This is a genomic window from Nonomuraea sp. H19, from assembly GCF_052068215.1.
Lineage (GTDB): Bacteria > Actinomycetota > Actinomycetes > Streptosporangiales > Streptosporangiaceae > Nonomuraea.
On sequence record NZ_JBQHCV010000023.1, the window covers coordinates 1 to 210,783 of the forward strand.

Here is a 210,783-nt window from a genome sequence, read left to right on the forward strand (position 1 = left end):
ACCAGCAAAGATCGAGTAGCCTGACACTGGCCGCATGACACACCCCACCGCGTGTCCACTTCCGTGGGGGAAGGCCCATCCTGCGGCAGAGCCTGCTCACCTTTCGCCAGGTGCTGCGAGACGAGACGTTCGGTGAGCTGTACGTCGGCGGCTCCCGCCCTGAGCAATGGCGGCACGTATTTGCGTCGATCCAGTCGCTGCACGCCAACCCACTGCCAGAGCCTGACGCCTTCGACATGGTGATCGTGGATGAGTTCCACCACGCCGAAGCCTTGACCTACCATCGCTTGCTATCCACGGTACGGCCGAAGGTGCTGCTGGGGCTCACGGCCACCCCAGAACGCACTGATGGTCGCGACATCAAGCACTGGTTCGGCGGCCGGATCGCCGCCGAACTGCGGCTGTGGGAGGCGTTGGAGCGGGGCCTGCTCGCTCCGTTCCAGTACTTCGGCGTCCATGACGGCACCGATCTTCGGGGCGTTGGCTGGCGCCGGGGCCAGGGGTATGACATAGGCCAGCTCTCCAACGTCTACACAGGCAACGATCGCCGTGTCGCCGTCGTGCTGGAGACGCTGCGCCGCAAGGTCGGCAACGTTGGACAGATGCGAGCTATCGGCTTCTGCGTGAGCATCGACCATGCCCGCTTCATGGCCGATCGCTTCACCCAAGCGGGGATTCCTTCGGTCGCCGTCACCGCGCACAGCTCGTCAGATGAACGATCTCAAGCTCTGCGTGACCTGAGGGAACGACAAGTCAAAGCGGTATTCACCGTGGACCTCTTCAACGAAGGTGTGGACATTCCCGAGATTGACACCGTGATCTTTCTGCGCCCCACCGACAGCGCCACCGTCTTCTTGCAACAGCTAGGTCGCGGTCTGCGACTGTCCGACGACAAGCCGTGCTTGACTGTGCTCGACTTCGTCGGCCACCAACACAAGCAGTTCCGCTTCGACAGACGCTACCGAGCGCTCACTGGTGCCAGCCGTACTGGAATCGCTCGCGAGATCGAGCAGGGTTTTCCTACCCTCCCTGCCGGCTGCGTTATCGATCTGGACCGTGACGTACGCCATCTCGTCCTTGAGAACGTGCGGCAAGCACTCAACCTGAACTGGAAGGAGCTGGGACACGAACTTCGCCAGCTCGGCGATGTGACACTGACCCAGTTCTTGGAGGAGACCGGACTAGATGTGGAAGACCTCTACCGGCGGCGGCAGGGATGGGCACATCTGCGACACACTGCTGGTTTCGAGCTAGATGCTCCTGATCAGCAGCTCGGCCGTGCTTTCGGTCGGATGCTTCACATCGACGATGTTGAGCGCCTCGCCTTCCTCACCGAAGTGCTGAACGGCCGAACGCTGCAGTCACCTCGTGAAATGCGTCTGCTCGCCATGCTCGACGCAATGTTGTGGGGTGGTACTGAGCCGGTCTCCGGCATGGAAGCCAGGTTCGCACAGCTTACTGGTGCTCGTGTTGCGGAGCTTCGCGAACTGGCGGCTGTTCTGCGTTCAGGGATTCGTCATGTTGCCCCGCCGCTGGATGCCGTTGTGCCGCTGCACATCCACGCCCGATACAGCAAGAATGAGGTCCTGGCGGCCTTCGGTATCGATCGGCCCGCGCACATGCGTGAAGGTGTCAAATACGTCGAGGAGCACCGGGCGGATCTGTTCTTCGTCACTATAGACAAATCCGAAGACAAGTATTCCCCCACCACGCTTTACCATGACCGGGCGATTAGCGAAGAGCTTTTCCAATGGGAATCGCAGAGTACCCTGCGTACTTCCACTGCGACTGCTCGTCGCTATCTGACTGGTGAATCTACCGTTCACCTGCTCATCCGCCAGTCCAAGCGGGACGAAGGGCTAGGCGCTCCACCGTACACGTATGCTGGTCCTATGCATTACGTCAGCCATGAGGGAGAGCGGCCGATTCGCTTCGTCTGGCGCCTGGACCATCCACTCCCACCCGATGTATTCCATTACGCCAAAGCGACCGCAGGATAGGAAAACCGCTGAGATTTGGCTCGATGGACTATGGGGGTCATGTGACCCTCTAAATCAGAGGTGTTTTCCCTGCTCGTGCAAACGGCGATGGTATCGCACATATTGCAGACCGATTCGATGGCGGGAATGAATATTAAGATCGGCGATGGGCTCTCCTGTTATTCTATCTATAACTCGGAGTCCATCGTCGACTATTATCGCGCCCAGTTCAAAGAGGAGATGGTGGTTTGGGCAAAGGCAGACCATGTTTTCCGCGATGTCTGGTCCTTTGTGAGGAAGGCTGAGACTCCGAAAATGAAAAGTTTCGGAGTACCTCATGCCGCCGATGGTCTCAATGGCAAGCCCGCAGACCTGACATTCGTTATTGTAGAGTTTCTTGATACGCTCGCTAAGTCGACGGTCCTGGAACACCCCGCGCGATACTTGGCTCCAGCGGTTAGGAGCGATGAGCGGCTCGTTCGTAGTGCTATCTGGTCGCTCAATCGACTCAAGCCGGAATCGTAGAACTTTAAATCCGTCTTCACCGGACTCGGACCAGTAATCGGCTACCCGGAAAAGGCCGTCATAGCTGTAGCCTTCTGGCGGAGAAAAGGGGGTCTTGGCCTCGGCGCCACGGATTACTCGTACAGGCAATTGAGTGAGTAGACTGGTAATTAGGGCGGCATTCCCTGAATCATTCGGATCCTGATCCTTGATATGAACACGCTTGGAATCCTGCCCTCCGTGGCCGGTATAAATGATGACGTCCCCGTAATCCACGTCATCCTTGTAGCCACCGGACAAGACAATCGACTCTGCGCCGCCCTTAGATCGCCTTCCGCAAATACCGGCCTCAAACGGTCGGTGCACTTTGGCGCGGCTCAACGCACGTCGATCAGTAAATAGAGTTCCCGGCTCGACACCTGCTATTGCGCCGTAGCCTTCGAGTGAAGGTCTTGAAGGCTTTATAGCGCGATTCTTTACGAGGGCGAGATCTTCCGCGGTATTGCTATTGAGTATCTGAGGAAGAGGGCGTGCTTTGGCTCGCAACGTACTATGGATTTGCGAAAATATAGTCTTTATGCTTAGCAGCTTGGGCTGATCAGGTAGTCCTTCACGAAAGACGGTCAGTAATTCGGCCGTGAATGCGGTGTAGGGTTCGCCCGGGTAAGCAAGAGCGGTCTGCGTTTTGGAGGATGCGGTAAGGACAACCGTTCCTTCTATATTGATAGTGCTATAAATAGCATCTTGTGCTCCACTCATTCCGCCAAGCGCGCGTCCGCTATAGCAACAGTCTAGTATTACGATTCGCCTTAGAGCTGAGCTAGTGATGACCGCGCGACGGATCTGATTATAGGCCACAGCTGTGACTGGAAGATGCCTTGGATCGCTGTTCGTTCCGACCAGCGCTAGTTGTAGTTCACCATCTTGGTCAACTTGACCATGCCCTGCGTAATACACGAGCAAAGTATCTTTGGCCTCGCTCGCCGCCTCTAGCAAAGGCGTAAAAATGTGTGCCCGTGCTGTTGGATCATTGATGACTTTGCAATGCTGAGGCGACAGGCCCAGAATATCATGGTCGCAAAGCGCCTCTTTCAAGCCGACGAGATTGTTTGCCACAGCGGGCAACGAGGGCATGGCCTCATATTGATACTCGCTAGTGCCGATAAGAACAGCTCGCGAGAGGCGCGTATCGGGAAGGCTCATTCGCCACCTGAATCAAGTGCGTCAAAAACCTTCCTTATGGTCTCCGGGTCGCTTTCGCTGAGAGTTACTTCTATATCTCCGCGTCTGATAGTGACCGGTGGTCTTTCAATACGCGAAGCACGCCATGAAAGATACGCCAAGGCAAGGTTTGCCAGCTCGAATCCGCTACTTACCAGTAGTTCGATAGTCTCGAAGTCTGGGCCCATTGAGCCTTGGCTGGGCGGACTTGCTTGAAAAGTGACCTGTGCATTGCGCCGTATATAGTCGTCCTCTTGCAGCCAAGTGCAAAGAGAACGAACCTCCTGCTCCGCCTCGTTACCGTTCATGGCTATGTAGATTGCTCCGGCAGTCACACGTGATCCTTTCCTTGCCCTTGGGATTTAAGGGTACTGCAAAGCCGGCCATAGTGGGAGTTATTGGCTTACGTGGAAATTGGGTATATATGTACTGGGATGCCCACTTTGACCGATGGATGCCCCGTGGCGCCAAAAGGATGGGTTCACGCTTTGTCTGCGCCTTTAATCGTTGTGTGATCGACCCCGTGGTCGTACGGCAGCCGCCATTCATTAGCTGAGCTGGGCGTATGTGGTGGCCAGGCGAGGCGGTGTTCGTGTGTATCCAGTCTTCGACCTCGGCATGGTCGCAGTACAGGCACTGCCTTCTTGCGGCTCAACTCACGCGACGGTTGGCTCGATCAGCTCGATCTCGATGGCCAGCACGCCGAGCGCCTCTTTCTCAGGGCCGTAGATGCGGCGGGTGTTGGCCAGTTGCTGCTCACGCGGGCTGTCGGGGGTTTACGTTGGTGGCGCCCTCGGCATCCGGGTGAACCGTGGCCACGGGTCATGCCCTTCTCGGTCAGACTGTGTCGGCGCACATCCAACCCTGCACGTGGTGTCCGCCTCGAATCCGCGGTTGAGCTGCTGCGGGCACCCCGCCGACGAAGTCCTGGGCGACCATGGTGAAACCCTGCGGGAAGTCGGCATACACGCGAAGGAGAACGTACGCGCGTTCGGGGCACTGCGCTCGACGCCGACGCCCTGAAATGGGTGTGGGCAGAGGAGGTCTGCGGTCGTACGGGATCCTGTCGCGCTAGGCCGTGCTTCGTAGATCTTGGTGGGTCTGTCGGCGGCCGTGGTTAGCATGAGGTCCCGTTTGGCGGTCGGTTGGTCTATCGAGGGGTAGCGATGCTACGTGCTGTGTTCGTCCGAACATTGAAGGCGGGCGTGACGTATGAGCAGTTCAAGGACGCTTGGGTACCAGAGGATATGGACGGCTACCCCGCGAAGGTCAGCGTCTCACGCGATGTCGCCGACGACCGCCAGGTGATCACGGTCCTTGAGCTGGACATGTCCCCGGCCGAGTTCGAGGACAAGCAGGCGGCGCTGACCCGCTCGGACGCGCTGGAGCGGCTCGCTGAGATCGTGCACACCACCGAACTGGTAGGCCTCTATGAGGAGGTGTTCGATGACAGCGCTCTATGCGGTTCGGGGTGAGTGATGTCGTTCAAAGCCGAGCAGATCGAGAGACTGGCCGAGTCCGGATGGGCCCGCTGCGCATCGGTCGCCGAAGCGGTGGCGCAGGCGCGGCTCCCGGCAGTGACGCCCGCCTATTTGGCGACCGCCTTCTCCGACGACCTGTGGGACGCCGCCGAGCGCACGGTGCTCGTCCTCCGGGACCACTTCGCCTCGGCTCGCTTCGCGGACGAGACAACGTACGGGATCTTGCTGGTGCCCGACCCCGGCAAGCTGGACACCCGACGCCCGATGGCGCCAGCCGTGCGAGTAGACCAGCTCGGCGCACCCGTCGAGGACGTGTTCGACGCGCGGCTCCCCGCGGGAGTCCTTGGCATCCGGCCCGGCACGCCGTGGACGATGGTCGCCACGGTCACCGGAGCTTATGGGCCGTCTCTGGGCAGCCACCACCAGATCGTGGCCGGGCCAGGAGAGGCATTCACGGTAGCCGGCACGGACACCAGGACGCTGATGATCCGCCAGCTCTGGGGGGCACGTGTCTTGCAAGGCGGCCGTCACCTGCCTGACTGCGAGTCAAACCAGAGATGGACATTCACGCTGTTCCCCGGCGAAGGCCTCACCGGTGGCCATGCCGAGTCCGGCACCGTACTCAAGGGCAAGGCGCGGTTCCGTCTCGGCAAACCCGATCGCGGCATCGGATCCGCGCGCGTGGCTCCCGCCATCGCCGTTACCTAGAGCATGCCGCGTCGAGGAGGCGGCGCAGGTGCATTGTGTCCGTGGCCAGGGCCGTCTAGGTGGCCGGCGCCTCATGGCCGCATTCGGGCTTGGTCCTCCAGCATGGCGGCGAAGCCGTCGAGATGGCGGGCAAGACTGTACTCGAACAGTCCGTCCAGGTCCGACACCGTTTCCTCGGGGACCGTGGCCAGCAGAGGGAATCGTCCGCTGTTGAGGAGTTCGTCGGCCCGTTTCCGCTGGGCGAGCCACCATCCGGTGAGCGTCACGCCGGTCTCCTGCTCGGCTTCGACTTCGTCGGCCATGGACAGGGCAACGGTGACGACCAGGGTGTGCAGCGTGAGTGCCTCTCGAATTCGTGTCGTCATGGGCAGCCCGAGCCCGTCGAGTGCACGCAGGGTCCACTCGGTGTGGGCCATCATGTTGGGCACGAGGAAAGGGCGCGTGAACGAGACGGCCCTGGGCAGCCAGAGGTGTCGCCGGCACAGTTCCCATTGCCGTCGGGAGATCAGTTCGAGCTTGGCTCGCCACCCTTCCGGCCCGGGGATGGGGAGCTCTGGTTCGCCGAAGGCTTCGTCGACCATCTGCGTCACCAGTTCGTCCTTATTGGCCACGTGCCGGTACAGCGACATCGGACCGACATCGAGCTCGGCCGCTAGTCGCCGCATGGACACGGCAACGAGTCCCTCGATGTCGGCGATGGCGATGGCGGCGTGGAGAACTTGCTTGCGGTTCAGTGCCTGCTTGGCGACGCCGGCCTGCCGCGGTCTTGGTGACGCGGCCGGGCCGGTCGGCTGTTTGTGGCCCGCGCGGGGGCTGACCACCGTGCCGGAACCGACCTTCGCCTCGACCAGCCCCTCGTCGCGCAGAGCCGCCATCACTTTGGTCGCGGTCGCGACCGCGACGCCCCGTCGCTGGGCGATCTGCCGGATGGAGGGCATGCGATCGCCCGGCCGCAGCTCACCGGTCAGGATCCGGGCGCGGAACTCCGCGACGATCCGCCGGTATGGCGGCTCCGGTCGCCGCGTTGACGACACCATGAGGGCCCTCGATTCATCGGTGAGGTTATTGCCAGCAGAGAGTGTACTAGTTCAATCTGTCCAGTACTAGTTCACTTCATCATCCGAAGATACCCAAGCTACTCAGGAGGAACAGAGATCTAGATACCATGTGCGCATGACATTTGATACGCCGTACGCATACGTGTGGCAGACAGACGGCGCAGACCAGCAGGCGGTGATGGACTACCGCCTGCTGCTCGCCCATCTCGCCGCCGAGACCTACCTGGCCGGCCGTCGCGAGGGCGCCTCGGCATGGCAGACGTTGGCCGCCGGCCAGGCGCCCCATGAGCAGCATCCGGACGCGTCCGACGCGGACCCGAACGTGCTGGCACCTGGGCTCCTCCCCGGCGCCGCGGCAGGCGCCGCCGAGTTGGCGTTCCGCCCGCTCGTGCAGAGGTTCTTTCCACCGGCTCGAGGCTGGTTCGCTCCCATGAGGCTCAGCACGGCTTCCACCAGCATGGACGGCGCAGGATCGGAGGCCGCATGAACCAGATGGGGGACCAGTTGTCCATCTCGTATGCCGAAGTACGGTCGTGGCATCGACCGCTCATGATCATGGTGGCGGCGATGTCCGCGCTCCTCATCGTCGCGAGCGTCGGTTTTCTCGCCGACGGTCGCGAGCTCTTGCAGCAGTCGGTCTGGGCCAAGCCGTTGAAGTTCGCGGTGTCGTTCGTCATGTACGGCGCAACGCTCGCCTGGCTGATACCGAAACTGCGCCGGGCACGGCGCACGATGTGGACCATCGGAACGGTCTTCGCCATCGCCGGACTGGTCGACGTCGGCTTCATCGCGGTGCAGGCCGCCCGCGGCACCTACAGCCACTTCAACGCCAGCACCGAACCGTTCAGCCAGATCGGGCAGCAGATCTTCTCCACCGGCGTGTTCGGGCTGTTCGGGGCGAGCCTGATCATCGCCATCATGCTGCTGTTCCAGCGCGTCGGTGACACGGCACTCACCTGGGCCCTGCGCGCCGGGCTCGGGCTGGCCGTCCTCGGCATGGCGCTGGCGTCCTTCATCACCGGGTGGACCTCGTCGGCCGGACCCCGCACCGTCGAGGACGCCTACGGCAATCCGGTCCCGCTGGTGGGCGGACACGGAGTCGGAGTACCGGACGGCGGTGGCATGCCGATCACGAACTGGAGCACCACAGGCGGCGACCTGCGCGTCCCGCACTTCATCGGCCTGCACTCCATCCAGGTTTTCGTGCTCGCGGTGCTGGTTCTCGCCGCCCTCGCGGCCCGAATCGGCTGGCTGTGCGGCGAACGTGTGCGCGCCCAGCTGATCGGGGTCGTCATCCTGGGGTACACCGCGCTGTTCGCCATCACGGCATGGCAGGCGCTGCGCGGTCAGTCGCTGCTCCACCCCGACGCAGCCACGTGGACCGCGCTCGCGATGGCGGTTGTCGTGACCGCGCTGCTGGCGGCCCTGGCCATCTCGGCGGCCCGCCGCAGCGAGGTGGCACCCGCCGGCGACGGGCACTCGCCCAGCGCGCTGCCGACTCGGGGGTGAGCACAGGAGCAGCCGTTGGCACTGAGATTGGGGTCGCGAACCCGCCGGTAGCCGCTGGGCGTCCGTGAAACCGCCGACGAACAGAGGAGTGAGCCGCCTGCAGATGCCGTACACCCAGCGGGACACGTGGATGACCTCCCAGCACGCTCTGGGCGTACCGCAGCGAGAAGAACCTCGTCCGCTGCTAAGTGCGGGCTCGCCGGCACTGAGGCCGATGACGAGTTTGTGGGCGTGGCGGCCTCCGGCGCGGCGGGCGAGCGGCACGTACGTCATGCCGCCGCGGGTGACGAGGCATAGGCGCACGCGGGATCGCAGGTCCACGACGTCTTCTTCCCCTTGCGTGCACGCCGAGACGCTGTTTCTGACCGGCAGCGCCGCGGCGTTTCGGCAGCCTGCCCGCCACTTCTTCGCCGTGGCGAAGGAAGGGCCGCCCGCTGCCGCGACCTCGCTGTACATCTCGGGCGCCTGCAACTATCACGTCTGCCGGCTGTTCTACTGGCCCAACCTGGACCCGGGCCGCGGGCAGGACATCCACGTGGAGTACTCCCCGCGATGGACGGCTTGACAAGCTCTGCCGCGGAATCATGCGAGATCCTGCGTAACTGGAAGCGCCAACACCGGTCGGTGCTCACGGACGCCGGACGCGTTTACGCAATGGGATAAGCCGCGTCGAGGAGGCGGCGCAGGTGCATTGTGTCCGTGGCCAGGGCGGTGACCAGAATGGCGGGACCGGCGAGCGGGGTCAGCACGGCCTGCCCGTGGGCGGGGTCGTCGCCGATCAGCCGGACGTCGGGCGGGTCTTTCTCGTAGGCGGGGTCGACGATGAGGATCTGGCCGATGGCGCGGTGGCCGGCGAGGATGGCGGGGCCGTCCCAGCCGGGTGCGTCGGGACCGTAGCTGGTCTGCTGGTCCAGGAGAGGGTGTCCGTCGTGCCGGACGGTGAGGCGGGTGGTCAGCCGGCCCGGTGGTTCGTTGGCGCGGCCGAGGACCTGTTCCTCGCGCAGGACGAGTCGCGCGCCGGCGGCGAGGTCGATGGTGCAGGTCTGGCGGAGGTTGCTGCGTGCGGCGGAGATCAGTGGCTGGGGCAGCCAGTGCAGGCTGGCCTGGTCTGCCACGGTCAGGTGAACGTCGTAGGTGGCGTGCTCGGGGGTGGGGCCGCGCAGGGCGATGGTGGCGGCGACTGTGGTGATGTGCAGGTGGGCGTCTTGTTCGGCGGTGGCTTCGATGCGGAGTCGGTCGCCGCCGAGGGGGGCGCTCATGGCGCCGAGGATGCACACCCGTGCCTGGTTTCCGTGCGGGCGGTTGCGGCGCAGGTCGAAAGGACCGTCGCCGGCCAGAACGGGCAGGGCGGTGGCGTTTCCCGCGCTGGTCGCCCTGATGCGGGCGGTGGCGTGCACGCCCGGGGCGGTGCGCCTGGCCGGGGTGGTCTGGGGTGAGGTGAGGGTCATGCGGGGCTCGCGGTCCAGTCGGCGAGGCGCTCGCGGACCCAGTCCGACACGGGTGTGATGCCGCCTTCGGTCTTCAGGGCGGTGAAGGCGACGGGCAGGTCGCCGCGCTGGGCTTTGGCGTCGCGGGCCATGCCTTCCAGGTCGACGCCGACGTGGGGGGCGAGGTCGGTCTTGTTGATGACGAGGAGGTCGGCGGTGGTGATGCCGGGGCCGCCCTTGCGGGGGATGTCGTCGCCGCCCGCGACGTCGATGACGAAGATCTGGGCGTCGACGAGGCCCTTGGAGAAGGTCGCGGTGAGGTTGTCGCCGCCTGACTCGATGAGGATCAGGTCGAGCGGGCCGAGCTGATCCTCCAGATCCTCGACGGCTTCGAGGTTGGCGGAGATGTCGTCGCGGATGGCGGTGTGCGGGCAAGCCCCGGTCTCGACCGCCGCGATGCGCTCGGCGGGAAGGACGGCCTCCCGGAGCAGAAATTCGGCGTCCTCACGGGTGTAGATGTCGTTGGTGACGACGGCGATGGACACCTCGTCGCGCAACGCACGGCACAGGGCGGCGACGGTGGCGGTCTTGCCGGTGCCGACCGGCCCGCCCAGGCCGATGCGCAGGGCGCGGCGGCGGCCGTCGGGGCGCTCGGGGGAGGAGCCGCCGGGGCCGTGGGTGTGGCCCTCGGGAAAGGCGTCGCTGTGGTGGAGGTGCATGGCTGCTCCGGGTTGTCGAACGAGTGGTGCGGTGGTCAGAAGGCGGCGTTCGGGTTACAGGCGAGGTCGGGGTCAGGAGGCGAACAGGCGTGCCGGGCGGGCGGCGTGCTGTTCGGCGGTGATGTCGAGCAGCGGCGCCGAGACGGCGGGCAGCGCGCCGAGGCCGTCAGCGTGGACGCGCTGCGCGGCTCCGGCTGCCTGCGCGGCGACGTGATCGATGTCGGCGGCGAGGCGGGCGAGGATGGCGATGGCGTCGAAGGGGTCCAGCCTGAGCAGGCGGACGGTCGCGGTAGCCGGGCCGCTGACGCTCTCGTACGCCGCCGCGTACGCGGCGTCCAGCGGGGTCAGGCCTGCGGAGCGGGCGGTGAGGCCGAGGACGACGGGCTGGTGAGCGCCCCGCGGCCGGGCCGCGGCCAGGGCGTCGAGCTCGGCCGAGGGCCAGGCGGCTCGGGCGGCCCGCAGCATTTGCCGTCCGAGCCTGCGCGCGCTCTGGCGCAGGGCGGGGGCGGGAGTGCGGGCGTCGGCGGCCTCGTCCAGCAGGAGCGGGTCGTATCCAGCGGCGGCCGCGGCGGCGAGACCCGCCGCGACCAGCCCGCTGGTGTGCAGCCGGCCGCGGCAGAACTCCTCCAGGCTCGTGACGTCGCGGACGCGTCCCGCGGTGACAGCGGGTTCGGCCCCGCCGGAGTGGGCGTGCCCTCCGGCGGGGAAACGGCCGTCGGCCAGGACGAGCAGTGCGGCACGGTGCATCGTGCGTGGCTCACCTTTCGTTCACGGTGCGGTCGTTCACGGTGCGGCGGTCAGAAGAGGAAGTAGCGCTGAGCCATGGGCAGTTCGGTGGCGTAGTCCCGCTCGACGAGTTGGTCGTCGATCTCCGTCTTCACGTCCTTGGCCTCTGCTCCGCCGATCTCCACCTCGAACGTGTCGGGATCGACGCGGATGTCGGGGCGGGCGTTGTTCTCCCGCATGTTCTCTTTGAAGACCTTGCGGGTGTTGCGGATGGGCCTGAACTCCTTGCTCACCTTGAGCTCGTCGAGCAGGCCGGCCTTGATGGCGTCCGCGGTGACGAAGTTGACCGAGTTGGCGGCAGGTGCCTTGCCGGTCGCGCCGAACACGGCGCGGGGCAGGACCGGCTGCGGGGTGGTGATGGAGGCGTTGGCGTCGCCCACCTGCGCGTAGGCGATCTGGCCGCCCTTGATGACCCGATGCGTCTTGACGCCGAAGAACTTCGGCTCCCACAGCACCAGGTCGGCGAGCTTGCCCACCTCGACCGAGCCGACCTCGTGGTCGATGCCGTGTGCGATCGCCGGGTTGATGGTGTATTTGGCGACGTAGCGGCGGGCACGATGATTGTCGGCCCCGTCGTCGCCGTCCAGAGGGCCGCGCCGGGCCTTCATCACGTGCGCGGTCTGCCACGTCCGCATGATCATCTCGCCGATGCGGCCCATGGCCTGGGCGTCCGACGACATGATCGAGATGGCGCCGAGGTCGTGCAGGATGTCCTCGGCGGCCATCGTGGAAGGCCGGATCCGCGACTCGGCGAAGGCCTTGTCCTCCGGCAGCTCCGGGTTCAGGTGATGGCAGACCATCACCATGTCGATGTGCTCCTTGACCGTGTTGACGGTGAAGGGCCGGGTGGGGTTGGTGGAGGCGGGCAGCACGTTCCGCAGGCTCACCATAGTGATCATGTCCGGGGCGTGGCCGCCGCCGGCGCCCTCGACGTGGAAGACGTGGATCGGGTGGTCGCCGATGGCCTCGATGGTGTCGGCGACCGCGCCGGCCTCGTTCAGCGAGTCGGCGTGCAGGGCGAGTTGGGCACCGGTCTCCTTGCACACCTCCAGGCACTTGCGCAGCACGGCGGGAGTGGCCCCCCAGTCCTCGTGAATCTTGAAGCCGAGGACGCCCGCCTTCACCTGGTTGCGGAGGGATTCTGTGGACATGGTGCTGCCCTTGCCGAGCAGCCCGACGTTGACCGGGAAAGCGTCCAGCGCCTCGAACGCCCTCGCGATGTGCCAGGAACCGGGCGTGACGGTGGTGGCGGTGCTGCCCTCCGCGGGGCCCGTACCGCCACCGATCAGGGTGGTGACGCCGGCGGCGAGCGCCTCGTGGATCTGCTCGGGGCAGATGAAGTGGACGTGGGTGTCGACTCCGCCCGCAGTGAGAATCTTGCCGTTGCCCGCGATGACCTCGGTCTCAGGACCGATGAGGAAGTCCGTGGCCCTCCCGTGGCCGTCGTGGAGCGGGTCCATGGTCTCGTCGTTGTAGGCCTTGCCGAGCGCGATGATCCGGCCGTCGCGGATGGCGACGTCGGCTTTGACGACACCCCAGTGGTCCAGGATGACGGCGCCGGTGATGACGGTGTCGGGGGGCTGCGGGGCGCCGGGCTCCGCGGAGTCGCGCGGCGCGCAGGACTGGCCCATCGATTCGCGGATCACCTTGCCGCCGCCGAAGACGACCTCGTTGCCGCTGCGTCCAGGACCGCCGGACCAGTCCTCGGTGACCTCGATCCGCAGGTTGGTGTCCGCCAGGCGGATGCGGTCACCAGTCGTGGGGCCGAACCTGTCGGCGTATTCGACGCGGGTCAGGGGCTTAGGCATCGAGGGGACCTCCGACCTCGCCGCGCAGGCCCGCGACGATGCGCTTGCCCTCAATGGGCACGAGCTCCACTTCCCGCGGGCACCGGGGTTCGAACCGGATGGAGCTGCCGGCGGCGATGTTCAGCCGCTTGCCGTAGGCGTCGGCGCGGGGCTCGAATTCGAGACGCGGGTTGGCCTCGTAGAAGTGGTAGTGGGAGCCGACCTGGATGGGACGGTCGTCAGTGTTGGTGACGATCAGAGTCGTGACGTCACGGCCGACGTTGAAGGCCACGGGCTCGGTGTCCTCGGGATGGTCGATCTTCCCGGGATGAACCAGCGCATCCCTGCCCGCCTCCGGGAAGGGGTCGCGGATGGTGACCAGCTTGGTGCCATCGGGGAAGGTGGCTTCGATCTGGATGTCGGAGATCATCTCCGGGACGCCCTCCATGACGTCATTGCGGTTGAGCACCTTCGGGTCCGGGGGGCGCATGAGCTCGTCGACGGATTTGCCGTCCCTGGCTCCTTCGAGAACGTGCGCGGTCAGCAGCGCGACCGCCTCCGGGTAGTTGAGCAGAACCCCTCGCTGTTTACGCTTCCAGGCCACGTCCGCAGCCACATGAATCATGAGACGTTCCTGCTCATGCGGAGTCAGATGCATCCCCGCCCCCTCGCCTTCGCTCTGCCCCGGGCTCCGTCCCGGGGGCCACCGATGGTGCGGACACCGACACGACCGGCCTTCAGCCATGCGGAGGCCGTCCGCTCACTCCAGGCGGGAGCCGACGCCCTCACCCTTTGCGCCTACAGGAGCGCCAGTTCAGCCTGGTGACCTGCAAGGCGGCCCAGAGCCCTGGCAGATCAGCACCCCGTGTCACATCTAGTAATGCAATGACTGCTTACTGTGACACGGCGTGATGGCGAGCGTCCATTACCCGGGACACAGAGTTGCAATGATCTGTCACTCTGGGAGGTGATCGATGGTGGCCGGCAAGGCAGGCGAGGCCTTGAGGCGGCGCTGGCCGACGGGTCGTAGCGGCTCCACTCCCGGCCACCGCGTATGGGTCAGGTCGGCGCGCCCCGTCACCGGCATGATGGCCCCGGAGGTCCGCTACGTCGGCCACTCGGACCTGACCGAGGTGCTCAAGAAGTACTGACTTTCGGCAAGGGTGCCGGTTGACGATCGGCGGATGACCCACCCGGTTCGCCCTTGACAGGCTCGCCGCCATGAACACGTACTTTCCCGGACGGTGGATCGGCGGCGCGACGCTCATCCTGGGCCCGGTCGTCATGTGCGCCGGATACCTGCTGCGCTACCTGAGCACGATCACCGCCCTCACCCCACAGCAGCAGGCGTGGGCCGAGGCGCAGCCGTTCGCCGCCTACGGCCAGCTCCTCGCCTACGCCTCGGAACCCGCCCTGCTCACCCTCTCCTACGCGGTCTTCGCACTGGGGGCGGTGCTGCTCTTCCCCGCTTTCGTCGCTCTGGCCCAGCGGGTCGGTGGCGGCCTCGCCTTCTGGGGCGCCACCCTGCTGGTCGCCGGGCTTTTCTCCCGCCTGTACTTCGCCGGCGCCGACCAGACCGCCTTCCAGCTCACCGAGGTCATCGGGCTGGACCAGGCGACGGATGCGATCATGAAGGAGTACGTGGACATTTCCTACGGCCCGTGGCGGGTAGCGGTCTGGGCCTCGGTCGGCCAGTACGCGGGCTCGCTCCTGCTGGCCGTCGCCGCCTGGCGTACGGGCGTCTTCGGCACTGCCCGGGCCTCGATGCTGCTGCTGGCGGGAGGGACGTGGATGGGCGTGCTCAAGGCCGCCTCGATCCCCGATGCGCTGGTCACCGCCCTGTTCTGCGTGGCCCTGGTCCCGCTGGGCGTGCGGATGCTGCGGGACCGGCTGCCGGTTCCCGCTGGGCGTCCGAAGGTGCTGAGCTGGTGAGCTTCATGGGAGCGCGGACTGGGTCACGCAGCCGATGGTGAACTCGGTTGCCCACCGGTTGTTGTCGGGGTGGAGGTCAGCGGGCGGACAGGAGGCAGGACTTAGACCGGCACCCAACCGATTGGTGAGTCACGTCTGAGGCGGGCAGCGGCGACTAGCTTCGGAACGTGCGAACCGTCGCTTGAGACCACCTTCGCAGGTCCGCTGCCCCTTGCGGCGGAGGCCACTACCAAGGCATCTACCACGCACTCGTGCCCGTCCAAGCCGGCGTCATCCAGCAACAGGCCGGCCAGGTCCGCGACTCCTTCCGTCACGGGCAGCACGGTCAGGTGTGCGCGCTGCCAGATGAGACGTTTTCCGATCGCTCCGGTACGACGTACCTCAGACAGCGTCACGGCACTGATCGCTGGGATGAAACCTTCATCCCTTGCAATGGCTATCCGGGCAACGATTCGGGGATCGTCCTCACCGAGCAGGGAGAACGGCTGGGCGTCGAGCACGAGCATGGGCGTGGGGAACGGAACGTCCGCGCGCCTTACTCTGCGGACCACGCCCGCCTGGCTTCCTTCATGGCCTCGTCGGACAGCGGGCCGACCCTCCGTTCGTGGTCGGCCACGATCTCCTCGGCCTTCAACAACGCCAAACCGTACTCGGCGGCCTGATCAACGAAACGCGAGAAACCCCGGGGACCGGTCCGGCTCTCGATCTCCTCGGCGAGCGAGCGGCGAAGGGTCACCGATTTCTTGATCGTCGGATCTGTGGGCTGCGGCAAGGCCATGGCCTCATTATGCCACTTGAAGTCGCATTGCACGGCTACACCGCTCACCCGTCACGGCAGCCCCCCTCTGTCCCGCTGACTCACGCCCTCGCCTCACCAGACGCGGTTCTCGTCGGGTAGCTCGGCTGTCGCGACACGCGGATCGACGCCGGGGATTCTCGGTCGCGGTGCTGCTGCTGTCTATGGATGGCGGCCTGCTGGTGGTGCGCCGTGGGATCGAGCCGCACCGGGGCGAGCTTGCCTTGCCCGGCTGCCTCTCAGCACTGGCACCGGTCGCCGGGCGTTCGCCCAAATGGACCAGCGCCGGCGGCGCTACGCTGCTGTGTCATGCACGAGACGCGCCTCGACACTGCTCGGATCCGGGCGGCTCGCCGGGTGATCGATCCGATTTTTCTCGACACTCCGCTGTACCGCTGCGAGGCGCTGGAGCCCGACCTCGGGTGCACGGTGAGCATCAAGCTCGAAACGGCGAACCCGGTCCGCAGCTTCAAGGCCCGCGGCACCGAGGTGGTCGCGAGCCGGCTCGCCGACAATGGCTCGCGAGCCGTGGTGTGCGCCAGCGCGGGCAACCTTGGCCAAGCCCTCGCTTTGTCCGGTCGCGGCCGGGGGCTCGACGTCACCGTCGTGGCATCCCGCTTTGCGCCTGCGGCAAAGCTTGATCGCATCCGCGCATTGGGCGCCAGGTTGGAGTTAGTGGACGGCGACTTCGACATGGCTCGCGAGCGGGCGGCGGCCATCGCGCGGTACGACGGCATCCGGCTGGTCGAAGACAGCCTGGACATCGAGACCTGCGAGGGTGCGGCGACCATCGGCCTGGAACTGGTGGACACCGTGCCGTCGTTCGACGCCGTCCTGATTGCTCTCGGCGGCGGGGCGCTGGCCACCGGTGTGGGTCATGTGGTGAAGGCCTTGGCGCCCGACGTCGAGGTGATCTGCGTCCAGCCGCTGGGCGCACCGGCGATGACGCTGTCCTGGCGCGAACGGCGCGTCGTCACCACCGACTCGACCAACACCATCGCTGACGGCGTCGCCGGCCGGCGTCCCATCCCGGCCGTCCTGGACGACCTCCTCCTGGTCGCTGACGACGCCGTCCTGGTCCAGGAGGCGTCGATCATCGCCGGTATGCGGATGCTCCTCGAGCACGCCGGCCTCGTCGTCGAACCGTCGGCCGCGCTCGGCATCGCGGCGATCCTCGAAGACCGTGACCGCTTCGCCGGCCGACACGTAGTCACCATCGTGTGCGGCAGCAACGTCGACGTAGACGCCTATCACCGCTGGGTCGGGGCGGCTCCCATCCACAGGTCTTGACAATTGCTCGGTGGCCTTTGCAAGTGGTGATCGCCATCGTGTCGTGGCGCAGTTTGGGGATGTCGTGGAGCGCGCGGGGGGTTCCTCACGCTGATTGCCGGCGCGGTGGCTGGCGCTGTGCTCATGGCCGTGCTCCCATCCACCGACGATACGGAGCCGGAGATTCGTGGCGTGTGGTCGCCCGTGAGCACCTCGGGATCGATTATCGCGACTTCGACGCCTCACCCGGCAGTTCGTACGGCTCACCGCAGAAGTAGCGGTTGAATGCGTCAACGGCGGCCAGCAGCATGTGCGCGACCGCCCGGTCGTTGCGCTGCACGTTGACCGACAGCGTCATCCGGCGTTTGCCCGTGGCGTCGGCGAAACTGAAGGTCTGGTAGCCGGGGATCGAGCCGGTCGCGCCCCACATCTCGCCACAGGTGAGTCCTACCGACTCCAGCCCGAGCCCGTACCGAGGGAAAACCGGGGCCTGGGGCGTGGTGACGCCGGTGCGCATCTGCGTCAGCAGTTTCTGGCTGACGAGCCGGCCGCCGAAGAGTGCCTGGTAGAAGCGGTTCAGGTCGCGGGCGTCGGACACCACTCCGTATGCTGCCCAGGCGAAGGACGGGTTCAGCCGGGTGATGGGCCGCAGCGAACCGGGCTGGCTGGGATCGGCGCCCGTGGGCAGGTGGTAGCCGGTGGCGTGTGGGCCGCGGATGCCGTCCCAGGTCTCAGGCAGGTAGGAGCGCGTCATCCCGGCCGGACGGAAGATCCGCCGGTCGAGCTCGGCGCCCAGCTCACGGCCCGTCACCTTCTCCACGAGCAGCCCGAGCAGGATGTAGCCGGTGTTGGAGTAGGCGAAGCGGCCCCGCTCGGGCGAAGGCAGCCGCTCGGCCTCGTCGATGAGCTGCTGCGGGGTATAGGTCCGCTTGCCGTACTGCTCGGGATCGGCGAACTCGGCGGCGGCGTTGTAAGTAGCCAGGCCGCCGGTGTGGTTCAGCAGCTCCCGCACGGTGATCTGGTCGCCGCCGTCGATCTGGCCGGGTAGCCGCTTGCCGATCGGCTCGTCCAGACTCAGCCTGCCCTCCTGGACCAACTGCAAGACGATTGCGGCGACCATGCTCTTGGTCACGCTGGCGACGCGGAACCGGGCCTCGCGCGGCACTGGCTTTCGGGTGTCCAGGTCTGCGGTCCCGCTGCTGCCGATCCAGGTCCCACGGTCGTCATCGATCCGGACCAGGACGCCTGGGGCGCCGGCGGCTACGGTGGCCTCGAGCGCCTCCCGTATTCCGCCGGGTTCTTCGTACTGCGCCTGCGCGCTGACCGGGGCAGGCGACAACAGGGCGGCGGCGACGAGCACGGCGACCGCCACGCGTTTACCGCTGGTTGGGAACATACGTCTTTCCTTTGGTGGAGGTCGTGGAAACGATCTCCATCCTGGCGGCACCGGCAGCCGTCCTCGTCCACACTCGTGACGATCTCTGCCTGCGACCGCAGTCGCACCCCGGTACTACTCCAGACTGACCACATCGGTGTACCGTTCGACAGCCACGGCGTCGGCCATCGGACATGTAACGGGACGGCGGTCTCGATCTCGATGGCCGGCACGCCGAGCGCCTCTTTCCCGGGGCCGTAGATGCGGCGGATGTTGGCCAGCTGCTGCTCACGGGCGCGGTGCGAGCTGCCCGGCCACACGACGCTGGACGAGCTGACCGAGACGTCCGGACCCAGGTGAACCGCGAGTTCTTTGCCCTCGTGGCGGGCAGGGTCGACGTGAGCGCCCAGGCGAGGTCGGCCAAGTTGCTGGTGGTCGATCCGGTCACGCGGCGCAGTGAGTACGACGGGTTGAAGGATGTGGCACAGCCGCGTCGCTGGGCGAGTTCAAGGGACGTCTGGCGTTCTTACAGGACCTGGACGCGCTAGGCCCGACCGAGGCCTGGCTGGAGGGCGTCCCGACGGGGAAGGTTGCGCACTTCGCGGGTGAGGCGCGGGCAGCTCATCCGTACTCGTGGGCGCCCACCTCCAGCTCAGGCCCACTCGAGAACAGCCCTTGGAGCGGGGTTCGTGGTGCAGTCGGCTGTTGCGGCTATTCCGTGGGTCGGCGTGCCTGTCTTACTTCGCGGTCGATTGCCCAGGCGTCTGCCACTGGGCCCACGTGCCCGAGCTTGTCGGGGTTGATCACCGCGCGGATCGTCTGGATCTGCCCGTCGAGTACATCGAGCGCCAGGGTGTGGAGCACCTTGCCGTCCCGGTCGCGGAAGATCGCGCCGGGCTGGCCGTTGACCTCGTGCGGCTCGCTCGTCACCCCGATCAGGGCCATCTGGGGGAAGACAGAGGCGAGCAGCCGGGCCACGTTCCGGGCGCCGATGACGGCCTTGGCCAGCTGCGGGGCCTTGCCGCCGCCGTCGCCGACCATCGATACGTCGGCAGCCAGCAGGTTCTGCAGGCCGGCGACGTCGCCTTCGCGGAGTGCGTCGAAGAACCGTGACGCCAGTTCTTCTCGCTCTTTGCGGTCCGCTTCGAAGCGGGGCCTGCCTGCGGCCATATGGCGTCGCGCCCGCACCGCCAGCTGTCGGCATGCCGCCTCCGAGCGCTCCACAGCCGAGGCGACCTCGGGAAAGCCGAAGTCGAACACCTCCCGCAGCACGAAGACCGCCCGCTCGAGCGGGGACAGCCGCTCCAGCAGCACCAAGGCCGCCATCGACAACGAGTCGGCCAGCTCGGCCGAGCGCTCCGGGTCCTGGTAAGGGTCGGCGAGTAGCGGCTCGGGGAGCCACGGCCCAACGTACTCCTCCCGCCGGACGCGGGCCGAGCGCAGCACGTCGATCGAGATCCGGGTCACCGCCGCCGACAGGAACGCCTTGGCCGACCTGAGCTCGGTCGGGGCGGCCTCGAAGCGCAGCCAGGTCTCCTGGACCGCGTCCTCGGCCTCGCTCACGCTGCCCAGAATCCGGTAGGCGATCGAGAACAACAGCGGCCGCAGCTCCTGAAACTCCTCGGCCCTCATGCCAGCTCCTCCTTGAAACCCTGCCGCCACGAGGGGTAGCGCAGCTGCCAGCCGAGCTCCCGCTTGGCCTTGGCGTTGGAGAAGCCGCGCCCCTCGGTCATCATCGTCACCGCCACCTGTCCGGCCAGCAGCCGGGCCAGCCAAGTGGGCACCCGCTTCGGCCGCTTCGCTCCCGCGCACTCCGCCAGATACGGCAGCCATTCGCCGGCCGGGGCCGGTTCGTCGTCCACGATGTTGAACACCCCTTTGGCCTTCTGCTCCACCGTCAGGACCGTGGCACTCGCCGCATCGTCCAGATGCACCCAGGAAGAGTAGCCGGTACCGCCCCCCACCAGCGGGTACTGCTGGCTGCGGATGAACTCCACCTGGTCGTCGGTGGCCCCAGGCCCGTACAGCCCGCCATAGCGTAGGGCCGCACCGCCGGCCTTGACGACCACCTCCTCGACATGGCGGATCGCCGCAGCCCCGGCGTGAGCCACCGTACCCTCCTCCAGGTCCAGCGGGTCCTCCTCGGTCTTCACCCATCCGCCCTGCCGGATGCCGTTCCATGAGGCGTTGCTCTGCGCGACGAGGTGGGAGACCCCGGTGGCCTCGGCGGCGGCCAGCAGGTGGTCCGTCCCCTCCGTGCGCAGCCGGTTGGTCTGGGTGAACCACCGGTCGAGGTGCTTCATGTCGGGCTTGCCCGCGTGCGCCATCGACATCGCGGTCATCTGATGCACGATCGCGTCTGGCCGAGCCGTGGCCACCACCTCACCGACCGACATCGCATCCAGGCCGTCCATCACCACCCCCTCTGCGCCCAACTCCGCCAGCAGCCCCAACTTGGCCTCACTCGTCGTCGTGGCCGTCACCTGGTGACCTCGCGCCACGAGCTGCGACACCAGCCGCTGCCCCAGAACCCCGCTCCCACCTGCAACGAACACCCGCATGATCATCACTCTCCGTGATCGACCACCGCCCCTCCGCAGGACGGGCCAGATGATCGGGAACTGTGTGTCGCCGCCCGTCAGCCGGTGAAGGGCTCAAGGACGAAGCGGCCCCACGCGATGAACGCCGCAACCGCGAGATAGCTCAGGTTCAGCACCACGAACACGGATTCGCCACGTCGACCGTGGGTGATCATCGCGCCGGCCATCAGCAGGATCCAGCAGACCGCGGTAACCGGCACCAGAACCGGCGCGATGCCGAGCGCGGCAGGCAGGACCAGGCCCGCCGCGGCCAGGAACTCCAGGACACCGAGGGTCTTGACGAAGCCCACGCCGACGTTTCCGGTCCACCCACCACCAGGAGCCACAGCCAGTTTCTCTGTGGGTACGAACATCTTGGTGACGCCGCCGCTCAAGGCCACCACGGCCAGCAGTCCGGCAGCGATCCACAGCGCGAGGTTCATCGTCCACTCCTTGATCGAGGATTGCCCGCACCCCCTAGACGAGACAGCAACCCCGCCAGTGACATCTCCGAACCTTCGCGTGCGTACTGTCTTCGTCGGGGATCCCCGGCAGAGCGCATGTCGTGTCCACCGCAGCGATTCCTGATCTGGTAGCTGGGCTGACCGATGGACACAACCCCGCCGGTACCAGTCACAAGCTCTCGGCCGTGAGGCCGCTCACACCGTGTCACAGCCGATCGGGGCATCTCGTCTTAGAGGGCATGACGAACTCGGAACAGACCTCGGTGCTGATCACTGGAGGCAACAAAGGACTCGGTTTCGAAGCGGCCCGGAGGCTCGGGGAACTCGGATGGAAGATCTTTCTCGGCTCGCGCGACGAAGGGCGAGGACGGGCGGCTGCCGACAAGCTGACCGACGGCGGCGCGAACGTGGTCATGGTTCCGCTGGACGTGACCTCGGACGAGTCGGTGACAGACGCGGTACGGCTCGTCCGCAAGCACACCGACCGGCTGGATGTGTTGATCAACAACGCCGGCGCGTCAGGGCGGGCCGTTGCGCCCGCGGACGCGACGGCTGAGGAGATTCATTCCGTCTACGACACCAACGTGTACGGACCGGTCAGGGTCACGCACGCGTTCCTTCCCCTGCTGCAGGCGGCGGACAATCCGCGGGTGGTGATGGTGTCCAGCGCCGTCGGTACCTTCGCGGTCGTGACCGATCCGGACCAGCCCGCCTCGAAAATGCACGAGCTCGCCTACAGCTCGTCGAAAACGGCGCTGAACATGATCACAGTCCGGTACGCCCAGGCACTCCCGGAGATCAAATTCAACATGATCACTCCCGGAGAAGTCGCCAACCGGAAATTCGCCGCCACCGACATGAACCATCACACCGGCCAGCTGACCGTCACCGAGGGCACCGACCCGATCGTCAAACTCGCGACGATCGACGCCGACGGACCGACCGGGATCTTCATCGATCGCCTTGGCCCCGTCGCCTGGTGACCGACGTGCAACCAACCCTCGGGCCTTTGCCGGCTACCCCGCAAAGGCCCGGGGCGACACCTCTCGCAGCCATCTTCGTCCCCCACGAAGGCGGCGGTCGGCGCGGCGCGCGTATCAACGCCGACCTTGAACGACCGGGACCACTCAGCCAGATCTATTACTGGAGGTCATTCATGACGAAGAGCGTTGACGGCCAACTCGCCAGCCTGGAGCTGCCGGTCGAGCGTGGCTGCCCTTTCAGCCCGCCCGCCGAGTACGAGCGACTGCGCGAGCAGGCGCCGATCAGCAAGGTCCGCCTGGTCAGCGGCGGCGAGGCGTGGTGGGTGTCCGGGCATGAGGAAGGCCGTGCCGTCCTCGCCGACGGCCGCTTCTCCTCCGACCGGCGCAAGGACGGCTTCCCGCTCTTCAACGTCGATGCCGCCACCCTACGGCAGCTGCGCAGCCAGCCGCCGTTGATGCTCGGCATGGACGGCGCGGAACACGCCGCTGCCCGGCGTCCGGTGATCGGCGAGTTCACCGTGAAGCGGCTCGCCGCGCTGCGCCCACGGATCCAGGACATCGTCGACCACTTCATCGATGACATGCTCGCCACCGACCAGCGCCCGGTCGACCTGGTGCAGGCGCTGTCCCTGCCGGTGCCGTCCCTGGTGATCTGCGAACTGCTCGGCGCGCCCTACACCGACCACGACTTCTTCCAAGGCCGCACCGCCGTGGCGGTGCGCCGGACCTCCTCGTCACAGGACCGCCAGCGGGCCTTCGCCGAACTGCGCGCCTACCTCGACGAGCTGATCACCCGCAAGGAGTCCGAACCCGGCGACGACCTGTTCGGCCGGCAGATCGCCCGGCAACGCCAGGAGGGCACCCTCGATCACGCGGGCCTGGTGAGCCTGGCCTTCCTGCTGCTGACCGCCGGGCACGAGACCACGGCGAACATGATCTCGCTCGGCGTGGTCGGGCTGCTCTCCCATCCGGAGCAACTGGCCCTGATCAAGGCCGACCCGGGCAAGACGCCCATGGCCGTGGAGGAACTGCTGCGCTACTTCGCCATCACCGACACGGTCGTCTCCCGGGTGGCCACCGAGGACGCGCGGATCGGCGGGGCGAACATCAAGGCCGGCGAGGGCGTCATCGTCTCGGGCCTGTCGGCCAACTGGGACCCGGCGGTGTTCAAGAATCCGGCCGAACTGGATGTCGAGCGCGGGGCTCGCCACCACCTCGCCTTCGGCTTCGGCCCGCACCAGTGCCTGGGCCAGAACCTGGCCCGGATGGAGCTGCAGATCGTCTTCGACACGCTGTTCCGCCGCATCCCCACCCTGCGGCTCGCCGCACCGGTCGAAGACCTGCCGTTCAAAACGGACGCCATCATCTACGGCGTCGACGAACTCCCCGTCACCTGGTGAGGAAACCTGATGCGGATCAAAGCCGACACCGGGTCTGCCTCGGCTCCGCCCAGGTGGATGGCCGCGATTCGACGGTTCCCGTCTTCCCAACAACGCCGCACGTGCCACCGAGAGCTGGGCCGAGACGACCTCGCCGAGGAGGCCCTCAACCTCGCGTTGAACGGCACTACATCGCTACGGCGACCATCTTGGGGAGAGGTGGGCGAGACGGCGCAATGACCAGCGAGAACCGCTCGTCCGTACCGCCGGACTGCTGCTCGGCGCGGGACGTTTGAGACATGAGCCCACCATGGCGAGGCCGACCGGATCACACGCACCGCCGGCCAGGGCGGTGTCACGGTGGCGGGCCCGGGTACCGGCAACGGGTAGGCGGTTGCCGACGAGCACCGTACGCCTAACACCGCGCTCGGCGCTCACAGGGCCGTCAGAGCGGACAGCTCATGCCACTCGGCAAGCGGGATCTCATCGGGACGCGCGGTCAGCGCCTGCAGGCACGCGTGGTCCGCACCCGCATCGAAGCAATGTCTTCGGCTTCGCCGTCTACGAGGACGATGGTGCTCCCGCTGCGCACCAGCCACTCGCGCCGGAGAGCAACTGGCCCGAGCCAAGGTGAGCGGCCGTGCCGTCGATGACGTGCTGGCCGAGGTCAGTAAGCGAGGTTTGACCGCAGAGTTCAGCCTGGTCTCCGTCCATGATGGCGGGTACGAGATCAAGCCGCTGGTGGCGGATCAGGTCGGCGCCGACTGGATCGTCTACAAAGTCACATCGGTGCGCGCCAAGGCGTGGTCCGTTTGGAGGTGACCGCCGAGCGCGATCCCGCCCTCGAATACGTGTGGGACTGAGCAGGATTGGGCAGCCCGCCGACAGGGGGTTGCCCTCTCGGCAACGGGGAAGCCGCTCGCGCGGTTGAAGACCTGGCGCGTTCTCCGCGAGCTCCGCTGCTGCCCTCTTCTGACAGGTCAACTCAGCAAAGTGAGCCTCGTCCTTCACCTCCGCGAAGCGGGATGAAACAGTTGATGGTCGCTGCTGGCGCCGGCAACACGAGGTCGGGTTGGATAGTGATCGTGCACGTGAAGATCATCATCCAGCGAGTGCGGTTGGGAGCCGCGGAATTCCGGGTGATCCGCCCCGTCAAACCCCTGGCCAATGGGGCACTCTACGACACCGGCAGTCAGTACGACATGTATGTGGATCGGATGGACGGCCGACGGATCGGCGCGCTGTGGCTACTTGCGGCACGATCTCCACGATCTTTGGTTTACCTGCCGATGCGCGCCACACCGCCCGCCCCAGGGATCAACCCCAACTGGGACAAGGAGGAGAGGTGCCCGGACCGGCCGCTTGATCTCGTGCTGGTCCACCACTCGTTGCAGTTCCCGCCATCACGCTGGAAGCAGGTGCGAAAGCGGATCAGTGCTGGAAGCTCTCCCCGTGAGGTACGGACAGCAGGGGTGCCGGACACCGACCTGCCCGCCGACGAAGAGATCGACTACCGGGCCCTGAACTACCGGGAGAACAAGGACGCTCTCCACCAGCACGTGCACGCCGAGACGCTGTTTCTGACGGGCAGCGCCGCGGCGTTTCGGCAGCCTGCCCGCCACTTTTTCGCGGTGGCGAAGGAGGGGCCGCCCGCTGCCGCGACCTCGCTGTACATCTCGGGCGCCTGCAACTATCACGTCTGCCGGCTGTTCTACTGGCCCGACCTGGATCCGGGCCGCGGGCAGGACATCCACGTGGAGTACTCCCCGCGATGGACGGCTTGACAAGGTCTGTCGCGGAATCGTGCGAGATTCTGCGTAAGTGGAAGCGCCAACACTGGTCCGTGCTCAAGGTCGGACCGCTGGCCATGGGGGCCGCCGGGGGAGTGACGGTGCAGGCGGCCAGTGTGGTCGCGAGCAGGAGGGTGAGGGGAGTTCGTGTCACAGCTACTTGAGGCCGGAGACGAAGGTCTTGGCCAACCGTACGACGGCTGACTGCGCGACGACGGGATCGAAGGCTGGGGCCTGGTAGCCGGGGCTACCGATGATGCCGCCGCCGGTTGTCGTACCTCGGTAGGTGAATTCGACGGTGCGGTCGCCGAGGAGGACCTCGACCAGGACCTCGTGGGTGGTGCCTTCCTCGGGGCGCTTCGGCCGGTACGTGGAGGACACCACGGCGAACGCCTTCTCACCGAGGCCGGAGATGTTCTGGCGGGCCTTGTAGTCGGTGTGGATGTTGGCGTCGCCGATACCGCCCTTGGCGTTGTAGCGGTCGAACTTCTTGGCGGCCCGGTCGAACTGGAACTTCGAGCCGAAGCCGTCCTTGCCCCAGTCGGTCAGGTGGATGCGCAGCGTGCCGCCACGGGCGGTGAACCCCTGGCCGGGGTCGTGCTTGACGGCCTCGCTGATCTTCCAGGTGCAACTGGTCTGCTGGATCCTGCCGGAGTTGCCGGCGACGGAGGGGCCCTCGACGGTGGGGAAGAAGGCCGACTTGATGGTGGAGGTGGTGAGGATCGCGCAGGGGCCGGAGAGCTTCACGGCGGCGGCGTCCTTGGCCATCTCGGCGGTGATGAGCTCGGCGACCTTGCCCGTGGCCTCGCGGACCGAGTCGCCGGTGGGGTATTTGTCGCCGGTCCGGTTGTCGCCGCCGTACGAGATCTCGATCAGCCAGGGGCCCTGCCGCACGTACACGGTGGCGAAGAGGCCGCTGAGGCCGATCGAGCTCTGGCTGTATGACGCGTCACCGAGGGTGAGTTCCTTGAGCGGGCCGAACGCGGAGCCGGTGGTTCTGCCGTCGATCCGTTTGCCGTCGCGGACGTTGACGCGGCGCTCATGCGATTTCTTGTCGCGGTCGAACTGGTCCTTGGCGTAGTCGAGCGCGTTCTGGGATTTGCTGCTGCGGGCCTTCACGGAGATCTTCAACGAGCGGTGGCCGAGGACGCCGGAGCCCACGTCCATCTTGTTGTTGTTCCACGAGCAGGCGGCCTGCTTCTCGGTCTCGGTGGCCACGCTGGTGGACGCGTCGTTCCCGCCGTACTTGCCGTCGGTGACCAGAGTTTTGCGGTACGCGTCGGGGATGGCGGCGCAGAGCTGGTTGCCGGTGAGCGCCCGCAGTTTCACCGCCGCGACCGTCGGTGTCGCGGACGCGACGGCCTTCCGCCGGGTGGCGGAGGTGGTCGCGTCCGAGTGAGGTTCGTCGCTGAACGCGCGCAGGAGCAACCAGCCGCCGGTCGCCAGCCCGCCGACCATGAGGACGCCGAGCACGATGACCAGCCCGATCAGCAGCCCCTTCCCGCCGCCGCGGCGAGGCGGCTGAGGTGGCGGTGGCCCGTACCCACCGGCCTGCCGGCCCTGCGCTCCGGGTCCTTGAGGCTGCCCAAGCGGCTGGCCCTGCGGCCACTGCGGATGAACGGGCCCGTTGGACGGCGGGTACGGCGTGGGCATCGCGACCTTTCAACCGGCAGATGGCTGGTCGCGACTCTACGGAGAGCCGAATGCCCAGTCTGTCAGGTGAACACCCGACAGGATGATCACGTTTTGGCGACTCCCCGTCCGGTGTCCGCGATGCGTCAGGCGTGCGCTGGTGGCCGTACATCCTGATCATCGCGACGGGCACGCGTACGCCGTGGGCCGGCTGACCGCGCCGTATCGGCAGGCTTGTCCCGGGTGCTCCCGCGTCGCCGCTTGTTGGCCTCTTGCTGTGGTTTTCCGCAGGAGGAATAGGCGGCGCACCCCATTCTGCCGTGGGTCGGCCTTCCATAGCGTTGAGCCCATGATGCAGACGATGATGAACGTGCTGGTAGCGGTAACTGTTGCGACAGGTGGCCAGGGCGCCGGGGTACGCCCCGAGTTGGAGAAGATCGTGGCGGGCAACGGGGCGACAGCCGCTCTGGCACGGGTCTCCGACGACAGCCGGAGCTGGTCCGGCGCCGTGGGAGTGCGCGACATCAATCGCGGCGGGCGGCCATCGCCCAGCGGGTACTTCCGTATCGGCAGCGTCACCAAGACGTTCGTCGCGACCGTGGTGCTCCAGCTCGTGGACGAGGGCAAGCTGCGGCTCGACGATCCCATCGATCAGTACTTGCCGGGCCTGGTACCGGGCGGGGAACGCATAACGGTCCGTCAGTTCCTCAACCACACCAGCCATCTGTACGACTACATGAGTGAGCCGGGATACTCGACCAACCGGTGGCGTGGCGAGGCGCGGTTCCGCTCCTACCAGCCGCGTGAGCTGCTGAAGGTGGCCTTCGCCAAGAAGCTGCCCGATGACGGCAAGTGGCACTACTCCAACACCAACTACGTGGTGCTCGGGCTGCTAGTGGAGAAGCTGACGGGCCGGCCCTACGGTGAGGAGGTCGCGCGCCGCATCCTGCGCCCGCTGAACCTGCGCCACACGCTCGTACCGGGCGACCGGGCGGGGGTGCCGTCGCCGCACGCCAAGGGGTACGAGCCGATGCCCGATCTCGTGGACGCCACGCGGATGAACCCCTCGCTCGACTGGGCGGCGGGCGAGATGATCTCGACCACGGCGGACCTGGAGCGGTTCATGTCCGCCCTGCTGAGCGGCAAGCTGACCAGCACCGAGTCGCTGCAGGCCATGCGCACGACCGTCGACACCAAGGTCGGATTCGGCTATGGGCTCGGCCTGCAGTCGTACACGCTGCCGTGCGGCACGGTGTGGGGTCACAGCGGCGAGCTGATCGGATACCAGACGTTCGCCTTCCGCTCGGACTCGGGCAAGTCGCTGACCATGTCGATCAACCCGTCCACCCGCAACCCGTCCACGCAAGAGGTCATGGGCATCGCCATCAAGGTGTTCTGCGGGACCGCAGGCTGAGGACCCACACGGCTCCAGGGAAGATCCGCTCCTCCACCCCCCGGCGTAGGAGTTGGGTCAGCCGAGAGATCATTACCATCGCCCGGCGCTCCGGGCGGCCACGCTCTGCCGCCACTGCTCCATGACCTGCCGGAAGGCCTCGCTCACGAGGAGAAGAAGTTCGGCGGAGGACTCGAAGCGGACACCCGCCGGGGTTGTGGCCCCGAGAATCTCGGCTCCGCGCTGCGATGCGGCCGCCAGGGCTTCGTTCATCTGCAGAGCTGCAAGCATGGACCGGAGCCAGATCTCATCGTCGATGACATAGCGCTCGCGCCGCGCGCCGGGAACCCGTTCCCGCCTGAGCATTCCCTGCTGTTCGAGGAAGGCGACGGCGTGCGAGACCGACGCCGGGCTGACGCGAAGCCGCTGGACCAGGTCGGCGGCGGTGAGGGTGCCGGAGTCGGTGATGTACAGGCAGGCCAGCACCCTGGCCTCCATCCGGGGCAGCCCCTGCTGAACGAGGAGAGCGGTGAAGGACTCCGTGAAGTCCTGCACCGCTTGGGGGTCCCGCCCATGGCCGGTGTCGGGGATCGGTGGCGCGGGAGGCTGAGTCTGCTTGCGTCGGCGCGCACGATGCCGTGTGGCCTCTTGCGCTCGGTCCGCCCCGTAGTCGTCGGGTCCGCCATTGCGGGTGACCTCCCGCATGATGGTCGAGGCGGGCCGCCCCAGGCGCCGGCCGATCTCTGCGTATCCGAGCCCCTCGGCCAGCCACGCGGCGATGTGCTGGCGGTCCTCATTGGTGAGTCTGCCTCCGGGCATCGGTGCTCGTCTCCTATCTGTCGACATGCGCGAAGCTCGGCGCCCCGGCACACTCCGCTGCACAGTATGCATTTACCCGCAGCCCATTGCAATACAAATCATGATCACCCATTGCGTTCAGCGTCAGACTCATTGCAATGTTGGCTCGATGAGCTGAGGGTAACAGGCTAGATGCACCATCTTTGTCTGTTGACCGATTTCTGAATGCAATGTACTGTCGCAGACGTTCAGAGATTCCCGAACAGTTGTGGGTGCCGGTGGCGCCGCAGAGGGAGTCCTGTGATCGAGTTCCAATCGAACACTGTGCGCAAGGAGATTCATGATGGGACACAGCGGTAGCGGCTTCTCCAAGACGGGGCTGGACAGGTTGCGTGAGGTGCTGGCGCGGCATGTCGAGTCTGGGAGGATTCCCGGGCTTGTGGCTCTGGTCGGCCGGGGTGGTGAGACGCACGTCGAAGCGATCGGGACGATGCGTCATGACGGTGGCGCGCCGATGCGCCGGGACACGATCTTCCGGATGGCCTCGACGTCCAAGCCGGTGGCGATGGCGGCGGCGATGGTGTTGCTGGATGAGTGCCGGCTGCGGCTGGATGATCTGGTGGATCCGTGGCTGCCGGAGCTGGCTGACCGGCGGGTGCTGAAGCGGATCGATGGCCCGCTGGACGATACCGTGCCGGCGCGGCGGCCGATCACCGTGCGGGACCTGCTGACTTCCACGTTCGGGCTCGGTATGGATATGACGGCGCTGGGCACGCCGATCATGGGCGCGGTCTTCGAGCAGGGGCTCACTCCTGATCTGCCGGAGCCGATGCCCGGGCCGGATGAGTGGATGCGCCGCCTGGGCACGCTTCCGCTGATGTACCAGCCCGGCGAGCGCTGGCAGTACCAGATCAGCCATGATGTGCTCAGCGTGCTGGTGGCCAGGGTCACCGGCCAGTCGTTGGAGACGTTCCTGCGCGAGCGCATCTTCGATCCGCTGGGTATGAAGGACACCGCCTTTCACGTGCCCGCCGACAAGATCGACCGGCTGCCGGTCCTGTATGCCCCCGACCCGCAGAGCGGAGAGTTCCACGTGTGGGACGAGGCCGTGGGCGGACGCTGGAGCAGCCCTCCGGCGTTCCAGGGCAGCGGCGGCGGGCTGGTCTCCACCGCCGACGACTACCACGCCTACTTCCGGATGCTGCTGAATGGCGGGATGCACGGCAGCGAACGGATCTTGTCCCGGCCCGCTGTGGAGCTGATGACCACCAACCGCCTCACGCCCGAGCAGCAAGCCGCCCGGCACGCCATGGCCGTCAACAACGTCCATCTGTCCTTCGGCCAAGGCCAGCACGGTGGCTGGGGGATGGGGATGGCGGTGCGCACCTACCGCGGCGACTACGCGCCCATCGGCCAGTTCGGCTGGGACGGCGGAAGCGGCACCTCGACCTACGCCGACCCGGACAACCAGCTCACCGGAATCCTGCTCACCCAGGTCGGGATGTCCGTCCCGAATTCGGCGCTGCTCATCCACGACTTCTGGACCACGCTCTACCAGGCCATCGACGACTGACACCGAACCCGCGCCCGGTACCCCCGCCCTCAACCCACGACACCCGACGGCCAGCCCCCTGGCCGCCGAACCGGCGACATTTCCGCCGGAGTTGGGTCTTGACCCTGTCCGCCTAAGGCCGGGCCGCCCAAGGGTGAGACCCCCTCGGGCGACCCGACCTCAGCAATCCAGATACCGGGCACCAGTGGGGTCGCATTCCACCATCCGTCCGTTCCATCGCATTACGTAACAGCTTTGAAGGAGCACACCAGCATGTCCATCACCCTTACCGACCAGGACAAGGCCACCCTGCGCACCGCCGCGTACGGCGCCGTCTCACTGCTGGCCGCTGCCGGTGCCGCCGGCTCGCCCCACAAGATCGCGACCGAAGGCTCCATCGCCCTGGCTTCGGCGACCGGCCTGGTCGGGCACGTACTCGCCGCAAAGAGCAAGGACATCAACCTGTACGGCAAGTCGGTGGCCGAACTGGCCGACCACGTGCTGCCTGCCCTGACCGCAGCCATGAGCCTGCTCAAGCAGCAGGCTCCGGCAGAGGCCGACAACTTCCGCAACACCGTCATCGTCGCCATCGAAGCCGCCGCCCAGACCCAGAAGGGCGAGCCCAGCCCCACCATGACCGAGATGGCCCGCAAGATCACCGAAGCCCTCGACGCCGCTTGACGGCATGCCGACCCGCGCAGCCACAGCTTGCCACGGGGTTCTCTCCGGCCCCCGTGACACGGCGGCGTGCCGGGTCAGGCAGGGGTCGAGCCCCGTCAGGGCGGCCAAGCCGGCTCGTGACGATCTTTGCATGCGACCGCAGTCGAACCCCGGTACTCTCTCCAGGCTGACCAAGCCGGTGTACCGTTTGACCGCCACGGCCGTCGGCCATCGGGCACGTAACGGGCTGGCTCGTACGGGCTCCTGGCGCGCTAGAGAAGCCGCGCGATCGCGGTCGCGGCGCTGAGCACCACTGGGGCGATCGCGTTCTCGTCCCGCACGCCGATGGTGACCACGCCCACGCTGGCGTCGGCCGGGCGCCCTGGTGTGGTGATCGGGGCGGCGACACCCCACGCTCCGGGCTGCAGCTCGCCCGTGGTGACCGAGTAGCCGGTGATGCGGGCCTGCGCTATCTCTGGGCGCTCCCCCGGGCAGGGCGGGCGGCCGGCCAGGATGGCGATCCCCGAGGCGCCGCGGTTCGCGGGGTGCCGGGTGCCGGTGCGATAGCTGACGTGGAACTGCGAGACGCGTGGCTCGGCCACGGTGAGCACGACCGCCTGGCTCTCGTCGATGTCGAGCACGGTGATGAATGCGGTGGCGTTGCAGGTGTCGGCCAGCGCCTGGAGCGCGGAGGCGGCCGCGCTGCGGAGCCTGTGCTGCACGGCGGCGTTGAGCTCGACGATGCCGAGGCCGAGGGTGAAGCGGGTGCCGACCCGTGCGACCAGCCGATGGTTGCCGAGCGCGGCCAGATGGCGGGAGACGGCGTTGCGATGGATCCCGGCCAGCTGCGCGAGTTCGGTGATCGTCAACCCGTCCGGATGGTCCCTGAGGATCTCCAGGAGCCGCAGTCCGGTGTCGATCGTCTTCGAGCCCGCCATGGAGGCGGCCGTGCCGTGCTGCTCCGCGGTCATTCGATGCCTAGGCGAGGCGCGGGGGTGTAGCGCACGGGCAGGTGCTTGATGCCGCCGATGAAGTTCGACACCAGCCGGACAGGTGGTCCGGCGAGTTCGACGTCCGGCAGCCGCCAAAGCAGTTCGCGGTAGAACGTGCGGAGTTGCAGCCGGGCGAAACGGGAGCCGAGGCACACGTGCGGGCCATCCCCGAACGAGATGTGGTCATTGGGCCGGCGTGCGATGTCGAAACGCATCGGGTCAGGGAACTGCCGCTCGTCGAAGTTGGCGGAACCGTGAAAGACGACGACCTTGTCGCCCGCGGCGATGCGCCGCCCGGCCAGGACGGTGTCACGTACAGCGGTACGCCGGAAGCTGAGGACGGGGGGATGCCAGCGCAGCATCTCCTCGATGGCCGAGTCGAGGAGCTCAGGCTGATCGAGCAGCCGGCGATGCTGGCCGGGATGGTCGAACAAGGCGAGCATCCCGCCGGGCAGGGCCGAACGCACGGTGTCGTTGCCCGCGATGACCAGGAGAAAGAAGAACATCGACAGTTCGGGATCGGTGAGACGCTGCCCGTCCACCTCCGCCGTGGCGAGCGCGGTCATGACGTCGCCTGCCGGATTCCGGCGCTTGTAGGCGGCGAGGGAGTGAGCGTACTCGAACATGTCGCTGAGCATGGCCGGGGACCGCGGATTGGCCGGCTTGCCGTCCGGGCCGTGTACGACGGTCGCGTGGTCGGGATCCTGGTAGCCGATCACGCGGTTGGTCCACTCCAGGATCTGGCCGCGATCGGCGGAGGGGATGCCGAGGAGATCCGCGAGGTTGTGGATGGGGTAGTCGTCGGTCACGTGCACCGGCAGGTCGCACTCGCCTCGCTCGGCGATCTCGTCGACGAGCAGACGCGCCCGTGCCGCGATGCCGGTCGTGAAGCGTTCCATGCGCCTGGCGGTGAACGCGCCGGAGACGATCCGCCGGAGCCGGCCGTGGTCCGGCGGATCGAGGTTGAGCATCGTGCGCCGGATGAACGACAGGTCGGCGAGGTCCGGGTCACGGATCTGGGTGGCGCCGAGCCAGGAGCTGTACTCCGTCGGCGTGCGCAACACGCGTACGACGTCCGCGTGGCGAGTCACCGCCCAGAACCCGGGCCCCGCCGGCCAGTCACCGACTTTGTGCTCCTCCTGCCAGTGCACGGGGTCGTGGTCGCGCAGCCAGCGGTACGTTTCGTGCGGGATGCCCCGTGTGTAGATGCGCGGGTCGAACACGTTGACCGTCGCATTCGTGTCGATCATGGACATCCCCTCTGGAGATTGTCAGGCGGCCAGGAAACGTTCGATGGCGGACACCAGGGCCAGCGGTGTCTCATCCATCGCGTAGTGGCCGGCGTCTGCGAATGTCAGCAGCTCGGCGTTCGGGTACCACTGCAGCCACGTACCCCGCATGACGTCGGCGGAAAGCGCGGGGTCGTGCTCACCGGCGATGACGAGCACGGGCGTGGTGGCGCCGGCCACCTCGGTGTGGAAGTCGGTACGCGCCCAGGCATCCAGATAGGCCCGGTAGGCGACCACCGTGGAGTTACGCAGCGAGTTGTCCACCATCTCGTCGAGCCATGTGCCCGGAAGCCGGTTGCCGGTGGTGAGATCGATGATCGCACGACGGTTGGCGGGCTCCTCGGCGGAGCCGGAGAACAGCGCCCACCCGTCGTCGTCGAACGGCACGCCGGAGGCCGGCACCGGAGAGACGCCGACGAGCTTGCGGACCCGGCCGGGGGCGTCCAGCATCACCCGCTGCATCGCCGTGCCGCCCATCGAGTGTCCGACCAGGGAGAAGCTCTCCCAGCCCAGCTTGTCGGCGAGTGCTGTCACGTCGGCGGCGATCTCGGCGAGGGTGTACTCGCCGGTGAGGTCACGGGCCTCGCCGTACCCCCGGTAGTCGGGGAAGGCGTAGGTGAAGGCGTCGCCGTCCAGGTAGGGCTGGATCTTCCTGAAGGAGTCGCGGTCTCCGAACCAGCCGTGCAAGGCGATTACGCGGTGCGGCCCGGAGCCGCGGACGTCGTGGGGAAGGACGACGGGGGACATGGCGGAATCTCCTTCGTGTTCGTGGCGCCGGATAGGTAACGCTCAGCGAATGTCCTGGCAGGCGGCGCCTGGCCCGCCCCTCGGGCGCCGCCGAGGCACTCCAGGCTGAACCAGACGTACTTGCCGGCTTCGTGCTGGACGGCGCCCCACTGGTCGGCCTGCGCATCCACCAGGAACAGCCCACGCCCGCTTTCGGCGAGGAAGTCAGGGGCTCGCTGCGTGGGCAGGGTCGGATCGGGGTCGCAGACCGCCAGCCAGACCGTGGTGTCCCCCACCCGCACGTTGATCCTTATGTCGCAGGATCCGCGAGCGGGCAGGGCGGCGTGCTGGACCGCGTTCGTGACCAGCTCGCTGGTCAGCTCGGCGATCGTCGCCTCGTTGGCGGCGCAGAGAGGCAGATCCCAGGAGGCGAGCATCGCCGACACCCAGCGGCGGGCGATCGATGACGCGATCGGGGAGCAGGGCAGATCGCACCAGCCGGAAAGCAGCCTGCTCGTGAGGTCGGTGACGGCGGTCACCGCGCGCTCGCTCCGATTGGCGGCAAAGGGCAGGTCGGCGTGCCATTACGGCACCGCGCGACGCCCCTCTCCTTGATGGCTCCCGTGCCTGCACCGCCCTCCACAGGGCGCCTTGTTAAGGCGGCGGCAGGTCCGGCCTCGGGTTTCAGGCAATGCATCGCGAACACGGCGTGAGCTTCTCCCGGGATGCCCAAATAATGGGCACGATGGTCAAAAGATGGGCGCGCAGCGAAGAAAGCATCGATCGGAATAAGGCCGTTGTCAACGCGAATGGCACAAAATGTGGATCATTTGTGTCGAGGGCGATATGCCGGATCCCGCCTTGCCTCAAATCCGTCTGGCCGAGGACTGACACCTTCACGCCCGCAGAACGGTGACCTGCCGTCCCCTCGGGGTGCGGTCGTGATCGAACCGGACGCGCTCCTCCAGCGGCGACGCTTCAGGACGGCGATCGAAGACCACCAGGTAACCGGTGTCGAGATCAAGCCGGTCCAGATAGCGGTCGAGCTGTGCGAGCCCCTCGTCCACCGGATCCCGCTGACCGGGCCGCCACACCTTGAGCTCCATGGCCTCCCGCTGCACCTGCCGCTCGCCGTACGGCCAGCGCAGGTAGACATCCAGCCGCCCGGTGCCCGCCGCGTATTCCCTGTCGAGGAGGCCGCCACCATTGACGATTCGGTGCAGGTAGGCCATGAGGATGATCTGGCATGCGGCCTCGTGGTAGGTGGTGCCACGGACCAGCGTCTCGCCGTGCTGCTTCCAGAAGGCGGTGAACTCACGCAACAGCTTGAGCAGGTCCAGACGGCTGTCGGGGACGACGAAGGACCGCGAACGGTCCGGACGACGGCTTCCGCGCCGCTACCCAGCACGCTGCCCGCCAATTGCCCACCCTCGTGCGCGTCGTTTCCCGCATCTCGCGCGGCGGCAGGTCGTCGAGAATGGGCTGTCCCGGTTACTGCGTCGCCCGCCACTGGGTGTGGGTGTCGAAGACGGTCTCGAACCGCTGCGCCTTCCCATCCTGGAGGTGCCAGACATGGACGAACCTGAGGGCGGTCGCCTTCCCGCTCACCCGGTGCACGCCGCGGTACTCGCCCACGACGAACAGCTTGTCGCCCACCGGAGTGAGCTCGAAGGGGGTGAGCCCGAAGTCGGCCCAGTCCACGGCGATCGGCCCCATCGCCTTCTCGAGGACCTCGCCCGGGCCGTGGTAGGTGCCGCCGGTCGGGGCACCGGGGACCACCGTCCACGAGATGTCCGGCGCAAGGCGCTCGGCGAACGCCTGCAGGTCGCCCGCGTTCAGCGCCGAGTAGATTTCGGCGACGGTGCGGTGGTTGGCCCGCTCGGTCGGGGTGAGGGTCCTTGCGTCGGCTTCCATCACGTACAGCTCCTTGGTCGTCTGGCGTTCGTCCAGATGACACCGGAGGACTGCTCACTTCCCAGACCGCCCTGCCGCCGATTCCTGCCCATCCCCGGCCACCATGGCCGCAGTCCGCGGGTGCGGCAGGACCTGCGCCCTTATGGCGCCGTGAGTGGTTCGGCCTGGTAGGCCCGGTGCAGCACCTGCAGGAAAGACGGCGCTTCGGGCAAGGACACGGAGCCGATCCGATGTACGGCCACACCCGGCGTCCATGAGTTCATGACCACAGCCCCGGTCAGCGTCGGCAGGTCGGCGAGCGTGATCTCCTGGACGCGCTGGGGCACACCGAGGCGATCCAGTTGCCGGCGGACGATGGCCATCGTGGTGCCGCCCAGCATCTCGGCCTCGGGCCACACGACCGCAACACCGTCCCAGAAGGCCAGGTTCCAAATCGATCCCTCGCTGAGCCGGCCGTGGCGGTCGACGAAGGCGGCGTCATCGAAGCCTTGGCCGACGGCCTGATGGAGGAAGTACGTCTTGGCCACCTCTCCGACGTGCTTCACGGTGGGGAGGATCCGTTCGTACTCGATTGCCGCCAGCGCCAGCGGTCCTTGCGGGCCTGATGCGGCCGGTCCGGTGCGTACCAGCAGTTCGGGCTCCGCGTCGGCTCCTGCCACGGTGAATTCGCCCGCCGGGGAGTACACGGTGGCCGTCAGCGAGAGGTCGGCCGGGCCGGCCTGGAGTGCCGCCCGCAGCCGGGTCCGCACTCGATCGCCGGGCAATGCCTGACCGAACAACTCCATGGAGGCGGACCGCAACCGCTCCAGGTGCAGGTCGAGACCCCGTACCCGGCCTCCACGTACCTGCATGGCGGTGAAGTGGGCGTAGCCCGCGAAGGCGAGTGGCGCCAGCTCCTCGGCACTGGCCGCCTGGCCGTTACGGTGAACAACAAAAGTGGACATGCGTCACTCCTGGTAGAACGAAATCGAAGGGATCATTGATGATCGCGCGGACAATCTGCGCCGGAATGTCCGTTCATGAGACGACGTTAGGGGTTCACACCGATGGAAAGGTCAACCTGAGGTGGGGCGGATCACATGCTGATCGGGGAGTTGTCCCGGCGTACCGGGGTGAGCCCGAGGTTGCTGCGTTACTACGAGGCGCAGGGATTGCTCGACGTCGGACGTGGTACGAACGGCTACCGCTCCTACGGCGAAGATTCCGTGGTCACCGTGCGGCAGGTGCGTGCCTTGCTGAAGGCGGGGCTGTCCACCGAGGTGATCCGTTCCGTGCTGCCGTGTGCGCGGGGCGAGCGCCCGGAATTCGAGTGGTGCGCAGACCTGTGGGACATCATGAACGGCGAACTGGCGGCCATGGACGAGCGCATCGACGGCCTCCAACGTAACCGCAGCACTCTCGCCGGTTACCTGACAAAGCCCTGAGCCGCCACCAGCGGGCCCGGCACCAACCGACGTCCGTACCTACCCGGTGGACATACTCGGTGGCGCCGCCTTCGGAGACGACCCTGCGGCATTCAGAGGAGTACGGACATGCCCCACACGGTCTGCCGTAGACGCTTGGTGATCAGAGCGCCGGCGATGAAGTTGCCGCAGATGGGGCGCGGTGTCCGGTTCGAGATTTGACCTCAAGTTAAGTAGAGGTTGCAGAGTGGGTGTTCTTCAGCCGATTCACCGGAAGGAACGGTTATGCGCGCCGTCGTGCTGCACGTGTTCGGGCCCGCTGAGAACCTCCGCTATGAGACCGTGCCCGATCCCGTACCGGGGCCGGGCGAGGTCCGCGTCTCGGTGAGGGCCGCGGGAGTCCACCAGATCGAGACAGCGATGCGGGAAGGGCTGGCGATCGGTCCGCCGCTCCCCGAACTTCCGGCGATCTTCGGGGGAGAGGTGGCCGGCGTCGTCGAGTCGGTCGGGCCGGACGTGGATGAGGCGTGGATCGGCGCCGCGGTGGTGACCGCGCAGGGCAGGCCGGGGGGCTACGCCGAGCTCGCCGTCGCCGACGTCTCGTCCCTGCACCGGATTCCGGCCGGACTGGGGTACGAGGCCGCCGTCACCATGGTCGTCACCGGCACCACCACCGTCGGCCTGCTCGACATCGCCGATCTCACCTCCGACGACGTGGTCCTGATCACCTCCGCGGCCGGTGGCATCGGCCGTCTGGTCGTCCAGTTCGCCCGCCGCCTCGGCGCCACGGTCATCGGCGCGGCGGGTGGATCGGCGAAGACGGCGGCCGTACGAGAGCTCGGAGCCGACCTCGCTGTCGACTACAACCTGCCGGACTGGGCGGGCACCGTCCGCGACGCCTTGGGCGGGCGCGGCGTCACGGTCGTTCTGGACGGTGTCGAGGGCGACAAGGGGCGCGCCGCCTTCGGGCTGCTGGCCGAGGGAGGGCGCTACGTCACCATCGGAGCGGCCTCGCGGGAGGGGTTCCGCCCTGAGGAGACGGAGCTGAAGGAGCGCGGCGTGCGCTTCATCGACGCACTGGGGCTGCTGCTGGAGGGTCAGGACGCGGCCGCCGACGAGGCTCGCGCACTCGCAGCGGCCTCCGACGGGATTCTGGTGCCCGCCTTCCAGACCTTCCCTCTGTCGCAGGCCGCCGCGGCGCACGCCGCCCTGGAGTCGCGGGCGACGACAGGCAAGGTCGTCCTCGTCCCCGACGCCCACCGGTGAGGTACGGCCGGCGTAGTCCGGCCGAAGCAGTGGTCCCATGAAGGTGGTAAGCGGCATCACCAGGAGCGGACGTGCGGCTACTCGGTGCCGGGGGTCTTGCGCGTGGTCACGTTCATGCGGTTCCAGGTGTTGACCGTGAAGATCAGCGCGATGAGCTGGGCGACTTTTCCGCCTGGTTTGCGAAGTCGAGCACCCGGCGATGGAGGTGCCGTTTGAGGAGTGGTTCTCGGGCGGGCAGGAACACTCCGACTTCCGGTGTCATGAGTGACTCCTGGACCCGGCCGCCGCTGCGGCGGAGATCGCGCTCTGCGCCTGGGGGAGGTCAATGAAGGTGTCCTTGCGTTCGACCAGCCCGTTCTCGTCGAGCGTCACCACGTCGAGGCAGAGTGCCCTGACATTGGATGAGGGCGATGCGGTGGTGGGCATGGCGTGCCCTACCTCCTGTCGCTGGCCGGATTACTGGATGCTGTAGACGCGGTAGTTCACGTGGTTGAGGGACAGCTCGTTGACGGCGATGGCGACGGTGGAGTTCAGCCACGCGTAGCGGTCCGCGCCGGTCTCGAACAGCGGCGCGGACCGCGCGTGCATCTCGTCCCATCCGATGGTCTCGCCGGCCCACAGCCGGCCGATCGCCTCGTCCGGGAGCGAGGCGCGACCGGTGACGGTGACGAACACCAACTCGTCGTCATGGGTGCGAAGCGTCGCCCGGACGTCGAGGCGGGCGACGCGGTCGGAGCCGACCATGATCCAGTCGCCGCCGCCGGGTAAGAACTCGCCGCGCAGCCGCGGGCCCTCGACGGTCCCGCGGTCGATGACCGCGATCATGCGCGTGCCCAGTGGGGTGGCGAAGGTCTGCATGGTCTGGAACGTGATGGCGAAGTCGCACAGGTGCTCGACCGTGACCGCGGTGGTGGCTGGGTCGGTGTCGACGAGGGTCATGAGGCGTCCTCCGGGGCCGTTCGTGAGGGCGGCCCTTGTTGGGCGCCTGCCGCTGCACCACCTTCAGGCGATCACTTGGAAAAGTCAAGTTCTCGATCTGAATATCAGAGCGGACGCTTTGATTCTGAGAGACCTGCGGTAGGCTCTCGTCATGGCATCGCGGACCTACGGCCACTACTGCGCGGTGGCCAAGACACTCGACGTGGTCGGTGAGCGGTGGGCTCTGCTGGTCGTCCGGGAGCTGCTCGACGGGCCGAAACGCTACGTCGATCTGCTCGGCGGGCTCGCGGGCATCTCCACCGACATGCTCGCCACCCGCCTGAAGGCCCTGGAAGAAGCCGGGATCGTCAGTCGGCGCACGCTCCCCGCCCCTGCCGCGTCAAAGGTGTACGAGCTGACGCCGCTCGGCCGGAGTCTGCAACCGGCGGTGACCGAGCTGGCCCGGTTCGGCATGCGCCTGCTCGGGGAGCAGAGTGACGACGACGCCTTCCAGATCCACTGGATCACGCCGTCGCTGCGGGCGATGTTCCGGCCGGAGCGGGCCCAGGCCCTATCCCTCACCGTCGAGTTCAGAGTGGGCGCCGACGCCATGCACGCCCGCATCGCCGACGGCGCGCTGCACACCTGCCCCGGCCACGCCGACGCTCCCGACGCCGTCCTGACCTGCGCCGATGCCGCGACCCTCGCCGAGATCGGGCGTGATCCCGCCGCGTCACTCACCGCCGTCTCCACCGGCCGCCTCCACGTTCAAGGAAGCCCCGACGCCGTCCAAGCCACGAGAGAGCTCTTCGGGCTCGACCGCTAGGTCGGCGACCCATTCCAATCCCAACCTGAACGTCGCTCAGGTGATGGCCATGCCGCCGTCGACCACCATGTTCGCCCCGGCGATACAGCCGGCGGCCGGTGAGGCCAGGAAGGCGGCCAGGTGCCAGACCTCTTCGGCGAATACGCGGCCATGCCCTTCAACGGAGGCTCTCACCAACGACCTGTAGGTACGCTTCCGCCATGCAGATCATCGAAGGCGCGGGGGCGTGGACGCCGCTCGCCGCCGGAGCGGCCAACGACTGGGTGGAGCACCTGAGGGTGCCGGACCTGTCGGTGGGAACGTACTGCATCCCGGCCGGCGGGCGCGACGATCAGAGCCCGCACACCGAAGATGAGATCTACGTGGTCACTGCGGGGCGGGCCAAGATCGTGACGCCGGACGGTACGGCCGAGGTGGGCCCCGGTTCGGTCATCTTCGTGCCGGCGGGCGAGGAGCACCGGTTCGACGAGGTGACCGAGGACCTGGCACTGCTGGTGGTGTTCGGCCCGGCGTACGGCTCGCGCACGCCGGATCGGTGAGCCGCTCCTACGGCCCGGTCGGCTTCTGTCGCTCCTGCATCGGCTGACCTGTCTCGGGTGCTCTCATGTCGCCAGGTGCTCGCCGTGATCCGAGCTCTGCGTGAGGGGCGTAGGCGAGGTCGCCGCCGGCCTCACGTTTCGGTCATGGGAGCTGGGACATCTCCGCTCGCTAGTCGGCGACGGCTCGGTGGGCGACCACGTTGTCGATGTGCAGTCGTACGAGGCACTCTCCGGGGACGGCGTTGCGGGTGCCGAACTCCTGGGCGCGGTGGTCGCCCATGTATCGCCTGCCGATCTCGGTGGCCCACACCAGGAGTTCTTCCAGGTCGGGGGAGAGGGTGGCGCTGCCCTTGATGAGGACGTAGGAGTACGGCGGTTCCTGGTCGTCCACGCACAACGCGGCCCGGGGGTTATGGCTCAGGGCCTTGCCCTTGAGGCTGGTCGCCGAGGTGGTGAACACCACGTCGTCCCCGTCGAGCAGGAACCAGACCGGCGTGACGTGCGGCAGGCCGTTGGCCTGGGTCACTGCCAGTTTCCCGGTGCGTGTCCCCGTCATGACGAACTCACGCCATTCGGCGTCACTCATCCGATCCATGGAGCCACGCTACGCCATCTCGCGATCAACTCCAGTCGCGCCTACGCCGGTGAGGGTGAAGCTGCGCTCCGAAGGGCCCGCGCTGCCGTAGCGGCGAGGGCCCGGAGCCAGAGAAAGCTGATCGTCATGGACGACCGCACTTGTCGTCTCCTGCTGGGCGGGTAGCGCCTGCATCGTCCAGCCACATCGCCGCAGCTCACAAGCTGAGGTAAGCGAACTTGTTCCCGAAGGGAAGTGTGGGATTTTTGGCCGCGGGCGTTGGGGCGGTCGGGCGGAGGTCAGGCGCGCTTGGCCTTTCGCCAGGAGCGGTCGTAGAGGGTGGCGCTGTCGAGGGTCGAGGGGCCGCCTTCGTCGCCCAGCGTAGGGCCGTCGACCGATTTGCGGCTGGAGATGAACCGGTGTTTGCCGGTGGAGTCGATTCCCAGATAAATGCCGACGTGGTCGAGGGCTGTGCCGTCGTCCGTGCTGGCGTCCCAGAACAGCAGGTCGCCCGTCTGCAGGTCCGCGTAGGACGTGGGTTTGGCCGTACCGCCGTCGATCACGGTGATCCCCGGGGCGTTCTCGTCGGCCATTTGCACGGCTCGGCGGGGAAAGGCGGACTTGCTCAGTGTGTCACCGATGCCCAGGGGGTAGCCGGCGCGGTAGCCGAGGACCATTCTGACGAAACCGGAACAGTCCAGCGATTCCTTCTGGCGAGCTTCCGGGGGGTCGGTCTGGTCGTCGTAGGTCCATGCGAGGCCGAGGTAGTCGTTGAAGTCCGCGCCCTCTTCCCGGGTGCCGTCCGGGAGTAAGGGCCCGTAGTGGGCGTCGCCCGCGTAGAGCAGGCCATCGCGGACCTTGGCGGGGGCGCCCGCGAGGTACTGCGTGGCGATGTCCAGCAGGTCCTCGTCGGTCCTGGCGATGTTGGCCGCCGGCCATGAGGGCGCCCATGGCGCCGAGGGTGACCACGGCCCGGGTAGCACGCGGACCCAGGCCCGGGTCGAGACGGTCGCCTCGGTCGTCGTCTCGGCGAACTTGCGTAGCCGGCCGTAGGTGACGGCGGTTCGGGCGCCTTCCGTCAGGACAGCGCCGACCCGGCCCTGGCTGTAGTAGAGGCTCTGTCCGGATTTGCCGGGGGTGTAGCCGGTGAAGGACTGGTCCGGCGAGCAGGCGGTGGCGTCGGCGAACAGGGTGGTGAAGGAGGCGAATCCTGTTTTCAGCGGGCGGCGGTCCTGCCAGACGGGTGCCCCGGCCAGGGGATCGGCGTGGCGGTGCCACCACATCCGGCCGGCTGCGTCCAGCGCGAAGACGACACCCGCTCCGGCGCCGGACGGGCTGCGGTAGTCGTCCCAGCCTTCGCCGGTTACCAGCCCCGTGCCCGGACCGAAGGCGGTGCCGCCTGCGGCCGGGTCGGTGTGGTCGTACCAGCGGACGTGTCCCTTGGTGTTCACGCCGTACAGCGTGCCGTCGCGCCCGGTCATCAGCGTGGTGATCGCTGTCCAGCCCGAGCGGATGACCTTGCCGCTTCCCGGCGCCCACCGGGCCTCGCCGGTCGTCGGCGAAAGGTGGCGGTACCAGTGCAGGTCTCCGGCTTTGTCGAGGGCGTAGATGACCCCGGAGCCGGCCGACACGATGTCCACGAAGTCGCCCCAGCCGTGGCCGATGACCGTGCGCTCGCCGGGAGCCCAGCCGCGCTCGCCGGTCGCCGGGTCCAGGTGGCGGTACCACTTCAGGTTCCCGTCGGCGTCGACCGCGTAGATCACACCGTTGCCGCCGGAGAACACCTTGGCCAGCGTGTTCCAGCCGTAGCCGATCTCCTTGCCGCTGTCGGTGGCCCAGGAATCTGCGCCGGAGGCGCCGGCGCGGTGGCCGTACCAGCGCAGCTTGCCGTCCCCGTCGATGCCGTACACCGGCACGACCGCCGAGCAGCTCAGGGCGGAGGCGGCCACGGCCGGTCGTGGGGTGACCGCGGACAGCAGGGAAGCGCCGACGATTCCCGTGGCCAGGATGGCCAGGCGTGTACGGAGCATTTCCGCAACCTTCTTTCGATCTCATGCCGAGAGGGATTCCGCACGCGTCGATGCCGCCGGAATGATCGTAGGGGGAAATGATCTCGATGATGTCACTCCTCTCTTGGGCCAGGAGGAAGTCGCCGGCCTCACCGGTCGAGCGCATGGCGGGTGTTGAACGGGGTAATGGCAACCGCATGGCGTGCCGCATCAGTGAGTTGGTGATCGACTGCCGAGATCCCGAACGTCTTGCCGCGTTCTGGTGCGACGTGCTGGGCTACGTCGTTCTCGATCGGGTCGAGGGCAGCGTCGAGATCGGTCCTGAGGCCGAGGGCTTCGGCGGCCTCCAGCCGACGATCGTCTTAAGTCCGGCCGACCAGCCGAAGGCCGGCAAGCTGCCGCTGCATATCGACGTCAGTCCCACCGACCGCGACCAGGACGCCGAGTTGGAGCGCCTGCTGGCTGTCGGCGCCGTACCCGCCGACGTCGGTCAGACGGGCGAGGAATCCTGGCACGTACTGGCCGACCCGGAGGGCAACGAGTTCTGCCTGCTGCGTCGACGTTTGAGCGGCTAGGCATGCGACATCGCGGGAATCGCGACCTCCTTACCCCGGCTTCCGAGGGGTTGGGGCATCACTGCCTCGATCGCTCATCCTTCAGAACGATCTCGCCGAGCGGGGGGTTTCGCAGCGCGTCGCGACGGCCTGTTGCGGTGAAGGCGGCGGTGAAGGCAGGCTCGCCCATCGCCGCCAGCAGCCTCGAGGTGATCCGGTCGACGTCGCCGCGTTCGGCGTCGGGCAGCGGAGCGCCGGCGGCTTCCCTGGCCGCGGCGGCCTCGCCGAGCAGCCGGGCGGCCGGCTCGTGGCGACCGGCGAGCGACTCCGCCCCGGCCAGGCCCTCCTTCGCGAACGCGGCGGCCCGCGGATCGTTCGTCGCGCGGGCGGCGGCCAGGCCTTCCAGATGCAGCTCCCGGGCGGCCTCCGCATCGCCGCGCAGCTCGGCCACGAAGCCCAGCTCGGTGAGGATCAGAGCGACGCTTACGTCGGCGTCGAGCCGCCGTGACCAATCCAGCCATTTCCGCAGATATTGCTCGGCGTTGTCGAGTCTCCCCTGGCGTCGGGCACCGAGCGCGAGTCCGAGATCGGCGAACTCCTCCGCGATGGTGTCGGCCTGCTGGACGGCGAGCCGCGCGGCTCGGCTGTGGAGGTCGTCGGCCCGCGCGTGGTCTCCGGACAGAAGGGCGAGCCGGCCGAGGCCGGAGAGGTGCATGGAGACCTCGCCCCACAGGCCGAGACTCTCCGCGATCCTGAGCGCATCCCGATGCAGGCACGTGGCTCGCTCGTAATCCCCGGTGATCTCGGCGAGGTCAGCGAGGCCCTCGATCGACTTCAGCCGCCCCCATTCGTCACCGAGCTCACGGAAGAGCGCCATGCTCTGCTCGGCGGCGCTTTCCAGAGCCGCGAGGTCGCCACGGAACGTCGCCAGCATGGCTCGGGTGTTCAGCGCCGCGGCGATTCCCCAGCGGTCGCCGAGCGCGCGGAAGACGGGGATCGCCTGGTCGATGAGGTCCTCGCTGATGGCCAGATCGCCGATGCCGAACCTGGCGTACGCGAGCAGCCAGCGCGCCCTGGCACGCTCGCCGGGATCGGCGATGTCCTCGAGTACGGCAGCGCCCGGCGCGGGCACGTCGGAGGACATGGCCGCCTGCCAGATCCGCGCCTTCGCGCGAAGGTCGGGGGCGGCCTCCCCAGCTGCGGACAGGGCCGTCCCGATGGATCTGAGGGCCTCGGCCTTCCTGCCGCGGAGGTACCAGTACCAGCCGAGCGCGTTGACCAGGCGCAGCGCGAGCACGGCGTCGCCCAGCAGCAGCGCGCCGCGCAGGTTGCCGCTCTCCGCGTCGAGGCGCTCCAGCCAGGTGCGCTGGTCGTGGCCGCGCAGGTCGGCCCGTTCTGCGAGCTCGGCATAGTAGACCGCGTGCCGCCGCCGTACCTCGTCGAACTCGCCCGCCTCGACCAGGCGCTCGCGGCAATACTCGGCGACGGACTCCAGCAGGCGATACCGCCCGTCCGCCACGACGACCAGCGACCGGTCCACCAGCCGCATCAGCAGGTCGAGCACCTCCCCGTGCCGGACGCCCGCACCGGCGCACACCGCCTCCGCGGCTGCGAGCGTGCACCCGCCGGCGTGGACGGCGAGCCGGCGGAGCACGGTGCGCTCTGGTTCGCTGAGCAGTTCCCAACTCCAGTCGATCGTGGCGCGTAGCGTCCGCTGCCGCGCCGGCGCATCGCGCCGGCCCGAGGTCAGCAGCCGGAACCGGTCGCCGAGCCGGTCGGCGAGTTCCCGCACGCCAAGCCCGCGGACCCGGGTCGCGGCCAGTTCGAGAGCGAGCGGGATCCCGTCGAGCCGCCGGCAGATCTCCGCGACCACGTGTGCGTTGTCGTCATGGAGCACGAAGCCGGGGGCCGCACGTTCGGCGAACAGCCGTACCGCGCTGGACGCCCGCGGATCCGCCGCATCAGGATCGGGCAGCTCGAGCGGCGGCACCGCCCACAGCCGTTCACCGGCGATCGCCAGCGGCTCCTGGCTGGTCGCCAGGATGCGCAGGTCCTGTGCGCTCCGCAGGAGCCGCGCCGCCAGCGCGGCGACGGCCGAGATCAGGTGCTCGCAGTTGTCCAGCACCAGCAGCAACCGCCGAGCCCGTATGCCGGAGGCGAGACGATCAGCCGAGTCCGCGTACGTTCCGTCGTCACGGATGCCCAGAACCGCCGCGATCGTGTCGACGATGGCCGGCTCCCTGAGTGGCGTGAGGTCGACCAGCCACACCCCGTCCGCGTAGCCGTCGAAGAGCCCGCTCGCCACCTCCATCGCCAGCCTGGTCTTGCCGACGCCGCCGGGGCCGGTGAGCGTGACCAGCCGGGAGGAGGTGAGCAGGGACCGTACCTCCGCCACCGCCTCCGACCTGCCGATCAGCTCGTTGACCGGCGCGGGAAGGTTCGTCTGGGGTCGCGCCGAGTCGGCGTCCTGGCTGAGTATCGCCCGGTGCAGGTCGGCCAGCTCGGGACCCGGATCGAGCCCGAGCTCGTCGGCCAGGCGTTCGCGCAGGTCGCGATAGCTGTCCAGCGCTTCCACCTGCCGTCCCGACCGATACAGCGCGCGCATGTGCGCCGCGCGAAGCCGCTCGCGGAGCGGGTGCTCGGTCACGAGGTCCGCGAGCTCGGCGGCGAGCCGACCGTGCTCGCCCAGCGCCAGCCGTACCTCTGCCAGGTCTTCGAGGGCCACCAGCCGCTGCTCCTCGAGACCGGCCGCCGCGGCCCGCAGGAACTCCATGTCCTCGAACGCGGGCCCGCGCCACAGTGCGAGCGCGTCGTTCAGCAGGGCCGCGCGGTCCTGGGGAACGGCGCTCGCGTGCGCACGGGCGAGCAAGGCCTGGAACCGGCCCGCGTCCACAGCATCGTCATCGACGTCGAGCAGATAGCCGGGGCGGCGCGACACCACCAGCGCACGGCCGCCGGCTTCGGCCTCCGCCAACGCCCGCCGCAGCTGAGACGCCTTGGTCTGCAGGGTGCCGGTGGGATTGACGGGAAGGTGCTCTCCCCAGAGGTCGTCCACGAGCCGGTCCGCGGAGACCGCCCTTCCGCGGTGCGCCAGCAGTATCGCGAGCAGGGCGCGGACCTTGGCCTCCGGGACCTTGACCGGCTTGCCCTCGTCGGTCCACACCTCGAGCGGACCGAGCACCCCGAAACGCATGCTTGTCACCTTATGGCGCGCCAAAAGCGGGCCGTGAGTTCTCCGAAAGCCCCGGTCGGCAGCCTGAAGCACATCACTGCTTCTCGAAGGGATGCCTGTAATGTCAACGATCGCCCCCGCCAGGGCTGGATGGCGGCAATGGACCGGGCTGGCCGTCCTCACCCTGCCGACCGTGTTGCTGGCCCTCGATGTCACCGTGTTGTTCCTCGCCTTGCCGCACCTCAGCGCGGATCTTCAGCCGAGCGGCGCGCAGACCTTGTGGATCATGGACATCTATGGCTTCATGATCGCTGGGTTCCTTGTCACGATGGGGACCCTGGGTGATCGCATCGGCCGTCGCAAGCTTCTGCTGATCGGCGCGACGGCATTCGGGGCGGCTTCCGCCTTGGCGGCGTTCGCGACGAGCGCCGAGATGTTGATCGCCGCCCGAGCCCTGCTCGGGATCGCCGGCGCGACGCTCATGCCGTCCACGCTTGCTTTGATCAGCAACATGTTCCAGGACGAGCGGCAGCGGGGCTCGGCCATCGCGGTCTGGATGAGCTCGTTCTCGGGCGGGATCGCCGCGGGTCCGCTGGTCGGCGGGCTGCTGCTGGAGTCCTTCCGGTGGGGGTCGGTGTTCCTGATCGGCGTGCCCGTCATGGTCCTGCTCCTGGTGGCCGGGCCGCTACTGCTTCCCGAATACCGTGACGCGAGCGCCGGACGGCTCGACCTGGCCAGCGTCGCCCTGTCCCTGGCCGCCATCCTTCCCATCGTCTACGGCGTCAAGGAGGGGTTCGGCGTGGTCCCGATCCTGGCGATCGCGATCGGCGCTGGTTTCGGCGTCCTCTTCGTCCGCCGTCAGGTCAGGCTCGCCAATCCGCTGCTCGACCTCCGGCTGTTCTCCAGCCCGGGGTTCGGTGTGGCGCTCGGCGTGCTGCTGCTCGGTACGGTCGCGCTCGGCGGCGTGTACATGTTCATCACGCAATATCTGCAGTCGGTCCAGGCCCTCTCGGCCCTGGAGTCCGGGCTGTGGCTGCTGCCGGCGGCGCTGGCGTCGGTCGTCGCCTCTCTGGTGGCCCCCGCCATGACCAGCAGGTACGGTCCCCGCACCGTCGTCACCGTCGCCCTGGTCATAGCGGCGCTCGGATACGCGGCGCTCACCCAGGTGAACGCCGTCTCGGGGCTCGGAGTCCTGGTCGCCGGATTCATCCTCGTCTACATCAGCATCGGGCCGATCCTGGCCGTCGGCACCGACCTCGTCGTCGGCTCCGCCCCGCCCGAGAAGGCGGGGTCGGCGGCGTCCATGTCCGAGACCAGCGCGGAGCTCGGTGTCGGACTCGGCGTGGCGCTCCTGGGATCGCTGGGGGAGGCCTTCTACCGCAGTCAGATGGCCGGCGCATGGACCGCAGGGAGTGCGGCGGACAGCATCGCCGGTGCGATCGAGGCGGCCGAGCAGCTTCCCGCGCACGCGGGGGCCGCGCTGCTCGACCACGCCCGCGACGCCTACACCGACGGACTCAACCTGGTCAGCGGCGTAGCCGCCGTCGTCATGGCCGCTCTCGCCATCTTCACCGTGGTCAAGCTGCGCAAGAACCACCACACCGAAGAGGTCAGGCCGGCAAGCCGGGTCGGCGGGGCGTGACGACCGCAGGCCAGGACGTGCGGAGGGCGGCGACCGGGACGAGGGCGGCGTGCGGGGCCTGATCGCTTAAGTGGGCAGGACGGGCGGCGACGGTGGAATCATCCCGTGCTGGGGCCCACCGTCAGAGTTTGAGCCGGTCCGCCGATGCGGCGCCAGGTGCCGGTGTCGCGGGACCAGCGGAGGATCTGCGAGCGATCTTCGGTCAGGACGTACACCTCCCGCCGGCGGGGGAGCCGGGATCCAGTTCTCATGGGGCTGAAGATCTCGAGCTCAAGTGGATCCATGCGCAGCTGTCACGACACGGGAGGACATTCATGATCAGTAGCGTCACGGCACGACTCGCCTCAGCGGCCCTGCTTGCGATCCTCGCAGCGCTACCGGCCCCCGCCTCCGCCGCGAAGAGCGGGTACACCCCTGAACAGGTGTGCGGCAGCGGTTTCGGGAAGGTGACGGGCGGCACCCATTCGGTGATCGACCGCAATGGCATCGTCCGGGGCCATGTCCACCTGCTTTACAACGCGCATACCGGGGAGAACTGCGTCGTCACCATCAAGTCGAGTTTCGTGGGGCAGCCCACTCAGACCAAGGCCGTTCTCTACCGCCAGGTCGCCGGTACGAACCGCCCCGACAAGTTCGAGGACGCCGGAGCTTACAGGTACTACGCCGGTCCGGTGAAAGCGCAGGCCAAAGGCGTATGTGTGCTCTTCCGAGGGTGGATCAGCAGCGTCCCCGAGGACACCACGGATACCGGTATCCAGGCCTTCGGCGGTGCGCAAAGCTACGGCAACTGCGGCGGACAAGACAGGCGTCGGAAGGGCAACTCCTGATCGCGAGCCCGGCGTCCGTCGCGGTGCTCGCCGTCCGCTCGGCCACACCACTGATCATCTCCGCGTGAAGCGTCATGCTCGGCTGGGCTGCGTGATGCGTTCGAGCCATCGCAGGAGAAGGGCGGTCTCGACTGGTTCGAGGGCGTCGGTGCCGACGAGGTCGAGTTGCGCGTGGAGGCGCAGTGCGGCGGTGTGCAGTGGGTCGGCATCCTCCTGCGACGTCGTTTCGGTGAGCACGTGCGAGAACACGGCGTCGCGCATGCGGTGGGACAGCGCGGGGTCGTCGAACAGAGCCGGTCTGGCGATGTGGTTGAGGGCGTTCCCGATGTTCGCCGACAGGATCAGCTGGGCGGCGGTCTGTGGCTGGACCTTCAACGCACCCGTCGCCGCGCACCGTACGAGCGTCGCCACCAGCAGGTCGAACACGCGGTCTCGAGCTGTCGAGTGGGACCACGGCCGTGGAGTGAACATCAGCTGGTAGAGGGCCGGGTTTTCGTTCGCGAACGCCATGTGGCCGTCCCAGCCGGCGCGCAGGTCGGCCACCGGGTCGGCGGTCTGCTCCTGGGCGGCCTTGAGCGTGGCGTAGCGCTCGTAGCCGTGGTCGGCGACGGCGTCGAGGAGTCCTCGTTTGTCGCCGAACAACCGGTAGAGCACAGGCTGGCTCACGCCGACCGCCTCGCAGACCGCGCGCGTGGCGATCTCGTTGTCGGAGGACGTGGCTAGCTGATGTTCGGCGGCTTCGATCATCGCCGCGCGAAGTGTGTCTGTTCCGGCCATGAAAGCAATGATACGCCCTGTCGTTAGCATCGATACGAGACCTGTGCTACCGTCATGTCGTAACGACGATACGGTAAATATGTATCAACGATAGGCAAAGGGCTTTCCATGAGTAATCGGCACGTAGCCATAGTCAGCGGCGGCTCCCGTGGGATCGGCCGGGCGATCGCGACGACACTGGCAGCGCAGGGCTCCGCGGTCGTCGTGGGATACCAAGGGTCGGCCGCGGCTGCGGCCGAGGTGGTCCAGGCGATCACGGCGGCCGGCGGCCAGGCGATCCCGGTGCAGGCCGACGTGGCCGACGAGGCCGCGGTCGCGGCGATGTTCGACGAGGCGGAGAAGGTCTTCGGCGGGGTCGACGTCGTCGTCAACTCGGCGGGACGGCTGTCGCTGTCCCCGATCGCGGACCTCGACCTCGACGACCTGGACGCGCTGCACCGTACCAACATCCGCGGCACGTTCGTCATGGCGCGAGAGGCCGCGCGCCGCGTGCGCGCCGGGGGCGCGATCGTCACCCTGTCCACCTCCGTGGTGGGTCTGCAGGTGCCGAACTACGGGGCGTACGTCGCCAGCAAGGGCGCCGTCGAGGCGATGACGCTCGTCCTGGCCCGCGAACTACGGGGACGCGACATCACGGTCAACGCGGTCGCGCCCGGGCCGACCGCCACCGACCTGTTCCTCGAGGGCAAGGACGAGGCCACGATCGAGCGGCTCGCCAAGCAGCCCCCGCTCGAGCGGCTCGGCACCCCCGAGGACATCGCCGAAGTCGTCGCCTTCCTGGCCGGCCGCGCGGGGCACTGGGTCAACGGGCAGGTCGTGCGTGCGAACGGCGGCATCATCTGATGTCGCCGCACCGCGGGTCATCACTCTGAATCCACATCACACGAAAGGGAAATCACCATGCCGTTCGCCAACCTCAAGGTGCCCGCCGGCACCCTGACCCCCGAATCCAAGAAGAAGCTCATCGACGCCGTCACCGACGCCTACGCAGACGTGTACGGCGAGCGGGCCCGGGCGACCACCCTGGTCCTCCTCGAGGAAGTCCCCGACGGCGGCTGGGGCCTCGGCGGCAACATCCTCACCGCCGAAATGCTCGGCCGAAGCTGAACCTGCTCGGGGCCCGGGCTCCCGTGCCCGACCGGTGCAGGAAGAGCCGCCGTCCATCGACCTGATCATCCGCGCCCACGCCGTGGGCTGACCTCTCCCAGATCAGCCGGCGCGGATGCCGCGGCGCATGAGAGCGGGAAGGCACAAGATCGTGCCGAGGGCGCCGATCCACACCGCCGCCTCCAGCCCGCCGAGCGCGGTGGCGGCGGCGGCGAGCAGGGCGCCGACCGCCACCGCGCCCCACAGCAGGAACCGCTGCACGGCGGACACCCGACCGAGGAGCTCCGGCGGGGTCTGCGTCTGGCGCAGGGTCACCGAGGTGGGGCTGAAGGCGCCCTCGCCCACGCAGTGCACGATGCTGCCGATGACCAGGCCGGCGGCTCCCAGACCGCCGTAAGTTCCCAGCACGGGCATGGCCACGATGCCCAGCACCGACACGGTGGCGGCGAGCATGAGCGCGCGCGAACTGCCAAGACGCCTGATCAGGAAGGCCGAGGCCAGATTGCCGATCGGGTAGCCGGCCGCGGCGGCGCCCACCACGATCCCGATCCACAGCGGGGACAGTCCAAGGACATTGCGGCAATACAGGACCAGGCTGGTCTCGACCATGGAAAGGAACAGGACATAAACGGTGCCGCAGGTAAGGACCGGCTCCAGAACCGGGTGCCTGAGCACGAATCTGAGCCCGGCGGCGATGTCTCGCCGTACCCAGCCCCGCTCCCGCACCGTGACGGCGGGTGGCGCCTCCCGGTGCCGGATCATGACCAGGGTCACGAACGAGGCGGCGAAGCTGATGGTGTTGGCCAGGAGCGCGCCGGCCACGCCGAGCACCCCGATGACCGGCCCGGCCGCCATCGGCCCGACTGCCTTGGCGGTGGACTCCGACAGCGCCAGGCGGGTGTTGCCGCGGTGCAACTCGCCTGGCTCGGGGAAGAGGCCAGGCAGGTAGGAGGTGTAGGCGACCTGGAAGAACACCACCGCGCAACCGCTCAGCAGCACCAGCGCGAACAACAGGGCGAAGCTGAGAACGCCGGTGACCGCCGAGACCCAGATGGCGCCGAACGCGATCACCTGCACGCCGTCACAGACCAGCATGACGGTACGGCGAGGCAACCGGTCCACGATGGCGCCCGCGGGCAGGCCGAGCGGCAGGAAGGGCAGGAACAGCGCGAACGGCAGCAGCGCGGCCTGGGCCGGACTCGCGCCCAGCACCGTCACCGCGAGCAGGGGCAGCGTCAGCGTCATGAACTGGTCCCCGAACAATGACAATGACTGCCCGGCCCACAGGAGCCCGAAGTCACGGCGTGCCGTCGGCCGCGTACGTCCGGCCGCCTCCGGCGGGGCGGTCATGCCTCGTTCAGTCATGGCGCTCATCTTCGCCGGGCCCTGAGGTGGACCAACGGCGGATATCGGACCTCGCACTGGCTGATCTCGGGGGCGCGAGGCCCGGGGCTTCACTCCGAGGCCGTCGGAACGCGCTTGAACAGCCGGCCGGCGAGGTCGACGCCGGTGACCGTGCCGCTCGCGTCGCGGGTGAAGTAGCCGCGCTGACCCTTGAAGGCGCCGCTGGTGAGGATGTACTCGTCGGTGTCGCCGGGCAGCAGGCCGAGAACGAACGGGGCGTGGTCGGCGGGCAGTTCGATGTCCGACGCCGCCCGGATCTCCGGCTTGATCAGGACTTCCAGCATCAGACCCGTGCCGTCGGCGCCGATGGTGAGCGTCATGGCGTCGTTCTCGTAGGTCCCGGCGACCTCCTGGGCCCGCGCCTGGTCATGGGGCAGCGGCTCGGGGTCCCGGTCGACCACGCCGAGGTACGTCTCCAGCGCCCAGCGGACGACGGCCTGGTTGAACGGGATGCCGTCCGGGCCGGCGTTCGACAGTGAGACGACGGCGAAGTCGCGTCCGGGCACGGTGAGGAGCTCGGCGAACTGGCCGTTGGTCGAGCCGCCGTGCCCGGCGGTGCGGACACCGTCCACGTCGCGCAGGAACCAGCTGGTGCCGATGGCGTCGCCGAGCGAGCTGGCCCGCAACGCGACCGTCGGCTCCTTCATCTGGTGCAGCACCTCGGCAGGCAGGACTCCGTCGCCGGAGCCCAGGTGGAAGCGGGCCCAGCGCAGCTGGTCCGCCGCCGAGGACGCGATGCCCCCGCCGGGGTTGTCGCCGCGCCAATGCCGCCACGGCCGGGCGATGGACAACGTTCCGTCCTCGCCGAGGTCGTGTCCCACGGCGAAGCGCCGGGTCATGACGTCGTCGCGGGCGTAGAAGCTGTTCGCCAGGCCCAGGGGCTCGAAGACGAGCGAGGCGATGGCCTGCTCATAGGTCAGACCCGTGACCTTCTCCAGGATCCGCCCGGTCAGGTTGTAGCCGGCCTGGCTGTAGGAGGCCCGGGTGCCGGGCGGCGCGATCAGCTCCAGCCCGGCCATCTTCGCCACATAGGCCGCCAGCGCGTCGTCCCCCTCACCGGTGTCGTCGATGATCCCCCAGTCCAGCCCCGCGGTGTGGTTGAGCAGGTTCAGCACGGTGATCTCCGCCGCGACCCGCTCGTCCTTGAGCCGAAGCTCGGGGACATAACGGCGCACCGGCGCGTCCAGCTCGACGCGCCCGTCCGCGACCAGGCGCATCAGCGCGGTCGCCGTGTAGGTCTTGGTGACCGAGCCCAGCAGGAACAGCGTCTCCTGGTCAACGGGCAGCGGGTTGTCGACGCTCGTCACGCCGTGGCATGCGTAGATCTCCCGGCCGTTCGCCCACACCCCGACGGCGACGCCGGGAATGCCGAACTTCGTGGCCGTGGCCTCGACGAAATCGGACAGCGCGTCCATTTCAGTCCCCTTTTCCGGTGCTCTTTCGCGCGACGACGGTGCTACGTCGTGCGGCTGACATGCACATCACGATGTCCACCACCGCTCACAGGGGTCTGACGCCGCGCTGATACGGGCCGCGGGTGCCCGTCAGGCGGATCGAGCGAGAGCAGATAATCCGCAACGAAACTACAATGGGTCCATGACCGCCATGGCGCCATCACGCGCGGAGCCCGACCTGTCGTTTCTGCTCGATCACACCAGCCACGTGCTGCGTACCAAGATGGCGGCCGCGCTCGCCGAGATCGGGCTGACCGCTCGCATGCACTGCGTGCTGGTCCACGCCATCGAGGAGGAACGCACTCAGATCCAGCTCGCGGAGATCGGCGACATGGACAAGACCACGATGGTGGTCACGGTGGACGCCCTGGAGAAGGCCGGGCTGGCCGAGCGCCGCCCGTCCAGCACCGACCGGCGGGCCAGGATCATCGCGGTCACCGAGAAGGGCAGGGAAGCCGCCGAACGCAGCCAGCGGATCGTGGACGGCGTTCACCGCGCGGCCCTCGACTCGCTGCCGGAGGACGAGCGTGAGGTGCTGCTCCGTGCGATGAATCGGCTGGTTCAAGGGCACCTGGCCACCCCTGAAGAGGCGGCGCGGCCGGCTCGCCGGGCACGGCAATAGATCCGAGAAAGATAGTCTGCAACGGAACTATCTGCTACGGTCTCTCTTGTTGCTTCTGAACAGGAGAGACCATGTCGTATCCCAAACTGCGCGCCCTGATCGTGCTCTCGGCCGCGATGCTGATGACGATCCTCGATGGCAGCATCGTGACCGTGGCCATGCCCGCGATCCAGCGCGATCTGGGCTTCACCCCCGCCGGGCTGAGCTGGACCGTCAACGCGTACCTGATCGCCTTCGGCGGATTGCTGCTGCTGGCCGGTCGGCTGGGCGACCTCATCGGCCGCAGGACGATGTTCCTGGCCGGCAACGCGGTCTTCACCGCCGCCTCCCTGCTCGCCGGGGTGGCCACCGGTCCCGGTTTGCTGATCGCCGCGCGTTTCCTGCAGGGGGTGGGCAGCGCGATGGCCTCGGCGGTGGTGCTGGGCATCCTGGTGACGCTGTTCACCGAGACCCGTGAGCGGGCCAGGGCCATCGGCGTCTTCAGCTTCACCGGCGCCGCCGGCGCCTCGATCGGCCAGGTCCTGGGCGGGGTGCTCACCGATGCGCTCAGCTGGCACTGGATCTTCTTCATCAACGTGCCGATCGGGCTGGCCACCATCGCGCTGGCGATCAAGGCTCTCCCCGGCGATCGGGGAGCGGGCCTGGCCGCGGGTGCCGACGTGCTCGGCGCCCTGCTGGTGACCGCGGGGCTGATGCTGGGGATCTACACGGTCGTCAAGATCGAGGAGTACGGCTGGCTGGCCGGCCACACGCTGGGCCTCGGCGCTGTGTCGCTCGCTTTGCTGGCCGCGTTCCTCGTCCGCCAGACGACCGCGCATACCCCGCTGATGCCGCTGCGCATCTTCCGCTCGCGCAACGTCTCGGGCGCCAACCTGGTGCAGATGCTGGCGCTGTCGGCCATGTTCGCCTTCCAGATCATCGTCGCCCTCTACATGCAGAAGGTCCTCGGCTACGGCGCCCTCGCAACGGGGCTGGCGATGCTTCCCGCGGCGGTGGCCATCGGCGGGGTGTCGCTGTTCGTCTCCGCCCGGCTCAACACCCGCTTCGGGGAGCGCGCCGTCCTGGTGGCCGGACTGGTGCTGCTGCTGGGCGCGATGGGCTGGCTCACCAGGGTGCCGGTGCAGGCTTCGTACGCGGTCGACCTGCTCCCGGTGATGCTGCTCATCGCGGGCGGCGGGCTGGTCCTTCCCGCCCTGACCACGCTGGGCATGTCCGGCGCCAAGGCCGACGACGCGGGGCTGGCGTCCGGGCTGTTCAACACCACCCAGCAGATCGGCATGGCGCTCGGCGTCGCCGTCCTGTCGACGCTCGCCGCCTCGCGCACCGGCGTACTGCTCGCCTCCGGGGCCTCCGAGGCGGCGGCGCTCACGGGCGGGTACCGGCTCGCCTTCACCGTCTCCGCCGGGCTCCTCGTGGCCGCCCTGCTCGTCAGCCTCGCCGTACTGCGCCGCCCCGCTCCCGCTCCGGAGCCCGAGAAGGTCGCGCTTCCCACCCTCTGAACCCCCGCGTTGATCAGGAGAGAACATGAACGAGAACCAGTCAGGGCCCGCCCCTCGCTCGCTGACCGACGAGGAGCTGGTGACGCTCCTCGGCGAGCAGCAGTTCGGTGTGCTGGCGACGATGAAGCGCAGCGGCCACCCCGCCATGTCCACCGTCCTCTACCGGTGGGATCCCGCCGAGCGGAGCATCCGGATCTCGACGACGGCCGACCGGCTCAAGGCCCGGCAGGTGCGCAACGACCCGCACGTCGCCCTCCACGTGAGCGGCCCGGACGTCTGGTCCTTCGCCGTCGCCGAGGGCGAGGCCGAGGTGTCGGGCAGGCCCGAGGAGTTGCTGGCCTTCGCGGGCGATCCGGCCGATCCCGCCGCCTACCTGGATCAGCAGGCTCGCGAGGGCCGCGTGGTGATCAGGATCAAGGTCTCCCGCCTGTACGGCACCGCCCTGGACGTGGGTTAGCGCGCCGTCGTACGTGGGCCTCTTCGGGCGTGGCGACGCGCAGGACGCCGCCACACCGGAGATCTGCCGATCATGTGGTGACAAGTGAGAGCGCGTCCTATCGTCGAGGACGTGACTTCCGGCCCCGAGCATGATGATCAAGTCCGTATGCCGTCCGACACCTGCCCGGGCGCCCTCGATGACCTCGTCGGTCGTGCGGCACGTCAAGGAGCCTCGCGGGATGGCATGACGTTGGCCGGCCGGTCCGGCACGGTGGCGCCGGGCCGGGCTGACCAGGGACTTCAGGCCCGGTTCGTGGATATTCGACTCATCAACACGCAACCCATGGCCGTTTCCGATCATGTCCCAAGACCGGCGCGCACCGTGTACGTTCTGCGCCGGCACCGGCGGCACCTGCTGGTGGGCAGACTGCTGGGCCAATCGCGCCGGGCCTTGAGCGATCATCGGGCCAAAATCTGGGCCACCCGCCAGGCCGGCGGCGGCACCACCTCGCTGCTGCCCTGGAAGCTCTTGGACGATGCCGATCCGGCCGGCGGGTGGCATACCACCAGCAGCCTGCTGGTCGAGCAGTACGCCCTCTACCGCCATCCTGGCGGCTGGAACCTCCTCGGTGCGGTCACCCGCGTTCCACGATCACGGATCGCCGACGACGACGACGTGAAAGCGTGGACAGCAGATGCGCTGCATACTCCCGCTCCGCTGAGCTGGGATCGCGGGCCTGTCACTCAAACCACCACTACCTGGTACGCAATGCCCTGACAGCTCTCCGGTGGTGGTGCCGCCGTATCTAGCCGACCAGAAGAGTCCGCGACGGCCCGTCGCCGGGCGGATGGTGGGTGATCGTGAGGACTCCCTCACGCATCTGCTCCAGATACATGATGCCGTCGAAGGCCCGCTCGGCCAGGACTCGTCCGGTCCGTACGTCAAGTTTGACGAGCGTGTTGTCCGGGCCTTGGACGTAAGCGACCTTCCCGTCCGTCATGACGACCCCGGCGTCCCCAGTGCTGTTCATCGGCCCGATCCGGGTACGCCAGATCACGGAGCCGTCGGCGATGCCGTAGGCGACGACGGCGTCGTCCGTACGGGCCATCATGAGATCGTCCGACACGGCCAGGCGGGCGACGTCACCATGGCCGCTCCCGCCCGCATCGCGGTTCCGCCACAGGACGGCGCCGTCGCGGGTGCGGCGCATGGTGATCCCCGGGGAGTCGCCCATCGACACCACACGGTCCATGTCAATCGCCCGCATCGTGGGCTGTGGTTCCGGCGTGGGTCGCCACAGCAGCTCACCGTCGTGCAGGTCGACGACGAAGCTCTCCGTCTTGTCGGCGCAGAAGTGATTCACCAGGATGGCGGCGCCCACGCCGTATGCCGACTCTATGAGCTCGCACGAGTGATTCCGGTAGGTCGAGCGCAGGCCCCCGGTGCCGGCGTCGAGCACGTCGATCCGCCCATCATGCAGGACCACCAGGGACGGCGCGGCCGGATCGCCCGCGACGGACAGCGACCACTGCGGGGGTTCATAGACCTCGTCGTCGTCCCGCGCCGGGCGCGGTCCTGGGGGCAGGGTCGTCGTCCACACGGCGGCGCCGGTGGATACGTCGATGAGGGTCACCTTGCCGTCGGCCCAGGCGGTGGCGACGCGGTGATCCCCGACGGCGACGTGCGCCGTCATCTCCGGGCCCCAACGCCGCTCGTGAACCCAGGCCTCGGCCTGGTCCGCGAGCCGTTCGGCGCGAAGTCCTCTCCAGCCGTCCTTCCGCGTCACGACCAAGTCTCCGAAGACCCGGTCGTCGAGGTAGCGGACCTCGCGCAGCACATCGATCTCTGCGCTCGATCGCTCAGGCGGGTTCCAAGGAGGGGTGCTCCCTCGCGGACCTGTGATGTGTTCGCCCGGCACCCAGATCCAGTTCAGTACGGCGATGCTGACGAGTGTCACGCTTGCGAGTGATATCGCTACTTTTGGCCAGATCCGTCTGGGTTTTGGCATGGCGTTCATGCTAGGAGAATCCCTCTGGCAAATAGGTGGATCTGAGCAGTCTTCACCTTCATTGTCAGGATCTTCCGAATGCTGCTGTTGTATCGTGCTGCCCGTCGATTTGTCGCGGTCAATACGGGGGCCGCGTTCGCCGCCGCCAGTTTTGGGGTCGTCGCGGCCGTCGACCGAGGATGATCAAGGTCGGTCGTGTGCCGCATCAGCGGGCCGACCGGCTGATCCACGATTGGAGCACTGTGCGAGGAAGATCTTCTCTGCTTGCCGCCGCCTTCGTGGCGATGGCAACGCTGTTACCTATTTCGACGGCCGTCGCGGAGGTCACTGAAGGCGGAGCCACCGCGACGCCGACGGCCTCCCCGAAGGCCTCGTCAACCCCGACCGCCTCGGCGACCCCGAAGGCCTCGGCAACCCCGACGGGGACCCCGAAGGCAACCCCGACGCCCACCGGGAAGAGCAGCATCGCCTGGGCGCCTTGTGAGGAGGAGCCCTCCGCTGAGTGCGGCAAGCTGGCGGTGCCGATCGACTGGTCCCGTCCGAACGGTGCCAAAGTCGAGCTGGCCGTAGCGCGCCGCAAGGCCACCGACCAGGCAGCCCGGGTCGGGTCCCTGGTGCTCGGTCCGGGTGGCCCCGGCGGATCGGGTGTGGAGTTCGCCTACAGCTCCCCCGGGTTCTTCACCGAGGAGATCCACAAGCGGTTCGACATCGTCGGTTTTGACCCGCGGGGCGTGGGCCGCAGTCACCCGGTGATCTGCTCGGCGTCGGTGTACAACCAGATGCCGCACGCCATCATGAAGAGCCAGGCCGACTACGTCAAGTGGACCGCCTACGCCAAGAAGCTGCGGGCGGACTGCCGGGCCCGTACCGGCCCCCTCTACGATCACGTCGACTCGGTCAACGTCGCGCGTGACCTGGACGCCCTGCGCGCCGCGCTCGGCGAGGAGAAGCTGACCTTCTACGGGGTCTCGTACGGCACGCTGCTCGGCCAGATGTACGCCGAGCTGTTCCCGAACCGGATCCGGGCCATGGCCCTGGACAGCAACATGGACCACAGCCTCGGCGTCAAGGCGTTCCTCGACAGCGAGGCCGCCGCCGTCGAGGACGCCTTCGACCAGTTCGTCGGCTGGTGCGACCAGGAGCCCGGCTGCGCCCTGCACGGGAAGGACGTCCGGGCGGTGTGGGAGAGGATCCTGGCCAAGGCGCGTGACGGCAAGCTGTACTGGCCCGGCGTCACAGACCGCCCGATGACCGAGACCCAGGTCCTGTGGAACGGCGTGCTGGGCACCGAAGGTCCCGCCTGGCAGCTGCTGAGCGAGATACTTCGCGCCCTGGACGGCGGGGCGCCGCCGGAGTGGGTGCCCCCGCTGCCTGGCCGGCAGCCCGTGTCAGGTGAGGTCGCCCAGCTGCCGACCACGATCCTCTGCGAGGACTACAGCCTGCGGGTGCGCAACTACAAGCAGTACGCCGCGCTGTTGCGCAGCTCCAACCGGCAGGCCCCGGACATGCGGTACAACCCGATGCCGATGGAGGACCTGCCCGTCTGCCTCAACCACCCCACCAACAACCCGCAGCACCGGCTTCGCTACACGGGCAGTGCCCCGATCCTGCTGGGCAACTCGTTGCACGACCCCTCCACCCCGTATTCCTGGTCCGCCAACGTGGCCCGTCAGCTCGGCCCCAAGGCGCGCCTGCTCACGTACGAGGGCTGGGGGCACCGTATCTACGGCAAGGACGAGTGCAGCACGGTGCCGATCGACAACTACCTGATCTCGCTGACCGTGCCTCCGCACGGCTTCCGCTGCCCCGTGGGCGGCAGAGTCGAGACCTTGTTCAAGAAGAAGAGCCAGCGTGAGCTGTGGCCGACGGACAAGCTCTCCTGGGGCGCTCCGATCATGACCCCGTCCCGCCTCCAGCCGGCCGGCACGTCCAAGACGTCCGGCTGAGCTCCGACCTGCTCTGAAACCGGCTCCGACCGCGCCGATGGTCACACTGTGATCGGCAGCCTCGCACCCGATGGCCGGGTGCGAGGCGACGGCGCGGCGGAGCCGGTGGTCGTCCTGGACCAGACCGGGGCGGGGGAAAACCGATGGGAAACTGTCGGTGGCCGGTGGTAGAAAGCAGGGTCGAAGTCTCGCTTACCAGCGGCCGGGGGGCTGTGTCTGTGACTACCAGTAGTTCGGAGTTCTCAGTCTCCGGCCCACGCCATGACCGGCGCGGTCCAGTGCGTTGGCTCTGGTCGCATCTGCGCCGTCAACCGCTGCCCCTGACCGGATTCCTCGGCGGGTCGCTGGTCATGACCGTGCTCAACGCCATGGTTCCGCAGTTCACCGGCGACGCCTTCGACGCCGTGCTGGGCAATCGGGGTCAGCCGCTGGACGCGCTCGGACTGATCGCGCTTGCGTTGCTCGCGATCGTGGCGGCTCGCGGGTTGTTCGATCTCGTTGCCCGCTTGTCGAGTGAGGTCCTGGCCAAGCGGCTGGAGCGGGACGCGCGCGATGAGCTCTATGTGAGCCTGCTCGGGAAGAGCCAGACCTTCCACAACCGGCAGCGGGTCGGCGATCTGATGGCCCGGGCCGCCAACGACATCCGGCAGCTGTCCTTCATGATCACGCCGGGTGTCGATCTGATCGTGGACTCCGGCCTCACCGGGCTGGTGCCGTTGGTCTTCATCGCCGCGATCGATCCGCGGCTGCTGCTGGTCCCCGGGGCCTTCGGGGTCGTCTTCGTGGTCGCCCTCTGGCACTACATGCGGCAGCTCAACCCGGTTTCGACCCGCATGCGCGAACAGTTCGGCGACCTCAACGCGGGGCTCAACCAGGCCGTGCGCGGCATCGAGGTGATCAAGGTGACCGCGCAGGAGGCGCAGGAGCGGCGGCGGTTCCGCGCCAACGCGCGGCTCTACCGGGACTCGTTCGTACGCAACGGTCTGGTCCAGGCACGCTACCTGCCCACGCTCCTGTTCGCCTTCGCCATGGCGGGAGCGATGTGGCATGCCCTCTATCTCCAGGGCGTGGGAGCGATCACCATCGGCGAAGTGGTGGCGTTCATGGGGCTCATGGGCATGCTGGGCTTCCCGACGCAGATGTCGATCTTCACGTTCTCGCTGATCCAGATCGGGCTCGTGTCCTCGCGGCGGATCCTGAGCATCATCACGTCCGAGAGCGAGATCGAGCAGCGGAGCGATGGGCATGCCGCGCCGATCAGCGGAGAGATCGTCTTCGAGGACGTGACGTTCGGATACGACGACGACGGCGATCCGGCGCTGCGCGGGGTGACGTTCACCGTGCAACCGGGGGAGACGGTGGCGATCGTCGGGGAGACCGGGTCGGGCAAGAGCACGCTGACCAAGCTGGTCCCGCGGATCTACGACGTCACCTCCGGGCGGATCCTCGTCGACGGGGTGGATGTGCGGGACTGGGACCTCGATTCGCTGCGGGGCCAGATCTCCACCATCGAGCAGGACATCGTGCTGTTCTCGCGGTCCGTGGCTGAGAACATCGGCTTCAGCCTGGGGCAGCGGGCCGATCACGAGGCGGTGGTCAGGGCGGCGGAGGATGCCCAGGCCGCGGAGTTCATCAACGAGCTGGACGAGGGATACGAGACCGTCATCGGGGAGCGGGGAGTCACGCTTTCCGGAGGGCAGCGGCAGCGGCTGGCCATCGCGCGGGCGCTCCTGACCGATCCGGCGATCCTCGTGCTCGACGACTCGACCAGTGCCATCGACTCCGCCACCGAGGACAAGATCCAGCAGGCGATCGGACGCATTCTCGACGGACGTACGACGCTGCTCATCACGCATCGGCTCTCCCAGATCCGGTGGGCGGACAAGGTGCTGTTGCTCAAACGCGGCGAGGTCGTCGACTTCGGCACGCATGACGAGCTGATCGCGCGTAGCCGCCTCTATCGGCGGGTCTTCGCCCACTACGACGAGGTCGAGCTTGGCGAAGACGAGGCCGTCATGGCCGGTGAGCAGGGAGGGGTTCGCTGATGGGCTTCCTTATGGACGGCCTCGACGCCGAGGACTACGACCGCACCTACAGCGACCGTGAGCTGCTGCGCCGGATCCTGTCGTACTTCCGGCCCAAGCTGGGCCGGATGTTCCTGGTAGCGCTCATGATCGTGCTGGTGTCCGCGGCCCAGGCGGCCATCCCGCTGCTGGGCAGCATGGGCGTGGACGCGATCCAGGACGGCACGATCGGCGAGATCGGCTGGCTGCTCACGGTGGGGATCCTGCTCGCCGGCGCGTTTTCCTGGGTGTTCAACTACGTACGGCAGTCCAACAGCTCAAAGGTCACCGGCGACGTCGTGCTCCGCCTGCGTGAGGACGCCTTCGACGCGGTGCTGGAGCGGGACCTGTCGTTCTACGACGAGACGCCGTCCGGCAAGATCGTCAGCCGGGTGACGTCCGACACCGACGACTTCGCCACCGTGTCCACGCTGACGATGGACCTGATCAGCCAGATCCTGATGGTGGGTTTCGTCACGGTCCTGCTGTTCGTGCGCAGCGTCGAGCTGGCTCTGCTGACGCTGCTCGTGGTCCCGATCGTGGTGGGGCTGGCACTGCTCTTCCGGCGGCTGGCCAGGGCCAGCACGCGGCGGGCGCAGCGTTCCCTCAGCAGGGTCAACGCCAACCTGCAGGAGACCATGGGCGGGATCGCCGTGGCGAAGAACTTCCGCCAGGAGCAGCAGGTCTACGACGAGTTCCGGCCCATCAACCAGCAGAGCTACCAGGTGACGCTCCGGCAGGGATTCGTCTTCTCGACCATCTTCCCCGTGCTGTTCCTCGTGGCCGGGCTCGCGACCGTGGGCCTCGTCCAGGTGGGCGGGACGAGGGTGGTCACGGACGGGCTGTCGGCCGGCGACTGGTACCTGTTCCTGCAAGGGGTCGCGCTCTTCTGGTTCCCGCTGACGTCCATCGCCGCTTTCTGGTCGCAGTTCCAGCAGGGGCTGTCGGCGTCGGAGCGGGTCTTCGCGCTGATCGACGCGCCGCCGCGGGTGGTGCAGACCGACGCGCGGCCGGCGGAGAGGCTGGCGGGGCGGATCGAGTTCCAGGGGGTCACGTTCGGCTACGATCCCGCGCATCCCGTGCTGCGCGACTTCGACCTGGTCATCAAGGCCGGGGAGTCCGTCGCGCTCGTCGGGCACACCGGCGCGGGCAAGTCGACGCTCAGCAAGCTGATCACCCGGTTCTACGAGTTCCAGGAGGGGCGCCTGCTGATCGACGGGCAGGACATCCGCACCCTGGAGCTGGGGAGCTACCGCCGTCAGATCGGTGCGGTGCCGCAGGCCCCGTTCCTGTTCAGCGGCACCGTCGCGGACAACGTCCGCTACCCGCGGCCGGACGCCACAGATGAGGAAGTACGCGCTGCCGCGGCGGCGGTCGGTGGTGGCGACTGGATCGACGCCCTGCCGAACGGACTGCAGACGGACGTGGGCGAGCACGGCCGGGCGCTGTCCATGGGGCAGCGGCAGCTCGTCGCGCTGGCCCGGCTGCTCATCCAGGATCCGGCGATCGTGGTCCTGGACGAGGCCACGGCCAGCGTGGACCCGCTGACCGAGGCCCAGATCCAGGAAGGGCTGGATCTGGTGCTGGCCGGGCGGACCTCGATCGTCATCGCGCACCGGCTGTCCACGATCGAGCACGTGGATCGGATCATCGTGCTGGATCACGGGCGGATCGTGGAGGAGGGCGATCACGCGACGCTACTCGCCAGCGGCGGGCGCTACTGCGAGGTCTACAACACCTACTTCCGGCACCAGTCGCCCAACTACAAGGCCGGCACCGGGTTCGTGTCCGTCGGCGGAGACTGATCCAACGGCTGGCCTCCCTGCCCACCGCCTGTGCCCGAAACTTGACGTAAAGGCCAGGCGGCGGCGCCGGCTCGCTCAGGCGCCTACGTGACGGGGACGTCCGCCGAGCCCGGCTTTACTGCGGCAATCCACTTATTCGATGGGTACGGTTCCGATCAGTACTGCCAGATGGCGTTGTGACGATGGCGCGCCGGGTGCACTTCGAGCTCATCTATTGCCTCGACCGCCAGCCGACCGCCGACTGTGGCGTTGGCCCTTTGGCGGATCGCTTCGAGCGCCAGACGCAGGCGTTGCCGCGCTTGGCGCTCCTGAGTGTCGGCCCATTGCGATACTGAGCGGTCTCGAGGATCGGCCCTGGCCCAGGAGTAGACGTCGACCTTGTGGTGGACGGTGATCGGGTGTGGCCGGCGACCGGCCTGCCGCCCCTGCTTCAGGCATGCGGCGCTGTAACGCAGATCGACCAGCGTCACCGATCGCCAAGGGTCGCCGGACATGCCGCCGATGTCGGAACGCGAGCGGGAAATGTGATGAGCAGTGCGGGACATCAGGCTCCCTGGTAGCACCGCCAGGTATCTCCTGGCGCACTACCTGAAGCCGGTCGGTCCCGCTGATCGCTCCTGATCCATGGCGGGACCATAGCATCGCGGGCGGCGAGATAGGCCAACGGCGGATCGGCGATTCGGGGCGCAAGGAGCCCGCGAAACAGGGAAAATACGCTCCGCGAAACAGGGAAAACCGAGCTAGGGGCGTTGACGTGCGCGCCCTCGTCCACTCCCACGCCCAGGCGATCCACCAGCTCGCCGCCCAGCCACCCGGTGACCGCGCCCAGGAGAACCCCGGCGAAGCTCAGTACGAGGGCAGGGACGGTGGGAACCCAGCCGGTGGTAGCTGTCGGAGCTCTCCATTGCCCTCTCGCGTCACGATCGTCGGCGCGTGGGGCCACGCCGGCGCCACGCCCGGTATCGGGTCAGGTGGCAAAGGCAGGGAAGGTGATGTGCTCCGGCGCTCGGATATCGATGGGGGTGAGAGCGGGAAGCGGTCGGCACTGCCGCTCGTCAAACGTACGGGTGACGGTGATGGCGGGGAGGTGCTGCGGCCGCTGCCGGCGGTGAGTGTGATCAATACCGACAGCAGAGTGAAGATGATCACGGTGAGGAGAAGGCAGACGATCTCCCGCCGGCTCACGTAGCAGGCAGAGCGCTGCGGGCCCTTCCGGAGTGGCGCGGCGTTCAGCGCGTCGATGCGGCGGGCGAAGGCGCGGTCGTGCCAGCGGAGATTCTGCTCGATGTCGGCGAGAAGCCGGCGCTCCCGATCGGACAGGCTCATCGCTCAGCGACGCGACAGCGCCCAGGTAAGGCTGCGGCGTGTCATGGCTTGTTCTCCTCCTGTGCGGGCTCCTCATCGGCTTGAACGCCATGGGGTGTGTGCGGATGGTGCAGGTCGAAGGCCGGCCGTTCGGAGCGGATGGGCGGGATGTTGTGGAAGTTGTGCCGTGGCGGCGGGCAGGAGGTGGCCCATTCCAGTGAGTTGCCGAACCCCCACGGGTCGTCCAGGGTGACGCGGGGCGCGTGGCGGGCGGTGCGCCAGACGTTGTAGAGGAACGGCAGCGTCGAGGCACCCAGGATGAACGCGCCGATCGAGGAGACCAGGTGCAGGTCCGTGAAACCGTCGGCGGCGCTGTAGTCGGCGTACCGGCGTGGCATGCCGGCCACGCCCAGCCAGTGCTGCACCAGGAACGTGGTGTGGAAGCCGATGAACAACATCCAGAAGTGGATCTTGCCGAGGCGGTCGTCGAGCATCCTGCCGGTCATCTTCGGCCACCAGAAGTAGAACCCGGCGAACATGGCGAACACCACGGTGCCGAAGACCACGTAGTGGAAGTGCGCCACGACGAAATAGGTGTCGGTGGTGTGGAAGTCCAGCGGCGGCGACGCCAGGATCATCCCCGTCAGTCCGCCCAGCAGGAAGGTGATGAGGAAGCCCACGGAGAACAGCATCGGCGACTCGAACGTCAGATGTCCTCGCCACATGGTGCCGGTCCAGTTGAAGAACTTCACCCCGGTCGGCACCGCGATGAGGAACGTCATGAAGGAGAAGAACGGCAGCAGCACCTGCCCGGTCGGGAACATGTGGTGTGCCCACACGGCCATCGACAGGCCGGAGATGGAGATCGTCGCGCCGACCAGGCCGACGTAGCCGAAGATCGGCTTGCGGCTGAACACCGGGATGACCTCGGTGATGATCCCGAAGAACGGCAGCGCGATGATGTAGACCTCGGGGTGGCCGAAGAACCAGAACAGGTGCTGCCAGAGCATGGGCCCGCCGTTGTCGGCGTCGTAGACGTGGGTGCCGAGCTTGCGGTCGGCCTCCAGCGCGAGCAGCGCGGCGGCCAGCACCGGGAAGGCCATCAGGACGAGCATGCTGGTCAGCAGCACGTTCCAGGTGAAGATCGGCATGCGGAACATCGTCATGCCGGGCGCCCGCATGCAGACGATGGTGGTGAAGAAGTTGACCGCGCCCAAGATCGTGCCGAGGCCGGCCAGCGCCAGCCCCATGATCCACAGATCGCCGCCCACGGTCTGGCTGTACGTGAAGTCCGACAGCGGCGTGTAGGCGAACCAGCCGAAGTCCGCGGCCCCGTCACTGGTGAAGAAACCGCTGACGACGATCAGCCCGCCGAACAGGAACAGCCAGAAGCTGACCGCGTTCAGCCGCGGGAAGGCCACGTCCGGCGCGCCGATCTGCAACGGCATGACCACGTTGGCGAACCCGGCGAACAGCGGAGTGGCGAACAGCAGCATCATGATGGTGCCATGCATGGTGAACAGCTGGTTGTACTGCTCGTTGCTGGTCACCTGCAAACCCGGCTGGATCAATTCAGCACGGATGATCAGCGCCATGATGCCGGCCAGGGCGAAGAAGACGAACGAGGCGATCAGGTACATGTAACCGATGACCTTGTGATCGGTCGATGACAGCCAGGCGGCGATCACCGTCCCCTTGGGCCGGACGCTGACCGGCGCCAGCGGTGAGGTCAGCGGTTCGCTGCCAGGCTTGAAGGCGGTCACATCACCCTCCCTCTGATCAAGCGCACCAACGAGAGGACGGCGCACGCCGTCTGTCGCGGCTTCGACAAGACGCATCGCTGGCCGCTACTGCCCTGAACTGCGCGTTTGCGCCTCTACCCGGCGCTTCTCCCTCAACTCTCCGCATTTACCAACAATGGGCTGTTCTTGAAATGGTCTGAGCCGTTTCGACGTGTTGCCGCGGATCGGCGCCGTGCCCGTCCCAGCGTCACGGCACCGGGGTGCGGTGGCCGCGGAAGGTGGCCTCCAAGGCGATGCGCCAATGGCGGTCGGCCTGATCGCCGCTGCCCAGGGAGCCCTGTAGTTCCAGGCTTGCCAGTCCGTGCACCAGGGCGTTGAGGTGGACCGCGACATCGTGGGGGTCGGATGGGGCAAACCGCCCCGTGTCGATGCACCGGGCGACGGCGCGGACCAGGGTGTCGAACGTTCCCTGGATTTGCGCCAGGGCCGCGTCGTCGGGCCGGAAGTCCGCGATGGGCCGTCCGAACATCAGCTCGTACAGGTGAGGGTTGGCCAGGGCGGCGGCCCGATAGGCGTGTCCGAGGGCCATCAGATCGGCCTCCGGGTCGCCATCGCGCGGCACCGTGGCGAACTTCTGGGCGAGCCGGGCGAACCCTTCCAGGAACATCGCGCGCAGCAGGCCGGCCTTGTCGCCGAAGAGGTTGTACACGGCCTTCGTGGACGTACCGACCTCCTGGGCCACTCGTCTGGTGCTCAGCGCCTGCGGGCCTTCCTGGGCGAGCAGTCGCCCGGCGGCGTCCAGGAGGTCTCGGCGCAGCTCGTCGTAATCGCGTGTGCGGGGGCGGGCCATTTGACAATCATACCGCAACGCTGTTTCATAACACTGTTGCCAAACAAAATCTCTCCCCGCGGCCGACCATGAGCCCCAGGGAGAACCACTTCGGGAGGCCCTTGTGTCCGCTGTATCAGACCTGCACGTCGTCCTCGGCGCCGCAGGTGCCGTCGGCAGCTCCGTGGTCCGCGAGCTCGTCTCCCGGGGACACCGCGTCCGCGCGGTCAACCGCAGCGGCCGGGTCCCGGCGCTGCCCGGTGTCGAGGTCCACCAGGGGGACATCACCACAACCGCCGGCGCCAAAGCCGCCTGTTACGGCGCCCACGTCGTCTACCACTGTGCCGCCCCGGCCTACGACCGATGGGTGCAGGAGTTCCCCCGGATGACCGACGCGGTGCGCGAGGGTGCGGCCGCCTCGGGCGCCAAACTGGTCTTCGCCGACAACCTGTACATGTACGGCCCCGTCAACAGGCCCATGACCGAGGACATGCCCTACGCCGCCCGCAATCCCATGGGCCGGGTCCGCGCCGAGATGGCCGAGGCACTCCTGGCGGCACACCGCTCCGGCGAGCTGCGCGTCGCCATCGGCAGAGCCTCCGACTACTACGGTCCCGGCGGTATCAACACCACTGTCGGCACGACGGTGTTCGCCGCCGCGCTCGCCGGGAAGGTCGCCCGCTGGGTCGGGCTCCTCGACCAGCCCCACACACTCAGCTACCTGCCCGACATCGCCAAGGGGCTCGTGACACTCGGCGACGACGCACGGGCGGACGGCCAGGCGTGGCACCTTCCGACGGCACCGGCCGTGACGGGCAGGCAGTTCCTCGACCTGGTGTTCGCCGAACTGGGCCACCCCGGCAAAACGGCAGCCGTCGGGCGCCCCATGCAACGCCTCATCGGACTGGTGAATCCCGTCGTCCGCGCCCTCGGCGAGACCTGGTACCAGCGCGATCGCCCCTTTGTAGCCGACACCTCGAAGTTCACGCACACCTTCGGCCCGTTCGCCGCGACCCCGCATACCGACGCCATCGCCGCCACCCTCGACTGGTGCCGCGCGAACCCCACGCCGTAACCTGCGGCGACCCCAGGGCGGTGCGCTGGCGGGTCGGCGATGCGACTTCGGCCCGGCCACTCTGCGCACCTACGGCGAGCAGTACAGCCGTCCGGTGGACGCGGGCCTGCTGGAGCGTGGAGCGGCATGGGTGGCCGCCCGCCTCGGGCCGCATCCGACGCGTATGCGGAGCCGAGTGGTACATGGTCGTTACCCGGGTCTATTCAGACCAATGGCGGAGTTCGCCATGAACTTCGGGCGGCCCTGGTGTTCAATGTGTTACTCCTCACGCACGACGGCTTGCGTTCCGTAACGATGCCGGCCTGGCGTGCGGTATCCCAGTGACGCATCTGGAGGTGGCTGCTGAGCCGGCTGTACGCCCTCCCGCCGACGAAGGGGTGACATGGACTTCCACCAGCTCTACTACACCTCGTGCCGGACAGGGCTGCCGGGTTCAGCCGGCTCCCGGTTCAACGCGGTGACCCCTGGGGTGCCGGCGGAGGTCATGAGTGCGGTGGAGGCGCTCAGCTCGTACGAGCCGCCCAGCACACCGGGGCACTCGCCGGCGCCCGCGCAGATCGAGGGCTGCCCGGTCAACCTGTGCTTCGTGCCCGGGCCGCGGCCGATCGTGGCCTGCACCGGCCACTCCGGGTTCGCGCACGCGCTCGTGCCGGTCCACGGCGGCTCCTGGCCGGGACCGCCGCCGATCGCGCTGTGGCGGGCGGGGGTGTGGGCGCGGGAGGTGGTGGCCGAACCCGAGCTGCCGCTGGTACGGGGGCCGCTGCCTTGGGGGCCGTTGCGGCGGGACGTGGTCGACGACTTCCTGGACGAGGTCGCGGGGCGCGCGATGCTGCCTGCGCTGTTGGCGGCGGCCGAGCGGGCGGTGCTGGATCGGGAGCGGGCGGTCGTGATCCTCGCCGCCGATGCCGACGAGGTGGCGCGGTGGATCGCCGCGGTGTCCTTCCTGCTGCCGCCGCCGCTGGTGGGACGGATGTCGTTCGCGACCTACCAGTTCCGGCCGTCCGGCAGCCGCCACCACCTGATCGGCACGCTGCCCGGGGCGGAGATCGTCGCCGACGAGCGGGCGTTCCAGGCGTTCTACCTGTTCGACTTCACCGCCGGGGCTTGTTCTGAGGTCGAGGTGGGGCCGGTGGCCCAGCTGTTGGCGGCGGCAGGGGCGGTGGCGGCCGAGTCCCTGTGGCGGCAGGCGGTCGCGCTGGGGGTGGGGCGGGAGGTGCGGCTGGCCGACTGGTACGCGCCGGTGGTCGCGGCGGCGCTGCTGGACGGGGGTGTGGGTGTCGGGCCTGCGGATCTGGACGCCGTTTGCGGCTGGCTGGGCGAGCACGCGGTACGCCTCGGAGGTGACGCGGTGGGGCGGATCGGCGCCGCCGCCCTCGAACACGACGCGGTGTCGGCTGCGCACTTGGCCGGGCTCGCCGATGCGGCGGCGGCCGGCGGGCTCGCCGAACTGCTCGCTCTGACCGAGCAACGCCTGCTCGCGACCCAGATCGCGGATGCGCTCGCAGGGGAAAGGGGCGCGACCCCAGGGACTGCGCGGGCGCTGCGGTCGGTGCGGGCGCGGGAGTCGGCGCGGCAGCGGTACGATCGCGCGCTGGCCGGGGCCGATGCGGCTGCCGTGGTGCGGCTGTTGGACCTGGCCGCGGCGCACGAGGTCCGTCCCGATGCGCGGGTGCTGCGGGACTGCGGGCTGCGCGCGATCGGACCTGAGCTGCTTCGGTCACCACCGCGACCCGGGACGTACGAGGCCGTGAAGCGCTGGCCCGACCTGCGGGCGGGCGTGCTGGAATGCCTCGATCGCGCGGCGGCCGGCGGGACGGCACTCTACGCGGTGTTCGAGGCCGGCCTGGACGCGGTCGTGCCCGGCGCGGAGCTGGCTGCGTCGCCCGCGCTGCACGAGGCCGCATTGATCGCCCACGCCCGCAGGCACCCCGAACGGCGGGTGGACACGGCGTTGTCGGTGCTGGCCGCCCGCGGGCTCGACGAGGCGTTGTTGCGCACGCTCTGGCCGGACGGCTGGTCGCTGAGCGACGCGCGGGCCATGCTGATGCGCCTGCCGGCGGAGGCGCTCGGCGATCCGGTGCTCGCCGGCTGGGTGGCGCCGCTGCTGGACGCGCCCTTCCCCGGGCCGGCGCAGAACGGCGGCCGGCGTCAGCTGGAGTCCTACGGCGCGCTCTGCGACCTTCTGACGTCGCTGCCGCTGGCCGGGATGCTGCCGATCGAGCTGCGGGACCGGCTCCGGGCGATGGCGCGGATCCGGCAGGCCGAGCGGCAATTCGTCAAGGCGGGCGACAACGAGAAGGAGTGCCTCGCGGCGGGCGACGCGCTCCTGGCCGCGTACGACACTCCCGGTACGGCCGCGTACCACGAGCCCGGCATGGCGGTGATCAGGAGCTATCTGCGCATCAGGCTGGTGACGCTGCTGGCCGCGCTGCCGCCGGACCGGCCGCTGGCCATGCTGCTCGCGCGGATGCCCAGCGAGATCAGGGAAGACTACCTGGCCGGGATGCGACGGGGCCTCGAAGGGGAGCAGGCGATCGGCGTCGCCGTGACGGCGTTCGTCACGCTGGGCGTCGCGCTGCGGCACCAGCGGACCGAGTCCGTCGCCGACGCCATAGAAGGCTTACTGCTACGGCGGTTGCCTGACTGGCGCAGGCGCGACCTCAACGCGGTGGAACGCGAGCTGCGCCGCAGCTCCAACCGGATCGCCGACGACTTCAAACGCTGGCGGCAGCGGCACTGCAGGTCCCGGCCGCGCTGGCTGCCGAGCTGGCCGGTCCACAGCTGAGCGAGGAAACACACGATGTCCGGAGGGCCCGCGTGCACCAGCGGCTGGAGCCGATGACGGCCGACGTCGTGGGCGGCATTCACCTACCAAGGGAGCTGATGTGACGGCGTTCGGAATCGATCTCGGCACGACCAAATCGTGCATCGCGTACGTTGACGACGCGGGACACCCCGTGGTCATACGCACCGCCCCCTCGGTCGTGTACTTCGAACGCAAGGACAGCGTCGTGGTCGGCGCCGCCGCCAAGAACGCCGCCCTGCTGGCCCCCGACCTGGCGGTTCAGCTCGTCAAGCGGCAGATGGGCCGCAAGGACGCCGACTACGCCTTCCACGGCACGAGATACACCCCCGAGTCCATCTCCGCGCTCATCCTCAAAGAACTGGCCGCCGCGGCCGAGCGGCGGCTCGGCCACCCGGTACGCGATGTGGTGATCACGGTGCCCGCGTACTTCGGCGTGGCCGAGCGGCAGGCCACCCGCCAGGCGGCCGAGATCGCCGGGCTGAACGCGCTGGACGTCCTCGCCGAGCCGGTCGCCGCCGCGCTCTCGGGGCCTCCGGCGGAGGGCGTACGCCATCTGCTGGTCTACGACCTGGGCGGGGGCACGTTCGACATCTCGGTGATCCGGGTGGACGGCGTCGACGCGAGCGTGATCTGCACCGACGGCGACCACAGGCTCGGGGGCGCGGACTGGGACGCGAGGATCAGGGCGTACCTGCTGGAGGCGTTCGCCGAGCAGCATCCGGGCCTGGTTCCCACTGCCGACGAGGTGTTCATGCAGGACCTGTGGATCAAGGCCGAGCAGCTCAAGGAGGAGCTGAGCAGCGCACCGACCCGAGACAAGGACCTCCGCTTCGCCGGGGCCGTCGCCCGCGTGGAGCTGACCCGGCGGCGGCTGGAGGAGCTGACCGCCGACCTGCTGGACCGCACCATGAAGATCACCCAGGAGACGGTCGAGCGGGCCCGGAGGCACGGGGTCACCGAGTTCGACGAAGTGGTGCTGGTGGGCGGGATGACGCGGCTGCCTGCCGTCGCGGCCCGGCTGGAGGAGCTGCTGGGCAGGACGCCGCGACACCACGAGCCGGATCTGGCGGTGGTGCGCGGGGCGGCGATGTTCGCACTGGCCAGGCAGAGCCGGCAGGCCGATCGGCTGGGCATCACCGCGGCCGAGGCCGAGTCCATGCGGTCGCGGCGGGTGACCACCGTGATCCCGCGTGGCTTCGGGGTCAGAGTGCTGGACCACAACGATCCTCTGGCGCGGACCGATCCGATGCGGGCGCGTACGTACGTCATCCACCTGCTGCCCGCCGGCACGCGGCTGCCCGCGGACAGCGGGCCGGTCACGTTCACCACAGTGCTGGATGATCAGCCGGTCATCGAGGTGGAGGTGTGGGAGCAGAGCGGGCGGGACAGCTCGGAGGAGCTGGCCGACAACACGCTGATCGGCCGCGGCAAGCTCCGCGACCTGCCGCCCGAGCTGCCGAAGGGGACGCCGATCCACATCACGTTCTTCATGGGCGAGACGGGGCTGCTCACCGTCCATGCGGTGGAGCCGGTGTCGGGGCGGGAGCTCCGCTTCGACCTCCAGATCGGCGGCCTGGACCAGGCGGCGGTCGACAAGGCCAAGACGGCGGTGGCGCGCCACGACATCAGCTCCTGAAGTGCGGGCGGGGCAATGGAACGACATCCGGATCACGCCCCGCGGCCACTAATGTTGTGTGTCATGCCCCCCACTTCAGACGGAGCGGATGATGCGGACCTTCTTCGACCCTGACGAGGATGAGGAGTTCGAGGCGGCCAAGGACCTGCTGATCCGCCGCTGTCTCGCCTGGGCCGACGACCGCGGGCTCCACGCCGACTCCTCGGTGCTGGAGGCTGCCCTGGACGCGCGCCACCGCAGCACGGACGGGCGGCTGGCGTTCTGGAACGCCGAGCAGGTGGGCCGATTGCTGGGGGAATGGATCCCTCGCTACGTCGTCGCGCCCCGGGAGGTGCTCGAGGCCGCGCCGGAAACCCTGCTGACGCTGCTGCGCTACCTCGACGCGACAGGGCTGCGTGATCCGCGCGGCGCCACGCCGGCCGAGCTGGAGCCGGCCGTCGAGGAGGCGGCGAAGGAATACCCGGCGGTGCTGGACGACCCGCTGCGCCTGGGGCTGGCGAAGTTCTGGGCGCAGGTGGCGCTCGACAACGGGGTCGATCTCACCGATCAGAAGGCTCTCAACAGGTTCCAGCGCGACATCGACGCGGGGCGGGTGGCGTACGACGCCGGCCTGCTCGAAAAGATCGCGGAGGCGCGATTCCTCGACCCCGGGCTCGGCGAGGAGCGGGCGTTCCCCCAGCCTCCCGTCGCCCTCCCGCCCGCGCCGGAGCTCGCCGCCGCCGCGGCGCGAAGCGAGACCGTACGGCGGCTGACGGCACTGGCGGACTGGGCGGGGAAGGACGGACGGCCGCTCACCACCGCCGGGAACCTCCGCCTCGCCGACGCCCGCGAGCTGGCCGAGCTCCTCGGCACCGGCGAGCAGGACCTCAAGGTCCGCAGCGCCGCGGAGCTGCCCAAGCTAAACTTCCTGCTCGAATGGGCGAAGAACCTCCGCATCGTCCGCGCGCACAAAGGCCGCCTGGTCCGCGTGGCCAAGGCCGCACCCCTCCTGCGCGATCCGGAGCACCTGTGGTCGCGGGCCTTCGAGGCCTTCTTCGACCTGGGCCTGGAGACGACCGCGTCGGGGTGGAGCAACGCGTCGATGCTGGTGGAGGAGTTCGACGCGGCCATGCCGGACGTGCTGAACAGCGTGTACGGCCTGCCCGGCAGGGTCCCCCTCGCCCGGCTCCAGGAATCGGTCTGGCTGGCCTGCCAGCAGAACTTCCAGATAGACGACGATGACGCCCGGCACGACCTGTGGCGTAAGGAGGTCGACCGGGACCTGATCGCGGCGCTGGAGGCGCTGGCCGAGCTGGGCGCCGTGGAGCTGGCGCACGGCCTGGCCGACGAGCTCTACTCCAGCGACCTCGACGACGACGAGCAGGTGTTGCCGCCGCCGGCGCGGGACCGCCTGCGTGCCCGCCTCGCCGAGCCGGGCCTGCTCGTGAGCCTGACGCCGCTGGGCGTGCGCGGCATGCGGGAGTGGATGGTCGCGGAGGGCCGGGACGCACCGCTGGTCGGCGAGCTGGCCCAGGCCGCCCCGGGCGAGCTGCTCGGGGTGCTCGCCGAGCACTACACGCCGGACGCGGCCATGATGGAGCTGGACGGCTGGCTGGCCGCGCACGGCGGCGACGTCGAGCCGCTGCTGGAGGCCATCCGCGCCTGCCCGTTCCGCACCCGGGCGGCCGCCATGCTCAACGCCCTGGCGGAGGCGCGGCCCGACGACCAGCTGCTCCTCAGACGGCTGCGCGGGGATCGGGCGCTGGGACCCATCGCCGTGACCGCTCTCATCGAGGAAGGCGCGCTGCAACCTGATGACCTCACGTCGGAGGAGCACCTGCTGCTGATGGCCGAAGGACTGCTCACCCTGCTGGAGCTGGGCGGGCCGGACGAGGTCATGAACCAGGTCACCCAGATCGCGGGACGGGAGGCACCGGAGATCGTCGACGCGGTCGTGCGCTCCGGCCATCCCGCCGAGATCGGCATGGACGAATTGCGCAGGCTGGTGGCCGAGCCGCTACGAGCCCGGACCCACCGCCTGCGCTTCGTGGAGAGCTCGCGGCCGGGCGCTCGCGGCCGCCATGGGAAAAGACGCAGGCGCTGAGCTCGTCACCCGCCGATGCCGGTCATCACGATCAGCAGCGGCAGGACCAGGATGATCAGGATGGCGCCGAGGACGTCGAAGCTGACGCCCGAGCGGATCATCGTGGTGATCGGGACCACGCCGGAGCCGTACGCGATGGCGTTCTGCGGCGTCGAGACCGGCAGCATGAAACCGAACGACGCCGCGAACGTCGCCGCCAGCGCGGGCACGAACGGGTTGATCCCGGCCGCGACCGCGATCGGGATGATGATCGGCACCACGACGGCGGCGGAGGCCGTGTTGCTGGTGGTCTCCGAGACCAGCACGGCCAGCACCACGGCGAAGGCGGTGATGGCGAACACGCTGCTCAGCCCCAGCGCCGAGGCGGCCGAATTCCCGATGGTCTTGGCCAGCCCGGTGTCCTCCAGCAGGGAGCCGAAGATGATGCCGGTGCCGAACAGCACGATCGTGCCCCAGTCGATGCGGGCGGCGTCGCTCCAGTTGAGGGTGAACTCGCGCCTGCCCCAGTCGGTCGGCAGCAGGAACAGCAGGGAGGCGCCGAGCACGGCCACGATGCCCTCGTTGAGCCGGCCGCTGATGGTCGTGTAGAGGGCGGAGTCCGTCCCGGCGAACAGCGCGATCACGCCCGGGAAGATCCAGAGGAACACGGTGATGCCGAAGGCGATGAGGGTGTTCTTCTCCGAGCGCGACAGCGGGCCCAGGGCGGCGCGCTCGGAGCGTACGTACTCCTCGACGCCCTCGATCTTGCGGATCTCCGGCCGGTTGAGCAGCAACAGCACGGCCGCGAGCGCGACGAACATGAGCGCGCAGATCGGCAGCGCGGTGATCATCCACTGGGCGAAGGAGATGCGCTGCCCGGTGGCCTCCTCGATGAGGCCGCGGCCGATCAGGTTGGGCGGGCTGCCGACGGGGGTCAGCAGGCCGCCGACGCTGGCGCCGTAGGCGAGCATCAGGACGAGCGCGGCGCCGACCCGCAGCCGCAGCGGGTTGAAGTCGGCGGCCACCAGCCCGCGGTCCTGCAGCAGCTTGGCGATGACCGCGAGCATGCCGAGCGCCGTGGGCAGCAGCATCGCCACGGTGGCGGTGTTGGAGACGAACGCCGACAGCAGGCACGTGATGGCGCCGAACGCGACGATCAGGCGGAACGTCGAGCGGCCCACGCCGGGCAGCGACAGGATGCGGAAGGCGAACCGGCGCGCCAGGCCGTGCTTGAGCATCGCCTGCGCCAGGATGAACGCCCCGATGAAGGTGAAGATCGTGGAGGAGCCGAACGGGGCGAGCGCGTCCGTCGCGGAGACCACCCCGAGCACCACGATCATGCCGACGCCGATGAGGCCGCCGACGGGGATGGGCACGGGCTCGGTGACCCACAGGACGATGACGCCGAGCAGGATGGCCGCCAGCGTGTGCTGCTTGGCGTCCATGTCGAGGGGCAGCAGGAGGAAGACCACCGTGATCAGCGGCGCGAGCCACATGCCGGTGGTGCGCCTGCCCTTCTCGAATCTCTCCTCGGCCGGCGACAGTTTCTGCTCGCCGAGGCTTCGGTAGGTGGCGTGGCCCAGCAGGGCTTGGTCGACATCGGTTCTCGGGCCGCCGGAGTTCATCAGCTGCTCCTTACGTGTCGGTTACTTGAGTTATAGGCACCTCCCATTGGTGTGATCAATGGATGCCGGAAATTCGCCGGAGATTGGACGCCTGCGGACGTCGCCGATTGAATCAAGAGCATGACGACGCATCACATCGCCGTGATCCCAGGAGACGGCATCGGGCTCGAAGTCACCCCGGCGGCTCTGGAGGTGGCACAGGCGGCGGGCCGGCGGCACGGCTTCGACTTCCGGTTCACCGAGTTCGACTGGTCGTGCGAGCGGTATCGCCGCGAGGGCGCCATGATGCCACCCGACGGCCTGGAGCGGCTGCGCGGCCACGACGCCATCTTCCTCGGCGCAGTTGGCGCGGCCGGCGTGCCCGACCACATCTCGCTCTGGGGCCTGCTCATCCCGATCCGCCGCGCCTTCCGCCAGTACGTGAACCTCCGCCCTGTCCGCCTCTTCGAAGGCATCGAGAGCCCCGTACGCTCGGCGATCGACCTCGTGGTCGTCAGAGAGAACACCGAGGGGGAGTACAGCGAGATCGGCGGCCGGATGAACCGCGGCTTCCCGGAGGAGATGGCGATTCAGGAGGCGGTGTTCACCCGGGCGGGGGTGACGCGCGTGCTCGACTACGCCTTCGAGCTCGCCGGCCGCCGCAGCGGCTATCTGACCTCGGCCACCAAGTCCAACGGGATCGTGCACACGCTGCCGTTCTGGGACGAGCTGGTCAGCGAGCGCGCGGCCGGTCATCCGGGCGTGCGCTGGGACCAGGAGCACATCGACGCGCTCTGCGCGAAGCTGGTGCTGCAGCCGTCGCGGTTCGATGTGATCGTCGGCTCCAACCTGTTCGGCGACATCCTCAGTGACCTGGCCGCCGCGGTCGCGGGCAGCATCGGGATCGCCCCCTCGGCCAACCTCAACCCGGAGCGGGAGTTCCCGTCGATGTTCGAGCCCGTGCACGGCTCCGCACCCGACATCGCCGGCCAGGGCGTGGCCAACCCGATCGGCGCCATCTGGTCGGCCGCCATGATGCTGGAGCACCTCGGGCATGCCGCGGCGGCCGACGAGGGCCTGGCGGCCATCGCGGCCGTCCTGGCCAAGGGCGACGTCCGTACCCGCGACCTCGGCGGCACGGCCGGCACCGAGGAGTTCACCCGCGCGGTGCTCGCAGCCCTTTGAGAAATTCTCGAGAGCATGCCGAGACCCGGCCCCGGCGCCGGCACATGCGGCGTCAGCGGCGGCCGGCCTGGTCCACGAGGGCCGTCTCAAGCACGGCGTCCCAGCCTGTGATCTGGCCCTTCTTCACCGTGAAGAAGTCCTTGTCGTGGTCGCGGACGGCGATGGTGCGGTAGCCCAGGTACGCGTACGTCTTGGGGTCGATGAAGATCTCGTCGCGCAGATAGCCGCTGTGGACCCGGTAGAGGGTAACCCCCTTCCGCCGGGCCAGATCCGAGGCGCGCGCCTCGTACTTGACGCCGGGGATCCGCGCCATCGCCCCGTACATGGCGGCGCGGAGCTTGGCCGGCAGCACCGCGTCGCGCATGCCCTGCGCGATGTACTGGAAGGCCCACATGCGCTTCACTTCGGTGCTCGCCGGGGGCCCGAGGGCCTGCTTGGCCTTGCGCTCGTCACCGAGCCGCTGCTTCAGCCTCTCGTACTGGCTCTCCTGCAGCCTGACCGCCTCCGCCTCGATCTGCTCGTTGACGCGGTCGAGCAGCGCGCCGGGGTCGGTGGGCAGGGACAGCAGGAACGGGTACGCCACCTCGAACTCCGATCCCTTGTAGACCTTCAGCTTGCCGTTCTCGATCGAGGCGAACCGCTTGTCGTCCGCCCGGCGCCACAGCTCGTGAGTCGCCGTCTTCTTGGGGAAGCCGGTCAGCCACTCACCGCCGTCCGTCCGCGTCTCGGCGGTGAGCGACTTGAGGTACGCCCACTGGGTGGGGGCGGGCGTGGTGCCGCCGTCGGCCGCCGCCAGGGCCGCGGCGTTGTCGGCCAGGTCGCGGGCGTTGGCCACCGTGCGCAGCCGCAGCTCCTGCGGTGGCGGCGTGCTCTCCTTCGTGTGCTGAGCCGTCGCCTGGTCGGGAGGCGCGGTCGGCAGCGCGCCATTGCCCACCATGCTCGCCATGAGTATCGCGGCGGCGCCCGCCCCGGCCAGGCCGATTCCCCACAGAGGCCGCACCGGCAGCCGGCGCGCGGCCAGGACTCGTCGTGCGGCGGGCTTGCTCATGTGGGCGGACAGGCGGGTGCGGGCCTGGTCGACGCTGCGCGGAGACGGGTCCGGCAGGGCGTCGTGGCGCTCGCGCAATTGGCGCAGCTCATCCATGGTTCATTGCCTCCTCTGCCGTGGTGCCCAACGTCCTGCGGAGCTTGCGCCTGGCCCGGTTGACGCGGGAGCCGACCGTGCCGATCGGGATGTCGAGGGCGCGTGCCACCTCCGCGTAACTGAGCTGGGCGCACGCGACGAGCAGCAACGCGTCCCGGTCCCCTTTGGGGAGTGCCGCCAGCCCGCGCGCCAGCGCTGGGCTCAGCCGCTCGGCGGAGACCCGATCCGCGACCCGGTCGGCGTGGCTTGCCACCTCCTCCCGGGTCGCCGAACGGCTGAGCGCCCGGTAGAGCCGGATCTCGCCGCGCCGGTGGCGTCCGATCAGGTTGGTGGCGATGCCATAGAGCCAGGCCCGCGCCTCCGGCCAGCTCAGGTCGTAGCGGTCACGCTGGTCGAACGCGGCGAGGAAGGTCTCGGCGGCGACGTCGTCGGCCGCGACCGTCCCCAGCCGGGCCGCCACGTAACGGTGGATCGCGCTGTAGTACCGATCAAAGATCATCGAGAAGGAGTCGGGGTCGTGACGTGACTTCGCGATGATCGATGCGTCGGTCGTTCCTTCAGCCATCCGTAAGGGAGGGGTGTGGGTCGGGGGCATGCATCAGGCGCCTTTCTCGAGAAGCGATCAGCGCTGATTGCCCGCAGCCCGGAATCCTCTTCACACCCGGAGCCCTCGCTCGCGGTCAGGCGGCGAAGACCTGGGAGTCGTCGGCGAACGCCTTGAATTCCAGGGCGTTGCCCGCCGGGTCGAGCAGGAACATCGTCCACTGCTCGCCGGTCTGTCCCTCGAAGCGCACATGGGGCTCGATGACGAACTCGGTGCCCGCCGCACGCAGCCGGTCGGCCAGTTTGCGGAACTCAGGGATCGTCAGGATCAGGCCGAAGTGCGGCACCGGGACGTCGTGGCCGTCGACCGGGTTGTGTATCCGCTGGGCGCGACCCGGTGCCAGGTGCGTGACGAACTGGTGGCCGTGCAGGTTCCAGTCCACCCAGGTGTCCGCACTGCGGCCCTGCTCCAGGCCGAGCACCTCGCCGTAGAAGTGGCGCGCGGCGGCCAGGTCGTCGACCGGCATGGCCAGGTGGAATCGCGGGATAGGGGAATCGAGAACGGTCATGGCATGTGCCCCCTTACTTGTCATGATGTTAACCATCCATATACGACGATGGACGCCCGCGAGACCGCTTCACGCGGGAACCCGAACCCATCTCGGCTGTTCAGGTCGCCAGTTCGTCCCCTCCGATCAAGGGCATCGGGGACGGGGACGAGGACTTGCAGAATGCCGCTCCCAAATCAACCGGCCTAGCAGGGCGGCTCGTACGGCACGCCGGGCAGGTATTCGTCCCACTCGGCCCGCGTGACCGGCGGAAAGGCCAGCGCGCAGATTCGCCGGGCGGCGAGGCCGGGATCGACGGTCCACAGGCGGGCGGTGGAGTCGCTGGATACCGTGGCCAGCGTGCCGCCGTCCGGGCTGAAGGCCACCTTGTTGACCTCCTCCAGGTGCCCGGTGAGCGTGGCCAGCGCCGCCGGCCGGGCCGGGTCGGCGACGTCCCACAGCATCGCGGTCCGGTCGTCGCTGCCGGTGGCCAGCGTGCGGCCGTCCGGGCTGAACGCCACCGACTGCACGCTGTCGGAGTGGTCCCGCAGGATGGCGACCGGGCGGCCGGGGGCGCGCACGTTCCAGAGCCGGGCCGTCCGGTCGCCGCTGCCGCTCGCCAGCAGTGTGCCCGTGCGGTCGAAGGCGAGCGCGTACACCGTGTTGGCGTGACCCTTGACGACGGCCACCGGGGTCAGGCCGGCGGTGCGCCACAGTCTGATGGTCCGGTCACCGCCCCCGGTGGCCAGCAGCCGGCCGTCGGGGCTGAAGGCCACGGCGTTGACGCTGTCTTCGTGTCCCTTGGCGGCGGCTCGCCGTACCGGCCGGCGAGGGTCGGAGATGTCCCAGACCAGCACGTCGAACTCCTCGCCCACCACCGCCAGGCTCCGGCCGTCCGGGCTGATCGCCGCGGCGAAGACGTTGCCGATGTCGGCCGCTATCTCGGCCAGGAGCTTGGGGCCGGCCGGGGCGGAGAGGTCCCACAGGCGTACGGAGCCGTCCAGGTTGCCGGTGGCCAGCAGCGTTCCGTTCCTGGCGAAGGCGACGGTGGTGGTGCCGTTCTCCTGGCCGTCCAGCGTGGCCAGCGGGCGGGGCCGGCCCGACACGTCCCACACCCTGGTCACCGGGTGGCCGGCGGTGGCGAGCAGGCGGCCGTCGCCGCTGTAGGCGAGCGCGTAGACGGTGCCGCGGTGGCCGCCGAGGACGGGCCGGCTCAGGTCCCACAGACGGGCGGTGTCGTCGCCGCCGCCGGTCGCGAGCGTGCGGCCGTCCGGGCTGTAGTGCACGGCGTAGACGGTGCCCGAGTGCCCGGTCATGACGACGGGGTTGGCGCGGAGGTCGGTCAGGTCCCACAGTCGCACCGTGCGGTCGTAGCTGCCGGTGGCCAGGGAGCGGCCGTCAGGGCCGAAGGCGATGGCGACCACGCCGTTCCCGTGCCCGGTGAGCGTGCCCAGAGCCACAGGATGCAGGGGATCGCGCAGGTCCCACAGCCGCACCGTGTTGTCGAAGCCGCCCGTGGCCAGCGTGTCGCCCTTGAAGGCGGCCGACAGCACCGAGGCGGTGTGCCCGCGCAGGTCGGGCAGGCGCTCGGGATCGCGCGGATCGCTGACGTCCCAGAGCATGACATCAGCGGCGAACGTGGTGACCACCAGCGTCCGGCCGCCGGGGCTGTAGGCGACGGCGGACAGTGCCTCCGGCGCGCCTTTGAGTGTGCTCAACAGGTACGGATTGCGCGGATCCGCCACATTCCACAGCTTGGCCGTACGGTCGTAAGAGGCGGTCGCCAGCACCGTGCCGTCCGGGCTGAAAGCCACCCCGATGATGCCCATCGTGTGCCCGGCCAGCGTGCCCAGCGCCACAGGACGCCCGGGATCGCGCACGTCCCAGAGGCGGGCCGTGTTGTCGTTGCCGGCCGTGGCCACCAGTTGCCCGCCCGGGGCGAACGCGGCGGCGGCGATGCCCTTGGCGTCGCCCACGACCGACGACAGCGCGCTCGGCCGCAGCGGGTCGCGTACGTCCCACAGCCGCAGCGTCCCGTCGAGCGCCACCGTGGCCAGCCGACTGCCGTCCGGGCTGAACTCCGTCGCGTAGACGGCGTTGGCATGCGCGGTCAGCACCCTGGCGTAGGGGTTGCCCAGCGTGCTGAGCACCGCGCCGCGCGACTCGGTGGTGGGCGCGAGCCGCTGGGTGGCCAGGGCGAGCTGCGCGGCCAGCGCCGGGTTGCCCGCGCGTAACGCCACCGCCTCGTTGGCGACCTTGCCGGACAACGCCGCGTTGCGCTGGTCGGCGAGGTCGCGCTGCCCGCGTACCACGAGGACCACCGCCGTTGCGGTCAGCAGCAGCAGCGCCGCCAGCACGGCCACGAGCCGGCGCAGCCGCCGGGTGCCGCGCCTTTCCGCTTCGGCCTCCGCCGCCTGGCGCTCGGCGGACGCCTCCAGGAACTGCCTGGCCAGCGGCCCGGGCGCGGCGTACGGCCCGGCGCCGTCGGCCCAGAGGCCGGCCACGGCCAGCCGCGATCCGCGATAGAGCGCGCCCGGGTCGTACCCCTCATCCGCCCATCGCGCCGCGGCGTCGGTCAGGTCGCGGCCGACGACCAGCCCCGCCCTGTCGCTCTCCAGCCAGCCCGCCAGCCGGGGCCAGGCGGTGAGCAGCGCCTCGTGGCTGATCTGCACCGTGTCGAGATCGACGGTGATCAGGCGCTCGGCCACGAAGCGGTCGAGCACCTCCTCGGCCTCCGCCTGGTCGGCCAGGATCTCGGCGATCGTCACGCGCCTGCGGGTGGCGGCGATGTCGGAGGCCACGTGGACGAGCGTCAGGAAAAGCCTCCTGGCCAGCTCCTGCTGCCGCTCGCTCAGGCCCTCGTAGACCTTCTCCGCGCTGTCGGCCACGGCCCTGCCGATGCCGCCGACCTTGCGGTAGTCGCCGATGGTCAGCCGCCTGCCGTGGCTCTCGCGCCACATCGCGTAGAGAGCGTGGGAGACCAGCGGCAGCGTACCGGCCTCGTGCGCCTCGCCGTCGGCGCCGCCGCGCGCCGGGGCGACCTCGTGCAGCAGCAGCTCCACCAGGCCGCTCTCGATCTCGATGCCGGCCTTGCGCGCGGGCTCCACGACGGCGGCGCGCAGGTCGTCCTCGCTCATCGGCCCGACCACGAGCTGGCCTGACCGCATCGCCGCGACCAGCTCGGGGTGACGCATCGCCGGGCCGTAGAAGTCGGCGCGCAGCCCGGCCACGACCACCGCCTCTTCCGCGGCCGCGCTCAGCGCCGCGACGAACCTGCTGCGCTCCTCCTGGTCCTCGCAGACCGTGAAGATCTCCTCGAACTGGTCCACGATCAGCACCTCGGGGCGGGCGGCCCACTGCTCCGCCAGCGCGGCCATCGGGCGGGGCCCGGGAGTGAACACGGCCGTGCGCCGGCCCAGCGCGGGCACCACCCCGGCCCGCAGCAACGACGACTTGCCGGAGCCCGACGCGCCGACCACGAGCTGCAGGCCGCCCAGCTCGGTCAGGCGCGCGAGGAGCTCCCCGGTCAGCGCCTTGCGGCCGAAGAACCACTCGGCGTGCTCGGTCTCGAACGGCGCCAGACCCCGGTACGGCTCCGGCCCCGCCGGGCGCCGGCCGGGCGCACGGCGTACTCGATGCCAGGCGTTGAGCCACTGCTCGACGGCCGCCTCGTCGCTGACCCCGCACACCCGCAGGACCTCGACCAGCAGGTCGCGCGAGGAGAGGGAGGGCAGACCGCGCCCGGCGAACCAGTCGCCCAGCGTGCTGGGCGCGATGCGCGGACCCACCTTGGCCGCCACCTGGCGCACCGACACTCCGGCCGACTCGCGCAGCCGGGTCAATGCCTGGGCGAACTCCTCGCGGGTCGTGATGCGTCCTTGCTCCTGCAACGAGCGCCTCCTCAAGGCCCCGCCCAACAGCTCGCCGTCATGGTAACTAACCGCGTACGGAGTTGTACGGATAATCGCCGTCCGCTCCTTCTGCGCGGGCCGTCAGCGTTCAATCTCCCCAAGAAGGAGATGCCGTTGATCGACGTATTCGTTTCCTACGCGGGTGAGGACGTCGTCTGGGCGAGGACCCTGGCGAGGAAGTTCATAGAAAGCGGCCTGACCGTCTTTTTCGACGAGTGGAACGTGCGCCCCGGCGACGTGGTGCTCCACAGACTCGACGAGGCGATCAGGGACTCCATGTCCTGCGTCGCCGTCGTCAGTCCCGCGCTGTTCCGCTCGCCCAGGGCGATGGAGGAGCACGCGGCGCTGATGGGGCGGGACATCCGGTTCATCCCCGTGCTCATCGGCGACGCCGAGCTGCCCGCGTTCGCCCGAGGGCGGGTCTGGCGCGACTTCAGGGGCGTCGCGGGGGAGGACTACGACGCCAAGGTGGACGAGCTGATCGACACCATTCTCGGCCGGGCGGAAGAGAGCTCCGCGCCGGAGAACCTCCAGGCGGCGCTGCCGTCGCCGCCCCGCCCGCTGACCTGCCCCGAGCAGGACAGTTTCGTGGTCTGCCACGTGGGGGCCGACCACGACTACGCGCTGCGGCTGGTGCTGCAGCTTCGCGGCGCGGGCCTGCCGGTCTGGTGGCTGGGCAGCCTGGAGCCGGGCGACCTGCAGTTCTGGCAGATCAGGCGGCAGTTGCGGCACGCGGTCGGCGTGATCGTGCTGATGTCCCCGCAGTCGCAGGACTCCGACGACATCACCCGCATGATCATCGAGGGCGAGCTGCACGCCCGCCACTTCATCCCGATCCTCCTCCACGGCCAGCGGAACTACCACCTGGCCCACACCTGGTACGTCGACGCCAGGGACGGCAGGCTGCTCGGCGACGACGAGCTGGCGATCCTGCGGCGCCTGCACCAAGCGCACACCGCCGGCCGGCCGTTGGAGCCCGGCAGCGTGCTGCCCGCCCCGCTGGCCACGCCGCCCGTGCGCGCGCTGCGGCTGCCGCCCGCCGCGTCGCTGGCCAGGCTGGACGGCATGCTCAAGGCCGAGGACTACCGGCACGCCGACCTGCTGACGACCTCGATCCTGCTGGAGGCGGCCGACCGGCTGGAGGAGGGCTGGCTGGCCGAGCACCACGGCGCGGCGCTGCCGTACCACCTGTTGAGCGGGATCGACGCGCTCTGGGCCGAGCACACCCACGGCAGGCACGGCTTCCGGGTGCAGGTCGAGCGGGTCAAGGTGCGCATGGGGCTGGACATCGAGTTCCTGAGGCAGCAGCTCGCCTACGGCTGGCGCGCTTCGGAACGTGCCAAAATGCCGCGCCACTACCGCGACTTCGCCGCCAGGTCCGCCTGCTCGGGGTTCTTCCCGACCCTCCGAAATCCGCAGAACGAGAAGTTCTTCGACTGGTACGAGCAGTGGGCGGCCACCGTCCTCGCCGTCCACCTCAGGCTACGCGCGTGGGAGGAAACCACATGATCATATTCACCCTCGTACTCCTGGCGCTCGTGGGGGGTGCCGGTTATATCGCCTTCGCCGGGCGGCTCGTGGTGCCCGAGAACCACGTCGGCGTCGTGACCCGCCGGCTGGGCCGCAAGGACGCGGCCTTCCCGCGGGTGGCGCCGGGCAACACGAAGGGCGTGCAGGCCAGGGCGCTGGCGCCGGGGCTGGTGACCTGGATGCCGCCCGGTCTGTACTCGGTGGAGTACGTCGAGAGCATCCGCATTCCCGCGGGCATGATCGGGCTGGTCACCGCGCACGAGGGCCGGCCACGACCGCGTGGCCAGGCGCTCGGCCGGTACGTGAAGGAGTGCGACAACTTCCAGGACGGCCAGGCGTTCCTGCTCAACGGCGGCGAGCAGGGCCGCCAGGTCGCCACGCTCGACGGCGACACCTCGTACCTGATCAACACCCGGCTCTTCACGGTCGAGCTCGTGCCGCGTACGTACGTGCCGCGCGGCACCGTCGGGCTCGTGCACGCGAAGGAGGGCCGCATCCCGCCGTCCGACCGGCCGTTCGGCCGGCACGTCGAGTGCGATCACTTCCAGGACGGCGCGGCGTTCCTCGACTCGGGCGGGGAGCAGGGCAAGCAGCTCGCGGTGCTGCCCGGCGGCGCCTCCTACGACATCAACCCGTGGCTGTTCAAGGTCATCACCGTCGAGAACGTCGACGAGGCCGAGGACGGACTGACCGCCGAGCACCTGAAGGAGGTGGCGATCCGGATCGGCTACACCGGCGTGGTCATCACGCTCGACGGCGCCCAGAGCACGGCCATGGGCCGGCCCGTCGAGGGGCACAGCAGCTTCCGCAAGCCGTGGGAGTTCCTGGCTCGCGGCGGCACCAGAGGCGTGCAGGAGGAGACCCTCAAGGAGGGCTCCGTCCTCGCCCTGAACCCGTGGTTCGTCCGGGTCGTGCCCATCCCGACGCGGGTGATGATCCTCGAATGGCGCGACAAGATCGCGTCGGAGTCGCGCAACTTCGACGCCGAGCTCGGCCGCATCGTCGTCACCGTGCAGGGTTACCAGCTGCACGTGGACATGGACCAGACGCTGCGCATCCCGGAGTCGGCCGCGCCCCGGCTGGTCAGCGAGTTCGGCGGCACGGGGGACTCGCCGCTCGGCGGGCTGTACGACGATCCCCGGCCGGTGCAGCGCTTCGTGGAGAGGGTGCTCGGCTCCACCGTGGCGGCGTACTTCAGCGGCATGGCCACCTCGGGGACGATCGACGGATTCCTCAGGCGCTACACCGAGACGCGCACCGCCTTCGCCGCCAAGGTCCGCGCGGCGCTGGAGGAGTGGGGCGTCGAGGCGCTGCAGACCAACCTCGGCTCCGTGGAGGCCGCTGACCCCAAGCTCAACGCGCTGCTCCAGGAGACTGCCAACGAGCAGCTGCGCGGCCAGACCCTGCAGATCACCCACAGCCTCATCAGGGTCGAGGAGGAGATCGACAAGGCCAAGGCCCTGTCGGAGATCCGCCATACGGCGCTCGACACCCAGGCCGAGGTCGGTGCGCTGGGGCGGGAGACGTACGCGCTGATCCAGCTGGCGGACGCCATGTCCCGCATGAAGCCGCCGGAGATCGTGACGGGCGCGGCCGGCGACTCCGATCTCCTGCCGCTGATGGCGCTGCGCGACATGCTCGGCCGGCTGCGCGAGGTGAAGCAGGACAACCAGCAGCTGGAGCAGGGGGAGTGATCCAGGAGTGGATCGCGGCGGTCGCCGCGGTCATCGCGATCGTGCCGCTGTGCGCGGCGTGGCTCACCAGGCTGCGCCGCACGCCCCCTTCCCAGCCTGCCGGCGAGCGGTACGACCTGTTCATCTCCTACGTCAAGCCGGACGCGGCCGCGGCCCGGCGGTTGGCCAGGCGGCTGAGCACCGTGCACGGCCTGACCGTCTTCTTCGACGAGTGGTCCGTCGGTCCCGGCGTCGTCCGGCTGATCGCCAAGGGGGAGGCGATCGAGGGGACGGCGCACGGAGCGCTGCTGTTCAGCCGCAGCTCGGTCGGCGACGCGGAGCTGATGGACGACTACGCGGCGCTGCTGACCCAGGTGTACAACGGGTCGGCGCGCTTCATCCCGGTACGCCTGGACGACGCCAAGCTGCCGCCCTTCGCCGCCATCCGCCAAGGAATCGACCTGCGCCGCCGCTACAACGCGGAGGTGGCCAGACTCGCCGACGCCGTCGCTCAGCGGCGGTAGCGGAGGCTGGCGGAAGGTTGGGCCGCTTTTGAGCCTCCGGCTGCCATGGCTCCACCTTGCTTGGGGCACGCTGGTCCGTACTGCAAGGAGCAGTTCGCCCCGTCGGGCGAGTGTTCGAAAACGGCAGTATCTGGGGGTACGCGTCATGCGCACATCCGCCATCACCTTCGTCCTCGCCGGTGCTGTAGGCGCCACCGGCCTGCTCGGTCTCACGCAGGCCAACGCCGCGGCCGCTCAAGGAGCCGCCGTACGCACCGCGCCCGTACCAGCGCAGCCGGAACCGGAACCCGGCATCGACCTCGTCGTCGCAGATCCGGAGGGCGCACCGGTGCGATCCGGACCGGGACCGGACTACGAGATCCTCTACCGCACGAGATACGGGGAGAAGCTCGACTACGACAAGAAGGCCACCGACGAAGTCGTACGAAGGATCGCGGAACAGGCCTGGGTGCCTCTGGAGAAAGAGGGCTACGTCTGGATGGGTGATGTGACACACAGCTAGTTCCGGCCGGCCGGGGGCCGGCGCCTCGCAGTCGGGCGCCGGCCCCACGCCGGTTCGACATCTGCGGGACAGGTATCCCGTGTGGGGTCCGCAGCCCCGTGCGGAACAGCCGGCAAGCGAGCTCCTCTTCGCCGCGAGGGCGAACAGACAGGGCCCAGAGGCATCCTCCGAATGGGGGATAGGCGCTATCGTCCGGCCGTCGGCTACTTGCGCCCTGACGCACGATTCGGCGATCAGTGCCCTCCTTGCACACTCGGTGGGAATCCATCGAGCTGAGGAGGGAACGTGGCTTCCACCCTGCGGTTAAGGCCGGTCGGGGAACGCGAGCGCCAGCTCGCTCCCGACCTCGCATCTCCGGCTGGAGCGCCGCGCACGAGCTGCCCGCCACGTTCACCGTCACGGGCACGGCCCGGCTGCTGCACCCCGAGGTCGAGATGACCCTGTTCAGGGCGGTACAGGAGGCGCTGGCCAACGTGGCCCGCCACGCCACTGCGGGCAAGACCGGCGTCACCCTGTCGTACATGGAGGATGTGGTGGTGGCCGATGTCCGGGACGACGGGGTGGGGTTCACCCCCTCGGACGCCTGCGGCGGAGGGTTCGGGCTCACCGCGATGCGGCAGCGGGTCGTGAGGCTCGCCGGGAACATCGAGGTGGAGTCCGCGCCCGGTCAAGGCACCGCGATCAGCGTGACGGTCCCCGCCATCCCCATCGCGGCTGAGCAGGGGGCGACGTGAGCGTACGGCTGGTGATCGTGGATGACCATCCCGTGGTGCGCGACGGCCTGCGTGGCATGTTCGTCGAACAGGCTGACCTGGAGGTCGTCGGCGAAGCGGGCAACGGGGAACAAGGGTTGGCCGTCGCGGTGCGGGAGTGTCCCGACGTCGTGCTGACCGATCTGCGCATGCCCGGTCTCGGAGGAGTGGAGTTCATCAGACTGCTGGCGGAGCGGGTGCCGTCGGCCCGCGTGCTCGTCCTGACCACCTATGACGGCGACCAGGACGTGCTGCCCGCGCTGACCGCAGGCGCGATCGGCTACCTGCTCAAGGACTCGCCGCGGGAGGAGGTCTTCCGAGCCGTGCGCGCAGCGGCGGTGGGAGAAACGGTGCTGTCCCCGGCCGTGGCCGCCCGCGTGCTCGATCGGGTCCGCATGCCCGCGTCCGCGCCCGCTGAGTTGAGCGAACGCGAACGCACTGTCCTTGCGCTGGTCGCGCGGGGCTGCACCAACAAGGAGGCGGCCGCGGCGCTGTTCATCAGCGAGACGACGGTAAAGACGCATCTGGCGCACATCTACACGAAGCTGGGCGTCTCCGATCGTGCCTCGGCCGTGGCCGCCGCCTATGGCCGCGGCTTGCTGCCATGACGCTCTCGCTCCCACCAGCCGGCCTCCAGGAGGCGCCCGTCAGGGTGTCACGACCGCCAAGTTCCCGGAGTCGCTGGACAGCTCGATCGAACGCCAGGCCGAGGGGGCACTCGCGGCCTTGATGTCCTTGTTGCCGGAGTCTGTCTTGGCCACGATCTTGTACGGCCCCTGCGGCACATGGATCACGGTGTCACCCGAATCCGTGGAGGTCGTGACCTTGCCGGGCTGCCCCGCGAAGGCCAGGGTCATATCGCCCGAGTCGGTCTTCGTGACGACCTGCATGCCCGTCAGCCCGCTGCCTTCGATGGCGCCGGAGTCGGTGGTGGCTTCCACCGCGCCCGACAGGTTCTTCAGCGTCAGGGCCCCCGAGTCGGAGCCCACCTTGACGCGGAGCCCCTTGGGCACCTCCACCTGGTAGCTCACGTCGCAGGACGTGCCCATGGCGCCCCACCCCCACGTGGCGGGACAGGTGAACGTCAGCTTCAGCGTGTCACCCTGCAGCTTGTGGCTGGTCTCCGGCTTGCTCTTGCGCCAGCTCAGCCGCTCCGTCACGCGGATGCCCCGACGATCTGACTCGACCACTTCGACGGTCCCGGAGTCGGCTTCGACGTGCAGCGCCGCGACCTTGTCGGTGACGTCGTACGACACGGCGTCCTCATCCAGCGGGCCGCTGACGCCGCAACCGGTCAACACCGCCACGAGCCCAACAAGGCCCGCGATCATCGCCGTTCTCTCCACCTTCATGACGCTCAATTCTGAGTGATCCGGTCGTACCGGCCTCGGGTGATCCATGGAGTCGCCCGTGAGGACATCATTGAGACTTGCGGGTCACCCTTGGCGTGATGGACAGACAAAGCCATGCCGAAATCCTAGATATGGCCACAACGAGCGGCATTGCTGCCGGCACCCTGATCTCTGGTAGTGCCTGCCTTACCTCTGCGCTGCCGTGGCGCGTGCACGGCCCGCTGTTTCTGCGCCGCTTGATCTCCAGCCGGCGTCAGCGGTCCACGGTGACCACGATCTTGCCGAACCGGGCGTCGGACTCCATGTGCTGATGGGCCTGCACGATCTCCTCCAGCGGGAACAGGCGATCCACCACCGGGCGGAAGGCCCCGGTGCCCAGGCCCGAGGCGACGAACGCCGCGGCCCGGCGCAGCCGCTGGGGATCCCTGGTGTGCTCCAACACCGTGTACGTGCGCACGTTCAGCGCGGGCATGCCCAGGTCGAACCCCGGATAGGGGGTCGGCTGCCCGCTCAGCGCCCCGTACAGGAACAGCGTTCCGCCGGGGGCCACGGCCCTGGCCAGGTCCATCACGCCCGGTCCTGCGACGGCGTCGAAGACGTACTCGGTGCCTTTGCCTCCGGTGAGCGCCAGCACCCGCTCGGTGACGTTTTCCTCGTCCGACACGATCACCTCGGCGGCTCCCTCCTTGAGCAGCCGCTCCTTCTTGGCGCTGGTGCGGGTGATCGCGATCGGGGTCGCACCCACGCGGATGGCGGTATGGACGGCGGCCAGGCCGACGCTGCTGGAGGCCGCGTTCAGCACCACCACGTCGCCCGCCCGCATGCCGCCCACCTCCACCAGCGCGCCGTAGGCGGTGAGGTAGGGCATCCACACCGCCGCCCCGGACACCGCGTCCACCCCGTCGGGGCGGGGCAGCAGCGCCGTCGCCGGCACGATCGCCTGCTCGGCGTAGACGCCGTAGTCGTTTTGCGAGAAGGCCGGTACGACACTGACCGCCTGCCCCTCCTCGAACCCGGCCGCCTCCGGACCGACCGCCTCGATCACACCGGCGGCCTCGGCGCCGAGCCGGGCCGGTAACTGCTTGACCGGCTCGATGTACTGGCCGCGCCGGAACAACATCTCGGCCCTGTTGAGCCCGATCGCGTCCACCCGGATCCGCACCTCGCCCGGTCCCGGCTCGCCCGTCTCCAGGTCCTCCAGCCTCATCACCTCGGGCCCGCCGATCTCGTGGAACCGCACCGTCCTTGCCATGCCACCGTCCTCCGCTCACTGTCGACCGGGAGCCACTGTGACGCAGAAGTACGATCGCTGTCAAACTTCGATGAGTGTCGTACTATTCGGCCATGGGACGTACGCCGCCGCACCCCGAGGTGTCACAGTTCACCCTTCAGCAGGTGCTGGAGGCGCTCGTCGATCCGGTACGCCGGAGCATCGTCGCGCAGCTCGACGCCGCCGGAGAGGACCTCGCCTGCGGCACTTTCGACATGCCGGTCAGCAAGTCCACCGCCACCCACCACTTCAAGGTGCTGCGCGAGGCGGGCCTGATCCGGCAGTACTACGTCGGGACCTCGCGGATGAACGCCCTGCGCCGCGCCGAGATGGACGAGGCGTTCCCCGGCCTGCTCGACGCCCTCACCGCCCCCCGCCGGATGAGTGGCGCCCACCCGCTTGATGTCTCGTCGTCGAGGTACGTGGACTGAACACTCCTTGCGGCCCGCCTCATGACGTTCTCGGCGAGCCGGTCGGGCTGCCGCCTCGATCGGCTCCCTGGAACGCCCGGGTGTCAGCGGTCGGCCGGGGCGGCGCCGACGACCGCCGTCGTGGCGGACGCAAGGATCGTGCCCAGTACGCCCGGAAAACGGGCCTCCAGGTCTTCCCGGCGCAACGTCATGTAGCGGGCCTTGCCCTCCGCGCGGGTCCAGGTGACGCCCGCCTCCCGCAGAACGCGCCAGTGGTTGGAGAGTGTGGAACGCGGCACGTCCAAGTACTCCGGGCTGCAGGACACCTCCCCGTCGGCGGCCATCCTGCGCACGAGCTCCAGGCGGACGGGGTCGGCGAGCGCGTGCAGCACGGCGATCAGGTCCAGGTCTGCCGCCTTCGGCTCGGGCATCGATCGCATCCCACTCTCCTGTCGCCTGCCGGTGTTGGCGAGTCCCGACCCGGATAGTCTAAGGTCATTTCCATATTTCGGAAATATGGAAATGATCAGGAGTCTCGTGATGGCCGTTCTCACCGCCTACGCCCGCGTGTACGTCGACGACCTGGACACCGCCCTGCCCACCTTCGAAGCGCTCACCGCCGCCCGGCCGGGACTGCGCTTCGCCTATCGGGACCTCGAACTGGCGAGCATCGGCAACTATCTCCTGGTCGCGGGCACGCCGCAGGCGCTCGCGCCATACCGCGACGTGCAGGCCACCACCATCGTGGACTCCCTCGACGAGGTCTTCGCCATCGTCGAGCGCGAGGGCGGCGAAACCCTCGACGGCCCCAACGAGGTCCCCACCGGACGCAACCTGACAATCCGTCACCCTGGCGGCGCCGTCATCGAATACGTCGAGTTCGACACCGCCAAGGTCCAGGCGCGATCAGCGCAGTAGCTGATCCACGGCACAGGCATCAACGTCATGCCACCTGGCAGGCGGCTCCGTTGAGGGTGAAGGAGGTCGGTTCGGTGGTGTTGCCGGTGTGGGTGGCCTGGAAGCCGATGGTGGCCGAGCCGCCCGGCGCGAGGTTGCCGTTCCAGCCGGCGTTGGTGGCGGTGACCTGACCGCCGGCCGGCGAGTACGAAGCGCTCCAGCCGTTGGTGATGGTCTGGCCGCTGGGCAGGGTGAACACCAGCCGCCAGCCGTTGATCGCCGCGCTGCCGGTGTTGGTGATCGTGATATCGCCGGTGAAGCCGGTGTTCCAGGTGTTCATCGCGTACGCCACCCGGCACGAGCCCGACGACGTGGGCGTGCTCGTCGGAGTGGTCGTGGTCACGGTCGGGGTGGCGCCACTGTAGATGGTGGCCTCCTTGGCCGTGGCCTTGATGCCGTTGGCGCCGTTGAAGATCCGCTGGCCCCAGGTGGTGAGCTGGTTGGGGTCGAAGCCGGCCGCCATGTCCAGGATCGGGTCAGTGTTGCCGCTCCAGGACCAGCCGAGGTAGCCGAGACCCCGCGAGTTCGCCTCGGACAGCAGCGTTTCGTGATCCACCTCGTTGGCGCCGAACCGCCAGCCGAATTCGCCGATGACCAGCGGCCATCCGTTGGCCTGGAACCGGTTGAGGTAGTCGGTGATCGCCGCGGCGCTGTTGAAGACGGCGTACATGTGGATGGACAGCACGGTGTTGTGCCGGCTGTCCGCGTTCAGGATCGTCTGGGCGTTGTCGCGCATGACGTACTGCCAGTCCTGGCCCCAGTTCGGCGCGTCGACCATGAGCAGGTGCTCGAAACCGTTGCTGCGCATCTTCTGGATGGCGGCGGTGGTCGCGCCGATCCACTGACTGGCGTTGGTGTTGCCGATCGGCTCGTTGCCGATGTTGATCACGACGTGGTTCTCCTGGCCGACGAGCGCGCTCTTCTGGCTGATCCAGTAGTTGACCGCTTCGTCGAGCGTGGCGGCCGCGCCTTCCTCGCCGTACCCGGTGGTGTCGTGTACCTCCAAGACGCAGATCAGCCGGTTCTGCTTGCACAGGGAGATCACATTGGAGACGTCGGTGGACGGGCCCCACCGCTTGCCGCTGCCCAGTACCACGCGCACGGTGTTGGCCCCGAGCGCCTTGATGTTGGCGAAAGAGCTGGTCTGGTTCGTGAACCAGACGTGGGGGTGGTTGACCCCGCGCATGATGAAATTCTGGCCGTTGGCCTCGACGATCTTCGTACCGCTGACGTGGAGCCCCACGGCCGCATGCGCGGGCGGAATGCCCGTGAGCATGACGGCGCACAACGCTACGGCCAAGGCGACGAGTGCCGCGCCGGCCGCGGCAAGCCACGGCATGGATCTCATCTCGGATCTCACCTCGCTGATTTCGCAACGGCGGCAACGCGCCAGCGCTCGAGGGCCCCGCTGGAGCGCATCCCAGAATGAACGCAGACCACCACATCCGTACAGCCACGGGCGCACCGCCCTAATAACCGCCCAGCCCAGCCTGTTGACTGTCAAGCGCATGCCGAGCTGGCCAAACGTGCCCGAATCACGTCAAGAACGATCTCCTCGGAGTCTCCCTGCGGCCCGCTTGACCGTGAAAGTTCCACGCCGGCGCAGCTGCTGAAAAGCGCGAGCAGAGCAAGCGCAGACCGTGTCAGCATCTCGATCATGCTGGAATACGAGATGGGTGACGAGACGCTGGCCGCCATCGCCGGCCGGCACGGGTTCGCCGCCGAAGAGGTGCGGCCCATTCCGGCAGGGGTGGCCAACCATGTCTTCCTGCTCGGGAACGACCTGGTCCTGCGCATCCCACGGACCGAGCAGTTCCTCCCGGACCTGGTGAAGGAGGCCGCGGTCATCCCCGCCGCCCGGAAGGCGGGCGTGCGCACTCCGGATGTCGTCGCCTTCGATGACACCTGCTCGGTGGTGGACGTGCCCTACATGGTGCTCGCCCGAGCGCCTGGGGCGGATCTCGTACGTCTCACGCTGCCCGCCGCCGTGACGAACCGCGTCTTCCAACAGGTGGGGCGGGAGCTGGCCATGCTGCACCGGCTGTCCCCGGCGACGGCGTCAGATCTCCCCATCCCCACGGACGACGGCACCGCTGATCCCTGGGCGCTGACCAGCCGCCTCCTGGCAGAAGGCTGGATCGACGCGGAGGCGGCCGGCTGGCTCACCGGCTGGTTCGACCGGCTCTCCGTGCATCTCCCCGCCGACCCGCCCCTGGTCCTGGTCCACGGCGACATCGCTCCGCAGAACCTGCTCGTCTCCCCGGAGACGGCCCAGCTCACCGGCATCGTGGATTGGGGCGATGCCCACTGGGCGGACTCTGCGATCGAGTTCGCCAAGATTCCTTTGACCGGCATCCCGGCCATGCTCGACGGCTACCGGCAAGAAGCCGGCGATGGAACCGCCGCGAACACACCCGCCTGGGAAGCACGTGTGCTCTGGTTTCACCTCATGTGGGCCCTCGGTCGCCTGCCCGACCCCGTTCCCCGCCCGGACGAACGCCACTGGACGGCCCCTCCGGCCAGCCGCCTCCTGGGTCTGCTTCGCTTCTTCACCTCAGCGCCACCAGCTCCATGGGGCGATCTCACTTAGTCCAGCGGTGTGGTTCTCATCAGACGCCTCAGCACCGGCTGCCACACGACTCCCGACAAGGACGTCACAACTCGCCGACCAGGGATTTGTCCACTTGTCAGTCTTTTAGTTAATACATTATCTTTTGCGACATACGTCCGGTTTGTGCCGGTCGTGTTTTGACCATCGCATGACATCACAGGCCCACCTGTGACCGCTGAGTCCGCCCGCGGGCGGAGCCGGGGACCCACTCGTACGTACTTGGGGTGAATTGGCACCGAGGTGCCATAGGGCAGCTTCCACGCCCGAACCCGTCAGCTAACCCGGTAAGCGGTATGGAAGCAAGGAGAACCCCCGACCGATGGCCGACCACCGTCTTACCTCTGCCCCGAAGATCATGGCCAGCCGCATGGCCACCCCCGGCATCATCCGCAAGGTCGCGGCAACCGCGGTGGCAACCGTGGTGGCCACCGCAGTGGCCACGACGATGGCCACCGCAGTGGCAGCCACGTCCGCCGCCGTAGCAGCCCCGTCCGTCGCCGGCCCCGCGCACGCCGACGAGCTCATCTACGGCCAGGACGTCTCCAACTACCAGCCGACGCACGACTGGGCCGCCAGCGGCGCCAAGTTCGGCATCGTCAAGGCGACCGAGGGCACCGATTTCACCGACCGCGCCTTCGCCCGCCACTGGGCCGAGATGGCCGGGCGGAACATCGTGCGCGGCGCCTACCACTACGCCCACCCGGCCAGCGACCCCGTCGCCGAGGCCGACTTCTTCCTGTCGGTGGTGAACCGGCAGCCGGCCAAGCCCGGCGACCTCCTGGCCCTGGACCTGGAGACCACCGACGGCAAGTCCGCGGCTCACGTCAACGCCTGGGCCAAGACGTGGCTGGAGCGGGTGAAGGCCAAGACCGGCGTCACCCCGCTGTTCTACTCCGGCTGGAACTTCGCCACCAAGTACGGCGACGGCCTCGGCCAGTATCCGTTGTGGGTCGCCCACTACAGCAAGGCCAGAGGCACGGTCACGCCGCCCCCGCCGTGGAAGAGCTGGACCATCCACCAGTACACCGACAATCCGGTGGACCAGAACGTCTCCTCCGTGAGCCTGGACCAGCTCCGCGCCCTGGGCCGTAAGTAACCGGCATCATCCCCGGCCGCGCGGCACGCCCCATACGTGCCGCGCTCCGGCGTCCGGCACCTGCTCGGTCACGCCAGCCCGAGCAGCACCGCGCGTTCGACGGGCGAGTACGCACCGTCGCGGCGGTCGAGCTCAAGAGGGCTGGCCGGCAGGAGCGGCGGCTGGGCGATGAAGGGGGGACGGTGCCGCGGTGGGGCTGTGCGCCGTGGATGAGGAACGGTCACCCTCCGGGACCCGTGGGCTGGATCGGCGCGCCGTCGCCGTTCTTGGGCAGGTCCCCGCGTTCCACCGGGCTGGGCGGAGGGGCCGGCGTGCCGCCGTCGCCGACAGCCGGGCGGGCTCCTTCCGCCGCCTCCTTCAGCACGCTCCGGTCCATCTGCCCGACGTCGCAGATGAGCCGCAGGTGGTAGCCCTTGCGTACGGCCACGTACTCCTGGAGGCCGTCCTTCACCGTGAACCAGTTGTCCCCGTCCCGCTCGCAGGTGCCGGAGCATTTGTACTGCCCGCGTTCGATCCGCATCTCCACCCGCTTGCCGTCAGGAGCGGTGTAGAAGGCGCCGAACCCGTCGTCGCCGACCGCACCCACGGACATCTCGGCCAGCTCGTATCCCGGCAGGTCCACCACGTACATCAGATCGGGTGCCGCGCCTTGCCGCCGGGCTTGGTCGATCACGGCCTGGCTCAAGGCGGCCCCGGAACCGCAGCCCGACACCAGGGCGAACGCTAAGAAGACGACCGCGACACGAGGGGACATCCCGCAAGTGTGACTCACACAGATCGCTGACGAAAGGCTCCCAGAGCAGGACCGTCACGTGTCCCAGGCAGCACGAGAACGAACGCAGCGAATGTGCACGGGCAGCCGCCGCTGCGAATCTTTGTGCTCGACGTCCTCACCTCGGGTGTCGACGACCTGGAGAAGCTGGTCCCCGGACACGATCGTCGTCAAGAAGGTATCGCCGCCTGATCGGCCTGCCGCTGAACACAGCACATCATCGTTCGCGCGTTGGCCACGACCTCGCTCGTAGGCCACGATGGGCCGGCGAGGACTGCCTCGAATCGTAGAGTCAGACCCGGTCGAGAGGGCGATGGGGCTCAGCTGGGAGTTCTACCTTGATCATGTCGCCTGGACGCACGACGCCACCGGCCCTGACGACGCTCATGACGCCGGCCTTGCGCACCAGGCTCCCAGTCTCGTCGCGGCCGACGACCTGCTTGAGCAGACCGTTCTGGAAGTTGTCGATCTGTACGCAAGGGTTGCGCAGCCCGGTGAGCTCCACCACGGCCTCGTCGCCGATGTGCAGCAGCGTGCCGACCGGCAAGCCGAGCAGGTCGATGCCCTTGGTGGTGATGTTCTCGCCGAGCTCACCGGGCTTGACCGTGAAACCCGCCTCGCCGACCTCGGCGAAAAGCTCCTCCTGGATGAGGTGCACCTGACGCAGGTTCGGCTGGGTGGGGTCCTGGGCGACCCGGGAGCGGTGCTTGACCGTCACGCCCGCATGCACGTCCCCCTCCACCCCGAGCCCGGCGAGGAGCGCGATGCTCTCCCGGTTCGGCTTGGTGAAGGAGTACTCGCCGTTGCTGCTGACCGCCGTGACCGTCCCGCTCATCCCGTTTGCCCCCTCAATGCATAGCGTTGCCCCCGGGAGCCTAGCTCAGCGGCCGCCGACCCTTTCTGACCAGAAGACGTCGTCCGATCTCCTGGGGCACCGCGTACCCGTTCCGGGACTTGTGTGTGGTGCGGGGTTGCACCGCACCAGGCAGTGTCATCCGTTTGACGGTGAACCTGGAGGCCGCGGAGAAGCCGCCACCCAGCCCGGTCAGGAGAATGCCGGGAAAAGGGAGCAACTATGGCTGACGAGATGTATCAGTAACTCCATGAACCCAGACAGGCCTGACTTGCAGGGATTCGCGGTCTGGGTATAACCGTAAGGATCCGAACGGACACTGTGGGTGATCTTCCTGGCCGGCCGAAGCGGGAACGCCCACCGAACCCTTCAGGAAACGGCCGCAGTAGTTGCCGTGGCCGGCTGCCTCATGGCGTCGGGATGAGGATGAGCCGATGAGCAAGACGATCACCTATGTCATCACCCATGAAAACGGGCGGTGGGCGTCGCGTTGCCCCACCGGGGAGACCGAGTGCGTCGGCGTGGCCGGCTCCTTGTCACAGATGGAGCGTGACTTGGCGCAGGTCCACGCCTGAGCTTGGCCTGAGTGGAGTTCATCTTCGACCTGTAGGGATCCTGAGTTGCCGGCCCGAGCTGGGGCCATCGGCTGATCGTCGGTGGGAGGGTGTAGAACTGGCCCGCATGGATGATCAACGCAAAGACGCCATGACCGAGGTCCTGCGGAGCATGGCCGCGCAAGTCGCGGCAGGCGCTCCGCAGGGCTGGCGGCGAGGATGGGTGCACGCCTACCGCGGCCCGTCCTACTCGGGGCAGCGCGGCACGGGATACGAGATGCCCGATGGCACCATCGGGGACATGCGCGTCGCCCTCGGCGGGCTGGCGCAGCTCTACCGGCTCAGCGGTGCCTCGTCGGCGGATCTGATGGTCGAGCTGGCCGTCGAGCCCTCGGGCCGGTTCGAGGCGGTGACCAGTCGAGCGATCACCCGGGACGATTCGGGCCGGTTCCTGTACGTCCTGCGCCCTGACACGCTGCCCCGCGAGCCCGGCGCCGACCAGGCCCCGCCGTTGAACCCGACACCGGCGGGCGACCCGGAGGAGGCCGTCCGGCTGTTCCGGGAGTACGTGAGAAGACGCGCCGACATCCTCGGGGAGGAGGAACTCCTGCCCGATCCGCTGGACCCGGCGGAGCGGACCGCGCTGCTGGACGCCTTCCCCGGCGACCTGCCCCCCGACCTGACGGCCCTGTACGGCGAGGCCGACGGCGACGACGAGATCGGGCTCTTCCACGGCCACCTGTGGTTCCCCCTGGAGTCCACGACGACCTACATCCACCATCGCCCCGAGCGGAAATGGACGGACGACCCGCTCCATTCGATGACCGGCGACGGCGAGCCGCCCGGCGCCATCCGACGGCAGCTCAGCAACCCGCACTGGATCCCGTTCGCGACCAGCACCGGCGGCGACTACCTGGCGGTTGACATGGACCCGGGGCCCGCGGGCCGCCCCGGCCAGGTCATCCGCGTCGGAATCCACTACGACGGCGCGCCCGTCTACGTCGCCGACTCCGTCACGACCATGCTGCGCCGGCTCGTGGAGGCACTCGACCGGGGCGACTACGAGGAAGGAGACGGCTACCTCGACGTGGGCGCCAGGCTTCCGAGTTACCTGGACGACACGCGTACCTTCTGGCGCGGGGAGGCCCCGATCCCGAAGAAGCCGCGCAGGATTCAGTCCCTCGTCGTCGACAACGTCAGGAACCTCGATCTGGAGTCCGTCCGCGGCGCGCCCCACCTCAGGCAGGTGGCGTTGTTCGGCGAGGGCCCCGTCGATCTGCGCCCCTTGCACGACGCCCCGCTGGAGGCGCTCCGGCTGGAGCTGGCCGCGGCCGACCTGAGCCCGCTGGCCGGACATCCGACCTTGCGCGCGGTGACACTCCGCACGAAGGAACCCGTCGATCTCGGCGTGCTGCGGACGTTCCCGCACTTGGAAGGAGTCGAGCTGGCGGAGGGCACGGTCCAGGACCTCGGCGTGATCGGCGAGCTGAACGGGCTGCTTTCGCTCACGCTCTCGCCCGAGCAATGGCGGCGGCTCGGCAAGCTGCCGCCGCTGGCGGCGGCCGGGCTGGGCGGCGATCCCACGCCGGGTCAGGTGAACGAGTGGGCGGCCCGGTTCGAACCCGGCGAGGAGCTCGGCGGCTGCGAGTACTTTGCGGGATGGTTCGACGGCTCTTAGCGCTGAGATCTCGTCTTCCGGCGGCTCAGCCACACCGCGCCGACCGCGTTCAGACCCACGCCCCAGATCAGGAGGACAGTGAACCACTGTGCCCACGAGGGCAGCGGCACAGACCGCGACCCCGAAGACGCCGATGACGGCGGTCACGAGCGTCGCCGCCACCAAAGTGGGGATGACCTGTGCCTGACGGGGTGCCGGCCGCAGGTCGTGGGCCAGCAGGCGATTTGACCGCAGGTACGACGGGACCCAAGATTGGGCGGCAATGGAGACGTACGACAGGCCCGACGCGCGCTTGGCGGCGTTCGGTGACCAGCTGATCGAAGTTCATGACTGGCTCCGCGCGGAGCTCGCCCGCCTCAGTGACGACGTGGACGCCTATCTCGCCGGCGGCGCGCGGCCGAGCGAGCTGCGAGCGCACTGCCTGAGCTTCTGCACGGCACTGGAACGGCACCACACCGGCGAGGACGATGGCGCGTTCCCCGCATTGGCCACGCGGCATCCCGAACTCACGCCTGTGCTGGACAAACTCCGCGAGGACCACAAACTGGTCTCCGACATCCTGCACCGGCTACGAGAGCTGGTCGAGGGACTGGACCCGGAGACCGGCGCCGATCCACAGGAGGCGCGGCGCGTTCGCGGGGAGCTGGACGGCCTGAGAGCGATCGTGGAATCGCACTTCGGCTATGAGGAACGCAGCATCGCCGAGGCACTCAACGCCTTGGACGCCTCGGAATGGAAGGCCGAGCCGCCTGCCTTCTTGCGCACCGATCCGGTCGAGTGACGTACCTGTTCATCAGTCCCCGTCCGTCGTCCTAGCCCCAGTCGGTTTCTTCAGCTCTCGTGCAGGACCGCGCGGAGCGGGGTGGCGAAGTGGTCGGGGTCTTCGGCGAAGCCGGTGTGGCCGCCGGGGAACATGGTGGGCTCGATGCCCAGTGCCGCGGCGAGTGCCCGGGAGGTGTGGTCGCATTCCTCCCCGGCCGAGTCGTCGCCGATGCCGACCACGATGCGGGTCGCGGCCGAGCGGAGGGCGTCCAGGTCGGGCCGCCAGTGGGTGGTCGCGCGCAGTTCGTGGGCGAACCAGCGGCGTTCGTCGGCGACTACCTGAGGATCGCGTTCGCCTCCGAACATCGCCTCGATCGCGCCTTCGGGCATGGTGATGTTGGCCTGGGTCATGAACTTGGCCCAGGCGCCGATGACGTCGCCGGCGAGGTAGGTGGCGATGATGTCGTCGGTCTGCGCGTGGATCTGGTCGCTATCGTCGAGTAGTTCGACGAGCGGGGGTTCGTGGGCGATGACGGTGTGGACCTGTTCGGGGTGAGCCTGGGCGAGGGCCAGCGCCGTGATGGCGCCACCGCTGGAGCCCAGGACCGCGGCCGGTCCGACATCGAGATGGGTCAGGAGCCGGGAGAGGTCGTCGGCGCGCAGTTCGGGCGTGGAGTCCTGGTCGGGGTCGTCCAGAACACTGCGTTTGATGCCGCGGGGGTCCGTGGTGAGCACGGTGTGGTCGGTGGCGAGCAGGTGGGCCAACGGCTCGAAGGCGTCGGCATCCATCGGGGCGCCGACGAGCGCCACCAGCGGGCCTTGGCCCCGCACCTGGTAGTGCAGGCGGGCGCCGGGGACCCGCAGGGTCTGGGCGGTGGCGGTGAGGTGCATCGGGTTCTCCTGAGAACGGGGGCCGCTGTGCCGGCCCGTGCAACTGAACTGTACCGTACAGGAAAGATGTCATGTACTCAAGAGTTCAGTTCGCGGTAGTATGGAGACCGTGGCCAGAGACACCAGCAGATCACCGGCGCCGTCCGGCAAGCGTGCCGAACGCAACCGGCAGGCCATCGTGGCCGCCGCGGGGGAGATGTTCGTCCGCGAGGGCTTCGACACCGGCATGGACGCGATCGCCGCTGCGGCGGGCGTGTCCAAGGTGACCGTGTACAACCACTTCAGCAGCAAGGAGGAGCTGTTCACCGAGGTCGTCGGGCAGGCCATGGACGAGGCGCACGCGAGCTTGGCCGACGTCCGGGCACACCTCGCCGACGCCGAGGACGCGCGCGAGGCGCTGATCCGCACCGCCCGTTCCCTGGTGGCCGCGGCCACCGATCCGTCGAGGCTGGCGCTGCGCAACCTCGTCACCGGTGAACTGCGTCGCTTTCCCGAGCTCGGCAAGGCCTATCAGCAACGCGGCCCGGCCCGCTCCGTCGCCGCCCTCGGCGAGCTGTTCGGCGATCTGTGCGAACGCGGGCAGTTGGCCATCGCCGATATCGAGGTCGCCGTCATCCAGTTCTTCGGCCTGACCATCTACCCGCACCTGATCGTGGGATCATTCGGCGCCGCTCTCCGCGAGGACCTCGCAGACCAGCTCATCACCGACGGCGTGGACATGTTCCTGAGCCGTTACCAGCACCATCCGGCTCCTCGAACGCCGGGCTGAACACCGCAGCACCGCTCCGCGCGGGCCACTATGACCAGGTGGTCAAGCTGCTCAAGGATCTCCAAGGCGCGGGGCGCCGCTCTCCACGGCCGGTTCCGCGGCGGAACGTTCGAAGGAAGGCCCTGGCGGGGCCAGCTCGGGCGCGGCGGAGTCCGTCACGGCCGGCTGCTCCTTGGGACGCTGTTCCGGGGAGCTGGCGGCCTCCGCGGCCGGAGCATTTGCCGTGGAGCGCTCGAAGAAGCGCAGCAGCTCCACGGGCAGCGGCATCACCAGCGTGGAGGTCTTCTCGGCCGCCACCTCCACCACGGTCTGCAGCAGGCGCAGCTGCAGCGCGCCGGGGGACTCCGTCATGATGGCCGAGGCGTCGGCGAGCTTCCGCGCGGCCTGGAACTCCCCGTCCGCAGTGATCACTCGGGCCCTGCGCTCCCGCTCGGCCTCGGCCTGGCGGGCAATGGATCGCTTCATTCCCTCGGGAAGATGGACGTCCTTGATCTCCACGCGGTCGATGTGGATGCCCCAGCCGAGCGCAGGGCTGTCGATCATCAGCGCCAGGCCCTTGTTCAGCTCCTCGCGGTTGGAGAGCAGGTCGTCCAGATCGCTCTTGCCGATGATCGAGCGCAGTGAAGTCTGCGCCACCTGTTCGATCGCGAACAGGTAGTTCTGCACCGCGATGGCAGCCCGCAGCGGATCCTCGACCCGGAAGTAGGCGACGGCGTCAACCTGGACCGAGACGTTGTCGCGGGTGATGCCCTCCTGCGTGGGCACCGGCATCGTGACGATCTGTACGTTCACCTTCTTCAGCCGGTCCACGACCGGGATGAGCAAGGTGAGCCCTGGCTGGCGGACCTCCCGCTGGGCCTTGCCGAAGCGGAAGACCACGCCACGCTCGACCTGATTGACGATCCTGACGCCGCTGACCGCCAGCCAGACCGTGATCACGACGATCAGCAAGAGCACGACATTGGTGACCATGACTTGACCCCTCCCTTCAAGGCTAGATCCGGGGAGGGGCCTGCGTCGGTAAGGAGGTCGTCAAGTCCTGGTCAGTGGCGTCCGCGCCCGTTCCCTCTTTGTCGGTCGGCTCGGGGATCTCCTGCCGTACTCGGTCCACGACCTGGACTTCGACCGTCTGGACGCCTTACGCCGCGACCGTGCCGACCGCGGCTTCCGGTAGGGCTGTCCCTACCATGGACTGGGCCGTACGCAGGTTCGATCCGGCCTGGTCCTGCCTCATAACGTTCTCGGCATGAGAGCCCTCCAGCACCGTCTCGGCACCGACACCCGCTACACCCTGCTCGGTCTCCCGACGGCCGTCGCGTCCTTCGCCGTCACCGTCACCGGGGTCTCAGCGGGCCTGGGCAGCGCTGTCGCCTTCATCGGCCTGCCCGTGCTCGCCGCGACCGCCGCCGCGTCCCGGCACCTCGCCGACCTGGAACGCGTCGCGCTTCCCGGGGTGCTCGGCCACCATGTCGACCGCCCGTCGTACCCGCCCGCCCCGGAGGGCGCCGGCTGGTTCCGCCGCGTGATGAACCCGCTGACCAGCGGCCAGGCGTGGATGGACCTGCTGTACGGGATCATCGCGTTCCCGTTCTCGCTGGCCGCCTTCGTCCTCACCGCCGTGTGGTGGGCCGGCGCCATCGCCGGTCTGACCTTCCCCATCTACGGCTGGGCCATCGCCGCCATACCCGGCGTCGAGCACGGCCTCCCGGAGTGGCTGGGGCTCGGTGACAGCGACGTGATGTTCGTGGTCGTCAACGCGGCGGTGGGCGCTCTGTTCGCCCTGACCCTGGTGCCTGTCGTACGGATCGCGGCCCTGCTCAAGGCGAGCGTTGCGCAGGCCATGCTCACCCGCGCCGCCTTCCCGGAGCCCACCATGACCCGCGAACCGGCCTGGCTGGCCGGCCGGTAGCCCGCGCCCTTTCCCACATGGTCGCCTCTGTCTCGCTTGCATACGGTCGCCTCTGTCCTGCGCGAGCCGGACAAGGCGGCCATCACGCTGTCCCCGCCCGACGAACAGGCACAGCGCCGCTTCCTCCCCGAGTGCCCCGGGAGTCGCTATCCATGCCGTCGTCCGGGAGACGCACGAGTCCCCGGCCTGACCTGACCATGTCCGCGCCGGACGAACGAGGTCTGAGAGGAACCTTATTCGGAAGTCCCGCGCAGCCGCGCGCGTCGCTCCAATTTTATTAGGAGCCTGCCTCCTAATGCAGTATCCTCATCTACGTGACCGAGGACCTTCCCCCACACATGTGCCAGCTCGCCGAGGTCGCGGCGATAGTGGCCGCCGCAGGAGCCACCGCTGACTGGCTGTACCACCTCAAGGGCGACATGTGCGCGCTGCGCGTGATCAAGGATGGCGTCATCTCGGTTCCCGTCATGATCCCTGCCAACCCGGACCGCGACCCTGAGCTGTTTCGCGAAGCCCTCAAGCGCCTGGAGGCGGTCACCGAAAGGATGAGCCGATGAGCAAGACGATCACCTATGTCATCACCTACGAGAATGGGCGGTGGGTGTCGCGTTGCCCAACTGGGGAGACCGAGGGGGTCGGCGTGGCCGGTTCCTTGTCGCAGATGGAGCGTGACTTGGCGGAGATCCACGCCTGGGCTTGGCCCGAGGACACCCCCGGTGTGGAGTTCGTCTTCGACCTGCCCGAGGACGTGGCGGGTGTGGTGGCCGAATACCACCGTGAAAAGGAACTGGCCGAGGCTCACACCAAGCGTGCCGCGGAGCTGGCCGTCAAGGTCGCTAAGGCTCTCACGAGTCATTGGTCGGAACCAGACACGGCACGTGTCATGGGTATGTCCAAGCAGCGCGTCCACCAGCTGAAGGTCAGCGCCTGACGGGTGCCGCCGAGTACGACACCCACAGCACCGTCGGTGCGCGTGGTCCACATGCCGGTGCCAGGAACGTGCTTGGAGCTGGTAGTCCGCATCCAGACACTGGTAAGCCTGGTCATCGAGGTCCGCGCGTGACGGTTCTCACCCGCCTCGCCGCATGGAGGTCGGGATGGTCTTGCGCAGCTCCGCCTCGGTGAGCGGCCGCGCCTGGACGATGGCATCCCGGAGCGTCTCTTTGGGAATCGCGTCCGAGCTTCCGATCCGGACGAACCGGGCGCCGCGTTGCATCACGTACTCGTGAATGCCGCAGGGGCAGCCCCACTTCGGCTCCGGGATGCGCCCACTGCGGTACCACAGCCCAGGCCGCTCAACCGTGCACTCGACGTGCTCGCTGCGCCCGAACATGACCACGACCTCCGGCTCACCGCACGCCTTGGTGGAGTATTCGCCGCGCTCGGTGTTCAGGGCGATGGCATGGTCCTGCCATACCCGCTCCACCCCGGGGTTCTGGGGTGTGAAGAAGGCGGTCATGCCGTCGTGATGCATGTGGTAGCCGGCGATCGACGTGGTGTACGCGAGTTCCTGTTCGGGCGCGGCCACCTCCTGCCACGCCTGCTCCTGTTGCCGGGCCTGCTCACGACTCGTCAGGTGCACGCCCCCGGCGACGAGCCCGATGCTGATCATTAGTGCGCCCAGCGTGAACCACCGACCGGCGAGAATCGCGGCGCAGAGCCCGAATCCGGCTCCGCTGGCGACCACCATCAGCAGCGGGTCGGAGCCCAGAGGCAGCCTGAGCGTGGAGTTCAGCACCGCGCCCGACCACCACGCGCCCATTCCGCCCGCGAACACCAGGAGTGCCCACCCCAGCCGCCGCCCCCGCGTCGAAGTGAGCGGGGACGCCTCTCGGGACGCGGTGGCCACGAGGAACAGCAGTCCGACCGCGCCCAGCACGACCAGCGCCGCAACAAGGGCGACGATCGACAGAGCACCCGAGAAGAAGGCGACGACGCCAACACAGAGTGCCGTGGTCGCGATGATCGACCCAGCGCTCCAGGCCAGCGCGATCTGCACCGCGACGAGCATGCCCCTGGTTTTGTCCATCGCCGCCCCGCATCGCCATCCGACCGAGCTCTTGCCCTCCGGTTGTTGTGACGCTCCGTAGCGCCGGAATGTTCTGAGCGGATATCCGGGGAACCCGCGGAAGCCTAAGGTGATCAGGTCAGATCGTCGGCCAGGCGGTCGGCAAGAGCTCGCGTTCACCGGACGCCGACGACCGTACCGGCTGAAGGCCGCCACCGGCGCAGGTGGCGGATCGGCGGTGAGACCATCGACGTGATGGCCCCGCACCTGATGCTGGGACCCGCCACGTCGAACGCGGCAATGAAGCGGACCCGGTCGTTCACGGAGCCTGTCAATGTTGGTGAGTTTGGGCACCGCGTTGGCGGCTGGGGACTCCGCTGCTCTGGCGAACTGATCCCGCTGGTAGCGGGAGTCGCAACGATGGGACGATCGGAGGGTGATTGATCGAGTCGGTGTCGTGAGCGCAGTCGCAGACGCGCACGGCCGTCGCCTGCTGAGTATTTCCGACGGCACCATCGAACGCATCGACCCGGATCTCACCGATGAAGAGATCAAGAACCGCTTCGGGCTGGACCGCCTGACCCACATGCCCAAGATCGACTTCTGTGCTGGGCTCCTTCTCGACGGGCCGCTCGAGGGCACTCTCAGCTACGCGATCAACGAACTCGGTCACCGCGGCACGCACTACCTTCCACGAACGCCTACCGATGCTCCGCCCCGGACACCCCCGGGGGCAGGCCTCGTCTACCAGGTTGTGAAACTTGGCGCGAACGGCCGGCCCGCGGAACTCCGCCATGTCATCGAGCCCGACCGGCGGGGGTAGCGACAAAGCTGGACCTCGGGGTCAGCTGGCCTGCAAAGCCACGACGGTCTGTAGTGCCCCAGCGCGAGCCCTACGGCTCCGAGCGCGAGGGCCTCAGAGGCGGCGGTAGATCTATAGATTGTCCGATATGACGCATCTGAGCGGTCTGGTAGCGGAGACCGTTGGCCAGCTCACGGCACGGCATGTGGGCGTGGTAGTCGCCGCTGTGGCGGGAAACTCGACGGAGATCCGGGGCTCCGGACAAACCGAAGGTGCTCCTGGTGCCGACACGTTGTTCCAGATCGGCTCGGTGACCAAGGTGTTCACGGCGCTGACCCTGGCGCAACTGGCCGTGACAGGCGTGGTCGAGCTCGACGAGCCGCTGGCCGCGTTGCTGCCTGAAGGGACGCGAGTGCCGTCGCGAGACGGCAAGGAGATCACCCTTCGGCAGTTGGCGACCCACACTTCGGGCCTGCCCCGTCTGCCCAAAGGCATGCTCGTCGAGGCATTGCTACGCCCGTCGAAACCGGATCCCTACGCCGGCTGCACTGCCGAATTCCTGCTGCATGGTCTGGCCGGAACCCGGCTGGGTGCCACGCCCGGGCGCCGATTTCGTTACTCCAACCTCGGCGCGGGCCTGCTGGGGCTGGCACTCGCCCACCGGACCGGCACCGACTACGAGACGTTGGTCGTTCGGGAGATCTGCAAGCCTTTGGGGCTGGCCGACACCGGCATCGCCGATCGGCAGGTCCGGCTCGTCCAAGGGCACACCCGACGTCGGCGACCTGTCCCACCTTGGCATCTGGCTGATCTGGCCGGAGCGGGCGCGTTGCGCTCGACGGCCGCGGATCTGGTCACCTTCGTGCAGGCCCAATTGACCCCCGAGTCCACTGGGATCGCCGAGGCGATCCGGCTCAGCCGTCAGGCCAAGCACCAGATCAACCCTTTCGCCTGGATACATCTGGGCTGGATGGGCCAGCGGTTGCACCCTCGGCAAGGAGGTGGCCTCCAGATCTGGCACAACGGGATGACCGGCGGGTTCTCCTCGTTCGTGGGATTCAACCCGGAGAAGGAGGTGGCCGTCATCGTGCTCAGCAACACGAAGCGGTCGGTGGACAGACCCGCCTTCGACCTGCTCCGCCGCCTGGAGTCCTTGCAGTAAGAGCTCCGCCGACCACCGCCGGGGTCTGGCTTCCCTTAACGGGCACCTTGGCGATCCGCTTTCCTGGGCAGCCGAGGGCCGCCCGACGTCATCGAGATCGACATCGAGGAGTACGAGGGGTTCGCGCTCCAGGGTGCGGCTCGGACCGGGAGCGTGGCCCCGACGCTGCTGTGAAGGTCAGGTCGTCCGCATAAGGGTGTAGACGTAGGGGCCTTCCGGTTCGCACGGGATGGTGGCGACGACATCGAGGCCGAATCTCGCGTAGAACTGAAGGTTGGCGGGACGACCGGTGTGCAGCCACAGGGGGGATCCGGCGGCGTGGCAGAGAATGTCCCTCATCAGGGAACTCCCGCAGCCCTGGGAGCGCTTCGCGGCCGGCACAGCCAAATACTGGAGATACCACGCAGCCGTGTCGTCCACATCAGCCGCCTGCAGCCTGCGGCGATAGTCCTTCAGCAGCACCGTCGGCCGCTGGAAGGCCCTGAGGGTGAGTTCTTGCGCCCTCGCGGCCTCCTCCTCGTCGTAGAGTCGCCGTCCCGGCGGCAGGAGAATGACGACTCCGCGCTCGTCCAGCAGCAGAAACCCCTGGGCGTCTGCCGCCTTCACGGCCAGCGAGAACGTCGCCTCGAGCAGGGCACGCCGGGTGCGTTCGTCGGGGGTCGTCCAGAGGAAGAAGGGATCGTCCAGGAATCCCTCGACGAGGATCTCGACGGCTTCGCCATTATGGAAGTAGGTTGTCTCATCTCGCATTCGCGCCATGTTGGGCTTCCGTTCGGAGGAAGTTGTGACTTCGACGTATGACGTTTTCATCAGCTACAGCCGTCATGACGTTGATTTCGCGGTTGATCTCGAGAGAACGCTGTCGAGCCTGTCGGTGTATCGAGATCAGAGTACTGTTCAAGTCGGTGACGCCTGGTTCTCCGCGCTGGTAAGCGCGATCTATTCCTCCCGTGCGGTGGTCGTCCTCCTGTCAGCCGAGTACATCTCCTCTCCCATTTGCCGGGCCGAGCTTTTTCATGCACTTGGTCGCGACCCCGACGGCCAAGCGAAGATTGTCCTTCCTGTGCTGATTAAGCCCGTACAACTGCCGGACGTGTTACGTCTCGTACACTATTTCGACGCGACAAAAGGGCAGCCGCGAGAAGATGTTTTGAGCGCCCTGCGGTCGGCGATCACAGCCGGGCTGTCGGCCCCGCGCCCAGCGAGAGTTCCACCTGAGGTCGAGGAAGCACGGCTTGCTCTCGCAGTCGAGCTCAACCCCGATGCCAAGACGCTGGTGAGAGTGCTGCGCATGGCCCGGCGAGCCCTTGCCAACCTCGAGGTCAGGGCGGCCGCGCACACCACGGCGACGCTGCCGCCGACCCTGGAGATCGAACTCGAGGACAAACGGGAAGAGGTGCGCGCCTTCGAAGAACGCCTGCGCAGGGCGATCGCGGGCTGATGCCTCATCGGTAGTGCCAGGCGATGCGCAACCCCTGGTAGGGCAGCAACGGCTCCGTGATGCGATATGTGCTCACCTCATATCCGTCCTGAGTCACGACCTCATCGGCCATCCATTCCCCCGAGCGGGACGGGTGCCAGAACTCCACCCGCAACTGGAACCGCTTCGCGTGCTCCACCGGCAGTCGCACGGTGGCCGTGTAGTTGGTGCACGGGTAGTAGGAGACCAGGATCTCCTCGCTTCTCACCGGGTGGAAGACCTCCACCTCCGCGGACACCTTGGCGGACTGGCCCCGCCGCAGGTTGTAGGGCACCCGGTAGAAGCAGCCGTACGCGCTTCGCTCGGCGTACCTCTCAAGCTCATCACCGGCGAGGTCGATCGGCGCGTTGCCGTGCGAGTCGATGGTCATCCGCTGGAGCCTGCCTCGCTGGCTCAACGGGCTCGGCACGTGGTAAACGGCGTAGCTGCGCATCGACTCCTCGGCGATGTGCGTCGAGGCGATCTGCTCGAAGGAGTAGTTGAGAGCGGCGTCTATCGCCTCGTCGGCCGGCGGGCGACGCCGTCTGTTCGGCTGCAGGGTCATGTTCCAGCGAAACGACCGGCGGTAGGCGGAGGCGAGCACGACCTGTTTCATCACCGCGTTGACCAGTGATGGTTCGCAGTAGAGAGACAGGTAATCCATGATCTCTTGAAGGGTCCGGCTGCCGGTCCAGTCGGGCAGTTCTTTGAGCTGGAGCCGTGGCACCTTCCCCGATAACCGCTGTTCCAGATGGTCGATCTTCGACCGCTGGTTCTCCAGGTTGACCTGAAGTTCGGCGGGAATCGTCAAGGTCGTGTACGCCGCAGCCTGCTCCTCGAGCACCGCGAGCAGTCGCCTTCCCTGATCAAGTTGGCGCTCAATCGCGGTTATCTCCCATTTGTCCAATAGGGGCACCTCTCTTGCCGCATATAAATGGCGATGTTAGCTTAGCCGCAGGAAGGGGGTAGTAGAAATGCGACAGAATGCACCTTCGGACGCAACCGTAAAGTGGATGTACCCCGTCGTCCGTCACTGCTGCGACGGCTCTAGACCCTAGCCCCTATTTATGTGGGGCCTTTCCTGTGATAAGAGTCATCCGTTACTGGCTGGGAATACTTCCGCCGGCGGCGGAGAGTTCCCAGCCGACCGGAAGGGGCGTGTCGGTGTCAGTGCTTGAAACGCTCTACGAGGATGTCGTCGGGTTCTACCGAGGCTGGCACGCGTTGGAGACCTCCGGGATCTACAGCGACGGCCACGAGATCGTCGACCAGGACTACTCGCCCTTGCTCCACCACGATGATTTCTCCTCCCGCCGGGAGGTGCTCGGCGCTTTGACCGAGTTACGGCGGAGACTCGCCGAACAGCCCGGCCTCGACCAAATGGTGTGGGACAACCTGGTCGCGTCCGCGACCTTTCTCCGGGCCATGCTCGGCGAACGCCTCAGTCTCCGGCACTATGTCTCCGTCCTCTACCTCTACGATCCGGTTCCTATTCCGGAGCGCACCCTGGAGGCGACGGCTGCCGACGTTCAGGAGCTCTGCGGGCACTTCGGCCTGGAATATCGCCCTGAAGATCGCCTTCCCTACTTCGCGCGTTTCCGGGTCGAGTCCCCTGATGAGGTGGTCGAGCTGGCCCGCGCGGGGCAGGACTATTGGCTCGACCGCCTGTACAGGCACATCGAGCCGCTCGACGAGTTGAAGATCGAGATCGAGACCGTCCAGAAGGACGAACCCTGGAGTTTCTTCCTCAGCAGCCATGCCGGCCTCGCCACTTGGTCGATCAATACTCACCCCAGGCACACCTTCACTCGCGGGCAGTGCAAATACATCGCGTCCCACGAGATCGCCGGCCACGCAGTCCAGAACCCCTCCTGGGCGCGGGCGGTGACCCGGGCCGGCCTTCCCGCGGCCCTGCACATCCATGCCACGCACCACCCGATCGTGACGCTGGCCGAAGGAATCGCCCAGGCGCTGCCCTACTTCCTCTGTCCCAGGTCCGAACTCGACCCGGAGATGATGCTCGCGAAAAAGCTGCGCGAGTTGCGGGACATGGTGCTGGCCAACGCGCAACTGATGCTGGAGGGGGGCAGTCCTGTCACGGCCGTCTGGGAGTACTGCACGAGCCGTCTGTTCTTCGTGGAGCCATTCGAGATCGAGCGCGATCTCGCCAACCGCGTGCTGAAGCCCGCGCAGCGGGCGTACCAGCACTGCTACGCGCCGGCGTTTCTCGCGTTCCACCGGCTGGCCGAGAGCTTGGACCAGGACGAGGTCGGAGAGTTTCTCCGCTCGCACTACCAGCAGATCCCATCGGTGCGGGACTTCTGGCGACGGGCACAGGAGGTCACAGCATGACGCAGACCCTGAGATGGTCCCCCACCGCGCATTTCGTCGAAGGTCCAGGGGCCACCGCCGTCCTCAATTCTCTCTACCTGAAACCGGTCTATCTCGGGCCTGACTTCGCCCGGCTGAAGCACCTGCACGCCACCGGGGCCGCTCCCCGCGAGTCGCTCGATCACCTGAACGTGCCCGCGCCGGCGCGCGACGACCTGGCACGTGCATTGATCGACGCCAGGGTCCTGCTGGAACCGGGGTCCGTCATGACCACCACCGACGAGGTCGCCGGGACCGTCAAGGCCGACCGCCACCTGACCGAGCTGTATCTCGTCGTCACGGGCGCCTGCAACTTCTCGTGCAGCCACTGCCTGAGCGGCTCGGACGAGACCACCTCGACGTTCTTCAAGACGGCGATGGACGAGAAGACGGCCATACGCTCGGTGGAGCTGTTCGCCTCCGTCATGGATCCGGACCGGGCGAACCGCGTCGTCTTCTACGGCGGAGAGCCGCTGCTGCGCTGGCCGCTCATGCAGCTGGTCATGGACGAGGTACGCGCGCATCCGCGGTTCGGCCGGGGGCCCGGCCAGATCCACACCAAGGTGATCACCAACGGATCGCTGCTCACCGCGCGGATGGCCGAGGAACTGGGCCGCAACAAGGCCGAAGTGGTGCTGTCGTTCGACGGCCCTGACTGGCTGACCCAGCTGTCGCGGCCCAGCCGAACCAAGAACGCCTACCCGCAGTTGAACCAGCTCGTGGACCTGCTCACCGCCGGCGGCGTGGAACCCTCGCTCTCGATCACCGTGACGGAGCCGACCCTGGATCACCTGGAGGTGATCCTGGAGTGGGTCACGAACGAGGTCACCATACCCGTGGTGTTCTGCATCCTGAAGCAGCAGGAGGATCTGCTCTACACCGACGTCTTCGCCGAACGGGCGTCCGACGCCATGATCGCGGCGTACCGGCGCATCCTGGCCTTCGGCGGCGAGGAGCAGCGGCTGAGCCGCATGCTGGCGTGCGTCCGGGACAACATCCCCTACGTCCAGTCCTGCTACGCCCAGGGCGCCCATCAGATAGTCGTCGACCAGAACGGCCGGGTGGGGGTCTGCCAGGGCTTCCTCGAGGACAGCAAGTTCTTCCACGCCAACGTCTGGCAGCCGAATCTCGCCTCCCGCCTCTTCGACACTCCGGCGATGAAGCACTGGGAAGACCGCATCCCGGTGAACATCGACCCCTGCCGCGGCTGCGCCTCGGTCGGCATCTGCGGTGGTGGCTGCCCCGCGTCCGCCAGCAAGGGGGGTAAGACCATCTACGACATCGACCTCGGGCACTGCCGCCAGTCCAAGAAGGTGCTGCCGTTCCTGCTCTGGGAGGTCCTCAACGTGCCTGAACTGCGAGACCGTTTCGCACTCCCGGCCTACGAAACCTTCGGGCTCGATGCCTGATCAGAGCGGGCTGACGGTCGTCCAACGCTGGTTGCTCCGGCACGCCCAGCGCAATCCCAGGGCAGATCTCAAAGCCAACTACACGCAGCTGCTGCGCGGCGCGACCGGGCGGGCGGCCGAGATCGGCTGCGGGCCGGGACAGTTGTTCGCGCACTATCCGCCGTCGGTCACCTCGCTCATCGCCGTGGAGATCAACCCGATGTTCCGCGGCAGGGCGACGGATGCGGCGGCCAAGGTGTCGCTTCCGATCGAGGTCGTGGAAGGCAACGAGGACGGTACCCTCCCACTTGCCGATGGGAGCGCCGACGTGGTGGTGTGCTGCGAGGTCCTGTGCTCCGCCGCCGAGCCCAGGCGACTGCTCGCCGAGGCCCATCGAGTCCTGCGGCCCGGCGGCGAGCTGCGCGTCTACGAGCACAGTCTCTCGACCCGTTACGCGGGTCGGCTGGCGCAGCGCACGGTCGACGTGCTCGGGTGGCCCCGCATGCTCGGCGGATGCCACGCCGCTCGGGACGTGTTCGGCATGGTCGGCCTGTCCGGCTTCGTGTGGAAGGACTGCCGGCGCCTCTGGTGCGCCAGACTCGTGCTGACCTGGCCGATCGGGCCGCATGTTCTCGGCGTGGCTGTCCGGGCGTAGGGGCACTCACCGCAGACCTCGGGACGTCGTCGACGGCTGGTCGCCGATCCGGCAGACCTCCGCGTGGGAATTCGGTCCGCTATCCGACATCGCGCCGCAGCATGCGGTGCGCGTCCGGCTAATCCGTCAGGGCGATGACGAAAGCGCCCAGATAGGCCAAGGTGAAGAGAGCCGGCACCCATTGTTCCAGGCGGGTGAGCGGCAAGTAGCGTCCCGGATCCTTGCCTTGGCCCAAGGCCTCCCACTCGGCACGCCAGTACGGGGACGCCGGCAGGCGTTCCTCCAACGCGCCGATCACGGCGTACTTGGCCGAGTTGAGCTGGCGGTAGGACCGCAGAAGCCAGAACCAGGCGAGACACTGCCCTTCCAAGACGACGACGGAGAGCAGGACGTGCCAGATAGAGGTGGAGCCGTCCCTCCACATGGGCACCAGAATGGTTGCGAATCCCGTATTCAGCGTAAGGAAGAAGGTGTTCGTCACCCCACGTCGTGTGCTGATCCTGTCGGCCATCTCCACGTAGATTTTGTACTGCTCCAGTACCTCATGCACGTCGTGGTCACTGAAAGCGTTCTCTGGGCGGTTCCACAACTGGGGGCGGATTGTGTTGAGTCCCGGGGGAGTCACGGTGATGAGATACTTGCCGACTATGGTTTTCCATAGATTCACCTGATAAGTATCCGCGACCGGGCGGAGCCGCGTACGCGGAATGCCGGTCCCACTCCGGTCACTCACCGGCGCGGGCGGCGTGTTGATTGGTGAGCGTGCCGTCGGCGCGGACGGCGGCTTACTTTGCGACCCGGTACCGCAGGTGCGTAACCGCGTCGGAGGCGATCACCTGCACGCGCTCCAGTTCCATAGGGCCAAGGTCCTCCAATGGTCCAACCCCTGAAAGCGCAGCTCAAAGCCGGGTGCGAGCGGCCGCGGAGAGGTCACGGAGACGGGCAAGGAATGCCTGCCCGTCCGAGCCGGAGTCCAGAGGCAGCAGGTACGAGCTGGCTTCGCTGTGCCCCAGCCACCGGGCGTGAACGAACACGCCGGTCTCACCGCCGAACACCTGGGGGTTCGGAACCTCCAGGACAGCGTCGGCCAAGCGCCCACCAAGGCGTACCGACTCGCCGTCCACCCGGACCAGCACGATCACCACGAACGTGTCGGTGACCACCGCGGCGGCCCGGTTCTCCACCGCCATCGGCGCGAGCGCCCGCCCGCGGAAGAGGCCACGCCGGGATTGCTGAAGGGGAACGCTGTGGGTCTCGCAGCAGATCCGCGCCGACTCGCGCAGATCCTCAAGGAGGTGCTGCTCGGCGTAGCCGTCGAGGAGCACCTGCAGCCGTACGTCAAGGTCGTCGACCGCGCACAGCCGCGTCGACCTGCTGTAGGAAGGCGTGATCACGGTAGGACCTTAGGGGCGAAACCTTGACGGCCACTTGAATCCGCGCAGTCCCTCACTTGCTGCTCTTACCAGCCTCCTGTCGTCGGCGACCGCTCTCCGTAGATCTGCCAGGACCAGGGCGATCAAGATGGAAAGCCTCAGTAGGCTCGGGGAACGCGCGGGGCGGGGGACGTCAGGGCATGGGCAGGCCAGGGCCCATACTGGCGGTCAAGCTTTGATCAGGCCTCCTGTGCCCGCGCGTCGAACTGCCAAGTCCCAGACGGCCGGTGCAGGATCGCGCTGCTGAGCGGAACGCGCGTCAGAAGGCTCGTGCGCTGTTCCGGTGACGGCAGGGTCTCCGCCTTGGCCATCAGCACCGCCTTGGCACGCGATAGCCACGCTTGTGCCTCCTCGCTGCCGGCTGCCCGCAAGACCAAGTAGCGCACGTAGTACACCTCTTCGGTGCGTAGAGCAGGCATGGTTCCGGTTTCCTCCAGCCGTGCAGTTGCCCGCGCGCTCGCCTCCATAGCGCCCTCCAGATCGCCACGACGGAGATCGGCCAGCGCTCGCAAGGCAAGTGCCGCGATCTCGCTGCGCTGGAAGCCGGTGCGTCGGCACTCCTCGACGGTGTCGTCACAAAGTCGCCGGGCCAGGTTGAGGTCGAAGCGGTGATAAGCGGGGGTCATGAGCAGTTCGGCGAGGTAGGTGTGGAGGAGCGGCATTATCGACACGTGTCCCGTCCGCGTCACCCGCTCCCACCCTGCGGAAATCATCTGATCGGCGTGTTCCAACCGGCCCCATTCGAGGTAGAGCTTGCCGAGCAGACCTTGGTTGTAGCCTTGGTGAACGCTGAGATCGGCGTCCCCTTCCAGGAGCCGAAGCGCGGTGCGCAGTACGGCCTCGGCTTCCTCGAAGCGTCCCGTCGCCGTGAGCAGCTGGCCCAGGTAATTCGAGATCATCGCGTATTGGTCTCGGTTCTTGGCTGCCATCAGCTCCGTCAGCGATCGGCGGAGGTGAGTCTCGGCTTCGCCGAACTTACCGTTGTCGAAGGCGGCGACTCCGATGTAGCCGTGGAGTCTGGCCAGCTGCACCCGTAGCAACGGGCGATCCCAGGGGTGCGGGTCCTCGCGAGCGCACCGTTCGGCGACGGCACGAGCTTGGTCGAGTACGGCGATGCCACGGGTCATGTCCCGGCCCACCAAGTGGTGCCCGAGGCTGGCAAGCGCCGGCAGTTCGATCGAGGGGTTTCCGGACTCCGCGGCATGGCCGGCAGCGGACTCGAAGGCGCCCACGGCTTCAGGAAGTCCACCGGCGGCGATCAGGTAAACACCCAGGCACAGGGCAGCCAAGGCGCGCAGCGGTCGCCTGTTCGCTCGGCCGCCTCGACCGCGGCCTCCACCTGCGCGCGGACCTCCTTGGATGGATCGAAGGCTTATATCCGGGCAAGCGGTACAGCCGGACGGCGGCACCCACCGGCTCTTGCCCTAGCGATCCTCATGTTGTCGGATGACGCTCTCCTCCCGTGGTGGTCGGGGGCGGGTGGACTGCGGCCGTCGTCGGCGCGTCTGCTTCTGTGGGGCCAGGTCCTGATTCGACGTTTCCGGACGTTCGATGCGGGTGGGGTTGCCGCGTACGAGCTCGTCGTGGATGCGCCAGCGGGCGGTGGTGACGGCGCGCTCTGTCGCCTCGTCGCCGTGCTCGATGCGCTGTCGCAGCAGCCCCATGGCGAGGCGGCGGTTGAGGCTGAACTGCCGCTCGGTGTCGACCACGACGACGATCCCCGTGGGCCGATGGGTCGCCCGTACGGCCGTGCTGGCCTTGTTGCGATGTTGACCGCCGGGGCCGCCGGTGCGGCAGGCGACGATGTCGACGTCTGCTTCCACGAACGTCGTGCGCGGGGTGTCGACCTGGCAGGGTTGGGCGATGACGTACCAGTTCTTCCGGCCGGTGTTGGCCCGGTAAGGGCTGGGGGCCTGCCAGCACAGGGTTCCGGTCCACGAGGCGGCGAACGCCTCGGCGCCGTCTCCTGCGATTCGGACGAGGACCGATCGGTAGGTGCCGGGCCGGTCACCGGGAACAGTGTGGGCCCGATGGGTCTCCAGGTCCTGCCGGGTGGCGTCGCCTTCCAGGCGGTGCAGCAGTTGAGCCAGCGCCCAGGCACACTCCTGCGGGCCGCGCCCGGCCGACAGGAGCAAGTGGACGCTCACGGCCGGCCTCGCTTGCGGCGCTGGTCCCGGTGGTCCCTGTGGGGCGCTGACCCGAGGTCGGGTGTCTTGTAGGTGACCAGAGGGATCGTCGTGGCAACGGGCGTGGCCAGGTCATGGGCGACAAGGTCGGCGATCACTTGCTCGATGCGCTTGTAGGCAGTTGGTGCTTCCTCGAAGAGGAGCTGGCGGTCGCCGCACACCACCAGCGATCCCATCGGGGTACGGCGCAGCTCTTCAACCGTGTGCTTGGCCCGCCCGCGGCGCAGGGCGTCCGCACGCGACATCTTGCGGCCCGCGCCGTGTGCCACGGAGTGGCCGGCGTCCGGCCCGGCGTGGGCGGCCACGAGGTAGGATGGGGTGCCACGCGTGCCGGCGATGAGCACGTCGCGGCCGTCACCCGGCGCTGCTCCCTTGCGGTGCAGGTAGATCCCGTCGCGGCGCTCGACCAGGTTGTGGCACTGGTCGAGGATCGGCTCGGTGGGCTCGGTCCCCAGCGCGTGGGCGACCCGGGCGGCCAGAAGCCGCCGGTTGAGCGACCCCCATCGTACGGCCTCGTCATGCATGGCCAGGTAGGCGCCGGGATCAGGGGCCGGGCCCGCGCCGTGGACCGCGGTGTGCTCGCGCAAGATCCGTTCGCCCAGCCCCCGGGAACCGCTGTGGACGATGAGAACCAGGTCGCCGGCGGCGAGTCCGAGCCGGCTCGCGTGGCCGGGCTCGAAGACGGTTCCGATGCGCGCCAGTTCGACGAAGTGGTTGCCGCGGCCGACTGTCCCGAGTCCCTCAAGGTGACCTGCGGGAATATCGCCCTTCAGCACGGCCCAGGCGGGATCGTCGGCATCCTGCTCGGGATCGAGCGCGCGATCGAGGTCGGGGAACCGGGCGGCGAGCTTCTCGGGTACGGCGCGCTTGAGCTTGACGGGGAAGACGGCGATGCCGCATCCGATGTCGGAGCCAACCAGAAACGGATACAGGATGGCCGACGCCATGGCGGCACCGATGGGGGCGCCCTTGCCGGGGTGCAGGTCCGGCATGGCGGCGACGTGCATCATGCCGTCCAAGGCGGCCACCTGATGGCATTGCGCGACGGCATCGGACTCGATCCAACTTGTGGGGGAGGCGAACACGGTGACGGTGGCCGACTCCGTGGCCGGAGTGGACGGCGGCAGGAACTCCTGCCGGGAGTGTTGCTGAGACAAATACGCTCTCTTCGCTGAACAAGGTATGGGCGGGCGGCATCACGGCGTGAGTCGGCGCCGTGGCATCTCGAAGTAGCGGGGTGCTGTCCGTCAGAGCCTCATGGACACCACATTCTCTGAGCCCCGCCATGCCAGGCAAACGATTTTCGGCCGTACGGGCTTGCCTGGCCGTGCGGCTACCGGCACGCCTGATCGCTAACGCGCCCTTTGCCACCGACACCCGGCGTTCTCCCGGCCCCACGCCGGCTTCAGCGGCCCGGTGTAAAGCAGCGGGCTGGCGAGGCCGGCATGAGGTCCCGTACTCGACAAAGGGCTTTCTGTCGATCTGACAAAAAGCTATGGTGTACCCATGGCCGACGACCCATGGCAGCCGCCGCGCATCCTGCTCGCGGTCGACCTGGTGATCCTCACCCTCCGCGACACGCGCCTGCATGTCCTGCTCGTGGAGCGTGGCGTTGACCCTTTCCGCGGGGCGCTCGCCCTGCCGGGCGGCTTTCTGCGCGACGAGCACGAGGACATCGAGGCAGCGGCACGACGCGAGTTGGCCGAGGAGGCGGGCCTGTCCGACGTGCACCTGGAGCCCTTGGGTGTGTACGGCGAGCCGGGCCGCGACCCGCGCGGCCGCGTCGTGTCCGTCGCCTACCTGGCCATCGCGCCCCGCCTGCCGGACCCGGTCGCCGGCACCGACGCCGCCCGCGCCTCCTGGACGGCGGTGGACGACGCCCTGACGCCGGGCACGAAACTGGCGTTCGACCATTGCCGCATCGTCACCGACGGGGTCGAGCGCGCGCGGGCCAAGCTGGAGCACACCGCCCTGGCCACCGCGTTCTGCGCCGAGACCTTCACCATCTCGGAGCTCCAGCAGGTGTACGAGGCGGTCTGGGGCGTTCAACTCGATCCCCGCAACTTCTACCGCAAAGTCCAGGGCGCCCGCGGCTTCATCGTTGCCGACGGCCCGATGCGTAAGACCCCGAACGGGCGGCCCGCCCGGCTTTTCAAGGCGGGTCCGGTCCACGAACTCAATCCCCCGATGACTCGACCTTAGGAGGTCGATGATCATGATCGTGATTCTCACCGCGCTGGATCTGGAGTATCAGGCCGTTCGCAGGCACCTGACCGACCCGCAGGTGCACCGCCACACCGCCGGCACCCGATTCGAGCTCGGCTGCCTCGCGAACGGCGGCCAGCGGGTGGCTCTGGGCCTGGTCGGCAAGGGCAATCATCCTTCGGCGGTGATCACCGAGCGGGCGATCGCCGAGTTCTCGCCGTCGGCGCTGCTGTTCGTGGGGGTCGCCGGCGCTCTGTGGCCCGGCATCGGCCTGGGTGACGTGGTGGTGGCCACGCACGTGTACGCCTACCACGGCGGCACCAGCGAGGACGACGGTCTCAAAGCCCGCCCGCGCGTCTGGGAGATCGCCCACGAGATCGATCAGATCGCCCGTCACCTTCACCGCACCGGGACCTGGACGCGCCACCTGCCCGCGGGCGGGGCCGTGCCCACGGTGCTGTTCGGCCCGATCGCGGCTGGCGAGGTCGTACAGGACTCCGCTATCTCCGCGCACGCCCAATGGGTGCGCCATACCTACAACGACGCGCTCGCGATCGAGATGGAGTCGGCCGGCATGGCGCAGGCCACCCATCACAACAGGTCGCTGCCCATGGCCGTGGTGCGCGGCATCAGCGACCGCGCCGACGGCACGAAGACCGCAACCGACGGCCTGAACTGGCAGCCGAAGGCGGCCGCCAACGCCGCCGCCTTCGCCGTGGCCCTGGCTCAGGAACTGGCCGTGGAGCACGAAAACCATCCGGCGAGCAAGGAGAGAGAGGCGAACGGCATGGCCGACAACGTCAAGAACGTCGCCCGCGACAACGCCCGGGTGGGCGTGCAGGCGGGGCACATCCACGGCAACGTCACCGTCGGCCACCCTCCTCAGAACCAGGCAGCCGACCCGGTCGCCCAGCTCGCCGAGTTGCGCGACCGGCTTGCCAGAGCGCGCAAGGCCCAGGAGGTGGACGAGGACACGTTCACCGCGGCGGAGCAAGAGATCGCCGTCGCCGCCGAGTCGCTGTCGGAGAGCACCCAGGAGGGCAGGAGCAAGGCGGTGATCGCGCTCAAGAAGCTCCGCGGGCTCCTGGCGGACGTGGCGGAGCTGGCGGCGCACGTGTCGGCCGTCATCGCGGCCATCCGGAGCGTCCTGTGAACGATTCCCCCTCCGGCCCGACCAACCTCGCCACGGACTCGGCGAACGTCGCCGTCCAGGCGGAGGCCATCCACGGGCCTGTCAACGTCTACCAGGTCGCGGCCGCCCCTTCGCCCGAGGAGATCTTCGAGGTGGGGCTCAATTCCCTGCGCGCCGGGATGGCTCCGGAGGCTCGCGAGCACATTCGCGACGCCGTGGTCCTGCGCAACTACGTCAACGGCCACTCCTGCTTCTACCTGCTGCTGGCCCTGCTCAGCGGACGCACCCTGCAGCAGGTGCCGCCGAACGAGATCGACATGTTGCGTTGCGTGCGCGGTGCCGTCAAGGACGACGACGAATGGGCCGACGCGATCAAGCTGGTCGACCACCTCCTGACGTCCCGTCCTCAGGAGGGCGGGGCTGCCGGCCTGGAGCAGGAGTTCCAGAAACTGACCGACGAGCAGCGCAACGACGTCCTCCAGCACATGGAGATGTTCCTGGACAGCTCCGCCGAGGACGCCCTGTGGGCGCGCGCCTTCGACGCGGCCAAGAGCGACCGCTGCGCGAATGACAGGCTGGGCCGGGCATGGAAGTTTTTTCAGCCGGAGCCCATCGGCGCACGGGTACGGCCGGCGGATCCCGTCCTCATCGGACTCGGCACCTGGACCGCGGCCACGGCGGCCACCGCTCCGGCCCTGGCGGCCGTCGGCTTCATCGGCGCCACGGCATGGCAGCACAACGGGACGGCGGCGCTGTTCACCCTGCTGGCTCTCGCGGCCGGTTGCTATGCGAGCGTGCGCGGCGGCGTGGAGTGGCGGTGCAAGAAGGAGCGACGCCAGGCGAAGGACCGCGAGTATCTGCGCAGGCCGGCCCCCACCACGCGTGGTGATGGTTTCGCGAGCAAGATCGACCGGCAGTTCAACCACTATTCCGCGTTGTACACCCCACGCGGCGCGAACAAGGCCCGCTGGCTCTCGGAGACGGCAGGTGTCCGCCAGTCCTTGCGCGACGAGGTGGTCACCATCTACCGGGAGAGCACGGTCAACGCCAAGCGAGTCGCCTGGCTCACCAGATACCTGGTCGCCGACGTCGCGCGGCGCTGGCAGGCGGGGAAGTTATGGGACTACCGCAAGGAGTTGCGCGTCCCCTTTCTTCTGAAAGCGATGTGCGTGCTCACCTCGGCTGCGGCGACCGCGGCAGGCGCCTTCCTGGTCTGGAGCGGAGCGCACGTCAGGCCGTTGCCCGTGTCGCTGGCCGCGATCGCCGCCCTGGCCTCGGTCTGGTCCGCGGCTCGCCTCTGGCTGCGCATCGCCGCGGAGTACAGGCGCCACTCCGCCGACAAGGCGGAAAAGAAGAGCCTGCTGGCCGGCCGCCAGGCGGCTTTCGACCGATGGAAGAGCAAACTCGCCGACAGGCCGGACGATCTCGAAATGGCCCGCTGGCTGGAGTGCGACCGCAAGGCGCTGATGGAGCAGGCGATGGCCCTCTACAGGTTGAAACGGCAGGACGTCCTCGCCCATGCCTTCATCGAGGCCCCCGCCACGCCCTCCTACGCCAGGGCACGCGTCCAGAACGGGCCATGGCGCTATTCGAAATACAAGATCCTGCTCTTCCTGCTCACCAAGGACGGTGTGCGGCAGTTGACCCAGCACCTGGACTTCCAGAAGGCCACCACCCGCAGCCGGGCACGCACCAACTACCGCTACGACGCGTTCACCTCCGTCCAGGTGGCCGAGACCGACAGCGGAGAGAACGTCTTCGAGCTGACGCTGACCAACGGCGATCCGATCAAGGTCAAGGTGACCGATCCACCCTCGGACGTCACCGAGACCGAGGACAAGGATCCGCAAGGCGCGTCCCAGCTGACCCTTGGCACGGCAGGGCTCAGCAACGCCCTGCACGTCCTGGAGGGGGTCGCCGCGGAGGGCAAGGAGTGGATCGCCTTCGAACGCCAACGTGAGAAAGTCCCCCTCGCGGAGGTGAGCAAGGGCGTGAACGCCATCTTCGCCTGACGAACATGACCGAAACCACTTCCGATAATCGTTCGTTCACCAGACACGAGCTGGGTGCGGCAGAGGGGTGGCCAGGTAGCCGATCTGCGAGGCGCCATCGGGGCGTTGATCCGCCGGCCTGCGTGCTGGCGGATCCCAGCGCGATGGCCTGCAACGCCCTCGCCGCCCGGATGCTGCGGCGGCCGTATCGGACGGTCAGCCCCGGAACCTGCTCGGCGAACGTCGCCTTCGTGCACGTGGAGGTGCGGCAGAAGAACCGGTGCACGCGCAGGTGAACGAGCACCTCCTGGCCCCCGACCGCAGTATCGGACAGCCGCCGTTCATAGTGGCTGTGCACTCGCTGCGACGGCGTTCCACAGGCCGGGCAGGCAGCCTGCGAAGTCCCGGTCCTGGCCCGGATCCTTACCGTGGTTCCCGACCGGAAGACCTGAGTTCTGTGTCCCCGCGCCTGACGGTGATACGGGCGGAGCCTCCAGGGCGGACGAGGCCGGAATTTGACAGGCAAGCTCCGACCCAAAGGTAAAATTTCGGTCCGTTGCTATGCCATGACTCGCGTGGCCGTTAACCTTGCCGAAACTTTGGTGCCCCTATGACCGAAGTAGGGAGGGATGGGCGAACGCCCGCCACGATGTTGAACGTCCTGTCGTTGTCCTCGGCTTTCACCCCCATCACCCGCCTTGGGGCCGATGTGCTCCGGGCAGGGACGCAGATCGTCGGGAAGGTCTGCGACTGGGCGGGCGGGCTGCCGGCTGCGGTGCTGGCGATGCCCGTACCGCTGGTCAACCGTGGCAGGACCATTCCGCCTGCGGTTCCCTCCGCTATGGGGTCTCTTGTGGAAGTGCGCCCGCCGGGTCTGGCCCCGATGACCGTGGCGTACGAGCGGCGCGGAACCGGTGAGCCGGTGGTCTTGCTGCACGGCCTCGGGTCGAACCGGCAGGCGTGGGACGCGGTGGTGCCGTTGCTGACGGTCGAGCGCGACGTGATCACGGTAGATCTGCCGGGCTTCGGTGAGTCTCCCGATTTGCCCGACGGTCAGCCCCATGACCTGCCCACCCTGGTGGCTGGGCTGGGCGCGGTGTTCAGCGCGCTTGGGCTGGAGCGGCCGCATGTGGTCGGGCATTCCCTGGGCGGGCTGATCGCGTTGCGGCTGGGCCAGGCAGGTCTCGCCCGCAGCGTGACCGCGGTGGCCCCGGCCGGATTCTGGAGCCAGACCGAGCGGTGGTACGCCTTTGCCGTACTGACCGCGGCCCGTCAGATCGCGCGTCTTCCGGAGCCGATCACAGCATGGCTCTCGCAGACGATCCTGGGGCATGCGGCCTTGACCGGCACCTTGTACATGCGCGCTGACCAGTCCGCGCCGGAGGCGGTGGCGGCGTCGCTGCGTGCGCTACGCCAGGCGGTCGCGTTCCAGGCCACCATGAACGCCGGGCGCGCACGGGACCTGTTCGTCGGGGACATCCCCGACCTCCCGGTGACCATTGCCTGGGGCACAGCCGACCGTGTCCTGCCGGCGCGCCAGGCGGCACGTGCGGCAGCCACGATCCCCATGATGCGGATGGTGTGGCTGCCCGGATGCAGCCATGTGCCGATGAACGACGCGCCCCAGCTGGTCGCGCAGGTCATCCTGCAAGCAACCGCCACAAGACCCACCGCCGAGCGGCGCGTCGCGGACTCCAGGCGGGAGATCGCCATCCCCCGCCAGTCGACGGGCATTTCCTCATCGGCGCGCCACATACGTTCCGCGGTAGATGGCCACACGGGATCATGAATCTACGGCATTACCTGTGAAACGCGGATATAGGGGGCTGGGGTGGCCGATGGATCGTTCGGCTCGCGACGCTTCGGGATGCCGAAGGCATGTCGCGTTCTCCGACGCCGGCAACCTCACGCTACCGATGCCGATCCTGGCTCGGCTTGTCCGAACGGGGCGTCGGCACCGCGCTCACCATGTCCAGGGATCCCTAGTTCTGGCCGACGAGCCTTTCTGAGCGTTGGCGATTCTCGGACCGCGTTACGAGTCTCCGGACACCATCCGATGCCCCTTGGCCGTGTCCATGTACTCGCGTACCCGATGGATCAGCCCGTCCCGCAGTTCGAAGATGAAGCAGTAGTCGTTGCGGTAGGCGTTGCCGTTGGCCAGCGTGGCCTCCATGGTCTCCTCCACCACGACCACATCGCCGGCGGCGTGGAAGCCCCGGAAATCTACTGTCACATCGGCGACGAACAGGCGCGGGAAGTCGACGGTGAGGAAGTGGACGATGGCGTCCCTGCCCACCATGTGGTGCGTCGCGCCGAGTGCGACGGCGGTCGCGTTCCCGGGCGGGGCCAGCCATTCTGCGTCCTCGGTGAAGAATGCCGCGATCAGGTCCTTGTCGCGGGTCGCGAACGATCGCCATGCCCGTTTCACCAGTTCGCGATGCCGCTCGGAGGTCATGCCGGGCAGTGTAGGTATCCGGCGGGGCGGGGGACTGGCGGATTTCGGACATCGTCACCGGTGCCACGACCAGCTGACGTCAAAGAGCCCGTCGACATCGTCGTGGAGACGGTCGGCGGACCCCATCTGGTCACGGCCTGGGGACTCCTTGCTCCCGGCGGGAACCTCCAGTCCGTCGGGTGGACCTCGGGAAAGCCTGCTGTCTTCTCGCCGTATGCCACTGTCGGCCCGACCAGGACGCTCGCTTCCTATGTCAACGAGTTCGGAGCCGCCGCCGACCTGGCCGAGCTGGTACGGCTCGCGGCTGAAGGCGTCCTGGTGCCCGAGATCGGCTGGCGGGACTCCTGGGAAAGCTTCGCCGAGGCGGCCGACGCGCTGCGCGGCCGGCGCGTGGCAGGAAAGGCGGTCTTCGAGCTCAAGTCCCGCGATTGACACCCTTCCGTCTGAAATGCGGCCTGGCGTGGGTTGGCGGGCTACGTCCATGCGCTGTGTGCCGATGCCCTTGCACCCACGGGAGAACGGCTTGACGGCACGAGTCAGGGTGTTTGGTCACTTCAATCCTCCGAAGAAGGTCCGCAGGTCCGTCGCCAGAGTCTCCGGTGCCTCCATGGCCGGGAAGTGCCCGCCCCGCTCGTACTCCGTCCAGTGGGCCTCGGCCGGCGGGTCGACGAGCTTGCGGACCGTGGGATCGGCGCTGAACACCGCGAAGCCTTGCGGCACGGCCGGCGGCGTGCCCCAGTCGGCGGAGTGGGCCTGCTCGTACAGGAATCGGGCGGCGGAGACGCCGCAGCCGGTGAACCAGTAGAGACTCGCGATCGTGAGCAGCTGGTCCCGGTCGTAGGGCAGGTCGGTGGAGCGCTCGAAGCTCTCCGCGATCCAGCCGAGCTGCCCGGCGGGCGAGTCGTTGAGCAGGTAGCCGATGGTCTGGGGGCGGGTGTTCTGGATCGCCAGGTAGCCGCTGCCGTCGGCGCGGAACTCGGCCATCCGCTCCAAGGCAGGCTGGTCCACCGGGTCCGCCGGGTCGAGCCTGTCGGCCATGCCGGGCAGGAAGGTGGCCGTGGCCGCCGCCGTGTACGGATCTGTCACCACGTGGACGCCCACGACGTGCTCGCCGTCGAGGCCCGCCACCGCGCCGGAGACGCCGCCGCCGACGTCGCCGCCGTGGACGCCGTACCGGTCGTAGCCGAGGCGGCGCATCAACTCGATCCAGGCCCGGGCGGTGCGGCCCATGGCCCAGCCCGGCTCGCGTACCGGGGTGGAGAAGGCGAAGCCGGGCAGCGATGGGGCCACCACGTGGAAGTCCTGCCGCAGGTGCTCGATCAGCGTGGTGAACTCGGCGAACGCGCTCGGGTAGCCGTGGGTGAGCACCAGCGGCAGGGCGTCGGGGTTGCCGGAGCGGACGTGCAGGAAGTGGATCTGTTGCCCGTCGATCTCGGTGGTGAACTGCGGGTACTCATTGAGCCGCGCCTCGGCGGCGCGCCAGTCGTAGCCCTCGGCCCAATACGCGGCCAGCTCCTTCAGGAACTCCAGCGGCACGCCGCGGCTCCACCCGACGCTGGGCAGCTCGTCCGGCCAGCGGGTACGGGCCAAGCGGACCGTCAGGTCGTCGACGTCGGGCTGGGGGATGGCGATGGTGAACGGCTGAATCCGCATCTGATGCTCCTTCTCGGCTTGAGCGTTCGCCACGCTAGGAGCCAATGCGGCACGTTTCCTTCCGCTATCTGGCGGCAGGTTCGGTACTGGACTGGTTCTCTCACCGGAAGAACGCACCTCGTCCGGGATCAGGAGGCCATCACCCTAGGCGGACGGCTGGCCGGGGTAGTCCAGTGCGAGCATGCCGGCCAGGTCGCGCAGGCATTCCTCGAAGACGGGTTCCACGTTGGAGTAGGCGAAGTCCAGTTGGTGGAGGACTTCCATGCACAGCAGGCCGTACAGCTTGATCCAGCACGCCAGGAAGACGTGGACGGCCTCGGGTGGTAGCCGTTCCTCGATGTCGGTGGAGTAGGCGGTCACCTGCTCGCGCAGCGACTCGGGCAGGCTGTCCAGGTCGGGCACCGGGAACCCGCGCGTCTGCCACAGCTCGACCGTCAGGTCCAGCAGGACCTGCTCGAAACGTTGCGCCGCCTGGTGGCGTGCTGAGTCCCGCTGCCTGTTCGGCGGGGCTATCGGGCTGGCGAATATCCAGCCGAACTCGGCGGGGTGGGTAATGGCCCAGGCGCGCATGGCGCGGCAGACAGCCAGCATCCGATCGCCGACCGGTACGTCGGCGTGGGCGTCTCGGGCCTGTTCCATCGTGGTGGCCAGTTCGCGGAAGAAGTCCGCGGTGACCGCGCCGACCAGGTCGTCGTGGCTGGCGTAGTAGTGGTAGAGGGCCGGGCCGCTCATGCCTATCTCCCGGGCCACCGCGTTGATGGTCACCGCCGCCGATCCCTGCGTGACCAGCAGCCTCCGCACGGCCGCATGGATCTCTTCCAGGGTGGCCTGGCGCAGCCTCTCCCGCCGGCTGGTGGTCGTGCGTGCGGACGTCATCGGACCCTCTTTCGTTCCTTGCCTTGCCGCCGTTGACATCCTAGACCATCTATGTTTCCTTAATGGCTCTAAGCAAATTGAGAGTCATTAAGGAGTCGGACGTGGATTGTCGATGGTGGATCTTGCTCACGGCAGTGCTGCTGGCCGCGGCCACGTGGTGGTGGCTGTCCAGGTCGGCTCACGTACGGCGTGGCGTGCGCGGGCCGAACGGCGAGCGGAAGGACTCCTGACATGCCACGGACGACCCGCAACCCGCTCGCCAGCGTCTTCGGCAAGTACGCCATGGAGGCGACCACCACTCACGTCGAGCAGGTCACGCCCACGATGCGGCGAATCCGGCTCGAGACCGACCAGCCCATCGCCTTTCCCTACACCCCCGGCCAGCACATCAGGATCCAGCTGAACGATCCGCTGTCGGTGTCGGGCATCCTGCGCCCCTCCGAGACGTTACGCACCTACACGATCTGGGACCTCGACCCCGGCAGGCGGGCTATCGAACTGCGCATCCACTTGTACGAGGGCGATGGCATCGGGCTGAGGTGGGCACACAGGGCGCGGCCCGGAGAGGCGGTGACCTTCTGGTGGCCGCAGGGTGACTTCTTCACCCGCGAGGCGGCGTACCACGTGTTCATCGGCGAGGAGACCGCCAGTGCCGCCTTCGGGCCGATGATCCGGGCGCTGGGAGCCTCGGCCGAGGTGTACGGGATCCTGGAGAGCGAGACCTCCGAGCATGACTTGGCCATGCCCGGTACCCACCCACTGCGCCGCGTTCACCGCCATGGCGCGCCGGCCGCCTCCTCCCGGGTTCTGCTCGGGGCGGTCGCCGAGCTCGACCTGCCGGGCAACGCCGGAGCCGCCTACGTGGCCGGTGAGGCCAGGACCTGCCAGATGGTGCGCGACTTTCTCGTCCGCGAGCGCAACTGGCCGCGGACCTCGATCAAGGTCAAGCCGTTCTGGACGCCGGGCAAGCGAGGCCTGCACTAACCCGGCTCCACTACGACCACACGGGAGATTCAGCAGTGAAAGCGATCATCGTGGGTGGCGGCATCGGCGGGCTCGCCGCAGCCGCCGCCTTCCATCAGCGTGGCTGGCAGGTGGAGGTTGTCGAGCGCGCCCCCGAGTTCACCGAGGTGGGCGCGGGACTGGCGATACAGCCCAACGGGCTGCGCGCGCTGGACACGCTCGGTCTCGGCGATTCCCTGCGCACCGGGCACCTGGCCGATCCGCCCGCAGGCATCCGGCGCAAGAGCGGGAGCTGGCTGATCCGCAACGACATCGACGACCTGAAACGCCGGTTCGGGCAATGGGTGACGGTGCACCGGGCCGACCTGGTCGACCTGCTGCGAGCCGCCGTACCCGCGGAGGCTCTGCGGCCCGGCATCGACGTACACGACGTGCGACCCGACGGCACGGTCATCCACAGCAGCGGCACCTCCACCGCGGATCTCGTGGTGGGCGCCGACGGCGTGCACAGCGTGACCCGGCGATCCATCTGGCCACACGTGCCCGGACCCCGCTACGTCGGGTACACCACCTGGCGCCTCATCGCTCCGCCGCAGCCCGTCGAAGGAAGCGTGGAAACCTGGGGGAGGGGCGATCGGTTCGGGCATGTGCCGATGCCCGACGGCCGCGTCTACTGCTACATGATGGCCAACGCCCCCGCCGGCTCCCGCAGCGGCCTGGACGAGCTGCGCGAACGCTTCGCGCGCTGGCACGAACCCATCCCCGCGCTGCTGAACTCCGCGCGCGAGGACGCGGCGCTGCAACACGACACCTACGAGCTGCCGAACCTGCGCACCTACGTCTCCGGGAAGGTCGCGATCCTCGGTGACGCCGCGCACGCCATGACCCCCAATCTGGGGCAGGGCGCCTGCCAGGCACTTGAAGACGCGGTCACGCTCGCGGCCGCCGTGGACAGGCTGGGCGTGGGCGCAGGGCTGCAGGCGTACGACCGCGCCCGCCGGCCGCGCACCCAGATGATCGTCCGCCGCTCCCGCCAGGCCGGCGCCGCCGCGCACTGGACGTCCACGACACTGACCGGCCTGCGGGACGCGGCCATGCCCCTCCTGCCCAAGTCGGTCTTCGACCGCTCGCTCACACCCGCCTTCACCTGGACGATCTGAGGCGCCCGCCCGCATGGACGCCTCACCCGCGCCCGCGTTCTCACCGGTGGGGCGCGGGCTCCGGAAACGAAACACACCGCCGAACGCCACCGAAACCCTCGAAAGCCAGAAAGGTCACCACCTATGCCATTTTCCCGGGCCGTGATCGCCTCCATCGGGATGATCACGATGGTCAGCGCCGTGCTGGCCGACCTGGTCATCCCCGACCTGGCGGCGCAGCACGCGTTCAACGCCGGTTGGCCGCCCCACGCCAAGTTCCACGACGCCCAGTACATGGTGATGACGGTGCTCCTCGGCCTCATCGGCCTGGTGCTCGCCGTACGGCAGGGCCGGAACATGCGGGCGCGGTTGCTCTGCGCCGCCGCGATCCTGGCCACTCCCTGGCTCGGCATGTTCGGAGCGCTCCTGTTCCCCGGCACCGCCACCTACGACCCGGAGTTCGCCGATCGGACCGTCTTCGTCCTCGGTCTGCACGGGCAGGTCTTCATGGCGCTTGTCCTGGTCGTGGCCCTGCTCGGAGCGGCAGCGGCGGCCTGGCGCATGCCTGACGACTCCGCCGCTCGATTGTGAACCGCCATCAGTGACTCACCCCGGATCCGGCAGGTCCATCGACGCGAGCCTGGCCGGGTCGATCACGACCGCGATGCCGGCGATCCGGCCGTCGACGACGGTGAACGCGAGGACCGAGAGCGGGGCGCCGTCCTCGCGCCAAGATACGAAACCGGGAAGGCCGTTGACGAGCACCGCTCGCCCTCGCGCGGCTGCGCCGGCGGCCAAACGGTGTTGCGCGCCGGCGGCGACCTCGGTGGCGCCGAGGACGACGATCACACCATCGGGGGTGTCGACGGTCAGCCTCACCTCGGGGTCGAGCACGCGCAGCAACCCCTCGAAGTCGCCGCGGTGAGCCGCCGCCAGGAAGGCCTGGACCACCTCTCGCTGCTCCCGTCCGGCGACCGTCGGCCGCTCGGTCGCCTGCACCTTCCTGCGGGCGCGGCTGGCGAGCATCTTGGTGGCGTCGGTGGACTTGCCGAGGATCTGGCCGATCTCGTTGAACGGCACCGCGAACAGATCGTGCAGCACGAACGCCAGCCGCTCGCTCGGGCCGAGCGATTCGAGGACGACGAGGAGCGCGAGCCCGACCGAGTCGGCGAGCGCCACGTCGTCCTCTGGCGCGGGGCCGTCGTCGACCGTCACTACGAGGTCGGGCAGCCGGTCGTCGTAGGACGCCTCAGGGTGGGTCTGGCGTGATCGCAGGACGTCGAGGCTGATCCGGCCGACCACCGTGGTCAGCCAGCCGGCGAAGTTGTGGATGGTCGCCGGGTCCTGGCGGGAGAGCCGCAGCCAGGCCTCCTGGACCACGTCCTCGGCGTCGGCGTGTGATCCGAGCATGCGGTAGGCGACCGCGCGCAGCCGGTCGCGCTGGGCCTCGAACGCCTCGGCCACCAGGTTCGTCGGGCTGGTGTCGGACATGTTGTTACCTTCCTCAGATCTGCTCCGTCATTGGTCATGACGGGCCCGGACGGGCACAGGTAACCGATGAAGGAGCAAGACCGATGGAAGCACGTATGAAGAGCGCGGCGAGCCCCGAGGTGATGACGGCGATCCAGGGCCTCTACAAGGTGATGTACTCCGGCGGCGTCGACCCGCGCGTAATGGAGTTGGTCCACCTGCGGGCCAGCCAGATCAACGGCTGCAGCCCGTGCGTATTCGCCGGGGTCGCGTCGGCCAAGAAGCACGGAGAGACCGACGAGCGGTTGCACAACGTGGTCACGTGGCGCGAGACGCCCTTCTTCACCGAGGCGGAGCGGGCAGCGCTCGCGCTGACCGAGGCCGCCACCCGGATCCAGGACGGCGCGCCGGGCGTGACCGACGAGATCTGGGACGCAGCCGCCGCGCACTTCGACGAGAAGCAGCTGTCCGCGATCATTCTGGACATCGCGCTGACCAACTTCTTCAACCGGATCAACCGCACGATCCGGGAGCAGGCCGGCAAGACCTGGTGAGCTGGGCGGGGCGTCATCCGCCCGGGGGGCGCGCCTCCCCGAAATCAAGAGATGACGCCCCGCCGACCGAGACGCCAAAGCACGCCGATCCACTATTCCTCTACCTAGGCCGATAGGTGGGCCAGCAGCATATCCAGCGGCCGCGGCACGCGATCGAGATCGAGTGCCGCGACGAGCAGGGCAGAGTAGCGGATCTTGCGGCCACTGCCTGATCCCATGAACCGGCGCAGCTGGTCGTGAGCGGTGCCCTCGCGCCACGCGGGTTGCCTCTGGAGCGTGCGAAATGAGCGGAGCTCGCCCTCGGCATCGAGAACGCGCTCAACCGTGGCGGTGCCGAGGGCGCGGATCAGCTCGTCTTCCAGGTCAGCGACGCACACGAAAAATCCGAGCGCCTCCAGATCGCTTCGGCTGAGATCGGATCCAAGGCCGGCGCGCTCGAGAACCCTCCGGAAGTCGCCTTCCTCCCTGACGTCGCACAGACCGGCCAGCCGGAGATTGCGACCGGGAGGGCCGAACCTGCCGACATACGTCCCGATGTTCGTGGCACCGCCCATCGCCACAAGGGAGATGCCTTCGGCCGCCAGGTTCCGGCCACGGCGCTCGGCCAGCGCTTCGACGGCCGACTTATCACTGACTCCCTCGACCAGGACCACGGTATGCGTGTCGCTCACGAGCCCAGCCTCGCACCGAACCTGGAGAGGTTCATCCCCTTTTACGCGGTGGAAGGTCGCCAGCCCCGGATCACGGTCTCCGACTGCCGAATGGAGATCCTTGTGACGTCGCCGCGTGAGCCTCCGTAAGGTCTCCTGAAGCGAAGCGTAAGCGGCACCGGGCAGAGTTCTGGTTGTCGAACGAAGTGCCCATACAGCCAGGAGAAACTCAAGATGCGCAAGATCATCAACTCGACCTACATCAGCCTCGACGGCGTCATCGAGGACCCTTCGTGGACCACACCGTACTTCGACGACGAGGCCGCCGCCTTCGCCGGCGAGCAGACGGCCGCGGCCGACGCGCTGCTGATGGGCCGGCGCACCTACGAGGGCTTCGCGGCCGTCTGGCCGAACCAGGACGAGAGTGACCCGAGCACCGGCGCGGCCTATTTCAACAACGTCAAGAAGTACGTCGCCTCGACCACCCTCACCAATCCGGAGTGGAACAACAGCGAGGTGCTGCAGGGCGACCTGATCGAGGCGGTCACCAGGCTGAAGGCCCAGGAGGGCAAGGACATCCTGATGTACGGCTACGGCGCCGTCACCCACGCCCTGGTCAAGGCGGGCCTGGTGGACGAGGTCCGATTCTGGATCACCCCGGTGTTCGTGGGCGGCCCGTCGTTCTCCGCACCGCTGAGCGACGTCGAGACGACGCTGACCCTGGCCGGCACCAAGGTCATGAAGGGCGGCGTGATCATCGCCACCTACACGCCGGCCGCCCGGTAGGCGGACCGGTCAGATCTTTGCCCGGTCCCAGCTCACGACATGGCCCTGACGCGGGCGGCCTGCTCCTCTTGGACTTTGCGGGCAGTACGCAGGAAATCGAGGATGACGGCCAGTTCGTCCTGGCCGTACTCCTGCAGCGCCTGGGCGCCCGCCTGTCCGACCGGGACGAAGATCTCGGCCTCGGCCGAGCGGGCGGCGTCGGTCGCGGCGACCAGGACGCGGCGGCGGTTGCCCGGATCGGGGGAACGGGACACCATGCCTGCGCGTTCCAGCCGGTCGATGACCGTGGTGGTAGCCGCTGGGCTGAGCTTCAGCGCGACGCTGATCTGGCCCGCAGGCACTGGGCCCTCGGCCAGCACCACGTCGAGGCAGCGCAGGTCGGTGCGGTTGAGGCCGAGCCGGGCGGCGGCCGCCTCGTCGAAGGCGTCGAAGCTCTGTTGCAGCTGTCGGAGCTGCATGGCGATCTCTCCAATGACGGCATGTTTCGACATTCGAAGCTTTCTGCTATCGTACATTTCGTTGGTCGAAACGACGATATCATCTGCGGAGGCACCACCATGCGCTCAGCCACCCTTACCGCCCCCACCCCCGGCACACGAACCAGCGACACCGCTCAGATCGAAAGGCTCTTCGCCGACTTCCTGGCGGCCTGGACGGCGGGTGACGCCGAGGCGTTCGGCGCGCTGTTCACCGACGACTCCGACTACGTCTCTTACGACGGCACCATCGCGCGCGGCCGCCGGGAGCACCAGCACAACCACGACAAGCTCTTCCGCGGCGTTCTGGACGGCTCGGCGCTGGTCGGTGATCTGGAGTCGGTCCGCTACCTCGCGCCGGACGTGGCGATCGTGTACGGCACGGCCTCCGTCCTGATGCCGTGGCGATCCACGCTCCCCAAGCGGCGGCTGTCGCGGCAGACCATCGTGGTGGTGCGGACGGAAGCCGGCTGGAAGATCAGCGCCATTCACAACGGCCGCGTCCGCCCCGTCACCGTTCCCGAGCCCGACGCGTTTCCTTCCAAGATGTCCCAGCTGATGGCGCGTATCGCCCACCGACTCGGCTTCGGCCGACGCTGACCCCGCGGGCCCGGCGGACTGCGGCGTCGCATCCGCTTATCGGCGTGGATGGGCCTGCCACGCGATCCGATGCCAGGCCGGCAACAGCACGCACACAAACGGAGATCCTCGACGGCGGCCGTACAGGCGCCTGCCCTGCCTGTGGAGCGAAGGTAAACGCCGCGCTAACCGAATCTTGATTGGCCCCTGACGCGCCCTTGCCTACCGTTCGACTATGCGGTCGAGCAAAGCCAGGTTCCCGGTCCCGATCTCCGTCGCGCTCCTGGTCCTCGGGGGAGTGGTGGGGTTCGCCGCCCGTACGCCCGCGTGGACCGCGGCGGACACGAGCCTGAGCGGGATCGTCCAGTCAGCACGCGAGCCGTGGCTGACCGCGATAGCCCAGGTGCTCAACGTGGCATTCGGCAACGTCGGGGGCACGATCCTGGCCGCCGGCCTCGTCGCGGCGGTCGCCGTCTGGGGACGGCCGCGCACCGCCCGGCGGGTGCTGGTGGTGGTCGCCGCCGGGTGGGGCGTCAGTCTGCTGCTCAAGCTCCTGGTCGACCGGCCCAGGCCGGCCGCGTCCCACGCGCTGGTGCAGGGGCTCGGCTCGGACAGCTTCCCCAGCGGCCATGTATGTCTCACGCTGGCCATCGCGGTCGCTGTCGCGCTGCTCACCTGGAAGACCCGCTGGCGATGGCCCATCGTGGCGGCGGGCGGCCTGCTGGTGATCGGGCAGATGCTGGCGAGGGTCTACCTCGGCGCGCACTATCCCACGGACACCATCGGCTCGATCATCGTGGCCCCGGCCGCCATCCACCTGGCGACGAACGCCCGCAGGCTGGGCCCGTTCCTGCTGCGGGTGGCCAACCGCCGCAGGGTCCGCCTGGCCGGCCCGGCCGGGACGCGGGAGGTGAAGATCCTGCTGCTGCACGCGTACGGCATGGGCGGCACCATCAGGACCGTACTCAACCTCGCGAGCACGCTGTCGGCCGACCACGACGTGGAGATCGTCAGCGTCGTCAAGACCAGGGAACGGCCCTTCTTCCCGATGCCTCCCGGCGTTCGCGTCACCTTCCTGGACGAACGCCCGCGCCGGCACCGCTCGCGCCTGTTGCGCAGCAGGCTCATCCCGCGGGAGGAAACGGCCTATGACCGGTTCGACCTGCGTACCGACCTCGCCCTCCTGCGCTTCCTGCGCGGGCTGCGCACCGGCGTACTGATCACCACGCGTCCCGGGCTCAACCTGGCCGCCGCCCTGCTGGCCCCGCCCGGCGTGATCACCATCGGCCAGGAGCACACCGGCTTCGGCTCGCACAAGCGCCCCGTCCGGAAGATGATCGCCCGCAGGTACGGCAGGCTCGACGCGCTCGTCACCCTGACCGAGGCCGACCTCGGCGCCTACCGTACGGCTCTGGGCTCCCGCGCGCCCCGCCACCTGCTGCGCATCCCCAACGCCACGCCGCCCATCAGCGGCGGGCCGTCGCCTCTGAGCGCCAAGGCCGTCATCGCCATCGGCCGCCTCGCCAAGGTCAAGGGTCACGACCTGCTCCTGCGGGCGTGGGAGCAGGTCAGCGTCGCGCATCCCGGCTGGACGCTGTGCATCGTGGGATCAGGCGTGGAGCGGGCCCGCCTCCTGGCGCTGGTCGCTGAACTCGGCCTGGACTCGGTCGAGCTGCCCGGCCCGTCGCGCGACGTCGGCGCCCAGTTCGACGACGCCTCGCTCTTCGTGCTCAGCTCCCGCCGCGAAGGCTTCCCGATGACCCTCCTGGAGGCGCTGAGCAAGGGCGTGCCCGTGGTCGCCTTCGACTGCCCGCACGGCCCCGGCGAGATCATCACCCACGGCCACGACGGACTCCTCGTACCGCCGCAGGACGTCGACGCCCTGGCCGCGGCGATCGGCCTGCTCCTCGAGAACGAGGACGAGCGCTGCCGGATGGGGCAGGCTGCGCTGCGTACCTCCAGGCAGTACGACCGGGAGGTCATCGGCGGCCGGTGGACCGCGCTGCTGGCGGAGCTGGCGGCCGGTCGCTGACCCGCCGCCATGGCCCAGGTCGCGGGAGGCAGGGACCCGTCTGCCACCCTTGGAGGGTGACAGCGCGGGGCGTGCCGCTGCGGCGGCGGGTGCTGGTGGTGATCGTGAGCGTGACCGCCCTGGCCGTCACGCTCTTCCTGGTGCCGCTGGCGGTCGCGGTGAGCCTGCTCGTCCACGACCAGACCGTGGCCGCCCTGCAACGCGACGCCGCCTGGGTCGCCGCCGCCACCCCCGACGAGCCGGGTACGCCGGTGGAGCTCCCGGCGGGCCTGCCGGGCGACCTGGCCATCGGCGGGTACGACATGTCGGGCACCCGGCTGTTCGGCGACGGCCCGGCCCACTCCGGCCTGGCCGCCGCCAGCAAGGACGGGCGCGTCCACGACACGGTGGAGGGCGGCTTCCTGGCCGTGTCCGCGCCCGTGCCCTCCGACGAGGGCACCGCCGTGGTCATCCGGGTGGCGACGCCGAACTCGCACGTCGAGCACCGTGTCCAGCAGGCGTGGCTGCTGTTGGGCGGGCTCGCGCTGATCGTGATCGCGCTGGCCGCGGGCGTGGCCACGCGCCAGTCCACCAGGCTCGCCGCGCCGCTCGAGCGGCTCACCGCCGCGGCGCAGGCGCTCGGGGGCGGTGACTTCAGCGTTCGCGCGTTCCCTTCCGGGCTGCGCGAAGCCGACGAGGCGGGGCAGGCCCTGGAGTCGACCGCGCGCCGCCTCGGGGCCGTGCTGTCGCGGGAGCGGGCCTTCAGCGCCGACGTGTCCCACCAGCTGCGCACCGGGCTGACCGGCCTGCTGCTCGGCCTCGAATCCGCGCTGTCCCGTCCGGGCGCGGATCTGGAGCCCGCGGTACGGGCCGCGCTGGCGAGGGGCGAGCGGCTGCAGGAGGTGATCGACGATCTCGTACGGCTCAGCCGCGACAACCGCGCGCCTGCCGAGCCGCTCGACCTCTGCGGGCTGATGGAGGAGGTCCGGCAGGAATGGCAGGGCCCGCTGGCCGAGCAGGGGCGCCGCCTGACCATCACCGTGGAGCCGGAGCTGCCACCGACGGCGGCCCAGCCGGCGGCAGTACGGCAGATCCTGCGCGTGCTGCTCGACAACGCGCTGCGTCACGGGGCGGGGGAGGTCGCGGTCACCGTGGCGGACGTGGGGCCCGGGCTGGCCGTCGAGGTGAGCGATCACGGGCCCGGGGTGGCGGAGGGCGTCGACCCGTTCGTCCGGTCGAGCGGCGACAGCCACGGCATCGGGCTGGCGCTGGCCCGCTCGCTGGCCGAGGCGGAGGGCGGCCGGCTGGTGCTCAGCCGGGCCCGGCCGCCGCTGTTCACCCTGCTGCTGCCGGGTCGTGACACCTAGCGCCACGCTGCCGTGAGGTCAGGGCTCGTAGCGGTAGCCGCGGCCCCGTATCGTGACGATCCGCTCCATCCCCTCACCGTGCTGGGCCAGCTTGCGGCGCAGCGCGAACACGTGCACGTCCAGCGTCTTGGTGGGGCCGAACCAGTTCTCCTCCCACACCTCCTCCATGAGCTGCTCGCGGGTCACCACCTCGCCCGCACGGCTGACCAGTGCCGCCAGCAGGTCGAACTCCTTGGGCCGCAACGCCAGCTTCGCCTCCCCGACGTACGCCCGCCGCGCGGGCACGTCGAGCCGGAGCCGCCCGGAGGTCAACATCCGGGCACCCTGCGCCGGGCCGCGTCGCCGCAGGTGGGCGCGGATCCTGGCCATCAGCTCGGTCAACCGGAACGGCTTGGTCAGGTAGTCGTCCGCGCCCGCGTCCAGCGCCACCACGACCTCGAACTCCTGCGTGCGGGCGGTGAGAACCACGATCACCGTGTCCGGCGCCCTCGACCGCAGCTGCCGGCACACGGTGACGCCGTCGACGTCCGGCAGGCCGAGATCCAGCAGGACGAGATCCGGCTGGTGCCGGTCGGCCGCGGCGAGCGCGTCGGCGCCGGACGCGGCCGGCACCGCCTCGTAGCCCTGCGCCACCAGCGCCTCGACCAGCTCGGACCTGATGACCAGGTCGTCCTCCACGACGAGCACGCATGTCATGCGCCCGATCGTACGGATCGTCGGCTCCGAGCCGCCCATTGCCTGGTTACTGGGTGCCCGCAACTGTGGTCAGCTCGCGGACACCTCGTGAGCTACGGCCGGGGTCGCATCTCGCTCAGCACCCGCATGGCATCCATCTCGATGCGCGAAAGGTCGTGGAGGATGACACCGGCCTGCTCGAGGTACGCCGAGTCGCCCCCGTCTCCAGCCTTCGTGATCAAGGCGGCCACGTCCGTCCACAGGGCGGCGGCCTCGGCGTACAGCCGGTGACCTGTGCGAAGGTCGTCATCGTCGATGAGCCCGGCGCACTCGCCGAGGAAGTCACGATAGAGGGCACGGAACAGGGCGCCGCCGGTGCCAGCCTTCTCCATGAGGAGGGCGGCCTGCGGCAGGTCCCGCTTCGGCTCGTCCGTGCGGAGCAGCCACTTGGGCACCTGGCGGGCGGCTTTCTCGATGCCACGATGGCCCAGGTTCGCGATGGGCGCGGCGAGGAAGGCGTCGGCGCAGGCCTTGATCGCGGGGATGATCTGGTCCTGCCAGGAGGGCGGGTGCGCCGGCAGGGTGATGGAGAAGGAGCGGTTCCTGGCGGTCATCGGGCCGCGTTCGGCCCTCGCCATGGCCAGGGTGGTCCGGCTCGTACGCACGGCTCCTCCCTGCTGCGCGGTGTCCACCAGGTAGGCATGGTGCTCGTCGTAGCCGTACATCGCGACGACATGGCCACCGAAGTGCACCTTCGACTGGAAGTAGTCCAGGTGGTAGCAGTCGAGCTGGAGGCCGACCGGTAGTCCGGCATCGATGCGGGCGGACACGTTCTCCCACGCCTTGCGTGGCGAGGTGGTCTCCTCGACCAGCAAGGTCAGCCCCAGCCTGGCGGCCAGGTTCCGGGTGAGGTCGAAGGGCTTGACGCGGCCTCCGAGGAAGGGGAACTCCATGCTCTTGGCGTCCCAATAGATGAAGGACAGACCCGAGCCGAGCCCGAACAGCATGGGCTCGGACAGATCAAGTCCCTCATGCCGCAGCAGCACACCCAGTGCCGTCGTCTCGCAGTGTTGCATGCCGCGAGCCTCGATGCCTTTCACGATGGTCATGCGTCGCTCTCCTCGATAGCCGGGCGATCAGCGGATGCGGGGCCGCTGTCCGGGCCGAACGCCGGAAGTAGCATGATGCCTCCCATAGGGGGAGAGTCCAGCGTTCGATCCCTGTTTCGCAGGGCTGGCTCGGCGAGCTCCGGCTTCCTCGACACGTCGTGGTTGGGACACTCCTCACACGCTCGCGGATGATCTATTACCGGGGCTGTGCGTCCGCTTCGTCGAACAGGTCTTGGAGACTCTGGGCGGTGACCGCGCGGGTGGCCCAGGTTTCGAGTTGGGCGAGGTCGGTGCAGGCGGTGATCCGAACGCGTGTGTCGTCGGGGACGTCAAGGCCGCGGGTGGCCAGCACGAGCAGTACCATCCTGGCAGCCTCCTCGGCCTTGCCTTCCGCTTTACCCTCCGCCTTGCCTTCCGTCTTGCCTTCTTTGCGGCCGCGGCCGAAGTGTTCGCGAGCGAAAGGGCTGTAGACCGGCCATTTGGTGGACGCGGACTTCATGATCTCCTCCATGAGGCGGCGGATCTCGGGCGCGGACATGCTGTAAGCGTATTCATAGTAATCCGGAGCGTGTTCATCGGTCATGTCCGCCAGCGCAGTGGCGAACGCCTCGATGACCTTGCGGTCGCGGCCGTGGACCATGACCGACATGGCTGCAAGGTCCGGGTGGGCGGCGGCTTCCTGGGGGTCGGTGATGGCCGGGATGCCGTCCGGCCCCAGCACCCAGGCCTGCAGACGGTAGCCGGTCAGCCCGGACTCGATCGGCTGTGCGTAGTGGGCGGCGGCCCTGCGGTCGGGGCAGATGACCAGGACCGAGACGTCGCAGCCCACCACCAGACTCACAGATCTTTCGCTCGCTTTTGGAGGGGTTCATGGCCACCGGGATGGTTCTCGTGGAACGCGGCGGCGGTCGGCTACCGGCCCTGAGAACATTGAGCGGCGACCCGAGCGTCAGCGCCCTCCAGGAGCTCAGTCGCCGTCACAGCACGGCGATGCCTCGTTAGTGGCTCAATCACAGACGAAGCAGAACTCGTTGCCTTCCGGGTCGGCCATGACCTGGAAGGACCCCTGATCATCGGTTACGGTCTCGCCGATCCGCGTGGCGCCCAGCCGCAGTGCGTGGGTGGTGGCCGGCTCGATTGCGTCGACCTCGATGTCCAGATGCAGCCGGTTCTTGACGGCCTTGTCCTCGGGGACCCGCTGGAATGCCAGCCGTACGGTCCCGGGTGGTTCGACATGCGACCAGCCCCGGGCGCGATCCACCGGGTCGCCGCCGAGCAGAGCGGCCCAGAAGCGAACCAGGCTCTGTGGGTCCCGGCAGTCCACCACGATCTGCTTTACGCGCGCATGCATGATGGCCAGTGTGGTCTCGGTGGGGCCATCAGGCGTCCGGGGCTCGCTGCGGACCGCGGTACGGCAGCGTCTGACTGTAAACGACGTTGGTCGTCGTGCTTCCGAACTCGGCGAGCTCGTCGATGAGCTGTTCCAGATGGCGCATGGATGCCGCGGCGACCTTCAGCGTGTAGCAGTCGTCGCCCGTGGTTCGCAGGCACTCCAGGATCTCCATCCGTTCGGCGAGCAGCTGGTGCAGCGGCTCGTGCCGGCTGCCCGGATACTTGAGGCGTACGACGGCGAGCACCGCGTACCCGACCTTCTCCAGATCGACGTCGGCGTGGTAGCCGGTGATGACGCCCATCGATTCGAGGCGTCTCACCCGTTCGGTCGTCGCCGACGAACTGAGGTTCACCCGCCGTCCGAGCTCGGTCAACGGGATGCGGCCGTTCCGTTGGACCTCCACGAGGATCGCCCAGTCGCTCGCGTCAAGATTCTCGGCCATCCGGCAAACTTACCGGCAGAATCACGGTCATCCACCGCCTATGCCGGAAGCACTCTCTTCATCGGGGCTGATCGCCTGGGATAGCCTGAATCGATGCGAGTAGGCGTGAACGTACCGAATTTCGGGCCCGGCACCGACCCAGGCGTCCTGCGCAGCTGGGCGCAGACCGTGGAGGGGCTGGGCTTCGATCTGCTGATGGTCTCCGACCATGTGGTGGTGACACCCGACGTCGCCGAGCAGTATCCCGCGCCGTTCTATGAGCCGTTCACCACCCTCGCCTGGCTCGCCGGCATCACCGGCCGGGTCCGGCTCGGTACTACGGTGCTCATCGCGCCGTACCGGCACCCGCTCCTGACCGCTCGCATGGCCGCCAACCTCAACCAGCTCAGTGGCGGCCGGCTGGTCCTCGGCGTGGCCTCCGGTTGGGCCCGGCAGGAGTTCGCGGCGCTCGGCGTGCCGTTCGACCAGCGCGGGAAGCTCACTGACGACACCCTCCGGGCGGTACGGGCCGCCCGGGACGACATCGACGACTACCGCGCCGGCCCGATACCGCTGTGGATCGGCGGCAACAGCGACGCCGGCATCCGCCGGGCGGTTCGCCTCGGCGACGCGTGGCACCCGCTGCGGAACACTCTTCCCTGGCTGCGCGAGGCGGTTGACCGGATGAAGGTCATCGCCGGCGACCAGCCGGTCCCTGCTTTCGCCCCGCGCATCATCCTGCGGATCACCGGCTCGCCGGTCACCGGTCCCGACCGGCTCGCCGGCGAGGGGACCATCGACCAGGTCGTCGAGGACCTCGAACAGCTGCGGCTGCTCGGTGCTGAGACCGTCGTCCTCGACCCGTTCGACGGCGACCCGGACGAGACGCTTCATCCCGAGGCGAAATGGCAGATGCTCGCCGCCGTCGCCGCCCATTGGGACCTTCACCCGCGAAAGGAGCAACCGTGACACAGGGCGAGGAACGACTTCTTCGCCGCGCGATCGAACTCGCCGCCGCGGCGCGGGCGGCCGGCAACCCGCCGTTCGGATCGCTGCTGGCAGACCCGGACGGTCGCGTGCTGGCCGAGGAGCGGAACACCACGCTCACCGACGCCGACATCAGCGCGCACCCCGAGCTGAAACTGGCCCGCTGGGCGGCCCGCGAGCTCGATCCCGCCACCGCGGCCGCCACGACCATGTACACGAGCTGCCAGCCCTGCACCATGTGCACGGGGGCGATCCAGCGTTCCGGGCTCGGCCGCGTCGTGTTCGCCCTCTCCGAGGAGCAGCTCAACGGCCTCAAACCGGGTGGCGGCTGGCCGCAGGTGCCGTATGAGGGCCCGGCCCTGTATGACGAGGCGCGCGTCCCGGTCGAGGGGTACTACACCTGAGTCGCCGTGGCCCCGCCACCACCTGCCTTGGCTGGGCCGGGCGAGCGGCTGGCCGGCTGCATTCATCTTCGGCGTTCCGGCTCTGGGCCTGATCGCGGTACGCGGACGATCGGACAGTCACTCCTGCACTGAGTGGGCGCCTCGGCCGGTGAGGCCGGGGGCCTCCTCCTCCTGGCCGAAGGTGATCACCATGTACCTGCCGTTGGCGTAGCTCACCACGGGCCGCTGGAGCATCTCACCCACCCTGCGGGCGACACTCTGGAACAGCTCCACCAACTCGGGAGTATCGGCGCTCACCCTGAACCGTCCGTCGGCGACGAGGTGCTGGGCGACCAGGTCGGAGAAGACCAGCTCGCTCCGGGCTCTCTCCTCCACGGTGAGAGGGGTGCGCTGAGGCGCGGGCTGCGTGCCAAGAGGCTGGGGCATCGCTGATCTCCTCGTGATCGCCGTCCCCCAAGAATGCCATCCGCGCCACCCCTTTGGTCCACTATCGAGCCACGTGCGCGTAGCCGGCTGAGTGAGCCGGAAACCACGCTGAACCGACGTGACCCCGGCAAAGGTTTCGGTCACGGCACCAGGTGACGGGGAACCCGCTGAATGAACCGGCCCTCTCCTCGGAGCGTCACATCTGGGTATGAAGCAAAGATCCTTCGGCCGGGCAAGCGGCTGGCTGGCGGTGTTCGTCCTCGGCGTCCCGGCCTTGGGGCTGATCGCGGTGGCTCTCGCGTTGCGCGGGCGATCGGCCGTGATGTTCGCGGTGCCGTACCTGGTGCTGATCGTCTTGGCCTATCTCGTAGGGCTGGTCCTGCTCGCGGTGCTCAGGTTCTCGCCGGACTGGCTGCGCGCGCTCGTCGCGGCGGTCGTCGTGTACGTGATCGCGCTCGTCACGCCGTTCACCAGCGTGATGGCGAGCTATCCGATCCAGGTGATCAGGTGCGGGGGCCTGCCCATCGTCGCGACCGGGTTCGCCGCTGCCATGAGCTACGACGTCCCTGGCGGTGGGGACTACTACGTGACGCCGCTGCACGGCTCGTTCTTCTGTACGGAGAAGGAAGCCAAGGCCGCCGACTACCACCGTTTCGACTTCTAGTGCCGTGGGCGCCACGCCACCGTGAGAAAGTCAGGTGTCGGTGCTCAGATGTAAGGTCCGGCACGTGGACGAGACATCCAGAACCCGACATGTCGTACGTGCCTACGTTGACAACGCCGAGCGACGTGACTGGGAAAGCTTTGGTGCCCTGCTCGTCGAGGACGTGGTGTACGAAATGCCGCAAACCCGTGAACGAATCCGCGGGAAATCGACCTTCCTCCAGTTCAACATGGAATATCCCGGTGATTGGCACCTCCAGGTGAGGCGCATCGTGGCCGATGGCCGCCATGCTGCGGCGTGGATCGACGCGCGCGTCGGCGCCGAGCACCAGGACGCATGCGTGTGGTTCGAACTTTCCGGCCAGGGACTGATCAGCCGGATCACCGATTACTGGCCAGAGCCGTATGATCCGCCGTCTGGTCGCGAGCACCTTGTGGAGCGCTGGTAAGCCTTCCACAAGGCACACGACAAGGGCGGCGGCCGCTCCTGCCGGGTTTCGCCTCTTCACCCGACCGAGGTGAACCCGGTGAACCTTCGCAAGTGCCGGCGATGGCGGCGGGGTTCCATGGGCCCGCGGATTTCCTTCCTCCGTCCTCAGTTGATGGACGCGGTCCTTGGGGCCGGGACCTGCACCCGGCCCTCGTACGGGTCGATGCGGTTGAGCGCGCTGCGGGTGATGTCGGCCACGTCGGCGTCGGAGAATTCCTCGGTGAGCGGGATGCCCAGCGCCGCGAACAGGTCTCGGGTCTCGGCCACGGTGGGGGCGTCGCTCAACGGCGTCGCCTTGTGGATCGGCAGCAACCGGGTCTGGTTCAGGCTGTTCTCCAACTCGACGTACCAGGGGTTGTAGTGCGGGCTGGTACGCGGGATCGCCAGGCCGGGGAACTCGGGCCCCCGCTGAGTGATCACCAGGTTGTGCGAGGTGAGGTCACAGCGGAACAGCGAGATCGTGTTCGACAAGCCGATCTTGAGCTCCAGCAACTGACTGTTGCGCTGGCGGTACCAGCAGGCGGACAGGATCGTGGCGTACACGTCCTTTCGCGTCCCGAGTGAGGTCCACTCCTTCTCCTCCGAGCCGTCGTGGGACAGGTTGCGGTGGAGCTCGGTGTAGGAGGTGCACAGCGCCTCGTCGGTGGGGTCGAGCAGCTCCAGCAGGAAGCGCAGCTTGCTGCGGGTGCGCTTGACCCGCTCGATGCACTCGGGCAGGGTGACGGCTCTGATGTACGTGCCGGTGCCGCCCTTGAACAGCCACATGTCGCTGCCCGCCCGAGCCTCGGCCAAGACTCGGGTGATGGCCGCCCCGCTGAGCGACTTCACCGAGTCGCCACTGGCCAGCACCCGCCACATTCCGTCGGTATTCCGCGCCACGGTGGCGATCTGATCCGCCATGCGCCCCTGCCTGGTGCGGTCCCTGATCCACACGAACGCGAGCAGGGCCAGCACCGGCAGGATGAGCTTGTCGGATTGGCCGTCCTTCAGCACCTCCAGCAGGTCGAGCACGCTCACGGCGGCGGCGACGAGGAGCACGACGCCGAGATCCACATTGGTAAGCGCGCCACGGAGACGCGCGAGGACGGTTGCCATGATTGTCGTTTAACCGCCCTGTGGTAGCGCGTCAAGCGGATCTGCCGTACTGACGGGGGCGTCTGCCGCGCACGGGGCCCCACGTCTGCTACGGGCTGTACGCCAACGCCAAGAGCGGCAACCAGGGCAGCGTCACCCGCGACGGCGTCATCGAGGAATGGGACACCCACCCCGGCGGCGGCCGTGTCTCCGCCGGCAGCCCGGCCGCGGAGATCCTCACCACATATCTGTTCCACCATCAGGCCGTGGCCTACTGCTGCGCCGGTGCGGACCTGCGGCCGACCGATGCCCGGGCGATCACCGGACCGTCCGACACCTGGCTGAGACTGCCCGAACGGGACTGGTGGAGCTGACCAGCGGCGTGTACATGATGGCCCGGTTCCATGACCTGGAACCAGGCCTTGTGACCGGGTCCACGACGCACTCAAGCGATCACCGGGCCCGCGGTGATCAAGCGGCGACGGCGAACCGGGGGCGCCGGCCGTCGCGCAGCAGCTTGGCTCAAAATCCCTAGGCCGGGGCGTGGTCGGAGCGGGCCACCGCCGCGGTGAGGGCTTCGACGTGGGCGGCGAGGGCCGCGGTGAGGGCCGGCGGGTTTCTCACGGTGAACGGCCAGGGCAGGCCGGTCAGCAGGCGTGCCATCGCCGCGAGGTCTTCTGCCCCGCTGACCAGCAGCACCCCGCCCTCCGGACAGGGACGGAGCTCGCCGAAGGTGGCGGGGAGCCGGGCGCTGGCGGTGGCCAGGTCGGTGTCGAGCCATACCTCCGTGCGATGCGTCCACGCGCCCAGCGTCAGGGCTCGCAGAACGTGCGCCACCGGGTCGAACCCGGCGGGCGCGGTGAATCGGCGTGGCAACTCGGCGGCGCCCGTGATCCGGTCGAGGCGGAACATGCGCAGGTCGTCGCGCAGGTGGTCGTGGCCGACCAGATACCAGCGGCGCGCGTGCACGACCAGCCCGTACGGGTCCACGTCGCGTGCGCGGCCGCTGTGCTCGATCCGGACCGCGCGGCGCGCCTGGACGGACGCGGCCAGCGTCAGCGCCAGGTCGGGCTCCGGTGTCAGCGGCTCCGAGCCGGTCACCGAAGTGGCCGCGCCCAGGGCCTTGACGCGTTCCCGCAGCGCCGTGGGAAGCAGGCGGTTGAGCTTGACGAGCGCGCGGTCGGAGGGGGAGGGCGCGCCGGCTGTCTCACGCTCGCTCGCTGCGGCGAGCGCGACCGCCACGGCGACGGCCTCCTCGTCGGAGAGCATGAGCGGCGGCAGCCGGTAGCCGCGGGCGAGCCGGTAACCGCCGTAGCGTCCGCGTACGGACTCGATGGGTATGTCCATGTCGCGCAGGGCGGTGACGTAGCGGCGCACGGCTCGGGCGTCGACCTCGAGCCGCCTGGCGACTTCGTCTGCGGACACCAAGCCGCGATTTTGCAGGAGTTCGAGCAGCGCCAGGACGCGAGCGGCGGGACGGGACACCGCCGCATCCTAAATCAGGGCAGAAAGCGTCCACAATCCTTCCTAGCCTGGCCCCGTACGACACTCGAAGGGAGTCCGTCATGTCCGTCATTGTTCTCGTCGGTGGCTCTTTCCTCGGCGCCTGGGCGTGGGAACGGGTCACGCCCGTGCTCGCCGCCTCCGGTCACGACGTCCACCCGCTGACGCTCACGGGGTTCGGCGACCGGGCGCACCTCGGCTCGGAGGCGACCACGCTGACCACGCACGCCCACGACATCAGGGCCGCGATCGAGGTCGCCGGGCTGCGTGACGTCGTGCTCGTCGCGCACTCCTACGGGGGCGCCCCGGCGACGGTCGCCGCCGCCGCGATCCCCGGGCGCATCGCCCGTCTGATCTACGTCGCCGCCGTCCTTCCGCAGGCGGGCAGGACGCTGTTCGACATCGCGCCGCCAGGTGTCGAGGAGGCGATCATGAACACCGTGGTGGACGGGTGGATCCCCGTGATGAGCGACGAGATCATCGATGCCAACTTCGGCGCGCACGGGCTCACGCCGCAGGACCGGGGCTGGTTCCGCGCCCGGGCGGCCGGCCAGCCCGTCAACACCTACCGCGACCCCGCGCCGGCCGATCTCGGGGCGGTGGAAGGGCTGCCGCGCACCTTCATCGCCTGCACCGGCGACCCCCGGCGAGCCGGCCGCTCCGCCCGGCCACGAGCTGGTCACCCTCGACGCCGGACACTGGCCTATGATCACCAAGCCAGTGGAGCTGGCCCACCTGATCGACAAGGCGGCGCGGGGCTGATGCGGCCATACCGCGTGGAGGTCCCGCAGGCCTGTCTCGACGACCTCGCCGAGCGCCTGGCCCGGACCCGCTTCACCCGTTCGCTACCCGGCCGGGGGCACGGCGTGCCGTCCGAGCGGGTCAGGAGGCTGGTGGAACGCTGGCGCGAGGCGTTCGACTGGCGGGCGCAGGAGGCCGCCGTCAACGCCCATCCGCAGTTCGTCACCGACATCGACGGGGTGGACGTGCACTTCCTGCACGTCCGCTCGCCCCGGCCGGGCGCCTTCCCGTTGGTTCTCACGCACGGCTGGCCGATGTCGGTCGTGGAGTACCTCTCCGTCATAGGGCTGCTCGGTGACGAGTTCGACCTGGTCATCCCCTCGATCCCTGGCTTCGGGTTCTCCGGGACGCCCCGGGAGGCCGGCTGGAACCGCCGCCGCACGGCCGGGGCCTGGGCCGAGCTGATGCGCCGGCTCGGCTACGAGCGGTACGGCGTCCACGGCAACGACGTCGGCGCCCTCATCTCGCTGGAGCTCGGCCGTCTCGACCCCCGGAACGTGACCGGAGTGCACGTCACCCAGCTCTTCTCCCTGCCCTCGGGAGATCCCGGCGAGCTGACGGTACTGGGGCCCGGCGACCTGGCGAAGGTACGTACGATGCAACGCTTCTTGGACGAAAGGGGCGCCTACCTCAAGCTGCAGTCCACCCAGCCGCAGACGCTCGCCCACGCGCTGGCCGACTCACCGGCCGGCCAGCTCGCCTGGAACCTGCAGCTGTTCGGCGAGTCGGTCGACGACGACTACATCCTCGCCAACGCCACGATCCACTGGGTGACCGACAGCGCGGGCAGCGCGGCCCTGTCCGGCTACCACGGGAACGAGCAGCCGCCCGGACCGACGTCGTTCCCGCTCGGCGTGGCCTGCTTCGCCGGCGACTTCTTCCCGACGGTCCGAGCCCTCGCCGAGCGCGACCACACGGCCATCGTGCACTGGAGCGCATTCGACCGCGGCGGCCACCACGCCGCGCAGGAGGCTCCGGAGCTCCTCGCCGGGGACATCCGCGCCTTCTTCGCAGCCCGCCGCTGAAGGCCCACGGCTACCCGCGCTTGCCCGCCAGCTTGAAGCTTTCAGCCCGCCGCCCGCCGGGACAGGATCGCCATGCGTTCGCCGGCGAAGAAGGCGCGCGCGAGGCTGCCGCGGACCGCCGGTCCGGCGCCCACGCACTTGGACACGTAATGGACGCCCACCGAGACCACGACGGCGATGAAGACGTACGCCCAGATGTCATGCAGCAGCCCGGCCGCCACCCCGGTGGCCAGGATGATGATCAGGATGGCGTAGACCAGCATGGTCCACCACCACTGCTCGTAACCGCGGGCGAAGACCTTGCCCCGCTCCGGAATGGTGGAGAACTCCTTGCGCGAGGCGCGGATGGTCCGCGTCGCCAGCCTCAGCGTGATGCCGTTGCACGCCGTCACCGCGAGGGCGCCGGCCGCGGAGGTCCACGGCCAGATCCAATACAGCTCCTCCCAGAACGTCGACAGGATCGTCGTGGGCACCGCCACCACCGCCATCGAGCGCATGAGCAGCTCCGTCGCCGTCGCCAGCCTTCCGGGAATGGCCCTGACGGAGAGCCGCGCGAAAATGGTCTGGTAGTACTTCGCGGCCACCAGCCCCTGGCAGAAGGCGATGATGTTGGCCGCCAACCCGGCGTCGGCGACGAACTCCTCCATCTTCACCTCGCCTGTGACGACGTCGTCGAGTTTGAGCAGCGCGGTCTTCGCGGCGATGAACCACCAGGAAGCGGTCGCGATCACCGAGAAGAGCAGGAGGTACTCCTCGCGCCGCGGCCGCCCATCGCCCAGCTTCCGCCACGACACCATCTGCTTGAACTGTGTGGCCACCTCCCGCGACGTCGGGGCGTATTTCGCGAACGGCCGGGCGAAATCGCTCTCCTGCACCTCGGACTCCTGCTGCACCAGCGCGAAATAGAAATCCAGGTGCTCGCCGAGGGCGTCGAACGCGAACTGCTCGGTGTCCGGCCGCAGCAGCAGCCGCCGCTCGGGACGCTCGTCTATCAGGTCTTCCAGTACGCGGCCCAGGATCGGGCTCGTGGTCCAGATCTCGTCCGGCGTCCGGCCGTCCCTGGGCGGGCTCCCGGTCAGGATCTCCATGAGAATGATGCCCAGCGAATAGGCGTCCGCGGTGACGGATTCGGGCCGCCTGTTCTTGATCTCCGGCGCGATGTAGACCGAGTCGTCGTGCTCGGCGATGCCCACCTGGCGGCTGTAGAGGTGGTTGATGCCCAGGTCGATCAGGCGGACCTCGGCCGTCTCCTTGTCCAGGATGACGTTGTTAGGCGACAGGTCGAGGTGCTGGCTTCGCGGATCCTTCGGATCCACCGGGGCGCCGCCTGCCAGACGGTGGAGCGCCGCCGTTAATTTCGCGGCGACCTGCTGGGCCTTCCTGAGGCGGGCGGCCATGGTCGGCCCGCCTTCCTCGAAGGAGGACAGGTGTTCGCCCAGTGTCTCCCCCTCCTGGAACGGCATGACGACCCATCGGTCGGAGGAGGATATGGGCTTGACGACGACGGAGGTGATCTCGTCGGTGCCGTACGTGGCCGCGTACGCGTCGGTGGCCCGGGCGATGGCGGCGAGTTTGTTCCACGGGAACAGGACGCATTTCAGAGCGAGCAACGGCCGGGCGCCCGCTTCGTTCACCGCCTGACTTCTACGGCCTTTCAGAATGAACGACGTGGTGCCCGCTTTGTGGTATTCGGTGGTGCGGAAGTCAATATCGTCCCACGTGCGCGACTCGGCGGATTCCGCCACGCGATTGGCCGGTCGGTAGACCACCCGGATCGCCTCTTTGAGCCATGGGTCGGCGAACAGTTCGGCGCAGTATTCGTCCGTCTCCTGCTGCGCCGTCAGGTCGGGGGACTTGAAGCGGCGGTCCAGCAGCTTGACGGTCACGCAGACGAGCGAGATGACGCCGTGGAGCAGCGAGGCGGGCCTGGACGCGCTCCTGAGCCGGGCATCGTCGCAGGCCGTCATGAAATCGGCGCGATGCTCCATCTCATAATTGGAGATGTGGTCCAGGATATCGTTGAGAAAAGCCTCCGTGCCCTTTTGCGCGGTCGCCTCGTCCTGCTCCATGAGCCGGCGCGTCTGCCGCTCCGGACTGCGCCCTTCGATTTCCTCGAGCAGGGCTCTCGCATACGATCTCACTGACAGCTGCGCCATGAGTGATCCTGATCCGGCGGAATGTGCGTGCAGTAAATCAAGCGCTGGCCCCGAGGATACGCGGCGATGGTCATCGCAATCAATCTGTTACGATCCGTGATCAGCGCCTTCAAGACGCTACGTCGGCAAGCGCCCGCGCACCTGGCTCTCCCTCACCGGCGAGGGCCGCCGGGCCCTCGCCTACATCCCGAGCCCGCTCTTCACGGAATCTCCCACGCGCCGCTCCCCATGCCCGCGACGCCCGCACCCCTGACTTGTATGACGCCCGTGCTACCCGCAGACGGCGGTGATGGCGGCGGGGTCCCAGTAGAACGGGCGGCATTCGAGCATGCGCCCATTCCTCACCCGGATCAGCTGCAGGATCAGCGCGTCGACTTCCCGGCCGGTGGCGCGGGAGCGGAAACACACCCGGTTGCGCACCACGACAGTGTCCCCATACCCCCAATGCTCCTGCTCCAGGAACTCCATCGACTCCCAGGTCTCGCTGAACGCCGCCAGGAACTGCTCCATGCCGTCATGACCGCGCCACGTCCCGGTCCCCGTGAACGGCAACCCGGGAGCCTGATGCAGGACGACCTCGGGATCCAGGTAAGCCGCGACCTCACCGTAGTCGGCCTGGCCGTATCCGCCCGCGGCCACGTACGCGGCCTCGGCCGCATAGAACTTCTCCATTACCGCCCAGGCGTCGTCCCGCGCTCCGCCTGCCATGTCTTCACTGGTCATGGCCTCCAGCGTCGTGAGGTCGGGGACGCCGTGCTGGCGGCTATCAGACCTCGTTGCACAGGCCTTATGGGGAGTTCGCCCGCTCCCCATGCCAAGAGGCCCAGAGCGCCGCGTCCCCCCGGTCGCCACCAGCTCCTCGTGACCGCCGACCTCGACCACACGCCCATCCTCCATGACGGCCACCCGATCGGCGTCCCGGGCCGTCTGCAGCCGGTGCGCGATGGCCCGCGACAGCAGGTATGGCGGCAACGTCAGGCCCCACCATCCACGCCGTCCCCAGCACCGCGCCGACGGCGCAGCGGCGCCACTGGCTGCGGACCAGCCACCAGAGGTACCGCCCGGCGCTACGAGAGTCCGGATTGTCCGCTTCCATGATCCGCAGTTTAGTAACCGTCAGCCCGGGGTCATCGGTAGGAGTCGATGAGCCGGGCGAGGTGCCGGCCGGCGATCTCCAGCGGCGCCTCGCTCTCCGAGACCTGCGCCGACATCTCCGCGCCCTCCAACGTGTTGATCACCGTGTGGGCGAGATCGTGCGCGACGTCCTCGGCGAAGCCGGATCGGCGGAGCTTGTCGCGGACGAGGGTGCGCCAGTTCTCGTACGCCTCCTCGGCGGCCCGCTGGATCTCCGGGACCCGTCCCGCGCTCTCCAGTGCCGCGGTGGTGACCGGGCAGCCGTCCAGCCAGCCGGAGTCACGCAGGCCCGCCGCCAGGTCGCGGGTGCAGGCGATGATCGCCGCGGCCGGGTCGTCGACCTGGGCGAAGGCCGTGCGCAGGAACTCGGCGAACTCCCTGTCCCCGTGCCGGACCGCCTCGACCGCCAGCTCCTTCTTCCCGCCGGGGAAGAAGTGGTAGACCGAGCCGAGCGTGGCCTTGGACTCCTGCGAGATCTGCTTGAGGCCGGTCGCCTCATATCCCTGCCGCTGCATCAGCCGGGACGTCGTCCGGACGATCCGCTCCCGGGTGCCGATGGTCTCCATGGCTCACAGCATATTGGGTAGAGCGTTCGTTCTAGCGGTGTGCTAGCCTCCTGGCTCTAGATAGAGCGTTCGTTCTAGTCGTTGAGGAGACGTGATGAAGTCCGTTACCGTGATCGGCCTCGGTCCCATGGGGCAGGCGATGGCCGGCGCCTACCTGAGCAGCGGCTACGACGTGACGGTGTGGAACCGCACGCCGCAGCGGGCCGATGAACTGGTGGCCCGGGGCGCCGAGCGTGCGCCGTCCGTCGAGGCCGCGCTGACCGCCGCCGACCTGGTGGTGCTGAGCCTGGTCGACTACGACGCGATGTACGCCATCCTGGAGCAGGCCCCATCCGCCGCCCTGGCCGGCCGCACGGTGGCCAACCTGACCTCCGACACCCCCGGCAGGGCCCGCGAGGCGGCGGCCTGGCTGGCCGAGCGCGGCGCCGTGCAGATCACCGGCGGCGTTCAGGTGCCGCCCCCGGGCATCGGCACGCCGGGAGCCGAGACCTACTACAGCGGCCCGAAGGACGCGATCGAGGCGCACCGGATTGCACTGGAGGTGCTGACCGGGATCGACTACCTCGGCGAGGACCCGGGCCTGGCGGCGCTGTACTACCAGATCGGGATCGACATGTTCTGGACGGGACTGGTGGGCTACCTGCACGGCCAGGCTGTGGCCGAGGCCAACGGGATCTCGGCCGAGCGGTTCCTGCCGCACGCCGTCAAGACCATGGACTTCCGGTATTTCCTGGAGTTCTACGCCCCGCGCATCGCCGCCGGCCAGCACGAGGGGGACGTCGAGCGGCTGTCGATGGGCGTGGCGAGCATGGAGCACGTCGTCCACACGGCGCGGGCGTCCGGCGTGGACGCCTCCCTGCCGGCGGCCATCCTGGAGATCTTCCGCCGGGGCCTCGCCGCGGGCCACGGCCAGGACAGCCTCACGAGTCTGGTGGACGTACTGAAGCGATAGCGATCAGGGCCGGACCTGCTCCCAGGGGATGGACTCGATGCGCTCGATGTGCTCTTCACCCCATTCCCCGAGCGGTGCCATCGCGGTGTTGAGAGTGTGGCCGAAGTCGGTGAGCGAGTATTCGACCTTGGGCGGGACCTGGTGATAGACCTCGCGGTGCAGCAGGCCGGCCGTCTCCATCTCCCGGAGTTGCAGGATCAGCACCCGCTCGCTGATGCCGGGCACCGCCCGCCGCAGCTCCCCGAACCGCAGGGGCCCGTCCTGGAGCGCGAACAGGATCAGCCCTTTCCACTTGCCTCCCATGACGGCGATGGCGGCGTCGAGCCCGCAGGTGAAGGTCCGTTTTCTCATCGATGATCACCACTCTCACCTACATTTCTGTCAGTACCCGGCAAAATTGTAGGTACTTGAGCGAATGACAGTAAGAGCTCCAGCATGGACCGGTCTCACCTCTCTATGACTGGAGCATGCAATGACACCTGTAACCGTCATCGGGCTTGGCTCGATGGGCACGGCGTTGGCCGAGGCGTTCGTCGAGGCCGGGCACCCGACCACCGTGTGGAACCGGACCGCGGCGAAGGCCGCCCCTCTCGTCGCCAAGGGCGCCACCCATGCCGGCGCGATCGAGGCCGCGGTGGCGGCGAGCCCGCTGGTCATCGCCTGCCTGACGGGGTACGACGCCACCCGCCGAGCCCTGGAACCGGCCGCCGCGACCCTGGCAGGCCGGGCCCTGGTCACCTTGAACAGCGGCTCCCCGGCCGGCGCCCGCGAGATGGCCGCCTGGGCGGCCGGCCACGGCGCCCGGTTCCTCGACGGGGCGATCAAGAACGTGCCGTCGGCCGTGGGAGCGCCCGACACCCTGCTCTACTACGGCGGCGACAAGACGGTGTTCGACGAGCACCTGGCGACGCTGAAGGTCATGGGCGGCGACACCGTCCATCTCGGCGCGGAGCCGGATCTCGCCGCGCTGTACGAGATGGCGGTGGGCGCCACCCTGCTGCCGGCGCTCGTCGGCTTCTTCCAGGGCGCCGCCGCCGTCCAGGCTCGCGGGCTGGAGGCGGGCAGCCTGGTGCGGTTCACCGTCAAGTGGCTGGAGATGATCGCCGCCCTGCTCCCCGAATATGCCCGGGAGATCGACAGCGGCGACTATTCCCAGCCCCAGTCCAGCGTCAACCTCTTCCTCGAGGGAGCCGCCTACGACGCGGAGCTCGGCCGGGAGGCCAACGTCGACGTGGCCTGGCAGGAGCCCCTCCATGACCTGGTGAGACGGGCCGTGGAGGCAGGCCATGGCGAGCACAGCATCTCGGCCCTGACCGAAGTGCTCAGGAAGCCGGAACGGGCGGCCTCAGCGCCGTAGGTCGCGGCGTCCAAACCAAGGTCAACTGCGCGGAAACACCTGCACATCGGCGTTATGTCCGCTTCCTACCAGCTTGCCGCCACAGGTGTAGAGCGGAGCCTCAAGCGCCTCGGCTAGCGCGAGATAAGAGGCGTCGTAGGCGGTGTAGTTGTGCCGCAACTCCCAGACCCGATCCGCGATGCCCTTGACCTCGTAACGGGCGATGTTGAGGGCAAGGTAGTCGGCTCGTGCCTGCTCGGCCGCGATCGTGGTCAGCTTGCCGCCCAAGGCAAGCCCGCGAAGCGTCGAAAGGACCTCCACATCGAGCAGGTGCGGGGCATGGACGCTCGCCTGAAGGGCGTCGAGGAGCTCTGTGTCCGCCTCGCGTCCGGCCAGAGCCTCGACCATTGCTGACGAATCAATGACGATCACTGCCTGCCCTCCGCGACAGCTTCAAGGATGTCAGCGGTCGAGGGGCCCTGGGAGCGATCTTTCGCCTTCAGTCGCTTGACTATCTCGGCATTGGTGGGGCGGGTCGCGATATCCGCTAGCTCCCTCGCGACGTACGCCGAGAGGGACATCCCTGCCTCGGCTGCGCGCTCTTTCAACGACTCGGCGACCGGCTCGGGGACATCGCGAATGTAGAGGGTTGCCATACACGCAATGCTAGCAGAGTGCAAGCAGGCGGGTCCGGCGGACGGCGGCCTCTGTGGCCTGTCGGCTGTTTGACAAAACCTCCAAATCGAGTTATATATTTTATAGAGCTTGACTTGGAGGTGGTGAGTATGGTCACCTCGATCGACTCGCTCATGCGCGAGTTCGAGCGGCAGTTCGACCGCCTGACCGGCCAGCTCCTCAGCAGCGCCGCGGCGACGATGCCGATGGACGCCATCCGCCGCCCGGACGAGATCCTGCTCCGCTTCGACGTTCCCGGCATCGAGCCCGACTCCCTCGAGGTCGAGGTCGATCGAGGCGTCCTGCTGGTGAGCGCCAAGCGGGAGGAGTCCTACGGCGAGGGCGACCGCGTGTTCGTCCAGGAGCGCCCGACCGGCATGTTCACGCGGCAGGTCTACCTGCCGGAGCGCCTGGACGCTGAGGGGATCCAGGCCGCGTACGACAACGGCGTGCTCGCCGTGCGCATACCGGTGGCGGAGACCGTCAAGCCGCGCAAGGTCGAGATCGCCAAGGGCGACACCAGGTCGATCTCACAGTGATCCCTGACGGCGCGCGTGACGGGTGAGGCTCCGTCACGCGCGCCGGAGGAAGGAGGCGGATCACCATGTTCAAGACGGCCCCGACGGTCATCCTGCCGAACGTCGAGGACCGGCCGGTGGTCGGCACCTACGCCACGGCGGAGCAGGCGCAGAAGGCCGTCGGCTTCCTCGCCGGCAACGGTTTTCCCGTGGAGCGCGCCGGCATCGTCGGCCACGGCCTGCGCCAGGTGGACACGGTTCTGGGCCGCGCCACCGCGCTGCGGGCCGCCGGGGCCGGAGCGGCCACCGGCGTCTGGTTCGGTCTGCTGGTCGGCCTGTTCATGTCGCTGTTCGTCGGCGAGCAAGGACAGGCGCTGCCGTTGATGCTCGGGGGCATGCTGTACGGCGCGATCTTCGGAGCGTCGTTCGGCCTGATGACCCACCTGGGCACGCGCGGCAGCAACCACGGCGTCGTCTTCCGTCAGTCCATCGTGGCCGACCGCTACGACGTGGTGGCCGATGCGCAGGTCGCCGACGACGCCCGCAACCTGCTGGTCAAACACGACTGGCGCAGCGGGCCCGCCTAGCTGGAGGAGGGACGCGGCCGGGCAGACGGGATGCCCATCTCGTCGGCGAAGCTGGAAATGATGCCCATGGTGAGCGCTGTGCGTTCCGGAATGTGATCGACGATGGCGTGCTCCGAGCGGGAGTGGGAGCCCGCTCCGACAGGCCCGAGCCCGTCCAGCACGGGCCGGCCGAGCGCGGAGACGAAGTTGGCGTCGCTGGCGCCGCCCACGCCTGCCTGGCGCAGGTCCAAGCCCTGTTCGATGGCCGCCTTGTACGCCCTGGCGAACAGATCTTCCGAGGCGGGGTTGGGGGTCATGGGAGGCCGGTTCCACCCGCCGGTGAGCGCGACGGAAACGCGCGGGTCCGGTGAGCGCAACTCGGCCAGCGCGGCGTCGACGCGGGCCATCTCTGCCGGGTCCGAGACGCGCACGTCGATGCCGCACGTGGCCTGGCCCGCGGTGACGTTGGTGCCGGTGCCGCCGCTGATGAGGCCGACGTTGACGGTCGTGCCGCGTTCGGGCGCGCCCAGCGTGGTGATGTGGGTGACCAGCGCGGCCAGGGCGTGAACGGCGCTGGCCCCGGCGGTGGGATCGAGGCCGGCGTGCGCCTCGACGCCCGTGGTGGTCACGTAGAAGATCCCGACGCCTTTTCTGGCGGTCTTCACCGCCCCGTCCACGGCACCCTCGAAGACCAGGCTGGCCAGCGCGCCCTCGCTGGCCGCCTCGATCCGTTCGCGGGAGGCCGGGCTGCCGATCTCCTCGTCGCCGTTGAAGATCAGGCGGACGGACGGGTGCGGGAGCCCGAGCTCCCGCAGGCCGCGCACCGCCCAGACCGCCTGGACCAGGCCGGTCTTCATGTCGAAGACGCCGGGCGCGCTGATGACGCCGTCGCTGATCTGCCACGGCCAGCCAGCGAGGGTGCCGACCGGCCATACGGTGTCGTAGTGGCCGACCAGCAGGACGAAGCCGGGGGCCGTGCCGTGGTAGGTCAGCTCCAGCACGTCGCCATGGCTCCCGCCGTCGTGGCGGTGGAGCCGGTCCGGCTGCCCGATGCGGTCGGCGGCCCAGTCTCCGATCTCGGAGATCGCCCGGTCGAGCAGTGGCTTGTCATCGCTCGGGCTCTCCAGCTCGACGAGCCTGCGCAGGTCGCCGAGCATGGTGGGAAGGGCCTGGTGGGTCCACATGGGAGCCGGTGTCACTGAAGGATCCTTAATCTAGAGGGATTACCGGACGGGAACGCCCGGTCCGAGGGGAATGCCGAGCGCCCACCACGCGAAGAAGAACAGCGTCCAGGTGACGAGCATTACCAGGCACAGGGGCAGGACGAGGGCCATCAGGGTGCCGATGCCGGCGGACTTGCGGTAGCGCTGGACGAACCCGAGCACCAGCACGAAGTAGGGGCTCATCGGCGACAGCGCGTTGGTGCAGGAGTCGGCGATGCGGTAGACCGCCTGGGTGGTCTCCGCCGGGATGTCCAGCAGCATCAGCATCGGCACGAACACCGGGCCGACCAGCGCCCACTGGGCGGAGCCGCTGGTGATCAGCAGGTTGATGATCGTGACGATGAGCAGGATGCCGAGGAAGACCACTGGGCCGTTGATCCCGGCTGCCTTGAGCAGGTCGGCGCCCTTGACCGCGAGGATCGTGCCGATGTTGGTCCACTTGAAGTAGGCCAGGAACTGCGAGATGGCGAAGAACAGCACGATGACCGGGGCCATCTCCTTCATACCGTGCGCCATGAAGTTGGGCACGTCGCTGCTCTGCTTGATGGTGCCGACGGTGCGCCCGTAGATGATGCCGACGACGCAGAAGGCGAGGCCGATCAGGAGGGCCACCGCACCGAGCAGCGGGCCGAGTGCCAGGTCGCCCTTCTCGTCGCGCAGCGGCGAGTTGGACGGGACGATGGCCAGCGCGACCAGCGCGGCGATCACGATCAGCGCGATGCCGGACCAGCGCAGACCGCGCCGCTCCTGGTCGGACAGGCTAAGGTCGCCCAGGTCGCCGACCTCGGCGTCGTCGTCGATCGGCATGCTCTTCGCCCGCTTGGTCAGGAGGGTCTCCGTCACCAGCGTGATGATGGCGGCGAGCACGAACGAGGAGCCGAGGGAGAAGAAGTAGTTGGCCAGCGGCGTGACGGTGACACTGGGGTCGACGGTGTGCGCGGCCTCGGTGGTGATGCCGCCCAGGATGACGTCGGTCGGGGTGACCACGGGGCTGGCGTCGAAGCCGGCCGCGACCGAGACGTAGGCCACGATCACGCCGATGATCGGGTTGCGGCCGACCGCGTAGAAGGCCAGCCCGCCCAGCGGGATCAGCACGATGTACGCCGAGTCGGCGGCCGCGTGGGAGATCATGCCGGTGAAAGCGAGCGCGAAGGTCACCCACCGCGCCGGCACACGCGAGATGCCGCGCCTGAGCACGGCGGCCAGCAGCCCGGACCTGTCGGCCACGGCCACGCCGAGCATGACCACCAGGACCGTGCCCAGCGCGGGAAATTCGGCGAAGTTGGTGATGGCGTCACCGAGGATCATCGCGGCGCCCTCGGCTGAGAGCAGGTTCTGGGCGACGACGGGCTTGCCGTCGGCGGGGTTGACCGCCGAGACGTTCATGGCCGCCAGCACCCAGCTCAGCACCATGAGGAAGGCGCTCAGGATGATGAACAGCCAGAACGGATGGGGGAGTTTGTTTCCGGCGCGCTCAATGCCATTCAGAACGCGCATGGTCGCTCTCAGCGAACGCGACTCTGTTTCCACGGTCAGGGGGGTGGACATGGGTCCCCACATTAATCAGGTTCTGGTATGCCCGCAAGGGTTTAGCGCATTTAGTGCACAAAGTGGTAAGCATGCATACCGCTTCGCCGCAAGCGCTCCGATAATGCCATCTTCAACTACATAAGACCAGGTCACATCGATGATTGTACCGTTCCAAAAAGGTCAGTCGCCAATCGCTGCGCGCAAGGCGACTCCCTCAGCCGATAAGCCAGCGGCTCAAATAGAACGCCGCAATGCCGATCGACGTGGAGAGCAGAAATCTTTTCGAAATCAGGCCCGCTGCGAAGGTGACCACGCCCCCGATCAGATAAGGATTCGCCAGCGTCACCTCGATGCCCTTTCCCGACGGCGCGAGAATGGCCGGGAACACCAGCGCGGCGAGTACCGCCGGCGGGGTGTATCTCAGCAGGGTCTCCACCAGCGGTGGCATCTCCCGGTCTGCGAGGACCGCCAGGGGTAGATACCGGGGCAGGAAACTGACCAGCCCCATGCCGATGATCAGCAGTGTCATGTTCATCGCGCGTTCTCCTTGACCTCGGCGTTGCTCTTCGTCCAGCGCTCGCACCCGGCCCCGACCGCCGCGCCGACGACCGCGGCCAGAACCACGCCGAGGTTGTACGGCAGGCCCTGCGCCACCATGACGGTCACTCCCGCGGAGCAGATGGCGGCGCCGACTCGCCAGTTCACCAGCCCGATCGCGAGCATGGCGACGAACATGCCGACCACCGGGAAGTCCAGGCCGAGCTTCTCCACGTCCGGCACGGCGGACCCGAGCGACATGCCGACCACCGTGGACAGCATCCACGTGACGTACAGCATCGCCGACGCCCCGAGGAAGAACAGGTGCTTGCTGTGGGTCAGCTCGCCCTTGCGCAGGCGTTCGATAGCCACGAAGAAGACCTCGTCGATCAGCCCGAAGCCGAGGACCACCCGCCAGCGCTGAGGGACCTCTTTGACGTACGGGATCAGGATCGTGGAGTACAGCAGCATCCGCAGGCCCAGGATGGCCGTGGTCAGAACGATCGCGGGCCAGCTCGTGCCATCGGCTATCAGCGCGAAGCCGACGAACTGTGCGGTGCCGGAGTTCACGGCCATCGCCAGAGCCAGGGTCTCGAACTCGGACAGCCCGCTGGACAAGCCGAGCACGCCTCCCGCGATGCCCATGGGAATGGCGGAGGCGAGGAAGGGCATCGTGCTCCTGGCCCCGGCCAGGAATTGCCGGGACGGCGTCAACGCCTCGGATGGTGGGGCGGTAGACATCTCAGTGCTCTTCCTTCCATAGCGAGCGCACCAGGTCGGCCACGGCGTGCGGCGCCGTGCTGCAGAAGTAGTGGCCGGCCGGGCCGACTTCCGCGAGCCGGGGTGCGGCGGAGAACAACGACCAGTCCGCGTAGCGGGAGTCGTAGTCCGGAGTGAGCGGGTCGTCGGTGGCGTAAACGGCCGTGAGGGGGACGCCGAGCCTGGTCCCGGCCCCGCCTTCGGCCTGCGCGAGCAGGTAGTCGTTGGCGGAGCGGGAGTCGTGCCTGAACACTCTCGCCACGAAGGCCGCCTGGTCCGGCGTGAGCGGGCCCAGTTCGGTCACGCCAGCCAGCCAGGCCAGGATGTCGTCGTCGCTCATCGTGTCCGCCTGGCGCACGGCCTCGCGTGTGGTGCGGGCGTCGTGAAGGAGCTTGCCGGCGACGACGACGTGCAGCGGCGGGTTGCCTGCCGCCTCCATCAGGCGCGCCGTCTCCACGGCCAGTGCCGAACCCACACAGTGGCCCCAGAGCAGCACGTCCCCGGCGATCGTGGTGCGGATCTCGTCCGCCAGCAGCCGGGCGGCCTCCCGTACGGACACCAGGGGCTCGCCGGGATGCCCGGCGTCGTGCCCGGGGAGTTCGACGCCGTAGACGGCGATGTCGTCCGCCTCGCCGAGGGCGGCGGCCAGCGGTTCGAAGTTGATGGCCGTGCCGCCGGCGTAGGGGAGGCAGACCAGGGCGCACCGGGCGTCGCCCGGGTTCTCCGACAGGGCTCGGAGCAGGCCCTGATCCGTCCGGGCGCCCTCGTCCAGCCGGGTCTGGGCCACCGCGGACAGCGGCCCGAGGGTGGAGTTCCGCATCAGGTCGGTGAGCGACACGAGGCCGTCCAACTCCATCACCACCCGCATCGCGGCCAGGGAGCCGCCGCCGAGCTCGAAGAAGTTGCCGTCGAGCGTGATGCTCTCCAGTGGCACGTCGAGAACCCTGGACCACGCCTGCGCGATGCGGAGCTGCACCGGCCCCTCTGGGCGCGGGGCCCCGCCGGAGGCGCTCGGCTTGCGGGGCCGGTGGAACGTCCGGCGCGGACGCTCCGGAAGGAGCTCCAGGCCGCCGGGCATGCGACGGGCGTACCGGCCGGTGGGGACCGTGACGTTCTCGTCATCGGCCGCGACGAGAACGACCTGACCCGGCGTGGCGAAGGGCGCCCGCAGGCCGTAGTCGTCCACGACCCGCGGGTGGAACGGCCGGACGGGGTCGGAGACGAGCCCGGCCGCCTCCGCCGGGAGCGCTTCGGCCCGCTCGGCGGTGGCCAGGGCCGCGCTCTCTTCGGCGGGCAGCAGGTCGGCGAGATGATGCGGGGTGTCGGGAACGGCGGTCATCGCCTCGAACGCGGCCGTGTAGTAGGCGCCCATCCTGGCCACCTGCCAGGGCTCGAACAGGTGGGCGTGATAGTGCAGGCTCAGCCGCACCTCGTCGGTGATGAAGTGCCTGGAGAACTCGGCACGCAGCACGAATTCCGTCTCCGAGTTCGCCCGCACGTCGAGCAGCGCGAAACCCTCGCGTGCCTCGAGCTGCCTGAGCAGGTAGAAATGGGTGAAGTTGAAGGCGGTCTCGAACAGCGGGTCCTGGATTCCCAGGTCGCGCTTCATCTGCGCCATCGGATAGCGCCGCGCCGGCAGCAACTCGACCTCGGAGCGGTAGACCTGGCGCACCAGGTCCGCCCAGGAGCCCTCTTCGAGGCGGGTGCGGAAGGGCACCGTGTTGAGGAACAGGCCGATCGCCTCGGTGGCGCCGTGGGTCTCCGGCCGGCCGCTGTGCTCGTAACCGGTCACGACGTCGCGCTCGCCGGCGACCAGCGAGAGCACCTTGAGATGCGCGGCCAGCGCGACGTTCTTGACCGGCACGGCCAGCGTGTCGGCCAGCGCCACGATCCGGTCGGACAGCCCGCGCGGGAACTCCACCTCGTGGAACACCACGGGAAAGACGTCAGGCTCGGCCGCGTCCCTGGTCCTCGGCAGCTCGGTGAAGCTGCCTCCGGCCAGCAGCCGGCCCCAGTACGAGCGGTGCTCCTCGGCTTCCAGCGAGCGGCGTTCCAGCGCGATGTAGTCGCGCACATGATTGCCCGGCAGGGCGCCGGGCAGCGGGCGGCCTTCCACGAGCCGGTGGTAGATGTCGAACAACGTGGTGTGCACCAGCGTGATGCTCCAGCCGTCGAGCGCCGAGTTGTGCTGGCTGAGCGTGTAGCGGAACAGGTCGTCGCCGAGCACGTGCACGTGCAGCCGGACCAGGCCGGGCTCCGTCCAGACGAAGCGGTGGGACTTCTCCCGCTCGACCCACGCCCGGTACCAGGCGTCCTGCTCCTGTTCGGTCTTGCCGCGCAGGTCGGCGACGAAGAGCGGAGCAGGCGCATCCTGGTGGACGAACTGCAGGTACTCGCTGTAGCCCGTGAGCTGGTAACTGGTGCGGAAGATGGGGTTCCGCGCGACGAGAATCCGCACCGCCTGTTCGAACCGCTCGGCGTCGAACGCGCTCTGGATCGTGTAGCTGATGATGTCGTGATATTCGACGGTGGAGTGCGACAACTCGCTCTGGAAGACCAGGCCGGCCTGGAGCTGGGTCATCGGGTAGGCGTCCACCACCCCGTCCGGGATCTTCGCCCGGTCTTCCGGTCTCAGCAGCTCGAACGGCTCCGGCACGCGGGTCTCCGCGCCACCCGAGGTGTCTGCCGCCACCGCCGCGAGCCGGTCGATCGTCGGATTCTCGAAGAGCTGCTCGAAGGTGAAGTCCAGGCCGTGAGCGCGGCACTTGGCCAGCACGGTGACGAAACGGATCGAGTCGCCGCCGAGCGCGAAGAAGTTGTCGTGCACGCCGACCCGCTCGCGGCCGAGCACCTCGCCCCAGATGCGGGCCAGGTGCTCCTCCCGCGGTGTCCGCGGGGCGGTGTATTCGGCCGCCTCACTCGGCTCGGGCAACGCCCGGCGATCCAGCTTGCCGTTCGGCGTGAGCGGCCAGCGCTCCAGCGTGACCAGCCGGGCGGGCACCATGTACTCAGGAAGCTCGCCTCTGAGATGGCTTTTGAGCGCGTCCTCCGGGATCGGCTCGGACGCCAGCACATAACCGCGGAGCGCGCCGTCCTTCTCGCGAGCCACGACCAGGGCGTCCCGCACGCCGGCGTGCCGGCGCAGGCACTCCTCGATCTCGCCCGGCTCGATCCGGTAGCCGCGCACCTTGACCTGGTGATCCATCCGGCCCAGGAACTCGATGGCGCCATCAGGCAGCCGGCGGGCCAGGTCCCCCGTGCGGTAGACGCGCTCCTCGCCGGCGTGCGGGGCGGCGGTGAACCGCTCGGCGGTCAGCTCCGGGCGGCCGAGATACCCCCGGGCCAGCTGGACACCGGCGATGCACAGCTCCCCGGGGACGCCGACCGGCTGGGGGCGCAGGCCGGCGTCGAGGACGTGGACGCGGGTGTTGTCGATCGGCCACCCGATCGGCACCCTGCTCTCGTCACCCCGGCACGCGTAGTGGGTGACGTCCACGGTGGCCTCGGTCGGCCCGTACAGGTTCACCAGGCGCGCGGAGGGGACCACCTCGTGGAAGCGCCGGACCTGCTGCGGGGTCAGCGCCTCGCCGCTGGCGAACACCTGCCGTAGCGTGGCCGTCCCGTCCTGCTCGCCGGCCCCGGACAGGAAGTCGAGGAAGGCGCCGAGCATGGACGGGACGAAGTGCATCGTGGTGACGCCGTGCCGCCGGATGGCGGCGACCAGCGCTTCCGGGTCCCGCTCAGCGCCCGGCTCGGGCAGGCACACCGCCGCGCCCGCCGGCATCCCCCAGAACAGCTCCCACACCGAGACGTCGAAGGACGTGGGCGTCTTCTGCATGATGACGTCGGCGGCGGTGATCGGGTACGCCTTCTGCATCCAGCTGATGCGGTTGACCGCCGAGCGGTGCTCGATCTGGACGCCCTTGGGCGCACCGGTCGAACCCGACGTGTAGATCACGTAAGCCAGATCGCGAGCGGTGCCCTGGACCGGCGGGGGAGTCGACTCCGGCGCGTACGAGGCCTCCTCCGTCAGGTCCAGGACCGCCGCCTCCGCGCCCGCCAGCCCGGCGAGGTGGGGCTGGGTGAGGACCATGCGCGCGGCGCTGTCGCGCAGGAGGTACGCGATCCGCTCCCGGGGGTTACCCGGGTCGATCGGCAGGTACGCGCCCCCCGCCCGCAGCACGGCGTAGATGGCCACGTACATCTCCGGCGACCGCTCCGCCAGCACCGCCACGAGGTCGTCGCGGCCCACGCCGCGACCGCGCAACGTGTGCGCCAGGCGGTTGACCCTGGCGTTCAGCTCGGCGTACGTGAAGTGGAAGCCGTCGCCCACCACGGCGACGCCGTCCGGAGTCGCGGCGGCCCGCCGCGCGAGCAGCTCGTCGAGCCGTACCGTGTCGTCGAAGGCGACGTCCGTGGCGTTCACCGCGGCGCCCAGCGCGCGGTCCGCGTCGGAGCGCAGGTCGAGGGCGCTCAGCGGCGTGTCGAGATGGGCGGTGGCCTGGTCGAGCAGCGAGGCGCAGTGCGCGAGGAGCCGCCGCGCGGTGTCCGCCGTATGGCTCTCGATCCTGTGCGACAACCGCAGGACCAGGTCGTCCGCCTGCCGGACGAAGGTGAAGACGAGCGGGAACTCCGCCCGATCAGCGTCGTCGTCCACCGGACCGACGAGCACGTCGGCGAGCGGGCCGTCGCCGGTGAGCAGCTCGATCGGGTAGTCCTGATGCTCGACCGCCGCCCGCAACCGGGTCGCGACCTCGCCGAGCAGGTCGCGCAGCGTGCTGTCGCGGCTGATCGGCAGCCCGAGCGGCAGCGTGGACGCCAGCGGCGGCGGACCGCCGGGGACCGGGATGGCGGGCGTGGCCAGCACGACCTCCTCGCCGCCCGTGTAGCGCTGGAGCAGCGCACCGACCGCGGCGATCAGCAAGGAACGCAGGGCGAGGTCCTGACCTCGGGCCAGCTTCAGCAGCCGATCCGTCAGGGCGCGATCGAGGCCGAGCGTGGCGGCGGCGTGCGGGCCGCGGGAGGGCGCGGCGTGGTCGGCGGGGAAGCCGGCGCGCTCGGGCAGCGCCGCCAGCTCCGCGCGCCAGTACGCGCCCTCGCGGGGCCGCTGCGCGGCCGCGACCTTGAGCCCGCCCAGGGTCTCGATGGATTGCATGGTGCTCTCCCAGCCGGATCAGAAGTCGAAGTCGAGGGCGAGTTCGGACAGGTCGTACGGAGCCGCGGCCACCGGCCCGAGTTCGCCCAGCGGCCTGCCGGGTTCGGCGAGCACGGCGTCCAGCAGGGCCAGCAGCTCATCGCGGAAAAGCTCCACCGTGGGCCGCAGGAAGAGGCTCGTGGCGTAGGCCCACCGGGCGGCATAGCCGCCGGACCCCGCTCCGCCGACCTCGATCTGCAGGTCGAGATCGAAGATCGTGCGCCGGGTGACGTCCGGCCGCCAGCGAGGCCGGCCCCCCAGGAAGTCCACGCGGTGGAGTCCGGTGTCCTGCATCGCGAAGAAGGTGTCGAAGAGGGGATTCCTGCCGGGGTCGTGCTGCTCGTGCCGCGCCACGAGGGCGTCGAAGGCGTGGTCCTGGTGATCGACGGCGGCGGTGGCATGCTCGGCCACCGCCCGCAGGTACGCGCGGAACGGCAGCTCGGTCTCCGGCCGGGTGCGCAGGCAGAGCGTGTTCACGAACATCCCCTGCGCCCGGTCCACGCCCGGCAGGTGCCGTCCCGACGCCGCTGTTCCGACCGTCACGTCGGCGCTGCCGCTCACCCGCCCGAGGAAGGCGGTGTACGCGGCCAGCAGCACGTGGAAGGGCGTCACCCCCTCGGCACGGGCCAGTTCCGCGATCGCGTCACTGCGTCGCGCGCCGAGCTCGAAGTCCAGATGGGCGCCCTCGGTCCGGCGCACCGCCGGCCTCGGCAGGTCGGTGGGCAGGTCGAGGGGCCGGACCGGCCGGGCGAACGTCTCGGCCCAGTAGGGCCGCTGGGCCTCGGACAGCTGCCGCTTCTCCGGTCCGTTCGCCCACTGCGCGAAGTCCCGGTAACGCAGCTCCACCTCGGGCAGCCGATCGCCCCTGATCAGCGCCGCCCATTCGGACATCAGCAGGGCCAGGGCGTGACCGTCGGTGAGGAGGTGGTGGATGTCCAGGACCAGCCGCGTTCCCGTGTCATGTCGTACCAGGGCCACCCGCCACAGGGGCGCCCGAGCGAGGTCGAACGGGCGGATCCAGCGCTCCGCCCAGGCGTCGGGGTCCGCGCAGCGCGGCAGGTCCACCTCGTCGAGCGTGACGGCAAGCCGTTCGCGGACGCGCAGGTGCGGCTGGCCGTCGCCGTCAACGGCGATGTCGGTGCGGAGGATCTCGTGCCGGTCGGCGAGCGCGGCCAGCGCGGCGCGCAGCGGATCCGGGTCCACCGGCGCGGGCAGGTCGACGAAGATCGGCAGGTTGTACTGGGTGCCGGCCGGATCCTTGAGCTGCTCGACGTAGATCCCTCTCTGCTGCGGCGACAGCGGGGTCAGCCCTGCGGCCAGGCCGGGACGCGGCCCGGCAAAGGGCGGACCCGTACGATCCGCGCTGCGGATGGCCCGGGCCAGCGCGGAGACCGTCCCGGCGGACAGCACGGCCGACACCGGGCATTCCACTCCGAAGCGGCGCCTGACCAGGGCGGCCAGCCGGGTCGCGGTCAGCGAGCTGCCGCCGAGCCGGTCGAGCGGGTCGTCGACGCCGATCCCGCGGACACCGAGCACGTCCTCCCACAGCTCGACCAGGACGTGCTCCACCTCGTCCCGCGCCGCCCGCCCGCCGCCGCGTCGTGCCGGGTCGGGAAGCGCGGTCCGGTCCACCTTCCCGTTGGCGGTCAGCGGCAGCGCGGGCAGCACCACGATGTGCGCGGGCACCATGTGCGGCGGCAGCACGCGCTCGATCTCCGCACGTACGCCTTCCTCCCGCAAGCCCTCCTTGCCCGTGACGTAGGCGCACAGCCGGCTGTCGAAGGGGTCACGGCGTTCCACGACCACCGCGCCGCTTACGCCGGACGCGTTCAGCAGTGCCGTCTCGACCTCGCCCGGCTCGACGCGGAAACCCCGCACTTTGACCTGGTGGTCCGTCCGGCCGAGGAAGTCGATCGATCCGTCGGGCAGCCGGCGGGCCCGGTCGCCCGTCCGGTAGAGCAGCCGTCCCGGCCGCAGGGGGTGGGGGACGAAGGCCTGCCTGGTCAGCTCGGGGCGCCCATGGTAGCCGGGGGCCATGCCGGCGCCGCCCACGTACAGGTCGCCCGGGACGCCGATCGGCAGCGGGCGGCGATCCTGGTTGAGCACATAGGCGCTGGCATTCGGCACGGGGCGGCCGATGGGCACCCGCGCGCCGATCGGCTCGGCGACGACGTGGACGGTGGAGATGACCGCGTTCTCGGTCGGTCCGTAGGCGTTCACCAGCCGTAGCCCCGGGTTGGCGCGCAGCACGGACCTCGCGTGGTTGGGGGAGAGCACGTCGCCTCCGACGAGCAGGTCGCGCAGCGGCCGGAACAAGGCCGGGTCCTCGTCGGCGAGCCGGCCGAACAACGCGGAGGTGAACAGCGCCGTGGTGATGCGCTGATCGGCCAGGGCCTTCCTCAGCTCCTCGGCGTCGAGGAAGGTCTCCCGGTCGAGCAGGTGCAAGGTGCCGCCGTTGAGCAGTGCCCCCCACATCTCCCAGACGGAGGCGTCGAAACCGGTCGCCCCGACCTGCGCCATCCTGGTGGTGGGGTCCAGGCGTACGTAGTCCACCCCGCGCACCAGGCGGACGATGCCGCGGTGCGGGATCGCGACGCCCTTGGGCCGCCCGGTGGTTCCGGAGGTGTACATCAGGTACGCGGGCGCGGACGTGTCACTGGGAGCCGGGTCTTCGGGCTCCGGCTCGGCCGACCAGTCAAGGTCCTCCATCGCGATGGTCCGCGTCCGGGTCGCAGCCTCCATCGCGATGCTCCGCGTCCGGGCCCCGGCATCCTTCGAGGCGATCACTAGGCTCGCGCCGCTGTCCGCGAGGAGGAAGGAGACGCGCTCCGGCGGGGTCGAGGGATCGATCGGCAGGTAGCAGCCGCCCGACTTGAGCACGGCCAGCGCCGCGACGACCAGGTCAGGGACGCGGGGGAGGAGCAGGGCGACGGGGTCACCGGAGGCCAGGCCGGCGCGCCGTACCGACTGGGCCAGCAACGTGCTGCGGCGGTGCAGGTCCGCGTAGGTGAGAGTGGTGCCACCATGCACCACGGCAGGATGGCCGGGCGCTCGCACTGCCTGTCCGGCGAAGAGCCGCTCTACCCTGATGTCTCCCGGGTAGTCGCCGGCGGTGTCGTTCCAGCGGTCGAGCTCGGCATGCTCCGCGGGCGACAGCGGGTCCAGGTCGCGGATCGCGGTGTCCGCGGGCGTGGCCAGCGCGGCGGTGAGGTGGTCCGCGTGGCGGGCGGCCAGGCCCGCGTTCCTCGCTGGGCCGGGCCGCAGCCGGAGTCCGTCCCCGTCCAGGACGAGAGCGAGCGCCCCCGGTGGGACCGGGTCCCCGTGGACGAGGACGGGCATGGGGCCGAGAGCGGGGTCGTACGGTCCGGCGGCGCCGAGCGCCCGCGTCACCGACGTCCCCAGCTCGGCGAGCGTCGCGCCGGGATCGATCGCGAACCGAACCACCTCGTCAGTCCCGCCACGCAGGACGCGGAAGGCCAGATCCCGCCGGCCGGTGTGGTGGTAGAGGATCGCACCCCATGCCGCCAGGACCTCCGGAGCCCGCAGGCCGGGCGGACCCGCGACGGGGAACGGCCCCGGATCGTCAGGGCCGGCAAGCCATTCCAGCAGTCCCCCGGTCTCACTCATGGCCGAGCACCCGCGCGAGACCGCTCACCGTCGGATGGAGGTACAGCTCGCGCATCGGCGGCGTGGGCAGGCCCCGTTCCCGGATGGCCGCCGCCAGCCGCATCGCGAGCAGCGAGTTGCCGCCCAGCTCGAAGAAGTTGTCGTCGGCGCCGACCGGCACGCCGAGCACCGACTCCCAGATCGCGGCCAGCGTTTCCGTGACATCACCCGAGGGGACCCGCACGGACGCCGCCGGCGCGGGCGCGGGTGCCGGCTCGGGCAGTGCGCTGACGTCCAGCTTGCCGTTCGCGGTGAGCGGCAACGCGGGCAGCGCCGTGATCGTGGCGGGCAGCATGTGCTCGGGCAGCACCCTGGCGACCCGCCGCCGCACCGCGGTGGTGTCGCCGTCGGCGAGCACCACGTACGCGTCGATGCGCGCCCCCTCCAGGTCGCCGGCCCGCGGCAGCACGGCGGCCGCCGCGACCGAGGCGTCCTCGAGCAGGACACGGCGGATCTCGTCCAGTTCGACGCGGAAGCCGCGAACCTTGACCTGGGTGTCGAGCCGTCCCAGGTGCTCCAGCCGGCCATCGGGCCGCAGGCGCCCCCGGTCGCCGGAACGGTACATGCGGCCTCCGCCGAACGGGTCCGGCAGGAAGCGCTGCGCCGTCAGCCCGGGACGGCCGAGGTATTCCAGGGCGACTCCCGCGCCGCCGACATAGATCTCGCCGGGAACGCCGCAGGGCACCGGCCGGCCCCGCTCGTCCAGGACGTACACGTGCCAGCCGGGCAGCGGGTGCCCCACCGACCGGGACCCCGTCATGGCTTCCCGGCGCGTCACGGTCTGCGCGGTCACGTGGACGGTGGTCTCGGTGATGCCGTACATGTTGACGACGCGGCAGCGGTCCTCCGGGTATCGGTCGAGCCAGTCGCGCAGCGGACGGGCGTCGAGCGGCTCGCCGCCGAACACGACCAGCCGGACCGCGAGCCGCTCCCGCCTGCGCCGATCGGCCTCCATGAGCTGGGTGAACGCCGACGGGGTCTGGTTGAGCACGGTGACCTGCTCGCGCGCCAGCAACTCGTGGAACTCATCCGGAGACCGGGAGACCCAGTAGGGGACGATCACCAGCCGGGCGCCGGTGAGCAGCGCTCCCCAGATCTCCCAGACCGAGAAGTCGAAAGCGCTGGAGTGGAAGTTCGTCCAGGTGTCGCCGGGACCGAGCCCGAAGTCGTCCTTGGTGGCGGAGAGCAGGGCAACGACGTTGCGATGCGGCACCAGCACGCCCTTCGGGCGCCCGGTCGAGCCGGAGGTATAGATGACGTACGCGGCGTCGTCCGGGCCGGGTGATCCGCCGGAGGCAGCCGTGCCCGCTTCGCCGTCGTAGGCCGCGAGTCGCTCGGGCGTGACGATGCTCAGCTGCTCGTCGGCGGGGAAATCGTCACCAGCGACGACGACGATGAGCCCGGCATCCTGCGCCATGAACGCCAGCCGGCCGGCCGGGTAGCCGGGATCCATCGGCACGTACACCGCACCGGCCTTGAGCACGGCGAGCATGGTGACCACCAGGTCGAGCGAGCGCTCCAGGCAAAGGCCCACCCGCTCGCCCGGCCGCACCCCCAGCCCGCGCAGGGCCGCTGCCATGCTCTCGGCGCGCTCGTCCAGTTCGGCGTAGGTCAGCGAGCGGTCCTCGCAGGTGAGCGCGACGGCCCCGGGCCGCTCCGCGACCCGGGCGGCGAACACCTCGTCGATCCGCTCCGGCCGCCGCTCCAGCGACCGGCTCGGGCGGCCGAGGCCGATCGTCCAGCGGCGCTCGGACTCGTCCAGCAGGTCGATGTCGCTGGGGACCACATCCTCGGGTGCCTCGATCAACTGCTCGTACACCCGGGCGACGTGGCGGGCGAACCTGCGAGCGGAGTCCTCGTCCACGTCTTCGAGCCGGTGGCGTACGTCGAGCCGGAGACCGCCACCGGCGGCGCGCGCGAGCACGATGGTGAGGGGGAACGGGGCGGCCTGGCAGGGGAGGTAGGTGTCTTCATCGGAGAGCCGGCCCAGCTCATCGGTGAGAAGTCCGGCGAGCACCCGGCCGCCGGGTTCGGCCAGATCATGCTGCGGGCCGCCGCCTTCGCCGCGAAGGGTCCTGCCGCTCTCGGCCACCAGCTCTCCCGCGGTCCTCTGACCGGAAAGGTCCAGCGTCAGCAGCATCCCCGCGTCGAAGGCCCCCAATGCTCCCGGCGGCCGTCCCGGGACGACGGCCAGCGCGCCGAGCACCGGATGACGCTGGTCCTCGTACCGTCCCACGACCAGCCCGGCCGCCACCGCCACCGTGGCGGTCGCCTGCGCCGCCGCGCGGATCGCCACGGTCACCACGCCCGTACGGTCGCCCGCCGTGGAGTCACCGGTGGCCCACTCGACGGATCCCGAACAGCCCGGCTCTCGCCGCCTCGCGACCATCCCGGCATCGCGGCCCGCCTCCTCAGGGCGGAACCGGTCGTACGGCGATCGACCCGTGAGAACCTGGGCGACCGACCGCAACGACGCCGCGTCCAACCTGCCCCGGTGCGCGACGAGCACGAGATCGGCCGGCCCGTCCGCGTATTCCAGCAGTACGGCCCGCAGCCGCGCGCCCCTCTCTGAGATGGGGCGGAGCAGCTCCGACTCCAGCCGCCGGCGCGCCGCAGGCGAGTCGCAGGCAGCGGGAACGCGCTCCGTCCACAATCGGGCGGCCTCCCCCCACCAGGCACGAGAGGCCTCATCGAAAAGCCGGGCCATCCGCACGGTGTCGGTGCCGCCGGCCAGCCGTACCCTCCAGGCGTGGCAGAGCGTGGACGGTGAGCGGGCGGCAGCGAACAGCCGCGAGACGTTGGCAGCTTGGTACACGGAGTGATCTCCAGGGATATGAGGGGCGTCAGGTCCGGTGAATGGCCGTCACCGCGTCGTGAAGCCTCCGTCGACCGTGAGCACGCTGCCCGTGACCTGCCGGGACTCGTCCGAGGCCAGCCACACGGCGGCGGAGGCGACGGCGTCCGGCTCGATGAGCGCGTTCATCGGCTGGGACAGGAGGAACGCCTCTTCATGCGCGCCGACCGGCACGTCGAGCGAGCGCGCGATCTCCGCCAGCATGCGGCCTTCGACCTGCGCGTCATCGCGAACCGAGCCTGGGCACAGCGCGTTGACTCTGACCTGGCGCGGGGCATAGTCCAGCGCCGCCGCCTTGGTCAAGCCGATGAGACCGTGTTTGGCGGCGACGTATCCCGCGAAATGCCGGTATCCCACCAGTCCTGCAGTGGACGCGATGTTGACGATGCTGCCCGAGCGCTGCTCGATCATGAGCTTGCCCACCGCGCGGATGGCACGCCAGGCACCGGAGAGATCGACGTCGAGCATCAGCTGCCACTCGTTCTCGTCGATCTCGTGGGCCATCTTGCCGGACGGCGCGGCGATGCCCGCGTTGTTGACGAGGACGTCGACGCGTCCGAAACGGTGGACCGCCATGGACACCGCGTCCTCCACCTCGAGCAGGTCCCGTACATCCGCCTCTTTGACCAGCACGGAGACGCCGGAATCGCGGCATAGCTCCGCGGTGTGCTGGAGCTGGCTGCGGGAACCCAGCGGATAGGGCACCCCCGGCAGATCCCGCGCGACGTCGATCAGCACCAGGTCGGCTCCTTCACGCGCGAACGCCTGAGCGCTGGCGCGTCCCAGACCGCGGGCCGCCCCGGTGATGACGGCCGTCTTCCCGGCCAGGCGCGCCGTCACCGTTCTTCCTGCGGGGCGAGCTCCGCCCCGATCAGCCTCAGCAAGGTCGCGGGATCGTCGGCGAGGTACATGTGGCCGCCGTCGAGCTCGGCGGTGGCGAATCCGGCGGTGGTGGCCCGCTCCCATTCGGCGATGTGGGACCTGTCCACCAGTTCGTCCGCGCGTCCTCGGAGCGCGGTGACCGGTATGGACAGTGGCTTGTCGGAGGCCGGCCGGTAATTCTCATGCATTTCGACATCCGCGCGGATCATGGGAAGCAACAACGATCGCATTTCCGGGTCTTCGAGAGCCGGATGCGTGTAACCGGAGAAATCGCGGACCCGCGCCAGGAATTCCTCGTCGTTCAGGCCGCTGGCCCGGTTCTTCCGCCCATTCCATGGCCCGGGGGAGCCGCTCACGAACAGCCGGGCCAGCCGTACCCCGGTCACGCCGCCAAGGCGGTGCGCCAGCTCGTACGCGAGCACCGCGCCCAGGCTGTGCCCGAAAAGAGCCACCCGGGGGGCATTGCCGATTCGCGCCAGCACCTGGGCGCATGCCTCTTCCGCGGCGCGTGCGGCGTCGGTGTGCGGGCGATCGGCGAAGCGCTCCTCGCGGCCGGGTAACTGCACCGGCAGGATGTTCAGTTCCTCGGGGGCGGATCGCTGCCATCCTCGGAAGAAGGACGCGCCGGCACCGGCGAAAGGCAGGCAAACAAGGTACGTGCGTTCCATGGAGCGGAGTTTCTCCGTTCGATCGTCCAGAGGCGGAATCCCGGCCTGGGAATGTCACCGGTTGGGTGAGTCTCTCCTCAAGCCGATTACCGTTCTGACCCCAGCCGGACACCGTGGGTAACATCCCCGGCCGGATCGTTAGCCTCTATCGCCTCCTCGTTCATCCATGGTCGACAGGCGGAACCGGGCCCGGACAGGGCGACGGGCACGGCCCGCGCGGCAGCGTGACGCGCCGCACACGCCGCGAACAACGGCCAAAGGTATGTAGTTTCGGACATGCGGTCAAGATCTGTTCCGAGATTCGTGTGGAGGTGCGGCACCGGTCCGGTGCCGTCCGCGTCGCCCGGCGAGACCGCCCCGCGGCGTGGCGGATGAGCCACGGCATCCGCTTGACCAGCGCAGATGCGGCGAATTCGGGCCTCGGCCGATTCCCGGCCTCCGAGCCGTCCGATCGGCTCCGGGCCGCTCCCCGGAGCGGGCCTGCCTGGCTTACATGTCCCTAATTTGGCCATACGGGTAGCCGTAGGTTAAATCTCTGTGTCAGAATCCGAGACAGCCGTTGATCATCTCGCACACTCGCATGCTCTCTCAGGGCTGCGAACGCTGAGCGGGAGCAGCCTGGGTGCCGGCGCTCGGCCTCCAGTGCTCCGCCTGCTGACGTTCGATCGAGCCTTGGTGGTGTCCAACCCGGGGTGGGGAGCCAGAGATCACATGTTTGAGGGGGGGGACATGTCCGGTCCAATGCCCGGGCCCCGCATACCCAACATCGCGGATGCCCTGCCCGACCTGCCCGACCTGCCCACGACGATCACAACGATCCCCAGCCAGCTCATGGAGCTCATAAGGACGGTCAAGAACGCCTTTTTGGCCTTGGGCAGCGATGAGGACGAGCGCCAGCTGCACAAAATGAGCCTGGCGAACAAGCAATTGGCCGCTGATCTGCAGACTGTGGGCGGGCAGTACATCGACCCTGCCGTCAAGCGAGGCAGAGACGAGTGGACCGGCCGGGCCGCGGAGAACTACGAGTTCAAGGTTGACAAGTACCTCTCCCCAGCGCAACGCGCTGCGCTCACCGGGAACCTGGGTAATGTCGCCGATGGGCTGGTCATAGCACAGCAGGTGAGTCACCAGACCAAAAACGCGTTCAGGGAGTTGCTGATATCCCTTGCCCAAGGGGTGGCGATCTGCGTGGGTCTCTCCATGCTCATGTCCGCCGCGGGCCGGGTCGCGTCGCAGGGACTGGCACATCGACTCACCATCCAGGGCGCGTCCATGACGGCGATGATCTGGAACCGGCTGCTCCTCCTGATGACCCGACTCGCAAGCCTCATGGCGAAGGCCATGGGCCAGATCTCGAAACTCAAGGGCCTGCGGTGGCTCAAGCGGGAGAATTTCGCGCTCGTGGCCGGGAAGGACCTGACGTTCGGGAAGTCGACCCTGCAGGGCATGCGGAACTTCGGCAAGTTGTTCGCCATCAACTACGCCGGCCAATACACGACCGTCGGCCTGGGGAACGTGTTGATCAAAGGGGAGAACTTCTTCTCGCCGTTCGGTCTCAAGGACGCGCAGATTGTCAGGACCTCGGCGTTTTCCGCGGGCTTCCCGTTCGGCTCCACCGGTTGGGGCAAACTGAAAGAAAGCCTCGGCAGGAAGGCGTACTTCGTCCCAGGATTCATCAGTGGAGGGGGCTCCACCGCGTACAACGACGTCATCGAAGGCAAGTCGCTGGGGCAGACGGCATTCGACGTCACGAAGATGGGAATCATCAACGGCACCTGGGGCGCCATTTCGGGTTGGGGCACCGGCAAGATGAATCTGCAGAGCGACGCCGCCCAGCAGGCGGCCAGTTCCTTTGGCGCTCTCATCCCCGGCGTCCCGGTCCGCGCCGCCCCGCAGCCCTGGGGGATCCCGTACGCCCCGAGCGCTGAGATGCCGCAGGTCGACGGGACCGCGACCCCGCGCATGCCGGAGCGTCTGAACTCCCCGCTGGACTCCGGCCTGGACAAAATCGAGAAACAGGAACGCAACGCCGGTCATTGACGCATGGAGGATGCGATGGGAAGTCCGATGGATGGGTTCTCCTACAGCTCGGGAAAGCTGCAGTCCGGCGCGAAGGGTGTCGCCGATTCGTCGGACCTGTTGCACAAGCCACGGGCGGAGTTCGCGGCGAACGCCGCGCAGACGGACTCCTGCTTCGGCCTGGTGCCCAAGGGTTCGGAGGAACTGGCCAGAAATTACCGGGCGTTCTACGAAAGCGCCGTCGAGTGGGTCGGAATATATGGGGGCAACGTGGCGAACGCGGGTCTGAAGCTGGGCCAGGTCAGGATCAACTACGACGCCGCGGACCGGCCAGGCCGATGATGGCGTATCCCACCGGGCCCGAGTTCAACCCTCTGGACGACCTGGCGCGGATCACTGAAGAGGCGGAGCAGGACCACCGCCGCTTCCAGGCCGCGCAGAGGGAGATCGAGACGATCAACGGTGTGGGGGACAGTGCGGCCGGCAAGGTCCAGGCCCGCGCCGATGCCGACGGACGGATCACTCAGATCACGTTCGACCCGCGCGTCATGAAGATGAGCAGCCGGGATCTGGCTGAGGAGGTCACGCTCGCGGTCCAGCGCGCGCAGGATGACAGCGCCCTGCGACGCGAACGCGTGCTCCGCGACGCCATGGGCGGCCTGCCGGCCACCCCGGAGCAGGCGCTGGAGCAGTTCGACAGGACCATGCAGACCTTCAGCCGGGCCATGGACGAACAAGAGTCCCGTCTCGACGCGATCTTCCGCGAGATGGACGGCCGCTAGGAGCCGGCGCGCAAACGGGTCGGGGCCCGCACCCTTGCAGGTGCGGGCCCCGACCGTTGGGCTGTGCCGTGTCAGGCGGGAACGATGTTCTCCGCCTGCGGGCCCTTCTGGCCCTGGACGACGTCGAAGGCTACCTTCTGGCCCTCGACGAGCTCACGGTAGCCACCGTTGGAGACGATGTTGGAGTAGTGCGCGAAGACGTCGGCGCCGCCGCCGTCCTGCGCGATGAAGCCGAAGCCCTTTTCAGAGTTGAACCACTTCACGGTTCCGGTTGCCATAATTAGCTCCTTTGGATAGGCGCAGGGACGGAATCCACACCGTGTGGATCCGTGTCGCTGGGATGAGTCCCATCCGGAGATGACCGGAAACAAAAACGCACCTGAAGATGTTCGTCAGGTGCGCACAAGTCTTTATGGGTACCACAACTGCAACTCCTTCAGTCTACCCGAGCCCTAGCTGTGGTGCAAACACCTGCCGTCAGGAGTGGACCGCTCGGATCTCCGTCACGACGAACTCGTCCACGATGTGCTGGTTCTGCACCAGATATCCGACCACGCCCGCCACCGCCTCCACACCCAGAGCGGCGCGCACCTGGCCGCTCAGGAGGTACACCAGGGGAGTCGACGGCTGGTCGATCGCGAACTGGCGGCCGTGGCGATGCACGTCGTGCAGGGCCCTGATCGGTACCGGCCGCGCCGAGGTGAACCACACGGCGACCTCCCACAACGGCAGCGCGGGATCGGCTTCGGCTTCGGCCGTGGCGTGGTAACAGGTGACGCAGCCGTGCCCGGCATGCTGCCCGTGCGGGCAGGTCCATTGGGCGATGTCGGCCCGGCTCTGGTCGTGGTTGCTCAGTATCGCCGCCTCGGTCACGCGGCGGCGTGCTGGTCGTTGATCCTCGGACGGGCGGGAGAAGTTGCTGGTGATGATCGGATCCCTTCGCTCCCACATTCCGATATCGACCTTAGTCCCCGATGACGGTTCCGCACATGGGCCCCCGCCGACGCGCGCCTGCCGATCTCGGCCCGCCTCCGCTGCCGCGCCCGGCCGGTCCGCCCATGCGGTGCTATCCGGCGTTCACGTTGGCGCTGGCGAGGCGGGTACGCAGTGCCGCCCTGACAGCCGGCCATTCGCCGGCGACCACCGAGAACATGGCCGAGTCCCGCAACAGTCCCTCCTCGCCCGGCGCCCACGAAGGTGACCAGCTCCGCAACACGCCTTCGAAACGCGCCCCCAGGCGCTCGATCGCGCGGCGCGACCGTTCGTTGCGGGCATCCGTCTTGAGATCGACCCGGGTCACGCCGAGGGTCTCGAACGCGTGGGTGAAGAGGAGGAACTTCGCCTCGGCGTTGATCCCGGTGCCCTGCGCCGATGCGGCGAGCCACGTCCAGCCGATCTCGATGGCCCGCAGGTCCTGCCGGCCGGGCCACGTCCTGGGATCCCAGAACGCGGTGCACCCCACGGCCAGGCCGTCCCGCACCCGTACCTGCGCAAAGGGAGTCAGACCCTCGCTTTCCCTCTCGAACTGCGCCGCAAGGTACGCCTTCATCTCGTCGGCTCGCGGCACCAGCGTAAAGCCGTACGCGGACCGGTCCTCCTCGGCGGCCCGCGCCAGGTCGGGCGCGTGGCTCATCGTGAGCGGCTCCAGCCGGACGAGTGATCCATGGAGCACGGGAACATCGAGCCGCAGGCTCATCGGAGTCCTCCTCATCGTTCCTGGCGTTGGCACCTTTCCCGCGTCCCCGCAGGCAGGTTGCCGGACCGTCACTGGGCCAGGTCCCTCGGATCCTCTGGATGAATCTTGATACGAGATCATGCCGGACTGCGCGAAAGGCGTCAAATGCCCACGAACGTGTGTAACTTTCATGCCGCGTCGGTGGCCTGGCACAGCTCGACACGCGGATTCTTCACGGATTGCGCTTCGGATCTTGACAGTTCTTGTTGCCGGCCCAACACTCGGAGCCGCCCGAAAAGTATGTGACATATCGCAGCGTGTTAACGCTAACACTGACCGTTATCCGGAGGTCGTTGAATGAGACGATTGCGGGTGGCCACAGCCGCCCTTCTGGTGCTCTTAGGCACCTTCCTGCTTCCCGCCGCACCGGCGGCGCAGGCGGCGGCCAAGACGGTTTACATCCCGTCGCGCTGGGCCAGCACCGGCGAAGTCCCGTGGGTCCAGGAGCGTACGAAGGAGTCGGCCAACTTCATCCTCCTGTGGGGCGACCGGTCGGGCACGAATCCGAAGACCGCGCCCTCGCCGTACAACTTCGATCCCGACAACATGCTCAGCCAGCTGGAGAACCTCTACTCCTTCTACGTGAACACCATGAAGTTCACGCCGGAGACCGGCCTGCTGGCTCAGCACAAGATCATCGTGATCGTCACCAGGACCTGGTCGAACGCGCCGCTCGACGCGTGGGCGACGGGCGGCTCGACCGACGGCCGGGTCGGCGTCATCAACATCGCCCCCGGGGCCGCTCTGCCCGGATCCTGGGGGCTGGCGCACGAGCTGGCGCACGTGTTCCAGAACTACACCTTCCTCGGCCGGTCCGGGTACGGGTTCACGCACCCGAGCGCCGGCACGTTCTGGGAGGCCAGCGCCGAGTTCATGGCGATGCAGGTCTACCCGAAGACGGCCGCCGGCGACCTCACGAGGTTCATCCGCACCGAGAACCTCGCCTACAGCAGCAGCCGGCACCACTACGGCGCCTGGATGCTCCTGCAGTACATCAAGGACCGCGACGGCCTGGCGATGTTCAACCGCCTCTGGAACGAGGCCAGGAACACCGAGCACCCGCTGGAGACCTACCGCCGCATCGCGGGCATCGACCAGGCGGAGCTCAACCGGCGGATGGGGGAGTACGCCCAGCGCAACGTCACCTGGGACTACTCCAACCGGGCCGACTTCATGCCGTTCATCAACAGCCTCTATCCGTTCATCACCGCCTACAACGGGGTGGCGGTGGAGGCGGTCAACGCCGCGGCCGGGCACTTCCGCATCTCCGACGCCCTCGCGCCGTCCGACTACGGCTACAACAAGATCCGCCTCGTTCCGAGCAGCGACGGCGCCCTGATCCGGATGCGGTTCAGGGGCCACGTCAACTCCGCGGCGCAGTCGGGCTGGTCGTACGGGTTCGTCGCGGTGAAGAACGGCACGCCCCGCTACGGCCCCGTCCACAACTCCTCGAACGGCGAGGTGACCTTCCAGACCCAGCCCGGCGAGAAGGACGTCTATCTCGTGGTCACCGGCGCGCCGGGAGCCGTGCACAAGTACGCCTTCCTCGACGGCTACCCGAAGAACTACCGCTACCCGTACCAGTTCCGCCTGCAGGGAGCCACTCCGTGGGGCTTCGAGCCGGGCCATGTACGGCCGCCCGCGCCGGGCAACGGCCACTGGCACTCCAACGGCGGCGGCTGGGTGGACAACCGCGCCAACGTGGCCGCCACCGCCTACGTCGGTCCGAGAGCCGCCGTGTACGGCAACAGCACGGTCAGCGGCAACGCCCGCATCGAGGATCTGGCCTGGGTCAACAGCGGCGCCACCGTCAGCGGCAACGCCGTGGTGAAGAACAGCGCCCTGGTCCAGGGCGGGGCCAACCTCAGCGGCAGCGTGGTCATCGGCGGTGACGCGGAACCGGCCACGGCCTGCGGCTCGGGGACGTACCTGATGTTCAACCCGGACCGCCGCTGCGACGGCGGCGCGGGCGAACAGGACGTGAACCCGGCCCACCCGATCTTCAGCGATGCCGACCTCGCCTTCGGGACCGGGGGAGGCGACCCCACGCCGGAACCGGTCAACCTGGCCGCGAACGCGACGCCCTCGGCCTCCTACACCTCGCCCTGGGAGAGCGTCGCGGCGATCAACGACGGTCTCGTGCCGAGCCCGCGCTGGGGCACCTGGCCGGAGACCGGGACCCAGTGGGCCGAGCTGACCTGGTCGTCGGCCCAGACGATCAAGTCGGCGGAAGTCCACTTCTTCGACGACGGCGGCGGCGTGCGCGTCCCGGCCTCGTGGAAGCTGCAGTACTGGAACGGCAGCGCGTACGTGGACGTGCCCGGCGCGAGCGGGTACGGGGTCGCGGCGGGAACGTACAACAAGGTCACGTTCACCGCCGCCACCACCACCCGGCTCCGGGTCGTGCTGCAGAGCGGGCAGGCCTCGGTCGGGCTGCTGGAGGTCCGCGCTTTCGGCTAGCGAAGTCTTTCGGCCAGCAAGAAGGGCGCCCTGGTCAGCCGCGCAGGGCGCCCTTCATCGCGTCGCGGATGAAGCCGCGGGCGAACAGGGTGAACACCACCGCCAGCGGCAGCACGGCGAGCAGGGTGCCCGCCATGATCATGCTGTAGTCGGTGTCGTGCGCGGTGTTGAGCTGCGACAGCGCCACCTGCAGGGTGAGGTTCGACGGGTCCACCATGACGATCAGCGGCCAGACGTAGTCGTTCCAGGCGCCGATGAAGGTGGTGATGCCGAGGAAGGCCAGGCCCGGGCGGATGTTCGGCAGCGTCACGTACACGAACTGCCGGAAGAAGCCGCACCCGTCGATGCGGGCCGCGGCGAGCAGTTCGTCGGGGACCGCGCCGCTGATGTACTGGCGCATCCAGAAGATGCCGAAGGCGTTGGCCGCCGCCGGGACGATCAGCGCGTTGAGCGTGCCCACCCAGTCGAGGTTCACCATGATGACGAACTGCGGGATCAGGGCGAGCTGGCTGGGCAGCATGAACGTCAGCAGCAGCAGGCCGAACAGGGCGTTCTTGCCGGGGAAGGCGAACTTGGCGAAGGCGAAGGCCGCGATCGAGTCGAAGAACAGCACGAGTGCGGTCACGCTGCAGGCCACGATGAAGGTGTTGAGCATCGAGCCGAAGAAGTCGATGTTCGACAGCAGCCGGCCGATGTTGGACATCAGCTCGGGACCGAACGTCAGCTTCGGCGGCACGGTGTACATGTCTTTCGTGGTGTTGGTCGCCATGACCGCTGTCCAGTAGAAGGGGAACAGCGAGATGACGACGCCCACGAGCATGGTGACGTGCAGTCCCACCCCGCGGAATCGGGTCACGACACCCCCTTGGGCAGCCGCTCGCGACGTGTCACGAGGCGCCAGTTGATCGCGGTGAACAGCAGGATGACCAGGAAGACGGCCCAGGCGATGGCGGCGCCGTAGCCGTAGTCGTTGTTGTTGAAGGCCTCGCGGTAGAAGTACAGGATCGCGGTGAGGCCGGCCGAGCCCGGACCGCCGGAGTTGGCGGAGTTGGCGACGTTGCTGGAGAAGAGCACCTGCGGCTCGGTGAAGGTCTGCATGCCGTTGATGGTCGAGATGACCACGGTGAACAGGATGATGGGGCGCAGCTGCGGGATCGTGATGCGGAAGAAGATCTGTACGGGACCCGCTCCGTCGATCTTGGCGGCCTCGTAGAGCTCGGTCGGGATGGCCTGCAGCCCGGCCAGATAGATGATCGCGTTGTAACCGGTCCACTGCCAGCAGATCAGCACGGCGATGACGATCTTGATCGTCCACTCGTTGACCAGCCACTGCACGGGCGACGCGCCGAGCCAGCTGAGGATCGCGTTGATCAGGCCGGCATTGGTGCCGAACACCGAGGCGAAGAAGATGGCGACCGCCACGACCGAGGTCACGTTCGGAACGAAATAGGCGATCCGATAGAAGCCGGTGAAGCGGACCGTGCTGTGCAGCATGTTGGCGATCACGAGTGCCAGGAAGAGCATCGGCACTGTGGACATGAACCAGATCAGGAAGGTGTTCTTCAGCGACAGCCAGAACAGCGAGTCCTTCATCAGGAACTCGAAGTTCCGCAGCCCCACGAACTCCATCTCGCCGAGCCCGTCCCACTTCTGGAACGCCAGGTAGACGGAGAAGAGCACGGGGAACAGCATGAACACCAGGAAAAGCACGAAGAACGGGGAGATCGCCAAGTACTGCGGCCAGTACGACCGCAGCACCCCTTTCTTCCGTTTGGCGTGAGCACCCACCTTGGGGGAGACCGCGGCGGGGCTGGTGGACACCACCTCAGCTCACTCCCTGGCGCTCGGCGACCTGCTTGGCGGTGGCGACCGCGTCGTTCCAGGCGGCGCCGGCATCCTTGCCCTTGGTCCAGACGTTGACGATCTCGTCCTTGAACGGCTGGCCCACGGCCGCGTCCGCGGGAGCCTCGTATTGGACCGGGACCTTCTTGGCCGCCTCCCCCAGCACCTCGATCGTCACCTGGCCGCCGAAGAACGGGTCGCCCTCGGTCATCGCGGGCATCGAGTACGTGGCCGGGCTGGCGGGGAACAGCGCCGCGTCGGTGAAGCCCTTGGCCGCGTTCTCCGGGCTGAGCAGCCAGGTGATGATCTCGAAGGCCAGCTTGGGGTCGCGGCACTGCTGGGTCAGCGCCAGGAAGGAGCCGCCGATGTTGGCCGGGCCGACCGGGTTCTGGGCCACCCGCCATTTGCCCTCGGTGCCCTGCGCGCCGTTCTTGATGTCCAGGGCCATCCAGGCGGCCCCGGATATGGCGGCGTACTTGCCGTTGGTCATGGCCGCGTTCTTGTCCTGGCCGTCGAACTTGGGGGCCACGACTTCCATCTGGAGGCCCTTGATCACCACGTCCCACGCCGTGCGGATGTGGGCCTGGTCGCCGATGAACTTGTTGCTCTCGTCGATGAAACGCTTGGGGCCCTGGCCGACGGCCACGTCCCACAGGCCCTCGGCGCCGTCGACGATGTAGGCGTCGGGCACGGCCTTCTTCAGCTTCTGCCCCGCGGTGAACAGGTCGTCCCAGGTGGACATCTCCGCCGACACTTCCTTCGGGTCGGTGGGCAGCCCGGCCTTCTTGAAGATGTCCTCGCGGTAGAACATGGCCGTCGGTCCGATGTCGATCGGGAAGCCGATCAGCTTGCCGTCCTTGGTGGAGCCCTGCTTCCACTTCCACTCGACGTACTGGGAGGCCAGCTTGTCCGCGCCGAGCGTGTTGAGGTCGATGAACCGCTCGGCCTCGTCCAGCATCGAGGCGATGTTCTCGCCCTTGATGCCGGTGATGTCGGGTACGAACTTGCGGCCGTTCATCGTGGTGACGAGCTTCTGCTTGAAGTCGCCGCCGATCACGGAGGGCTTCAGCTTCGTCTGGCTGAAGTGCTTGACCGCGTCCGCCACGACCTTGTCGCTGAGGCCGCCGCCCCAGTACCACAGCGTCAGCTCCTCGGCGCCGGCCGAGGGGCTGGCGCCGCTGCTGGCGGTGCTGCCGCTGCCGCAGGCGGCCGTCCCTCCGATGGCCGCGGCGGCAAAGGACAGGAGCAGGTGTCGGCGAGAGAGTTCCATTTGTCTAGCCCTCCAGAAGATCAGAGATGAACGCGTAGTCGCGACGGAGGCCGGGGGATGTGATCCCGCGCCACCAGTGGTCCAGGTCAGTCCAGGTGGGGGCGGATGTCGCCGCACCGGCCCGGCCCACGGACAGCGCCGCGGCGAGGTTGGCGAAACGCAGCCGCTCGATCAGCGGGAGACCGAAGAGCGTGGCCGCGACCAGGGCGGCCCCGAAGACGTCTCCCGCACCCGTGGGGTCGACCACGTCTACCGGCAGGCCCGGGACCTCGGCGGTTTCGCCGCTGGTCGCGTCGACCGCGATGGCGCCGTCGCCCCCGCGGGTGACGACCGCCAGCGGCACCAGGTCGGCCAGCTTGGCCAGAGCGGCGGAGGGGGTGTCCGTTCTGGTGTAGCTCATCGCCTCGTGGGCGTTGGGCATGAAGGCGTGGCAGGCGCCGAGCTGGTCGAGCATGGATCGCGGCCACCGCTGGGTCGGGTCCCAGCCGACGTCGGCGAAGACCAGGCCACCGGTGCCGCCCGGCCACTCGACCGGGTCAGAGCGAAGGTGGACGATCGCCGCGCGGGCCGCGGGCGGATCCCCGATCATCTCGTCCGCCCCCAGCGGCGGCGGGGCGCCGTGGGTGACCAGCGCGCGGTCGCCGTCGTACGCGAGCGACACCGTGGTCGGCGTGGCCCAGCCGGGAAAGCGGTGGGACCGGGTGAGATCGACGCCTTCCTTCACAGCGAGCGTCTCCCAGCAGTACCGGCCGAAGGGATCGTCGCCGAAGGCCGCCGCCAGACCGGTACGCAGCCCGAGCCTGCTCAGCGCGAACGCGAAGTTGGCGATCCCGCCCGGCCCCGTCGCCATCTCGCTCGTCCACGCCTCGGCGCCGAGCTTGGGAGCGTGGTCGAGGCCGGAGAAGACGACGTCGAAGAAGAGGAGACCGGAGACGAAGACATCGAGGTCAGGGGTGCTGGTGGCCATGGTGCTCGCTTCTGACACGGTGTTGCCGAGCAATTACGTGGATGGTGCCGCTCTTTGCGCGACTTAGCAATAGTTCGTTGAAAAATGACACAGTTTTGCCCTGGTCGTGAGCGTCTGTGCGCGATACGGTCCGTTCATGCTTCGGGACCGACGTCACGAGTTAATAGTGCGCATCCTGCGCTCGGATGGCCCCGCCACCGTGGAGGCGCTGGCGGAGCGCCTGGCCGTCAGTGCGGCGACGGTCCGGCGTGACCTGGTCCAACTGGATGAGCAAGGGCTGCTGCGACGCGTGTACGGCGGCGCCATGCCGATGGACGACCAGCGGGACGACCCCTTCGTGGACGTGGCCGCCATGCGCGCCGAGGAGAAGGACAAGATCGCGCAGAGATGCGCAGAGCTGATCAAAGACGGCGAGACGATCCTGCTCGACATCGGCACCACCGCCCACCGGGTGGCGCACTGGCTGCGGGGCCGCACGCTCACGGTCGTGACCAGCAGCCTGGCCGTGCTGGAAGAGCTGCAGGACTGCGAGGACGTCCAGCTCGTCATGCTCGGCGGGATGGTGCGCAGGGACTACCGATCGCTGGTGGGCTTCCTGACAGAGGACAACCTGCGGCAGGTGAAGGCCGACCGGCTCTTCCTCGGCACCAGCGGCGTGCGCCCCGGCGGCCACGTCATGGACACCACCGTGGTGGAGGTGCCGGTCAAACGCGCCATGATCGCCGCCAGCGACCAGGTGGTCCTGGTGGCCGACGTCGGCAAGTTCCCCGGCACGGGGATGGCCAGGGTTTGCGGCCCGGAGGAGCTGGACGTGGTGGTCACCAACGCCTCCAGCGATCCGGCCACACTTTCGACTTTGCGGGACTCGGGGGTAGAGGTGATCGAGGTATGAGGCTGACCATTCTCGGCGGGGGCGGCTTCCGGGTGCCGCTCGTCTACCGGGCGCTGCTCGACGACCACGGGAAGGGGCGCGTCACCCACGTCACCCTCTACGACCTGGACGCCTCCAGGATCGAGGCCATCGCCCGGGTGCTGGCCGAGCAGGCGGCGGGCATGGCCGACGCGCCGGAGGTGAGCGTCACCACCGACCTCGCCGAGGCGTTGCGCGGGACGGACTTCGTCTTCTCCGCGATCCGCGTCGGCGGGCTCGCCGGCCGCGCCGTCGACGAGCGGGTCGCGCTGGAGGAAGGCGTGCCCGGCCAGGAAACGGTCGGCGCCGGCGGTATCGCGTACGGCCTGCGCACGGTGCCGGTCGCCATGGACCTGGCGCGGCGGATCGCCGAGCTGGCCCCCGAGGCATGGGTCATCAACTTCACCAACCCCGCCGGGATGGTGACCGAGGCGATGTCCGCCTACCTGGGCGACCGCGTCATCGGCATCTGCGACTCCCCGGTCGGCCTGGGCCGCCGCGTGGCGGGCGCGCTCGGCGTGGACCCGGCCACCGTCTGGCTCGACTACGCCGGGATCAACCACCTGGGCTGGCTGCGCGGGATCCGCGTCGAAGGCCGCGACCTGCTTCCCGAGCTGCTGCGCGACGACGCCGCGCTGACCTCCTTCGAGGAGGGCAAGCTCTTCGGGGCCGAGTGGCTGCGCACGCTCGGCTGCGTCCCGAACGAATACCTGCACTTCTACTACTTCTCCAGGGAGGCCGTGGCCGCCTCGCGCGCCGCCGCCCAGACCCGCGGCGCCCAGCTCATCGAGCAGCAGCAGCGCTTCTACGCGCACGCGAACGGCTCCGCGCTCCAGGCGTGGGACAGCGCCAGGCTGGAGCGGGAGACCACCTACCTGTCCGACATCCGCGAGGCCGCGGGCGCCGGCGAGCGCGCCGGCGCCGACCTGGAGTCCGGCGGCTACGAGCAGGTCGCGCTGGCGCTGATGCGGGCCATCGCCCTCGACGAGCGGACCACGCTCATCCTCAACGTCCGCAGCCGCGGCACCATCGACGGCCTCGACCCCGAGGCCGTGGTCGAGGTCCCCTGCTTCGTCAGCGCCAACGGCGCCCGCCCGTTGTCGGTCGACCCGCTGCCCGGCCACGCGCTCGGGCTGATGGCCTCGGTCAAGGCGGTGGAGCAGGCGGTGATCGAGGCCGCCACGACCGGCTCGCGCGCCGCCGCGCTGCGGGCCTTCGCCATCCATCCGCTCGTCGGCTCCGTCGTGGTCGCCCGCCGCCTCCTCGAACGCTACGAGCGTGAGCTTCCCCAGCTCGGCTACCTCCGCGGAAGGAACTGAGACCGATGCACGATGACCGCCGGCTCGTTGAGCAGCGCGTCGAGCGGGTGCTGCGCGAGCGCGTCGCCCCCGCCGTCTACGCCGCTTCGGTTCCCCTCGAGCTGGCCGCCTGGCACGTGCCCGACGAGCCGGTGCCCGTCGCGGACGCACTGGCGGCGCCTTATGAGCCCTTTTCGGTTGGTACGGCCTGGGGCCGGCCGTGGTCCACGACCTGGCTGCGCGCCACCGCCGACGTGCCCGCCGAATGGGCGGGGCGGCGCGTGGAGGCCGTCTTCGACCTGGGCTTCATCGGCGACTGGCCGGGCGGCCAGGCCGAGGCCCTGGTGTACGACCTCGACGGCAACCCGATCAAGGGCGTCGAACCGCAGAACCAGTACGTCCCGATCACCGGCGGCCGGGCCGGGCTGCTGCTGGAGATGGCCGCGAACCCTGACGTCCTCGCGAACGGTTTCATTCCCACGCCACTCGGCGACAAGGCGACCGCCGGCGACGCGCCGCTCTACACGCTGAAGCGCGCGGACCTGGCCGTGCTGGACGAGGACGTCTGGCACCTGCGGCTCGACATGGAGGTGCTGCGCGAGCTGATGGCCGAGCTGCCGGAGCAGGACCCGCGGCGGCACGAGATCATGCGCGCGCTGGAGCGGAGCCTCGACGTCCTCGACATCCACGACGTCTCCGGCACGGCCGCGGGCGCCCGCGCCTGCCTGACGGGCGTGCTGTCGGCCCCGGCGCACGCCAGCGCGCACACCATCCACGGCGTCGGCCACGCCCACATCGACAGCGCGTGGCTGTGGCCGATCCGCGAGACCCAGCGGAAGAACGCCCGTACCTTCGCCAACGTCACCGCGCTGGCCGGCGATTATCCCGACTTCGTGTTCGCCGGGCCGCAGGCCCAGCAGTACGCCTGGGTCAAGGAACGCTATCCGGCGATCTTCGACAGGATGCGGGAGGCGATCAAGGCCGGGCAGTGGGTGCCGGTCGGCGGCATGTGGGTGGAGGCCGACGGCAACCTGCCCGGCGGCGAGGCGCTGGCCCGGCAGCTAGTGCACGGCAAGCGCTTCTTCATGGACGAGTTCGGCGTCGAGTGCCGGGGCGTGTGGCTGCCCGACTCCTTCGGCTACACCGCCGCGTACCCGCAGATCGCCAAGCTGGCCGGGATGGAGTGGTTCCTCACCCAGAAGATCTCCTGGAACCAGACCAACAAGTTTCCCCATCACACGTTCTGGTGGGAAGGCATCGACGGCACGCGGATCTTCACGCACTTCCCGCCCGCCGACACCTACAACGGCACCTTCCAGGGCGAGGAGCTGGCCCTGGCCGTACGCAACTACGCGGAGAAGGGCCTCGGCACCCGGTCGCTGCTGCCGTTCGGGCACGGTGACGGCGGGGGCGGCCCCACCAGGGAGATGCTGGAGAAGGCGCGGCGGCTGCATGACCTGGAGGGCTCGCCGCGGGTGGTGATCGAGGAGCCGGACGCGTTCTTCGCGGCCGCCCGCGCGGAGCTGCCGGAGGCGGCGGTCTGGTCCGGCGAGCTCTATCTGGAGCTGCACCGGGCCACCTACACCAGCCAGGCCCGCACCAAGGCCGGCAACCGGCGCAGCGAGCATCTGCTGCGCGAGGCGGAGCTGTGGGCGGCCACCGCCGCCGTGCACGCCGGGTTCGACTACCCGTACGCGGCGCTGGACCGGCTGTGGAAGGTGGTGCTGCTGCACCAGTTCCACGACATCCTGCCGGGCAGCTCCATCGCGTGGGTGCACCAGGAGGCCGAGGCCACCTATGCGCGGGTGCGCGAGGAGCTGACGGAGATCACCGCCGCGGCCACCGCGGCGCTGTCCGGAAGCGGCGGCTCCGCCTGGGTCTTCAACGCCGGCCCGGCCGCGCGTACCGAGATGGTGACGGCGCCCGCGTACCTGGCGGGAGAGCCCGCGCAACGCCTCGCCGACGGCTCGTGCGCCGTGCTGGTCGAGGTGCCGGGATCGGGCGCGGCCCGGCTCGGCACCGCCGCGCCGTGTGTCGCACCCGTCACCGTCACGGGGACCACCCTCGAAAACGACCTGGTCCGCGTGGAGATCGACGCGGACGGCCTGTTCGCCTCGGTCCGGGACCTGGTCGCCGACCGCGAGGTCCTCGCCCCCGGTGGCCGCGGCAACCTGCTGCGACTGCACACCGACTTCCCGAATCAATGGGACGCCTGGGACATCGACCGGCACTACCGCCGCCAGTACACCGACCTCGTCCAGGCCGAGTCGGTCACGGTCGTGGAGCACGGCCCGCTGGTCGCCGCCATCCGGGTCGAGCGCTCCTTCGGCTCCTCCAGGATCGTCCAGACCATACGGCTGACCGCGGGCAGCCCGCGCATCGAGATCGACACCGAGATCGACTGGCACGAACGCCAGAAGATCCTCAAGGCCGCCTTCCCCCTGGACGTGCACGCCGACCGCGCGGCGGCCGAGATCCAGTACGGGCACCTCTACCGCCCCACCCACACCAACACGAGCTGGGACGCCGCCCGCTTCGAGGTCTCCTGCCACCGCTGGATCCACGTGGGCGAACCCGGCTACGGCGTGGCCATCGCCAACGACTCCACCTACGGCCATGACGTCAGCCGTACCAGCCGCCCCGACGGCGGCACCACCACGACCGCCCGGCTGAGCCTGGTCCGCGCGCCGCAGTCGCCCGACCCCGAGGCCGACCAGGGCCTCCACCGGATGAGGTACGCGCTGGTCCCCGGCGCGTCGATCGAAGACGCCGTGGCCGCCGGGTATGCCCTGAACCTGCCGCTCAGGGTCGTGCCCGGCGGTCCCGGTCCCGCGCCCGCCCCGCTGGTCACCCTGGACGGCGGCGCGGCCCGCATCGAGGCGGTCAAGCTCGCCGACGACGGCTCCGGCGACGTGGTGGTCCGGGTGTACGAGTCGCTGGGCGGCCGGGCTGCCACCCGCCTGCACACCTCCTTCCCGGTACGCCAGGCCGAGCTGACCGACCTGCTCGAAAGGCCGCTGGACGAGCCGCTCGACCTGGCCGAGGACGGCAGCGTGCCCCTGGCGCTGCGGCCGTTCCAGGTCCTGACGATCCGGCTGACCCCCCGATGACCACCATCCGGGTCGCCACCCTGAACGTCTGGGGCACCAACGGCCCATGGCCGCAGCGCCTGGCGCTGATCCGCCGCGAGCTCGCCCGGCTGCGGCCGGACGTCGTCGGCCTGCAGGAGGTCATGCGGGAGGACGACTACTGCCAGGCGCGGGAGATCGCCGAAGGGCTGGGCTATGAGATCGCGTACGGTCCCGCCTCCGAATGCGACGGCCGCATCCAGGGCAACGCCGTGCTCAGCCGGTTACCCATCAACGAGCGGCGCGAGTTCACCCTGCCCCTCGGCGGCTGCGAGCCCCGGGCGCTGCTGTACGTGCTGGTCGAGACCCTCTACGGCGAGCTGCCCTGCTTCGTCACCCACCTGAACTGGCAGCAGGACCACGGCGCGATCCGGCTGGCGCAGCTCAGGTACGTCGTGGCGCGGGTGGGCGAGCTCTCCGGCGCCGACCTGCCGCCGGTGCTCATGGGGGACCTCAACGCCGACCCCGACTCCGACGAGATCCGCTACCTGCGCGGGCTCGCGGTCGTGGACGGCGAGAGCGTCTACTTCGCCGACGCCTGGACCTATGGAGGTGACGGCTCGGCCGGCGCCACGTTCGACCGGGCCAACGACTACGCCAGGCACGCCCGCGAGCCGTCCCGCCGGATCGACTACATCTTCACCGGCGGGGACGAGCTGTTCCGGGGCGAGCCGCTGCGTACCGCGCTGGCCTTCACCGAGCCGGAGTTGCTCGACGGTGTCCGCGTCTGGCCCTCCGACCATTTCGGCCTGGTCAGCGACATCGTCCTGACCCCGCGTACGGAATAGCGGACGCGGCTCACTCCCCGGACAACAGGCGCTCGGGGAAGCCCCCGGTCGCGATGGGGCCCCAGCGGTCTATGCGGATGCGGATCAGCGACTTGTCCTGGCGGGTCATGGCGGCGCGGTATTCATCCCAATCGGGGTGCTCACCGGAGATGCACCGGTAGTACTCGACGAGCGGTTCGAGGGCGTCAGGCATGTCGAGCACCTCGGCGTGCCCGTCGACCTGGACGTACGGGCCGTTCCAGTCGTCGGACAGCACGCAGATCGACACCCGGTCGTCGCGGCGGGCGTTGCGCGCCTTGGCGCGGTCGGGGTAGGTGGAGACCACGATCCGGCCGCCCTCGTCGACTCCACACGAAACCGGTGAGAGCTGCGGCCGGCCGTCCGCACGGGTGGTCGACAGCAGACCGTGGTGTCTGGGCCGGAGAAATTCGAGCAGTTCGGGTAGGTCGGTGCGGCGTGTGGTCGCGATGTTCGGAGCCATCTCATATGCCTTTCGGTCGTGCTGAGGTCCGATCCTTTCACCCGCGAATCCGCGACGGGGCTCGCGACAGGCCCGGTGGCTCAGCGGAGCCCGTCGAGCTGGAAGGGGATGTTGCGCCACGGGCTGACCGGATCCTGGGTGAGGATGCGGTGCGGGGTGAGCGCCGATTCGTACATATGCCCGAACTCCTCCTCGTCGAAGCGCAGCACCCGGCCCAGGATGTAGCCCGCGGAATACTCCTCCCACGACCGATACACCTGGCGGGCCAGCTCGCCCGCGTGGATCGCCACCTGCTCCGTCTCGTGCGGCTCGGTGAAGCGGGCGCCGAGCCCCCATCGCGCGAAGTTCACCGCCCGGCCGAAGTCGTAGCCGAGCGCCGAGGTCACGAACCCGTCGGGCGGCAGGATGCCGTCGGCGCGGAAACGCTCCTCGTAGCGCGCGATCTTGTTGATCAATGCGAGCAGCAGGTCGATGACGGCCTGGCTCATGCCCTTCTGGGTGAGCACGCTCGCCGCCGCCCGCTGCCACGCGGACGGGTCCCGGTGCGAGCCGGGGTACTGCCGGGCGAGATCGTTCCGCAGCTGCAGCAGGAACTCCGGCTCGGCCGGGCTGTTGCGCCCCTCCAGCAACGCCGTCACCTGCACCTGCCAGCCCTGCCGATCGGTGACGCCCCAGGACTCGCGGAGGGTCTCGACGTCCTCTTCATAGCTGTTGTAGACGTCGCCGACCTCGTTCCAGATCACCCCGTTGTGCACGGCGAGATGCGCGCCGCAGGCCAGCCCGTGCGCGAGGGGTCCGTGCAGCGGCCCGGTGTACTTGGTGAGCATCTGATCGGCGTCGTGCCCCCTGTCCGGAACGCTCTTCTTCAGAGCCTTCCAGTGCCGGCGGCCGCGCTTGGCGTCAGGGAAGAACGTCCCCGACGGGCTCCCCGGATTGACCAGCAGCCCCTCCAACTCGCCACCCCACCACTCCTCGGGCGGGAAAGGCAGCGAGACCGGGCAGGCGACGGCGTCGTACCGCCTCCCGGGCAGCTCGCCCCGGGTGTAGACGACCAGGCAGTCCTTGCCTTCCGGCCCCTGCTCCGTCAGCCAGTCCACGACCAGCTTGCGGCTGTCGACATGCTCTTTCGGCTTGTACGAGAACGTGTCGGCGCCCAGCAGGACGCTCACGTAAGCGTCCCAGTCACCTCGTGCCTTGGCCTCGAACAGCGCCCGCTCGATGTCGGTAGGCGGCACCCAAGCCGTCCCCTGGCCCGCCACATTCGCTTTCATGTAGTCAGACCCTAGCGAAAACCCACATTACGGTCAGACGTAATGAAGGTATTACTTCAGTCCACATTCCACGCAGGACGCCCGCGCGGTTCGCGGTGGGGAGGGCCGGCACGGATTCGAGGAACTACGCGTCGGCCGAGCCTGGACAAGGGCTTACTGGACGGCGCGGAGGCAACGCGTGGCCTGGGCACGGAACGCGTCGGCGAGTTCGGGTGGACCACTCGTGAGCGTGAAGTCGGCGTCCACAGAGGTGATCATCCAGACCAGCCCCGAAGGGGTCTCGGCGCCGAGGTGCAGGAGACAGCTGTGGTCGTCGATGGCCTCGATGACGCCCATGCCGGGCCAGATCCGGTCGGCGACGGCTGCGGCGGACTCGTGCAACGTGACGGTGGCCTGGTACGGCCAGGTCTGCGAGGACAACTGGTGCGCCAGGTAGGTCGCGACGTCGCCGTGGGGTGGTCGTCTGGGCGTGAATCGCGGGCCGGTGGGCGTGCGGGGCGTCAGCCGGTCCACGCGGAAGGTACGCCAGTCGCCGCGATCGTTGTCGAAGGCGACGAGGTACCAGTGCCGGCCGAAACTGACCAGGCTGTGCGGTTCGACGGATCGGACGGTGTCGCCGCCGCGCGGGCTGGTGTAGTCGAAGCGCAGCATTTCGCGCCTGCGGCAGGCATCGGCGATGGCCATCAAGGTGTCCGCGGACACTTGCGGGCCGGGTGCGGCGCCGGCTCGTACCGTGGCGGTGTGCAGGGTGTTCACCCGATACCGCAACCGGGACGGCAGCACCTGCTCGAGTTTGGCGAGCGCGCGCAGGGAGGTCTCCTCGATCCCGGCGACCGAGCCGCCCGCCGCGGTACGGAGCCCGACGGCCACGGCGACCGCCTCGTCGTCGTCGAGCAGCAGCGGCGGCAACGCCGCGCCGGCGCCCAGCCGGTAGCCGGCGGTGCCCTGCGTGGCGTGCACGGGATAGCCCAGCTCGCGCAGCCGCTCCACGTCCTTGCGGACGGTGCGGGTGGTGACGCCCAGCCGGTCGGCGAGCTCGGCGCCGGACCAGTCGCGCGGGGTCTCCAAGAGGGACAGCAGTTTCAGCAGTCTCGCCGAGGTCCGTAACACATCGACAAGTTTGCCGGACTCTTAGGAACGAATCCTTCCTAAGCCCCTTCTAGCGTCAGGTCCATGACCACGAACACGCAGGGCATTCGCCCTTTCCGCATCGACATTCCGCAGGCCGATCTGGACGATCTCAAGGCGCGGCTGGCCCGTACTCGCTGGCCTGACGAGGTGCCGGGGGCCGGCTGGAGCCGGGGCGTGCCGGTGGAGTACCTGAAGGAGCTCGCCGAGTACTGGCGCACGCAGTACGACTGGCGCGCGCACGAGGCGGCGCTCAACGCGTATCCGCAGTTCGTCACCGCCATCGACGGCCAGAACCTGCACTTCCTGCACGTGCGCTCGCCGGAGCCGGGCGCCACGCCCCTGGTGCTGCTGCACGGCTGGCCGGGGGGTGTGGTGGACTTCCTCGACGTGATCGGCCCGCTGTCCGATCCCCGCGCGCACGGTGGGGATCCGGCCGACGCGTTCCACCTGGTGATCCCCTCGCTGCCGGGGTTCGGGTTCTCCACGCCGCTGGCCGGGCCCGGGATGGGTGCGGCCAGGATGGCGGGGGTGCTGGTGGAGCTGATGTCCCGGCTCGGGTACGACCGTTACGGCGTGCACGGGTACGACACCGGGTCGTGGGTGGGGCCCGAGATGGGCAAGCAGGCTCCGGACCGGGTCGTCGGCATCCACGTCAACGCCATGATCGCCTTCCCCGCCGGGATCGACGGCGAGATGGACGGCCTCACCGAGGCCGAGCAGCGGCGCTGGCAGGCGATGCAGAACTTCAACGACGGCTACCTGCAGTGCAACTCCAAGCGGCCGCAGACTGTGGCGTACGGCTTGCACGACTCACCGGTGGGTCAGCTCGCCTGGATCGTGGAGAAGTTCAAGGAGCTCACCGATCCGGAGGACGGGCTGCCCGAGGACAGCGTCGGCCGCGACCGGATGCTCACCGACGTCTCGCTGTACTGGCTGACCGGCACGGCCGGATCGGCGGCGCAGGTCTACTACGAGGAGATGTCCGCGAACGCCTGGAGCGGCGCGGACGACTGGAGCACCGGCGCCGACACCGACTGGAGCGGCGGGTCCGGCGGCGACTCGGACTGGAGCGGCGACGCCACGGACGGTGGAGGCGGCTGGGCGGGTGGTCAGCGTGGGACCGTGCCGACCGGCGTGCTGGTGTCCGTCCATGACGTCACCATCCGTCGCTGGGCCGAGCGCGACCACAACATCGTGCACTGGACCGAGCTCGGCAAGGGCGGCCACTTCCTGGCGATGGAGGCGCCGGCGGCGCTGGTCGAGGACGTCCGCGTGTTCTTCGGAAAGCTGCGCTGACCCGAGGCGGCGTCAGACCCCTTTCACCGCGTACGTGACCAGCGTGGTGAGCACGCCCTTGACCGACTCGCGGTCGCGCACGTCACACAGCACGATGGGGATGGTCTCGGTCAGCCCGAGCGCCCGCCGCACCTTGGCCGGGTCGTAGCGGCGGGCGCCGTCGAAGCAGTTGACCCCGATCACGAACGGGATGCCGCGTTGCTCGAAGTAGTCCACCGCCGGGAAGCAATCCTGCAGCCGGCGGGTGTCGGCGAGCACGACGGCACCGAGCGCGCCGACGGCGAGCTCGTCCCACATGAACCAGAACCGGTCCTGCCCCGGGGTGCCGAACAGGTACAGCCACAGCCCTTCGCGGATGGTGATGCGGCCGAAGTCCAGCGCCACAGTGGTAGTGATCTTGGACTCCACGCCCGAGATGTCGTCGACCCCGACGCCGCGCTCGCTCAGCAGCTCCTCGGTGTGCAGCGGCCGGATCTCGCTGATCGTGCCGACCATGGTGGTCTTGCCGACGCCGAAGCCGCCCGCGATGAGGATCTTGATGGCCAAGGCCGAGGCGACCGCGGTCGCTCCCGGCTCAGAGGCTGCGTAGTCCATGCAGCACTTCCCTGTAGATGCGTTCGTCGATCGTCTGCGCCACGGGGCGCGGGCGCTCGATGGTGACAAGACCCTCTCGCCGCAGGTCTCCCAGGATCACCCGGGTGACGTTGAGCGGCAGCCTGAGGTGCGCCGCGACATCGGCCACCGGCGTCGGCCTGCGGCACACCGCCAGCACGGCGCGATGCTCCGGGACCATGGCTGCGGGCTCGTAGGAGCCGCTGACCGTCGTGACGATGGCCACCAGGTCGAACGTCTCGCCCTGCGGGCGCGCCCTGCCCCCGGTCAGCCCGAACAGCCGGATCAGCGGCCCGGGATCCTCTCCGGTCATGTTCGTGCGCCATTCCAGGCGGGTGCCGGCGCCGCTCCCCTCGGCTGCGCGGAGAGGTGTTCGCCGACTCGCTTGACCAGCAGCGCCATCTCGTACGTGACCATGCCCAGCTCGGCGTCACCCGCGGCGAGCACGGCCAGCCGGGCGCCCTGGCCGGCTGCCGTGACGAAGAGGAAGCCCCCCTCCATCTCGATGATCGTCTGCCGTACGCCGCCCAGGCCGAAGTGCCGTCCCGCACCCATGGCGAGGCTGTGGCTCCCGGCGGAGATGGCGGACAGGTGCTCGGCGTCCTCACGGGTCAGCTGCTGCGAGCCGCCCATGGCCAGCCCGTCGGCGGACAGCACGATGGCGTGCCGGATGCCGGGGACCCGCTGGGTCAGGTCGTCGAGCAGCCAGCTCAGTTCACTTCTCGGGTCGGGCATCGGGATGGTCGTCCTTTCGGTTCCACGTGTCTTGTCCCTGTTCTGCCTGGCGGCGGCCCTGCTGCCAGCCACGTTGCATGGACGACATGAGCTGTGAGAGCTCCTCCGGCGCGCGCACCGAGACGCTGCGCGGTGTCGGGCGCCTGGTGGCACGCAACTGGGGAGCCATGTTGGCCTGCGGTATCCGCATCGGCAGGCCGTCGAGGTCCTCGTCCGCCTCCTGGGCCGGCACGGTGACGCTCCACTGTGAGGAGGGGCCGGAGGACGTGGCGGAGCCGGGAACCGGCGTCGGAATCGGCTGGGTCATCGGCCCGCCGACGGGCCCGCTCTCCGGTCCGTCCGCCGGCCCGGTTCCGGTCATCGGGCTCGGCCTCAGCATGGGGCCGGACTCGAACCAGGTCGGCCGCGCGGGGTCCGCGGCACGGGCGGGAGCATCCGGCACACCGCCGCCGCTCGGGACCTCCCGGCCGTTCGGGGCGTCCGGCGCGAGGGGCGAGCGGGGCTCCGGAGCGAGGGCCACCCCGCGGGACCGGCCGACGGCGGGTGCCGTGCCGAGCGCGCGCATGGGCCTGCCCTCGCGGGCGGCGCCGCGCTCCGCCGGGCGCGCCGCGACGACCGGGGTCTCGGAGCCGGCGAGGAGACCGGGCGGCAGCAGCACGATCGCGGTGGTCCCGTCGTACGGCGAGGGGCGCAGCACGACCTTGATGCCGTGCCGGGCCGCGAGCCTGGCCACCACGAACAGGCCGAGCCGGTCGCTGTCCGCCAGGTCGAACTCCGGCGGGTTCGCCAGCTTGGCGTTGATCTCGTTGAGGGCGGACTCGTTCAGTCCCAGGCCCCGGTCCTCCACCTCGAGCGCGAAGCCGTTGGCCGCCGTCATGCTGCGGATGTGCACGGCCGTGTCGGGCGGGGAGAAGACGGTGGCGTTCTCCACCAGCTCGGCGATCAGGTGGATCACGTCGGTGACCGCGGCGCCGATCAGCAGCGGGGCATTGGGCATCGGCGTGATGGTGACGCGGGTGTAGTCCTCGACCTCCAGCACGGCCGCGCGCACGACGTCGAACAGCGGCACCGGGTCGCGCCAGCGGCGCGCGGGGGCGGAGTCGGACAGGATGATCAGGTTCTCCGCGTGCCGCCGCATGCGGGTGGTCAGGTGGTCGAGTTTGAACAGGTCCTCCAGGACCTCCGGCTCCTCGGCCCGGCGCTCCATGGTGTCGAGCAGCGTGAGCTGGCGGTGGAGCAGCGCCTGGTTGCGCCAGGCCAGGTTGAGGAAGACCTGGCCGACGCCCTTGCGCAAGGTCGCCTGGCCCACCGCGGCCTCGACCGCCGTACGCTGCACCGCGGAGAACGCGTGCACCACGCGATCGACCTCGGCGGTGTCGGCGCGACCGAGACCGGGGGCCTCGGTCGCCGGGTCCACGTCGTCGCCGCGGCGCAGCCGCTCGACCAGCCGGGGCAGCCGCTGCTCGGCGAGCTCCACCGCCGACTCCTGCAGCCGCCTGAGCTCGGCGACCAGCGAGCGACCGAACCGGTACGACAGCGCCACCGACACGACCACCGCGATCAGGCCCAGGACCAGGACCAGCCCGATCCGCCAGTACGCCCCGGTCTTCTGAGACTCCGCCTCGGCCGCGGCGCGGTCGAGCTCCTGCTGCGTGTCGAGGTAGATCGCGGCGAGCATCGAGTCGGCGCCGCTCTTCCACTGGGCGGGGTCGACGGGCGGCGGGCCACCGGTGGTGTCCCAGTTGAACAGCCGGTCCTCCACCTCCAGCAGCCGCTTGTACGGGGCGCCGTTGACCAGCCTGTCGAAGTCCACCCGCAGTTCGGGCCCCACGTCGCGCTCGGCGTTGGCGAAGACGGTCCTGCGGCTGTTGAACGCGGCGATGAACGCGGCCCTGTCGCGGGGGGTCATCTTGCGTTGCACGATCGTGCTGGTGATGATGGCGTGTTCCTGCCCCAGGTACTCCGCCGTGGCGGTGTAGGCCGCCATGCCGCGTACCGAGCGGAAGGCCGAGACGTCGCTCAGCGCGTCGCGGTCGCTGAACTGGTGGTTGGCGACGCTGATCAGTTCGTTGTACGCGTCGATGATCTTCAGCGGCGGAGCTAAGATGCCCGCGTCGGCCGACTCGCGCAGCGACCGCAGCCCGTCGAGCGCCTGCACCAGCGCCCGCACCTGGGCCGGCGTCTCCGCGCCCTGCGATGCGACGTCAACGGATCCGATGACCTGGCGCAGCCGCTCGGCCTTGCCGTCGGTGACCCGCCGCTGATGGGCCAGCGGTACGGACGCCGCTGTACTGCGCGGCGCCTCCGCCGAAAGCTGGCGCTCCCGCTGTAGCTCCACGATCAGCTGCAACACCGGCGAGCCGATGGCCTCCCAGTGGTCCTGCGCCTGGGACACCGTGACGATCTCCGCGACGCTGGAGTATGCGATGAACCCCCACAGGACGACCATGGAGACCAGCGGAAGCAGGAGGATCCTGAGCAGCTTGGTACGGATCGGTGGGGGCGAGCTCATCCAACATGTCCAATTCCGCGCACGGTGATGCGCTGCTGGGGCAGTCGTGAACTGGTACCGCCCCCGAGGATGCCCGCCACGACAGGTGCGTCTGTGGTTCGTCCACTATGCCGATGGGGGCAGATGTACTTCAAGGTGCAGATGCGAAGAATCATCGCTAATGGTGGGTTGACTGTTTGTCAGCGCACGGTTCGTGACCGTAACGATGGCCATCTCGCGCACAGTGACGATCTTCGGTGTTACGGGGGCTCACGCGCCGGGGCGGAAGCGGCGCGGCGGGGTGTGGATGTCGAAGCTCAGACGCGGCTGAGCCAGGACCGAGTGCGGTGGTGTGTCCGGCGTGATCAGGCCGAGGCGTTCGAAGACGGGAAAGCTCGCCGAGGCGACGCCGAGATGGCGAGGGCGCATGACAGGGTGCCAGATGCTGTAGGTCCCCACCCTGCCGTCGCGGCGCCGGTACCAGCCCAAAGTGGGATGGGTGAGCCGGTCCAGCCAGTCCGGCTCGTCCGTGAAACCGTCCAGGAGGGTGAGCGGCCGGGGAAGCTCGGCCGCGTCGCAGTGGGCGTCGTTGGCGTCGAGCCGCCAGCGCGCCGGGGTGCGGTCCCAGTCCGCCTCGATGCGGATGCGGTCCCGGCGCCACGGCATGCCCCAAAGGTGCTGCGGGATCGCCACGACGGGATGGTCGAGCCTGGTGCCGAAGAACCAGACGCCCGGCCTGCCGTACGCGGTGACGTACGCCCGGTAGTTGATCTGACCGCAGTCGATGCTCACCTGCGGAAGGAAGCGGAAATGGAAGTCCCGGTCCTTGAAAGCGACCGCGGAGACCAGGGCGCCCGGTCCGTCGCCGAAGGTCATCTTCATGGGAGCGAAGCCCTCGGGCAGGTGCCGGGCCAACGCGTCGGCGTCCACCCGGTAGCTGACGATGGCGAAGTCGTCCAGGTCGGTCTGCGCGTGGTACCAGCGCGGGTGCGGCCGGGGGGGACCGATGAAGCTCATACTTCGCCCAGTATGATCGCCGCCGCCCGGGCTTGCCGCGGAACCGGCGACATGATGGGAACCATGACGACCTCCTCTGAGCGATAGGCGAAAACATGACAGTCGAACACGGCCGAAAGGCCCTCGTGGTGCGGGGCGGCTGGGAAGGGCACGCCCCGGTGGCGGCCACGGATCTCTTCGTTCCCTTTCTTGAGCAGCATGGGTTCGAGGTGTGCCGGGCGGACTCTCCAGCGCCGTACGCGGACTCCGCGTTCATGTCCGGTGTCGACCTCATCGTGCAGTGCTACACGATGGGCACGATCGAGCAGGCGGAACTCCGCGGGCTGGAGGACGCGATTCGCGCAGGCACGGGAATGGCGGGCTGGCATGGCGGTATCGCTGACTCCTTCCGTAATTCTTCCGACTACCTGCACCTCATCGGCGGGCAGTTCGCCTGTCATCCGGGCAAGGACCCGGCCGAGCGGGAGGGCTCGCAGGCCGACAACTTCGTGCCGTACACCGTGAACATGCTGCCCGAGGCGAGCGGCCATCCCATCACCGAAGGCATCGCGGACTTCGACCTCGTCACCGAGCAGTACTGGGTTCTCACGGACGACTACATCGACGTGCTGGCGACGACGACGCAGCAGGTCCGGCCATGGGACCCCTGGCACCGGGAGGTCACCTCGCCGGCGATCTGGACCCGGCGCTGGGGGAACGGGAAGATCTTCGTCACGACTCCGGGGCACAGCCTCGACGTCCTGCAAAACGACAGCGTGCGCACCATCGTCGAACGAGGAATGTTGTGGGCCAGCCGGTGACGGCTACATGCCCGTGGTGAAGATGGACTTCCACTTCGAGCACTCGCCGGTGGGGCGCTTCTTGTCGCCGCGGCAGACCTGGACCTTGATCTGCAGCACGCCACCGTAATCCTTGCGGAAGGTGCCGGTGCCGGGCGTGCAGTTGTAGTACCCGTGGGTCTTCCAGCTGCCGTTGCGCGCGCTCTGTGCGCGCAACACGGCCCAGGCGCAGCCCCTGCCGCGGGTGTCCTCGACGTTGCCGTACACGACATAGCCGGACTGGCTGATGGCGACCTTGCCCCAGGCGCTGGCCATGCCGTCGGCGGAGTGGACGGTCCGCCACTTCCAGATGGCCGGCGTGGCCGCGGCCGGGGCGGCCACGGTCAGCGGGAGAGCGATGGCGGTGAGAAGGGCGAGCAAACGCATGAGGGGACTCCGAGGTGGAACGTGAACCAGACACTCCTATAGATAGGGCCCCATACTTGTGAGCGGCTTGGAAGCCGCTGGTTCCTTCCACCGCAGGCATCGCCACGGCCTCATGTCACGGGCGAATTGCGCCGAGCAGGCGGTTGCGCCAGTAGTCGTCGAGATCGACGACTTTGACGACGTCTCCGGTCTGGGGTGCGTGGACCATTTTTCCGTTGCCGGCGTACATGCCCATGTGTCCCAGGCCTTTGCTGAAGAGCAGGTCCCCGGGCTGTAACGCGTCCAGGGGGACGCGACGGGGGGCGCCCCAGCTCCATTGGGTCCAGGTCGTGCGGGGCAGCTCGACGCCTGCGGTGCGCCAGGCGGCCTGGGTGAGGCCGGAGCAGTCGAAGGAGCTGGGTCCTTCGGCGCCGTATTGGTAGGGCTTGCCGACCTGGGCGAAGGCGAATTGGAGTGCCAGGCGGGCGTTGCCGGAGGCCGGGCCGGTGTACTTGATGCCGGTGCTGTTGGGGTTGCCGGCTCGGAAGGCGCCCAGCCGTCGTAAGAGCTTGGTCTGCTCGGCGACCAGCTTGTCGACCTTCGCCTTCTGGTCGCGTACCTTGTCGCGCGCCGTGTCGGCCTCCGCCAGGACGCGCTGGGCCTCATCGCGCCGATCGCGCAGTTCCTTGGTGGCCGCCTCGAAGGCGCGCACCTTCGCGGCCCTGGCCTGCGCGAGCTGATCGAGGGAGGCCATGCCGCTCAGAGTCGCTTCAGGGCTGTCCTGGAAGGCGAATCGCTGCCAGCCGGTGATCGGGCCGGTCTGGTAGTCGCCGACCGCCGCCGTGACGAGATCCCTGCGCAGCGCGTCGGCCTGCGCGTCCTTGCGGCCGAGCTCGGCGTTGAGCACGTCGTGCTTCTTCTTGGCCGTCTTGTAGGTCTCGGTGGCCTGGTTGTACTGCTCGACCAGTTGGTCGGCCTGCTCGTTCAGCTTCACCAGCTTGGCCCGGGCCTTGGCGGGCGACGGCGGTGCGGCGACGGCGGCGCCGGCGTTGGCGACCAACACCGCCGCTGCCAGCGCGACGGCCAATGCTGTTCGCCCAAGCCTTGTCGGCACGGCCACGACGATGCCTCCTGCCCTCGCGAGCGGTACGAACTGTCCGGCATAGCGGATGGCTCATGTGGAGGTACGCGTGCCACTTCCGGCGCGTTCAAAGGAAGGCCCCAGGAGCAACCACGTCCACGTCACCCGGGGGGCGTGGACCGCGAGACCTTCGAGCCGAGCCAGTGCTTGACCTTGTGCAGCGACTCACTGGCGTGCTCGGACGTTTGGCCCATCCGGTAGTACAGCCGCGGCGGGACGTGCGGGAGCAGCCGAGAGCGCCGCTGGAAGAGCAGCGTGAACATCTGCTCCGGTGGGAGGTTGACGTAGCGCGGGAGGCTTTCGTACCACTGGGCGCTGTAGCGGGCCGCTTTCTGGGCTGACCGGATTTCGGATTTGCGTTCTCGCTCGTAACGGGCGAGGGCGGGCTGGAGTGGCGTGCCTCCGTGCAGCGCGTTGACCAGGAAGATGGCGTCCCCCAGCGCGAGGGCGGTGCCCGCGCCGATGGAGTAGTGGGTGGTGTGGGCCGCGTCTCCGATCAGGACGAGGTTGTCGCGGTACCACGACCGGTTGGTCAGGGTGCGGAAGTTCAGCCAGTGCGCGCTGCCGTCCGGGTTCGCCCGGCCGATCAGCGGGTGCCCGTCCAGTATGTCGGCGAAGAGCTTCTCCAAGAGGGCCAGGCCGTCGGCCTGGTTAGCCCGGTCGAGGCCGAGTCCCCTCCAGGTCGCGGGGGAGCATTCGACGACGCAGGTGCTGTGGTCCTTGCCGAACCCGTAGCCGTAACACCAGATCCAGCCATGCTCGGTCTCCACGAAGGCGAAGGTGAAGGACTCGAAGATCTTGGTGGTGCCGAGCCAGGTGTAGGTGTTCCGCCCGACCTTGAACTCGGGGCCGAAGTGGCCGGCGTGGCGCTCGCGCAGCACGCTGTTGACACCGTCGCCGGCGACGACGAGGTCGGCGTCGGCCAACTCGCCCGCGTCGGTGATCTCGCGCTCGAACTCGATGCGTACGCCGAGGGACCGGGCCCGCTCGGCGAGGATGTCGAGCAGCTTGTGCCGGCCGATGCCGAAGCCCTCTTCCCCGTGCTCCACCATGACCGTCGCACGGTCGCGGACGTGCACGACCCAACTGTCCCAGCGGACCGAGCTCTCGCTGATGGCGCTCCCGGACTCGGGGTCGAGAGCCTGGAGAGTCTGGAGCAGTTCGTCCCAGTAGGTCACGCCCCAGCCATACGTCGACCCGGCCGGGTTCCGCTCATAGACGGTGATGTCATGGGACGGGTCCACCCGCTTCATAATGATCGAGAAGTACAGGCTGGCGGGTCCGCCGCCGACGCAGGCGACCTTCACGAGCCCTCCCTTATGGCGCAACGTAATCAATTCATTGCATAGAGTAGCAGTTGAGGTGTACGGCGAGGGGTCCTCATCCGGCCGAGCCGCCGGTCATGAGATGGCCAATTATCGGAACGCCCCCAGCGGCCGACGGTATGCGCCACCGCGGGCGTTTCGGCGCGGGCTAACCTGGCAAGGTGAGCATCACCGCTGGTAGCTACACGTTGGGGCCCGAATCCGGTCGGCTCCTGGTCAATACGACGCGTACTGGGTTCGGCGCGAAGGCCGGCCACGACCTCACCATCGAGGTCACCCGCTGGCGCGGCGAGGCCACGATCGACCCCGCCGACCCGGCCAACTCCTCGGTGACCGTCGAGGTCGACGCCGAGTCGCTCGAAGTCCGGAAAGGAACCGGCGGCGTCAAACCGCTGACGAGCTCCGATCGTGCGGAGATCGAGAAAATCGTCCGAGAGAAGATTCTGCACACCGGCCGCTACCCGACGATCACGTTCCGGTCGGCAGGGGTCGATGGGACCGCGGAGTCGTTCCGCGTCGAGGGCGACCTCACCATGGTCGGTGTCACCCGGCCCGTCGCCGTACAGGGCTCGCTGACCGAGGGCCGCGTCCACGGCTCGGCGGCCATCGTGCAGTCCGGATGGGGGATTCGGCCCTACTCGGCGTTGTTCGGCGCACTCAAGCTCAGCGACGAAGTCGAGGTGCGGTTCGACATCGCTCTCGTAACCTCGTAACAGAGCAGCGACCCCGGCGCAGCGGCTCGGGCCGCCCAGCGCGACCATGGCGCTGTCCGGCAGGACGGCGACCCGCGGCAACCCGCCGGTAGAGACGCGCCAGGCGTGCATCCACGCGTTGTTACGGTGGGTGCCTGGAGGTTGGCGTTGAGCGATGGGGGCTCGTCATCTGAGGCCGCGGTCGAGCCCGGCCTGAGCCACGAGCGGGTCGGGGTGTTCGCCGACGCCCTGTTCGCCATCGCGATGACGTTGCTGGTCGTCGAGATCCCGCGGCCGCCCACCGCGCTCATCCAGGGCGACGACGACCGGATGGTCATGGCGAGCCGCCTTTGGGGCTTTCTCACCGGCAACTCCGGGCAGTTCCTGGCCTTCGTCATCGCGTTCCTGATCCTCTGGACCGCCTGGCGCGGGCATCACCGCATGTTCGACCAGATCACCCGGGCGTCGTCCCGGATCCTGTTCCTGCACGTCCCCTTGCTCATCGTCGTCGTGCTGCTGCCGTACTCGACCGGGCTGATCGGCGACTCGGTGAGCAATCCGCTGGCCATCTGCCTGTTCGCCGCCGCGGTGGCCGCGCTGTTGCTCTCCGAGGCCGCGCTGCTCTGGGCGGTCCTCGCGGACGGGGTTCTGCGGCCGGGGGAGGACCGGCGGGCGTTGCGGGTGAGGGCCTTCATGCTGGCGGCCACCGGGCTCTTCTGGCTGCTCACCGCGGGGCTGACGTGGGTGATGGACGGAGTGCCCTACCTGTGGCTGCTCAATCCGCTGGTCGGGGTCGTCTCCCAGCGCCTCGCGGGGCGAGGTCCCCGTCGCCCCGCCCGGTGAGATCACCGCAGGTCAGAAACCCGGTTGCACGGCACGATTGCCGGAGGCAATGATCGCGGGACGGTTTCGACTCCTCTCGACGGCCGTGCCGGAATCGACGCCGCCCTGGTGAAACGCTTGATCGCTGCGCAGTTCCCGCAGTGGAGCGACCTGCCCGTGACCCCGGTGGAGATCGACGGCTGGGACAACCGGACCTACCGCCTAGGTGACGAGATGACGGCCCGGCTGCCCACCGCCGCCGGCTACGTCCCCGCAATCGACAAGGAACACCAGTGGCTGCCCCGGCTGGCGTCGTCGCTACCTGTCCCCATTCCGGCGATCGTGGCCAAGGGCGCTCCTGGTGAGGGCTATCCCTTTCCCTGGTCCATCCGCGGCTGGATCGAGGGCGAGACGGCAGCCCAGGGGCGCATCGACGACATGACGCAGTTCGCGACCTCGGTGGCGGAGTTTCTCCTCGCCCTGCAACGCTGCGACGCCACGGAAGGTCCGCTCGGGGGTGAGCACTCCTGGTCGATACGCGGTCTTCCAGTAGCCGGATTCCCGCATCGACTGCGCACCAGCGATGAGCCGGACCGCCCTCCTGGCGACGCCTGGGGGCAATCGCCGCAGCAGTCGCCAGACGCCCCGGAGCACCCGTCCATCACGCATGGCGACCATGCCCTCATCGTGCCCGTTGCAGCGTCGCCTTCCTCGTCACCGCCCAAGCGGCCAGGGGCCGAGGAGGATCGGCCCCTGGCTCTCTGATCACCTGTAGTACTCGTAGTGGACCGTGGTCTCGGCCTCGGTGCCGAAGTCGATCTCGTCGTCGAGGTAGCGCGTCCACAGACCGGCGAGTTGCGGAGCGATGAAGCCTGTGACCTGGGTAGTTATACTCGGGACATATACCCCATATATGAAGATTCCTCCCATATCAATACCGCAGACGCGTCCCAGAGCCCGGCTCCGCAGGATCGACCCTGGTGAAGACCCTGGCGACGTGGTGAAGGGCAAGGGATGGGGATGGGCGAACAGCGTACGCAAGATCTGCGGATCACCCGGGCGGACCAGGTTTCCGAGCAGCGGAAACGGCTGCTGGCAGCGGTCGGTGACGATCTGTGGGGGATCGAGCTGCTGCGGTTCGCGATCCAGCAGGCGGTGGCCGATCTTGCCGGGCTGGGCGGCATGATGCATCTCGGTAGTCCTGCCCGCGGCGGCGGGCTGCGCCTTGTAGCGACCAGCGGACTCCCCCCGGCCTTGGGCCAGGTATGGGAGCACATTGACGGGAACGGCCCGATGGCCCCGGCGCGCGCGTTCCGGGACGGTGTGTTCGTGCAAGTGCCTCTGGCGGACTTCGCCGCGGAGATACCCGCACCTGGCGCGACGGCGAACGGCCGACCGGACGGCTCCGAAGCCGAGTCCTGGTCCTGGCCGGTCGATACAGCGATGGTGGCCGTCCCGCTGGTCGGCCCCGGCGGGCCGCTCGGCGCGCTGTCGGTGGTGACGGTCTCCTCGCAGGAGCCGTCGGCCGGGCAACGGGCCTTTCTCGACACGCTGGGCCGATGGGCCGGCGAGCGCCTGAGCAAATCCTCCGCATCGCCGCCTGATTCGGGACTCGTGGGCTGGCAGGAACAGCTCACGGGCTCGCATCTGCGGCAGGATCTGCAGGCGGTCGGCACATGGGACTGGGACATCCGGACCGGTGATGTCGTCTGGAACGACGCGATGCTCACCGTCCTCGGCCTCGATCCGGACGCCTTCGATGGACGAATCGAGTCCTGGACGGGCATTGTCCACCCTGAGGATCTGCCGTGGGTGCTGGCTGACGTGGACGAGGCGATCCGCACGGGGCGGATGCACAACTCCGAGTACCGGGTGTGCCGCCCGGACGGTACGTCCGGCTGGGTGCGGGTTCGTGGCCGACTGGTGCGCGATGACAACGGCGAACCGGCACGCATGATCGGCACCCTGTGGGACGTCACCAAGACCCATGACATCCTGGAAACGGTCACCGGACCACGGGTGAGCAAAGCCGAGCGCGCTTCCGCGGAGCGGGAGCGGAGCTCCCGTATCGGGCAGCTGGCCAGGGCGCTGGCCGAGGCGGTCACCATTCGCGACGTCGTGGACGCAGCCGCCGATCACATCTTGCCGGCGTTCGGCGCCTCCGGACTGATGCTCGCCTTCCTGGAGGGCGACCATCTGCGGACGGTCGGGTTCACCGGGTATTCACAAGAGTTCATTGACCGGGTGGCCCGGATGCCACCCGGCGAAGGGGTCCCGATCGCGGAGGTTCTACGCAATCGCACCCCGACGTTCGTCAGCTCGGCCGAGGAGTACATCGAGCGCTACCCCGCGACGGCGGACCTTCCGGCGGCGGGAGGCAAGAAAGCGTGGGCCTTCCTGCCATTGATCGCCTCGGGACGCCCGGTGGGCAGCTGTAGCGTCTCCTTCGCCGAGCCGCACCAGTTCACCGGTGAGGAGCGTAACCTGCTCACCGCGCTCAGCGGGCTGGTCGCCCAGGCCATGGAACGCGCGCGCCTGTACGACAGGGAGCACACCCGCGCCAAGGAGCTGCAACGCGGGCTGCTGCCGCGCACGCTGCCCAACCTGCCCGCGGTCAC

At 68.7% G+C, this 210,783-nt stretch carries 206 protein-coding genes, 1 pseudogene and 2 riboswitches; of the genes and pseudogenes, 99 read left to right on the forward strand and 108 right to left on the reverse strand.

The window, feature by feature from the left end:
* Positions 1–80 precede the first annotated feature (80 nt).
* Positions 81–2,000, forward strand: coding sequence for a DUF3427 domain-containing protein (locus ACTMTI_RS39560; protein WP_441126100.1), 1,920 nt, complete (start codon positions 81–83; stop codon positions 1,998–2,000).
* A gap of 54 nt (positions 2,001–2,054) precedes the next feature.
* Here the strand turns inward: ACTMTI_RS39560 and ACTMTI_RS39565 are convergent, their stop codons facing one another.
* Positions 2,055–3,686 (reverse strand): caspase, EACC1-associated type, encoded by a 1,632-nt coding sequence (locus ACTMTI_RS39565; RefSeq protein ID WP_441125902.1) that lies wholly within the window; start codon positions 3,684–3,686, stop codon positions 2,055–2,057.
* On the reverse strand, positions 3,683–4,039 hold the full coding sequence (locus tag ACTMTI_RS39570; protein WP_441125903.1) for an effector-associated constant component EACC1: 357 nt from the start codon (positions 4,037–4,039) through the stop codon (positions 3,683–3,685). Before ACTMTI_RS39570 ends, ACTMTI_RS39565 begins: the two co-directional genes overlap by 4 nt.
* Positions 4,040–4,870: 831 nt before the next feature.
* Here ACTMTI_RS39570 and ACTMTI_RS39575 point away from each other — a divergent pair.
* Positions 4,871–5,179: a hypothetical protein gene (locus tag ACTMTI_RS39575; protein ID WP_441125904.1), complete on the forward strand. Its 309-nt coding sequence runs from the start codon at positions 4,871–4,873 to the stop codon at positions 5,177–5,179.
* A gap of 3 nt (positions 5,180–5,182) precedes the next feature.
* Entirely contained in the window at positions 5,183–5,893 is a 711-nt protein-coding gene (locus tag ACTMTI_RS39580) for a hypothetical protein (RefSeq protein WP_441125905.1), read from the forward strand.
* 71 nt (positions 5,894–5,964) lie between these two features.
* On the opposite strand, the gene ACTMTI_RS39585 is transcribed toward ACTMTI_RS39580, so the two are convergent.
* Complete coding sequence (locus ACTMTI_RS39585; RefSeq protein WP_441125906.1) at positions 5,965–6,930, reverse strand: TetR/AcrR family transcriptional regulator C-terminal domain-containing protein; 966 nt, start codon at positions 6,928–6,930, stop codon at positions 5,965–5,967.
* Positions 6,931–7,066: 136 nt separating this feature from the next.
* Between ACTMTI_RS39585 and ACTMTI_RS39590 the strand changes: the two genes are divergently transcribed.
* The 3 genes from ACTMTI_RS39590 to ACTMTI_RS39600 all read left to right on the forward strand — a co-directional run bounded on the left by ACTMTI_RS39590 (position 7,067) and on the right by ACTMTI_RS39600 (position 9,025).
* Positions 7,067–7,438, forward strand: coding sequence for a hypothetical protein (locus ACTMTI_RS39590; RefSeq protein WP_441125907.1), 372 nt, complete (start codon positions 7,067–7,069; stop codon positions 7,436–7,438).
* On the forward strand, positions 7,435–8,460 hold the full coding sequence (locus tag ACTMTI_RS39595; protein ID WP_441125908.1) for a hypothetical protein: 1,026 nt from the start codon (positions 7,435–7,437) through the stop codon (positions 8,458–8,460). The genes ACTMTI_RS39590 and ACTMTI_RS39595 overlap by 4 nt, the downstream gene beginning before the upstream one ends.
* A gap of 340 nt (positions 8,461–8,800) precedes the next feature.
* Positions 8,801–9,025: a hypothetical protein gene (locus tag ACTMTI_RS39600; protein ID WP_441125909.1), complete on the forward strand. Its 225-nt coding sequence runs from the start codon at positions 8,801–8,803 to the stop codon at positions 9,023–9,025.
* An 82-nt stretch (positions 9,026–9,107) separates the two neighbouring features.
* Here ACTMTI_RS39600 and ACTMTI_RS39605 read toward each other — a convergent pair whose 3' ends face one another.
* From ACTMTI_RS39605 to ACTMTI_RS39625, 5 genes are all read right to left on the reverse strand, one after another.
* Positions 9,108–9,908, reverse strand: coding sequence for an urease accessory protein UreD (locus ACTMTI_RS39605; protein ID WP_441125910.1), 801 nt, complete (start codon positions 9,906–9,908; stop codon positions 9,108–9,110).
* Positions 9,905–10,606, reverse strand: a complete 702-nt coding sequence (gene ureG, locus ACTMTI_RS39610) for an urease accessory protein UreG (RefSeq protein WP_441125911.1) — start codon at positions 10,604–10,606, stop codon at positions 9,905–9,907. The genes ACTMTI_RS39605 and ureG overlap by 4 nt, the downstream gene beginning before the upstream one ends.
* Before the next feature lie 72 nt (positions 10,607–10,678).
* The gene (locus ACTMTI_RS39615) at positions 10,679–11,353 is read right to left on the reverse strand and encodes an urease accessory protein UreF (protein WP_441125912.1); all 675 of its coding nucleotides are present in this window, start codon (positions 11,351–11,353) and stop codon (positions 10,679–10,681) included.
* A gap of 50 nt (positions 11,354–11,403) precedes the next feature.
* Positions 11,404–13,200, reverse strand: coding sequence for an urease subunit alpha (locus ACTMTI_RS39620; RefSeq protein ID WP_441125913.1), 1,797 nt, complete (start codon positions 13,198–13,200; stop codon positions 11,404–11,406).
* Positions 13,193–13,924, reverse strand: a complete 732-nt coding sequence (locus tag ACTMTI_RS39625) for an urease subunit gamma (RefSeq protein WP_441125914.1) — start codon at positions 13,922–13,924, stop codon at positions 13,193–13,195. The genes ACTMTI_RS39620 and ACTMTI_RS39625 overlap by 8 nt, the downstream gene beginning before the upstream one ends.
* A 229-nt stretch (positions 13,925–14,153) precedes the next feature.
* Between ACTMTI_RS39625 and ACTMTI_RS39630 the strand changes: the two genes are divergently transcribed.
* The gene (locus tag ACTMTI_RS39630) at positions 14,154–14,330 is read left to right on the forward strand and encodes a hypothetical protein (RefSeq protein ID WP_441125915.1); all 177 of its coding nucleotides are present in this window, start codon (positions 14,154–14,156) and stop codon (positions 14,328–14,330) included.
* A 70-nt stretch (positions 14,331–14,400) separates the two neighbouring features.
* On the forward strand, positions 14,401–15,111 hold the full coding sequence (locus ACTMTI_RS39635) for a hypothetical protein (protein ID WP_441125916.1): 711 nt from the start codon (positions 14,401–14,403) through the stop codon (positions 15,109–15,111).
* 101 nt (positions 15,112–15,212) lie between these two features.
* On the opposite strand, the gene ACTMTI_RS39640 is transcribed toward ACTMTI_RS39635, so the two are convergent.
* Positions 15,213–15,617 (reverse strand): hypothetical protein, encoded by a 405-nt coding sequence (locus ACTMTI_RS39640; RefSeq protein ID WP_441125917.1) that lies wholly within the window; start codon positions 15,615–15,617, stop codon positions 15,213–15,215.
* 29 nt (positions 15,618–15,646) lie between these two features.
* Positions 15,647–15,937 (reverse strand): hypothetical protein, encoded by a 291-nt coding sequence (locus ACTMTI_RS39645; protein ID WP_441125918.1) that lies wholly within the window; start codon positions 15,935–15,937, stop codon positions 15,647–15,649.
* Positions 15,938–16,216: 279 nt separating this feature from the next.
* Here ACTMTI_RS39645 and ACTMTI_RS39650 point away from each other — a divergent pair, with 279 nt between their 5' ends.
* A complete protein-coding gene (locus ACTMTI_RS39650; protein WP_441125919.1) occupies positions 16,217–17,197 on the forward strand; it encodes a threonine ammonia-lyase in 981 nt (326 codons plus the stop codon).
* Between the two features lie 202 nt (positions 17,198–17,399).
* On the opposite strand, the gene ACTMTI_RS39655 is transcribed toward ACTMTI_RS39650, so the two are convergent.
* The 4 genes from ACTMTI_RS39655 to ACTMTI_RS39670 all read right to left on the reverse strand — a co-directional run bounded on the left by ACTMTI_RS39655 (position 17,400) and on the right by ACTMTI_RS39670 (position 21,573).
* Positions 17,400–18,572, reverse strand: a complete 1,173-nt coding sequence (locus ACTMTI_RS39655) for a serine hydrolase domain-containing protein (RefSeq protein WP_441125920.1) — start codon at positions 18,570–18,572, stop codon at positions 17,400–17,402.
* Positions 18,573–19,262: 690 nt separating this feature from the next.
* Positions 19,263–20,183, reverse strand: a complete 921-nt coding sequence (locus tag ACTMTI_RS39660; RefSeq protein ID WP_441125921.1) for an RNA polymerase sigma-70 factor — start codon at positions 20,181–20,183, stop codon at positions 19,263–19,265.
* Positions 20,180–21,112 (reverse strand): NAD-dependent epimerase/dehydratase family protein, encoded by a 933-nt coding sequence (locus ACTMTI_RS39665; protein WP_441125922.1) that lies wholly within the window; start codon positions 21,110–21,112, stop codon positions 20,180–20,182. The genes ACTMTI_RS39660 and ACTMTI_RS39665 overlap by 4 nt, the downstream gene beginning before the upstream one ends.
* A 77-nt stretch (positions 21,113–21,189) precedes the next feature.
* Positions 21,190–21,573, reverse strand: coding sequence for a DoxX family protein (locus tag ACTMTI_RS39670; RefSeq protein ID WP_441125923.1), 384 nt, complete (start codon positions 21,571–21,573; stop codon positions 21,190–21,192).
* Positions 21,574–21,695: 122 nt separating this feature from the next.
* On the opposite strand from ACTMTI_RS39670, the gene ACTMTI_RS39675 reads away from it, so the two are divergent.
* The 4 genes from ACTMTI_RS39675 to ACTMTI_RS39690 all read left to right on the forward strand — a co-directional run bounded on the left by ACTMTI_RS39675 (position 21,696) and on the right by ACTMTI_RS39690 (position 25,740).
* Entirely contained in the window at positions 21,696–22,577 is an 882-nt protein-coding gene (locus ACTMTI_RS39675; protein WP_441125924.1) for an SDR family NAD(P)-dependent oxidoreductase, read from the forward strand.
* A gap of 173 nt (positions 22,578–22,750) precedes the next feature.
* On the forward strand, positions 22,751–23,977 hold the full coding sequence (locus ACTMTI_RS39680) for a cytochrome P450 (RefSeq protein ID WP_441125925.1): 1,227 nt from the start codon (positions 22,751–22,753) through the stop codon (positions 23,975–23,977).
* 633 nt (positions 23,978–24,610) lie between these two features.
* Entirely contained in the window at positions 24,611–24,778 is a 168-nt protein-coding gene (locus ACTMTI_RS39685) for a hypothetical protein (protein ID WP_441125926.1), read from the forward strand.
* A 263-nt stretch (positions 24,779–25,041) separates the two neighbouring features.
* Positions 25,042–25,740, forward strand: coding sequence for a hypothetical protein (locus tag ACTMTI_RS39690; RefSeq protein ID WP_441125927.1), 699 nt, complete (start codon positions 25,042–25,044; stop codon positions 25,738–25,740).
* A 162-nt stretch (positions 25,741–25,902) separates the two neighbouring features.
* Here the strand turns inward: ACTMTI_RS39690 and ACTMTI_RS39695 are convergent, their stop codons facing one another.
* Positions 25,903–27,399: a hypothetical protein gene (locus ACTMTI_RS39695; protein WP_441125928.1), complete on the reverse strand. Its 1,497-nt coding sequence runs from the start codon at positions 27,397–27,399 to the stop codon at positions 25,903–25,905.
* A gap of 328 nt (positions 27,400–27,727) precedes the next feature.
* Between ACTMTI_RS39695 and ACTMTI_RS39700 the strand changes: the two genes are divergently transcribed.
* Positions 27,728–28,792 carry a serine hydrolase domain-containing protein gene (locus ACTMTI_RS39700; RefSeq protein ID WP_441125929.1) on the forward strand — a complete coding sequence of 355 codons (1,065 nt, stop codon included), beginning with the start codon at positions 27,728–27,730 and terminating at the stop codon, positions 28,790–28,792.
* Between the two features lie 72 nt (positions 28,793–28,864).
* Here the strand turns inward: ACTMTI_RS39700 and ACTMTI_RS39705 are convergent, their stop codons facing one another.
* Positions 28,865–29,590, reverse strand: a complete 726-nt coding sequence (locus tag ACTMTI_RS39705) for a helix-turn-helix domain-containing protein (protein WP_441125930.1) — start codon at positions 29,588–29,590, stop codon at positions 28,865–28,867.
* Positions 29,591–29,912: 322 nt separating this feature from the next.
* Here ACTMTI_RS39705 and ACTMTI_RS39710 point away from each other — a divergent pair, with 322 nt between their 5' ends.
* The gene (locus ACTMTI_RS39710; RefSeq protein ID WP_441126101.1) at positions 29,913–31,142 is read left to right on the forward strand and encodes a serine hydrolase domain-containing protein; all 1,230 of its coding nucleotides are present in this window, start codon (positions 29,913–29,915) and stop codon (positions 31,140–31,142) included.
* Between the two features lie 252 nt (positions 31,143–31,394).
* Complete coding sequence (locus ACTMTI_RS39715) at positions 31,395–31,802, forward strand: hypothetical protein (RefSeq protein ID WP_441125931.1); 408 nt, start codon at positions 31,395–31,397, stop codon at positions 31,800–31,802.
* Positions 31,803–32,053: 251 nt separating this feature from the next.
* On the opposite strand, the gene ACTMTI_RS39720 is transcribed toward ACTMTI_RS39715, so the two are convergent.
* From ACTMTI_RS39720 to ACTMTI_RS39750, 7 genes are all read right to left on the reverse strand, one after another.
* Positions 32,054–32,752 carry an IclR family transcriptional regulator gene (locus ACTMTI_RS39720; protein ID WP_441125932.1) on the reverse strand — a complete coding sequence of 233 codons (699 nt, stop codon included), beginning with the start codon at positions 32,750–32,752 and terminating at the stop codon, positions 32,054–32,056.
* Positions 32,749–34,023 (reverse strand): cytochrome P450, encoded by a 1,275-nt coding sequence (locus ACTMTI_RS39725; RefSeq protein WP_441125933.1) that lies wholly within the window; start codon positions 34,021–34,023, stop codon positions 32,749–32,751. Before ACTMTI_RS39725 ends, ACTMTI_RS39720 begins: the two co-directional genes overlap by 4 nt.
* 21 nt (positions 34,024–34,044) lie before the next feature.
* Positions 34,045–34,809, reverse strand: coding sequence for an alpha/beta fold hydrolase (locus ACTMTI_RS39730; protein ID WP_441125934.1), 765 nt, complete (start codon positions 34,807–34,809; stop codon positions 34,045–34,047).
* Positions 34,755–35,327 carry an ATP-binding protein gene (locus ACTMTI_RS39735; protein ID WP_441125935.1) on the reverse strand — a complete coding sequence of 191 codons (573 nt, stop codon included), beginning with the start codon at positions 35,325–35,327 and terminating at the stop codon, positions 34,755–34,757. The genes ACTMTI_RS39730 and ACTMTI_RS39735 overlap by 55 nt, the downstream gene beginning before the upstream one ends.
* Positions 35,328–35,684: 357 nt before the next feature.
* Positions 35,685–36,110 carry a hypothetical protein gene (locus ACTMTI_RS39740; protein ID WP_441125936.1) on the reverse strand — a complete coding sequence of 142 codons (426 nt, stop codon included), beginning with the start codon at positions 36,108–36,110 and terminating at the stop codon, positions 35,685–35,687.
* A 169-nt stretch (positions 36,111–36,279) separates the two neighbouring features.
* Entirely contained in the window at positions 36,280–36,702 is a 423-nt protein-coding gene (locus ACTMTI_RS39745; protein ID WP_441125937.1) for a nuclear transport factor 2 family protein, read from the reverse strand.
* A gap of 140 nt (positions 36,703–36,842) precedes the next feature.
* On the reverse strand, positions 36,843–37,646 hold the full coding sequence (locus tag ACTMTI_RS39750; RefSeq protein WP_441125938.1) for an aminotransferase class IV family protein: 804 nt from the start codon (positions 37,644–37,646) through the stop codon (positions 36,843–36,845).
* 135 nt (positions 37,647–37,781) lie between these two features.
* Here ACTMTI_RS39750 and ACTMTI_RS39755 point away from each other — a divergent pair, with 135 nt between their 5' ends.
* The gene (locus ACTMTI_RS39755; RefSeq protein WP_441125939.1) at positions 37,782–38,126 is read left to right on the forward strand and encodes a MerR family transcriptional regulator; all 345 of its coding nucleotides are present in this window, start codon (positions 37,782–37,784) and stop codon (positions 38,124–38,126) included.
* A 264-nt stretch (positions 38,127–38,390) separates the two neighbouring features.
* Positions 38,391–39,371, forward strand: a complete 981-nt coding sequence (locus ACTMTI_RS39760; RefSeq protein ID WP_441125940.1) for a zinc-binding dehydrogenase — start codon at positions 38,391–38,393, stop codon at positions 39,369–39,371.
* Between the two features lie 258 nt (positions 39,372–39,629).
* On the opposite strand, the gene ACTMTI_RS39765 is transcribed toward ACTMTI_RS39760, so the two are convergent.
* Complete coding sequence (locus tag ACTMTI_RS39765; RefSeq protein ID WP_441125941.1) at positions 39,630–39,797, reverse strand: hypothetical protein; 168 nt, start codon at positions 39,795–39,797, stop codon at positions 39,630–39,632.
* A 30-nt stretch (positions 39,798–39,827) separates the two neighbouring features.
* A complete protein-coding gene (locus ACTMTI_RS39770; RefSeq protein WP_441125942.1) occupies positions 39,828–40,310 on the reverse strand; it encodes a DUF3237 domain-containing protein in 483 nt (160 codons plus the stop codon).
* 151 nt (positions 40,311–40,461) lie between these two features.
* Here ACTMTI_RS39770 and ACTMTI_RS39775 point away from each other — a divergent pair, with 151 nt between their 5' ends.
* On the forward strand, positions 40,462–41,115 hold the full coding sequence (locus tag ACTMTI_RS39775; RefSeq protein WP_441125943.1) for a winged helix-turn-helix transcriptional regulator: 654 nt from the start codon (positions 40,462–40,464) through the stop codon (positions 41,113–41,115).
* A 36-nt stretch (positions 41,116–41,151) separates the two neighbouring features.
* On the opposite strand, the gene ACTMTI_RS39780 is transcribed toward ACTMTI_RS39775, so the two are convergent.
* Positions 41,152–41,289 carry an SDR family oxidoreductase gene (locus ACTMTI_RS39780; protein WP_441125944.1) on the reverse strand — a complete coding sequence of 46 codons (138 nt, stop codon included), beginning with the start codon at positions 41,287–41,289 and terminating at the stop codon, positions 41,152–41,154.
* 26 nt (positions 41,290–41,315) lie between these two features.
* Between ACTMTI_RS39780 and ACTMTI_RS39785 the strand changes: the two genes are divergently transcribed.
* Positions 41,316–41,654 (forward strand): cupin domain-containing protein, encoded by a 339-nt coding sequence (locus ACTMTI_RS39785; RefSeq protein ID WP_441125945.1) that lies wholly within the window; start codon positions 41,316–41,318, stop codon positions 41,652–41,654.
* 169 nt (positions 41,655–41,823) lie between these two features.
* On the opposite strand, the gene ACTMTI_RS39790 is transcribed toward ACTMTI_RS39785, so the two are convergent.
* Entirely contained in the window at positions 41,824–42,249 is a 426-nt protein-coding gene (locus ACTMTI_RS39790; RefSeq protein WP_441125946.1) for a PPOX class F420-dependent oxidoreductase, read from the reverse strand.
* 278 nt (positions 42,250–42,527) lie between these two features.
* The gene (locus tag ACTMTI_RS39795; protein ID WP_441125947.1) at positions 42,528–44,258 is read right to left on the reverse strand and encodes a tachylectin-related carbohydrate-binding protein; all 1,731 of its coding nucleotides are present in this window, start codon (positions 44,256–44,258) and stop codon (positions 42,528–42,530) included.
* A gap of 176 nt (positions 44,259–44,434) precedes the next feature.
* Between ACTMTI_RS39795 and ACTMTI_RS39800 the strand changes: the two genes are divergently transcribed.
* Positions 44,435–44,812 carry a VOC family protein gene (locus ACTMTI_RS39800; RefSeq protein ID WP_441126102.1) on the forward strand — a complete coding sequence of 126 codons (378 nt, stop codon included), beginning with the start codon at positions 44,435–44,437 and terminating at the stop codon, positions 44,810–44,812.
* Between the two features lie 58 nt (positions 44,813–44,870).
* On the opposite strand, the gene ACTMTI_RS39805 is transcribed toward ACTMTI_RS39800, so the two are convergent.
* Positions 44,871–47,984, reverse strand: coding sequence for a BTAD domain-containing putative transcriptional regulator (locus tag ACTMTI_RS39805; protein WP_441125948.1), 3,114 nt, complete (start codon positions 47,982–47,984; stop codon positions 44,871–44,873).
* A 91-nt stretch (positions 47,985–48,075) separates the two neighbouring features.
* Between ACTMTI_RS39805 and ACTMTI_RS39810 the strand changes: the two genes are divergently transcribed.
* Positions 48,076–49,605 (forward strand): MFS transporter, encoded by a 1,530-nt coding sequence (locus tag ACTMTI_RS39810; protein WP_441125949.1) that lies wholly within the window; start codon positions 48,076–48,078, stop codon positions 49,603–49,605.
* Between the two features lie 98 nt (positions 49,606–49,703).
* Here ACTMTI_RS39810 and ACTMTI_RS39815 read toward each other — a convergent pair whose 3' ends face one another.
* Complete coding sequence (locus ACTMTI_RS39815) at positions 49,704–49,856, reverse strand: hypothetical protein (RefSeq protein ID WP_441125950.1); 153 nt, start codon at positions 49,854–49,856, stop codon at positions 49,704–49,706.
* Positions 49,857–49,919: 63 nt separating this feature from the next.
* On the opposite strand from ACTMTI_RS39815, the gene ACTMTI_RS39820 reads away from it, so the two are divergent.
* Positions 49,920–50,432, forward strand: coding sequence for a hypothetical protein (locus ACTMTI_RS39820; RefSeq protein ID WP_441125951.1), 513 nt, complete (start codon positions 49,920–49,922; stop codon positions 50,430–50,432).
* Between the two features lie 72 nt (positions 50,433–50,504).
* Here the strand turns inward: ACTMTI_RS39820 and ACTMTI_RS39825 are convergent, their stop codons facing one another.
* Complete coding sequence (locus ACTMTI_RS39825; RefSeq protein WP_441125952.1) at positions 50,505–51,209, reverse strand: TetR/AcrR family transcriptional regulator; 705 nt, start codon at positions 51,207–51,209, stop codon at positions 50,505–50,507.
* A gap of 108 nt (positions 51,210–51,317) precedes the next feature.
* Between ACTMTI_RS39825 and ACTMTI_RS39830 the strand changes: the two genes are divergently transcribed.
* Complete coding sequence (locus ACTMTI_RS39830; RefSeq protein WP_441125953.1) at positions 51,318–52,052, forward strand: SDR family oxidoreductase; 735 nt, start codon at positions 51,318–51,320, stop codon at positions 52,050–52,052.
* A gap of 57 nt (positions 52,053–52,109) precedes the next feature.
* On the forward strand, positions 52,110–52,316 hold the full coding sequence (locus ACTMTI_RS39835; RefSeq protein WP_441125954.1) for a 4-oxalocrotonate tautomerase family protein: 207 nt from the start codon (positions 52,110–52,112) through the stop codon (positions 52,314–52,316).
* A 102-nt stretch (positions 52,317–52,418) separates the two neighbouring features.
* Here the strand turns inward: ACTMTI_RS39835 and ACTMTI_RS39840 are convergent, their stop codons facing one another.
* Entirely contained in the window at positions 52,419–53,681 is a 1,263-nt protein-coding gene (locus ACTMTI_RS39840) for an MFS transporter (protein ID WP_441125955.1), read from the reverse strand.
* 89 nt (positions 53,682–53,770) lie between these two features.
* Complete coding sequence (locus ACTMTI_RS39845) at positions 53,771–55,135, reverse strand: serine hydrolase domain-containing protein (protein ID WP_441125956.1); 1,365 nt, start codon at positions 55,133–55,135, stop codon at positions 53,771–53,773.
* A 181-nt stretch (positions 55,136–55,316) separates the two neighbouring features.
* Here ACTMTI_RS39845 and ACTMTI_RS39850 point away from each other — a divergent pair, with 181 nt between their 5' ends.
* The 4 genes from ACTMTI_RS39850 (at position 55,317) to ACTMTI_RS39865 (ending at position 58,511) form a co-directional block, all read left to right on the forward strand.
* Complete coding sequence (locus ACTMTI_RS39850; protein WP_441125957.1) at positions 55,317–55,796, forward strand: MarR family winged helix-turn-helix transcriptional regulator; 480 nt, start codon at positions 55,317–55,319, stop codon at positions 55,794–55,796.
* A gap of 71 nt (positions 55,797–55,867) precedes the next feature.
* On the forward strand, positions 55,868–57,295 hold the full coding sequence (locus ACTMTI_RS39855; RefSeq protein ID WP_441125958.1) for a DHA2 family efflux MFS transporter permease subunit: 1,428 nt from the start codon (positions 55,868–55,870) through the stop codon (positions 57,293–57,295).
* Positions 57,296–57,320: 25 nt separating this feature from the next.
* Positions 57,321–57,752: a pyridoxamine 5'-phosphate oxidase family protein gene (locus ACTMTI_RS39860; protein WP_441125959.1), complete on the forward strand. Its 432-nt coding sequence runs from the start codon at positions 57,321–57,323 to the stop codon at positions 57,750–57,752.
* A 225-nt stretch (positions 57,753–57,977) separates the two neighbouring features.
* Positions 57,978–58,511: a hypothetical protein gene (locus ACTMTI_RS39865; protein ID WP_441125960.1), complete on the forward strand. Its 534-nt coding sequence runs from the start codon at positions 57,978–57,980 to the stop codon at positions 58,509–58,511.
* A 28-nt stretch (positions 58,512–58,539) separates the two neighbouring features.
* Here the strand turns inward: ACTMTI_RS39865 and ACTMTI_RS39870 are convergent, their stop codons facing one another.
* The gene (locus tag ACTMTI_RS39870; protein ID WP_441125961.1) at positions 58,540–59,691 is read right to left on the reverse strand and encodes an outer membrane protein assembly factor BamB family protein; all 1,152 of its coding nucleotides are present in this window, start codon (positions 59,689–59,691) and stop codon (positions 58,540–58,542) included.
* A gap of 256 nt (positions 59,692–59,947) precedes the next feature.
* Positions 59,948–60,208: a hypothetical protein gene (locus ACTMTI_RS39875; RefSeq protein ID WP_441125962.1), complete on the reverse strand. Its 261-nt coding sequence runs from the start codon at positions 60,206–60,208 to the stop codon at positions 59,948–59,950.
* Between the two features lie 52 nt (positions 60,209–60,260).
* Between ACTMTI_RS39875 and ACTMTI_RS39880 the strand changes: the two genes are divergently transcribed.
* The 3 genes from ACTMTI_RS39880 to ACTMTI_RS39890 all read left to right on the forward strand — a co-directional run bounded on the left by ACTMTI_RS39880 (position 60,261) and on the right by ACTMTI_RS39890 (position 65,556).
* Complete coding sequence (locus tag ACTMTI_RS39880; protein WP_441125963.1) at positions 60,261–61,688, forward strand: alpha/beta fold hydrolase; 1,428 nt, start codon at positions 60,261–60,263, stop codon at positions 61,686–61,688.
* 278 nt (positions 61,689–61,966) lie between these two features.
* Entirely contained in the window at positions 61,967–63,733 is a 1,767-nt protein-coding gene (locus tag ACTMTI_RS39885) for an ABC transporter ATP-binding protein (protein WP_441125964.1), read from the forward strand.
* Positions 63,733–65,556: an ABC transporter ATP-binding protein gene (locus ACTMTI_RS39890; protein WP_441125965.1), complete on the forward strand. Its 1,824-nt coding sequence runs from the start codon at positions 63,733–63,735 to the stop codon at positions 65,554–65,556. The genes ACTMTI_RS39885 and ACTMTI_RS39890 overlap by 1 nt, the downstream gene beginning before the upstream one ends.
* A gap of 155 nt (positions 65,557–65,711) precedes the next feature.
* Here ACTMTI_RS39890 and ACTMTI_RS39895 read toward each other — a convergent pair whose 3' ends face one another.
* Entirely contained in the window at positions 65,712–66,026 is a 315-nt protein-coding gene (locus ACTMTI_RS39895) for a hypothetical protein (RefSeq protein WP_441125966.1), read from the reverse strand.
* A 284-nt stretch (positions 66,027–66,310) separates the two neighbouring features.
* On the opposite strand from ACTMTI_RS39895, the gene ACTMTI_RS39900 reads away from it, so the two are divergent.
* Positions 66,311–66,745, forward strand: a complete 435-nt coding sequence (locus tag ACTMTI_RS39900) for a hypothetical protein (protein ID WP_441126105.1) — start codon at positions 66,311–66,313, stop codon at positions 66,743–66,745.
* Between the two features lie 14 nt (positions 66,746–66,759).
* On the opposite strand, the pseudogene ACTMTI_RS39905 reads toward ACTMTI_RS39900, so the two are convergent.
* The 3 genes and pseudogenes from ACTMTI_RS39905 to ACTMTI_RS39915 all read right to left on the reverse strand — a co-directional run.
* Positions 66,760–66,882 (reverse strand): annotated as a pseudogene (locus tag ACTMTI_RS39905) (DUF3040 domain-containing protein); the annotation flags it as partial.
* 41 nt (positions 66,883–66,923) lie between these two features.
* Positions 66,924–68,594 carry an aa3-type cytochrome oxidase subunit I gene (gene ctaD, locus ACTMTI_RS39910; RefSeq protein WP_441126103.1) on the reverse strand — a complete coding sequence of 557 codons (1,671 nt, stop codon included), beginning with the start codon at positions 68,592–68,594 and terminating at the stop codon, positions 66,924–66,926.
* 256 nt (positions 68,595–68,850) lie between these two features.
* A complete protein-coding gene (locus ACTMTI_RS39915; protein ID WP_441125967.1) occupies positions 68,851–69,453 on the reverse strand; it encodes a TetR/AcrR family transcriptional regulator in 603 nt (200 codons plus the stop codon).
* Positions 69,454–69,556: 103 nt separating this feature from the next.
* On the opposite strand from ACTMTI_RS39915, the gene ACTMTI_RS39920 reads away from it, so the two are divergent.
* From ACTMTI_RS39920 to ACTMTI_RS39935, 4 genes are all read left to right on the forward strand, one after another.
* Entirely contained in the window at positions 69,557–70,507 is a 951-nt protein-coding gene (locus ACTMTI_RS39920) for an NAD-dependent epimerase/dehydratase family protein (RefSeq protein WP_441125968.1), read from the forward strand.
* 382 nt (positions 70,508–70,889) lie between these two features.
* Complete coding sequence (locus ACTMTI_RS39925) at positions 70,890–73,292, forward strand: GTPase-associated protein 1-related protein (protein ID WP_441125969.1); 2,403 nt, start codon at positions 70,890–70,892, stop codon at positions 73,290–73,292.
* A 100-nt stretch (positions 73,293–73,392) separates the two neighbouring features.
* Positions 73,393–74,949, forward strand: coding sequence for an Hsp70 family protein (locus ACTMTI_RS39930; protein ID WP_441125970.1), 1,557 nt, complete (start codon positions 73,393–73,395; stop codon positions 74,947–74,949).
* Positions 74,950–75,037: 88 nt separating this feature from the next.
* A complete protein-coding gene (locus tag ACTMTI_RS39935) occupies positions 75,038–77,032 on the forward strand; it encodes a hypothetical protein (protein WP_441125971.1) in 1,995 nt (664 codons plus the stop codon).
* Between the two features lie 5 nt (positions 77,033–77,037).
* On the opposite strand, the gene ACTMTI_RS39940 is transcribed toward ACTMTI_RS39935, so the two are convergent.
* Complete coding sequence (locus ACTMTI_RS39940) at positions 77,038–78,636, reverse strand: SLC13 family permease (protein WP_441125972.1); 1,599 nt, start codon at positions 78,634–78,636, stop codon at positions 77,038–77,040.
* Between the two features lie 120 nt (positions 78,637–78,756).
* On the opposite strand from ACTMTI_RS39940, the gene ACTMTI_RS39945 reads away from it, so the two are divergent.
* Complete coding sequence (locus tag ACTMTI_RS39945) at positions 78,757–79,800, forward strand: tartrate dehydrogenase (protein WP_441125973.1); 1,044 nt, start codon at positions 78,757–78,759, stop codon at positions 79,798–79,800.
* Between the two features lie 52 nt (positions 79,801–79,852).
* Here ACTMTI_RS39945 and ACTMTI_RS39950 read toward each other — a convergent pair whose 3' ends face one another.
* The 4 genes from ACTMTI_RS39950 to ACTMTI_RS39965 all read right to left on the reverse strand — a co-directional run bounded on the left by ACTMTI_RS39950 (position 79,853) and on the right by ACTMTI_RS39965 (position 85,925).
* Entirely contained in the window at positions 79,853–80,944 is a 1,092-nt protein-coding gene (locus ACTMTI_RS39950; protein WP_441125974.1) for a CU044_5270 family protein, read from the reverse strand.
* On the reverse strand, positions 80,937–81,443 hold the full coding sequence (locus tag ACTMTI_RS39955) for an RNA polymerase sigma factor (RefSeq protein WP_441125975.1): 507 nt from the start codon (positions 81,441–81,443) through the stop codon (positions 80,937–80,939). The genes ACTMTI_RS39950 and ACTMTI_RS39955 overlap by 8 nt, the downstream gene beginning before the upstream one ends.
* 181 nt (positions 81,444–81,624) lie before the next feature.
* Positions 81,625–82,056 (reverse strand): VOC family protein, encoded by a 432-nt coding sequence (locus tag ACTMTI_RS39960; protein ID WP_441125976.1) that lies wholly within the window; start codon positions 82,054–82,056, stop codon positions 81,625–81,627.
* A 185-nt stretch (positions 82,057–82,241) separates the two neighbouring features.
* Complete coding sequence (locus ACTMTI_RS39965; protein ID WP_441125977.1) at positions 82,242–85,925, reverse strand: nSTAND1 domain-containing NTPase; 3,684 nt, start codon at positions 85,923–85,925, stop codon at positions 82,242–82,244.
* Positions 85,926–86,060: 135 nt separating this feature from the next.
* Here ACTMTI_RS39965 and ACTMTI_RS39970 point away from each other — a divergent pair, with 135 nt between their 5' ends.
* From ACTMTI_RS39970 to ACTMTI_RS39995, 6 genes are all read left to right on the forward strand, one after another.
* A complete protein-coding gene (locus ACTMTI_RS39970; RefSeq protein ID WP_441125978.1) occupies positions 86,061–87,455 on the forward strand; it encodes a toll/interleukin-1 receptor domain-containing protein in 1,395 nt (464 codons plus the stop codon).
* The gene (locus tag ACTMTI_RS39975) at positions 87,452–89,170 is read left to right on the forward strand and encodes an SPFH domain-containing protein (protein ID WP_441125979.1); all 1,719 of its coding nucleotides are present in this window, start codon (positions 87,452–87,454) and stop codon (positions 89,168–89,170) included. The genes ACTMTI_RS39970 and ACTMTI_RS39975 overlap by 4 nt, the downstream gene beginning before the upstream one ends.
* Positions 89,167–89,673 carry a toll/interleukin-1 receptor domain-containing protein gene (locus ACTMTI_RS39980; protein WP_441125980.1) on the forward strand — a complete coding sequence of 169 codons (507 nt, stop codon included), beginning with the start codon at positions 89,167–89,169 and terminating at the stop codon, positions 89,671–89,673. Before ACTMTI_RS39975 ends, ACTMTI_RS39980 begins: the two co-directional genes overlap by 4 nt.
* Before the next feature lie 145 nt (positions 89,674–89,818).
* A complete protein-coding gene (locus ACTMTI_RS39985) occupies positions 89,819–90,175 on the forward strand; it encodes an SH3 domain-containing protein (RefSeq protein WP_441125981.1) in 357 nt (118 codons plus the stop codon).
* Between the two features lie 434 nt (positions 90,176–90,609).
* The gene (locus tag ACTMTI_RS39990; protein ID WP_441125982.1) at positions 90,610–90,909 is read left to right on the forward strand and encodes an ATP-binding protein; all 300 of its coding nucleotides are present in this window, start codon (positions 90,610–90,612) and stop codon (positions 90,907–90,909) included.
* Complete coding sequence (locus ACTMTI_RS39995) at positions 90,906–91,535, forward strand: response regulator (protein ID WP_441125983.1); 630 nt, start codon at positions 90,906–90,908, stop codon at positions 91,533–91,535. Before ACTMTI_RS39990 ends, ACTMTI_RS39995 begins: the two co-directional genes overlap by 4 nt.
* Before the next feature lie 39 nt (positions 91,536–91,574).
* Here the strand turns inward: ACTMTI_RS39995 and ACTMTI_RS40000 are convergent, their stop codons facing one another.
* Together ACTMTI_RS40000 and ACTMTI_RS40005 are read right to left on the reverse strand one after the other, a co-directional pair.
* Entirely contained in the window at positions 91,575–92,279 is a 705-nt protein-coding gene (locus ACTMTI_RS40000) for a DUF4097 family beta strand repeat-containing protein (protein WP_441125984.1), read from the reverse strand.
* A gap of 253 nt (positions 92,280–92,532) precedes the next feature.
* Entirely contained in the window at positions 92,533–93,531 is a 999-nt protein-coding gene (locus ACTMTI_RS40005) for a zinc-dependent alcohol dehydrogenase family protein (RefSeq protein ID WP_441125985.1), read from the reverse strand.
* Between the two features lie 92 nt (positions 93,532–93,623).
* Between ACTMTI_RS40005 and ACTMTI_RS40010 the strand changes: the two genes are divergently transcribed.
* On the forward strand, positions 93,624–93,980 hold the full coding sequence (locus ACTMTI_RS40010) for an ArsR/SmtB family transcription factor (protein ID WP_441126104.1): 357 nt from the start codon (positions 93,624–93,626) through the stop codon (positions 93,978–93,980).
* Positions 93,981–94,063: 83 nt separating this feature from the next.
* Here the strand turns inward: ACTMTI_RS40010 and ACTMTI_RS40015 are convergent, their stop codons facing one another.
* Positions 94,064–94,399, reverse strand: a complete 336-nt coding sequence (locus ACTMTI_RS40015; protein WP_441125986.1) for an ArsR/SmtB family transcription factor — start codon at positions 94,397–94,399, stop codon at positions 94,064–94,066.
* Positions 94,400–94,499: 100 nt separating this feature from the next.
* On the opposite strand from ACTMTI_RS40015, the gene ACTMTI_RS40020 reads away from it, so the two are divergent.
* Entirely contained in the window at positions 94,500–94,877 is a 378-nt protein-coding gene (locus tag ACTMTI_RS40020) for a VOC family protein (protein ID WP_441125987.1), read from the forward strand.
* A 25-nt stretch (positions 94,878–94,902) separates the two neighbouring features.
* Here ACTMTI_RS40020 and ACTMTI_RS40025 read toward each other — a convergent pair whose 3' ends face one another.
* On the reverse strand, positions 94,903–96,255 hold the full coding sequence (locus ACTMTI_RS40025) for a cellulose binding domain-containing protein (RefSeq protein WP_441125988.1): 1,353 nt from the start codon (positions 96,253–96,255) through the stop codon (positions 94,903–94,905).
* Positions 96,256–96,573: 318 nt separating this feature from the next.
* On the opposite strand from ACTMTI_RS40025, the gene ACTMTI_RS40030 reads away from it, so the two are divergent.
* Both ACTMTI_RS40030 and ACTMTI_RS40035 read left to right on the forward strand, forming a co-directional pair.
* Positions 96,574–97,506, forward strand: a complete 933-nt coding sequence (locus ACTMTI_RS40030; protein ID WP_441125989.1) for a phosphotransferase family protein — start codon at positions 96,574–96,576, stop codon at positions 97,504–97,506.
* A gap of 184 nt (positions 97,507–97,690) precedes the next feature.
* Positions 97,691–97,833: riboswitch (cyclic di-AMP (ydaO/yuaA leader) on the forward strand.
* A 13-nt stretch (positions 97,834–97,846) separates the two neighbouring features.
* Complete coding sequence (locus tag ACTMTI_RS40035; protein ID WP_441125990.1) at positions 97,847–98,623, forward strand: glycoside hydrolase family 25 protein; 777 nt, start codon at positions 97,847–97,849, stop codon at positions 98,621–98,623.
* A 220-nt stretch (positions 98,624–98,843) separates the two neighbouring features.
* Here ACTMTI_RS40035 and ACTMTI_RS40040 read toward each other — a convergent pair whose 3' ends face one another.
* Positions 98,844–99,377, reverse strand: coding sequence for a hypothetical protein (locus ACTMTI_RS40040; RefSeq protein ID WP_441125991.1), 534 nt, complete (start codon positions 99,375–99,377; stop codon positions 98,844–98,846).
* A gap of 310 nt (positions 99,378–99,687) precedes the next feature.
* On the reverse strand, positions 99,688–100,230 hold the full coding sequence (locus ACTMTI_RS40045; RefSeq protein ID WP_441125992.1) for an MOSC domain-containing protein: 543 nt from the start codon (positions 100,228–100,230) through the stop codon (positions 99,688–99,690).
* Between the two features lie 452 nt (positions 100,231–100,682).
* On the opposite strand from ACTMTI_RS40045, the gene ACTMTI_RS40050 reads away from it, so the two are divergent.
* From ACTMTI_RS40050 to ACTMTI_RS40060, 3 genes are all read left to right on the forward strand, one after another.
* Entirely contained in the window at positions 100,683–100,823 is a 141-nt protein-coding gene (locus ACTMTI_RS40050) for a hypothetical protein (RefSeq protein ID WP_441125993.1), read from the forward strand.
* A 106-nt stretch (positions 100,824–100,929) separates the two neighbouring features.
* Positions 100,930–102,480, forward strand: coding sequence for an SMI1/KNR4 family protein (locus tag ACTMTI_RS40055; RefSeq protein ID WP_441125994.1), 1,551 nt, complete (start codon positions 100,930–100,932; stop codon positions 102,478–102,480).
* Positions 102,481–102,742: 262 nt separating this feature from the next.
* On the forward strand, positions 102,743–103,261 hold the full coding sequence (locus ACTMTI_RS40060; protein ID WP_441125995.1) for a hemerythrin domain-containing protein: 519 nt from the start codon (positions 102,743–102,745) through the stop codon (positions 103,259–103,261).
* Positions 103,262–103,311: 50 nt separating this feature from the next.
* On the opposite strand, the gene ACTMTI_RS40065 is transcribed toward ACTMTI_RS40060, so the two are convergent.
* Entirely contained in the window at positions 103,312–104,133 is an 822-nt protein-coding gene (locus tag ACTMTI_RS40065; RefSeq protein ID WP_441125996.1) for an alpha/beta fold hydrolase, read from the reverse strand.
* A 109-nt stretch (positions 104,134–104,242) separates the two neighbouring features.
* On the opposite strand from ACTMTI_RS40065, the gene ACTMTI_RS40070 reads away from it, so the two are divergent.
* Entirely contained in the window at positions 104,243–104,902 is a 660-nt protein-coding gene (locus tag ACTMTI_RS40070) for a TetR/AcrR family transcriptional regulator (protein ID WP_441125997.1), read from the forward strand.
* A 51-nt stretch (positions 104,903–104,953) separates the two neighbouring features.
* On the opposite strand, the gene ACTMTI_RS40075 is transcribed toward ACTMTI_RS40070, so the two are convergent.
* Positions 104,954–105,874, reverse strand: coding sequence for an SPFH domain-containing protein (locus ACTMTI_RS40075; RefSeq protein WP_441125998.1), 921 nt, complete (start codon positions 105,872–105,874; stop codon positions 104,954–104,956).
* Positions 105,875–106,148: 274 nt separating this feature from the next.
* Between ACTMTI_RS40075 and ACTMTI_RS40080 the strand changes: the two genes are divergently transcribed.
* From ACTMTI_RS40080 to ACTMTI_RS40090, 3 genes are all read left to right on the forward strand, one after another.
* Positions 106,149–106,811, forward strand: a complete 663-nt coding sequence (locus ACTMTI_RS40080) for a sensor domain-containing protein (RefSeq protein ID WP_441125999.1) — start codon at positions 106,149–106,151, stop codon at positions 106,809–106,811.
* A gap of 314 nt (positions 106,812–107,125) precedes the next feature.
* Positions 107,126–107,368 carry a hypothetical protein gene (locus ACTMTI_RS40085; RefSeq protein ID WP_441126000.1) on the forward strand — a complete coding sequence of 81 codons (243 nt, stop codon included), beginning with the start codon at positions 107,126–107,128 and terminating at the stop codon, positions 107,366–107,368.
* A complete protein-coding gene (locus ACTMTI_RS40090) occupies positions 107,365–107,742 on the forward strand; it encodes a hypothetical protein (protein ID WP_441126001.1) in 378 nt (125 codons plus the stop codon). Before ACTMTI_RS40085 ends, ACTMTI_RS40090 begins: the two co-directional genes overlap by 4 nt.
* 138 nt (positions 107,743–107,880) lie before the next feature.
* Here ACTMTI_RS40090 and ACTMTI_RS40095 read toward each other — a convergent pair whose 3' ends face one another.
* Positions 107,881–108,840, reverse strand: a complete 960-nt coding sequence (locus ACTMTI_RS40095; RefSeq protein WP_441126002.1) for a hypothetical protein — start codon at positions 108,838–108,840, stop codon at positions 107,881–107,883.
* A gap of 436 nt (positions 108,841–109,276) precedes the next feature.
* On the opposite strand from ACTMTI_RS40095, the gene ACTMTI_RS40100 reads away from it, so the two are divergent.
* Together ACTMTI_RS40100 and ACTMTI_RS40105 are read left to right on the forward strand one after the other, a co-directional pair.
* Positions 109,277–109,642 (forward strand): hypothetical protein, encoded by a 366-nt coding sequence (locus tag ACTMTI_RS40100; RefSeq protein ID WP_441126003.1) that lies wholly within the window; start codon positions 109,277–109,279, stop codon positions 109,640–109,642.
* A 127-nt stretch (positions 109,643–109,769) separates the two neighbouring features.
* Positions 109,770–110,783, forward strand: a complete 1,014-nt coding sequence (locus ACTMTI_RS40105; RefSeq protein WP_441126004.1) for a serine hydrolase domain-containing protein — start codon at positions 109,770–109,772, stop codon at positions 110,781–110,783.
* A gap of 177 nt (positions 110,784–110,960) precedes the next feature.
* On the opposite strand, the gene ACTMTI_RS40110 is transcribed toward ACTMTI_RS40105, so the two are convergent.
* Complete coding sequence (locus ACTMTI_RS40110) at positions 110,961–111,533, reverse strand: hypothetical protein (protein ID WP_441126005.1); 573 nt, start codon at positions 111,531–111,533, stop codon at positions 110,961–110,963.
* A gap of 7 nt (positions 111,534–111,540) precedes the next feature.
* Between ACTMTI_RS40110 and ACTMTI_RS40115 the strand changes: the two genes are divergently transcribed.
* Complete coding sequence (locus ACTMTI_RS40115; RefSeq protein ID WP_441126006.1) at positions 111,541–112,224, forward strand: toll/interleukin-1 receptor domain-containing protein; 684 nt, start codon at positions 111,541–111,543, stop codon at positions 112,222–112,224.
* Positions 112,225–112,228: 4 nt separating this feature from the next.
* On the opposite strand, the gene ACTMTI_RS40120 is transcribed toward ACTMTI_RS40115, so the two are convergent.
* Positions 112,229–113,086 carry a hypothetical protein gene (locus ACTMTI_RS40120; protein WP_441126007.1) on the reverse strand — a complete coding sequence of 286 codons (858 nt, stop codon included), beginning with the start codon at positions 113,084–113,086 and terminating at the stop codon, positions 112,229–112,231.
* 320 nt (positions 113,087–113,406) lie between these two features.
* On the opposite strand from ACTMTI_RS40120, the gene ACTMTI_RS40125 reads away from it, so the two are divergent.
* From ACTMTI_RS40125 to ACTMTI_RS40135, 3 genes are read left to right on the forward strand one after another with little or no spacing between them, the layout of a single operon-like run.
* A complete protein-coding gene (locus ACTMTI_RS40125) occupies positions 113,407–114,594 on the forward strand; it encodes a hypothetical protein (RefSeq protein WP_441126008.1) in 1,188 nt (395 codons plus the stop codon).
* Positions 114,591–116,021 (forward strand): radical SAM protein, encoded by a 1,431-nt coding sequence (locus ACTMTI_RS40130; RefSeq protein WP_441126009.1) that lies wholly within the window; start codon positions 114,591–114,593, stop codon positions 116,019–116,021. The genes ACTMTI_RS40125 and ACTMTI_RS40130 overlap by 4 nt, the downstream gene beginning before the upstream one ends.
* A complete protein-coding gene (locus tag ACTMTI_RS40135) occupies positions 116,014–116,655 on the forward strand; it encodes a class I SAM-dependent methyltransferase (protein WP_441126010.1) in 642 nt (213 codons plus the stop codon). The genes ACTMTI_RS40130 and ACTMTI_RS40135 overlap by 8 nt, the downstream gene beginning before the upstream one ends.
* Positions 116,656–116,773: 118 nt before the next feature.
* On the opposite strand, the gene ACTMTI_RS40140 is transcribed toward ACTMTI_RS40135, so the two are convergent.
* From ACTMTI_RS40140 to ACTMTI_RS40160, 5 genes are all read right to left on the reverse strand, one after another.
* Positions 116,774–117,322 carry a RipA family octameric membrane protein gene (locus tag ACTMTI_RS40140; protein WP_441126011.1) on the reverse strand — a complete coding sequence of 183 codons (549 nt, stop codon included), beginning with the start codon at positions 117,320–117,322 and terminating at the stop codon, positions 116,774–116,776.
* Positions 117,323–117,554: 232 nt separating this feature from the next.
* Positions 117,555–118,049 carry a hypothetical protein gene (locus ACTMTI_RS40145; RefSeq protein ID WP_441126012.1) on the reverse strand — a complete coding sequence of 165 codons (495 nt, stop codon included), beginning with the start codon at positions 118,047–118,049 and terminating at the stop codon, positions 117,555–117,557.
* A 218-nt stretch (positions 118,050–118,267) separates the two neighbouring features.
* Positions 118,268–119,377: a tetratricopeptide repeat protein gene (locus tag ACTMTI_RS40150; protein ID WP_441126013.1), complete on the reverse strand. Its 1,110-nt coding sequence runs from the start codon at positions 119,375–119,377 to the stop codon at positions 118,268–118,270.
* Between the two features lie 135 nt (positions 119,378–119,512).
* Positions 119,513–120,235, reverse strand: a complete 723-nt coding sequence (gene prfH, locus ACTMTI_RS40155; protein WP_441126014.1) for a peptide chain release factor H — start codon at positions 120,233–120,235, stop codon at positions 119,513–119,515.
* Positions 120,232–121,431, reverse strand: a complete 1,200-nt coding sequence (locus ACTMTI_RS40160) for an RNA ligase RtcB family protein (protein WP_441126015.1) — start codon at positions 121,429–121,431, stop codon at positions 120,232–120,234. The genes prfH and ACTMTI_RS40160 overlap by 4 nt, the downstream gene beginning before the upstream one ends.
* A 349-nt stretch (positions 121,432–121,780) precedes the next feature.
* Between ACTMTI_RS40160 and ACTMTI_RS40165 the strand changes: the two genes are divergently transcribed.
* The 5 genes from ACTMTI_RS40165 to ACTMTI_RS40185 all read left to right on the forward strand — a co-directional run bounded on the left by ACTMTI_RS40165 (position 121,781) and on the right by ACTMTI_RS40185 (position 127,391).
* The gene (locus ACTMTI_RS40165) at positions 121,781–122,476 is read left to right on the forward strand and encodes an NUDIX hydrolase (protein WP_441126016.1); all 696 of its coding nucleotides are present in this window, start codon (positions 121,781–121,783) and stop codon (positions 122,474–122,476) included.
* A 13-nt stretch (positions 122,477–122,489) separates the two neighbouring features.
* A complete protein-coding gene (locus ACTMTI_RS40170; protein ID WP_441126017.1) occupies positions 122,490–123,632 on the forward strand; it encodes a 5'-methylthioadenosine/S-adenosylhomocysteine nucleosidase family protein in 1,143 nt (380 codons plus the stop codon).
* The gene (locus ACTMTI_RS40175; protein ID WP_441126018.1) at positions 123,629–125,623 is read left to right on the forward strand and encodes a hypothetical protein; all 1,995 of its coding nucleotides are present in this window, start codon (positions 123,629–123,631) and stop codon (positions 125,621–125,623) included. Before ACTMTI_RS40170 ends, ACTMTI_RS40175 begins: the two co-directional genes overlap by 4 nt.
* A 122-nt stretch (positions 125,624–125,745) precedes the next feature.
* On the forward strand, positions 125,746–125,898 hold the full coding sequence (locus tag ACTMTI_RS40180) for a hypothetical protein (protein WP_441126106.1): 153 nt from the start codon (positions 125,746–125,748) through the stop codon (positions 125,896–125,898).
* 353 nt (positions 125,899–126,251) lie between these two features.
* Positions 126,252–127,391, forward strand: coding sequence for an alpha/beta fold hydrolase (locus ACTMTI_RS40185; RefSeq protein WP_441126019.1), 1,140 nt, complete (start codon positions 126,252–126,254; stop codon positions 127,389–127,391).
* 243 nt (positions 127,392–127,634) lie between these two features.
* On the opposite strand, the gene ACTMTI_RS40190 is transcribed toward ACTMTI_RS40185, so the two are convergent.
* The gene (locus ACTMTI_RS40190) at positions 127,635–128,057 is read right to left on the reverse strand and encodes a nuclear transport factor 2 family protein (protein WP_441126020.1); all 423 of its coding nucleotides are present in this window, start codon (positions 128,055–128,057) and stop codon (positions 127,635–127,637) included.
* Between the two features lie 60 nt (positions 128,058–128,117).
* Here ACTMTI_RS40190 and ACTMTI_RS40195 point away from each other — a divergent pair, with 60 nt between their 5' ends.
* Positions 128,118–128,489, forward strand: coding sequence for a zinc-binding dehydrogenase (locus ACTMTI_RS40195; protein WP_441126021.1), 372 nt, complete (start codon positions 128,118–128,120; stop codon positions 128,487–128,489).
* 117 nt (positions 128,490–128,606) lie between these two features.
* Here the strand turns inward: ACTMTI_RS40195 and ACTMTI_RS40200 are convergent, their stop codons facing one another.
* Both ACTMTI_RS40200 and ACTMTI_RS40205 read right to left on the reverse strand, forming a co-directional pair.
* Positions 128,607–129,710, reverse strand: coding sequence for an epoxide hydrolase family protein (locus ACTMTI_RS40200; RefSeq protein ID WP_441126022.1), 1,104 nt, complete (start codon positions 129,708–129,710; stop codon positions 128,607–128,609).
* Between the two features lie 144 nt (positions 129,711–129,854).
* Positions 129,855–130,586, reverse strand: a complete 732-nt coding sequence (locus ACTMTI_RS40205; RefSeq protein WP_441126023.1) for a TetR/AcrR family transcriptional regulator — start codon at positions 130,584–130,586, stop codon at positions 129,855–129,857.
* Between the two features lie 101 nt (positions 130,587–130,687).
* Here ACTMTI_RS40205 and ACTMTI_RS40210 point away from each other — a divergent pair, with 101 nt between their 5' ends.
* The 4 genes from ACTMTI_RS40210 (at position 130,688) to ACTMTI_RS40225 (ending at position 133,279) form a co-directional block, all read left to right on the forward strand.
* Entirely contained in the window at positions 130,688–130,816 is a 129-nt protein-coding gene (locus tag ACTMTI_RS40210) for a hypothetical protein (RefSeq protein ID WP_441126024.1), read from the forward strand.
* A gap of 1 nt (position 130,817) precedes the next feature.
* Entirely contained in the window at positions 130,818–131,570 is a 753-nt protein-coding gene (locus tag ACTMTI_RS40215; RefSeq protein WP_441126025.1) for a siderophore-interacting protein, read from the forward strand.
* 35 nt (positions 131,571–131,605) lie between these two features.
* On the forward strand, positions 131,606–132,709 hold the full coding sequence (locus tag ACTMTI_RS40220) for an FAD-dependent monooxygenase (RefSeq protein WP_441126026.1): 1,104 nt from the start codon (positions 131,606–131,608) through the stop codon (positions 132,707–132,709).
* 123 nt (positions 132,710–132,832) lie between these two features.
* Positions 132,833–133,279 (forward strand): DUF6640 family protein, encoded by a 447-nt coding sequence (locus tag ACTMTI_RS40225; RefSeq protein WP_441126027.1) that lies wholly within the window; start codon positions 132,833–132,835, stop codon positions 133,277–133,279.
* Positions 133,280–133,294: 15 nt separating this feature from the next.
* Here the strand turns inward: ACTMTI_RS40225 and ACTMTI_RS40230 are convergent, their stop codons facing one another.
* Entirely contained in the window at positions 133,295–134,179 is an 885-nt protein-coding gene (locus tag ACTMTI_RS40230) for a sigma-70 family RNA polymerase sigma factor (protein ID WP_441126028.1), read from the reverse strand.
* 83 nt (positions 134,180–134,262) lie between these two features.
* Between ACTMTI_RS40230 and ACTMTI_RS40235 the strand changes: the two genes are divergently transcribed.
* Complete coding sequence (locus ACTMTI_RS40235; RefSeq protein WP_441126029.1) at positions 134,263–134,712, forward strand: carboxymuconolactone decarboxylase family protein; 450 nt, start codon at positions 134,263–134,265, stop codon at positions 134,710–134,712.
* Positions 134,713–134,816: 104 nt separating this feature from the next.
* Here the strand turns inward: ACTMTI_RS40235 and ACTMTI_RS40240 are convergent, their stop codons facing one another.
* Positions 134,817–135,383: a TOPRIM nucleotidyl transferase/hydrolase domain-containing protein gene (locus ACTMTI_RS40240; RefSeq protein WP_441126030.1), complete on the reverse strand. Its 567-nt coding sequence runs from the start codon at positions 135,381–135,383 to the stop codon at positions 134,817–134,819.
* Positions 135,384–135,596: 213 nt separating this feature from the next.
* On the opposite strand from ACTMTI_RS40240, the gene ACTMTI_RS40245 reads away from it, so the two are divergent.
* Positions 135,597–136,148 carry a dihydrofolate reductase family protein gene (locus ACTMTI_RS40245; RefSeq protein ID WP_441126031.1) on the forward strand — a complete coding sequence of 184 codons (552 nt, stop codon included), beginning with the start codon at positions 135,597–135,599 and terminating at the stop codon, positions 136,146–136,148.
* A 32-nt stretch (positions 136,149–136,180) separates the two neighbouring features.
* Here the strand turns inward: ACTMTI_RS40245 and ACTMTI_RS40250 are convergent, their stop codons facing one another.
* Positions 136,181–136,606, reverse strand: a complete 426-nt coding sequence (locus ACTMTI_RS40250) for a MarR family winged helix-turn-helix transcriptional regulator (protein WP_441126032.1) — start codon at positions 136,604–136,606, stop codon at positions 136,181–136,183.
* A gap of 99 nt (positions 136,607–136,705) precedes the next feature.
* Here ACTMTI_RS40250 and ACTMTI_RS40255 point away from each other — a divergent pair, with 99 nt between their 5' ends.
* From ACTMTI_RS40255 to ACTMTI_RS40265, 3 genes are all read left to right on the forward strand, one after another.
* Positions 136,706–137,224 carry an SgcJ/EcaC family oxidoreductase gene (locus tag ACTMTI_RS40255; protein WP_441126033.1) on the forward strand — a complete coding sequence of 173 codons (519 nt, stop codon included), beginning with the start codon at positions 136,706–136,708 and terminating at the stop codon, positions 137,222–137,224.
* 214 nt (positions 137,225–137,438) lie between these two features.
* A complete protein-coding gene (locus tag ACTMTI_RS40260) occupies positions 137,439–139,235 on the forward strand; it encodes a glycosyltransferase (RefSeq protein WP_441126034.1) in 1,797 nt (598 codons plus the stop codon).
* A gap of 56 nt (positions 139,236–139,291) precedes the next feature.
* Positions 139,292–140,581: a sensor histidine kinase gene (locus tag ACTMTI_RS40265; RefSeq protein ID WP_441126035.1), complete on the forward strand. Its 1,290-nt coding sequence runs from the start codon at positions 139,292–139,294 to the stop codon at positions 140,579–140,581.
* Between the two features lie 18 nt (positions 140,582–140,599).
* On the opposite strand, the gene ACTMTI_RS40270 is transcribed toward ACTMTI_RS40265, so the two are convergent.
* The 5 genes from ACTMTI_RS40270 to ACTMTI_RS40290 form a co-directional block, all read right to left on the reverse strand.
* Positions 140,600–141,277: a response regulator transcription factor gene (locus ACTMTI_RS40270; protein ID WP_441126036.1), complete on the reverse strand. Its 678-nt coding sequence runs from the start codon at positions 141,275–141,277 to the stop codon at positions 140,600–140,602.
* A 92-nt stretch (positions 141,278–141,369) separates the two neighbouring features.
* Positions 141,370–142,365, reverse strand: a complete 996-nt coding sequence (locus tag ACTMTI_RS40275; protein ID WP_441126037.1) for a BtrH N-terminal domain-containing protein — start codon at positions 142,363–142,365, stop codon at positions 141,370–141,372.
* Positions 142,366–142,561: 196 nt separating this feature from the next.
* Positions 142,562–143,206 (reverse strand): hypothetical protein, encoded by a 645-nt coding sequence (locus ACTMTI_RS40280; protein ID WP_441126038.1) that lies wholly within the window; start codon positions 143,204–143,206, stop codon positions 142,562–142,564.
* A 165-nt stretch (positions 143,207–143,371) separates the two neighbouring features.
* Entirely contained in the window at positions 143,372–143,716 is a 345-nt protein-coding gene (locus tag ACTMTI_RS40285) for a VOC family protein (RefSeq protein ID WP_441126039.1), read from the reverse strand.
* Between the two features lie 28 nt (positions 143,717–143,744).
* Positions 143,745–144,200: an Lrp/AsnC family transcriptional regulator gene (locus ACTMTI_RS40290; RefSeq protein WP_441126040.1), complete on the reverse strand. Its 456-nt coding sequence runs from the start codon at positions 144,198–144,200 to the stop codon at positions 143,745–143,747.
* Between the two features lie 93 nt (positions 144,201–144,293).
* Between ACTMTI_RS40290 and ACTMTI_RS40295 the strand changes: the two genes are divergently transcribed.
* Both ACTMTI_RS40295 and ACTMTI_RS40300 read left to right on the forward strand, forming a co-directional pair.
* On the forward strand, positions 144,294–145,148 hold the full coding sequence (locus ACTMTI_RS40295; RefSeq protein WP_441126041.1) for an LLM class flavin-dependent oxidoreductase: 855 nt from the start codon (positions 144,294–144,296) through the stop codon (positions 145,146–145,148).
* Complete coding sequence (locus tag ACTMTI_RS40300) at positions 145,145–145,570, forward strand: nucleoside deaminase (RefSeq protein WP_441126042.1); 426 nt, start codon at positions 145,145–145,147, stop codon at positions 145,568–145,570. The genes ACTMTI_RS40295 and ACTMTI_RS40300 overlap by 4 nt, the downstream gene beginning before the upstream one ends.
* Positions 145,571–145,687: 117 nt before the next feature.
* Here the strand turns inward: ACTMTI_RS40300 and ACTMTI_RS40305 are convergent, their stop codons facing one another.
* Positions 145,688–145,996, reverse strand: a complete 309-nt coding sequence (locus tag ACTMTI_RS40305; protein ID WP_441126043.1) for a hypothetical protein — start codon at positions 145,994–145,996, stop codon at positions 145,688–145,690.
* 208 nt (positions 145,997–146,204) lie between these two features.
* Between ACTMTI_RS40305 and ACTMTI_RS40310 the strand changes: the two genes are divergently transcribed.
* Positions 146,205–146,660, forward strand: a complete 456-nt coding sequence (locus ACTMTI_RS40310) for a hypothetical protein (RefSeq protein ID WP_441126044.1) — start codon at positions 146,205–146,207, stop codon at positions 146,658–146,660.
* 64 nt (positions 146,661–146,724) lie between these two features.
* Positions 146,725–147,108: a nuclear transport factor 2 family protein gene (locus tag ACTMTI_RS40315; protein WP_441126045.1), complete on the forward strand. Its 384-nt coding sequence runs from the start codon at positions 146,725–146,727 to the stop codon at positions 147,106–147,108.
* Positions 147,109–147,254: 146 nt separating this feature from the next.
* Here the strand turns inward: ACTMTI_RS40315 and ACTMTI_RS40320 are convergent, their stop codons facing one another.
* The gene (locus ACTMTI_RS40320; protein WP_441126046.1) at positions 147,255–148,244 is read right to left on the reverse strand and encodes a hypothetical protein; all 990 of its coding nucleotides are present in this window, start codon (positions 148,242–148,244) and stop codon (positions 147,255–147,257) included.
* 510 nt (positions 148,245–148,754) lie between these two features.
* Positions 148,755–149,708, reverse strand: a complete 954-nt coding sequence (locus tag ACTMTI_RS40325; RefSeq protein WP_441126047.1) for a helix-turn-helix transcriptional regulator — start codon at positions 149,706–149,708, stop codon at positions 148,755–148,757.
* Between the two features lie 80 nt (positions 149,709–149,788).
* Here ACTMTI_RS40325 and ACTMTI_RS40330 point away from each other — a divergent pair, with 80 nt between their 5' ends.
* A complete protein-coding gene (locus ACTMTI_RS40330; RefSeq protein WP_441126048.1) occupies positions 149,789–151,552 on the forward strand; it encodes an alpha/beta fold hydrolase in 1,764 nt (587 codons plus the stop codon).
* 41 nt (positions 151,553–151,593) lie between these two features.
* Here ACTMTI_RS40330 and ACTMTI_RS40335 read toward each other — a convergent pair whose 3' ends face one another.
* The 3 genes from ACTMTI_RS40335 to ACTMTI_RS40345 form a co-directional block, all read right to left on the reverse strand.
* On the reverse strand, positions 151,594–153,708 hold the full coding sequence (locus ACTMTI_RS40335; protein WP_441126049.1) for a protein kinase domain-containing protein: 2,115 nt from the start codon (positions 153,706–153,708) through the stop codon (positions 151,594–151,596).
* A 270-nt stretch (positions 153,709–153,978) separates the two neighbouring features.
* Positions 153,979–154,431: a nuclear transport factor 2 family protein gene (locus ACTMTI_RS40340; RefSeq protein ID WP_441126050.1), complete on the reverse strand. Its 453-nt coding sequence runs from the start codon at positions 154,429–154,431 to the stop codon at positions 153,979–153,981.
* A 404-nt stretch (positions 154,432–154,835) separates the two neighbouring features.
* The gene (locus ACTMTI_RS40345) at positions 154,836–155,408 is read right to left on the reverse strand and encodes a TetR/AcrR family transcriptional regulator (protein ID WP_441126051.1); all 573 of its coding nucleotides are present in this window, start codon (positions 155,406–155,408) and stop codon (positions 154,836–154,838) included.
* A 94-nt stretch (positions 155,409–155,502) separates the two neighbouring features.
* Between ACTMTI_RS40345 and ACTMTI_RS40350 the strand changes: the two genes are divergently transcribed.
* Positions 155,503–156,360 (forward strand): NAD(P)-dependent oxidoreductase, encoded by an 858-nt coding sequence (locus ACTMTI_RS40350; RefSeq protein ID WP_441126052.1) that lies wholly within the window; start codon positions 155,503–155,505, stop codon positions 156,358–156,360.
* A gap of 3 nt (positions 156,361–156,363) precedes the next feature.
* On the opposite strand, the gene ACTMTI_RS40355 is transcribed toward ACTMTI_RS40350, so the two are convergent.
* Positions 156,364–156,711: a winged helix-turn-helix transcriptional regulator gene (locus tag ACTMTI_RS40355; protein ID WP_441126053.1), complete on the reverse strand. Its 348-nt coding sequence runs from the start codon at positions 156,709–156,711 to the stop codon at positions 156,364–156,366.
* Positions 156,712–156,832: 121 nt separating this feature from the next.
* Here ACTMTI_RS40355 and ACTMTI_RS40360 point away from each other — a divergent pair, with 121 nt between their 5' ends.
* On the forward strand, positions 156,833–157,717 hold the full coding sequence (locus ACTMTI_RS40360; protein WP_441126054.1) for an NAD(P)-dependent oxidoreductase: 885 nt from the start codon (positions 156,833–156,835) through the stop codon (positions 157,715–157,717).
* Between the two features lie 21 nt (positions 157,718–157,738).
* Here the strand turns inward: ACTMTI_RS40360 and ACTMTI_RS40365 are convergent, their stop codons facing one another.
* Positions 157,739–158,128 (reverse strand): type II toxin-antitoxin system VapC family toxin, encoded by a 390-nt coding sequence (locus tag ACTMTI_RS40365; RefSeq protein WP_441126055.1) that lies wholly within the window; start codon positions 158,126–158,128, stop codon positions 157,739–157,741.
* Positions 158,125–158,352: a FitA-like ribbon-helix-helix domain-containing protein gene (locus tag ACTMTI_RS40370; protein WP_441126056.1), complete on the reverse strand. Its 228-nt coding sequence runs from the start codon at positions 158,350–158,352 to the stop codon at positions 158,125–158,127. The genes ACTMTI_RS40365 and ACTMTI_RS40370 overlap by 4 nt, the downstream gene beginning before the upstream one ends.
* 129 nt (positions 158,353–158,481) lie before the next feature.
* On the opposite strand from ACTMTI_RS40370, the gene ACTMTI_RS40375 reads away from it, so the two are divergent.
* Together ACTMTI_RS40375 and ACTMTI_RS40380 are read left to right on the forward strand one after the other, a co-directional pair.
* Positions 158,482–158,910 (forward strand): Hsp20/alpha crystallin family protein, encoded by a 429-nt coding sequence (locus ACTMTI_RS40375; protein WP_441126057.1) that lies wholly within the window; start codon positions 158,482–158,484, stop codon positions 158,908–158,910.
* A 65-nt stretch (positions 158,911–158,975) separates the two neighbouring features.
* Positions 158,976–159,476, forward strand: coding sequence for a general stress protein (locus ACTMTI_RS40380; protein ID WP_441126058.1), 501 nt, complete (start codon positions 158,976–158,978; stop codon positions 159,474–159,476).
* Here ACTMTI_RS40380 and ACTMTI_RS40385 read toward each other — a convergent pair.
* The 9 genes from ACTMTI_RS40385 to ACTMTI_RS40425 form a co-directional block, all read right to left on the reverse strand.
* Positions 159,473–160,654 (reverse strand): M20 family metallopeptidase, encoded by a 1,182-nt coding sequence (locus ACTMTI_RS40385; RefSeq protein WP_441126059.1) that lies wholly within the window; start codon positions 160,652–160,654, stop codon positions 159,473–159,475. The genes ACTMTI_RS40380 and ACTMTI_RS40385 overlap by 4 nt on opposite strands.
* A gap of 24 nt (positions 160,655–160,678) precedes the next feature.
* A complete protein-coding gene (locus tag ACTMTI_RS40390; protein ID WP_441126060.1) occupies positions 160,679–162,175 on the reverse strand; it encodes an AbgT family transporter in 1,497 nt (498 codons plus the stop codon).
* A 247-nt stretch (positions 162,176–162,422) separates the two neighbouring features.
* Positions 162,423–162,743, reverse strand: a complete 321-nt coding sequence (locus ACTMTI_RS40395) for an AzlD domain-containing protein (protein ID WP_441126061.1) — start codon at positions 162,741–162,743, stop codon at positions 162,423–162,425.
* Positions 162,740–163,486: an AzlC family ABC transporter permease gene (locus ACTMTI_RS40400; protein ID WP_441126062.1), complete on the reverse strand. Its 747-nt coding sequence runs from the start codon at positions 163,484–163,486 to the stop codon at positions 162,740–162,742. Before ACTMTI_RS40400 ends, ACTMTI_RS40395 begins: the two co-directional genes overlap by 4 nt.
* 1 nt (position 163,487) lies before the next feature.
* Positions 163,488–168,659 carry an amino acid adenylation domain-containing protein gene (locus ACTMTI_RS40405; RefSeq protein WP_441126063.1) on the reverse strand — a complete coding sequence of 1,724 codons (5,172 nt, stop codon included), beginning with the start codon at positions 168,657–168,659 and terminating at the stop codon, positions 163,488–163,490.
* 18 nt (positions 168,660–168,677) lie between these two features.
* Positions 168,678–172,325 (reverse strand): amino acid adenylation domain-containing protein, encoded by a 3,648-nt coding sequence (locus ACTMTI_RS40410; protein WP_441126064.1) that lies wholly within the window; start codon positions 172,323–172,325, stop codon positions 168,678–168,680.
* Positions 172,318–175,179, reverse strand: coding sequence for an amino acid adenylation domain-containing protein (locus ACTMTI_RS40415; protein WP_441126065.1), 2,862 nt, complete (start codon positions 175,177–175,179; stop codon positions 172,318–172,320). Before ACTMTI_RS40415 ends, ACTMTI_RS40410 begins: the two co-directional genes overlap by 8 nt.
* A gap of 48 nt (positions 175,180–175,227) precedes the next feature.
* A complete protein-coding gene (locus ACTMTI_RS40420; RefSeq protein ID WP_441126066.1) occupies positions 175,228–176,058 on the reverse strand; it encodes an SDR family oxidoreductase in 831 nt (276 codons plus the stop codon).
* Positions 176,055–176,768: a thioesterase II family protein gene (locus ACTMTI_RS40425; RefSeq protein WP_441126067.1), complete on the reverse strand. Its 714-nt coding sequence runs from the start codon at positions 176,766–176,768 to the stop codon at positions 176,055–176,057. Before ACTMTI_RS40425 ends, ACTMTI_RS40420 begins: the two co-directional genes overlap by 4 nt.
* Before the next feature lie 729 nt (positions 176,769–177,497).
* On the opposite strand from ACTMTI_RS40425, the gene ACTMTI_RS40430 reads away from it, so the two are divergent.
* From ACTMTI_RS40430 to ACTMTI_RS40440, 3 genes are read left to right on the forward strand one after another with little or no spacing between them, the layout of a single operon-like run.
* Positions 177,498–178,808 carry a hypothetical protein gene (locus ACTMTI_RS40430; RefSeq protein WP_441126068.1) on the forward strand — a complete coding sequence of 437 codons (1,311 nt, stop codon included), beginning with the start codon at positions 177,498–177,500 and terminating at the stop codon, positions 178,806–178,808.
* Positions 178,809–178,823: 15 nt separating this feature from the next.
* Positions 178,824–179,129, forward strand: coding sequence for a hypothetical protein (locus tag ACTMTI_RS40435; protein WP_441126069.1), 306 nt, complete (start codon positions 178,824–178,826; stop codon positions 179,127–179,129).
* On the forward strand, positions 179,126–179,569 hold the full coding sequence (locus tag ACTMTI_RS40440) for a YbaB/EbfC family nucleoid-associated protein (protein WP_441126070.1): 444 nt from the start codon (positions 179,126–179,128) through the stop codon (positions 179,567–179,569). Before ACTMTI_RS40435 ends, ACTMTI_RS40440 begins: the two co-directional genes overlap by 4 nt.
* A gap of 71 nt (positions 179,570–179,640) precedes the next feature.
* Here the strand turns inward: ACTMTI_RS40440 and ACTMTI_RS40445 are convergent, their stop codons facing one another.
* The 3 genes from ACTMTI_RS40445 to ACTMTI_RS40455 form a co-directional block, all read right to left on the reverse strand.
* Positions 179,641–179,847 (reverse strand): cold-shock protein, encoded by a 207-nt coding sequence (locus tag ACTMTI_RS40445; protein ID WP_397124443.1) that lies wholly within the window; start codon positions 179,845–179,847, stop codon positions 179,641–179,643.
* Positions 179,848–180,046: 199 nt separating this feature from the next.
* Complete coding sequence (locus ACTMTI_RS40450) at positions 180,047–180,520, reverse strand: hypothetical protein (protein ID WP_441126071.1); 474 nt, start codon at positions 180,518–180,520, stop codon at positions 180,047–180,049.
* Between the two features lie 115 nt (positions 180,521–180,635).
* Positions 180,636–181,265: a GNAT family N-acetyltransferase gene (locus tag ACTMTI_RS40455; protein WP_441126072.1), complete on the reverse strand. Its 630-nt coding sequence runs from the start codon at positions 181,263–181,265 to the stop codon at positions 180,636–180,638.
* A riboswitch (SAM riboswitch) is annotated at positions 181,259–181,370 on the reverse strand. It overlaps the preceding gene by 7 nt.
* Before the next feature lie 231 nt (positions 181,371–181,601).
* Here ACTMTI_RS40455 and ACTMTI_RS40460 point away from each other — a divergent pair.
* Positions 181,602–183,764 carry a DUF6055 domain-containing protein gene (locus ACTMTI_RS40460; RefSeq protein ID WP_441126073.1) on the forward strand — a complete coding sequence of 721 codons (2,163 nt, stop codon included), beginning with the start codon at positions 181,602–181,604 and terminating at the stop codon, positions 183,762–183,764.
* Positions 183,765–183,798: 34 nt separating this feature from the next.
* Here ACTMTI_RS40460 and ACTMTI_RS40465 read toward each other — a convergent pair whose 3' ends face one another.
* The 4 genes from ACTMTI_RS40465 to ACTMTI_RS40480 are packed head-to-tail and all read right to left on the reverse strand — an operon-like array spanning position 183,799 to position 187,843.
* Positions 183,799–184,620, reverse strand: a complete 822-nt coding sequence (locus ACTMTI_RS40465; protein ID WP_441126074.1) for a carbohydrate ABC transporter permease — start codon at positions 184,618–184,620, stop codon at positions 183,799–183,801.
* Complete coding sequence (locus ACTMTI_RS40470; RefSeq protein ID WP_441126075.1) at positions 184,617–185,588, reverse strand: carbohydrate ABC transporter permease; 972 nt, start codon at positions 185,586–185,588, stop codon at positions 184,617–184,619. The genes ACTMTI_RS40465 and ACTMTI_RS40470 overlap by 4 nt, the downstream gene beginning before the upstream one ends.
* Before the next feature lies 1 nt (position 185,589).
* Positions 185,590–186,876: an ABC transporter substrate-binding protein gene (locus tag ACTMTI_RS40475; protein WP_441126076.1), complete on the reverse strand. Its 1,287-nt coding sequence runs from the start codon at positions 186,874–186,876 to the stop codon at positions 185,590–185,592.
* 4 nt (positions 186,877–186,880) lie between these two features.
* The gene (locus ACTMTI_RS40480; protein WP_441126077.1) at positions 186,881–187,843 is read right to left on the reverse strand and encodes a carbohydrate kinase family protein; all 963 of its coding nucleotides are present in this window, start codon (positions 187,841–187,843) and stop codon (positions 186,881–186,883) included.
* Between the two features lie 136 nt (positions 187,844–187,979).
* On the opposite strand from ACTMTI_RS40480, the gene ACTMTI_RS40485 reads away from it, so the two are divergent.
* Genes ACTMTI_RS40485 through ACTMTI_RS40500 form a run of 4 tightly spaced genes read left to right on the forward strand, consistent with a single transcriptional unit; the run spans position 187,980 to position 193,967 of the window.
* The gene (locus ACTMTI_RS40485; protein ID WP_441126078.1) at positions 187,980–188,735 is read left to right on the forward strand and encodes a DeoR/GlpR family DNA-binding transcription regulator; all 756 of its coding nucleotides are present in this window, start codon (positions 187,980–187,982) and stop codon (positions 188,733–188,735) included.
* The gene (locus tag ACTMTI_RS40490; RefSeq protein WP_441126079.1) at positions 188,732–190,072 is read left to right on the forward strand and encodes a 6-phospho-beta-glucosidase; all 1,341 of its coding nucleotides are present in this window, start codon (positions 188,732–188,734) and stop codon (positions 190,070–190,072) included. Before ACTMTI_RS40485 ends, ACTMTI_RS40490 begins: the two co-directional genes overlap by 4 nt.
* Before the next feature lie 5 nt (positions 190,073–190,077).
* Positions 190,078–193,161 (forward strand): alpha-mannosidase, encoded by a 3,084-nt coding sequence (locus ACTMTI_RS40495; RefSeq protein ID WP_441126080.1) that lies wholly within the window; start codon positions 190,078–190,080, stop codon positions 193,159–193,161.
* The gene (locus tag ACTMTI_RS40500) at positions 193,158–193,967 is read left to right on the forward strand and encodes an endonuclease/exonuclease/phosphatase family protein (protein WP_441126081.1); all 810 of its coding nucleotides are present in this window, start codon (positions 193,158–193,160) and stop codon (positions 193,965–193,967) included. The genes ACTMTI_RS40495 and ACTMTI_RS40500 overlap by 4 nt, the downstream gene beginning before the upstream one ends.
* A 10-nt stretch (positions 193,968–193,977) precedes the next feature.
* On the opposite strand, the gene ACTMTI_RS40505 is transcribed toward ACTMTI_RS40500, so the two are convergent.
* From ACTMTI_RS40505 to ACTMTI_RS40515, 3 genes are all read right to left on the reverse strand, one after another.
* On the reverse strand, positions 193,978–194,448 hold the full coding sequence (locus tag ACTMTI_RS40505) for a PPOX class F420-dependent oxidoreductase (RefSeq protein ID WP_441126082.1): 471 nt from the start codon (positions 194,446–194,448) through the stop codon (positions 193,978–193,980).
* Between the two features lie 80 nt (positions 194,449–194,528).
* Complete coding sequence (locus ACTMTI_RS40510; RefSeq protein WP_441126083.1) at positions 194,529–195,719, reverse strand: DUF1266 domain-containing protein; 1,191 nt, start codon at positions 195,717–195,719, stop codon at positions 194,529–194,531.
* Positions 195,720–195,872: 153 nt separating this feature from the next.
* Positions 195,873–196,829: a helix-turn-helix transcriptional regulator gene (locus tag ACTMTI_RS40515; RefSeq protein WP_441126084.1), complete on the reverse strand. Its 957-nt coding sequence runs from the start codon at positions 196,827–196,829 to the stop codon at positions 195,873–195,875.
* Between the two features lie 63 nt (positions 196,830–196,892).
* Between ACTMTI_RS40515 and ACTMTI_RS40520 the strand changes: the two genes are divergently transcribed.
* Positions 196,893–198,146: an epoxide hydrolase family protein gene (locus ACTMTI_RS40520; RefSeq protein ID WP_441126085.1), complete on the forward strand. Its 1,254-nt coding sequence runs from the start codon at positions 196,893–196,895 to the stop codon at positions 198,144–198,146.
* Between the two features lie 12 nt (positions 198,147–198,158).
* On the opposite strand, the gene ACTMTI_RS40525 is transcribed toward ACTMTI_RS40520, so the two are convergent.
* The 5 genes from ACTMTI_RS40525 to ACTMTI_RS40545 form a co-directional block, all read right to left on the reverse strand.
* Positions 198,159–198,740, reverse strand: a complete 582-nt coding sequence (locus ACTMTI_RS40525) for a GTP-binding protein (protein ID WP_441126086.1) — start codon at positions 198,738–198,740, stop codon at positions 198,159–198,161.
* The gene (locus ACTMTI_RS40530) at positions 198,721–199,071 is read right to left on the reverse strand and encodes a DUF742 domain-containing protein (protein ID WP_441126087.1); all 351 of its coding nucleotides are present in this window, start codon (positions 199,069–199,071) and stop codon (positions 198,721–198,723) included. Before ACTMTI_RS40530 ends, ACTMTI_RS40525 begins: the two co-directional genes overlap by 20 nt.
* The gene (locus ACTMTI_RS40535) at positions 199,068–199,493 is read right to left on the reverse strand and encodes a roadblock/LC7 domain-containing protein (protein ID WP_441126088.1); all 426 of its coding nucleotides are present in this window, start codon (positions 199,491–199,493) and stop codon (positions 199,068–199,070) included. Before ACTMTI_RS40535 ends, ACTMTI_RS40530 begins: the two co-directional genes overlap by 4 nt.
* Positions 199,474–202,005: a nitrate- and nitrite sensing domain-containing protein gene (locus tag ACTMTI_RS40540; RefSeq protein ID WP_441126089.1), complete on the reverse strand. Its 2,532-nt coding sequence runs from the start codon at positions 202,003–202,005 to the stop codon at positions 199,474–199,476. Before ACTMTI_RS40540 ends, ACTMTI_RS40535 begins: the two co-directional genes overlap by 20 nt.
* Before the next feature lie 249 nt (positions 202,006–202,254).
* Positions 202,255–203,001, reverse strand: a complete 747-nt coding sequence (locus ACTMTI_RS40545; RefSeq protein WP_441126090.1) for a DUF2071 domain-containing protein — start codon at positions 202,999–203,001, stop codon at positions 202,255–202,257.
* A 95-nt stretch (positions 203,002–203,096) separates the two neighbouring features.
* Here ACTMTI_RS40545 and ACTMTI_RS40550 point away from each other — a divergent pair, with 95 nt between their 5' ends.
* Positions 203,097–203,801: a ThuA domain-containing protein gene (locus tag ACTMTI_RS40550; RefSeq protein WP_441126091.1), complete on the forward strand. Its 705-nt coding sequence runs from the start codon at positions 203,097–203,099 to the stop codon at positions 203,799–203,801.
* Positions 203,802–203,804: 3 nt separating this feature from the next.
* On the opposite strand, the gene ACTMTI_RS40555 is transcribed toward ACTMTI_RS40550, so the two are convergent.
* From ACTMTI_RS40555 to ACTMTI_RS40565, 3 genes are all read right to left on the reverse strand, one after another.
* Positions 203,805–204,206: a hypothetical protein gene (locus ACTMTI_RS40555; RefSeq protein ID WP_441126092.1), complete on the reverse strand. Its 402-nt coding sequence runs from the start codon at positions 204,204–204,206 to the stop codon at positions 203,805–203,807.
* Between the two features lie 115 nt (positions 204,207–204,321).
* On the reverse strand, positions 204,322–205,299 hold the full coding sequence (locus ACTMTI_RS40560; protein ID WP_441126093.1) for an NlpC/P60 family protein: 978 nt from the start codon (positions 205,297–205,299) through the stop codon (positions 204,322–204,324).
* A gap of 128 nt (positions 205,300–205,427) precedes the next feature.
* Positions 205,428–206,633, reverse strand: coding sequence for an FAD-dependent monooxygenase (locus ACTMTI_RS40565; protein ID WP_441126094.1), 1,206 nt, complete (start codon positions 206,631–206,633; stop codon positions 205,428–205,430).
* 179 nt (positions 206,634–206,812) lie between these two features.
* Here ACTMTI_RS40565 and ACTMTI_RS40570 point away from each other — a divergent pair, with 179 nt between their 5' ends.
* From ACTMTI_RS40570 to ACTMTI_RS40580, 3 genes are all read left to right on the forward strand, one after another.
* The gene (locus ACTMTI_RS40570) at positions 206,813–207,364 is read left to right on the forward strand and encodes a YceI family protein (RefSeq protein ID WP_441126095.1); all 552 of its coding nucleotides are present in this window, start codon (positions 206,813–206,815) and stop codon (positions 207,362–207,364) included.
* Between the two features lie 147 nt (positions 207,365–207,511).
* Positions 207,512–208,186 (forward strand): TMEM175 family protein, encoded by a 675-nt coding sequence (locus ACTMTI_RS40575; RefSeq protein WP_441126096.1) that lies wholly within the window; start codon positions 207,512–207,514, stop codon positions 208,184–208,186.
* Between the two features lie 117 nt (positions 208,187–208,303).
* The gene (locus tag ACTMTI_RS40580) at positions 208,304–208,930 is read left to right on the forward strand and encodes a phosphotransferase (protein ID WP_441126097.1); all 627 of its coding nucleotides are present in this window, start codon (positions 208,304–208,306) and stop codon (positions 208,928–208,930) included.
* Here ACTMTI_RS40580 and ACTMTI_RS40585 read toward each other — a convergent pair whose 3' ends face one another.
* On the reverse strand, positions 208,931–209,356 hold the full coding sequence (locus ACTMTI_RS40585) for a hypothetical protein (protein ID WP_441126098.1): 426 nt from the start codon (positions 209,354–209,356) through the stop codon (positions 208,931–208,933).
* Positions 209,357–209,494: 138 nt separating this feature from the next.
* Here ACTMTI_RS40585 and ACTMTI_RS40590 point away from each other — a divergent pair.
* Positions 209,495–210,783 (forward strand): PAS domain-containing protein (locus ACTMTI_RS40590; RefSeq protein ID WP_441126099.1); only part of this gene is annotated, 1,289 nt, incomplete at its 3' end.

Excerpts from the sequence above, each read along its gene's own strand:
- ACTMTI_RS39565 (WP_441125902.1), bottom strand. The coding sequence starts at position 3,686 with ATGAGCCTTCCCGATACGCGCCTCTCGCGAGCTGTTCTTATCGGCACT.
- ACTMTI_RS39575 (WP_441125904.1), top strand. The coding sequence starts at position 4,871 with ATGCTACGTGCTGTGTTCGTCCGAACATTGAAGGCGGGCGTGACGTAT.
- ACTMTI_RS39580 (WP_441125905.1), top strand. The coding sequence starts at position 5,183 with ATGTCGTTCAAAGCCGAGCAGATCGAGAGACTGGCCGAGTCCGGATGG.
- ACTMTI_RS39585 (WP_441125906.1), bottom strand. The coding sequence starts at position 6,930 with ATGGTGTCGTCAACGCGGCGACCGGAGCCGCCATACCGGCGGATCGTC.
- ACTMTI_RS39590 (WP_441125907.1), top strand. The coding sequence starts at position 7,067 with ATGACATTTGATACGCCGTACGCATACGTGTGGCAGACAGACGGCGCA.
- ACTMTI_RS39595 (WP_441125908.1), top strand. The coding sequence starts at position 7,435 with ATGAACCAGATGGGGGACCAGTTGTCCATCTCGTATGCCGAAGTACGG.
- ACTMTI_RS39605 (WP_441125910.1), bottom strand. The coding sequence starts at position 9,908 with ATGACCCTCACCTCACCCCAGACCACCCCGGCCAGGCGCACCGCCCCG.
- ureG (WP_441125911.1), bottom strand. The coding sequence starts at position 10,606 with ATGCACCTCCACCACAGCGACGCCTTTCCCGAGGGCCACACCCACGGC.
- ACTMTI_RS39615 (WP_441125912.1), bottom strand. The coding sequence starts at position 11,353 with ATGCACCGTGCCGCACTGCTCGTCCTGGCCGACGGCCGTTTCCCCGCC.
- ACTMTI_RS39620 (WP_441125913.1), bottom strand. The coding sequence starts at position 13,200 with ATGCCTAAGCCCCTGACCCGCGTCGAATACGCCGACAGGTTCGGCCCC.
- ACTMTI_RS39625 (WP_441125914.1), bottom strand. The coding sequence starts at position 13,924 with ATGGCTGAAGGCCGGTCGTGTCGGTGTCCGCACCATCGGTGGCCCCCG.
- ACTMTI_RS39630 (WP_441125915.1), top strand. The coding sequence starts at position 14,154 with ATGGTGGCCGGCAAGGCAGGCGAGGCCTTGAGGCGGCGCTGGCCGACG.
- ACTMTI_RS39635 (WP_441125916.1), top strand. The coding sequence starts at position 14,401 with ATGAACACGTACTTTCCCGGACGGTGGATCGGCGGCGCGACGCTCATC.
- ACTMTI_RS39640 (WP_441125917.1), bottom strand. The coding sequence starts at position 15,617 with ATGCTCGTGCTCGACGCCCAGCCGTTCTCCCTGCTCGGTGAGGACGAT.
- ACTMTI_RS39650 (WP_441125919.1), top strand. The coding sequence starts at position 16,217 with ATGCACGAGACGCGCCTCGACACTGCTCGGATCCGGGCGGCTCGCCGG.
- ACTMTI_RS39655 (WP_441125920.1), bottom strand. The coding sequence starts at position 18,572 with ATGTTCCCAACCAGCGGTAAACGCGTGGCGGTCGCCGTGCTCGTCGCC.
- ACTMTI_RS39660 (WP_441125921.1), bottom strand. The coding sequence starts at position 20,183 with ATGAGGGCCGAGGAGTTTCAGGAGCTGCGGCCGCTGTTGTTCTCGATC.
- ACTMTI_RS39665 (WP_441125922.1), bottom strand. The coding sequence starts at position 21,112 with ATGCGGGTGTTCGTTGCAGGTGGGAGCGGGGTTCTGGGGCAGCGGCTG.
- ACTMTI_RS39670 (WP_441125923.1), bottom strand. The coding sequence starts at position 21,573 with ATGAACCTCGCGCTGTGGATCGCTGCCGGACTGCTGGCCGTGGTGGCC.
- ACTMTI_RS39680 (WP_441125925.1), top strand. The coding sequence starts at position 22,751 with ATGACGAAGAGCGTTGACGGCCAACTCGCCAGCCTGGAGCTGCCGGTC.
- ACTMTI_RS39695 (WP_441125928.1), bottom strand. The coding sequence starts at position 27,399 with ATGCCCACGCCGTACCCGCCGTCCAACGGGCCCGTTCATCCGCAGTGG.
- ACTMTI_RS39700 (WP_441125929.1), top strand. The coding sequence starts at position 27,728 with ATGATGCAGACGATGATGAACGTGCTGGTAGCGGTAACTGTTGCGACA.
- ACTMTI_RS39705 (WP_441125930.1), bottom strand. The coding sequence starts at position 29,590 with ATGCCCGGAGGCAGACTCACCAATGAGGACCGCCAGCACATCGCCGCG.
- ACTMTI_RS39710 (WP_441126101.1), top strand. The coding sequence starts at position 29,913 with ATGGGACACAGCGGTAGCGGCTTCTCCAAGACGGGGCTGGACAGGTTG.
- ACTMTI_RS39715 (WP_441125931.1), top strand. The coding sequence starts at position 31,395 with ATGTCCATCACCCTTACCGACCAGGACAAGGCCACCCTGCGCACCGCC.
- ACTMTI_RS39720 (WP_441125932.1), bottom strand. The coding sequence starts at position 32,752 with ATGACCGCGGAGCAGCACGGCACGGCCGCCTCCATGGCGGGCTCGAAG.
- ACTMTI_RS39725 (WP_441125933.1), bottom strand. The coding sequence starts at position 34,023 with ATGATCGACACGAATGCGACGGTCAACGTGTTCGACCCGCGCATCTAC.
- ACTMTI_RS39730 (WP_441125934.1), bottom strand. The coding sequence starts at position 34,809 with ATGTCCCCCGTCGTCCTTCCCCACGACGTCCGCGGCTCCGGGCCGCAC.
- ACTMTI_RS39745 (WP_441125937.1), bottom strand. The coding sequence starts at position 36,702 with ATGGAAGCCGACGCAAGGACCCTCACCCCGACCGAGCGGGCCAACCAC.
- ACTMTI_RS39750 (WP_441125938.1), bottom strand. The coding sequence starts at position 37,646 with ATGTCCACTTTTGTTGTTCACCGTAACGGCCAGGCGGCCAGTGCCGAG.
- ACTMTI_RS39755 (WP_441125939.1), top strand. The coding sequence starts at position 37,782 with ATGCTGATCGGGGAGTTGTCCCGGCGTACCGGGGTGAGCCCGAGGTTG.
- ACTMTI_RS39760 (WP_441125940.1), top strand. The coding sequence starts at position 38,391 with ATGCGCGCCGTCGTGCTGCACGTGTTCGGGCCCGCTGAGAACCTCCGC.
- ACTMTI_RS39765 (WP_441125941.1), bottom strand. The coding sequence starts at position 39,797 with ATGCCCACCACCGCATCGCCCTCATCCAATGTCAGGGCACTCTGCCTC.
- ACTMTI_RS39770 (WP_441125942.1), bottom strand. The coding sequence starts at position 40,310 with ATGACCCTCGTCGACACCGACCCAGCCACCACCGCGGTCACGGTCGAG.
- ACTMTI_RS39775 (WP_441125943.1), top strand. The coding sequence starts at position 40,462 with ATGGCATCGCGGACCTACGGCCACTACTGCGCGGTGGCCAAGACACTC.
- ACTMTI_RS39785 (WP_441125945.1), top strand. The coding sequence starts at position 41,316 with ATGCAGATCATCGAAGGCGCGGGGGCGTGGACGCCGCTCGCCGCCGGA.
- ACTMTI_RS39790 (WP_441125946.1), bottom strand. The coding sequence starts at position 42,249 with ATGGATCGGATGAGTGACGCCGAATGGCGTGAGTTCGTCATGACGGGG.
- ACTMTI_RS39795 (WP_441125947.1), bottom strand. The coding sequence starts at position 44,258 with ATGCTCCGTACACGCCTGGCCATCCTGGCCACGGGAATCGTCGGCGCT.
- ACTMTI_RS39800 (WP_441126102.1), top strand. The coding sequence starts at position 44,435 with ATGGCGTGCCGCATCAGTGAGTTGGTGATCGACTGCCGAGATCCCGAA.
- ACTMTI_RS39805 (WP_441125948.1), bottom strand. The coding sequence starts at position 47,984 with ATGCGTTTCGGGGTGCTCGGTCCGCTCGAGGTGTGGACCGACGAGGGC.
- ACTMTI_RS39810 (WP_441125949.1), top strand. The coding sequence starts at position 48,076 with ATGCCTGTAATGTCAACGATCGCCCCCGCCAGGGCTGGATGGCGGCAA.
- ACTMTI_RS39815 (WP_441125950.1), bottom strand. The coding sequence starts at position 49,856 with ATGAGAACTGGATCCCGGCTCCCCCGCCGGCGGGAGGTGTACGTCCTG.
- ACTMTI_RS39820 (WP_441125951.1), top strand. The coding sequence starts at position 49,920 with ATGATCAGTAGCGTCACGGCACGACTCGCCTCAGCGGCCCTGCTTGCG.
- ACTMTI_RS39825 (WP_441125952.1), bottom strand. The coding sequence starts at position 51,209 with ATGGCCGGAACAGACACACTTCGCGCGGCGATGATCGAAGCCGCCGAA.
- ACTMTI_RS39830 (WP_441125953.1), top strand. The coding sequence starts at position 51,318 with ATGAGTAATCGGCACGTAGCCATAGTCAGCGGCGGCTCCCGTGGGATC.
- ACTMTI_RS39835 (WP_441125954.1), top strand. The coding sequence starts at position 52,110 with ATGCCGTTCGCCAACCTCAAGGTGCCCGCCGGCACCCTGACCCCCGAA.
- ACTMTI_RS39840 (WP_441125955.1), bottom strand. The coding sequence starts at position 53,681 with ATGACTGAACGAGGCATGACCGCCCCGCCGGAGGCGGCCGGACGTACG.
- ACTMTI_RS39845 (WP_441125956.1), bottom strand. The coding sequence starts at position 55,135 with ATGGACGCGCTGTCCGATTTCGTCGAGGCCACGGCCACGAAGTTCGGC.
- ACTMTI_RS39850 (WP_441125957.1), top strand. The coding sequence starts at position 55,317 with ATGACCGCCATGGCGCCATCACGCGCGGAGCCCGACCTGTCGTTTCTG.
- ACTMTI_RS39855 (WP_441125958.1), top strand. The coding sequence starts at position 55,868 with ATGTCGTATCCCAAACTGCGCGCCCTGATCGTGCTCTCGGCCGCGATG.
- ACTMTI_RS39860 (WP_441125959.1), top strand. The coding sequence starts at position 57,321 with ATGAACGAGAACCAGTCAGGGCCCGCCCCTCGCTCGCTGACCGACGAG.
- ACTMTI_RS39865 (WP_441125960.1), top strand. The coding sequence starts at position 57,978 with ATGACGTTGGCCGGCCGGTCCGGCACGGTGGCGCCGGGCCGGGCTGAC.
- ACTMTI_RS39875 (WP_441125962.1), bottom strand. The coding sequence starts at position 60,208 with ATGCTGCTCTTCCCGGTGGGCGTCGGGGTTGCCTTCGGGGTCCCCGTC.
- ACTMTI_RS39890 (WP_441125965.1), top strand. The coding sequence starts at position 63,733 with ATGGGCTTCCTTATGGACGGCCTCGACGCCGAGGACTACGACCGCACC.
- ACTMTI_RS39915 (WP_441125967.1), bottom strand. The coding sequence starts at position 69,453 with ATGGCCCGCCCCCGCACACGCGATTACGACGAGCTGCGCCGAGACCTC.
- ACTMTI_RS39925 (WP_441125969.1), top strand. The coding sequence starts at position 70,890 with ATGGACTTCCACCAGCTCTACTACACCTCGTGCCGGACAGGGCTGCCG.
- ACTMTI_RS39935 (WP_441125971.1), top strand. The coding sequence starts at position 75,038 with ATGATGCGGACCTTCTTCGACCCTGACGAGGATGAGGAGTTCGAGGCG.
- ACTMTI_RS39940 (WP_441125972.1), bottom strand. The coding sequence starts at position 78,636 with ATGAACTCCGGCGGCCCGAGAACCGATGTCGACCAAGCCCTGCTGGGC.
- ACTMTI_RS39945 (WP_441125973.1), top strand. The coding sequence starts at position 78,757 with ATGACGACGCATCACATCGCCGTGATCCCAGGAGACGGCATCGGGCTC.
- ACTMTI_RS39950 (WP_441125974.1), bottom strand. The coding sequence starts at position 80,944 with ATGGATGAGCTGCGCCAATTGCGCGAGCGCCACGACGCCCTGCCGGAC.
- ACTMTI_RS39955 (WP_441125975.1), bottom strand. The coding sequence starts at position 81,443 with ATGATCTTTGATCGGTACTACAGCGCGATCCACCGTTACGTGGCGGCC.
- ACTMTI_RS39960 (WP_441125976.1), bottom strand. The coding sequence starts at position 82,056 with ATGACCGTTCTCGATTCCCCTATCCCGCGATTCCACCTGGCCATGCCG.
- ACTMTI_RS39975 (WP_441125979.1), top strand. The coding sequence starts at position 87,452 with ATGATCATATTCACCCTCGTACTCCTGGCGCTCGTGGGGGGTGCCGGT.
- ACTMTI_RS39985 (WP_441125981.1), top strand. The coding sequence starts at position 89,819 with ATGCGCACATCCGCCATCACCTTCGTCCTCGCCGGTGCTGTAGGCGCC.
- ACTMTI_RS39990 (WP_441125982.1), top strand. The coding sequence starts at position 90,610 with ATGACCCTGTTCAGGGCGGTACAGGAGGCGCTGGCCAACGTGGCCCGC.
- ACTMTI_RS40000 (WP_441125984.1), bottom strand. The coding sequence starts at position 92,279 with ATGAAGGTGGAGAGAACGGCGATGATCGCGGGCCTTGTTGGGCTCGTG.
- ACTMTI_RS40005 (WP_441125985.1), bottom strand. The coding sequence starts at position 93,531 with ATGGCAAGGACGGTGCGGTTCCACGAGATCGGCGGGCCCGAGGTGATG.
- ACTMTI_RS40010 (WP_441126104.1), top strand. The coding sequence starts at position 93,624 with ATGGGACGTACGCCGCCGCACCCCGAGGTGTCACAGTTCACCCTTCAG.
- ACTMTI_RS40015 (WP_441125986.1), bottom strand. The coding sequence starts at position 94,399 with ATGCGATCGATGCCCGAGCCGAAGGCGGCAGACCTGGACCTGATCGCC.
- ACTMTI_RS40020 (WP_441125987.1), top strand. The coding sequence starts at position 94,500 with ATGGCCGTTCTCACCGCCTACGCCCGCGTGTACGTCGACGACCTGGAC.
- ACTMTI_RS40025 (WP_441125988.1), bottom strand. The coding sequence starts at position 96,255 with ATGCCGTGGCTTGCCGCGGCCGGCGCGGCACTCGTCGCCTTGGCCGTA.
- ACTMTI_RS40030 (WP_441125989.1), top strand. The coding sequence starts at position 96,574 with ATGCTGGAATACGAGATGGGTGACGAGACGCTGGCCGCCATCGCCGGC.
- ACTMTI_RS40035 (WP_441125990.1), top strand. The coding sequence starts at position 97,847 with ATGGCCGACCACCGTCTTACCTCTGCCCCGAAGATCATGGCCAGCCGC.
- ACTMTI_RS40040 (WP_441125991.1), bottom strand. The coding sequence starts at position 99,377 with ATGTCCCCTCGTGTCGCGGTCGTCTTCTTAGCGTTCGCCCTGGTGTCG.
- ACTMTI_RS40045 (WP_441125992.1), bottom strand. The coding sequence starts at position 100,230 with ATGAGCGGGACGGTCACGGCGGTCAGCAGCAACGGCGAGTACTCCTTC.
- ACTMTI_RS40050 (WP_441125993.1), top strand. The coding sequence starts at position 100,683 with ATGAGCAAGACGATCACCTATGTCATCACCCATGAAAACGGGCGGTGG.
- ACTMTI_RS40055 (WP_441125994.1), top strand. The coding sequence starts at position 100,930 with ATGGATGATCAACGCAAAGACGCCATGACCGAGGTCCTGCGGAGCATG.
- ACTMTI_RS40060 (WP_441125995.1), top strand. The coding sequence starts at position 102,743 with ATGGAGACGTACGACAGGCCCGACGCGCGCTTGGCGGCGTTCGGTGAC.
- ACTMTI_RS40065 (WP_441125996.1), bottom strand. The coding sequence starts at position 104,133 with ATGCACCTCACCGCCACCGCCCAGACCCTGCGGGTCCCCGGCGCCCGC.
- ACTMTI_RS40075 (WP_441125998.1), bottom strand. The coding sequence starts at position 105,874 with ATGGTCACCAATGTCGTGCTCTTGCTGATCGTCGTGATCACGGTCTGG.
- ACTMTI_RS40080 (WP_441125999.1), top strand. The coding sequence starts at position 106,149 with ATGAGAGCCCTCCAGCACCGTCTCGGCACCGACACCCGCTACACCCTG.
- ACTMTI_RS40090 (WP_441126001.1), top strand. The coding sequence starts at position 107,365 with ATGAGCAAGACGATCACCTATGTCATCACCTACGAGAATGGGCGGTGG.
- ACTMTI_RS40095 (WP_441126002.1), bottom strand. The coding sequence starts at position 108,840 with ATGGACAAAACCAGGGGCATGCTCGTCGCGGTGCAGATCGCGCTGGCC.
- ACTMTI_RS40105 (WP_441126004.1), top strand. The coding sequence starts at position 109,770 with ATGACGCATCTGAGCGGTCTGGTAGCGGAGACCGTTGGCCAGCTCACG.
- ACTMTI_RS40110 (WP_441126005.1), bottom strand. The coding sequence starts at position 111,533 with ATGCGAGATGAGACAACCTACTTCCATAATGGCGAAGCCGTCGAGATC.
- ACTMTI_RS40115 (WP_441126006.1), top strand. The coding sequence starts at position 111,541 with ATGTTGGGCTTCCGTTCGGAGGAAGTTGTGACTTCGACGTATGACGTT.
- ACTMTI_RS40130 (WP_441126009.1), top strand. The coding sequence starts at position 114,591 with ATGACGCAGACCCTGAGATGGTCCCCCACCGCGCATTTCGTCGAAGGT.
- ACTMTI_RS40135 (WP_441126010.1), top strand. The coding sequence starts at position 116,014 with ATGCCTGATCAGAGCGGGCTGACGGTCGTCCAACGCTGGTTGCTCCGG.
- ACTMTI_RS40165 (WP_441126016.1), top strand. The coding sequence starts at position 121,781 with ATGGCCGACGACCCATGGCAGCCGCCGCGCATCCTGCTCGCGGTCGAC.
- ACTMTI_RS40170 (WP_441126017.1), top strand. The coding sequence starts at position 122,490 with ATGATCGTGATTCTCACCGCGCTGGATCTGGAGTATCAGGCCGTTCGC.
- ACTMTI_RS40185 (WP_441126019.1), top strand. The coding sequence starts at position 126,252 with ATGTTGAACGTCCTGTCGTTGTCCTCGGCTTTCACCCCCATCACCCGC.
- ACTMTI_RS40190 (WP_441126020.1), bottom strand. The coding sequence starts at position 128,057 with ATGACCTCCGAGCGGCATCGCGAACTGGTGAAACGGGCATGGCGATCG.
- ACTMTI_RS40200 (WP_441126022.1), bottom strand. The coding sequence starts at position 129,710 with ATGCGGATTCAGCCGTTCACCATCGCCATCCCCCAGCCCGACGTCGAC.
- ACTMTI_RS40205 (WP_441126023.1), bottom strand. The coding sequence starts at position 130,586 with ATGACGTCCGCACGCACGACCACCAGCCGGCGGGAGAGGCTGCGCCAG.
- ACTMTI_RS40215 (WP_441126025.1), top strand. The coding sequence starts at position 130,818 with ATGCCACGGACGACCCGCAACCCGCTCGCCAGCGTCTTCGGCAAGTAC.
- ACTMTI_RS40225 (WP_441126027.1), top strand. The coding sequence starts at position 132,833 with ATGCCATTTTCCCGGGCCGTGATCGCCTCCATCGGGATGATCACGATG.
- ACTMTI_RS40230 (WP_441126028.1), bottom strand. The coding sequence starts at position 134,179 with ATGTCCGACACCAGCCCGACGAACCTGGTGGCCGAGGCGTTCGAGGCC.
- ACTMTI_RS40235 (WP_441126029.1), top strand. The coding sequence starts at position 134,263 with ATGGAAGCACGTATGAAGAGCGCGGCGAGCCCCGAGGTGATGACGGCG.
- ACTMTI_RS40245 (WP_441126031.1), top strand. The coding sequence starts at position 135,597 with ATGCGCAAGATCATCAACTCGACCTACATCAGCCTCGACGGCGTCATC.
- ACTMTI_RS40250 (WP_441126032.1), bottom strand. The coding sequence starts at position 136,606 with ATGCAGCTCCGACAGCTGCAACAGAGCTTCGACGCCTTCGACGAGGCG.
- ACTMTI_RS40255 (WP_441126033.1), top strand. The coding sequence starts at position 136,706 with ATGCGCTCAGCCACCCTTACCGCCCCCACCCCCGGCACACGAACCAGC.
- ACTMTI_RS40260 (WP_441126034.1), top strand. The coding sequence starts at position 137,439 with ATGCGGTCGAGCAAAGCCAGGTTCCCGGTCCCGATCTCCGTCGCGCTC.
- ACTMTI_RS40270 (WP_441126036.1), bottom strand. The coding sequence starts at position 141,277 with ATGACATGCGTGCTCGTCGTGGAGGACGACCTGGTCATCAGGTCCGAG.
- ACTMTI_RS40275 (WP_441126037.1), bottom strand. The coding sequence starts at position 142,365 with ATGACCATCGTGAAAGGCATCGAGGCTCGCGGCATGCAACACTGCGAG.
- ACTMTI_RS40285 (WP_441126039.1), bottom strand. The coding sequence starts at position 143,716 with ATGCATGCGCGCGTAAAGCAGATCGTGGTGGACTGCCGGGACCCACAG.
- ACTMTI_RS40290 (WP_441126040.1), bottom strand. The coding sequence starts at position 144,200 with ATGGCCGAGAATCTTGACGCGAGCGACTGGGCGATCCTCGTGGAGGTC.
- ACTMTI_RS40295 (WP_441126041.1), top strand. The coding sequence starts at position 144,294 with ATGCGAGTAGGCGTGAACGTACCGAATTTCGGGCCCGGCACCGACCCA.
- ACTMTI_RS40305 (WP_441126043.1), bottom strand. The coding sequence starts at position 145,996 with ATGCCCCAGCCTCTTGGCACGCAGCCCGCGCCTCAGCGCACCCCTCTC.
- ACTMTI_RS40310 (WP_441126044.1), top strand. The coding sequence starts at position 146,205 with ATGAAGCAAAGATCCTTCGGCCGGGCAAGCGGCTGGCTGGCGGTGTTC.
- ACTMTI_RS40320 (WP_441126046.1), bottom strand. The coding sequence starts at position 148,244 with ATGGCAACCGTCCTCGCGCGTCTCCGTGGCGCGCTTACCAATGTGGAT.
- ACTMTI_RS40330 (WP_441126048.1), top strand. The coding sequence starts at position 149,789 with ATGTCCGTCATTGTTCTCGTCGGTGGCTCTTTCCTCGGCGCCTGGGCG.
- ACTMTI_RS40335 (WP_441126049.1), bottom strand. The coding sequence starts at position 153,708 with ATGGCGCAGCTGTCAGTGAGATCGTATGCGAGAGCCCTGCTCGAGGAA.
- ACTMTI_RS40340 (WP_441126050.1), bottom strand. The coding sequence starts at position 154,431 with ATGACCAGTGAAGACATGGCAGGCGGAGCGCGGGACGACGCCTGGGCG.
- ACTMTI_RS40345 (WP_441126051.1), bottom strand. The coding sequence starts at position 155,408 with ATGGAGACCATCGGCACCCGGGAGCGGATCGTCCGGACGACGTCCCGG.
- ACTMTI_RS40350 (WP_441126052.1), top strand. The coding sequence starts at position 155,503 with ATGAAGTCCGTTACCGTGATCGGCCTCGGTCCCATGGGGCAGGCGATG.
- ACTMTI_RS40355 (WP_441126053.1), bottom strand. The coding sequence starts at position 156,711 with ATGAGAAAACGGACCTTCACCTGCGGGCTCGACGCCGCCATCGCCGTC.
- ACTMTI_RS40360 (WP_441126054.1), top strand. The coding sequence starts at position 156,833 with ATGACACCTGTAACCGTCATCGGGCTTGGCTCGATGGGCACGGCGTTG.
- ACTMTI_RS40370 (WP_441126056.1), bottom strand. The coding sequence starts at position 158,352 with ATGGCAACCCTCTACATTCGCGATGTCCCCGAGCCGGTCGCCGAGTCG.
- ACTMTI_RS40375 (WP_441126057.1), top strand. The coding sequence starts at position 158,482 with ATGGTCACCTCGATCGACTCGCTCATGCGCGAGTTCGAGCGGCAGTTC.
- ACTMTI_RS40380 (WP_441126058.1), top strand. The coding sequence starts at position 158,976 with ATGTTCAAGACGGCCCCGACGGTCATCCTGCCGAACGTCGAGGACCGG.
- ACTMTI_RS40390 (WP_441126060.1), bottom strand. The coding sequence starts at position 162,175 with ATGCGCGTTCTGAATGGCATTGAGCGCGCCGGAAACAAACTCCCCCAT.
- ACTMTI_RS40395 (WP_441126061.1), bottom strand. The coding sequence starts at position 162,743 with ATGAACATGACACTGCTGATCATCGGCATGGGGCTGGTCAGTTTCCTG.
- ACTMTI_RS40400 (WP_441126062.1), bottom strand. The coding sequence starts at position 163,486 with ATGTCTACCGCCCCACCATCCGAGGCGTTGACGCCGTCCCGGCAATTC.
- ACTMTI_RS40405 (WP_441126063.1), bottom strand. The coding sequence starts at position 168,659 with ATGCAATCCATCGAGACCCTGGGCGGGCTCAAGGTCGCGGCCGCGCAG.
- ACTMTI_RS40410 (WP_441126064.1), bottom strand. The coding sequence starts at position 172,325 with ATGAGTGAGACCGGGGGACTGCTGGAATGGCTTGCCGGCCCTGACGAT.
- ACTMTI_RS40425 (WP_441126067.1), bottom strand. The coding sequence starts at position 176,768 with ATGGAACGCACGTACCTTGTTTGCCTGCCTTTCGCCGGTGCCGGCGCG.
- ACTMTI_RS40430 (WP_441126068.1), top strand. The coding sequence starts at position 177,498 with ATGTCCGGTCCAATGCCCGGGCCCCGCATACCCAACATCGCGGATGCC.
- ACTMTI_RS40435 (WP_441126069.1), top strand. The coding sequence starts at position 178,824 with ATGGGAAGTCCGATGGATGGGTTCTCCTACAGCTCGGGAAAGCTGCAG.
- ACTMTI_RS40440 (WP_441126070.1), top strand. The coding sequence starts at position 179,126 with ATGATGGCGTATCCCACCGGGCCCGAGTTCAACCCTCTGGACGACCTG.
- ACTMTI_RS40445 (WP_397124443.1), bottom strand. The coding sequence starts at position 179,847 with ATGGCAACCGGAACCGTGAAGTGGTTCAACTCTGAAAAGGGCTTCGGC.
- ACTMTI_RS40450 (WP_441126071.1), bottom strand. The coding sequence starts at position 180,520 with ATGTGGGAGCGAAGGGATCCGATCATCACCAGCAACTTCTCCCGCCCG.
- ACTMTI_RS40455 (WP_441126072.1), bottom strand. The coding sequence starts at position 181,265 with ATGAGCCTGCGGCTCGATGTTCCCGTGCTCCATGGATCACTCGTCCGG.
- ACTMTI_RS40460 (WP_441126073.1), top strand. The coding sequence starts at position 181,602 with ATGAGACGATTGCGGGTGGCCACAGCCGCCCTTCTGGTGCTCTTAGGC.
- ACTMTI_RS40475 (WP_441126076.1), bottom strand. The coding sequence starts at position 186,876 with ATGGAACTCTCTCGCCGACACCTGCTCCTGTCCTTTGCCGCCGCGGCC.
- ACTMTI_RS40480 (WP_441126077.1), bottom strand. The coding sequence starts at position 187,843 with ATGGCCACCAGCACCCCTGACCTCGATGTCTTCGTCTCCGGTCTCCTC.
- ACTMTI_RS40485 (WP_441126078.1), top strand. The coding sequence starts at position 187,980 with ATGCTTCGGGACCGACGTCACGAGTTAATAGTGCGCATCCTGCGCTCG.
- ACTMTI_RS40490 (WP_441126079.1), top strand. The coding sequence starts at position 188,732 with ATGAGGCTGACCATTCTCGGCGGGGGCGGCTTCCGGGTGCCGCTCGTC.
- ACTMTI_RS40495 (WP_441126080.1), top strand. The coding sequence starts at position 190,078 with ATGCACGATGACCGCCGGCTCGTTGAGCAGCGCGTCGAGCGGGTGCTG.
- ACTMTI_RS40500 (WP_441126081.1), top strand. The coding sequence starts at position 193,158 with ATGACCACCATCCGGGTCGCCACCCTGAACGTCTGGGGCACCAACGGC.
- ACTMTI_RS40505 (WP_441126082.1), bottom strand. The coding sequence starts at position 194,448 with ATGGCTCCGAACATCGCGACCACACGCCGCACCGACCTACCCGAACTG.
- ACTMTI_RS40510 (WP_441126083.1), bottom strand. The coding sequence starts at position 195,719 with ATGAAAGCGAATGTGGCGGGCCAGGGGACGGCTTGGGTGCCGCCTACC.
- ACTMTI_RS40520 (WP_441126085.1), top strand. The coding sequence starts at position 196,893 with ATGACCACGAACACGCAGGGCATTCGCCCTTTCCGCATCGACATTCCG.
- ACTMTI_RS40525 (WP_441126086.1), bottom strand. The coding sequence starts at position 198,740 with ATGGACTACGCAGCCTCTGAGCCGGGAGCGACCGCGGTCGCCTCGGCC.
- ACTMTI_RS40530 (WP_441126087.1), bottom strand. The coding sequence starts at position 199,071 with ATGACCGGAGAGGATCCCGGGCCGCTGATCCGGCTGTTCGGGCTGACC.
- ACTMTI_RS40535 (WP_441126088.1), bottom strand. The coding sequence starts at position 199,493 with ATGCCCGACCCGAGAAGTGAACTGAGCTGGCTGCTCGACGACCTGACC.
- ACTMTI_RS40540 (WP_441126089.1), bottom strand. The coding sequence starts at position 202,005 with ATGAGCTCGCCCCCACCGATCCGTACCAAGCTGCTCAGGATCCTCCTG.
- ACTMTI_RS40545 (WP_441126090.1), bottom strand. The coding sequence starts at position 203,001 with ATGAGCTTCATCGGTCCCCCCCGGCCGCACCCGCGCTGGTACCACGCG.
- ACTMTI_RS40550 (WP_441126091.1), top strand. The coding sequence starts at position 203,097 with ATGACAGTCGAACACGGCCGAAAGGCCCTCGTGGTGCGGGGCGGCTGG.
- ACTMTI_RS40555 (WP_441126092.1), bottom strand. The coding sequence starts at position 204,206 with ATGCGTTTGCTCGCCCTTCTCACCGCCATCGCTCTCCCGCTGACCGTG.
- ACTMTI_RS40585 (WP_441126098.1), bottom strand. The coding sequence starts at position 209,356 with ATGCATCATGCCGCCCAGCCCGGCAAGATCGGCCACCGCCTGCTGGAT.